This is a genomic window from Thermorudis peleae (genome assembly GCF_000744775.1).
Taxonomy (GTDB): domain Bacteria; phylum Chloroflexota; class Chloroflexia; order Thermomicrobiales; family Thermomicrobiaceae; genus Thermorudis; species Thermorudis peleae.
Genome location: NZ_JQMP01000004.1, coordinates 574154 through 745267, shown reverse-complemented (window position 1 = coordinate 745267; position 171114 = coordinate 574154). Strand labels below are relative to the sequence as shown.

At 59.3% G+C, this 171114-nt stretch carries 151 protein-coding genes, 2 tRNA genes, 3 pseudogenes and 1 other annotated feature (1 of these 157 running past the window's edge); of the genes and pseudogenes, 85 read left to right on the top strand and 71 right to left on the bottom strand.

Annotation, left to right across the window (positions count from 1 at the left end):
• Window positions 1-43: 43 nt before the first annotated feature.
• From def to priA, 3 genes are all read right to left on the bottom strand, one after another.
• Window positions 44-601 (bottom strand): peptide deformylase, encoded by a 558-nt coding sequence (gene def / locus N675_RS13290; RefSeq protein ID WP_051914009.1) that lies wholly within the window; start codon window positions 599-601, stop codon window positions 44-46.
• Window positions 602-680: 79 nt separating this feature from the next.
• The gene (locus N675_RS14695) at window positions 681-920 is read right to left on the bottom strand and encodes a hypothetical protein (protein WP_231578052.1); all 240 of its coding nucleotides are present in this window, start codon (window positions 918-920) and stop codon (window positions 681-683) included.
• Window positions 889-3126, bottom strand: a complete 2238-nt coding sequence (priA, locus tag N675_RS13285; protein WP_231578051.1) for a replication restart helicase PriA — start codon at window positions 3124-3126, stop codon at window positions 889-891. Before priA ends, N675_RS14695 begins: the two co-directional genes overlap by 32 nt.
• A 150-nt stretch (window positions 3127-3276) precedes the next feature.
• On the opposite strand from priA, the gene N675_RS13280 reads away from it, so the two are divergent.
• Window positions 3277-4665, top strand: coding sequence for an aspartate aminotransferase family protein (locus N675_RS13280; RefSeq protein WP_038040579.1), 1389 nt, complete (start codon window positions 3277-3279; stop codon window positions 4663-4665).
• Between the two features lie 93 nt (window positions 4666-4758).
• On the opposite strand, the gene N675_RS13275 is transcribed toward N675_RS13280, so the two are convergent.
• From N675_RS13275 to dprA, 8 genes are all read right to left on the bottom strand, one after another.
• Complete coding sequence (locus N675_RS13275) at window positions 4759-5703, bottom strand: branched-chain amino acid transaminase (RefSeq protein WP_231578050.1); 945 nt, start codon at window positions 5701-5703, stop codon at window positions 4759-4761.
• Between the two features lie 174 nt (window positions 5704-5877).
• Window positions 5878-6870 (bottom strand): ROK family protein, encoded by a 993-nt coding sequence (locus N675_RS13270; RefSeq protein WP_038040574.1) that lies wholly within the window; start codon window positions 6868-6870, stop codon window positions 5878-5880.
• Between the two features lie 16 nt (window positions 6871-6886).
• Window positions 6887-7588 (bottom strand): glycosyltransferase family 2 protein, encoded by a 702-nt coding sequence (locus tag N675_RS13265; RefSeq protein WP_038040572.1) that lies wholly within the window; start codon window positions 7586-7588, stop codon window positions 6887-6889.
• Window positions 7589-7621: 33 nt separating this feature from the next.
• On the bottom strand, window positions 7622-9061 hold the full coding sequence (gene hslU, locus N675_RS13260; protein WP_051914760.1) for an ATP-dependent protease ATPase subunit HslU: 1440 nt from the start codon (window positions 9059-9061) through the stop codon (window positions 7622-7624).
• A complete protein-coding gene (gene hslV, locus N675_RS13255) occupies window positions 9039-9626 on the bottom strand; it encodes an ATP-dependent protease subunit HslV (RefSeq protein WP_038040955.1) in 588 nt (195 codons plus the stop codon). The genes hslU and hslV overlap by 23 nt, the downstream gene beginning before the upstream one ends.
• A 65-nt stretch (window positions 9627-9691) precedes the next feature.
• Window positions 9692-11812 carry a type I DNA topoisomerase gene (gene topA, locus N675_RS13250; RefSeq protein WP_038040953.1) on the bottom strand — a complete coding sequence of 707 codons (2121 nt, stop codon included), beginning with the start codon at window positions 11810-11812 and terminating at the stop codon, window positions 9692-9694.
• Between the two features lie 164 nt (window positions 11813-11976).
• Window positions 11977-13053 (bottom strand): mannose-1-phosphate guanylyltransferase, encoded by a 1077-nt coding sequence (locus N675_RS13245; RefSeq protein ID WP_038040570.1) that lies wholly within the window; start codon window positions 13051-13053, stop codon window positions 11977-11979.
• A 42-nt stretch (window positions 13054-13095) separates the two neighbouring features.
• Window positions 13096-14181, bottom strand: a complete 1086-nt coding sequence (dprA, locus tag N675_RS13240; protein ID WP_038040567.1) for a DNA-processing protein DprA — start codon at window positions 14179-14181, stop codon at window positions 13096-13098.
• Between the two features lie 100 nt (window positions 14182-14281).
• On the opposite strand from dprA, the gene N675_RS13235 reads away from it, so the two are divergent.
• From N675_RS13235 to N675_RS13190, 10 genes are all read left to right on the top strand, one after another.
• Window positions 14282-15010, top strand: a complete 729-nt coding sequence (locus tag N675_RS13235; protein ID WP_038040564.1) for a response regulator transcription factor — start codon at window positions 14282-14284, stop codon at window positions 15008-15010.
• Window positions 14973-16364 carry a sensor histidine kinase gene (locus tag N675_RS13230; protein ID WP_051914759.1) on the top strand — a complete coding sequence of 464 codons (1392 nt, stop codon included), beginning with the start codon at window positions 14973-14975 and terminating at the stop codon, window positions 16362-16364. The genes N675_RS13235 and N675_RS13230 overlap by 38 nt, the downstream gene beginning before the upstream one ends.
• Before the next feature lie 259 nt (window positions 16365-16623).
• Window positions 16624-17394, top strand: coding sequence for a response regulator (locus N675_RS13225; protein WP_081887127.1), 771 nt, complete (start codon window positions 16624-16626; stop codon window positions 17392-17394).
• Window positions 17395-17426: 32 nt separating this feature from the next.
• Entirely contained in the window at window positions 17427-18719 is a 1293-nt protein-coding gene (pstS, locus tag N675_RS13220; RefSeq protein WP_231578049.1) for a phosphate ABC transporter substrate-binding protein PstS, read from the top strand.
• Window positions 18720-18732: 13 nt separating this feature from the next.
• Entirely contained in the window at window positions 18733-19716 is a 984-nt protein-coding gene (gene pstC, locus N675_RS13215; protein WP_081887126.1) for a phosphate ABC transporter permease subunit PstC, read from the top strand.
• Between the two features lie 14 nt (window positions 19717-19730).
• Window positions 19731-20630 (top strand): phosphate ABC transporter permease PstA, encoded by a 900-nt coding sequence (gene pstA, locus N675_RS13210; protein ID WP_051914758.1) that lies wholly within the window; start codon window positions 19731-19733, stop codon window positions 20628-20630.
• Between the two features lie 100 nt (window positions 20631-20730).
• The gene (gene pstB / locus N675_RS13205; protein WP_038040942.1) at window positions 20731-21495 is read left to right on the top strand and encodes a phosphate ABC transporter ATP-binding protein PstB; all 765 of its coding nucleotides are present in this window, start codon (window positions 20731-20733) and stop codon (window positions 21493-21495) included.
• A 143-nt stretch (window positions 21496-21638) separates the two neighbouring features.
• A complete protein-coding gene (gene phoU, locus N675_RS13200; protein WP_038040562.1) occupies window positions 21639-22313 on the top strand; it encodes a phosphate signaling complex protein PhoU in 675 nt (224 codons plus the stop codon).
• 53 nt (window positions 22314-22366) lie between these two features.
• Window positions 22367-22627 (top strand): YciI family protein, encoded by a 261-nt coding sequence (locus N675_RS13195; RefSeq protein ID WP_038040941.1) that lies wholly within the window; start codon window positions 22367-22369, stop codon window positions 22625-22627.
• 160 nt (window positions 22628-22787) lie between these two features.
• Window positions 22788-24296: an aldehyde dehydrogenase family protein gene (locus tag N675_RS13190; RefSeq protein WP_231578048.1), complete on the top strand. Its 1509-nt coding sequence runs from the start codon at window positions 22788-22790 to the stop codon at window positions 24294-24296.
• A 43-nt stretch (window positions 24297-24339) separates the two neighbouring features.
• Here N675_RS13190 and N675_RS13185 read toward each other — a convergent pair whose 3' ends face one another.
• Window positions 24340-26334 (bottom strand): glycoside hydrolase family 15 protein, encoded by a 1995-nt coding sequence (locus N675_RS13185; protein ID WP_038040559.1) that lies wholly within the window; start codon window positions 26332-26334, stop codon window positions 24340-24342.
• Between the two features lie 217 nt (window positions 26335-26551).
• On the opposite strand from N675_RS13185, the gene N675_RS13180 reads away from it, so the two are divergent.
• Window positions 26552-28660, top strand: a complete 2109-nt coding sequence (locus N675_RS13180; RefSeq protein ID WP_038040557.1) for a peptidoglycan recognition protein family protein — start codon at window positions 26552-26554, stop codon at window positions 28658-28660.
• Between the two features lie 52 nt (window positions 28661-28712).
• On the opposite strand, the pseudogene radC reads toward N675_RS13180, so the two are convergent.
• A pseudogene (gene radC, locus N675_RS13175) lies at window positions 28713-29414 on the bottom strand (RadC family protein); the annotation flags it as partial.
• Window positions 29415-29561: 147 nt separating this feature from the next.
• On the opposite strand from radC, the gene cuyB reads away from it, so the two are divergent.
• From cuyB to N675_RS13150, 5 genes are read left to right on the top strand one after another with little or no spacing between them, the layout of a single operon-like run.
• Window positions 29562-30311: a cysteate racemase gene (gene cuyB, locus N675_RS13170; protein ID WP_038040555.1), complete on the top strand. Its 750-nt coding sequence runs from the start codon at window positions 29562-29564 to the stop codon at window positions 30309-30311.
• Window positions 30312-30325: 14 nt separating this feature from the next.
• Complete coding sequence (locus N675_RS13165; RefSeq protein WP_038040553.1) at window positions 30326-30754, top strand: FixH family protein; 429 nt, start codon at window positions 30326-30328, stop codon at window positions 30752-30754.
• Window positions 30755-30805: 51 nt separating this feature from the next.
• Entirely contained in the window at window positions 30806-32275 is a 1470-nt protein-coding gene (locus N675_RS13160) for a hypothetical protein (RefSeq protein ID WP_038040551.1), read from the top strand.
• Complete coding sequence (locus N675_RS13155; protein ID WP_156100893.1) at window positions 32272-32835, top strand: hypothetical protein; 564 nt, start codon at window positions 32272-32274, stop codon at window positions 32833-32835. Before N675_RS13160 ends, N675_RS13155 begins: the two co-directional genes overlap by 4 nt.
• Before the next feature lie 17 nt (window positions 32836-32852).
• Window positions 32853-33512: an SCO family protein gene (locus N675_RS13150; protein ID WP_051914757.1), complete on the top strand. Its 660-nt coding sequence runs from the start codon at window positions 32853-32855 to the stop codon at window positions 33510-33512.
• A 63-nt stretch (window positions 33513-33575) separates the two neighbouring features.
• Here N675_RS13150 and N675_RS13145 read toward each other — a convergent pair whose 3' ends face one another.
• Complete coding sequence (locus N675_RS13145) at window positions 33576-34946, bottom strand: aminotransferase family protein (protein ID WP_038040547.1); 1371 nt, start codon at window positions 34944-34946, stop codon at window positions 33576-33578.
• Window positions 34947-35269: 323 nt separating this feature from the next.
• Between N675_RS13145 and N675_RS13140 the strand changes: the two genes are divergently transcribed.
• Genes N675_RS13140 through scpB form a run of 5 tightly spaced genes read left to right on the top strand, consistent with a single transcriptional unit; the run spans window position 35270 to window position 39300 of the window.
• The gene (locus N675_RS13140; RefSeq protein ID WP_038040545.1) at window positions 35270-36298 is read left to right on the top strand and encodes an ABC transporter ATP-binding protein; all 1029 of its coding nucleotides are present in this window, start codon (window positions 35270-35272) and stop codon (window positions 36296-36298) included.
• Window positions 36288-37325 (top strand): ABC transporter ATP-binding protein, encoded by a 1038-nt coding sequence (locus N675_RS13135; RefSeq protein ID WP_038040543.1) that lies wholly within the window; start codon window positions 36288-36290, stop codon window positions 37323-37325. The genes N675_RS13140 and N675_RS13135 overlap by 11 nt, the downstream gene beginning before the upstream one ends.
• An 18-nt stretch (window positions 37326-37343) precedes the next feature.
• The gene (locus tag N675_RS13130; protein WP_231578047.1) at window positions 37344-37997 is read left to right on the top strand and encodes a site-2 protease family protein; all 654 of its coding nucleotides are present in this window, start codon (window positions 37344-37346) and stop codon (window positions 37995-37997) included.
• A 6-nt stretch (window positions 37998-38003) separates the two neighbouring features.
• On the top strand, window positions 38004-38777 hold the full coding sequence (locus tag N675_RS13890) for a segregation and condensation protein A (RefSeq protein ID WP_051914756.1): 774 nt from the start codon (window positions 38004-38006) through the stop codon (window positions 38775-38777).
• On the top strand, window positions 38752-39300 hold the full coding sequence (gene scpB, locus N675_RS13120; RefSeq protein ID WP_038040541.1) for an SMC-Scp complex subunit ScpB: 549 nt from the start codon (window positions 38752-38754) through the stop codon (window positions 39298-39300). The genes N675_RS13890 and scpB overlap by 26 nt, the downstream gene beginning before the upstream one ends.
• Window positions 39301-39303: 3 nt before the next feature.
• Here the strand turns inward: scpB and nifS are convergent, their stop codons facing one another.
• Complete coding sequence (gene nifS, locus N675_RS13115) at window positions 39304-40482, bottom strand: cysteine desulfurase NifS (protein ID WP_038040538.1); 1179 nt, start codon at window positions 40480-40482, stop codon at window positions 39304-39306.
• 31 nt (window positions 40483-40513) lie between these two features.
• Window positions 40514-40960, bottom strand: a complete 447-nt coding sequence (locus tag N675_RS13110; protein ID WP_038040537.1) for an RrF2 family transcriptional regulator — start codon at window positions 40958-40960, stop codon at window positions 40514-40516.
• 255 nt (window positions 40961-41215) lie between these two features.
• Between N675_RS13110 and prfB the strand changes: the two genes are divergently transcribed.
• The 5 genes from prfB (at window position 41216) to dnaK (ending at window position 47311) form a co-directional block, all read left to right on the top strand.
• Window positions 41216-42353 (top strand): peptide chain release factor 2 gene (gene prfB, locus N675_RS13105; protein ID WP_231578046.1). Its coding sequence is split into 2 segments (ribosomal slippage): window positions 41216-41281 and window positions 41283-42353, totalling 1137 coding nucleotides; the frame shifts between segments, so codons are not numbered across the junction.
• Window positions 42322-43548 (top strand): peptidase MA family metallohydrolase, encoded by a 1227-nt coding sequence (locus N675_RS13100; RefSeq protein ID WP_038040534.1) that lies wholly within the window; start codon window positions 42322-42324, stop codon window positions 43546-43548. The genes prfB and N675_RS13100 overlap by 32 nt, the downstream gene beginning before the upstream one ends.
• A 97-nt stretch (window positions 43549-43645) precedes the next feature.
• Window positions 43646-44677 carry a heat-inducible transcriptional repressor HrcA gene (hrcA, locus tag N675_RS13095; protein WP_231578045.1) on the top strand — a complete coding sequence of 344 codons (1032 nt, stop codon included), beginning with the start codon at window positions 43646-43648 and terminating at the stop codon, window positions 44675-44677.
• A gap of 28 nt (window positions 44678-44705) precedes the next feature.
• Window positions 44706-45374, top strand: coding sequence for a nucleotide exchange factor GrpE (locus N675_RS13090; RefSeq protein ID WP_051914753.1), 669 nt, complete (start codon window positions 44706-44708; stop codon window positions 45372-45374).
• 29 nt (window positions 45375-45403) lie between these two features.
• On the top strand, window positions 45404-47311 hold the full coding sequence (gene dnaK / locus N675_RS13085; RefSeq protein WP_038040529.1) for a molecular chaperone DnaK: 1908 nt from the start codon (window positions 45404-45406) through the stop codon (window positions 47309-47311).
• Between the two features lie 45 nt (window positions 47312-47356).
• On the opposite strand, the gene N675_RS13080 is transcribed toward dnaK, so the two are convergent.
• The 9 genes from N675_RS13080 to rny all read right to left on the bottom strand — a co-directional run bounded on the left by N675_RS13080 (window position 47357) and on the right by rny (window position 56168).
• Window positions 47357-48529 carry a hypothetical protein gene (locus N675_RS13080; protein ID WP_038040527.1) on the bottom strand — a complete coding sequence of 391 codons (1173 nt, stop codon included), beginning with the start codon at window positions 48527-48529 and terminating at the stop codon, window positions 47357-47359.
• Entirely contained in the window at window positions 48526-50244 is a 1719-nt protein-coding gene (locus N675_RS13075; protein WP_038040525.1) for a hypothetical protein, read from the bottom strand. Before N675_RS13075 ends, N675_RS13080 begins: the two co-directional genes overlap by 4 nt.
• 16 nt (window positions 50245-50260) lie before the next feature.
• Window positions 50261-51016, bottom strand: a complete 756-nt coding sequence (locus N675_RS13070) for a zinc ribbon domain-containing protein (RefSeq protein ID WP_081887121.1) — start codon at window positions 51014-51016, stop codon at window positions 50261-50263.
• A gap of 32 nt (window positions 51017-51048) precedes the next feature.
• Window positions 51049-51510, bottom strand: a complete 462-nt coding sequence (gene dtd, locus N675_RS13065) for a D-aminoacyl-tRNA deacylase (protein ID WP_038040522.1) — start codon at window positions 51508-51510, stop codon at window positions 51049-51051.
• Window positions 51511-51525: 15 nt separating this feature from the next.
• Window positions 51526-52017 carry a 2-C-methyl-D-erythritol 2,4-cyclodiphosphate synthase gene (gene ispF, locus N675_RS13060; protein ID WP_038040521.1) on the bottom strand — a complete coding sequence of 164 codons (492 nt, stop codon included), beginning with the start codon at window positions 52015-52017 and terminating at the stop codon, window positions 51526-51528.
• Window positions 52005-52709 (bottom strand): 2-C-methyl-D-erythritol 4-phosphate cytidylyltransferase, encoded by a 705-nt coding sequence (gene ispD / locus N675_RS13055; RefSeq protein WP_038040520.1) that lies wholly within the window; start codon window positions 52707-52709, stop codon window positions 52005-52007. The genes ispF and ispD overlap by 13 nt, the downstream gene beginning before the upstream one ends.
• Window positions 52706-53845, bottom strand: a complete 1140-nt coding sequence (locus N675_RS13050) for a PIN/TRAM domain-containing protein (RefSeq protein WP_051914752.1) — start codon at window positions 53843-53845, stop codon at window positions 52706-52708. The genes ispD and N675_RS13050 overlap by 4 nt, the downstream gene beginning before the upstream one ends.
• A 145-nt stretch (window positions 53846-53990) precedes the next feature.
• A complete protein-coding gene (locus N675_RS14760) occupies window positions 53991-54383 on the bottom strand; it encodes a stage V sporulation protein S (protein ID WP_081887120.1) in 393 nt (130 codons plus the stop codon).
• Between the two features lie 252 nt (window positions 54384-54635).
• Window positions 54636-56168 carry a ribonuclease Y gene (gene rny / locus N675_RS13040; RefSeq protein WP_038040519.1) on the bottom strand — a complete coding sequence of 511 codons (1533 nt, stop codon included), beginning with the start codon at window positions 56166-56168 and terminating at the stop codon, window positions 54636-54638.
• Between the two features lie 164 nt (window positions 56169-56332).
• On the opposite strand from rny, the gene N675_RS13030 reads away from it, so the two are divergent.
• From N675_RS13030 to N675_RS13010, 5 genes are read left to right on the top strand one after another with little or no spacing between them, the layout of a single operon-like run.
• The gene (locus N675_RS13030) at window positions 56333-58198 is read left to right on the top strand and encodes an ABC transporter substrate-binding protein (protein WP_051914751.1); all 1866 of its coding nucleotides are present in this window, start codon (window positions 56333-56335) and stop codon (window positions 58196-58198) included.
• 17 nt (window positions 58199-58215) lie between these two features.
• Window positions 58216-59232 (top strand): ABC transporter permease, encoded by a 1017-nt coding sequence (locus N675_RS13025; RefSeq protein WP_038040514.1) that lies wholly within the window; start codon window positions 58216-58218, stop codon window positions 59230-59232.
• Between the two features lie 12 nt (window positions 59233-59244).
• A complete protein-coding gene (gene nikC / locus N675_RS13020; protein ID WP_081887119.1) occupies window positions 59245-60141 on the top strand; it encodes a nickel transporter permease in 897 nt (298 codons plus the stop codon).
• Window positions 60142-60171: 30 nt separating this feature from the next.
• Window positions 60172-60837 carry a protein-L-isoaspartate(D-aspartate) O-methyltransferase gene (locus tag N675_RS13015; protein WP_038040513.1) on the top strand — a complete coding sequence of 222 codons (666 nt, stop codon included), beginning with the start codon at window positions 60172-60174 and terminating at the stop codon, window positions 60835-60837.
• A 60-nt stretch (window positions 60838-60897) separates the two neighbouring features.
• The gene (locus N675_RS13010; protein WP_038040511.1) at window positions 60898-61215 is read left to right on the top strand and encodes a DUF5808 domain-containing protein; all 318 of its coding nucleotides are present in this window, start codon (window positions 60898-60900) and stop codon (window positions 61213-61215) included.
• Here N675_RS13010 and N675_RS13005 read toward each other — a convergent pair.
• Both N675_RS13005 and N675_RS13000 read right to left on the bottom strand, forming a co-directional pair.
• Entirely contained in the window at window positions 61212-62561 is a 1350-nt protein-coding gene (locus N675_RS13005) for an MFS transporter (protein ID WP_038040510.1), read from the bottom strand. The two genes, N675_RS13010 and N675_RS13005, sit on opposite strands and share 4 nt — an antisense overlap.
• Window positions 62558-62785, bottom strand: a complete 228-nt coding sequence (locus N675_RS13000) for a DUF951 domain-containing protein (RefSeq protein ID WP_038040507.1) — start codon at window positions 62783-62785, stop codon at window positions 62558-62560. Before N675_RS13000 ends, N675_RS13005 begins: the two co-directional genes overlap by 4 nt.
• A gap of 107 nt (window positions 62786-62892) precedes the next feature.
• Here N675_RS13000 and N675_RS12995 point away from each other — a divergent pair, with 107 nt between their 5' ends.
• Genes N675_RS12995 through N675_RS12985 form a run of 3 tightly spaced genes read left to right on the top strand, consistent with a single transcriptional unit; the run spans window position 62893 to window position 66134 of the window.
• A complete protein-coding gene (locus tag N675_RS12995) occupies window positions 62893-63456 on the top strand; it encodes a hypothetical protein (RefSeq protein ID WP_038040506.1) in 564 nt (187 codons plus the stop codon).
• A 24-nt stretch (window positions 63457-63480) separates the two neighbouring features.
• Window positions 63481-65025, top strand: coding sequence for a hydantoinase/oxoprolinase N-terminal domain-containing protein (locus tag N675_RS12990; RefSeq protein WP_038040504.1), 1545 nt, complete (start codon window positions 63481-63483; stop codon window positions 65023-65025).
• Window positions 65025-66134 carry a DUF917 domain-containing protein gene (locus N675_RS12985; RefSeq protein ID WP_038040503.1) on the top strand — a complete coding sequence of 370 codons (1110 nt, stop codon included), beginning with the start codon at window positions 65025-65027 and terminating at the stop codon, window positions 66132-66134. Before N675_RS12990 ends, N675_RS12985 begins: the two co-directional genes overlap by 1 nt.
• On the opposite strand, the gene N675_RS12980 is transcribed toward N675_RS12985, so the two are convergent.
• Window positions 66131-66391 carry a YggT family protein gene (locus N675_RS12980; protein WP_038040501.1) on the bottom strand — a complete coding sequence of 87 codons (261 nt, stop codon included), beginning with the start codon at window positions 66389-66391 and terminating at the stop codon, window positions 66131-66133. The genes N675_RS12985 and N675_RS12980 overlap by 4 nt on opposite strands.
• Window positions 66392-66548: 157 nt before the next feature.
• Here N675_RS12980 and N675_RS12975 point away from each other — a divergent pair, with 157 nt between their 5' ends.
• Window positions 66549-67502 carry a phosphoglycerate dehydrogenase gene (locus N675_RS12975; protein WP_038040499.1) on the top strand — a complete coding sequence of 318 codons (954 nt, stop codon included), beginning with the start codon at window positions 66549-66551 and terminating at the stop codon, window positions 67500-67502.
• A 15-nt stretch (window positions 67503-67517) separates the two neighbouring features.
• Complete coding sequence (locus N675_RS12970) at window positions 67518-68576, top strand: M42 family metallopeptidase (protein ID WP_038040496.1); 1059 nt, start codon at window positions 67518-67520, stop codon at window positions 68574-68576.
• 190 nt (window positions 68577-68766) lie between these two features.
• Here N675_RS12970 and N675_RS12965 read toward each other — a convergent pair whose 3' ends face one another.
• The 4 genes from N675_RS12965 to N675_RS12950 all read right to left on the bottom strand — a co-directional run bounded on the left by N675_RS12965 (window position 68767) and on the right by N675_RS12950 (window position 73235).
• Complete coding sequence (locus tag N675_RS12965; RefSeq protein ID WP_038040493.1) at window positions 68767-69921, bottom strand: site-2 protease family protein; 1155 nt, start codon at window positions 69919-69921, stop codon at window positions 68767-68769.
• 72 nt (window positions 69922-69993) lie between these two features.
• Window positions 69994-70614: a DsbA family oxidoreductase gene (locus tag N675_RS12960; protein WP_038040491.1), complete on the bottom strand. Its 621-nt coding sequence runs from the start codon at window positions 70612-70614 to the stop codon at window positions 69994-69996.
• Between the two features lie 45 nt (window positions 70615-70659).
• Window positions 70660-71295, bottom strand: a complete 636-nt coding sequence (gene coaE / locus N675_RS12955; protein ID WP_038040489.1) for a dephospho-CoA kinase — start codon at window positions 71293-71295, stop codon at window positions 70660-70662.
• The gene (locus N675_RS12950; RefSeq protein WP_038040487.1) at window positions 71292-73235 is read right to left on the bottom strand and encodes an ABC-F family ATP-binding cassette domain-containing protein; all 1944 of its coding nucleotides are present in this window, start codon (window positions 73233-73235) and stop codon (window positions 71292-71294) included. Before N675_RS12950 ends, coaE begins: the two co-directional genes overlap by 4 nt.
• 187 nt (window positions 73236-73422) lie before the next feature.
• Between N675_RS12950 and lysA the strand changes: the two genes are divergently transcribed.
• The 4 genes and pseudogenes from lysA to obgE all read left to right on the top strand — a co-directional run bounded on the left by lysA (window position 73423) and on the right by obgE (window position 77923).
• On the top strand, window positions 73423-74736 hold the full coding sequence (gene lysA, locus N675_RS12945) for a diaminopimelate decarboxylase (protein ID WP_081887118.1): 1314 nt from the start codon (window positions 73423-73425) through the stop codon (window positions 74734-74736).
• Between the two features lie 231 nt (window positions 74737-74967).
• Window positions 74968-75216, top strand: a pseudogene (locus N675_RS14790) (sigma-70 factor domain-containing protein); the annotation flags it as partial.
• A 465-nt stretch (window positions 75217-75681) separates the two neighbouring features.
• A pseudogene (rpoD, locus tag N675_RS14785) lies at window positions 75682-76404 on the top strand (RNA polymerase sigma factor RpoD); the annotation flags it as partial.
• Window positions 76405-76474: 70 nt separating this feature from the next.
• Window positions 76475-77923, top strand: a complete 1449-nt coding sequence (gene obgE, locus N675_RS12935) for a GTPase ObgE (protein ID WP_081887116.1) — start codon at window positions 76475-76477, stop codon at window positions 77921-77923.
• Window positions 77924-77930: 7 nt separating this feature from the next.
• Here the strand turns inward: obgE and N675_RS12930 are convergent, their stop codons facing one another.
• Window positions 77931-80180, bottom strand: a complete 2250-nt coding sequence (locus tag N675_RS12930) for a RelA/SpoT family protein (RefSeq protein WP_231578044.1) — start codon at window positions 80178-80180, stop codon at window positions 77931-77933.
• A gap of 221 nt (window positions 80181-80401) precedes the next feature.
• On the opposite strand from N675_RS12930, the gene N675_RS12925 reads away from it, so the two are divergent.
• Together N675_RS12925 and N675_RS12920 are read left to right on the top strand one after the other, a co-directional pair.
• The gene (locus N675_RS12925) at window positions 80402-82123 is read left to right on the top strand and encodes a glycerol-3-phosphate dehydrogenase/oxidase (protein WP_038040485.1); all 1722 of its coding nucleotides are present in this window, start codon (window positions 80402-80404) and stop codon (window positions 82121-82123) included.
• Between the two features lie 73 nt (window positions 82124-82196).
• The gene (locus N675_RS12920; protein WP_038040483.1) at window positions 82197-83426 is read left to right on the top strand and encodes a molybdopterin molybdotransferase MoeA; all 1230 of its coding nucleotides are present in this window, start codon (window positions 82197-82199) and stop codon (window positions 83424-83426) included.
• Here the strand turns inward: N675_RS12920 and N675_RS12915 are convergent.
• The 3 genes from N675_RS12915 to N675_RS12905 all read right to left on the bottom strand — a co-directional run bounded on the left by N675_RS12915 (window position 83357) and on the right by N675_RS12905 (window position 86293).
• Window positions 83357-84121, bottom strand: a complete 765-nt coding sequence (locus N675_RS12915; RefSeq protein WP_338417756.1) for a molybdenum cofactor biosynthesis protein — start codon at window positions 84119-84121, stop codon at window positions 83357-83359. The genes N675_RS12920 and N675_RS12915 overlap by 70 nt on opposite strands.
• Window positions 84118-86187 (bottom strand): chloride channel protein, encoded by a 2070-nt coding sequence (locus tag N675_RS13885; RefSeq protein ID WP_051914750.1) that lies wholly within the window; start codon window positions 86185-86187, stop codon window positions 84118-84120. The genes N675_RS12915 and N675_RS13885 overlap by 4 nt, the downstream gene beginning before the upstream one ends.
• 33 nt (window positions 86188-86220) lie before the next feature.
• Window positions 86221-86293, bottom strand: a tRNA-Arg gene (locus N675_RS12905).
• A gap of 226 nt (window positions 86294-86519) precedes the next feature.
• Here N675_RS12905 and N675_RS12900 point away from each other — a divergent pair.
• The 5 genes from N675_RS12900 to leuB all read left to right on the top strand — a co-directional run bounded on the left by N675_RS12900 (window position 86520) and on the right by leuB (window position 92117).
• A complete protein-coding gene (locus N675_RS12900) occupies window positions 86520-87194 on the top strand; it encodes a MarR family winged helix-turn-helix transcriptional regulator (protein WP_038040481.1) in 675 nt (224 codons plus the stop codon).
• Window positions 87172-87401 (top strand) — a binding site (T-box leader). (Overlaps the previous gene by 23 nt.)
• A gap of 259 nt (window positions 87402-87660) precedes the next feature.
• Window positions 87661-89190 carry a 2-isopropylmalate synthase gene (locus N675_RS12895; RefSeq protein ID WP_038040479.1) on the top strand — a complete coding sequence of 510 codons (1530 nt, stop codon included), beginning with the start codon at window positions 87661-87663 and terminating at the stop codon, window positions 89188-89190.
• Between the two features lie 2 nt (window positions 89191-89192).
• Complete coding sequence (gene leuC / locus N675_RS12890) at window positions 89193-90452, top strand: 3-isopropylmalate dehydratase large subunit (protein ID WP_038040475.1); 1260 nt, start codon at window positions 89193-89195, stop codon at window positions 90450-90452.
• A gap of 19 nt (window positions 90453-90471) precedes the next feature.
• Window positions 90472-90981, top strand: a complete 510-nt coding sequence (leuD, locus tag N675_RS12885; RefSeq protein WP_038040473.1) for a 3-isopropylmalate dehydratase small subunit — start codon at window positions 90472-90474, stop codon at window positions 90979-90981.
• Window positions 90978-92117 carry a 3-isopropylmalate dehydrogenase gene (gene leuB / locus N675_RS12880; RefSeq protein WP_038040471.1) on the top strand — a complete coding sequence of 380 codons (1140 nt, stop codon included), beginning with the start codon at window positions 90978-90980 and terminating at the stop codon, window positions 92115-92117. Before leuD ends, leuB begins: the two co-directional genes overlap by 4 nt.
• A gap of 90 nt (window positions 92118-92207) precedes the next feature.
• On the opposite strand, the gene nirK is transcribed toward leuB, so the two are convergent.
• The 3 genes from nirK to N675_RS12865 form a co-directional block, all read right to left on the bottom strand.
• Complete coding sequence (nirK, locus tag N675_RS12875; protein WP_051914749.1) at window positions 92208-93374, bottom strand: copper-containing nitrite reductase; 1167 nt, start codon at window positions 93372-93374, stop codon at window positions 92208-92210.
• 139 nt (window positions 93375-93513) lie between these two features.
• Window positions 93514-94176 carry a response regulator gene (locus N675_RS12870; RefSeq protein ID WP_038040469.1) on the bottom strand — a complete coding sequence of 221 codons (663 nt, stop codon included), beginning with the start codon at window positions 94174-94176 and terminating at the stop codon, window positions 93514-93516.
• Complete coding sequence (locus tag N675_RS12865; RefSeq protein ID WP_051914748.1) at window positions 94157-95584, bottom strand: GAF domain-containing sensor histidine kinase; 1428 nt, start codon at window positions 95582-95584, stop codon at window positions 94157-94159. Before N675_RS12865 ends, N675_RS12870 begins: the two co-directional genes overlap by 20 nt.
• A gap of 144 nt (window positions 95585-95728) precedes the next feature.
• Here N675_RS12865 and erpA point away from each other — a divergent pair, with 144 nt between their 5' ends.
• A complete protein-coding gene (gene erpA / locus N675_RS12860) occupies window positions 95729-96118 on the top strand; it encodes an iron-sulfur cluster insertion protein ErpA (protein ID WP_038040468.1) in 390 nt (129 codons plus the stop codon).
• 81 nt (window positions 96119-96199) lie between these two features.
• Window positions 96200-96282: transfer RNA gene (locus N675_RS12855), tRNA-Leu, on the top strand.
• Between the two features lie 8 nt (window positions 96283-96290).
• Here the strand turns inward: N675_RS12855 and N675_RS12850 are convergent.
• The gene (locus N675_RS12850) at window positions 96291-97520 is read right to left on the bottom strand and encodes an aminotransferase class V-fold PLP-dependent enzyme (protein WP_051914747.1); all 1230 of its coding nucleotides are present in this window, start codon (window positions 97518-97520) and stop codon (window positions 96291-96293) included.
• Between the two features lie 48 nt (window positions 97521-97568).
• Entirely contained in the window at window positions 97569-99020 is a 1452-nt protein-coding gene (gene proS, locus N675_RS12845) for a proline--tRNA ligase (protein ID WP_038040465.1), read from the bottom strand.
• 133 nt (window positions 99021-99153) lie between these two features.
• On the opposite strand from proS, the gene N675_RS12840 reads away from it, so the two are divergent.
• Together N675_RS12840 and N675_RS12835 are read left to right on the top strand one after the other, a co-directional pair.
• A complete protein-coding gene (locus N675_RS12840) occupies window positions 99154-100266 on the top strand; it encodes a 6-phosphofructokinase (RefSeq protein WP_038040463.1) in 1113 nt (370 codons plus the stop codon).
• The gene (locus N675_RS12835; protein WP_038040461.1) at window positions 100263-101300 is read left to right on the top strand and encodes an AIR synthase family protein; all 1038 of its coding nucleotides are present in this window, start codon (window positions 100263-100265) and stop codon (window positions 101298-101300) included. The genes N675_RS12840 and N675_RS12835 overlap by 4 nt, the downstream gene beginning before the upstream one ends.
• Before the next feature lie 11 nt (window positions 101301-101311).
• Here N675_RS12835 and N675_RS12830 read toward each other — a convergent pair whose 3' ends face one another.
• The 3 genes from N675_RS12830 to acs all read right to left on the bottom strand — a co-directional run bounded on the left by N675_RS12830 (window position 101312) and on the right by acs (window position 106382).
• The gene (locus N675_RS12830) at window positions 101312-102532 is read right to left on the bottom strand and encodes a cellulase family glycosylhydrolase (RefSeq protein WP_051914746.1); all 1221 of its coding nucleotides are present in this window, start codon (window positions 102530-102532) and stop codon (window positions 101312-101314) included.
• A gap of 163 nt (window positions 102533-102695) precedes the next feature.
• Window positions 102696-104057 carry an MFS transporter gene (locus tag N675_RS12825; RefSeq protein ID WP_038040459.1) on the bottom strand — a complete coding sequence of 454 codons (1362 nt, stop codon included), beginning with the start codon at window positions 104055-104057 and terminating at the stop codon, window positions 102696-102698.
• A gap of 339 nt (window positions 104058-104396) precedes the next feature.
• Window positions 104397-106382 carry an acetate--CoA ligase gene (gene acs, locus N675_RS12820; RefSeq protein ID WP_038040458.1) on the bottom strand — a complete coding sequence of 662 codons (1986 nt, stop codon included), beginning with the start codon at window positions 106380-106382 and terminating at the stop codon, window positions 104397-104399.
• Window positions 106383-106838: 456 nt separating this feature from the next.
• On the opposite strand from acs, the gene N675_RS12815 reads away from it, so the two are divergent.
• Complete coding sequence (locus tag N675_RS12815) at window positions 106839-107363, top strand: DUF3090 domain-containing protein (protein WP_038040456.1); 525 nt, start codon at window positions 106839-106841, stop codon at window positions 107361-107363.
• A gap of 2 nt (window positions 107364-107365) precedes the next feature.
• On the opposite strand, the gene ggt is transcribed toward N675_RS12815, so the two are convergent.
• The gene (gene ggt / locus N675_RS12810; protein WP_038040454.1) at window positions 107366-108979 is read right to left on the bottom strand and encodes a gamma-glutamyltransferase; all 1614 of its coding nucleotides are present in this window, start codon (window positions 108977-108979) and stop codon (window positions 107366-107368) included.
• Window positions 108980-109092: 113 nt separating this feature from the next.
• Between ggt and N675_RS12805 the strand changes: the two genes are divergently transcribed.
• Complete coding sequence (locus N675_RS12805) at window positions 109093-110013, top strand: ribonuclease Z (RefSeq protein ID WP_038040453.1); 921 nt, start codon at window positions 109093-109095, stop codon at window positions 110011-110013.
• Here N675_RS12805 and N675_RS12800 read toward each other — a convergent pair.
• Window positions 110010-110390, bottom strand: a complete 381-nt coding sequence (locus tag N675_RS12800; protein WP_038040451.1) for a hypothetical protein — start codon at window positions 110388-110390, stop codon at window positions 110010-110012. The genes N675_RS12805 and N675_RS12800 overlap by 4 nt on opposite strands.
• Window positions 110391-110835: 445 nt before the next feature.
• Between N675_RS12800 and aroF the strand changes: the two genes are divergently transcribed.
• Window positions 110836-111864 (top strand): 3-deoxy-7-phosphoheptulonate synthase, encoded by a 1029-nt coding sequence (gene aroF / locus N675_RS12795; RefSeq protein WP_038040449.1) that lies wholly within the window; start codon window positions 110836-110838, stop codon window positions 111862-111864.
• Window positions 111865-111868: 4 nt separating this feature from the next.
• On the opposite strand, the gene N675_RS12790 is transcribed toward aroF, so the two are convergent.
• On the bottom strand, window positions 111869-112786 hold the full coding sequence (locus N675_RS12790) for a phosphotransferase family protein (protein ID WP_038040448.1): 918 nt from the start codon (window positions 112784-112786) through the stop codon (window positions 111869-111871).
• Window positions 112787-112884: 98 nt separating this feature from the next.
• Between N675_RS12790 and N675_RS12785 the strand changes: the two genes are divergently transcribed.
• Both N675_RS12785 and N675_RS12780 read left to right on the top strand, forming a co-directional pair.
• Window positions 112885-114318 (top strand): M28 family peptidase, encoded by a 1434-nt coding sequence (locus tag N675_RS12785; protein ID WP_051914745.1) that lies wholly within the window; start codon window positions 112885-112887, stop codon window positions 114316-114318.
• A 17-nt stretch (window positions 114319-114335) separates the two neighbouring features.
• Window positions 114336-115547 carry a glycosyltransferase family 4 protein gene (locus N675_RS12780; RefSeq protein WP_051914744.1) on the top strand — a complete coding sequence of 404 codons (1212 nt, stop codon included), beginning with the start codon at window positions 114336-114338 and terminating at the stop codon, window positions 115545-115547.
• 71 nt (window positions 115548-115618) lie between these two features.
• On the opposite strand, the gene N675_RS12775 is transcribed toward N675_RS12780, so the two are convergent.
• Window positions 115619-116449: a DUF429 domain-containing protein gene (locus tag N675_RS12775; RefSeq protein WP_038040447.1), complete on the bottom strand. Its 831-nt coding sequence runs from the start codon at window positions 116447-116449 to the stop codon at window positions 115619-115621.
• Window positions 116446-116871: a hypothetical protein gene (locus tag N675_RS12770; protein WP_038040446.1), complete on the bottom strand. Its 426-nt coding sequence runs from the start codon at window positions 116869-116871 to the stop codon at window positions 116446-116448. The genes N675_RS12775 and N675_RS12770 overlap by 4 nt, the downstream gene beginning before the upstream one ends.
• A gap of 193 nt (window positions 116872-117064) precedes the next feature.
• Here N675_RS12770 and N675_RS12765 point away from each other — a divergent pair, with 193 nt between their 5' ends.
• Window positions 117065-117994 (top strand): HpcH/HpaI aldolase/citrate lyase family protein, encoded by a 930-nt coding sequence (locus N675_RS12765; RefSeq protein ID WP_231578043.1) that lies wholly within the window; start codon window positions 117065-117067, stop codon window positions 117992-117994.
• Between the two features lie 90 nt (window positions 117995-118084).
• Window positions 118085-118537: a hypothetical protein gene (locus tag N675_RS12760; RefSeq protein WP_038040445.1), complete on the top strand. Its 453-nt coding sequence runs from the start codon at window positions 118085-118087 to the stop codon at window positions 118535-118537.
• Here N675_RS12760 and N675_RS12755 read toward each other — a convergent pair.
• The 3 genes from N675_RS12755 to N675_RS12745 form a co-directional block, all read right to left on the bottom strand.
• A complete protein-coding gene (locus N675_RS12755) occupies window positions 118534-119244 on the bottom strand; it encodes a redox-sensing transcriptional repressor Rex (RefSeq protein ID WP_051914743.1) in 711 nt (236 codons plus the stop codon). The genes N675_RS12760 and N675_RS12755 overlap by 4 nt on opposite strands.
• Window positions 119245-119366: 122 nt before the next feature.
• On the bottom strand, window positions 119367-121118 hold the full coding sequence (locus tag N675_RS12750; protein ID WP_038040443.1) for an NAD+ synthase: 1752 nt from the start codon (window positions 121116-121118) through the stop codon (window positions 119367-119369).
• Between the two features lie 184 nt (window positions 121119-121302).
• Complete coding sequence (locus N675_RS12745) at window positions 121303-122403, bottom strand: cobalamin-independent methionine synthase II family protein (RefSeq protein WP_038040900.1); 1101 nt, start codon at window positions 122401-122403, stop codon at window positions 121303-121305.
• 139 nt (window positions 122404-122542) lie between these two features.
• Here N675_RS12745 and recN point away from each other — a divergent pair, with 139 nt between their 5' ends.
• Window positions 122543-124297: a DNA repair protein RecN gene (gene recN / locus N675_RS12740; RefSeq protein WP_038040442.1), complete on the top strand. Its 1755-nt coding sequence runs from the start codon at window positions 122543-122545 to the stop codon at window positions 124295-124297.
• Here recN and N675_RS12735 read toward each other — a convergent pair.
• The gene (locus N675_RS12735) at window positions 124272-124844 is read right to left on the bottom strand and encodes a PadR family transcriptional regulator (protein WP_038040441.1); all 573 of its coding nucleotides are present in this window, start codon (window positions 124842-124844) and stop codon (window positions 124272-124274) included. The two genes, recN and N675_RS12735, sit on opposite strands and share 26 nt — an antisense overlap.
• Window positions 124845-125048: 204 nt before the next feature.
• Between N675_RS12735 and N675_RS12730 the strand changes: the two genes are divergently transcribed.
• The 4 genes from N675_RS12730 (at window position 125049) to N675_RS12715 (ending at window position 128809) form a co-directional block, all read left to right on the top strand.
• Window positions 125049-125648: a DJ-1/PfpI family protein gene (locus N675_RS12730; RefSeq protein WP_038040439.1), complete on the top strand. Its 600-nt coding sequence runs from the start codon at window positions 125049-125051 to the stop codon at window positions 125646-125648.
• Window positions 125649-125762: 114 nt separating this feature from the next.
• A complete protein-coding gene (locus N675_RS12725) occupies window positions 125763-127289 on the top strand; it encodes an aldehyde dehydrogenase family protein (protein ID WP_038040437.1) in 1527 nt (508 codons plus the stop codon).
• Between the two features lie 154 nt (window positions 127290-127443).
• Complete coding sequence (locus N675_RS12720; protein ID WP_038040434.1) at window positions 127444-127749, top strand: YbaB/EbfC family nucleoid-associated protein; 306 nt, start codon at window positions 127444-127446, stop codon at window positions 127747-127749.
• Window positions 127750-127843: 94 nt separating this feature from the next.
• Window positions 127844-128809 carry a TIGR03560 family F420-dependent LLM class oxidoreductase gene (locus N675_RS12715; RefSeq protein ID WP_038040432.1) on the top strand — a complete coding sequence of 322 codons (966 nt, stop codon included), beginning with the start codon at window positions 127844-127846 and terminating at the stop codon, window positions 128807-128809.
• 35 nt (window positions 128810-128844) lie between these two features.
• On the opposite strand, the gene N675_RS12710 is transcribed toward N675_RS12715, so the two are convergent.
• From N675_RS12710 to N675_RS12670, 9 genes are all read right to left on the bottom strand, one after another.
• The gene (locus N675_RS12710; protein ID WP_038040430.1) at window positions 128845-130419 is read right to left on the bottom strand and encodes a phytoene desaturase family protein; all 1575 of its coding nucleotides are present in this window, start codon (window positions 130417-130419) and stop codon (window positions 128845-128847) included.
• Between the two features lie 140 nt (window positions 130420-130559).
• Complete coding sequence (locus N675_RS12705) at window positions 130560-131150, bottom strand: c-type cytochrome (RefSeq protein WP_038040427.1); 591 nt, start codon at window positions 131148-131150, stop codon at window positions 130560-130562.
• Window positions 131151-131178: 28 nt separating this feature from the next.
• Window positions 131179-131715, bottom strand: a complete 537-nt coding sequence (locus N675_RS12700; RefSeq protein ID WP_038040423.1) for a DUF3341 domain-containing protein — start codon at window positions 131713-131715, stop codon at window positions 131179-131181.
• A 33-nt stretch (window positions 131716-131748) separates the two neighbouring features.
• Window positions 131749-133122, bottom strand: coding sequence for an NrfD/PsrC family molybdoenzyme membrane anchor subunit (gene nrfD, locus N675_RS12695; RefSeq protein ID WP_038040422.1), 1374 nt, complete (start codon window positions 133120-133122; stop codon window positions 131749-131751).
• A 30-nt stretch (window positions 133123-133152) separates the two neighbouring features.
• Window positions 133153-134526 (bottom strand): hypothetical protein, encoded by a 1374-nt coding sequence (locus N675_RS12690; protein ID WP_038040418.1) that lies wholly within the window; start codon window positions 134524-134526, stop codon window positions 133153-133155.
• A 6-nt stretch (window positions 134527-134532) separates the two neighbouring features.
• A complete protein-coding gene (locus N675_RS12685; RefSeq protein ID WP_051914742.1) occupies window positions 134533-135282 on the bottom strand; it encodes a 4Fe-4S dicluster domain-containing protein in 750 nt (249 codons plus the stop codon).
• Between the two features lie 23 nt (window positions 135283-135305).
• Window positions 135306-137555, bottom strand: coding sequence for a molybdopterin-containing oxidoreductase family protein (locus N675_RS12680; protein WP_038040416.1), 2250 nt, complete (start codon window positions 137553-137555; stop codon window positions 135306-135308).
• 36 nt (window positions 137556-137591) lie between these two features.
• Window positions 137592-138128 (bottom strand): cytochrome c3 family protein, encoded by a 537-nt coding sequence (locus N675_RS12675; protein WP_051914741.1) that lies wholly within the window; start codon window positions 138126-138128, stop codon window positions 137592-137594.
• A gap of 80 nt (window positions 138129-138208) precedes the next feature.
• On the bottom strand, window positions 138209-138499 hold the full coding sequence (locus tag N675_RS12670; RefSeq protein WP_038040413.1) for a hypothetical protein: 291 nt from the start codon (window positions 138497-138499) through the stop codon (window positions 138209-138211).
• Between the two features lie 213 nt (window positions 138500-138712).
• Between N675_RS12670 and N675_RS12665 the strand changes: the two genes are divergently transcribed.
• Window positions 138713-139135, top strand: coding sequence for a hypothetical protein (locus N675_RS12665; RefSeq protein ID WP_038040411.1), 423 nt, complete (start codon window positions 138713-138715; stop codon window positions 139133-139135).
• Here N675_RS12665 and N675_RS12660 read toward each other — a convergent pair.
• The 4 genes from N675_RS12660 to N675_RS13880 all read right to left on the bottom strand — a co-directional run bounded on the left by N675_RS12660 (window position 139132) and on the right by N675_RS13880 (window position 145419).
• A complete protein-coding gene (locus N675_RS12660) occupies window positions 139132-141156 on the bottom strand; it encodes a hypothetical protein (protein ID WP_038040410.1) in 2025 nt (674 codons plus the stop codon). The genes N675_RS12665 and N675_RS12660 overlap by 4 nt on opposite strands.
• A complete protein-coding gene (locus tag N675_RS12655; RefSeq protein ID WP_197066304.1) occupies window positions 141156-142115 on the bottom strand; it encodes a phosphotransferase family protein in 960 nt (319 codons plus the stop codon). Before N675_RS12655 ends, N675_RS12660 begins: the two co-directional genes overlap by 1 nt.
• Window positions 142116-142560: 445 nt before the next feature.
• Window positions 142561-143574, bottom strand: a complete 1014-nt coding sequence (locus N675_RS12650; protein ID WP_051914740.1) for a lysylphosphatidylglycerol synthase domain-containing protein — start codon at window positions 143572-143574, stop codon at window positions 142561-142563.
• A gap of 144 nt (window positions 143575-143718) precedes the next feature.
• Complete coding sequence (locus N675_RS13880) at window positions 143719-145419, bottom strand: SH3 domain-containing protein (protein ID WP_051914739.1); 1701 nt, start codon at window positions 145417-145419, stop codon at window positions 143719-143721.
• Between the two features lie 215 nt (window positions 145420-145634).
• Here N675_RS13880 and N675_RS12640 point away from each other — a divergent pair, with 215 nt between their 5' ends.
• From N675_RS12640 to N675_RS13875, 4 genes are all read left to right on the top strand, one after another.
• The gene (locus N675_RS12640; protein ID WP_051914738.1) at window positions 145635-146477 is read left to right on the top strand and encodes a transketolase; all 843 of its coding nucleotides are present in this window, start codon (window positions 145635-145637) and stop codon (window positions 146475-146477) included.
• Entirely contained in the window at window positions 146474-147439 is a 966-nt protein-coding gene (locus N675_RS12635) for a transketolase family protein (protein WP_038040404.1), read from the top strand. Before N675_RS12640 ends, N675_RS12635 begins: the two co-directional genes overlap by 4 nt.
• Before the next feature lie 10 nt (window positions 147440-147449).
• Window positions 147450-148142, top strand: a complete 693-nt coding sequence (rpiA, locus tag N675_RS12630; RefSeq protein WP_038040402.1) for a ribose-5-phosphate isomerase RpiA — start codon at window positions 147450-147452, stop codon at window positions 148140-148142.
• Between the two features lie 103 nt (window positions 148143-148245).
• Window positions 148246-149544: a LysM peptidoglycan-binding domain-containing protein gene (locus N675_RS13875; protein ID WP_051914737.1), complete on the top strand. Its 1299-nt coding sequence runs from the start codon at window positions 148246-148248 to the stop codon at window positions 149542-149544.
• Here the strand turns inward: N675_RS13875 and N675_RS12620 are convergent.
• Window positions 149541-150041 carry a DUF4149 domain-containing protein gene (locus N675_RS12620; protein ID WP_038040401.1) on the bottom strand — a complete coding sequence of 167 codons (501 nt, stop codon included), beginning with the start codon at window positions 150039-150041 and terminating at the stop codon, window positions 149541-149543. The genes N675_RS13875 and N675_RS12620 overlap by 4 nt on opposite strands.
• Window positions 150042-150244: 203 nt before the next feature.
• Between N675_RS12620 and N675_RS12615 the strand changes: the two genes are divergently transcribed.
• From N675_RS12615 to uppP, 13 genes are all read left to right on the top strand, one after another.
• Window positions 150245-151402 carry a Re/Si-specific NAD(P)(+) transhydrogenase subunit alpha gene (locus N675_RS12615; protein ID WP_277870653.1) on the top strand — a complete coding sequence of 386 codons (1158 nt, stop codon included), beginning with the start codon at window positions 150245-150247 and terminating at the stop codon, window positions 151400-151402.
• Entirely contained in the window at window positions 151399-151758 is a 360-nt protein-coding gene (locus N675_RS12610; RefSeq protein WP_038040399.1) for an NAD(P) transhydrogenase subunit alpha part 2, read from the top strand. Before N675_RS12615 ends, N675_RS12610 begins: the two co-directional genes overlap by 4 nt.
• Window positions 151758-153155, top strand: coding sequence for an NAD(P)(+) transhydrogenase (Re/Si-specific) subunit beta (locus N675_RS12605; protein WP_038040884.1), 1398 nt, complete (start codon window positions 151758-151760; stop codon window positions 153153-153155). Before N675_RS12610 ends, N675_RS12605 begins: the two co-directional genes overlap by 1 nt.
• Window positions 153156-153337: 182 nt before the next feature.
• The gene (locus N675_RS12600; RefSeq protein ID WP_038040397.1) at window positions 153338-154294 is read left to right on the top strand and encodes an aldo/keto reductase; all 957 of its coding nucleotides are present in this window, start codon (window positions 153338-153340) and stop codon (window positions 154292-154294) included.
• A gap of 40 nt (window positions 154295-154334) precedes the next feature.
• Window positions 154335-154718, top strand: coding sequence for a carboxymuconolactone decarboxylase family protein (locus N675_RS12595; protein ID WP_038040395.1), 384 nt, complete (start codon window positions 154335-154337; stop codon window positions 154716-154718).
• Window positions 154719-154959: 241 nt separating this feature from the next.
• Window positions 154960-156669, top strand: a complete 1710-nt coding sequence (locus tag N675_RS12590) for an AMP-binding protein (RefSeq protein WP_038040393.1) — start codon at window positions 154960-154962, stop codon at window positions 156667-156669.
• Window positions 156670-156779: 110 nt separating this feature from the next.
• Window positions 156780-157199 carry a PaaI family thioesterase gene (locus N675_RS12585; protein WP_051914736.1) on the top strand — a complete coding sequence of 140 codons (420 nt, stop codon included), beginning with the start codon at window positions 156780-156782 and terminating at the stop codon, window positions 157197-157199.
• A 119-nt stretch (window positions 157200-157318) separates the two neighbouring features.
• Entirely contained in the window at window positions 157319-158623 is a 1305-nt protein-coding gene (locus N675_RS12580) for a S41 family peptidase (protein ID WP_051914735.1), read from the top strand.
• Between the two features lie 40 nt (window positions 158624-158663).
• Window positions 158664-159095 (top strand): DUF309 domain-containing protein, encoded by a 432-nt coding sequence (locus N675_RS12575; RefSeq protein ID WP_038040877.1) that lies wholly within the window; start codon window positions 158664-158666, stop codon window positions 159093-159095.
• The gene (locus N675_RS12570; RefSeq protein ID WP_038040391.1) at window positions 159095-159838 is read left to right on the top strand and encodes a PIG-L deacetylase family protein; all 744 of its coding nucleotides are present in this window, start codon (window positions 159095-159097) and stop codon (window positions 159836-159838) included. Before N675_RS12575 ends, N675_RS12570 begins: the two co-directional genes overlap by 1 nt.
• A gap of 35 nt (window positions 159839-159873) precedes the next feature.
• The gene (locus N675_RS12565) at window positions 159874-161892 is read left to right on the top strand and encodes a hypothetical protein (RefSeq protein ID WP_231578042.1); all 2019 of its coding nucleotides are present in this window, start codon (window positions 159874-159876) and stop codon (window positions 161890-161892) included.
• 76 nt (window positions 161893-161968) lie between these two features.
• Entirely contained in the window at window positions 161969-162952 is a 984-nt protein-coding gene (locus N675_RS12560; protein WP_038040873.1) for a lysylphosphatidylglycerol synthase transmembrane domain-containing protein, read from the top strand.
• A gap of 3 nt (window positions 162953-162955) precedes the next feature.
• A complete protein-coding gene (gene uppP / locus N675_RS12555; protein ID WP_038040389.1) occupies window positions 162956-163789 on the top strand; it encodes an undecaprenyl-diphosphatase UppP in 834 nt (277 codons plus the stop codon).
• Here the strand turns inward: uppP and N675_RS12550 are convergent.
• On the bottom strand, window positions 163786-165447 hold the full coding sequence (locus N675_RS12550) for an MFS transporter (RefSeq protein ID WP_038040386.1): 1662 nt from the start codon (window positions 165445-165447) through the stop codon (window positions 163786-163788). The genes uppP and N675_RS12550 overlap by 4 nt on opposite strands.
• Before the next feature lie 106 nt (window positions 165448-165553).
• On the opposite strand from N675_RS12550, the gene N675_RS12545 reads away from it, so the two are divergent.
• On the top strand, window positions 165554-166258 hold the full coding sequence (locus N675_RS12545; RefSeq protein ID WP_051914733.1) for a hypothetical protein: 705 nt from the start codon (window positions 165554-165556) through the stop codon (window positions 166256-166258).
• A 3-nt stretch (window positions 166259-166261) separates the two neighbouring features.
• On the opposite strand, the gene N675_RS12540 is transcribed toward N675_RS12545, so the two are convergent.
• Entirely contained in the window at window positions 166262-166615 is a 354-nt protein-coding gene (locus N675_RS12540; protein WP_038040384.1) for a tRNA-binding protein, read from the bottom strand.
• A gap of 84 nt (window positions 166616-166699) precedes the next feature.
• Between N675_RS12540 and N675_RS13870 the strand changes: the two genes are divergently transcribed.
• A complete protein-coding gene (locus N675_RS13870; protein WP_051914732.1) occupies window positions 166700-167362 on the top strand; it encodes an NUDIX hydrolase in 663 nt (220 codons plus the stop codon).
• Window positions 167363-167415: 53 nt separating this feature from the next.
• Here the strand turns inward: N675_RS13870 and aceB are convergent, their stop codons facing one another.
• Both aceB and N675_RS13865 read right to left on the bottom strand, forming a co-directional pair.
• Window positions 167416-168993, bottom strand: a complete 1578-nt coding sequence (gene aceB / locus N675_RS12530; RefSeq protein ID WP_197066306.1) for a malate synthase A — start codon at window positions 168991-168993, stop codon at window positions 167416-167418.
• A gap of 87 nt (window positions 168994-169080) precedes the next feature.
• Complete coding sequence (locus N675_RS13865) at window positions 169081-170238, bottom strand: isocitrate lyase/PEP mutase family protein (RefSeq protein ID WP_051914731.1); 1158 nt, start codon at window positions 170236-170238, stop codon at window positions 169081-169083.
• Between the two features lie 128 nt (window positions 170239-170366).
• Here N675_RS13865 and N675_RS12520 point away from each other — a divergent pair, with 128 nt between their 5' ends.
• Window positions 170367-171114, top strand: partial view of a LysR family transcriptional regulator gene (locus tag N675_RS12520; protein ID WP_038040382.1) — the 5' portion only. It continues 152 nt past the right edge of the window; 748 of the gene's 900 nt are visible here — the first part of the coding sequence; the start codon lies at window positions 170367-170369; its stop codon lies beyond the right edge, outside the window.

Here is a 171114-nt window from a genome sequence, read left to right as displayed (position 1 = left end):
CGGAGCAAGCCCGCGTTCACCAGCCAGAAGTGATTGTCTAACGTTACGTGTTGGCCGGCGATACAACGGGGGCCGAGACCGGAACACGCGGCTCGGCTTCCTCGCCCTCGTCAGGCACGTAGCGGAGCGTCGACTTGTCTTCCACGCGGTCGATGAAGAGAATGCCATCGAGGTGATCGATCTCGTGCTGCAAAACACGGGCAAGGAACCCATGGGCTTTGATCCGCACCTCGCGGTCTTGCAAGTCACGGGCACGCACCGTGACATTCATCGCGCGTGGCACATCGCCCACCCAATTCGGGATGCTGAGGCAGCCTTCTGGGCCAACTTGCCGCCCGCTCGCCTTGATAATCTCCGGATTGACTAAGGTGAGCTTAATCTCAGGGTCGTCTTCGTGCTCAAAACCAGCTGGGATGCTCACGATAATGAGCCGGCGTAGGACGCCTACCTGTGGTGCTGCCAGTCCCACCCCTTCGGCGGCTTCCAAGGTATCCCACATGTCCTGCGCCAACCGGCGAATATCCTCGTCAATCGTTCGGATGCGCACCGCCTTCTGCCGCAGTCGTGGATCGCCTTCCGTGATAATCGGTCGTACTGCCATTGTTCCCTCAGTCGTCCCTCGTGTCGTTCCTCTGCTAACGGACAAGTATAGCCGATCGTGATGGGACAGTTGGATAGCCTTAAAGGAGGCTGATTGGATCGACGTCGATTAGCCAGCCTGGTCCGAGCGGCACCGCAGCGACGAGTTCGCGGGCAGCTGCACCACGCACGAGGATTTGCCACTGGTAACGCCCACGAATCTTGGCAATGAAGGCTGGCGTTGGACCGAGCACCTCGGCGTCGATGCCCAACTGAGCTTGCGCCTGGCGTAGTCGATCGGCTGCTGCCTCAGCTGACAGCTGGCAGGCGAGTGCGTCCACTATGGCGGTAGACCAGCCGGACCAAGCGGCAGAACGGTGGATAGCGATGCCGCTTACGGAACGCAAGCTCTTCCGTGTAAAAGCGCTCGTAGTCATGCTGGCTCGCTGCCTGAATGGCATAGTGGTCGGGCGTATAGGTCTGGATAATCACGTGTGCGCCCGGCGTCTTCCGGCCAGCTCGACCGGCCACTTGCGTAAGAAGCTGGAACGTCCGCTCACCTGCCCGGTAATCTGGCAGGTAGAGCTGCGTATCTGCGTTCACAATCCCAACAGTTGAGACCAGCGGGAAGTCAAACCCTTTGGCGACCATCTGCGTGCCGACCACGATGTCGACGGCGTGCTGCTGCACGAGGCGCACAAGGCGCTCCACGTCACCAGCTTGGCGCACGACATCCTGATCCCACCGTAGGATGCGTGCTGCTGGGAAGAGACGGGCAAGTTCCCGCTCGACACGCTCGGTTCCGGCGCCGTAGTAGCCTAACGTGCCGTGGCGGCAGCGTGGGCAACGCCCGAGCGGAGAACGTCGCAACCCACAGCGGTGGCAGATGAGACGACGAAGGTCAGCGTGGTAAACCAAGGGGGTCTCGCATGCCGGGCATTCCAGGACAGCACCGCACGCGCGGCATTGCACGACTGTCGCCAGACCGCGCCGGTTGAGCAGCACAATCGCTTGCTCGTGAGCCGCCAGCGCTCGCGCGATCGCCTGCTGCAGCTGCGTGCTAAACAGACTGCGATTCCCGCGTTGTAACTCTAAGCGCATGTCGACGATCGTCGTCTGTGGCAGCGGCAGCGATGTCGCAACTGGCTGTGCCTGCCGGCGGTGTAACACAACTGGCCCGACACGTTCAGGAAGACGCAGCAGGTGAAGTTCGCCAATCTCGGCCGCATAGCGCGTTGTGACATCGGGCGTGGCACTTCCAAGAAGCAAGACAGCATGGTGCCGTTGCGCCAACTGCTGAGCAACTGCCCGGGCATGGTACCGCGGCACGCTTTCTTGCTTGTAAGCCGCGTCATGCTCCTCATCAATCACAATCAGCCCGAGCTGCTGCACGGGAACAAAGAGCGCTGAGCGTGGCCCGACAACAATTGGTGCTTCGCCACGGGCGACAGCGTGCCAGGATGCCCATCGTTCGCTCGGGCGCAGCCCACTGTGGAAGACGACAACGTGGCCAGGGAATCGGCTTGCAAAACGTTCGACAATATGGCTGGTTAAGGCAATCTCAGGCACGAGAATAATCGCTTGCCGTCCCTGGCGCAGGCATTCTGCCGTAGCCCGCAAGTAAAGCTCTGTCTTGCCGCTCCCAGTCACCCCGTGGAGCAAAAACCCGGCGAACTCCTGGCGAGAGAGAGCAGCGTGGATAGCTCGCCAGGCTTCTGCTTGCGCCGGCGAAAGCGTCGGGATACTTGTGACGTGCGTGCTCGTCCCGACCGGCAACGGCGGTAGCTCGATCAGCCGGAGGACGCCTGCCTTCGCCAGTTCGCGTGTTGCTGAGAGCGTCAACCGCGTCATCTGGTGGAAGGTTTGCCAAGGCATCGGTTGTCCAGGGTGAGCAGCCTCCCAGTCACGGAGTACAGCCTGTGCCCGCTGGGCGGATGCTCCATCGCTGGGTGGCGGACCGGCGACGAGCTGAACATATCGCCGGACGGCACTCGGCTGCGCTTGCACGCGCGCAGTGCGCTCGATGATGCCTGCTGCAACCAAGCGCTCGACGACGGTGGTCAGGCTGCGGTTCAGCGCGCGGCGTGCTGCCTCGAGCGTGATCGGGCCGCGTTCTTGCAGCAACTGGACAAGTCGGCGCTGCAATGGCGTCAGCGTGTCAAGGTCAACCGTTGCTGAGTCGCGCAACTGGAGTACCGTCGCTGTTCGTTGGGTAATGCCCGGGGGCAAGAACGGCGACGCTGCTTCAAACAGGGTGCAGAGCGTTTCCTCGCTCAGCCACTCAACCAGTTCCCACTGCCACGGCGCGAGTCGAAACGTCGGCTCGACGACAGCGTGCAGCGGCCGTAGCGGGAACGGCGGCAGTTCCGTCGTCAGCCGCACCACGATGCCGACGCGGAGTTCATCCTTCAATGGGGCCCAAACGAGCTGACGCTCCTGCACCTGGTCCGCCAGGTGAGCTGGAACAAGGTACGAAAACAGCTGGCGTCGTTCAGTTGTCGGCGCGTCGAGTGCAACCTCGGCGCAGCGGGTCGCTTGCTCGTGCATTGTCGTGATCATCGGCCTTTCAGGCAGCATGCCGTGCACTGTTCAATGATGCCATGCTGCTCGTGGCCCATAGACAGCGCTTCCTGCGGTCCGGATAATCAGGCTGGGCTGATTGCGCCGTGCGGCGCGGCTGACTGAAAGGATAGGATTATGGCACGAAGCACGTTGACTATTGAAGAGGCGTTTATCGCCCAGCATCCTGGTTCACGGGCCCGTTATGAACGCGCGGTCCGCGACTTTCCGAGCGGCGTGACCCATGACGCACGCTATCTGCGGCCGTTTCCGCTCTACGTTGAACGTGCGTCAGGGCCGAAAAAGTGGGACGTTGACGGAAATGAGCTCATCGACTATGCGATGGGCCATGGCGCATTGCTCCTTGGCCATGCTCATCCCGCTATTGTCGAAGCCGTCACCGCCCAGGTACAACGCGGCACCCACTATGGCGCTGGGCATGAGCTTGAGCTGGAGTGGGCCGAGCGCATTCGCTCGCTGATGCCATCCTGTGAGCGCGTCAAATTCACGGCGTCAGGGACCGAAGCGACGCTGCTCGCCATGCGTCTGGCTCGAGCCTTCACCGGGCGACAGAAGATCCTCAAGTTTGCCGGCCACTTCCACGGCTGGCAGGACTATGCTGTGCCAGGTGAGAAGCTGCCGTTCACCGCTCGCTCGTCGCCCGGGATTCCCCAGGCGGTCTTTGACACCGTCATCGTTGCGCCAGTCAACGATCTGGCGTTCGTCGAGCGCCGCTTGTCCGAAGGCGATATTGCCGCGGTTATCCTTGAGCCAAGTGGTGCATCTTGGGCTTCGATCCCCCTGCCCGACGGCTTCCTCCACCGCCTCCGCGAGATTACGCAACGGTACGACACCGTACTGATCTTCGACGAGGTCATCACGGGTTTCCGTTGGTCGCCGGGCGGTGTGCAGGGCCTGCTCGGTATTCGACCTGATCTGACGACAATGGCCAAGATTATGGCAGGTGGACTGCCAGGTGGCGCGGTCGGCGGGCGGGCTGACATTCTGGCCTTGCTCGAGTTCCGTGACGATCCAGCCTGGAACCAAGAGCGCCGCGTCCAGCATCCTGGCACGTTTAATGCCAATCCCCTTTCAGCAGCAGCGGGGTGCGCGTGCCTGCAGATCGTCGCTGATCCAGCCGTGCAGCGCCATGCTGACGCCATGGCCGCCCGGCTGCGGCGTGGCATGAACCAGATCCTCGTTCGGCGAGGTATTCCCGGCTTTGTCTGGGGCGAGAGTTCCGTGTTCCATATTGTCCTGGGGACGCGCTGCGCCAATCAGCACGGCGAGGACATTCGTATACCAGAAGGCGTCGCACCAGAAGTGCTGAAAGCTGGCCTCAGTGGTCGGCTTGGCCACCTCTTGCACCTGGCCATGGTGAACGAAGGCGTTGATCTCTTCCATGGTGGTGGCCTCGTCAGCGCTGTTCACACCGAAGCAGAAATCGATGCCACGATCGAAGCGTTCGACCGTGCCTTGCAGCGGATGGATGAGGAGGGGCTGTTCGCGTCGCTTGACTCGAAGTGAGCAGGTCGCGCATACACGGTGGTAGCTCCCGGCGAGCCAGGATGCTGTTCGTCACGACCTGGCTCGCCGGGCCAATTTCACGCGTGTTCGCTGTTAGGCCTTAGTCAACTGGGTCATGCCCACCGGCGTGCGCCAGAGTGGACGACGTGGGTCGATGCCACGGACGATGTCGTGATAGAGGCGAGCAAGTTGCTGGGTAATCGGCCCAGGTGCGCCATCGCCAATCTGGTACCGATCAATGCTCGCAATTGGGGTAATCTCGGCGGCTGTGCCGCACAAGAAGACTTCGTCCGCAAGATAGAGTTCGGTGCGATCAACCGGTCGCTCTTCCACGAGCAGCCCAAGGTCCTCGCGGGCGAGCGTCAGCAGCGTGTCGCGAGTAATACTCTCCAAAATGCTGCTGGTCACGTCGGGCGTGATGAGCTTGCCGTTCCGCACCAGCATGAGGCAAGCACCTGGCCCTTCGGCTACTTTGCCCTGCGTGTTCAGCAGGATTGCCGCGTCATAGCCATCCTGGAGTGCTTCCATCGTCGCCAGCTGGCTGTTGCGGTAGTTTGAGATATTCTTGACTCGTGGCGGCATCACATCATCGGCAATCCGTCGCCACGAGCTGACACGGGCATGCACCGCTTTGCCACTGAGCAGTTCTGATGGCATTGGTCGGATCGAAATGTAGATTTGCGACTCAGGGCTATACCCGCTCAAACTCTTCGGCCCGCCACTGCGGTAGGCGACTGGCTGGATGTAGGTATCTTCGCGACACTCATTGGCACGGAGCAGCGTGATGACCGCTTCAGTGAGCTCATCCACGCTGTATCGGCGTTCAAGACGCACGAGCTTCATCGAGTGGTGCAATCGCTCCAGGTGATCTTGCAGGCGGAACACGAAGCCTTCCCCAGCCTCGGCGTTCCAGTACATGCGAATGCCTTCGAAGACAGCCCCGACGGTCGACCATCCAAGGTCGGTGACGTGAACTGTCGCCTCTTCCCACCGCACAAGCTTGCCGTTCCACCAGAGATACGCCGGATGCTCCGCCACGTCTTGCCTCCTTACTCGCTGCATTCCCGGCTCTCGCTTGCGCTGCGCGTCACTGTGCGCATCGTGGCGCACCCTTGCACCGGCGGCACAGCGCAGACCCGTTGCCTGTGCCCGCGTGCAGGATGGACGAGACCGCACCACTTGTCAACCAGAAGCTGCGCATGGGGCGCGTCGCTACCGGTCTGGTAGCCGGATCGCGTTCGGTGGCACGCCGTCACTGACGAGGAACGCGCGAGCAGCCGCGCCGTACAACCCGACGTTTGGTCCAAGGGATGAGGTCACGATACGCACATGGTCAGCAATATGCGGCATCGCGTAGGTTGGAAGCCACTGCTGGAGTGGTGCTGTCAGCAGTTCGCCGGCTTCGGCCACACCACCCCCAAGCACGATCACTTCCGGGTTGAAAAGGTTGATGAGACCTGCAAGCCCGACCGCCAGCGCTCGTCCGGCCTGGGCGAAGATAGCCCGTGCTGCCGGATCGCCTTGGCGTGCAGCTGCAGTGACGATATCGGCAGTGACCGGTTGCCCGCCAGCAAGCTGGGTGATGCTGGGCGACCGGCCAGATTGCACAAGCGCCTCGCCGTCGCGCGCAAGTGCCCATCCGCTTACGAACGCTTCCAGGCAACCGATGCCTCCGCAGTGGCAGCGCGGCCCGTTGGGGTCAACCGGCACGTGTCCAACTTCGGCACCCAGTCCTGCGACACCCTCGACAAGCAACCCATGGGTGATGATGCCACCCCCGAAGCCCGTGCCAATGACACAGTGCACAATGTGTCGTGCTCCACGAGCAGCACCGAAGAGCGCTTCGCCAAGCGCCGCGCCATTCCCATCGTTGCCGAGCACAATCGGTCGCTTCAGACGACGCACGAGTTCGTCTTTGAGTGGTACGTCGTGCCAGCCGGGGAGGTTTGGCGCCATGTGGATGACGCCGCGGACAGGATCGAGCGGGCCCGGGGCAACGATGCCGACCGGCGTGTCAGCTGCAACGCCTGCTTGATGTGCGACCTGCTCGACGAGTGCGCAAATCCGGTCGATAACTGCCGCAACACCCTCATTTGCGCGTGTCTCGGTGGCCTGGTGATGTGTCAGTGTCCCGTCACGGGTAATGCGGGCTGCGCGCAGGTGCGTACCGCCGAGGTCAACTGCGATGACCTGGTCAACGCCCATCCGTCGCCTCCTCCGTCTATGGCAAAAACCGGTAGCGAAGCAGTGTCAGCAGGACAGTCACCCCGTCCCGCCAGGTGATCTTCTTGCCCTCCCAATACTCTCGCCCATTGTAGGAAATGGGCACTTCGTAAATGCGATAGCCGCGGCGGAGGATTTGCGCGGTGATCTCCGGATCAAAACCCCAGCGCTCGCTCCGGAGGGCGATGTGCTGTGCAACCTCGGCGGTGAAGACCTTGTACCCCGTCTCCATGTCCGTCAGCGTCGTGTCATAGAGCAGGTTCGTCACCAGCGTCAGGAAGCGGTTCCCGACCGCGTGCCAGAAGTACATCGCTTTATGCTCGCCAAGAAAGCGCGAGCCGTAGACGACCTGGCTCCGACCTTCAAGAATTGGCCGGAGGAGAGCAGGATAGTCGCGGGGATCGTATTCCAGGTCAGCATCTTGAATCAGCAGAATGTCGCCTGTCGCAGCTTCGAGGGCGGTGCGGACCGCGGCGCCCTTCCCACGGTTGACCGGGTGGAAGATGAGCCGCATTTCGGGGATATCGGGTGAGAGTGCCGAGAGGACAGCCCGTGTTCCGTCGGTCGAGCCGTCGTCAACGACGACCAGTTCGCGCTCCAGCGGCAGTTCAACGCTCTGCACGCGCCTGAGTAACTCCGCGACGGTTCGTTCTTCGTTATAGACCGGGATTAGGATCGAGAGCCGGCGGAACGTTGGCATACCCCTCCCTCTCCTCCCGCTCGTCCACGACGGCTAGAGGATGAACTTGCTCAAATCGTCGTCAGCCGCAACGTCGTCGACCCGTGAGCGGACATACGCCGCGTCGATCGTCACCGTCTGCCCCGCATAGTCGGGTGCATGGAACGAGATGTCCTCGAGCACGCGCTCCATGATGGTCGCCAATCGTCGCGCACCGATATCTTCCGTGCGCTCATTCACCTCAGCGGCATAGCGAGCAATCTCACGCAAGCCGTCCTCGGTGAACTCAAGGGTCACCCCTTCGACCCGCAGCATCTCAGCATATTGCCGTGTCAGCGCATTTTCCGGGACGGTCAGGATCTTGTACAGGTCATCCTCGCTGAGACGCTGGAGTTCCACCCGAATCGGGAACCGTCCCTGCAGCTCGGGAATCAGGTCAGAAGGACTCACGCCGTGGAACGCCCCCGCGGCAATAAAGAGCATGTGGTCAGTGCGGACGGGCCCGTAGCGGGTCATCACGACCGAGCCTTCGACGATTGGCAGCAAGTCGCGTTGCACGCCTTCCCCCGAGACGTCGGGGCCATACTCCCCTGACCCACGGGTGATCAGTTTATCGATCTCATCGATGAAGATGATGCCTGACTCTTCTGCCCGCTTGATCGCCGCTTCAACGACAGTGTCGAAGTCGATGAGCCGCTGGGCTTCTTGCTGGGTGAGGATACGCCGCGCTTCACGAATCGAGACGCGACGCGTTCGCCGTCGTGGGAAGCTTTCCAGGAACTCCCCAAAGGCTTCCTGCAACTCCTCAGCGGCGAAGTCTCCGTTGCCTTCGATGAACACGTCGAAGTCGGTGTCGATGTCAAGCTCGACCGTTTCGTCTTCGAGCCCATCGTGGCTGAGCAGTTCCAGCAGGCGACGACGCTGCCGGTTAAGCCGACGACGCTGGGCGGCTTCGCGCTTGCGCCGCTCTTCTGGGGTCTCGTTCTCCTCAGCGTGCTCGCCTTCCTCACCCTCGTCTTTGCTCGAGCGCGCGCCACGCCGGCGCATTCGCTGTTCGACGAGCAGGTCGACGAGCCGCTGCAGTGCCGCGCGCGCAGCCTCGTCGCGGACAGCTTCCAAGCGCTCACCATGGAGCATACTGATGCTGGCCTCGACAAGTTCGCGCACGATCGACTCGACATCGCGCCCGACGTAGCCAACTTCCGTGAACTTTGTCGCTTCAACCTTGATGAAGGGGGCATCGACGAGTTTTGCCACGCGGCGGGCAATTTCCGTCTTGCCTACGCCGGTCGGCCCAATCATCAAGATGTTCTTTGGGAAGATATCACGGCGGATCTCGTCGGGAAGTTGTTGCCATCGCCAGCGGTTGCGCAAGGCAACGGCAACAGCGCGCTTGGCGCTCTCTTGACCAACGATATAGCGATCAAGCTCAGCGACAATCTGTGCTGGCGTGAGTGCCAGCGATGCTTTTTCAGTCAATGTCTTCGCGCTCATCGTCCGTATAGTGTGCTCCTCCTTGGTTGAGTGGTGGGGCTGTGAGCAACGTGATCTCGTGGTTGGTATAGATGCAGAGGTCGGCAGCGACTTCCATGGCGGCGCGGACAATCTCCGGCGCGCTCAGCGTCGTGTGACGGAGCAAGGCGCGGGCGGCCGCCGCGGCGTACGCGCCCCCAGTCCCAATTGCCGCAACGCCGTCGTCTGGCTCTAGCACGTCGCCTTCGCCGGAGAGGAGCAGGAGTTGCTGAGGGTCAGCGACAAGGAGTTGAGCCTCCAGCCGCCGGAGATAGCGGTCTGTCCGCCATTCCTTGGCAAGTTCAACCGCAGCATGGCGCAGATCGCCGTTCGCACTGCGCAGATGCTGCTCAAACTTGTCAAAGAGCGTAAGCGCGTCCGCAACTGCTCCAGCAAACCCTGCCAGAATGCTGCCATTTGCCAGCGCGCGGATCTTCCGTGCATGGTGCTTCAGCACGATGTCGCCGGCCGTGACCTGGCCGTCTCCGCCTAACGCGACGACGCCGTCACGCAGAACGCCAAGAATGGTTGTGCCGTGCCACGCCATGCCGTACTCCCCGCGGGCTGCCCGCGCAAACCGGTCAATTGTAGCGTATTTCGTCATCGGCTGCCTTACGCGGGTTGAGCGATCGGCTCAGCCCGATAACTGCATGAGCTGCAGTGCACAATGTCCTGCCCGCGTCGTGTCGTCACCACGAGCAGCCCGCCGCACTGCGGACAACGCTCGCCAGTTGGACGCTCCCAGCTGACGAAGTCACACGCTGGGTAGCGACTGCAGCCATAGAAGACCCGTCCACGCTTGCTCCGCCGCACCACAATCTCGCCTTGCCCACAGGCTGGGCAGGTGACGCCGATCTTCTCGACCAGCGACCGCTTGTTGCGGCACTCTGGAAAGCCGCTACAGGCAAGGAAGCGCCCAAATCGGCCGAACTTGATCACCATTGGCCGACCGCAGAGTTCACAGACTTCGTCTGTCGGCTCATCGGCCACGCGCACTTTGCTGATTGTCTGTTCGGCCTTCTCGACCGTCTCATGGAACGGCTGATAGAACGCTGCGACGACCGGTACCCATTCGCGTTGTCCCGAGGCAATCTCGTCCAGCTCTTCCTCCATCCGTGACGTGAATTGCACGTCGACGATATCGGGGAAGTGCTCGACGAGCAAGTCGTTGACCAGCATGCCAAGTTGGGTTGGTACAAGCTTGCGGTCTTCGACCTGGACATATTGCCGTTGCTTCAGCGTCTCAATTGTTGGGGCATAGGTGCTTGGCCGGCCAATGCCCAGCTCTTCCAGCGTCTTCACCAGGCTTGCCTCAGTGTAGCGCGGCGGCGGCTGCGTAAAGTGCTGCTCTGGACGGACAGCAATGAGTCGCAGGGCCTGGCCGTCATGCAACGGCGGCAGCGGGCGCTGGTCGAGTTCGTCCTGCATTTCGTCGTCACGCCCCTCACGGTAGACGGCCAAGAAGCCAGGGAAGCGGATAACCGAGCCGCTTGCCCGGAGCAGATACGGCGCGTGATCGGGCGCGGTGCCAGCGACAATGTCAACACTCGTGGTGTCGTAGATCGCATTTGCCATTTGGCTGGCGATAAAGCGTTCCCAGATCAATCGATACAGCTTGTACTGTGCGTCAGAGAGGTACGGCTTCACGGCGTTCGGCAAGCGTGCTGGATCGGTTGGTCGGATGGCTTCGTGTGCCTCCTGTGCTCCCTTCGCCTTCTTGGTATAGACTGGCGGCTCTGGAGGCAAGTACGCTTCGCCAAACTGCTTGGCAATGACCTCACGCGCTCGCGCCTGTGCTGACGCCGCGACTTGTGTTGAGTCTGTGCGCATGTAGGTGATGAGACCCTGGCGCCCTTCCGCTCCAAGGTCGATGCCTTCATAGAGTTGCTGGGCGAGTTCCATCGTGAAACGTACCGGGAAGCGCAACTTCCGCGCTGCCTCTTGCTGCAAGGTGCTGGTCGTAAACGGTGGGGCAGGGCGGCGCTGCTTCTCTCGCTGTGTGACCTGTTGCACCCAGTAGCCGGCACGTTCGAGCGCCTCGGCAACCGCGCGAGCGGCCGCTTCGTTTGGGAGTTCCGGCTTTTCGCCGTTGATCCGGACAAGCGCTGCCGTAAATGGCTGCGGCTCGGTTGTCCCGTCCGGCTCCGGCATGAGGTCGACGGCAATCGTCCAATACTCTTGGGGAACGAATGCTTGAATTTCTCGCTCACGTTCCACAATGAGCCGCAAGGCGACCGATTGCACACGCCCAGCTGAGAGCCCCCGTCGTACTTTCCGCCAGAGCAAGGGGCTGATCTCATAGCCAACCAGCCGGTCGAGCACGCGCCGCGCCTGCTGGGCGTTCACGAGTCGCATGTCGATGTCGCGTGGGCTTTGTAAGGCTGCCCGGATCGCCTCAGGCGTAATCTCGTGGAAGACAATCCGGCGGCGCGGCTTTTCATGCGCACCGGTCGCCTCGATCAGATGCCAGGCAATCGCCTCCCCCTCACGGTCTGGGTCAGTGGCAAGGATCAGCTCGCGCGCTTGGTTAACCCGCTCCTTCAGTTCTTTGATGACCGGCTGTTTCTCTTTGAGAATGACGTAGGTCGGCGTAAAGCCGTGCTCGACGTCAACCCCGAGCTTGCTCTTCGGCAAGTCGCGGACATGTCCCATTGATGCCATGACGGTATAACCCGGGCCAAGATACCGGCTGATCGTCCGTGCCTTGGCTGGCGATTCCACGATGACGAGCATGCCGTCGTCGCCGTTGCTCGTGCGTGAGCGCGCAGTTGTCGTGCTCGCTGTCGTGGTAGTCTTCTTCGTCTGCTTGGTTGTTTGCTTCGTCGTGCCTTTCGTCTTTTGTCGTGCCACGCTGACTCCCTCACATGTTGGTATTTGTCGTTGTCTTCATCGTGGATTTAAAGGATATCAGTACGACCTTGACGCTTCAGCTCCTGGACGATCGCTCGCACCTCTTGCGCACGTGAGCGATCGCAGACGAGCAAGACATCGTCAGTGTCGACGATGATCAGGTTCTCGATGCCGAGTGTAACCACGAGTCGTTTCCGTCCATACATGAGCGTAGCATGCGTGTCGACCCCCACATGCTCGCAGTTGACGGTGATGTTGGCACCATCGTGCTCAGCAAGCAACTGCGCCAGCCCGTGCCAGTCGCCAATATCCGCCCAGCCGAACTCGGCTGGCACGACCGCGATTGCCTCAGCACGCTCCATAATACCCGTATCAATCGTGACATCAGGGAGCCTCGGCCAGAGTTCAGCGAGCACTGCCTCGCGCTCTGGCGTGTCCCATACGGCAGTGATCTGGGCGAGTGTTTCGGCAACCTCCGGCAACAGTGCGCGCAGGTGCTCAAGGAATATATCGACGCGCCAGAGAAACATGCTGGCATTCCATACGTACTCGCCTGACGCAACAAAGGCGCGGGCCGTCGCAAGGTCTGGCTTCTCCTTAAAACCCCGGCCGCGGAAGACACGCAACCCGTTCTGCTCAAAGAGCGGCTCGCCAAGGTGGATATAGCCGTACCCGGTTTCCGGGTAGCGTGGAGGAATGCCAATCGTCGTTAGATAGCCTTGCTCTGCTGCGGCTATTGCCGCGCGTACCGCTTTGGCAAACGCTGCTGGATCGGCGACGTAATGGTCGGCCGCGAACGAGCCCATAATCGCCGTCGGATCGTGGCGCGCGATCAGAAAGGCGCCGAGGCCGATCGCCGGGCCTGTTCCGCGTGGTTCTGGCTCGGTGATGACGTGATCAGGAGGCAGCATCGGCAGTTGCTCGCGGACGGCTTGAACGTGCGCCTTGCCAGTAATCACAAAGGTCTGCTCGGGCGTGGTCAATGGGGCGAGACGCTGCCAGGTCGATTGGAGCATTGAAGATGGCCCGGGCAGCGGCAGGAGAAATTTTGGCCAGTTTTTCCGGCTTGCTGGCCAGAGCCGCGTGCCGCTCCCGCCAGCTGGGATCAGCGTCCACAATCGCATACTACCCCTCTCTTTCCCTCCGGCGCACGTGCGCTGCCCCGCTTACGCACGCGCATAAAGCTGGGAGCCAAGATGCCGAACCTGCCCTCGGAGCTGCATCTCCAGCAGCAGGACATTCATCTGGCTGATACCCAACCCAAGCTCGGCTGCGAGATCATCGATATGGTACGGCCCGTGCGCCAGCAGAGCAAGAATCTGTGCTTCGTGCGGCGATGCAGGTGACGGTGCTGGTGGCGTCGGCAGCGCAAGTTGCCGGACCTCCAACTGCAAATCGTCAAGAATATCACGGGCACTGCCGATCGGCGTTGCCCCGTCTTTCAGTAACGCCAGCGTTCCCTGACTGACCGGTGATGTGATCGGCCCAGGAACGGCATAGACTGACCGGCCTTGCTCAGCCGCAAAGCGAGCAGTGATCAGTGCACCGCTGCGCATCGGCGCCTCGACCACAATAACGCCGAGTGAGAGCCCGCTGATAATCCGGTTGCGAATCGGAAAGTTTTCTGCGATCGGCCGTGTTCCCGGCGGAAACTCGGAAAGAATGGCCCCCTGCTTGATCAATCGCTCGGCCAGGCGCTGGTGAGCCCGGGGGTACACCACATCGACCCCGGTGCCGAACACCGCAATGCTTCGTCCTCCCGCATCGAGTGCCGCTTCGTGGGCGACGCGATCAATGCCATACGCTAGCCCGCTGACGATCGTGATGCCGTGCTGGCACAACTCGCTCGCCAGTTGTTGGGTGACCAATTGGCCATAGGACGTTGCTTGCCGCGTGCCAACAAGAGCAACCGCGCGGTCATCAGCTGGCGTGAGTTCGCCGCGCATGAAGAGTGCAAGGGGCGGGCTAGGGATTTCCCGCAAACGTGGCGGGTATGCCTCGTCTGGATAGCAGAGGACGCGGATGCCCTGGGCCTCAACCGTCGCAAGATACTGGTGTGGATCGAGCCGCTGTCGCAGCGTCCTGAACCGCTCGAGAATGGAAGTGCGAAGGCCAAGCTGTTGCAGCTGCGCCTGGTCCGCCTCCCAGGCCAGAGCAAGGTCACCAAAGTGCGTTCGGAGTCGCTCGATCCACCTGAGACTGATCCCGTAAACGAGATGGAATGCTAGCCAGTATGCTCGCTCGTTCCCCACGCCCGCTTCCCTTGCGTTTGCCCTGTGCAGCGCTGTCCCTACAGCACTACCGTCGGGACATGATACAGTGGAAGAGGGTAGATGACGCGGAGTTGCGCCGATGCCAACGGTGTTGCTCGTCGAAGATGATGAGACGCTCCGCCAAACGTTACGATACACGCTCGAGCGGGCCGGCTACCAGGTCGACGTCGTGGCTGATGGCACCGAAGCGCTCCGTCGTGTGCAGACGAATGCTCCTGATCTCGTGATCCTCGATGTCATGCTCCCTGGCCTTGACGGTTTCGAGGTCTGTCGTGTGCTGCGCCGCTCAAGCACGGTGCCGATCCTCATGCTCACTGCGCGTGATGACGAAGTTGACCGTGTGCTCGGCCTTGAACTCGGCGCTGACGATTACGTGACCAAGCCGTTTTCAATGCGCGAACTCGTTGCCCGTGTCAAGGCCCTGCTCCGGCGTCGCGAGATGCTCGCGGCTGAACTGCGTCCAACTGAGGGGGAAGCTGAACGCATTGTCTTCGGCCCACTGGTCATCGACGTCGCCGCACGGCGAGTTTGGCGTGATGGCCAGGAAGTTGCCCTCAAGCCGCGTGAATTTGACTTGCTCGCGTATCTGGTGCGTCACCGCGGACGAGTCTGTTCGGCTGAGCAGCTTCTCCGAGCGGTCTGGGGCTATCACGGCTATGGTGATACACGAACACTTGCCGTCCACATCCACGGTTTGCGAGAAAAGCTCGAAGCCGATCCACGCCACCCTCAGCTCATTGAAACTGTGCGTGGTGTCGGGTATCGCGTGAATGCCGATTTCGCATCCGCAACTCCTGCGCGTTCCTAGCTGGGTATTGACCGTGTTTCTGCCGATCCTCCTCATCCCAACGACGACCGCGCGGCTGATGCTTGGGCTGGCGCTTGGCGTCCTGGTCGGTTTACTTATCGGCTGGGCGCTTGCCTGGATCCGTGTCGCCCGTGCGCTCAATCAGCACCGTCGCTGGCTCCGCGATCAGTTTCCTCCTGCAGCTTCTCTCGAATCATCCGCCGTTCCAACAGCCTCAGCACTCGACCGCTTTACTCGCGAGTGGGCAGCGTGTCTCCAGTCCTGGCGTGAGCAGGCGCAGCGTGCCCAGGCGGAACGTGACCAGCTTTACCGTATCCTGGAACACCTCAACGAAGGGATTGTTATCAGCGATGAAGCCGACCGTGTCTACTTGCTCAACCGTATGGCCGCGTCGCTTCTGCGCACGACACCGCGCCATGCGACCGGCCGGGCGTTAGCTGAGGTTGTCCGCGACTATGAACTCGTCGAGCTTGTCGCTGAGGCACGACGCAAAGGAATCGCACTGTCACACCAGGTCATCGAGTTAGGCCGTCCGCCACGCGCCGTCCATGCTCTGGCCTCGCGCTTGCCAAGCCCGCGTGGTTCCTTCGTCACGCTGATTCTGCGCGATGTCACCGAGTTGCGTCGCACCGAAACAGTCCGTCGCGACTTTATCGCTAACGTCTCCCATGACTTGCGCACTCCGCTCGCTGGGCTGCAAGCGCTGGTCGATACCTTGCTGGATGGCGCGTTAGATGACCCGGCTGTGGCCCGTGACTTTCTGCAGCGTATTGCGGTCGAAGTCGCGCACCTCACCCAACTGGTGAATCAATTGCTCGACTTGTCCCGAGCCGAGTCCGGCCAACTGACGCTCCAGCGCCGGCCGACTGACCTCAACAGGCTGGCGCGCGACGTCGTTGAGCGGTTTCAGCCACGCGCTCAGGCCCAAGGGCTGGCGCTCACGGTCGTGACCGATCCGTCCGTGCCGTGCGTCGACTGTGATCCTGGCCGGATCAGTCAGGTGCTCGCGAACTTACTGGATAACGCCCTCAAGTTCACACCTGCTGGTGGGCAGGTCACCGTGCGCGTCGCGCGCGACGGTGATGCCGTGCTCGTGACTGTCAGCGATACGGGACCGGGCATCCCACCGGAAGATCTTGATCGGGTCTTCGAGCGGTTCTACAAGAGTGACCGTGCCCGCTCCAGCAGTGGAAGCGGCTTGGGGCTCGCCATTGTCAAGCATCTTGTGCAACTGCACGGTGGCACGGTCTGGGCAGAAAATGCGCCTGGCGGCGGTGCCCAGGTCACTGTGCGGCTGCCAATTTCCCTGCCAACGCCTCCTGATGTGACACGCCGCGAGCGCTCGACTCCGTAACATCGCCGGTGGAGGGGGATGTATAACCCCTGCAAGGAATCCTGCTCGCAGGACGCCGATCGGCGTGATGCCAACAGATCAGATACGCGTTGGGTTTCCGCTCTGCGTGCGTCGTCTCGCAATCCCTCGCCTGCTCTGTCGTGTGTTGTTCATCTGTTGTTGATCGTCCGCTAATCTTCCGTTAATGTCCCATGCATACACTCCACCGTGGGAAATGACGGATGCAGGCGCTGAAGCGTGAGAGGCGACGGCCACTGCGATGGGCACAGCCGCACGGGTCTTGCTGGTCGAAGATGATGAAGCGCTCGTTGAGGCACTGCGGTATGCCCTGAGCCGGCAAGGCTATCAGGTCTGGTATGCACTTGATGGGCGTCGCGGACTGCAACTGGCCCAGGCAGTGCAGCCCGATCTCATCGTCCTCGACTTAATGCTCCCGCAGTTGCACGGCCTTGATCTTTGTCGCTTGTTGCGCTCGGTGTCCTCTGCAGCCATCCTCATCCTCACTGCCCGGGACGATGAGGAAACCGTCGTTGCTGGCTTCGCGGCCGGCGCTGATGATTACGTCGTCAAACCCTTCCGGTTACGTGAATTGCTCGCCCGTGTCGAGGCGCTCCTGCGACGCTCCCAAGGGGATGAGGCGGCTGAAACGATCACCGTTGGTCGACTCGTTGTCAATCGGCGTGAACAGCGTGCCACGTATAACGGCGTTGAGCTCCCGCTTGCTCCCCGCACCTTTGCTGTGCTGGCGGCACTGGCAATGTCGCCTGGGAAGCTCTGCTCACGAGCCACCTTACTTGATCGCATCTGGGGCAGTGGCCAGGTCGTTGACCCGCGCAATATCGATGTCCACATCCGGCGTATTCGCGCTGCGCTCCAGCGGGTCGATCCTGCCGCAGCGCAGATGATCCAGACTGTCCACGGTTCGGGCTACCGTTTGCAACCGTTGGCGCTTGAACGTATAGGGGAGGAGCTGAACGGTGAGGTGAAAACCGTGTCCCATGCTGGAGAGTTCGGCATGCGTGATGCGTGAGCAATACGGGTAAGGAGAAGGAAGGAAACGTGATGAGCCAGGTGATAACTCGTCGAACATTCCTGCGGCGCGCGCTCGCTGTCGGTGTAAGCACACCAGCGTTGGCCGGTCTCCTGGCAGCGTGTGGCGGTGGTAGTGCGACGCCAACGCCGACGATGGGTGCGAGCACGGCTGCGTCGCCAACTGCGGCAAAGTCGCCAACCGCGGCGATGATGACGACGCCAACGACGTCGAGTGCGGCAACGACTGCCGCTTCGCCGGCAGCGAGCATGACGGCCACGACGGCGAGTGGTGGCACGGTGACGACGGTTCGGATTACCGGGCCATATACTGGAGAAGCCAAAGCACTGACTGGCGCTGGCTCGACATTCGCTGCTCCGCTCTACACGAAGTGGTCGTCCGACTACGAGAAGCTCACCGGCGTGAAGATCAATTACCAGGCGATTGGCTCCGGTGGTGGCATTAAGAGCTTGCAGGATATGACCGTCGACTTCGGCGCGACCGACGCTCCGATGACCGACGAGCAGATGCAGCAGGCAAAGGGTGGACCAATTCTCCACATCCCGACCGCGCTCGGTGGAGTCGTGTTGACCTATAACATCCCCGAACTTGAGGGCAAGGATCCGCTCAAGTTCACGCCAGAGACACTGGCTGGCATCTTCCTCGGCACGATTACGAAGTGGAATGACCCCAAGCTTGTTGCCGACAACCCTGCCCTCGCTAACATCAATAAGCCCATTGTTGTCGTCCATCGGAGTGACGGCTCAGGAACAACCTTCATCCTGGTGAGCTACCTGGCTGCTGTCAGCGCTGATTGGAAGAGCAAGGTTGGAGTTGGTACCTCCGTCAACTGGCCGGTGGGGATCGGCGGCAAGGGCAGTGAAGGCGTCTCGGGTGCGGTGAAGCAGAACCCGTACTCGATTGGCTATGTTGAACTGATCTACGCTCTGCAAAACAAGATCGCGTATGGCATGGTCAAGAACAAGGCTGGCAATTTTGTGACCGCTTCGCTCGACACCGTCACCGCTGCGGCAGCCGGAGCATCGAAGTCCATGCCTGCTGATCTTCGTGCCATCATTGTCAACGCTGATGGCGCGAACGCCTATCCAATTAGCGGCTTCACCTGGATCCTGGCCTATCAGAATATGCAAGATCAGGCTAAGGCCATTGCGCTGACCCGGTATCTCTGGTGGGGCTTGACGGATGGCCAGCAGTACCATAAGGATTTGGGCTATGCACCGCTTGCGCCAGAGGTGACGGCGCTCGCGTTGCAGAAGGTCCGGCAGATTACGGTGAACGGCCAACCGGCCTTCCCGGGCAAGTAAGCGGGAGCGTTCGATGGTGCAGCAGGGCGAGGTTGTGGGAGCGGAAGCGCTGAGGCGTCGCCAACGTGACATCGGCGATCCGGCATTTGCTGGAGCCGTCTGGATCACGGCGGCCGGTGCAGTGCTCACGCTGGCACTGCTCATCGCCCTGCTGCTCCATGATGCGTGGCCGGCGATTCGCCGCTATGGTTTCGGCTTTTTCGTCCATTCAACGTGGGATCCGGTCTTTGAGCAGTTTGGCGCGGCAAGCTTCATCTACGGCACGATCGTGACGTCACTGATCGCCCTGATTCTCGCTGCGCCAATCGGGATCGCCGCTGCGCTCTTCATTGTCGAATACGCTCCGCGCTGGCTGCGCGAGCCTGTTGCGTTTTCGATTGAGATGCTGGCGGCGATCCCGAGTATTGTCTATGGCCTCTGGGGCCTCTTTGTCCTTGTGCCGGTCATGCGCAATGGAGTCGAGCCAGCGCTGCAGGCTGTGCTTGGCCCGATTCCGGTGCTCAATCGCTTGGTTGCTGGCCCGCCGATCGGCCTTGACCTGCTGACCGGCGGGGTTATCCTCGCTATCATGATCCTGCCAACCGTGATGGCTGTCTCGCGTGAAGTAATCCTGGCTGTGCCTGATCTCCAACGTGAAGGTATGTTCGCATTGGGCGCGACGAAGTGGGAGATGATCCGCTATGCGGTCCTCCCCTACGCGCGTGCTGGCGTGATCGGCGCGGCGATGCTCGGCCTTGCGCGCGCGCTCGGCGAAACGATGGCGGTCACACTCGTTGTTGGGAACAGCACCACGCAAATTCGCGCATCTCTCTTTACCCCTGGGTATACCATCGCCAGTGCGATTGCCAATCAGTTCACGGAAGCGGATAAAGCGATCTACTTCAGTGCTCTCATGAACCTCGCCCTTGTGCTCCTGCTGGTGGCGTTGTTGATTAACCTGCTTGCCCGGTTACTGGTCTTCCGCTTTGTCCGTAGCCCGGCCGGGGTTCGCGTTTGAGTTGGAGGGGGACGATGGCAGGCACGCTCGTGCCGTCCGTCAGCCGAGACACTGGCTCGCTCCTCGCGCGTGATCGCCACACGACGATGCGGCAGGTGCAGAGCGCCATGGTCGCTGGGCTCATCGGCCTTGCCGCTGTCATTGCGGTTGGTGTGCTCTGGATTATTCTCGGCTACGTTATTGCTCGAGGACTGCCAGCGTTGAACTGGGACTTCTTCACCAAAGCGCCAAAGCCCTATGGCGAGACGGGTGGCGGAGTCGCACCAGCGATCGTCGGCTCACTCTACATGCTCGCTGTTGCCAGCATCATCGCCGTGCCAATTGGCGTCGGTGCAGCTGTCTATCTCTCCGAGTTTGGCCGTGGCCGGTTTGCGACCGTCGTTCGTGTTGTCGTTGATCTCCTTGCGGGGCTGCCATCGATTGTGGTCGGTGCCTTTGTCTGGTCACTGGTTGTGCGCCGCCTCGTCGGGCACTACTCCGGCATTGCCGGTGCTGTTGCGCTCGCGATCATCATGATTCCGATCACCGCTCGCACCGTTGAAGAGATCTTGAAGCTTGTGCCGCAAGCGCTCCGCGAAGCATCACTTGCGTTGGGGGTGCCGCTCTGGCGTACCGTGCTTTTCGTCGTCATTCCTGCGGCACGCGGTGGAATCATTACAGGCATCGTGTTAGCGATGGCTCGCGCTGGTGGCGAGACCGCGCCGCTGCTCCTCACTACCCTTGGCAACATGTTCTTCAACTTCAACCTCTTCCAGCCGATGGCCGCCTTGCCACTGCAGATTTACACGTATGCTTCCTCGCCCTATGAGGACTGGCATACAAAGGCATGGGGAGGCTCGCTGATCCTTATTCTGCTGATTGGTATCCTCAACCTCGTCACGCGCCTTGCGACGCGTGGGAAACAGGTACGGTAGACCGATGGATCGTGAGACATTAGCGGCACTTGCCCGTCCAGAGACGACTACGGAGACGGCAGAGTCGTCAACACAGCAGAGTGGCCGGCGTCCTGCCGGTATGCAGATTCGCGACCTTGCAGCCTGGTACGGCTCATTTAAGGCGATTGAAGGGATCACGGCGCCGATCGAACCAGGCAAAATCACCGCGATCATTGGACCGTCTGGCTGTGGCAAGTCGACGCTCATCCGTTGCCTCAACCGCTTGCATGAGCTGACGCCGGGCGCACGAGTGACGGGTTCCGTGCTCCTGAACGGTGAAGACATCTACGCGCCGCAGGTTGATCCCGTTCGGGTTCGGCGCGTGATCGGCATGGTGTTTCAGAAGCCTAATCCCTTCCCAATGATGTCGATCTACGACAATGTCATCGCTGGCCTGAAGCTCCTTGGGCGGCGATTGCCCAAGCCCCAGCTCGATGAGATCGTGGAACGCTGTCTGCGCGCTGTTGCGCTCTGGGACGAAGTCAAGGACAAGCTCCATGCCTCAGGCGCTTCCCTCTCTGGCGGGCAGCAGCAACGGCTCTGTATTGCTCGCGCGATTGCTGTCGAGCCAGAAGTTCTCTTAATGGATGAGCCCTGCTCGGCGCTCGATCCCGTTGCAACGATGCGCATTGAGGATCTCATGCGACAGCTTGCCCGTGACTATACGATTGTCATCGTGACCCACAATATGCAGCAAGCTGCCCGTGTCTCGGACTACACGATGTTCATGCTGGCTGGTGAGGATCGGGTTGGCCGCTTGATCGAGTACGGCCCAACCCGCGAGCTCTTCCTCCGGCCAAAAGATCACCGAACGGAGGACTATATCACCGGTCGCTTCGGCTAATTCGCTCTCCTGCTGCTGGCGGCGTCACAACGGAGACGCGTTCACGCGCCGCATATGCTATGCTGTAGCTATTCTCTCGTGCTGTTTGGCCTGCCGCTGTGCCGGATCAGTAGCGACATCTTCATGGCAAAGGACGGTGCTCCATGGCAGTCAAGACCCGTGCCGAGTTTGAACGCGAACTGCGCTCCCTGCGTGACGACGTGCTCAACATGGGGAGCATGGTCGAGAAAGCGATTCAGCGCGCGGTCCAGGCGCTGAAGGCGCGTGACGTGCGCCTGGCCGAAGAAGTCATCGCCAGCGACCGCCAGATCGACGAGCGCACCTATGCATTAGAAGAGCAGGCACTGCTGCTCATTGCGACCCAACAGCCACTGGCAACCGATCTGCGGATTATCGCTGCAACGCTCTTCATCATCACTGAGCTGGAACGGATGGGAGACTACGCCGAGGGGATCGCGAAGATCGCCGTTCGACTGGCTGACCAGCCGCCCCTCAAACCGCTGATCGATATCCCTCGCATGGCCGATATCGCAGCTGAGATGCTCCAAGGTGCGCTCGATGCCTTTATCGACCTCGATCTTGAGGCGTGCCGAACGATTTGGAAGCGTGACGACGAGGTCGATGCGCTCTACGATCAGGTCTACCGCGAACTGCTCACGTACATGATGAGCGATCCCGCCACGATCGAGCGGGCAACGTTACTCCTGTGGGCGGGCCATAACCTTGAGCGTATCGCCGACCGCGTGACAAATATTTGCGAACGGATCGCCTTTGTGGTCACCGGTGACCCTCGTGCGCTTCCTGGCCGTGAGGATTAAGATACGCAGCGGAGGAACGGCGACACACGCACGTGCACGAGGAGGCGAAGGTCGTGAAGTACGCTGCAATCATCCGCTATGGCAATCCTGAGAAAATTCAAGAAGTACGGCCGGTACACCGGCAATATCTCGCGAGCTTGAAGAGTTCTGGCAAACTCTGGGCCTCGGGCCCGTTTACCGATGACAGTGGCGCGCTGATCATTTACGAAGCCGATTCCGAAGAAGAAGCCTGGCAGCTCATTCGCCAAGATCCCTTCTACGAAGCTGGTGTCTTCCAGGACATTCAGCTTCGTCCCTGGAACCAGGTGTTCTAACCTGCTGTTGGCTCGATCCACGACGGTGCCTCGCGTGAAGATGCACGCGAGGCACCTTGGGCATGTCCCCCAACCAGTGCTAAGATGAGGGTGAGCCGACTTCCTGTGGTCAGCCCAGTGCCAGTTTGTGAGCAGGACCGGGAGAGGGACATGGAGGTGTATGATGGCGGTCAGTGCCGAGGTCAAAGAGTATCAACTGCTCATTGATGGGAAGCTTGTCCCCTCCTCATCGGGGGAGACATTTGAAATCTACAATCCGGCGACAAACGAGGTTATTGGTCGTGTTGCCAAGGCCACCCGTGAAGATGTCGACCGCGCTGTCCGTGCTGCTCGGCGGGCGTTTGATGAGGGCCCGTGGGGGCGTATGACGCCGAATGAACGGGCAAAGCGCCTCCGCCGTGTCGCCGAGATCATCCGCGAACGGCAGGAAGAACTTTCCCGGATTGAGACGATTAACAGCGGCAAGATCATCGTCGAGTCCCGAGCTGATGTTGCGAATTCAGCAAACTGCTTCGAGTACTATGCGAACCTCACGGGGCAGATCTGGGGCGAGACGATCCCGATGAATGGCCCCCTCTTTGATTACACTGTCCGTGAGCCCTATGGCGTGTGTGGCCAGATCGTTCCGTGGAATTTCCCGATCCTCATGGCGGCGTGGAAGATCGCGCCCGCGCTTGCAGCCGGCAATACTGTTGTGCTCAAGCCCGCAAGCTACACGCCGATTACTGCTCTTCTGCTCGGGCAGATCTGCCTTGAAGCTGGGATCCCCGAAGGGGTCGTAAACATTATCACTGGGCCGGGCAACGAAATCGGCGCGGCGCTCTGCGAGCATCCGCTCGTCGACAAAATCGCGTTTACTGGCGAGACGGAAACCGGCCGCGAGATCCTGCGGCTCAGCGCAGGGACGATCAAGAAAGTCTCGCTTGAGCTTGGCGGAAAGTCGCCCAACATCGTCTTCCCCGATGCTGACCTTGAAGAGGCCGTCAACGGTTCCCTCTTCGCGATCTTCAGTAACGCCGGCCAACGCTGCACGGCGCGCACACGGCTGTTCCTCCACCGTTCGATCCACGATCGCTTCTTGGCTGATTTCGTTGACAAGGCAGGACGGATTCGCCTGGGCGATCCGCTCGACGACCAAACGCAGATGGGGCCGCTTGTCTCACCGCGCCAGTGCCAGCGCGTGCTGCACTACGTCGAACGTGCGAAGAGCGAGGGAGCTGTCCTGCGTCTCGGCGGCAAGAAGCCAGAGGCGCCCGCCTTGCAACGCGGCAATTTTGTCGAACCCACCGTCTTTGACCAGGTCACACAACAGATGACGATTGCGCGCGAAGAAGTCTTCGGTCCCGTGCTCTCAGTGATTCCCTTTGAATCTGAGGACGAGGTCGTCCAGCTGGCGAATGACACCATTTACGGCCTTGGAGCAACGATCTGGACGAAGGACATCAAGCGCGCACACCGGCTGGCTTCGCGGATTCGGGCAGGCAACATCAGCATCAATTACCCGGTGATCAATCCGCCGGAAGCGCCGTTCGGTGGCTATAAGCAGAGCGGCATCGGCCGCGAACTCAGCCGCCATGTGCTTGACCTCTACACGCAAGTCAAGAACGTCGTTGTTGGCTTGAGCGAGGAGCCCTTCGACTGGTATGGCCGCTGGCCAGCCGGACGCTAGGGGTGTCCTGCGCTGCCTGCTTGGCTAGCCGGTGGTATTCCGGCTAGCCAAGCAGGGCTCCCCAGCCGGTCTCAATGAGTTGCTGCTCTCGGGCGAGGAAGTCTAGCACCGTCGCAATGAATGTCCCATGGCTCCAGCTGAGTGGGCTGACGGAGAGCGGTTGCCCAGTGTACGGATGAACCTGCTCGGCGAGCACGCCGCTGGGCAACGCGTGTTCGACTACCCACTCAATGAGCTCTTGCGCGCGGTAGAGATAGGCTGGTGACATCGCACGAGCAATGTACCAGTCAGCGAGCCAGAGGGTGCAGATGAACCAGGGGTTGCCCGGGACGCGTTCAATGTCGTGGCTCATTTGATAGTAGTAGTCGTTCTCGTACCGCGCAATACCGCCGACTGGCGTCTGGCACCAGAGCCGGCCGGCGATCGCTTCCATCGTTTGCTCGAGATGCGGATCGTGTGGGCTGATGAGCCCAAAGGCGAAAAGCCCCGCAAGGCTGGCATCGAGCGTTGGGTCGCGCCGAATCTGATCGGGGCCATCAACATGGACGGTGCGCACGAAGCGGCCGAGCGTCGGGTCGTAGAAGGCGTGGAGTGTTGCAGCGCGGATACTGGTTGCGGCCTGTTCCCATTCCTCCGCAAGGTCATCGTCGGCAAACATGCGCGCAAAGTTGGCCGCTGCGACAAGCCCAGCCCAAACAGCTGCGACTGTAAACGCGTGAATCCCATGGCGCTCTTCCCAGAGGTCGTATGAAGGCTTCGGCAGTCCGGTGTGCTCATCGCGATACGTGGCGAGGAAGCGAGCGCAGGGCACAACCATCGGCAGGTAAAGCTGCCGGATCAATTCAACATCGTGCGTGCGCTGGTAGTGCTCCCAGAGCGCGTAGAGTACGAGCGCTGTGCTGTCCTCTTGAATCGGGAACTGGAGTTGGCCGTCACTGGTTGCCCACGGATGCCAGCTTGAGCCAGCCGAACCATCCGGGTTGTACTTGTGGAGGAAGAAGCCGTACTTGGTAACCAGTTCGTGAATGAACAAGAAGAAGCGGCGGCTCAGCTCGGGATAACCTGCCTTGTCAAGCGCAATGGCAATCAGCGCGCCATCGCGTGGCCAGACGTAGCTATACGTATCGCGACCGAACTGCAGGATATCCGAGTCGTTGGCAGCGACAATCGCACCGTGCTCGTCGATCTGCGTGCGGAGGATCAGCAGGCTCTGGCGTAACAACTGGAGGGCGCGTGGCGAGAGCAACCGCGATTCCCATCGCCGGTGGTTCACCCAACCTTGCCAATAGCGCTCGACACGTCGCAGAATGGTCGCGGGATGTTGGTCAACAATCCGTTCGTGGATGCGGCGCACATCAGCATGGCGGAGCCCTGCGGCCATCCAAAAATACGCCCGCGCTTCGTCATGTGCTGGGATAGCAAGTTCCAGGCCGATAATCGAGTCGACTGATCCCTGCGCAATCGGGTTCTGACTCAGATAGCCGTCTTCTGCATCGCGCCAGGTTCCTTCGCGGCCTCGAAATCCCTTGTTTCCCGTCGCAAAGGTGTGGAGACCAGGCGTTGTACCGGCCCAGCCGGAGAACCAGAAGTAGCGCTTGCCTTTGTAGTGCACAATCGCGCGCTCGACCGGCTCGTAATAGGCCGTTTCTCCATCCGCGTAGCCCCAGAGGTAGCCGTCGAAATGGCTGAAGAGCCGAACCGTTCGGTCTCGCCCGGTCAGGTCACGCACACAGACTTCACGAATCCATGCGTCATCTTCAATGTCAACCGCGTCGCGTATCTGCAGTTGCAGGCCAAGCGCTGGATGGTGTAAGAGCACGTTGCTGACGAGCGTATCGGGCTGATAGCGCAACTGCCGCTCCCAGCCATCGTCGTGCAGCCAGACCAGTTGGTGGTCAACCCAGACGCCGAAACGGCAAAGTTGCCCTTGCGTATGGTTTTCTTGCCCGACATGCGGGTAGTAGAGGTCGCGCAACGTGTACGTGTGGTCAAACGCCAGCAACAACCGTCCGTTGCCGAGCGGAAGATCGCGTGGCATCGTGCCCTCGCTCTCGTCTTTCCCTCTTCTTAAGGTAACCAGGTTCGCTGGTACCGTGCCCACACCTGCCTGCTGCCATGCGGGATGATCTGACCATGACCAACGTCCTGATGAACAAGGACGTTTGTACACCTTGACCGTACAACCCGCGCGCGCTAGCATAACAAAACGGACGCGGTCGAGGACGAGGGGTAGCTGCCTGGGAAGGGAAGGGATCGTGAGACAGCCGCGTTGGACGCGGCGGACGCTGCTGAAGCTTGCTGGTGGCGCAGTTATCGCAACAATGACAGAATTCCGCTTCCCTCATTCTTCAGCGGCCGCAATCACGCGGATCAGCTGGAGTGAACGCGAAGGGTTTCCTTCGGACGGCGTCTACACATCGCGCGTTTTCTCGCTTCCCCAGCCGTGCAATAGCATCGAGGTCAGTTGGCAGGCAACTGTCCCGCCAGGCGGGGCGTTGATGGTCGGTGTCCGCACCAGTGCTGATGGCACGGCCTGGAGCGAATGGGTGTGGCTGCACCCTGACACGCACATCACCCCACTGGTCCCCGACGGCCGCGTCTATGCCCCGCCCGTGCTGACCGGCCCGGTTCAGGCCGTCCAGTATTGTGTTCGCCTCCAGCGTGGCAGTGATGGCGAGCCGGTTCACCTCGAAGCCGTGCACCTGACCTGTGTTAACACGATGAGCGGGGAATTGAGCTATCTCGATGCGCCAGCGCTGATCGATGGCTGGATCATCCCGCGGGCAGGCTGGGGAGCCGATGAGTCGCTGCGCTTTGACAAGAACGGCAACGAAATTTGGCCGCCTCAGTATGCTCCTGTGCAAAAGGTCATCGTCCACCATACAGCGACTGACAATAATCCGCCGGATCCAGCGGCCGTCGTCAGGGCAATCTATGCCTATCATGCCGTGACGCTTGGTTGGGGGGACATTGGCTATAACTTCCTTATCGACTGGCAGGGGCACGCATACGAAGGACGCTACGGCGGTCCGAACGTGATTGGCGCGCACACGGCCGGTTACAACACCGGCAGCATGGGCGTTGCGGTGATCGGGAATTTCGAGAGCGTGCATCCACCGCAGGCGGCCTTGTCCGCGCTGGGGCGGCTGATCCGGACGCGTGTCCCGAAGCTCGATCCGGCAGGCGTTTCCGACTTCCACGATCTGAAGAACGCTCCAAACATCGGCGGCCATCGTGACTACAACCAGACCGATTGTCCGGGCGACGCGCTCTACGCCCAGTTGCCATTGCTTCGTGGCCAGCTCAGCGGTGTCGGTGCGCCGATCACCTTGCCGCCACCACAACCTGTCCCTGCGCAAGCCCAGTTAGTCAAGGTGACGTTTACCCCGACGCAAGTCTATTCCGGCACCCTGCTTCGTATTGACGCTGTGGTGCAGAATACAGGCCAGATTACACTCTCGACGCAAGATCCTCCCCCTGGTTACGTCTACGTTGAAGGGCAAGACTTCGAAAGCGCTGGGTTCCCGAAGGTGCAGGGGGCCTTCCGTGTTGGCGTTGATTACGACGGCAATACCGGATTGCCTAATCCATTCCGCTGGGGGTTGCCAGGGCCGCTCGCGCCCGGTCAGCAGGCGACGGTAACGGGGTTCATTGTGTTGAAGACGGTGAAGACGTGGCGCTTGACAGCCAGTTTGGTCGATGAGTTCGTTGGGTACGTCCAGCAGGGCGTGTTCCCGCAACAGATCACCGTGTTGCCACCGCCGACGGCGCCGGCTCAGCCAAGCACGGACCCCGACATGGTCTACGTCAAAGAGACACAGCACAACGTGCCGAAGCGCTTCATGGACTACTGGTCGGCGCACGGCGGCCTAATGCGCTTCGGCTATCCGCTGACTGAGCCATTCTTTGAGTTGTCAGCAACGGATGGCAATGTCTATCTCACACAGTATTTTGAGCGTGCGCGATTTGAATATCACCCTGAGAATGCTGGGACGCCCTTCGAGGTCTTACTGGGATTGCTCGGTTCTGAGCGGACCAAAAATCGACGTGCCGAGCCACCATTCCAGCCTGTCTCGCCGCCAACTGATCCCAATGTGGACTATTTCCCCCAAACGCGCCATACACTTCGCGGCGTCTTCCGCCAATACTGGTGGAGTCAAGGCGGGCTCATGGTCTTCGGCTATCCGATCAGCGAGGAATTTGAAGAAGTCAGCAAGACCGATGGCAAACGCTATCGTGTGCAGTATTTCGAGCGCTACCGCTTCGAATGGCATCCGGAGCTTGCTGGTACTCCCTACGAAGTCTTGCTTGGCCATCTTGGCCGTGAAGTCCTTATCGATCGCGGCTGGCTGCAGCCCGGGTAGCGGACGATGGTGATGTTGGCCAACGCGCGTGTGCATCGTCTGCTGGGGCAGTAAAGCCGAGCCCTAAGCGACGAAGCGAGCAAAACCGTCCCTGGCCGATCACGAGATGGTCGAGCACCTCGATATCGAGCAGCTTGCCCGCAGCAACCGCTTCGGCCGTGAGCGCGATATCAGCACCTGACGGTGTTGGATCGCCAGAGGGGTGGTTGTGCAGCAAGATGATGGCGACGGCATTGTGCCGCACCGCGTCCTTGAACAGTTCGGCCATGCGGACCTGCGCACTGTTTGCCTGCCCCTGGGCGATGGTGACAGTTCGGATAACGCGGTGCCGTGTATCGAGGAGCAGCACGCGCACATGCTCCTGCTCCAACGTAGCCATGTCTGCTCCAGCGATCGCGTAGGCATCTTCGGGGGAGCGGATTGATGGGCGCTCATCAGGCTGAGCCAGCGCAAGCCGACGCCCGAGCTCGAGCGCGGCCTTAAGCTTGGCGGCTTTTGCCTCTCCTAGGCCGTGCGCTCGGCAGAGCGTCGCAAAATCAGCCCGCGCCAAGCCAGCAAGCCCGCCGTACTCGACAAGCAAGCGCTGCGCAAGCGTGAGGACAGATTCCCCTCGCGTTCCTGTATTCAGGATAATTGCCAACAATTCCGCATTCGTGAGCGTTGTCGCGCCGTGCTGGCGCAGGCGCTCGCGTGGTCGTTCGTCGACTGGCAATTCTTTGACCGACACGTGGTAGGGTAATGACGACTGTTCCATAACCCCCCGCATTCGTCCTGCAGTTTGTCCAAAGATTCCCGACATCGTCAAGGCGTTTTTGTCCGTGAGTGCTCCACAGCCTGGTGCTACCATTGGGGAGGGGAGCAGGCGGGGTGGGCGGAGCAGAGAGCTGCAAAGGACAAAGGCATGACACGTCGGATCATTGGCATCCTCGGTGGCATGGGGCCGCTGGCCACCGCTGATCTCTACCAGAAGATCATCGCGGCTACTCCAGCGTCACGCGATCAGGACCATCTCCACGTGATCATTGATGCTGATCCCAGTGTGCCCGACCGCACGGAAGCGCTTCTCTACGGTGGGCCCGATCCAACGCCGTGGCTCGTCGCCGGTGCGCGCCGTCTTGAACAAGCTGGAGCCGACTTTCTGATCGTCCCGTGCAACACAGCCCATGCATTCCTGCCGCGTGTCCAGCCCGCGGTGCGTATCCCAATCCTGAGCATGGTGCGGGAAACGGCAGCCTGGCTGGCCGAGCAGGTCGGCCCTGGCCAGTGTGTCGGCGTGCTTGCCACTGAAGGAACGATTCGGAGTCGACTCTATCACCAGGCACTCGAAGCCGTTGGCTTGCAACCGGTTGCGCCAGAACCGGCAACGCAAGCTGAGGTGTCGGCGGTCATTGCCGCGGTCAAAGCCGGCCACGTCGATGCGGCAGTCCGCGCGCGGATTCGTGCTGCTGCGCTTGCCTTTGTGGAGCACACTGGTGCGCAGGCACTGATTGCAGCATGCACGGAACTGCCGTTGGTGCTCGAAGCGACTGATGTTCCTGTTCTCCTCGCTGATCCAACAGCGCTTCTCGCCCGCGCGGCCGTCGCCATTGCTCTGGGCCAACGGCCGCTGCCTGCGCCATTGCAGGAACCTGCCGTTGCCCAAGCCGAATAGTGCGGAGGTCGTGCATGAAGCCTGTCGTGCGCTACCGGCTGCCCGTGCTGCTTCTGGTGAGCCTGTTTTGTAGCCTCGTTGTGCTCAGCACGGCATGCCAACTGCGCCGCGGTGAAACATCCAGTCAGGGCGTTACTGCCGCCGTCACCGTCGAACCGTCGCCACCAACAGTCGGGACAGCTCGACTCTCGATCACGCTCAAGACGGCCGATGGCAAGCCGGTCGTTGGCGCAAAGAACGTCCAGGTTGAAGGCACAATGACCCATGCTGGCATGCAACCAGTCCTGGCGACGGCAGTCGAGCAGGGCAATGGTGTCTATGTTGTCGACCAGTTCCGGTTCACGATGGCTGGGGACTGGGTCGTGATTGTCCGTGGCACGCTGCCCGATGGTCGCGCGTTTGAGACACAAGCACCGGTCAACGGCGTCAAGCCCGCTTCATAGGTGGAGAAGGCCGGTTGTCAGCGCGGCTGAAGGAGAGTTGAGGCGCAGCATATGGCGCGCTCTGCAACAATCGTCCGCCCTACTCATGGAACTGATCTCCTGCGCCTGCCGCTGCTTGGGCGTTGGTTGCGGTGGAAGCACGCGCGAACCAGTGCTCAGGCTGTGTTGCTCGTGCTGAGCCTCCTCGTCCTCTACGATGGCTTCCTTGGCCCGCCATTAGCACCGAAGAACCTCGCCGGCGTATTGCCGTGGGTGCACTGGCGCGGCCTCGTTGTGCTTGGCCTCCTCTTGGTCGGCAATGTCTTCTGCTTTGCATGTCCCTTCATGCTGCCCCGACGCTTGGCAAAGCGCTGGTTCCACGGGCGGCGTCCGTGGCCACGCTGGCTGCCCGGTAAACTGGCGGCAATTGTGACGCTCGGCCTTTTCTTTTGGGCATACGAAGCCTTCTCGCTCTGGGCGAGCCCGTGGCTCACGGCCTGGGTTGCGCTGGCCTACTTTGTCGGTGCCTTCGTGATCGACAGCATCTTCGCCGGTGCAGCGTTTTGCAAGCATGTCTGCCCGATCGGCCAGTTCAACTTTGTCATGTCACTGTCATCTCCTACTGAAGTCACGGTGCGCGACCCGGCCATCTGCCTGCAGTGCCAGACCAAAGACTGCATCCATGGCCGCTATGATGCACACGGTCGATTACTGCAATCTGGCTGTGAACTCTGGCTTTTCCAGCCGCGCAAAGTTGGCAACCAGGACTGCACATTCTGTTTGGACTGTGTGCAAGCTTGCCCGTATGACAACGTCGGCGTGCTGGTGCGCAACCCGCTGATGCGGGAGTTCAGCGGCAATCCAGTGCGCTCGGGGATTGGCCGCTGGAGTCAGCGAATCGATCTCGGGGCGCTCGTCCTTTTGCTCGTGTTTGGGGCGTTTCTGAACGCGTTTGGGATGGTCGAGCCAGCGACGATTACTGTGCAGTGGCTCCGCCGTGTAACGGGGATCGATGCCCGTCCAACCCTGCTGGCGATCGTCTTTGGCCTGGGTCTGGTTGTCTTGCCGGTAATCCTCGTGGGCCTCGCGGCTTTCGCAAGCCGCCTGTTGACGAAGCAAGCAGAACCGTTGCTCACTGTCGCCACACGGTTTAGCTATGCGCTGGCGCCGCTTGGCTTCGGTATGTGGCTCGCACACTATCAATTCCACTTTCTGACTGGCGCGCTGACGATTGTGCCCGTCCTGCAAAGCTTCGTGGCGGACGTGGCTGGCACTCCGCTGCTTGGCCAGCCCCGGTGGGATCTTGCCCAACTCTTGCCTTTGGGGGCCATTACCGTGCTCAAGCTCCTCTTCTTGCAACTCGGTTTCCTCGGTACGATTGGCGCCATTCGCTTTGTTGCCCGGGATTGGGTCGGCGAGCAGCAGATGCTGCGGGCGAGCCTTCCCTGGCTGGTGGTCAGTGTTGGGCTATTGCTCGTCGGGATCTGGCTGCTCCTGCTGCCGATGGATATGCGTGGCACATTGATGGGGATGGGGGGATGACAGACTGGTGGGGGAGAGCACATCAGAGAGGATGGTGGCTGCTTGTGCTCCTGGTGCTCGGGCTTGTGCAGTCACTGGGGATGGCATCGTTCGCCTCGGCCAACGGCGGGCAAGTACGGGTTGCGGGCGAACACGTTGGTCCGTTCATTGTAACCGTGTACACCAGCCCGATTCCATTGCAGACCGGGACTGCCGATGTGAGTGTCCTTGTCCAGCGCCCTGACACGCAGGATGTAGTCAATGATGCGACCGTGACAGTGACAATGACGCCGGTGGGGGATGAAAGCGCGGCCAAAACCTTTCCCGCAACGCACGATCAAGCAACGAACAAGCTCTACTATGCTGCCAATATCCCCGTTGACCGAGCAGGGCGCTATCACTTCACCGTTACCGTACAAGGAGCCGATGGCAGCGGGACGGTAAGCTTCGACGCTGATGTTGTGCGCGGCACCCCGAGTATCTGGCGCTCGTGGTGGTTCTGGGGCGCTGTCGTTATCCTGGAGATTCCCGTGCTCTGGTGGCTCTTTCTCGGGCGTGGACGCACACGAGCAGAGACCTAGGTGGAGGAACGTGCAGAATGACTGCTCAATCAACGCCCCTCACACGTGCTCGGATTGCATTGATCTTCGGCAGTGCGCTCCTTGCTGCCTTTGTCGTCGCGGTCCTCGTAACGGGCATACTGTGGTGGCGGCAAGCGCAGACGGCAACACCTGCTGATGCGACGACGTTGGACGGCACGCTCGCGCCAGATTTTACCCTGGTCAATCAAGACGGCCAGCCGATTCAACTCTCCGCGTTGCGTGGGCACGTCGTCGTCTTGACGTTCCTCTACACGACCTGTCCTGATATCTGTCCATTGACGGCGCATCGGCTCGCGGCAGCCTATGATCAGCTCACTCCACAGCAACAGGCCCGCGTGCGCATCCTGGCCGTCACAGTCGATCCTGAACGCGATACCACTACCCGTTTGCGCCAGTATCTCGATGCGAATGGCCTGATGGGCAAACTGCAGTTTTTAACGGGGCAACCGGATCAGGTTGCGGCTGTCTGGCAGGACTACCATATCGGTGTCGAGAAGGCCACGCCAACGCCGGGGGCCAATGCCTATACCGTCAACCACACAGCCGTCACCTACATCCTTGATGCCCAGGGACGAGAGCGCTACTTGCTCAGTGATGAGTCCATCGATCCGACGCACGTAGCGAAGCTGCTTGCCAGGCTGGCGGAGTCCTCATAACACGTCGAGCCTGGCCTGAAAAATGCTCCAAGCCAGGCTCGACGTGTTGTCGCGTGTACGTGCCTAGGCAGCGATCTCGCGCGCGAACTCGTTTTCCGTTTCCGTGAGCGCCTCGTCTAGAATGGCGACGATGCGGTCAAGCTCGTCGTACGTAACGACCAGCGGTGGCGCAACGTGTACCACTTCCCACACGCGCGTGATCAAGCCCTTCTCGTTGATGCGACGCTCCAGCGCCTTAATGAACGGCGAGTTGCGCTCCCAACGTTCCTTGGTTGCCTTGTTCTTCACCATCTCGAGCCCACACATCAGCCCGAGGCCGCGGACGTCGCCAACCGTCGGGTGTCGCAGGAGCTCGCGAAGCTGCTTGAGTAAGTACTCGCCTTTCTCAGCGCTCTGCTGCACCAGTCCCTCGCGCTCGAAGATCTCAAGATTCTTCAGCGCTGCTGCCGCGGCAACAGCATGCCCGCCGAACGTCAGGAGATGGCCGAGCGGCACGTCTTTCTGCTCCTGGAAGATCTGGAAGATGCGCTCGCTAACGGCAACCGCGCCCATTGGCGCGTAGCCTGACGTCAGTCCCTTGGCCATCGTCATCAGGTCAGGCGTGACACCAAAGTGCTCCGCGGCAAACATCTTGCCGCTTCGTCCAAAGCCGTTGATCACCTCGTCCATGATGAGCAGAACGCCGTACTTGTCGCAAATCTCACGGAGTCGCTGCCAGTAGCGTGGTGAGGGAATGTGCACGCCGTTGGATGTCGAGATCGGCTCGCCAATGACTGCGGCAACCGTCTCCGGATCCTGATAGAGAATTTCTTGCTCGACATAATTAGCGCACATCAGGTCGCCGGCTTCGCCGTCGAGGCCGAAGTCGTTCCGGTAATGGTTCGGCGACGGGACGTAGTAGACGCCGTACATAAAGGGGCCGAAGAAGCGCTCGTTGCGCGACTGCGTCAAGCTCATGGCGCCATACGTCATGCCGTGGTAGCTGCCGCGGCGCGCAATAATCTTGTAGCGCTTGGGATAGCCACGCATGGCCTGAACTTGCTTGGCGATCTTGATGGCACTTTCCACCGCTTCCGAGCCGCCGGAGCAGAAGAAGATACGGTTCAAGTCACCAGGTGTGAGTGTTGAAAGGACGTGGCCTAGCTGAACAGTTGGCACGGTCGTATGATTGGCCGACGAGACATAGGCGATCTTTGCTGCCTGTTCGGCCATCGCTTCAGCGATTTCGCGGCGTCCATGGCCAGCGTTAACAACCCACAGGCCAGAAAGCCCGTCGATGTACTCTCGCCCGTAAACATCGACGAGCGTGCTACCATAGGCGTGGTCGAAGACGAGCATGCCGCGTTCTTCGGCGATCCGCACCCACTCTGCCGAGTGCACCCAGACGTGTTTCAGCGCTTCCTGCTCGAGTTCCTCAGGCCTGAGCGTAGTCATACCCTTTCCTCCTAACGCCTTCCGAATCTCCTTGCCCCGGCCGACTCCTGGTCGTTGAGCAAATGCACAGCGCGGGCATGCTGCGCGTTTGCTCACGTCGCCATCACCTGCCAGTCTCGCACGGCCTGCACAACTGGGCAAGGGAAGAGGAGAATGTCGCCGATTGCTCGCCAGTTGTTGACGACATATGACTGGCGCGGTACACTGCTGATGCGTTTTCTGTTCCGGAAGGGCAAGCATGATACTGCAGGCGAGGAGCAGAGCGCAGGTAGGGAATTGCAGAACGTCCGGGGGCAGGGCGAAAGAGCACGTGGGGGGTGAAGATGGAACCACTGCTTGAAGTACGCGACCTCCGCACGCAGTTTTTCACCCAAGATGGCGTGGTCAAGGCGGTCGATGGCGTCTCGTTCCACCTCATGCCAGGCGAGACGCTCGGTGTCGTCGGTGAAAGTGGATGCGGCAAGAGCATTACTGCCCTGTCGATCATGCGCCTGATCCCAACCCCGCCTGGCAAGATTGTCAGCGGCCAAATCCTCTTTGAGGGCGAAGATATTCTGAAGATGAGCGACGCTGAAGTCCGCTCGATCCGTGGCCGCAAGATCGCCATGATCTTCCAGGATCCGATGACGTCCCTCAATCCAGTGTTGACCATTAATCGGCAGATCAGCGAGATGCTGGAACTGCACCTGGGAATGACGCGGAGTCAAGCGCGCCAGCGCAGCATTGAGCTGTTGAAGATGGTCGGCATACCGAACGCTGAACAGCGGGTTGATCAATACCCGCACCAGTTCTCTGGTGGGATGCGCCAGCGCGTCATGATTGCCATGGCGCTCTCCTGCAACCCCTCGCTGCTGATCGCCGACGAGCCGACAACAGCACTCGACGTGACGATTCAAGCGCAAATTCTTGATCTCATGCGCAACCTGCAACGTGAACATAACACTGCCTTAATTCTGATCACGCACGACCTTGGCGTCGTTGCCGGCATGACCGACCGAATCAACGTCATGTATGCTGGCCACATTGTGGAGTCGGCGCCGACCGAGGAGCTCTTTGCCAACCCCAAGCATCCCTATACCGTCGGCCTGCTCAACTCGATCCCACGGCTGGACGCGCCGCGCAAGGAGAAGCTCAATCCGATTCCTGGCTTGCCGCCTGACTTGATTGACCTACCAGACATGTGCCCGTTCATGCCTCGCTGCAGCTATGCGCGGGAGAAGTGCAGCCAGAAGAATCCGCCGTTAATGGACGTGAAGCCAGATCACCGGTCAGCCTGCTGGTTCTGGGAGGAAGTAAGCTTGGTGTCAGCCAAGCAGCGCGAGGGAGGAGTGCGGTTGAGCGATGGCAACTGAGGCGCAGAGCACAACGCAACAGCAGACAAACGGCGCTGGCAAAGAGGTGCTGCTCGATGTCCGCGACCTGGTGATGTATTTCCCGCTCACACGCGGCATCCTCTTGCAGCGCCGCGTTGGCTGGGTACAAGCCGTCGACCATATCTCCTTCCAGATCTATCGTGGCGAGACGCTCGGACTCGTCGGCGAGTCCGGCTGTGGTAAGAGCACGACCGGCCGCGCGATCCTGCAACTCTACAAGCCGACTGCTGGCCAGGTCCTCTACAAGGGCACTGATCTGACGAAGCTGAGTCCGGGTGAAATGCGCAAGATGCGCCGCTACCTCCAGATGATCTTCCAGGATCCCTACGCCTCGCTCAATCCCCGCATGACGGTCGGGAGCATTGTGAGCGAGCCGATGCAGATCCATAACTTAGTGCCGAAGAACGAACGCAACCAGCGGGTGCAAGAATTGCTAGAAACCGTTGGTCTCAACCCATACTTTGCCAACCGCTACCCACACGAGTTCTCCGGTGGCCAGCGACAGCGCATCGGGATTGCCCGCGCGCTTGCAGCGAACCCTGAATTCATCGTCGCAGACGAGCCAGTCTCAGCACTCGACGTCTCGATTCAAGCGCAGATCATTAACCTGCTCGAGGAATTGCAGGAGAAATTCAAGCTCACCTATCTCTTCATCGCCCACGACTTGAGCGTGGTTCGCCATATCTCCAATCGTGTGGCTGTGATGTACCTTGGCAAAATCGTCGAGCTTGCTGACCGCGATTCGCTCTACGATGACCCGCTCCACCCCTACACCAAGGCGCTGCTCTCGGCCGTGCCGATCCCTGACCCGGTCGTTGAGAAGAAGCGGGAGCGCATCATCTTGACGGGCGACGTGCCTAGCCCGATTAACCCACCTTCCGGCTGCCGCTTCCATACACGCTGTCCCTACGCAATGGACGTCTGCTCGAAGGTGGAACCGCGCTTCGTCGACCAGGGCAACGGGCACTACGTCGCGTGTCATCTCTATCCGGGGTGCACACCCTAGTGATGCGGATGATCATCTGTGGGCATCCTGCAGCGGCCTGACGAACTCGTCGCTGTCCTGATCGCTTTCCTGATCGGCATTACCGTGCACGAATGTGCACATGCCTGGACAGCGCTACGGCTCGGTGACGATACGGCGCAGCGGCTTGGCCGGGTAACACTCAATCCAATCGCGCATCTTGACCCGATCGGGACGATTGGGCTTTTGCTCATTATTGTGTTTGGCTTTGGGATCGGCTGGGGGCGGCCAGTACCAGTGAACCCAGCCCGCCTCCGCTGGCATCAGCGGGGAATGGCACTGGTCGCCCTCGCTGGCCCAGTATCGAATATCCTCCTCGCCTTGCTTGGTGCACTCGTGCTGCGCTTTGGCGTTTCGCTGCCCACTTTCGCCGCGCTCGTGCTGCACGCCTTTATTCAGGTGAATCTCCTGCTTGCCTCGTTCAACCTGATCCCAATTCCGCCGCTCGACGGACTCAAAATCTTGCTTGGTATTCTGCCACGCTTCTGGTACCTGCAACTCGCTGCGTTGGAGCGCTATGGCCTTGCAATTCTGATTCTGCTCATTGCATTTGGTTCATTTGGCGGCTCCTCCATTTTGGCGGCAATGTACCTACCGGTCTTCCGCACGCTTGCTTCAGTCTTTACGCTGGTCGCCGGTCAGCCGATGCTCTAGGGCACGATGACAGCTGCACGGAATGCGACAGCGGTCGAACTTTCTCCGTGGGTGCACGACGTCGCGCTCGAGCTACCAGGATTTTCGGGTTCGCTCAGGGAACTCCTCGAACAGGCGCGGGCGGGAGCAATTGAGCTGGCAGAACTGCCGGTGACGGCGGTGCTCGCGCAATGCCTTGCTTACTGTCCGCAGGATCAGGACGCTCCCGAGTTGCTTGCTGATGTCACCGCACTGGCCGCGCGCCTGCTCGCCTGGAAAGCTCGCGCGTTGTTGCCGAAACCTGAGAAGGCCGCGCCCGAGGAAGAGGCGAGCCTCCTTTTGCCTGCCCAGCTCGCTGCTGCCGCGGCCCTGCAGCCCTGTACGGCATTCCTTGCCGACCGCCTTGCTGCCGAGCAGCGTGCGTATCCGCGAGGTGGAGTACTGCCTGCGTTGCCGGCGCAGCCTCAGCCTCTCGAGACCATGCTGGCTCCACAGTCTCTCGTCCACGCTCTGACACGCCTTGCCGCCCGCCGTCAGCCGGCACAACCGTTACGCTTGCGCCCTGTACCGTCGTTGGAAACGATGGTGACGCGACTGCTGACACGGCTGCGCATGGGTGTTGCGACATTCTCTGGGCTCCTCGGCAAACAGGCAAGCCGCGCTGAGTATGTCGTTGGCTTCCTGGCCTTGCTTTCGCTGATCAGACGTGGCATCGTTTCTGCTGTCCAACACGAGCGGTTCGGTGATATTGTTGTGCAGCTTGACCAGCGGGTTGATGATGAACGAGCGAACACCGCCTGATCTCGCTGCCCGGCTTGGCGCTGTGCTCTTCGCCCTTGGAGAGCCGGTTGACCGTGAGCGCCTGCTCCGACTGCTTGCCTGCACGCCGGCTGCGCTTGATGAAGCCATTGTCCAGCTTCGTCAGCGCGCCCAGGCGCTCGGCCTTTGGGTGATTGAGCACGGTACCCAGCTACAGCTTGTGACTGACCCGGCACTGGCACACGATGTCGAGACGGCGCTTGGAGGTGGACGCTCAGGACGTCTTTCCCCAGCTGCGCTTGAAACGCTGGCGATCGTAGCCTATTGCCAGCCAGTCACGCGTGCGGAGATCGACGCCTTGCGCGGTGTCGACAGCACTGCGGCACTACAGACACTGCTCAATCGCGGGTTGATTGAGCCAGTCGGACGGGCCGAGCAGCCAGGAGCCCCAGTGCAATATGGCACCACCGCGCTTTTCTTGCAATCCTTCGGGCTTGCCTCGCGCGAGGAGTTGCCCCCGCTCCCTGAAGCGGTAGCAACCTGGCTCCGCGTTGTACGGCGCTAACTGTTAGCGCGCCCGCGCCTGAGCGCTCGTCAAGCGGCGGAGGCGTGTTACCGTCTCTTCAAGCACGTCCAGTGTCCGATCGATCTCCTGCTCCGTGTTGTCCTTGCCGAGCGTCAGGCGGATGCTACTCCGGGCTTGCTCCGGTGTCAGCCCAATCGCAAGCAGGACATGGCTCGGCTCCGTCGAGCCAGTTGTGCATGCCGAGCCGCTGGATGCTGCAATGCCGTGCATGTCGAGATTCAGGAGGATCGTCTCGCCATCGACACCTTCAAACGAGACGTTAACGTTGTTCGGCAAGCGCTGCTCACGGTCGCCGTTCAGCCGTGCGTCTGGAATGCGCTGCAGAATGCCATCGATCAGCCGATCGCGCAGCGCAAGGAGGTGGGCGTTGCGTTCCTCACGTTCGGCATACGCCAGCTCAAGCGCCGTTGCCATGCCCACAATCCCTGGCACATTCTCTGTCCCAGCACGGCGGTTGCTCTCCTGCGATCCGCCATTCTGTTGCCAGAGCAGCTTTGTCCCCTGCCGGACGTAGAGCAGCCCCACGCCCTTCGGTGCATAGAACTTGTGGGCTGACAACGAGAGCAGGTCGACATGGAGCCGTTCCACGTCGAGCGGCAACGTGCCAGCAGCTTGGACGGCGTCCGTATGGAACAGAATGCCATAGCGATGAGCAAGCTTCCCAATCTCAGCAATTGGCTGGATCGTGCCGATCTCGTTGTTGGCATACATGACCGAGATCAAGATCGTGTCGGGGCGAATAGCCGCTTCAATATCCTCGACACGGACAATGCCGTCCGGCCCGGGACGCACGTACGTAGCTTCGAAGCCGAACTTCTCGAGGTACTGGACGCTGTGGAGCACTGCATGGTGCTCAAACGCCGTAGTGATGATGTGATTCCCTCGACCGTTCAGCCGATGCCACCAGGCGACGCCCTTGATTGCCAGGTTGTCGCTCTCAGTGCCGCCACTCGTGAAGACAATTTCACGAGGCTGACAGTGCAGAATCCGGGCAATCCGTGCCCGTGCCTGGTCGATTGCTGCCCGTGCTTGCCGCCCTGCTGCATAGATACTCGAAGGATTGCCAAATTGTTCAGTGAAGTACGGCAACATTGCCTCGAGCACCCGCGGATCGACTGGTGTCGTCGCGGCATGGTCGAGGTAGATTTCAGTTCGATTCACTGTGCCCCTCCTGAAGACGCCAGCATGCACATTACGCTGTCGCTGACGACCGTGCCGTTGGCCGTGGTGCCTGGGCCAACAAGTCAGCCAGCGTGGTCGAGTCGAGCACGTTGATGATACTGTCGCGCACCTTCAACCACACAAGCCGCGTCGCGCAGCCGTCGATCATTGGGCACGAATCGTCCGTACTCTCCTCGCTGACGCAGCTCATCGGGGCAATCGGCCCTTCCATCACCCGATAGATTTCGCCAATCTTGACTTCTTCCGGCGGGCGGGCCAAGGCATATCCACCATGCGCGCCACGCGTGCTGACAACCAGACCGGCACGGCGGAGCGGCAGCATGAGTTGCTCCAAGTAGGCCAGCGGAACAGCTGAGTCAGCCGCGATCGCGGTGAGCGGCACTGGCCCTTGCCCATACATCTTTGCGAGGGAAACCATTGCGCGGATGCCGTACTCGCCACGTGTTGAAACCTTCATCGTTGCGTCCTCGTGCTGTGATGATGATGGCCTGCCTCGTTCGTTCCGATGCAATCACCTCTCGCAGGCCAATGAGAGCGAAGTCAGGCAACGACAAACCGATCAAGTGAGAATGATTCTCGCTCTCATTTCTCTGTCTACCTTAGCTGATGAACGTCGATCCGTCAACCTCAGATCCTGAGTTGGCTGGTATACTTTTCTTGGTTGTGTGGCTGACCGGCTGGTCAGCTCTTTTCGTGTCTTGGAGGTGTTGGCATGATCCAACCTGGAAGTTCGCTGGACGATTTACTGGCACGCCTTGAACAGATCGAGGTGCGTCTTTGACCTCGCTGATAAGCAGCGACAACTCACTGAACTCGAAGCACAGGCCGCTGATCCCGCTCTCTGGGATGACCCGGCGCGTGCCCAGCGGCTGCTTCGGCGTATTGCCCAACTGCGTGATCTCGTCGAAGAGTTTGCTAAGCTGAAGCGCCACGCGGCAGACCTCAAGGAATTTGAAACACTCGTCGCTGAAGATCCGACGCTGCAGCCCGAGTTTGACCAGGAAGTGCGCCGTATTGCCGAAGGTGTCCACGCCCTCGAGCTTCGCGTTCTGCTCAACGGCCCGTATGACGACCACGATGCCCTCCTTGCGATCCACGCTGGTACTGGTGGGGTCGATGCGCAAGACTGGGCCGAGATGCTCCTTCGCATGTACCTGCGCTGGGCGCAGCGAGCAGGCTACACTGCTGAGATCCTCGACCTCCATGAGGGTGAGGAAGCTGGTATCAAGAGTGCAACGGTCGAAGTCCGTGGCCCATACGCCTATGGCTACCTTAAGGGCGAGGCAGGCACACACCGGCTCGTACGTCTTTCACCGTTTGATGCGAACCATCGTCGTCACACGTCGTTTGCGCTCGTCGAAGTGTTGCCACAAGTTGACGATGATCCTGAAATTGTTATCCGCGATGAGGATTTGCGGATTGATACCTACCGTGCCTCTGGTGCTGGTGGCCAGTACGTAAACAAGACTGAATCGGCAGTGCGGATTACCCACTTGCCGACTGGCATCGTCGTCACGTGTCAAAACGAGCGCTCGCAGTTGCAGAACCGTGAAACAGCGATGAAAATCCTGCGAGCCCGCTTAATGGAACTGAAGCTGCGTCAGCGTCAGGAAGAGCAGGCACGCTTAAAAGGCAAGGTGCCAGTCACGGGGTGGGGCAACCGCATCCGTTCCTACGTCCTGCATCCGTATACCATGGTGACGGATCATCGGACGGGGGTAAGCACGCCGAATGTCCAGGCTGTCCTTGATGGTGACCTCCAACCGTTCATTGAAGCCTATCTCCACCGTGCCGGTAGCGAGCTGGAGAGCCTGGAAGGTGCGGAAGCACCGGCATCGACTGGGGCGTAGCCTCCTTCTCACGCTCTTCCTTGTCTGGGGACTGCTGAGCTGGTTCGCTGGGCCGACGGTACGTGCTGCGCCGTCGGCCCAGTTTGCTGACCAGCAGGTTGCCGTGCAATTCCCCACGGCCCTGACGTTTTCTCTCCATGTCGTGACCCAGGAGCCGGTCACGCGCGTCGAACTTCGCTATCACCCGGTGTCGTCGATCGCGATCACGGTCGTTCGCCCGCCCTTCACACCCAGCCTTGACCTGCATATCCAGTACACCCGTGATATGCAGGTAAACTACCTCCCTCCAGGGACGGAGATTAGCTACGTCTGGCGGCTCTACTTTGCCGACGGCAGCTGGGTTGAGAGCCCGGAACAACGCGTGCTCTACCTTGACCAGCGCTATCAGTGGTCGGTGGCCCAAGATGCCCGGGTACAGATTTATGCGGCAGTGGCTGATCCAGCCTATCGTCAAGCAGCGTTAGCGATCGTCGAGCAGACGATTGACCAGCTTGGCCAGCAGTTGAATGTGACGATCCAGGGTCCGGTTCGTGTCGTCCTCTATCCTAGCGCGCAGGCATTGGCCAGTGCGTTGCCCCCGGCAAGTGCTGAATGGGTTGGGGGAATGGCGCTGCCCGAGTTACAACTGATCCTCGGTGGCGTGCCGGCTGGCAATATGCAGGAGATGCGCCGCATTCTGACGCATGAAGTTGTCCATCTTGCGGTCGCGCAACTGACAGAGAATCCCTACAATACTCCACCGCCGTGGCTCGACGAAGGCCTCGCCACGTTCTTCCAGCAGCCGCAGGATGCGCGCTTCCCGCCGCTCCTCCGTCAAGCAGTGCAACGTGACCAGCTCATCCCCTTGCAGGCGCTCAACTCGAGCTTCCCGGCTGATCCAACGGCGGCACTCCTCTCCTATGCTGAGAGCGAGAGCGTTGTCCAGTACATCATACGTATGTATGGCGGTGCGCGCTTGGGTGTGCTCCTGCGCAGCTTTCAACAGGGTGTCACCTATGACGAAGCCGTCCAGCAGAGCCTTGGTGTCACGATCGACCAGCTCGACCAGTCATGGGAATCCTGGGTACGGAGCCAGTACGGCGTGGGGGCGAGCGCGGTCGGTGATCTGTCGCGCCTTGTCCTCGCAGCTGGCCTCCCAGCGTTGGTCTTCATTGGCAGCTTTGCCGTGCGACGCGCTCGCCACCGGGGAAAGTAACGAGGCAGGGGTCGACCTTGACTCTGGCCGTATCAAGGTTTATCCTTTTGGATAGCTAGCACTCTCCGAGTTTGAGTGCTAGCATGGAGTGCGAGCGGTGGAACTGACGGCGCGACAGCAAGCGATCTTGCGCTACGTCATCGAGGAATATATCCGGACCGGGCGAGCGATTGGCTCGAAAGCCTTGCTTGAACGGGTGCCGCTTGGGGTCAGCTCGGCGACAATCCGGAACGAGATGATAGTCTTAGAAGAGGCCGGATTGCTCCAGCAACCCCATACCTCGGCGGGGCGTGTTCCGACCGAGGCTGGGTTCCGGTACTACGTCGAGCACTTGCTCGACGTTCCCGACTTGCCGCCGGCCATCCAGATCATGGTCAGCCATCAATTCCGGCAGGTCGAGCGGGAGATTGCGAGCTGGCTCAAGCTTGCTGCAGCCGTGTTGGCGAACACGAGCCAGAACCTCGGCTTGGCTACCCCGCCGCATTCGCCCGTTGAGCGGGTGCGGCACTTTGAGCTGCTCAGCTTGCGCCGGCAGCTCGCGCTCCTTGTGCTCGTCACGCAGACAAGCGCGATTCACCAATCGTTGCTTGAGCTTGCCGAGCCGATCGATCAAGCGGCGCTCAGTGCCTTAAGCGAGCAACTCAATCCAGAGATCCAGTTTCTCGATCGCACTGCGGTCGAGCGGAAAATGGTTGGGGCAACGCCGCTCGCAGCGCAGGTCTTGCGCCGGATCGTCGAGGCGCTGCAGGCGATCGAGCAAGAGCATGCCCGTGAGCTGTATGCCGAAGGGCTGGAATACGTCGTCCGCCAGCCCGAGGTTAGCCAGAGCGAGGTGGCAAGCGCTTTGCTCGAGCTCCTGCGCAGTGGCGTGCTTGCGGCGTCACTGCTCGAGCGGCTCGAATTCAACCGTGCTGTCCAGGTACTGATTGGGTCGGATTTGCCGCTCGATGAACTGCGACCGTTCAGTATCGTCCTCTCTCCCTATTGGGTTGGGGGAGACGTCCGTGGGGTCATCGGCGTGCTTGGACCGCAGCGTATGCCGTATGATCGCTCGATTGCTGCAGTTCGTTACCTTGCCGATGTGCTGTCGCGCCTCATGCAGATGGTGTATGCCGAGGAAGACGAATAACCTTGAACAGTAAGGGGTGAACGCCGTGATGAATGACGAAACGCGTCGCGATACGCCGGCCGATGCGCCGGAAAGCGCACAGCAGAGTCCGCCAGAGCCGTCGGCCGATGGACCGGCTCCGGTCGAGGCAGCGCTTGTCTCGCCGGAAGAGTTGGCGGCAATCCAAGTGCAGCTTGACCAGGCGAAACAGCAGGCAGAAGAGTATCTCGACCAGGCCCGGCGAGCCCGTGCTGAACTACTCAACTATAAGCGCCGGGTTGAACAGGAGATGCTCGACCTGCGCAAGCAAGCAAATGCGCAGCTCATCCTCAAGCTGTTGCCAGTGCTCGACGATTTTCACCTGGCGATTGCCAAGATTCCTGCTGAGGAACGTGAGCGTAATCCTTGGATTCAAGGATTGCTCTTGATTGAGCGGAAGCTCTGGTCAGTCCTAGAAAGCGAAGGGGTCGAGCCGATCCAGGCCGTCGGCGAGCCGTTCTCGCCCGAGCGCCACGAGGCCATCGCCATGGAAGAGGGCGAGGGTGACGAGCATGTCGTTATCGAAGAGCTACGCCGTGGTTACCTCCTCCATGGCCGCGTGCTGCGCCCTGCGCTCGTCCGAGTTGGCCGCCGGCCGCGCCAGGAGCCGGGGAAGCAGGAGGCTGAAGCTGCTGCAGGTGAGTCGGCACAGTCAACGCAAACAGCGGATGAGCAATAACAGGAAGAGATGAAGGAAAGGGTGAGACAATGGGACGGGTTATTGGTATTGACCTTGGGACAACAAACTCTGTGATGGCCGTGATCGAAGGTGGTGAGCCGGTCGTGATCCCCAACGCCGAAGGGGAGCGCCTCACACCTTCAGTGGTCGCGGTGACAGCGAATGGTGAGCGCCTGGTTGGCCGCTTCGCCAAGCGGCAGGCGATCACGAACCCCGAGAACACAATCTACTCAGTCAAGCGCTTCATGGGTCGACGCTTTGACGACCCGGAGGTACAGCGCACAATCAAACTGGTGCCTTACAAGGTGCGGCGTGCGCAGAACGGCGGTGTCGAGATCAAGATGGGCGACCGTTGGTACAGCCCGCCTGAGATCTCGGCCATGATCTTGCAGAAGCTCAAGGCTGACGCTGAGGCCTATCTCGGCGAGAAGGTCGATAAGGCCGTCATCACCGTGCCAGCCTATTTCGACGATAGCCAGCGCAATGCAACCAAGGACGCTGGCCGCATCGCTGGTCTCGAAGTGCTCCGGATCATCAACGAGCCAACGGCTTCAGCGCTGGCCTATGGTCTCGACAAGAAGTCCGAGGAGCAAATCGCCGTCTACGACCTTGGTGGCGGCACCTACGATATCTCGATCCTCGATATCTCCGAGGGTGTCTTCCAGGTGCTGGCGACCAACGGCGATACCCACCTCGGTGGTGACGACTTTGACCAGCGAATCATCGACTGGCTGGCCGATGAGTTTAAGAAAGAGCACGGCATTGACCTGCGTCAGGATCGCATGGCGCTGCAGCGTCTGAAGGAAGCAGCTGAGAAGGCCAAGATCGAACTGTCAAGCGTCCAGCAGACCGAGATCAACCTGCCGTTCATCACGGCTGATGCCAGTGGCCCGAAGCACCTCGTTATGACCTTGACCCGCTCGAAGCTCGAGCAGCTTGTCGCTGACCTGGTCGAGCGCACGATCCCGCCGATGGAACAGGCACTAAAAGACGCGGGCCTCTCGGTCAAGGACATTGACGAAGTGGTGCTTGTTGGTGGGCAGACACGGATGCCGCTGGTGCAGCGCAAGGTGGCCGAATTCTTCGGCAAGGAGCCGCACAAGGGCATCAACCCGGACGAAGTGGTGGCCATCGGTGCCGCGATCCAGGCTGGCGTGCTCGCTGGCGAAGTGCGCGAGGTGCTCTTGCTCGACGTCACGCCGCTGACGCTGGCTATTGAGACGCTTGGTGGTGTGGCAACGCCGATTATCCCGCGCAACACGACTATCCCAACGCGCAAGAGCCAGATCTTCACAACAGCGGCGGATAACCAGACGCAGGTTGAAATCCACGTCGTCCAGGGTGAGCGCCCAATGGCGGCCGACAACAAGAGTCTTGGTCGCTTCATCCTCGATGGCATTCCGCCTGCGCCGCGCGGCGTGCCCAAGATCGAGGTCACGTTCGATATCGACGCGAACGGCATTCTCAACGTCTCAGCTCGTGACCTCGCTACCGGGCGCGAGCAGAAGATCACCATTACGGCTTCAAGCGGCCTCACTGAAGAAGAAATCCAGCGGATGATTAAGGAGGCTGAAGCGCATGCCGAGGAGGACCGCCGGCGCCGCGAGGCGATTGAATTCCGCAACCGCGCTGAGGCGCTGGTCTACCAGGCTGAGCATACGCTGAACGAGTACAGCGACCGCATCCCATCGGATCTCAAGCTGAACCTTGAGAACAAGATCTCGGCGGTCAAGGAAATCCTCGAGCGTGATCCGGAGAATATCGAACGGCTCCGTCCGGCCTATGACGAACTATCGCACACCCTCTCCCAGGTTGGCCTGCGGATGTACGAGCAAGCCGGCGCAGCATCGGGTGCTAGCGCTGACGGCACGGCGACCTCGAGCACGGGAAGCAGTGGTGACGAGACGGTCGAGGGCGAGTATCGCGAGGTAAAGTAATCACGCGCTCATAGCGACGTGCGGAAGCGGCGCGCTGGAGTTCGCTCAGCGCGCCGCTTTGTCTTCTGGCGCAACAATCTCGAGGTTCTCGATCGGCAGCATGACGGTGTCCCCAGGCGCAAACGAGACAGGGACAGACCAGCCAACGGTACTGCCTGCTTGCGGTATCTGCCGAGTCGGCTCTCCCGCACAAACACCGACAGCCCCAAGCCCTCTGGGATCGGTCCGGCGAACAATCAGTCCGGGAGCAAACGTATAGCGCGGAATTTCAGTTGAGGCTCCTGGCCCCTCTCGCACAATGATGCAGCTTGGTCGACCAATGTCAGGCACGCTCTCCGCGTCCAGGAGCGCGACAAGTTCAGTATTCGCCTGTTGCAGCCGTTGGAAAAGCGGGGCAGCCAGCGCCAAACGACCAAACCCTTCAGTAACCAAGATCGAAAGCGGAGCTTGCCGAAATGCGTGACGCAGACGCTGTTGGCTTTGCCCACCCCATCCAACTGACTGGCCACTGAGCGGAACAGCGAACGCGTCACGCAGGGTTTCTGCGGTGAGACTCCCGACAATCACCCCGCGTGCACCAGCTTCACGAAGTCGCTGCACTGTTGCTGGCCCAACGGTCATCCCAGCGACAACGATTGCGCCTTGAACGTCTGGCGTGACGAGTTCTGGGGAAAGTTCGCGATCAGGGCGGTCGACAAGTACCAGCAGTCGTCCAGACGTCTCTGCGCCAAGCAGCACGCAGCCGCTGAGAACGTCTCCGCTGGTTCGCAGCACGACGCGTCGTGGCTCAGCGCTCAGCACGATGCCGGCAACGAGCGCGGGGTACTGCACCTGCTCGACCGTTGGTAGAAGCGTGAGAGTGCCCGTTTCCTCATCGATTGCTTCAAGTGTGCCTGCAGTTGGTGCTGTCACCTGGATGCTGCGCAGCCCGCGTCGCGCCACTGCTACCGGCTCGCCTTGTGCCACCGCGGCGCCGAGTGGTCGCACGAGGTGCCGTCCAACTTCATTCGGGGCAATGCCAAGCTCCCGCGCTACCGCAAGCGTAAGGGGCTGCGCGACTGATGCTGGGGCAGTCAGGACAGGAGTTGCTGGTTGGACCGGCAAACCGGCTTGCACCATCGGTTGCCCGGCAAGCGGGCTGTGCCGCTCGACGCGGAGCACCACATTGCGGGTCAACGCGGCCTTGACTTGGGGCAGCGTTGTACTCAGTCCACTCATGCTTCGCTCTCTCCAGCTGTCACGTCGGTAAGCCATGATGCGAGTTGCGTTCGTCGCTGTTCTGGCTCCGTAGCAAGCGGTATTGGTCGCCCACGCGCATCAAGGATCACGCCGAGTGCTGGCCAGGGCGGGGTGAGTGGCTCGGATAGCGTCGGCAATGGTGCAGTCAGGCCAGGCGCTGGCTGCAGCGACAAGGTCACCGGCTCCGTCCCTTCAAGCGGCAAGCGAAGCAGGCTCCCTTGCGGCAGACTGAACTGCCGTCGAGCTTGTCCCTGGACAAGCTGTCCGCGGACTGCGAGCGTCCCCGGCTGAGAAAGCGGCTCGTTGAGCACGAGGCATTCAGCAAGTGGCAAGAGACCGTCTTCTTCAAGCGCTGCCGCAGCATAGGCCGGAGCAATCGCTGCCAGCGCCCCAAGTGCTGGCAGCGCGTAAACGTCGTCGAACGCGAGGGTGACACGACCTCCTGCAGGCGCTGGTTGACAACTGTCAAGCAGTGTCAACGTCGCCAGTGCTGGGCCAAGCGCATAGAGTGCGGGATCACAGCAGATGAGCTGTACTGGGAGCGGTGGAGGGGTATCAAGGTCGTGTAATGCACGCTGGAGAAGCACCCGAATACCGGCTGCTGCAATGGCACAGTCACGCTCGTCGATGAGTTGCGCTGCTAGCCGGACCGTGCGATTCAGTACCCATTCGGTCAGCTCGTCGCTGCGCATACTCCAGGGGAGCCAACGCGTGATCTCGCTCGCTGATTCGGTCAGGAAGGCGAGTGCTTCAGCGCTCATGTCGCGGTCAGCCCAGTAGCGGAGCCGCAAATGACCTTCGGCAGCGAGCGCGATGCTCAACCCTGCCGTCGCGCTGATGACCAGCGTTGGAGTGTTCGTTCGTCGGTAGATGAACGAGGCTGCTCGCTCAATCGCCTCAAGCAAGTCAATAATCGGTGGCGGAAACGGTGTCAGTGGAGCAAGCTGCGAGCGTGCCGCTTGCCGATAGCGTTCCCGCATCTCTTTGGCAATCGCCGTTGCAATTGCTGGCGGAGGGTAGACGGAAGGATCGACACCGACAAGCTCGAGTGTCGCGCCAAATTCATCAGCCAGCGCACGTTGGACAGCATCGGGGGCAATAACGAGCCCAAGTGCTGGTGGCATCGCATAGCCTATGAGTTCATAGATACCTTCGCGGCATGCATCGAGATGCGGCGGCGTTACCGTGCTGCTCGTCATCACAAGGACGTCTGGCCGGTGCTCACGCAACCAGGCACGCAGCGTCGGGGAAGAACTGTTGGCTGGAGCATGGGCAACGGCAGTCGGTGCACGCTGCAGCGCGTTGCGGAGGAGGTGCGGAAGGGTGGGGTCGTCGTCGAGCGGGACGATACACGCAGTGAACGGTTGGAGTGGGAGTCCTGTCATCACCAGGAGGTCAACGCCATCGCCTGAGGGATGGCGTGGTGTAATGAGGTTGCCATCCTGAAGGAGCTGTCTACCAGTTTCGCTCCCGAGCATAGCCAGGCTTGCCCGTACCCGGTCGGCGATGCTCAAGGCATCAGCGTTTGGAGGGCTCTGCGCCGCGGCAAGAAATCGTGGCGTGCCTTGAACAAGGTCAAAAAGTAGCGTGTGCACGACTGTCGGGAAGGCAACACAGACGGCAGCAGCACGCAGTGCTGAGCTATCGCCTTCGTGCGGAGCCGCTTGCTCACTCCGAGCTGACGCAGACGCCATTGGACGCTCCTTCTTGCTATGGCCGTTGCATCTGCAGGAACATGTAGCCAACAATGCCCAGCACGATCACAATCGTGACGAGGAGGAGGAAAAGGCGTAGTGCCCGCGATGACGAACGCGCTGGCGGAGGGGCTGGCTCTGCTGGGGCTGCCGGCACGGGCTCTGCTGGCTCAACGGCAAGGAGATCGGCTGGCAAAGGCTCGAACGCGGCCATCGCAATGCCGGTCATTGTCGGCACGGATACAGTGCCCCAGGATTGCTGAATCACTGGCGGTGGCAAGACCGGTGCTTCTGGGTGTTGTTCAGTCAAGGTTGGCGGTTCGTTTTCAGCAAACTCGCGCAGCCACTGTGGGAGGTCGCTTTCGTCGAGGAGCGAGAACTGCGCCATGCTTGCGGCTTCGTCCGCCGGCGCTTGCGGCGCCTGTGATACTGGCATCGTTGCCTCAGGCAGCTCACCATGCTCACTCGAGGGTTCGGCACGGAGCCACGCTGGCAGGTCCTCGAGGGTAAGCGGGGTCGCGTCGTCCTGCTCGTGCTCGATCGCTGCAGCAAGCGCTGTACCACAGGCTGAGCAATAGCGTGCGCCAGCGAGCGTTGGTGTCCCACAGTGTGGACAGGGATGATCAGTTGTTTGTCCGGTGAGGGGAAGGCCACAGGACTGGCAGGTCGTTGCATGGTCGTCCTGGACGATTCCGCAGTGAGGGCAAAACATCACTTCCCCCTTCTGTGCCTCGTACCCGGCTGCCCGCGTGTTCTGGACGGAGTCTATCATGCTGGCCTGCTGAGGACACCGGGAGGAAAGTCCTATTCTTTGCTGGCGGTAAGTTCTGCAGAGTCAAGCCAGATTGTCACAGGACCATCGTTGATCAGGGCGACTTCCATATGGGCGCCAAAGCAACCGGTTGCGACCTGGAGCCCGTGCGATCGCAATGCGGCAGCAAACGCCTCGACGAGCGGCGCGGCATGATCTGGCGGCGCTGCGTCAATAAAGCTCGGCCGGCGTCCCTTGCGGCAATCGGCGTACAGCGTAAATTGTGAGACGACCAATGCGCTCAGCCCCAGCTCAACTGCCGAGCGGTTCATCTTTCCCTGCTCGTCTTCAAAAATCCGAAGATGCGCGGTCTTGCGGGCAAGTATTTCAGCGGTTTCCGCTGTATCGTTGTGGTGGACACCGACGAGCACGAGGAGTCCCGGCCCAATCTCGCCAACGGTCTTGCCATCAACCCGAACAGCGGCCTGGCTGACGCGCTGTATCAACGCACGCATCGAGCAAAACTCCCCTCATGGTTGTTCAATGTCTGGGCGTGTGATCAGCGCAACGGCGAGCGCAGCAGCGCCTTCGCCTCGCCCAATAAACCCGAGGCGCTCGTTTGTCGTTGCCTTGATGCTAACCTGGTGCGGCGCAATCTCAAGCGCAGCGGCAAGCCGTTCCTGCATTGCCTGGCGGTGCGGTGCCAGGCGTGGCTGCTCGCCGATGAATGTCACATCAATGTTGACGATCTGCCAACCGTCCTGCTGGAGCAGCGCACTAATCCGCTGCAGCAGGAGAAGGCTTGAGCAGTCCTTCCATTGTGGATCGCTTGGTGGAAAATGTGTGCCAAGATCTCCCAAGCCAGCCGCGCCGAGCAACGCGTCACCAATCGCGTGCGCGATGACATCAGCGTCCGAGTGGCCGGCTAACCCTTGCGTACCCGGCAACTCAATCCCGCCGAGCACCAGCCGTCGACCTGGGGCGAACGGATGGACATCATACCCGATGCCTACGCGGAACATTGTCGTCCTTTCTGCCGTAACCGTAGTACGGCTTCTGCCGTTGCCAGGTCGACTGGCGTTGTGAGCTTGAAGTTCTCAGGCGAACCCGGGATGGTTTGGACAGGAAATCCCGCTTTTTCGAGCAGTGCTGCCTCATCAGTAATTTCCGGGCTGTCAAGCGGAACACGGGCGTATGCCGCTTCAAGCCAATCGCGACGAAAGCACTGGGGCGTTTGCGCAGCGACGAGTTGGTGGCGGGGGAGTGTCGCCATGACCCGCCCCTGCGGGTCGACCTGCTTGATCGTATCGTGCACTGGCACGACTGGCAGAACCGCGCCGTACACGGTCGCCGCCTGCATGGCCTGGGTGAAGAGCGCGGGCGTCACAAGAGGGCGGGCAGCATCGTGGATGAGGACGAACTCGATTGTTGGGGAGAGATGGCGTACGCCAGCGTGGACCGATGCTGCGCGGGTTTCGCCGCCGAGGCACAACGTGACCGGTATGCTGAGGTGAGCCTCATTGACGTGCGTGCGGATCGCCTCTTGGTTCTCCGCGTTAACAACAATGACCAGTTCGGCCAGTCCGGGCGTTGCCGCAAGGGCATCGAGCACCCAGGTGATCGCGGGGCGGCCGCAGAGCGGAATGAGGAGTTTGTCGAGCTCCTGCATTCTGGTGCTCCGACCGGCTGCCACGAGCACCAGCCCGGCGGTCATCCTTGTTCCTCCTTGGCCACTGGTTGGGCAAAGACCAGCCGGCCACTGTTGGTCTGGAGCATGCGTTGAATGGTCACGGTCACCTGTGAGCCAATGTATTGGGCGCCAGCCTCAATCACGACCAACGTTCCGTCGTCAAGATAGCCAATGCCTTGTCCAGCTTCCCGTCCCTCTCCCAGCACCTTCAAGGTGAGCGTGTCACCTGGCCGGACTGGCGGCCGAAGGGCTCGTTCAAGGGCGTACAGGTTGAGCACAGGAATACCAGCAAGGCGTGCGACTTCAGTGAGCGCATGGTCGCAGGTGAAGAGTCGACCTTGGTGCGTTCGGGCCAGCTCAAGCAGGATGTGGTCGGCTGATTCACCGGTTGGCGGTGTTGCATCGACGACCACAGTGATCGAAGGGTCTTGCTGCAGTTGTCGAAGCAAGTCAAGGCCGCGCTTGCCCTTTGTCTGCCGTTGTGCGTCACCGGCGTCAGCGAGCTGTTGCAGCTCGTAGATGACGGATTGGGGCACAAGCAGCGGGCCCTGGAGAAAGCCAAGCCGCAGCAGGTCACGAATGCGCCCATCGATCAGCGCGCTCGTATCAACGATAATTGGCGCGTCTTGGGCTGCCACCGTGCCTCGTTGGAAGAGGGCCAGCAACTCGTCGCGTTTGACGACGGTCGCCGTTGCGGCAACAGTCGTCAAGACCACTGCGACGACTGTCGGGGCGAGCGAGCCAGCAGGGCTTGGCAGCAACGAGAGCGGCCAGGCGAGCAGTGCTGAGAGTACGCCACCAATCAGGAGGCCCACGATCAAGGCTGCGAAGTCACCGATGGTGACACGGCGGACGGTGGCACTCAGCCGGTCAAACAGCCAGAAGACAATATAGGGCGTGGTGAGGAAGCCCAGTGCACCGAGGGCTGCAGCAGCCATCACCGTGTAGGGACCAGGGTGTTGCATCGCGTTGAGCTGATCGAGCGCAGCCCCGATTGCCCAGCCAATGAGTAGACCAAGAACAAGCCCGAGATAGCGTAACAGACGGCCAAGCGGAGTATTGGCTCGCTCCTGTCGGGCCTTCCGGTCCGATACCCGCCGGTCGTGTTCTGAAGACGTACGTGGTAGAGACTCAGGCGGCGTTATGCCGTCATCACGCATGCAGGCTCCCTGCTACCACCCGACTGCTCACCCTTGATGGGAGTGTACCGCAGTTACTGCCCAAGCGTGCTGTGGGAGACAAAAACGCTCCCCGAATTCTTTTCGGGGAGCGTTATCAACAGTCGGAGACAACGCGCCGGTTGGGCTACCGTGGCTCAACGATCAACCGGATCGCCGTGCGATCCTCGTTGTTGATAGTAACGTTGATAAACGATGGCAGGCAGACGGCGTCAATGCCGCTCTCCAGGAGGTAACCCCGCGCGATTGCGACAGCCTTCACGGCCTGATTGGCTGCGCCGGCCCCAATTGCCTGCACTTCTGCACGGCCGCACTCGCGCACCACGCCAGCAATCGCGCCGGCGACAGCGCTCGGCCGTGAGCGCGCTGACACCTTCAGAATCTCGCTTCGCCGCGCCGGCTGCTTGGCAACTCCACCCTGTTCCTGCCGGGTTGCCTGCGATCCCTCATCGGGCGGGAAGCTCGCGTCCGTACCAATTTTGATATCGCGCAGGTCAAGTTTACTAAAGAAGCGCTCCATTCGAACCCTCCATAAAGGCATCTATGCTGCCACGCAATATGCACATGCGAGTGCCGCAATCGTGCAGTGTGAATCCTGCAGTCTGTCCTCGAATTGCCGCTCCTCTCCGTCTACCTCCTGCCACAACCGGCCTTCTCCAAGAGCGTGCCAGGCACCGTTCCGTGCCTGGCCCCTCTCCGCTGTATTGGTTACCACAGGGTGCGCTGGGCGTCAACATGTTGTTTACACATGCTGCCGTCCATCAGCGGCGCGCTACCGTGCGTACTCGATCGCTCGGGTCTCGCGGATTACCGTCACCTTGATCTGTCCAGGATAATCAAGCGTGTCCTGAATCTTCTTGACCACGTCACGCGCGAGCTTGATCGCGCCATAGTCATCGATTTGATCAGGCTTGACGAGGATGCGCACCTCGCGGCCTGCCTGGATCGCATAGGCCTTCTGGACACCCTTAAACGATGTCGCAACACCCTCGAGCGCTTCGAGCCGCTTGATGTATGCCTCAAGCATCTCGCGCCGAGCGCCGGGACGTGCGCCGCTGATCGCGTCTGCAGCGGCAACAATCCACGCTTCGACGGTCTTCGGCTCTTCTTCGCCGTGATGGGCAGCGATGGCATGCACAATCTTGGCTGAACGCCCAAGGCGACGTGCAATGTCGGCACCGATGAGCGCGTGTGGTCCTTCCACTTCATGGTCAACCGCTTTGCCAATATCGTGGAGTAGGCCAGCGGTCTTTGCTACGTTCACATCAGCACCAAGCTCAGCGGCCAGTGCTCCGGCAATGAGCGAGACCTCAATTGAGTGCTGGAGCACGTTCTGGCCATAGCTTGTCCGGAAGTAGAGCCGACCAAGCAACTTAATCAAGTCGGGATGCAGGCCCTGGACATTTGCCTCCATTGCGGCCCGCTCCCCTTCTTCGATGATGATCTGCTCGACTTCTTGTCGGGTCTTCTCAACGACCTCTTCGATGCGCGCCGGGTGGATGCGCCCGTCTTGCACCAGTTTCAACAAAGCGCGCCGGGCAATTTCACGTCGAACCGGATCAAACGATGAGACGGTGACAGCCTCAGGCGTATCGTCAACGATCAAGTCGACGCCGGTGGCTTGCTCAAGCGCGCGGATATTGCGCCCTTCACGCCCAATGATGCGGCCCTTCATCTCGTCGTTCGGCAACGGGACGACAGCCACGGTATTCTCCGCAACGTACTCGGACGCAATCCGCTGGATCGTTGTCGCGAGGATCATCTGCGCACGCTGCCGCGCTGATTCCTTAATTTCTTGTTCAATGTCACGCACTTGGCGATTGATCGCTTCGCGCGCCTCCTCGCTGGCCTGTTGGATAACCAGTTCGCGTGCTTCTTCCAGTGTCAGTTGGGCAACGCGCTGCAGCTCTTGCAGCTTTGCTTGCTCAAGTTGCGTGAGGCGTGCTTCCTGCTCTTCCAGTTCCTTCTCGCGTGCCTGGATCTTGCGTTCACGCCGTTCCAGCGCTTCAATCCGACGGTCGAGCTGCTCTTCCTTGGCCTGCAAGCGGTGTTCGAGCCGCTCGACTTCACGTCGTCGCTGCTGGTATTCATGCTCAAGCTCCTCACGCAACTTGAGCGCTGCGTCTTTCGCCTCAAGCAGAATTTGTCGCTGACGGGCTTCGGCATCCTCAATGAGGCGCTGGACTTCACTTGCCGTTGCGCGAAGGCGCGATCGAGACGCATGCTGCAGGTAGTAGTACGTGCCAACAGCAGCGGCTGCCGCCGCAAGGACAGCAACGATGAATGCGACGATAATCGTTCCCATCACACAGATCACCTCTCTCTCAGTTGGTAAGGTTCGAGCCCACAATCATGCGGGCAAAATGACTGACCAAGCGGTCACATGGAGGGGCAGTGCTGCCCGTTTCCTAAGGATACCAGGCTGTCTTACGCAGATGGGAGAATTGGACGACGTTGCGGAGCATCATCGTGCAGCGCTTGCTGCGCGCACCTCGCACTGTTGCCATAATGCGGCGTATTTCTCTTGCCATTCTCGTGGCCATGTGCTTTGATACGCGCGAAATCGGCGGTGTATCGCTTGAGGAGGAGACAATGGGAACGCAGGGGCAGCAATCGTGGTTGGAAGCGGCGGCGTCTCGCCGGCAGTTCCTGCGCCTCACAGCGCTTGGTGCTGGCGTTGCTGGCCTGGCTGGCCTGCTCGCTGCGTGTGGTGGAGGCAAGAATGCAGCGTCGACGCCGGCCTCGTCAGCCGGTGGAACGACGCCGTCCTCGCAGCCTGCCGCGACAACGCCCGCTGGTCAGTCAGCCAGTACGGCGAGCAAACGGGGTGGCACGTTCGTCATCGCGCGCCTCACCGACGTCGTCCATCTTGATCCCTCGCGCGAGTACGAGCTCACTCCGCCCATCGTGGTTGGCGCATGTTATCAGCGCCTGGTCAACATCAAGCCCCCGGATATTAAGACGATCTATCCGGAACTCGCCAAAGAATTCAACATTGCTCAAGATGTCACCACCTATACCTTTACGCTTCGAGATGGCGTGAAATTCTCCTCCGGCAATTCGCTCACTGCAGCCGATGTTGCGTTCAGCTTCCAACGGTTACATGTGCTGAAAGACAACCCGTCGTGGCTCGCTGACATCATCAAGTCGATCGATACTCCTGATGATCACACGGTCAAGATCACGCTGAATGAGCCTAATGCCGCATTCCTTGCGATGCTGGTTTCGCCAAACTTCTCGGTGCTTGATAGTAAGGTGGTCAAAGCCCATGGCGGAAGTGACCAGCCAGGTGCGGATAAGAGCGACACAGCGACCAGTTGGCTCGACCAGAACTCTGCCGGCAGCGGGCCTTACATTCTGACCAAGTGGACGCCGCAAACCGAAATTGTGATGGTCCGCAACCAGAACTACTGGGGTGATCCGCCGGCGTTCGATCAGATCATCATTCGCCACGTTACGGATCCAACGGCCCAGCGCCAGCAGCTCGAAAGCGGCGACATTGATGCCGCCCATAACCTCGACCCTGACATGATCGCGAGCCTGGAGAAGGCTGGCACTGCGCAGATTATTCGCGGCGATACGCTCGATACCGAATATTTCGCGATGCATACCAGCAAGGAAGTCGGCAAAGAGCTTGCTGATCCACGGGTGCGGCAAGCACTCGCCTATGCGATCGATTATGACGGCATCATCAACCAACTGCTCCGCGGTGCTGCCGTGCGTCCACCGTCGGTGATCCCCGCTGGCCTTCTTGGCGTAGACGAAGCGATGCCCTATCAGTACAAACAAGATCTGAATAAGGCCAAGGCACTGCTTGCTCAGGCAGGGCTGGCCAACGGCTTTGAGCTGACACTCACCTTCAGTAGCGGTGGTACCGAAGTCGGTGGCGTCTCCTCTGAGGCGCTTGCGAACAAGCTAGCCGATGACTTCAGCAAAATCGGCGTCAAGGTCAAGCTCGATCCTCGTGCACCCGACGTCCGACTGGCCGATTATCGTGCAGGGAAGCTCCAGTGCACGATCTCAGGCTGGACGCCAGACTTCCTCGATCCGCACGGGTGGGCGATTCCCTTCGGCGTCCCGGGTGAGGCTGCAGCTAAGCGGGTTGCGTACAATAACCCGCAAGTTGCCCAGCTCTTCCAGCAGGCGGCCAAAACGGCTGACCCGAAGCAGCGTGCCCAACTCTACGCTCAAGGCCAGCAACTACTTAACCAGGATGTACCGTTTATCTGCCTCTATCAGCCCAAGGCGCAAGTGGCGGTTGCCAAGTCAGTGCAGGGCTACGTTTTCGATCCAGTGGTGCAAGTGCCGCTTGGACTCGTGCGGAAAAGCAGCTAGAGAGGGCTGCGGCACGAATGCTCGTGCAATTCATCGTCAAACGGCTGCTCCTCTCGGTGCCGATGCTCATCGGGGTGACGCTGGTTACCTTTGTGGTCTCTCACCTGATCCCCGCTGACCCCTTGACAGCGGTCTTGCCGGAACGTGCCGCAAACAACCCGGACATTGTCGCAATGTACCGGACCCGGTGGGGACTAGACCGGCCGTTGCCTGAGCAGTATCTCCTCTACCTCCGGAATCTCTTACATGGTGACCTCGGTGAGTCCTATACGACGCGCCGGCCGGTTGGCACGGACTTGCGCCTCTTTTTCCCGGCGACCGTCGAACTCGCCCTGGCTGCGATGCTCTATGCCGTTGTGGTTGGCATCGCACTGGGTGTGATCTCGGCAGTCTGGAGCGATCGGCTGGCCGATCATCTTGCGCGTATCATCGCCCTCATCGGTGTGTCGGTGCCGGTGTTTTGGCTTGGGCTCATCGCGCTCCAGGTCTTCTACGCCCAATTGCGAATCCTGCCCGGCCCAGGACGCCTCGATACGCGTCTCACTGCCCCACCATTCCGTACAGGGCTGTATACGATCGATAGCTTGCTTGCCGGGCGCCTCGACCTCTTCTTTAACGCCCTTGCCCACTTGATCCTGCCCGGGATCGTGTTAGGCAGCTATGCAATGGGGATCATCGCGCGCATGACCCGTTCCTCGCTCCTCGAGGTGCTCAGCCTCGACTACATTCGGACAGCTCGTGCCAAAGGCGTGAGTGAACGACGCGTTGTCCTCGGACATGCATTGCGCAATGCCATGATTCCAACGGTTACCGTCGTTGGTTTGACCTTTGGCAGTCTGCTCGCTGGAGCAGTCCTGACTGAAACGATTTTTGCGTGGCCGGGTATTGGGCGGTATGCCGTCCAAGCAGCGACGAACCTCGATCTCCCGGCCGTGCTAGGTGTCACGCTCTTAATCGCGGTCGTCTATGTTGTCGTCAACATGATCACCGATATTCTCTACGGTGTGCTTGACCCACGTATTCGCGTGGGATAGGGCAGGGGCACGATGACAACAACGGTGCAGCCTGCTGCGTCAACGTCGTTGGCCCGGCGGCCGTTTCGTGAGACGCCACTTGGGCAGCTCTGTCGCGCACTGGTCCGTAACCGCAGTGCAATGATTGGCCTTGCCATTCTTGCATTCTGGATCCTGGTCGCTCTCTCCGTAACCTTCATTGTGCCGTTCAATCCGCTCAAGACCGATGTCAGTGCCCGGCTGCTCCCGCCAAATGCTGAACATTGGTTCGGGACCGATGACTTGGGGCGTGACATTTTCCGCCGGGTCCTCTACGGTGCGCGGATTTCACTCCCGGCAGGTGTCGTGACCGTCTTGGGAGCGCTGGTCATCGGGTCGGTGATCGGGGCAATTGCCGGTGATGCAGGTGGTTGGACGGATAACATCCTCATGCGCCTGGCCGATATGGTGCTCGCTTTCCCGTCAATTGTCCTCGCGATGGCTATCGCTGCTGCGCTGGGCCCAGGCCTGAAAAATGCCCTCATCGCTATCATCGTTGTGCTCTGGCCAGAATATGCACGGCTCATGCGTGGACAGGTGCTCGCGACGAAGGAACAGGAGTATGTCCTGGCTGCCTATGCGCTTGGGGCGTCGCGCTGGCGCATTCTGTTCCGGCACATCCTGCCGAACACACAGGCGCCACTGGTCGTCAAGGCAACGCTCGATGTCGGTGCTGCAATCGTCCTGACTGCTGGCCTCTCGTTTATTGGACTTGGTGCCGTACCACCTAACCCGGAGTGGGGCGCGATGATCCGTGAAGGGCAACGGCACTTTGACCAGTGGTGGATGGCAACCTTTCCTGGCCTCGCCATCTTTAGTGTCGTCATGGCGCTAAACTTCCTGGGTGATGGCCTCCGTGACGCGCTCGATCCGCGCCGCCGTGGCCGGTAACTCTTCCCTCCCAGCGGAAAGCAGGATGCAATGGCAACAGTGCCTTCCCGCTATGACCAGATTACGCACTTACTGCGGACACTTCACCAGAATGGCGTCCGCGATCCACAGGTGCTTCTCGCTATCGCAGCTGTCCCACGCGAGCGATTTGTGCCGGTGGAGTTGCGTGCTCGGGCGTGGGAGAACCGTGCCCTGCCGATTGGCGATGGCCAGACAATTTCCCAACCGCTTGTGGTCGGCTTGATGACGCAAGCGCTGGCTTTGACCGGGGCTGAACATGTACTGGAAGTTGGCACTGGCTCAGGCTATCAAGCAGCTATTCTTGCCCGGTTAGCTCGCTCGGTCGTCACGGTTGAGATCAATCCAGTGCTGGCGATTGCGGCTCGGCAACGGCTTGCCCAGCTAGGCTACCAAAATGTCACCGTCGAGGTTGCCGATGGCTCACAGGGCTGGCCGGCCGCAGCGCCGTACGACCGCATCCTTGTCACCGCCGCCACGCCGGTTATTCCGCCAGCTCTCCTCGAGCAATTACGCGACGCCGATGGCGCCCGACTCGTGTTACCGCTTGGCCAGGGACAGCGACAGGAGCTGATCGTGCTCGAACGACGACAAGGTCATCTTGTGCGAACGAGCCTCGGTGCCGTCGCGTTCGTTCCTCTGCGCATCAATGATGGCGGGTACATCGGCAAGGACTGAGGAGACGCGATACAGTTAAGCATGGGAGAAGCACGAGAGGTAAACGGGGAGGGATCGGCGATGCGAAGGCTTGCCCAACTGGCGAGATGGGGCGTACTCGGACTCATCGGCGCGGCGCTGTATGACCAACTCAGCCGGCCACCGGAGGCACGTACGTGGTACGGCAGGGTCGGTGGCCTTGTACCCTATGATTTCCGTCCGTTGACGGTCGAGCGGCTGCGAGCGCGCCTCTGGAATTGCGAAGATGAACGTCTCTTCGTTCCTCATGCGTGGAGTGTTGGCTGGACGGTGAACTTTTGCCAACTCTGGCATCGTGTACAGCCTATCGTCAATACCTTCCAAGAGCGTGTACGGCCGCGCAGGGTGCTTTCGGTTTAACGCTGCGACCTGTGGTGACGCAGCGCGCGAATTGTGATCGCCAGTTGCCAGCCGCCGATCATGCCGAGGCCAAGACCAATCACGCCGAGGACCCTCGTGATACCGAAAAGGTCGGCAAGCGCGCCAGAGAAGAAAACCGGGACGAAGGCCAAACCATTGGACACCATGAAGAACGCCGCGTAGACGCGTCCGCGAATGTGTTCCGGTGGAGCGAGTTGTAGCAGCGATTGGCTTGGCGCGAGGATCAACCCGTTCACACAGCCGAGCAGGCCGGCCAGCGCTGCTGCAATAACGATGGCCGTGGCACTCGGGTGCTGCTGGCCGCTGGCAACGCTGCCGAGCACAGCCAAGCCGATCAACAAGAACCCGCCAAGAGTCAGCGCGAGGTCAATCGTCAGGATTGCCCCGAGACGGGCTGTGACACGCGGTACAAGAATCGTGCCAAGCACAACGCCAAGTCCTGCCGGAACGACGAGGTAGGCGAGGTCGGTGCTGGGAAGATGCAAAGTAAGCGTGATATAGCCTGGGCCAAGCACGGCGACCATGAGATAGGTCGCTGTAGCAAGTGAGAGGTAGGTCAGCGCTTTGCGCACCTCGGTTGTTTGCAGGATGTAGCGTGTGCTCTCGGCAAGGTCGGTGAAAACCTGCCGTGCGATCGCTTGCGTGTTGCGCAGTGTCATTGGTTCAGCAGGCGGCTTAGCAGGAATCCAGTAACTGAGAACGGCGCAGATACTGAACAACGCCACAATACTGACGAGTACCGGCTCTACCCCCAGCAGTTTGATGAGTACCGGCCCAGCCGCAGCGAACCCTACAAGTTGCGAGACGGTGAACGTTAAGTTGAAAAGCGCATTTGCCTGCACAATCTGGTTGTGGGGGGCCACGTCTGGCAATGCCGAGGCGAGTGCTGGCCCGAAGAACTGCCCTACAGCGCCCGAGACGAACGTGATGAGATACAGTGCACCAAGAGCGATTGCCAGCGGCCACTGCGGATCAATGATCAGAAACCCCAAGGCTGCGAGTCCACGCAGGGCATTGGTCACCATTAACAGCGTACGCCGATTGAGTCGGTCGGCCAGGACGCCAGCGAGTGGGCTAAAAAATAACGCCGGAAGCGCAAAACTTAACACTGCGAGCCCGACAGGCGTGTTGACATGAACAACCTGATGGCGATCGAGAATCTCACGGACCAGAATGAGCAGGGAGAAGTTCACCATGTTTTGGCTGGTTTGGGAGAGGGTCTGCACAAGCCAAAGGAGCAGGAATGGCCGGTGGCGAAGCAGTGGCTGCTGACGCGTCGCGCCCGGCGTAGACGTCGAGGTTGGTGGGGCATGAAGCTCAATCATGATGGATGCGACGACTCAGCTTCTGCCGCTGGCGAGATATGGCCGATAATAGCCTTAAGCCGACGGCGAAAATATGGCCGCGGCAGCAGCACACGGCGTCCACAGCCAAGGCAGCGCAGGCCAATGTCCGCACCGATGCGCACCACCACCCAGTCGGTTGCTCCGCACGGATGTGGCTTACGCAGGCGGACAATGTCGTCAACGCGAATCTCTGGATCGTTCATCTGGCTCAGTGTCCTGTCGCTCCTTCCTCCTCAGCTCTTGAGTATACGCAGCGTACGGGACACCATTTGGCCTGGTTCAGGACGGGAAGCAGACACAGGGAGGGCCAATGCGTTTCCGACGGATTGCGCTCGCGTTCATCATCACGGTGCTCGCTGTTGCAAGCTGGGTCGGCGTCGCCATTGTGCTCGGTGATCCCGCCGTACAGGTCATGACGTGGCCGGGGCGCGGCATTGCGCTCGCGCTCTTTGTGCTCGCGCCAGCGTTGACGTTCATCCCACTGGCCCGGCTCGCCCAAATCGCCTTACTTGAATGGGAAGCAATGCTTGGCTGGGGCATGTTGCTCTACCTCCTGGCGTTTGTTGATCCACAACGTGCCCCACGGCTCCCAGCCCTGGTTGTCTTTCTTGTCTCGTTGACCGTTGCTGTTGCCTCCTTGCTCACCTTGATAGTCTTCGTCTTTGGCTCACGGATTGCCGCATGGCGTGGGCAACGCTACGATGCGCTGCGGGCGCGCGCCGTGGCCTATTTGACGGCATTCTTTTTTGCCGGCTGCCTCTTGTTACGCGAACTCGAAGCCTTTACCCTGACGAACGTCAGGCTGCTTGCCCTGATCGTCCTGCTCGTTCAGGTACTCGTGAGCATGTGGCTTACTCCCCGCGTCAGTAGTTGACCCGCGGTGTGTGAAGGAGATGGAATGCGGATCGGGATCGATGTTGGTGGAACGAACACCGACGCGGTTGCACTCGATGGTCGCGCCGTTCTCGCGTGGGCGAAGCGGCCAACGACGCCGGATGTAACGACCGGCATCTTGCAAGCGCTACAGGCGGTACTCCAGCAACTTCAGGCGAGTCCCGAAGACATTCACGCTGTGATGATTGGCACAACACATTTCACCAACGCCGTTGTCCAGCGCCAAGCACTTGACCGTATCGCAGTCATCCGCCTTGGCGCCCCAGCAACGACCGCGATTCCGCCACTGGAAGACTGGCCTGACGATCTTCGCGCGGTGGTAGCGGCTCTCGTCGAGATCTTGCCCGGTGGGCATCAGTTTGACGGGACAGAAATTGCGCCGCTTGATCCTCATGCCGTCACTGCGCTCGTTACAGCGCTGCAAACACATGGCGTTCGGAGCATTGCCATCAGCAGTGTCTTCTCGCCAGCAGTGCCTGACCACGAGCGGACCGTTGCCCAGTGGCTCCGAGATGCCCTCCCTGACGTTGCAATCACCCTCTCGCACGAGATTGGCCGGATTGGCTTGCTCGAGCGGGAAAATGCTGCTGCGCTCAACGCGTGCTTGGTCTCGCTCGCCCAACGTACCATTGCGGGCTTTCAGCAGGCACTCGAGCGTCTTGGCATCCGCGCTCCGCTCTACTTAAGCCAGAACGATGGCACGCTCATGACGGCCGAGTTTGCCGCACGCTATCCCGTGCTTACCTTTGCTTCGGGGCCAACCAACAGTATGCGCGGCGCGGCGTTTCTCAGCGGTGTGCACGACGCGATTGTCCTTGATGTCGGTGGGACGACGACGGACGCCGGTGTACTTGTCCGCGGGTTCCCGCGCGAAGCCTCGTTTGCCGTTGAGATCGGCGGTGTCCGCACGAATTTCCGTATGCCTGATGTCCTGAGCATCGGCTTAGGCGGCGGCAGCATCGTTCATTTGGAGCAGCTGACCGTCGGGCCACAGAGTGTTGGCTATCGTCTCGTTGAGTGTGCGCGAATCTTCGGTGGCACGTGCGTGACTGCCAGCGATATCGCCGTCGCTGCTGGGCGTGCCAGCTTTGGCGATCCTGCGCGTGTTCGTGATCTTGATCCCGCAATTGTGCAGCACCTTGTGGAGCGAATCGACCAGCAGTTTGCTGAACTCGTCGATCGCATGAAGCTGAAACCTGATCCACTGCCGGTCATCGTCGTTGGAGGCGGCAGTGTCCTCGTGCCCGATACGCTGCCGGGCGCTTCGACGATTGTGCGCCCACCGCATGCTGCGGTCGCCAATGCGATTGGTGCAGCAATTGCCCAGGTGAGCGGCGAAGTCGACCGTGTCTTCTCCCTGGAGGGGAGGACACGCGACACGGTGCTCGCTGAAGCGCGTCAGGAAGCGATCAAAGCAGCGTACGCAGCAGGTGCAGCTCGCGAGACCATCGAGATTGTTGAGTTCGAGGAAATTCCGCTCGCGTATTTACCGTCGAATGCCGTTCGAATACGGGTGAAAGCGGTTGGTGATCTGCGAGGAGCAGCGTGATGTGGCAGGTGGACGAAGCCAGGATCGAGGCGATTGCGATCGGCGCTGGCATTCTCGGTACTGGAGGGGGTGGCAATCCCTATTACGGCAAATTGCAGGTGCGGCGACTGCTCCGTCAGGGTGCGCAGATCACCGTTATCGCACTCGATGCGTTGCCAGATGATGCCGTTGTCGTCTCAGTTGGTGGCATGGGCGCACCGACGGTCAGTATTGAGCGTATTCCGCGCGGCGATGAATGGCTTGTCGCGTTGCGCGCGCTTGAGGCTCATACCGGAAAGCGCGCAACGCACCTGATCCCTGGCGAGATCGGCGGCGCAAACGCCCTTCGCCCAATGGTTGTCAGTGCCCTAGCTGGCCTACCGCTGGTTGACGGCGATGGCATGGGCCGAGCCTTCCCTGAGTTGCAGATGGAATCGTTTGCCATCGCTGGTATCCCCGCGACACCAGCTGCCCTCGCTGATATTTACCACAATGTCGTCGTCTTCCCGTGGCTTCGTGATGCGAAGACATTGGAACGCTACGCTCGTGCGGTTACCGTGCAGATGGGCGGTGCTGCTGGCTACGCGTTTCCGATGCTTTCGGGGGCGCAAACGCGCGCCACCGCGATCCCGCATACGCTTTCCTTTGCTGCAGCCATTGGCGAAGCTGTTCTCGATGCCCGCCGCATGCACGCTGACCCAATTGCTGCAGTGTGCGAGACGACTGGTGGACACCTGCTTTTCCGAGGCAAGATCATCGATGTTCAGCGGCGACTCGTTGCCGGCTTCGCGCGTGGCTGGGTCGAGCTGGAAGGGCTCGATGAGTACCGCGGCACCCATCTGCGGATTGATTTCCAGAACGAGTACCTGATTGCGCGCCGTGATCAGGACGTCGTCGCCGTTGTTCCCGATCTCGTCTGCATCGTCGATGCGCTGACGGCTGAGCCTGTAACCACCGAGGTGCTTCGCTACGGGTTGCGGGTTGCGGTACTCGGCATTCCGGCCCCACGCGCGCTGCGGACGCCTGAAGCCCTCGCAGTTGTCGGCCCGCAGGCGTTTGGTTACCCCGATGTGGTCTACCAGCCGTTACCTGGCGTTTATGGCGCGGAACATGCTGAGCGCCTTCGCTAACGCATTGCTGCTGCGACGATCATACGTTGGAGGAGTTGCAGCAGGATTAGCGCGACAAGTGGCGAAAGGTCAAGCACGCCGCCAACAAGCGGAAGCACACGGCGAATTGGCGCGATGAGTGGCTCGGTCAGCTGCACGAGAAAGCGTGAAATGGGATTACTCGCTGTTGGATCAAACCATGACAGCACTGCCCGGATCACGATAGCCAACTGCAAGATCATTAAAAGGTCAAGCAGGAATTGGATCAGCTGTGTCACGTCGTTCGTACTCCTCAAACAACACTCCCCATGCTAACGCTAACATGCGCTGGTACCCACGTCAATTCGTCCTCAGTTGTCGCATGACCGCACAATGCGGCGTAGAATGGCGCGGGTGAAAAGGGCCGTTGATGATGTGGAAGGAGTGGAAAGGCCCATGGGGAAAGATGTCCTGGTGCTACCCTGGAAGTATGCAGGCGACCATGAGCGGATCGCTCGTTTGCTCGAGCGATATGGTTGTCATCTCGTTGATCGGCCAGTGGAATATCCCTTAACGGAAGATCAGCTCGTCGAACTCGTCAAAGACGTTGACGGGTTGATTACCGGAATCGAGCCGATTACTGCACGCGTCCTGGCCAGCGCAAACCGGCTCAAAGTCATTAGCACGTCTGGCGTCGGCTACAATCACATCGACATCGACGAAGCAACCCGCCGTGGTATCGCCGTCTGCATCTGCGCAGGATGCAACAACCGCTCGGTTGCCGAGCTTGCCTTAGGCATGATGTTTGCCCTTGCTCGCCGCATTGGCGAGGCGGATCGCGCACTGCGTCGTGGCCAGTGGCAGCCACTCTTTGGCACCGAGTTGTTCGGGAAGACGCTTGGCATCATTGGTCTTGGTCGGGCTGGCAAGACGCTTGGTGTGCTTGGCCGTGCCCTCAGCATGCGCGTCCTGGCCTACGATATTGCCTGGGACATCCCATTTGCCGCTGCCCACGGCATTGACTATGTGCCGCTCGAGCGCTTACTTCAGGAGTCGGATTTCGTCTCAATTCACGTGCCGCTCACGCCGCAAACACACTACCTCATCAACGAAGAGACGCTCAGCTTGATGAAGCCGTCCGCCTTCCTGATCAACCTCGCGCGTGGCCCAGTTGTCAAGCAGAGTGCGTTGGTCGAGGCACTGCGCGCCGGCAAGATTGCAGGCGCAGGCTTAGACGTGTTCGAAGTCGAGCCGCTGACCGAGAATCCATTCGTCGAGTTTGAGAATGTGATAATGACGCCGCATATCGGCGGCTCGACCGAAGAAGCCCGTGAGCGTACGTTGTTCCTGGCGATTACCAACGTGTGCAATGTGTTGAACGGGCTACCGCCGCATTGCCAGGTGAACTAGAGGGGAAGGGATCGTATGGAAGAGCGGCAGCGAAGTTTTCTGCTTCGGCTCCTTGAAGCCCCAAGCCCCTCAGGCTTTGAGGAGCCGGCAGCCCGGGTGTGGCGTGCTGAAGCCGAAAGCTTCGCCGATGAGGTGCTCGTAGACCACAATGGTAACAGCATTGCGCGATTGCGCGGCGACGGCCCAGTCGTTATCGTCGAGGGGCACATCGACGAGATCGGGCTCATGGTTTCATATATCGACGATCAGGGCTACATTTGGTTCCGCGCAATCGGTGGGTGGGACGACCAGATTTTGACGGGCCAGCGTGTGCGCATTCTGACGAAGAGCGGCCCAGTCATTGGTGTCATTGGGCGAAAGCCCGCCCATCTGCTCAGCGAAGAGGACAAAGGCCGGGCCAGTCGTATCAAAGACCTGTGGATCGATATCGGCGCGCGAGACGGCTCAGAGGCGCGTTCCCTGGTTACCATTGGCGATCCGATTGTGATCGAGCAGCCACCAGTATCGCTGCTCAACAATCGGCTGGTCGCCCGTGGAATTGATAATCGCATTGGTGCGTTTATCGCGCTCGAAGTCTTACGGGCGCTGAGCCATGATCGGCCGGCAGCCGATATCTACGCAGTTGCTGCGGTCCAGGAGGAGATCAGCTTCCTGGGGGCTCGCACCAGTGCCTTTGCGCTGAAGCCGACAGTTGCCGTCATTTTTGATGTCACCCATGCGACAGATCATCCCGAGGCCGACAAGCGTGGCGGTGGCGATGTACGCATCGGCGGTGGCCCAGTGCTCGACCGTGGTTCGATGGTGCATCCGGGAGTCTTCGCTCGACTACAGGCCGCCGCTGCCGCCCTTGATATCCCGGTTGCCCTGTCAGCTGCGCCAGCGCGCACTGGCACCGATGCGGACGCGATTGCCCCAGCGCGTGCGGGCATCCCTTGTGGGCTTGTCTCGATCCCTAACCGCTATATGCATTCGCCCAACGAGCTTATTAGCCTCGATGATGTCGATCGCGCGATCCGCCTGGTGGCCCAGTTTGTTCGCGATCTTGGCCCCAACCCTGATCTGACTCGCCGCTAACCACGCGAGCTGGGCGTGCACCGAGCGTATCGCTCTATGACATTGCCCGGTGCACGCCCAGCGTTTCTCAGTTGGAGAGGCTGACTGCACATTGTCGGAGAGCGAGGGCGTGCTAAGCCCAATTGCCCTCGCTCGATGATCCTGTTCCTCACCATCCTGCTGCAGTGCGGGATGGCCTTGACCAAGCGTGTTACGGGCGCGCGAACGGCGAGCGCTCGCGGTCGAGCTGTTCCCAGTTATCGAGTTGCCGTCGGAGTTGTAAGAAATGCAGGACAGCGTTGCGGGTCAGCCAGCCGATCAGCGTATGCCCTTGCACAACTGGCACCTGGTGAATATCGCGTTCGACCATCGCCTCGAGCACAGTCTCGAGGTCGGTATCGGGCGTGGCCACGATCAGGCGCTCCCACGGTGTCATGAGGTCACGCACCTGACGGGTCGCCCATTCATCACGAGGAGCGTGGCTGACGTCCGTAATCGTGACAATACCGACAAGGCGGCCGTCCTCAACGACCGGGAAACTGCGCGTGTTGTAACGCAGGAGCGCATCGACCAGTTCGTCAATCGTTCGGTCTGGCTCGATCGCCCATGGTGCTGGTGCCATCACGCGACCAACCGTAATGCCCTCGAACCAGCGTCGTACCAAGAGCTGTTGATAGGCCTGCTGGGCAGCGTTTTGGAGAAACCAGCCGATGGCCACCAGCCAAATCCCTTGCAAGGGGGCTCGGAACGCAAGGAAAATGCCGATGGCGATGAAGAGAAAGCCAATGCCAATGCCGATGCGTGATGCAATCCGGGTACCGCGGTAAATGCTGCCAAGTGCCCCCCACAAGATGGCCCGCAGGACGCGCCCACCGTCGAGCGGATAGGCGGGGATCAGGTTAAAAGCCACAAGAAGCAAGTTTGCGTATCCCAGATAATGGAGAATCGCTCCGGCAGGCTCGCTGACCGGATTGACCAATGGCCAGCTTAGTAGCCCAAGGATGCCGATCACGAAGCTGACAAGCGGGCCTGCGATGGCGATGGCAAACTCATCGGAGGCGCGGCGCGGCTCGTCCGCAATTTGCGCAACGCCGCCAAAAATGAAGAGCACAATGCGCACGACACGAATGCCGCGTGCCTGGGCAACCAGTGAGTGGCCAAGCTCGTGGGCGAGTACGGAGGCGAAGAGGAGAAGGCTCGAGATCGCGCCGATGCTCCAATAGAGCCCTGGTGTCCAATCGGGATACCAAAGGGGAAACACGCCCGCAGCAAGCGAGTACGCCAGCAGGGCGAAGGCGATCAGCCACGTGTAGTGGATGCCGATCTCAATGCCACGAATGCGTCCAAGACGGAGTGATGCTTCCACGGTACCCCTCAACTGCCCGCAAAACCAGCGTCTCACTTGAGAGTATTCCACGTCTGGCCGGGACAGTGTGCATCAAGCAGGCTGTGGCGGCGTTGGCCGTTTGATCTCATCGACTTCCGGCGTATTGGCAATCATCTCCACGAGTTGCTCCCAGAGCGCGCCCCGCTTGGCCTCTTCGGGCAAGGTGCTCAACCGCAGGTACGCTGCTCGCCCATTTGGGAAGACGAGCGTTGGCGTACCGAAGACGCCGTAGTGCTGGACTCCCTCTTCATGGTCACGTGCGAGCGCGGCAAGCGTTGCCTGCTTGAAGGCGCGGTCGAACGCGTCGAGATCGAGTTCCGCTCGCCGGGCTGCTTCAAAAATCGTTTCGGGATCGGCTAAGTCACGCCGCTCTTCGTGGCGAAGGCGGAGCAGCGCGCGGTGGAAGCGCCGGAACGCTTCATCGCCTTGTTGCCGAGCCGCTTCTGCCCCCTTCCACGCAAGCCGGGTGCGGCTTGGAACATCGTCGGGCTGCTCCCAAAGCTTCCAATCCGGGCCAAATCTCTGGTTTACCTGTTCAAGGGAGAAGTAGCGCCAGTGCACGACAAGCGACGGATCATAGTGTTCCTGAAGCCAGAGCAGGAGCATTGACGCCCGATAGACGTAGGGGCAGAGATAATCGAACCAGACCTGCACGTCATGCCATTGTGCCATCCTCGCTCCCCTTTCTCACCTAGCCAAACGCCCTGGTGTGGGGGGCTATTCCCCTACCGTCCCGGATCGTGCGGCTAGACGCTGGCAGACATCGTGCCAGGCTGCTAAGACCTGACGCCGCGTCTCTTCGATTGTCCCACTGTTGTCGATCACCCGCGTTGCACGACGCACTTTCTCTTCCTGTGGTGGCTGGGCGTGAATGCGCAGTAGTGCCTCTTCTCGGGTGAATCCGTCACGGGCCATGAGCCGGGCAAGCTGCTGCTCGGGATGACAGGTGACGACCCACGTCTCGTCACATTCAGCGGCTAAGCTGGACTCGAACAACTTGATTGCGTCGATAACCACCACGGGCTTGTCGCTTGCAGCAATCCATCGGCGAATGCGCTCAGCAATCCGTGGGTGGAGGATGGCTTCCAGCCGGCGGAGTTGCTCTGGATCACGGAACACCACGGCACCGAGTGCTCGACGATCGAGTGTGCCGTCGGCTCGAAAGACACTCGAGCCGAAGGCTTCGCGGATTGCTTCCAGGGCCGGTTCTCCCGGCGCTGTAACCTCACGCGACACCTGGTCAGCATCGATCACATCGGCTCCGAGTTCCGCAAGCATGCGGAGAACCAACGACTTCCCACACGCGATGTTGCCAGTTAATCCAATGCGATACGGCCGTTGCTGCTTGCTCATCGAGCGCTATCCTGCCCTTCGTCTTCCTCAAGCAATGCTTCCCAGTGTGCGTAGGCATCGTGGAGCGCTGTTTCGGTGCGCTCGTAGGCACGTTGGAGCTCTTGCAACTCCTCTACATTCTGACGAGCGCTTGCCTCGGCGAGTGCGTCGGCGAGGTGCTCAAGCTGTGCTTCAAGTGCAAGGATGCGTTCTTCGGCATTCCGCAATGCTCTGGCACGCTCCCGTGGCGAACGCGCTGACGGGGTGGGTGGCCGAGCGCTCGGCCGCGACGTTGACGCCGCAGTGCTCGCCACAGTGCGAGGTGATCCGGCAGGCGCTGGCGTTAGCGACAGTGCTCCTTGTTCAAGCAATGTCGAGTAGTTGCCCAGGACGATGCGCACCGTTCCGTTCTCGATCAGCCAGAGTTTGGTTGCAAGCCGGTCAATGAGATAGCGATCGTGGGAAGCGAAGATGAGCGTGCCAGGAAACTCGTCCAACACGGTTTCAAGCGCTTCTCGACTCGGTAGGTCAAGGTGATTGGTCGGCTCGTCGAGGAGGAGGGCATTGGCTCGCGTCTCGACGAGCAAGGCAAGTGCAAGTCGACTGCGTTCTCCTCCACTGAGCACGCCCACCGGCTTGAAGACATCGTCGCCTCGGAAAAGAAAGGCGGCTGCGAGCGCTCGTGCTTCGTCCGGCGAAAGCGTAAGACGGCGGCAGAGCAAGTCGAGCACCGTTTCCTCTGGGTCGTCCACGGTCCACTGTTGGGCAAAGTAGGCCGGGGCGACATGATAGCCGAAGCGGATTTCCCCCTGAAGCGGCCGAATCTCTCCGACGAGTGTGCGGAGCAAGCTGGTTTTGCCTGAGCCATTCGGGCCGAGCAGTGCAATCCGTTCGCCGCGTTGCACTACAAGCGGTGGAGTACGGAGCAAGACGCGCGGTTCTCCTGTGCTGATATAGCCAATCGTGAGCGGGCTACTTTCGAGCACAATCTGGCCACTCCGGTACTGCTCTTCGAGTTGAAGTCGCAATCGTGGCGCTTCGCGTGGGGGTTCGATGCGTTCGATCCGGGCTAGCCGTTTCGCTCGGCCGCGAGCCTCACGGGCGCGTTGCCCCGCTCGATATCGCTGAATAAAGGCTTCAAGCTTGGCGATTTCGGCCTGCTGGGCCTCGTACGCTGCCTGTTGCTGCTTAATGCGCTCGGCTCGTAGCGCGACGTACTGGGAGTAATTGCCAGAATAGCGCGTGATAGTGCCTTGCTCAAGCGCCAGGGTCTCGGTTGTAACGCGATCGAGCGTGTAGCGGTCGTGTGAGACAAGGACGAACGCACCAGGCCACTGCGCAAGGAAACGGTCTAGCCAGGTGAGCATAGCGAGGTCAAGGTGGTTTGTTGGCTCGTCGAGGAGGAGCAAATCTGGAGCGGCCAAGAGGGTGCACGCAAGCGCCAGTCGCGTTCGCTGGCCGCCACTCAGGTGGTCGACAGGGGTTTCCCACATTGCCTGAGGGAATCCAAGGTTGGCTAAGACTTCCTGAATCTGTCGTTCGAGTTCAAAGCCCCCGGCTGCTTCGAACCGCCGGCTCAGCTCGTCAAAGCGCATGGCAAGCTCAGTATATGTCTCATCGTGCGCGGTTGCCAGTGCTGCAGCAACGGCTTCAAGCTCGTCATGCAGTTCCTGGACTGCCGCAACGGCTTGCTCAGCGGCCTGCCGCACCGTCAGCGCACCAGCAAAGTCTGGTAGCTGTGGCAGATAGCCGATCCGCAGTCCACGACGGCGAATGATCGCCCCCGCATCGGGTTCCAGCTGACCAGCGAGGATCGCAAGTAGCGTGCTCTTCCCTGCGCCATTCGGCCCTACCAAGCCAAGGCGGTCGCCGTCGTGCACAGTCAATGTAACGTCGTGGAAAACCTCGTATGCCCCAAACTGTTTGCTTATCCCCTCGACATGCAGAAGCGGCGTCGCCATATTGTTTTCCTTCGCCAGTACTCGGATATTATCGACACAAGCGTGGCTGACCGTATTCCTGCCCCAACTGTGGCAGTGCGCTAAGCGTAGCGAGTTTGCTCTCTCGTGGGTAGCGTCATCCACTATAATCGCCCTGCTTCGCACGGGCGATGGTGAAGCGGGCAGACGAGAGTAGAAAGGCAAACCAGTGGCTGAATTCCAGGAGATTTGGCCGATAACCACGGCACGTCACGTGGATGGCCATCTTGTCATCGGTGGTGTGTCCCTGCCAGCGCTTGCTGCTGAGCATGGCACGCCGCTCTATATCTTTGACCTTGCCACGATTGATATGCACGTGCAGCGGTATCGCGACAGCTTACGCAGTTATCCAGCAGAAACCCGACTTGTCTATGCGGGGAAAGCGTTCCTGTGCGTTGGTTTGCTGCGTCACTTCGCTGCTCAGGGTCTCTGGCTTGATGTCGTTTCAGGTGGTGAGCTTGCCATCGCCTATGCTGCTAGCTTCCCTGCTGAGCGCCTTGTGTTCCATGGAAACAACAAGACGGAAGAGGAACTCCGCTTTGCTCGACAGCGTGGCATTGGGATCGTCGTCATCGACCACCAAGCCGAAGTTGAGCTCCTTGGACAGCTCTGGGCTGATGCCCCACAACCGCTGTCTGTGATGGTGCGGCTCAACCCTGGGGTTGAAACCGATACGCATGCCTATCGTCGTACCGGCCAGCTCGACTCCAAATTTGGCTTGCCGATTGCAACCGGTGCAGCGGCCCAGACCGTTGCAGCGGTGTTGGACCAGCCGGCACTCAGACTTGTTGGCTATCATGTCCATCTCGGCTCCCAGCTTTTCACCAGTGAACCGTATCGTGTGGCGATTGAGCGGCTTGCGGATTTTGCGCAGGCAATGGCTGCGCAGCACGGCGTTGTGCCGAACGTGATCAGCCCAGGTGGTGGGATCGGGGTGCCAGCAATGCCTGACGATCCATCAGTCGACATAACTGCGGCCGTCAGGGAGATTGTCCGCGCAGTTGCCGAGAATTGGAAGCGGCGAGGGCTTCCCCTACCCGCGCTCGCGCTCGAGCCTGGCCGCTCGCTCATTGCGCAGGCGGGTGTCGCGCTCTATCGTGTTGGCGCTATCAAGCAGATACCAGGTGTTCGTTGCTATGTCAGTGTTGATGGTGGCATGGCCGACAACATTCGCCCTGCGCTCTATGGAGCGCGCTACACGGCGACATTGGCCAATCGCGAAGGGGAGGGCGAACAGATCGTCACAATCGTCGGCAAGTACTGTGAATCGGGCGACGTGCTTATCCGCGATCTGCCATTGCCGCCAGTCAAACCGGGCGATCTTCTCGCTGTTCCCTCCACTGGCGCATATTGCCTTGCCATGGCGAGCAATTACAATGGTGCGCTGCGGCCAGCGGTCGTTGCTGTGCAAGATGGCGCGTGGGTGCTTTGGCAGCGGCGTGAAACATTTGACGACATTCTCCGCCGTGACCCTCTTGCATAACCCGATCAATCTTTGTCAAACTCTTGAAGACTTCCGCGTGGCGTAGTATGACTGGCTCTGCCGCCAGATGAAGGCCCGTGCGTTGGTCGACCGAGTGGAGAGGAGACGGTGGCCAAGGTCAAGCAGCAACGACGTGATGCCCAAACGTCACGCGCAGCATTCGCTCAACCGCAACGAGATAACCACCCTTTGACCGTCGAGGCACTTGCTGAGGCGGCATTACAGGGGGGGATGCTTTCGCGTGATCAGTTGCTGCAACTCAGCTCACAGATTTCAGCAAGCGAGCTCGATGTGCTCCTCGGGCAACTGGCAGCGAGCGGCGTCATGATTGAAGAAGTTGAGGACGCGCTCGGCCGCCCTGAGGCGCTTGCCGAACTCGATGATGCCGCCGAAGTCTGGGCCGACGATGAGTTGATGTCGCTCGTCGCCGACGATCCCGTTCGTCTCTATCTCATGGAAATTGGCCATTATCCCCTCCTAACGGCAGAGCAAGAGTTGGCACTCGCTCTTGCTGTGGAATTGCGCGCACACTTACTCGCCGTTGAAGCGACTTGTCGGCAGGCACAGCATGCCGTCGTGTCGGAACGCGTGCTTACAATGCTCTGGGAGCAGTTTTGGAACGCGTGGCCGCTCGTTCGCTCCTTGCTTGATGCGGTATCACCAGAGTATGCAATCACATCGCCGGAAGAGGTCTTCCGGCATCTCTTCCCATTTACGTGGATTCCAGCGGAGGTTGTCGCCCACTGCGCCGCACGGTGGAAGCTGTCCCCAACCGACTTTGAGGAACGCATACGCTGTTGTCGCTTGACGTTCCTCCTCTTGCCGCAGGATTGGCAGCGCGCTATTACCCCCGCCGCGCTCATCTCCCAGACGCCGCCGTCTCTGCCGCCCTTTCCCCCAGCTGTAGCATTGCACCGACATTGGCAAGTCATTCACCAGCATGGTGAACGCGCTCGCCGCCAGCTCACCGAGTCGAACCTGCGGCTTGTTGTCAGTATCGCCAAGCGCTATCTCGGCCGCGGGCTGAGCCTCCTTGACTTAATCCAGGAAGGCAATCTCGGCTTGATCCGCGCTGTTGAGAAATTCCAATCACATAAGGGCTTCAAGTTTTCGACGTATGCTACCTGGTGGATTCGACAGTCGATTACTCGAGCGATTGCTGACCAGGCACGCACTATCCGCATCCCGGTGCATCTGATCGAGACGATGAACCGGCTGTCTCGCCTCTCGCGCCAGCTTGCGCAAGAGCTTGGCCGTGAGCCAACAACGCTCGAGCTTGCTACGGTTGCTGGCATGCCCGTTGAACGTGTCCGCGATCTGCTGCAGGCGGCGCAAGAACCGGTCTCGCTTGAAATGCCGGTCGGGCAGGAAGAGGATGCTACACTTGGAGAATTCATCGAAGACGAGCGCGTGCTCACACCGCCTGAGGCCGCGGCGCTCACGCTCTTGCGCCAGCACTTGCAGGAAGTACTAAGCACCCTGAACGAGCGTGAGCGTCGCGTGCTCGAATTGCGGTTTGGACTTGATGATGGCCGTATCCACACGCTTGAAGAAGTTGGTCGTGCCTTCGGCGTGACGCGTGAGCGCATCCGGCAGATTGAGGCCAAAGCGTTACGAAAGCTGCGGCACCCGTCACGCAGTCGACTCTTGCGCGACTTCCTCGAATAGCCATGTCATCCCGTATCATTGATGAGATGCGAAAACGACGCACATGGTGCGTCCTGTCTAAGGGGTGTTCATGCTGTACGACACGGCACGGATTTTTGTCAAAGCTGGCAATGGAGGAAGCGGCGCTGTCAGCTTCCGCCGTGAGAAGTACGTTCCTCGTGGTGGCCCAGACGGCGGAGACGGCGGCCGAGGGGGGAGTGTCTATCTCCGCGTTGATCCCTCGCTCAATACGCTGCTGCCATTTACCTATCAGCAGCACTATCACGCAGAAAATGGCGAACCAGGGCGTGGCAAGAATCAGACTGGTCGCAACGGCGCTGATCTCTATATCCCTGTTCCACCGGGGACAGTCGTCTACGATGACGAGACAGGAGGGCTCATCGGTGACCTGGTTGAGCCCGGGGAGACACTGTGTGTTGCGCGTGGTGGCATCGGCGGACGTGGCAACCAGCACTTTGCCACCCCTACCCGCCAAACACCACGGTTTGCCGAAAAAGGAGAGCCAGGTGAGGCGCGCTGGCTGCGTCTGGAGTTGAAACTCCTGGCCGATGTTGGCCTCATCGGCTTGCCCAATGCTGGCAAGTCAACGTTACTGGCCGCATCAAGCGCAGCTCGTCCAAAGATTGCCGATTATCCTTTCACCACCCTTGAGCCGGTACTTGGCGTGGTTTCGATCCCAGGGCGTGACGGCGGTAGCTTCGTCATGGCCGACCTGCCCGGCTTAATCGAAGGGGCTTCGCGCGGTGCTGGCCTTGGTTTCACGTTCCTGCGGCACATCGAGCGTACACGCTTGCTTGTCCATGTCATTGATGGATCGGGAGGCCTTGAGGGACGTGACCCGCTCCAGGACTTTGAGGTCGTCAATGCGGAACTTGCCGCCTACTCACCAGTCCTTGCCGGCAAGCCACAAGTTGTTGCGATCAACAAGCTCGATCTGCCAGAAGCACAGGAACAGCTTCCGCGCTTGCGCGAAGCGTTGATGGCCCGTGGATACGACGTCTTTGCGATCTCAGCTGCAACTGGCCAAGGCGTTGGCGAGTTGTTGCACCATCTCTGGTGGACGCTGCAGCGTTTGCCACGACCCGAGGCGGAGCGCGTGCCACAGCGGCGTGTGTACACCTTGACTGCCGAGCGGCCGGAGGCATGGGAGGCTGAACGTATCTCCGCGCATCACTTCGTCGTCCGTGGTCGCCGGATTGAACGCCTCACCCACATGACTGACTTCAGTAATCCCGAGGCTGCTGAACGCTATCAGGCGATGCTGAAGAAATGGGGTATTGCGCACCGGCTTGAGCAGCTTGGCATTCAGCCCGGTGATGTGGTGCATATTGCTGAGCATGAACTTGTCTGGGACGAAGCGGCACTGGAAGCTGAACGCCAGTTGCAGCATCGCCGGCGGACGAAGCGTGAGCGCTTGGCGGCGCGGGCTGCACGCCGTGCTGGCTCAGACGATGAATCTGCGTGGGAGACTGGAGTGGACGAATCGCCTGAAGCTGATCTGCACGAGGATACCCAGTAACGCCAGCTTAGTTCGCAGTGAGCGTATGGCCGTCTTCGGCAGCCGTCGTCGCTTCGCGGCGCACGTCATAAACATCCTTAATGCTCTCGAGCTTCTGCATAATCCGGCTCAGTTGCTGGACGCTGCTGACCTCGAGAGTCATCAGGATGGTCACCGTACGGTCAGGATGAACGCGAGTCATGACGGAGAGCGCGTTCAGCCCCTCATCCGCGATTTGCGTGGTCACATCACGTAAGAGACCGACGCGATCCCAGGCCTCGATGCGGATGGTGACTGGGTAGTGCTGTGCCGAGTCACCCCATGAAACAGGGATAATCCGCTCTGGCTCACTCGTGTGCACGATGTTGTGACAGTCAGCGCGATGCACCGTGATGCCACGGCCGCGTGTGACGTAGCCGACGATCGGATCGCCGTAGACGGGTTTGCAGCAGTTCGCCAACCGCGTGTAGATATCGCCAATGCCGGTCACCCGTAACGCTGGCATCGGTGTGGCTGGCGAGACGACACTCGAGCTCAGTGCCTTGCGGTCCTCATGTTCGGCAATCCGAGCTGCAATCTGCTGAAGGTTGACGGCGCCGTACCCGATCGCTGCCAGAAAATCATCGAGCTTTTGATACCGTGGGAAGAGCTTCAACACGTCTTCTGGTTTGAGGTCAACGCCGAGACGCCGCAACTCCTGCTCAAGCAAATGCCGCCCCTGAGCAATATTTTCTTCGCGCTGTTGCCGGCGGAACCACTGTCGGATCTTCTCACGGGCTGACGCTGTCGTGACGTATCCGTTCCCAGGAATCAGCCAGTCGCGACTCGGCCCAATCCGCGTCTTCGACGTCATGATCTGCACGACTTGGCCGTTCTGGAGCTTGTAATTGAGCGGCACAATTTGCCCGTTAACTTTGGCACCAACGCACTGGTGGCCAACTTCCGTGTGGATGCGATAGGCAAAATCGACCGGCGTTGCTCCTGCTGGTAACTCGATGATGTCGCCCTTCGGCGTAAAGACATAAATCATCTCTGGGAAAATATCGGTCTTTAACGACTCGACAAATTCCTGCGCGTCGGCAATTTCATCACGCCATTCGAGTAACTGCCGGAACCAGGCGATCTTGGCCTCCAGCGAGGGGTCAGGACGCATCCCCTCCTTGTAGCGCCAGTGGGCTGCAATGCCATACTCGGCGATCTGATGCATCTCGTGGGTTCGGATCTGGACTTCGAGCGGAATGCCGCGTGGCCCAATCACCGCAGTATGAATCGACTGGTAAAGGTTCTGTTTCGGTGTTGCAATATAGTCGTCGAATTCCCCAGGAATCGGGTGCCACATACTGTGAATGACGCCTAGTGCGGCATAACATTCCTGCTTGGTATTCACGATAATCCGAATACCTAAAACATCATAGATCTCGTCAAATGTCCGGTTCTTTTGGCGCATCTTGCGCACAATTGATGTAATGTGCTTCTCGCGTCCAGTTACTTCTGCTGGGATGCCAGCCTCGTCAAGGGCACGCTTTACCTGGGCAATCACTTCCTGAAGATACTGGTCACGGTCCTGGCCACGACGGTCCAGCGCCTGGACAATCGCCTCATAGGTCTGCGGTTCCAGGTACTTGAGGGAGAGGTCCTCGAGTTCAGCTTTGATCTGGCCGATGCCCAACCGGTTTGCCAATGGTGCGTAAATCTCCATCGTTTCCTGGGCAATGCGCAGCTGCTTGGGCCGTGGCAGCGCGTCGAGCGTGCGCATGTTGTGTAACCGGTCAGCGAGTTTGATCAAGACCACGCGCACGTCTTCAGCCATGGCAAGGAACATCTTGCGCAGGTTCTCAGCTTGGCGCGCCTTTTCTCGTTCGTCGTCAAGTGTTCCACTGCGCCATTGGATCCGGCTCAATTTGGTGACGCCATCGACCAGTTTCGCAATGCGCTCGCCAAACTGGTCTCGCAGTTCATCAAGGGTGACAGCAGTATCTTCAAGGACGTCATGCAGGAGTGCTGCGGCCAGCGTTTCGTGGTCGAGTTGCATTCGTGCCAGAATGAGTGCGACGGCAAGCGGGTGCATAATGTATGGCTCGCCGGAACGACGCACCATCCCCTCGTGTGCCTGGGCCGCGAACTCGTACGCGCGCCGCAAGAGACTGAGATCACCTTGCGGTATCACCTCACGAAACGCTGGCTCAACCTCGTCCCAGGTTGGCGCGTTGGTATTGGGATGATCAGGTACGTCGGCAACCACTGGCTCGGGCGCCGACTGTGGTACTGGCATCGTCATGGCTGCTGGAACCTTGCCTTCGTCGGACGTGTACACGTACGGCGCTGGTCCGTGTGCTTCTCTCCCCAATTGTACTGCGTCAACCTTATCCTGTTCCGCATATCTTCACTTGCAGTTTACAATCAAACGAAGAAGAACTGATGCGCCCACACCGGAACTGTTTCCCCAGTCGCGGTGGCGAGCGCAGGAAAAGGGCAGCGGAGAGAGAAAGTGGGGCTTCCATGTCAGCTCTTCAACCATTGAATCGCACAGCCCTTGTCGATCGACTTGCCAGCGAGCCGTTTGATGTGCTGGTCATCGGTGGTGGCATCACTGGCGCTGGCGTCGCGCTGGACGCTGCGGCGCGTGGCTTCCGTGTCGCACTCGTCGAACGCCGGGACTTTGCCAGTGGCACAAGCCGGTGGAGCACCAAGCTCGTCCACGGTGGGATCCGCTACTTGCCACAGCTCGATATCGCTCTGGTCCGCGAAGCCTTAGTCGAGCGAGGTCGGTTGCTGCGGTTAGCGCCTTATCTCGTTGAGCCATTGCCGTTCGTTCTGCCTCTCTATCGCTTCAATCGCCATCCGCTCGGGTTAAAGCAGACGCCGCCACCAGGCCCACTGCTTGATCTCTACATTCGCCTTGGTCTGACAGCCTACGATGTCCTTGCTGGCCGTCTCAATGTCGGTCGGCATCGCCGCTTGCGCCGGGTTGAACTCGACCATCTTGCCCCCTTGCTCCGTCGTGATGGTCTCCTCAGCGCGTACATGTACTACGATGCGCGGACCGATGATGCGCGACTTGTCCTGAACGTCCTGCTGACAGCCGTGGCCCATGGTGCGGTCATCAGCAACTACTGCGAGGTGGTCGGATTTGAGCGGCAGCATGGCCGTTTGGCGGCGGCTCAGGTGCGTGACCTGCAGACCGGCCGCGAGTTCCTCGTGCGCGCTCGTGTCTTTGTCAACGCGACAGGTATCCATGGCGAGGACGTTGCGCGGTTAACCGGCGAGCCACCGCAGGTCTCGATCGCACCAAGCAAAGGCGTTCACCTCGTCCTGCCGCGCGAAGTCGTCGAGCTCGACGAAGCTGCAGTGGTTCTCCCCGAGACGCGCGACCGGCGCCTGCTCTTCATCGTGCCGTGGGGGCCACGCGTCATCTTCGGCACGACGGATACCGGATCAGGGCCACTTGATCAGCCGCTGCCCGATGATGCTGATGTTGACTATCTCTTAGAGCATGCAAACCAGTATCTGCTGCGACCGTTGACCCGGCGCGATGTCATTAGCGCCTACGCTGGCTATCGTCCACTCATCCGCCGCGGCATGGCAGAAAGCACAGCCCAACTCTCGCGTAATCATGAGTTGATCGATCATGGCAATGGCCTGGTCTCGATCCTTGGTGGCAAGTTGACAACATTTCGCAAGATGGCAGAGGAAACGGTTGATCTTCTTGCGACACAACTCGGTGGTTCAATGCGGCATGTCACACGGCGGTTGCCACTCATCGGCGCGCGAGGGCTTGTCGCTCGACGGGGTGATCTAAACCTGCGGGCCAATGCCCTTGGCATCGCCGGGTCGTTGCCGACGCTCATCCACGACCATGGTGTCTTAGCCGAACAGGTGTTAATACTGGCACAGGAGCAGCCAGCCCTTGCTGAGCCTCTGGTGCCTGGCTTGCCGTACCTGCAGGCGCAGGTTGCCTATGCCTGTCGCTACGAGCTTGCGCAGACAATTGACGACGTGTTGGAACGCCGCCTCTGGGTGACGTTTGCCGACTGGGAGCATGGGCTAGGAACGCTTGAGCGTGTTGCTGACATCATGGCGCACGAGTTAGGCTGGGACGCTGCTCGGCGGCAAGCGGAGATCGCAGCGTATCGGGCCCGAGTCCGGACGCTCTTCGGCAGTGACCGGGGCTTGGCAGACGACCTCAGCGCGGCGCGTGCAGCCTCGGCCGCTCCGGCCTAGTGCTCTGCTATCCTAGAGAACGTAGAGGCTGTGCAATAGCGAAAAGATTGGCGAACGAAGGGCGGGCGGAATCATGACGCAGAATCGGCTACTGCCTCCAGACGAAGCCTTAGCGATTGTTGAGCAAGTCGTGCAGCGTTTGCCAGTTGAGTATGTCCGGCTCGCTGAGGCAGCCGAGCGGGTCCTTGCTGAGCCCGTTGTTGCCCCTCACGACGTTCCCCCGTTCCCTGCAGCGACCATGGATGGTTTCGCCGTGATTCACGATGATGCCTCTCCCTGGCGCGAAGTCATTGGCGAAGTCTATGCCGGGCAAGCCGGGGATCTTGAAGTAACGCCTGGCACAGCCGTGCGCATTATGACGGGTGCGCCAGTGCCACGCGGAGCGGACGCAGTTGTGCCAATTGAGCGGGTTGAACTCCGCGATGACCACATTATCGTGCGCGATGTCGCGTTACGCGCCGGTGAAAATATTCGTCCAGTTGGAGCTGACGTCCATGCAGGTGATCGCGTCTTACCCGCAGGTACCGTGCTTGGCCCAGCTGAGCTTGGCGTACTTGCCAGTCTTGGCGTTGGTACTGTAGCCGTCGTACGCCGACCGCGGGTGAGTGTGCTGACGACGGGTGATGAACTTGTGGAACCCGGTGAGCCATTACGCCCTGGGCAGATTTGGGATTCGAATCGCCTGGTTCTCGCTGCGGCAGTCCAGCGCGCTGGGGCGGAACTCGTTTGGGCAGGACGCGCGCCGGATACGCCCGAGGCCTTGCGCGCAGTACTCGAGCAGCGTCTGGCAGAGAGCGACATTCTGTTGACAACTGGCGGTGTATCTGTTGGCGATCGTGACTTTGTCCGTGATGTGCTTGGTGAGATTGCTACGGTCTACTTCCGTCGGCTATTCATGAAGCCTGGCAAGCCGCTCCATTTTGCCACGGTTGGCAAGTGCGTGGTATTCGGTCTGCCAGGGAATCCTGTTTCGGCGCTCGTTGGCTTCGATATCTTCGTGCGCACTGCGATCCGTCGAATGCTTGGGCAAGAGCCAGCCCGGCCACAGACCGTGCTCGTAACCCTTGACCAGCCGGTACAGACGAGTGACCGCATCGAGTATCAACGTGGCATTGTCTGGGTCGGGGCAGATGGCAGGCTCTATGGGCGCAATACCGGGAATCAACAGTCGTCGCGCCTCGCGTCGTTTGTTGGTGCAAACGCGTACCTTGTTATCCCGCCGCGTGAAGGACCTTATGCGCCAGGCGAGCGCGTTGAGGCGATCGTCTGGGGAGCGTTGCGTTCTGCGCCTCCAGTGCCCTGAGCCGCTGCTCCGTGACCGAAGGCTGCTTGATAGGCTGCTTCACTGCCGACCCATACTTCCCCATCGTCATAGACTTCTTTCTTCCAGATGGGTGCGATCTGCTTGAGTCGGTCAATAGCGTAGGCACACGCAGCAAAGGCTTCGGCGCGATGGGGTGAGGCAACAGCGATGACAACACTTGCTTCGCCAACGTCGACCCGCCCAGTGCGATGCACAATGGCAACGTGTTCAATGCCCCAGCGCTCGGCAATTTCCGCAGCGATCTGAACGAAGCATGCCTCTGCTGCTTCGGCGTAAGCTTCATATTCGAGGTAGCGCACTGTTCGTCCACGGGCGTGGTTCCGTGTGGTGCCGACGAATGTGACAATCGCGCCAGCCTGAGGATCGGCAACAGCCGCACGAATTGCTTCCGGTTGCAGCGGCTCGTCCGTCACGCGAAAAGGTCCACCCCCGCCCGAGACAGGTGGAATCACGGCGACCTCGTCGCCGGGCTGTAAGACATGATCGGGGGAAACATACCGGCGATTGACCATGAGGAGCAACGCCCGGCCAAGGCGGGCCAGGGGAGGGCATTGTGCCTGGAGCGCTTCAAGCAACTCGCCCGCCGTTGTCCCCTCACTGATCTCCCGCTCTTCAACGCTGTGACCGCACAGTTCACGGGCAATGGCGAAGTAGCGAATCGTTACACGGATCACAGTTCGCTCTCCTTGAGTGTCGTCACCAGTGCTTGCTCTGGCAGCCCGAACGTCGCCAAAACCGTTCTTGCATGATGACGCTCGGTCACAAACGTAATCGTATCTCCTGCTTCAAGTCTTGTTTCTCCACGTGGCAGGAGCAGCGTTCCCCCACGGCGTACAGCGATAAGCAAGACATGCTTCGGCAATGAGAGTTCACGGATAGCTCGTCCGACTAAAGGCGAATCGGCTGGCAACGTTACCTCAAGCATAATACGATCGCTGGTCATCCAGTGCAGTTGTCGTACTGCTCGTCGGCTTGCCGCTCGGTACGTCTTCAGGATGCCGTCAGCGTGCAAAATACCGAGAACGGTTCCAGTGGCGTCGATGACCGGGAGCCAGTCGCGATGGCGTGAGAGAAGCACTGCCAGTGCTTCATCGAGGGGCATCGTTGCAGGGAGTGGATGAACTGCCTGCGTAATGTCTGCAACGCACCCTCTATCGGGATGTGTAGCAGCTTCATGGACCTCTTGCAACGTGACGACTCCAAGCAAGGTTCCATGTTCATCAATGACCAGTGCATCGGGAAGATGAGCAACTTGGAGTTGCCGTGCTGCGTCATTGAGGGGGGTATTACCGTGAAGCAGTAGCGGAGCTGGCTGGATGGCGTCACGCACAGACAGGCCGTGGAGGAGAGGAAAGGTGTACTGCAATCGATGCGCCGGGGAGTCGGCGCGTCGCGGGAGTTGACTGCGGTAGATCGTCTGTTGTCCAACGACAACGCTGGCTAGCCCAATCGCGAGCATTGCTGGTGCAAGCAGCGAGAGATTGCCAGTCATCTCGGCAACCATGAGCATGACCGCAAGAGGGGCGTGTGCGATGCTACCGAAGAGTGCCATCATGCCGACAATTGCATAGGGAGCCGGGCTCGCTGCTGCATGCCCGCCAACGAGGTCGAGGAGCCGCCACCAGGCGATCCCGACAAATGCACCGATCACAACTCCTGGACCGAAGATGCCCCCCGAGCCGCCTGAGCCAATGCTGAGTGCCGTAGCAAGAATTTTGAGCAGTGGCAGCGCGAGCAAGAGCCAGATCGGAAATTGTAGGGCAGTACTCGATTCCATACCTAGTTGAACCCACCCATAACCAGTGCCCAGCACTTGTGGGAACACGAGCCCGATGCCGCCGACGAGAAGGCCACCAAGCGCGGGCTTGGCCCACCGTGGAAGAGGCAAGCGGCCGAAAAGCCGCTGTACAGTGTAGAAACCAGTTGCGTATATCCGCCCGACGAGGCCACAAAGAAGGCCAAGCATGCCATAAGCAGGCAATTCACGCCATGACGTGAGGGCCAGATCTGGACGTGCACCGAAGATCGGCTCCCACCCAGCCCATGCACTGTAGATCGTGTAGCCGACGATGGAGGCAATAAGGGCTGGAAACAACGCTTCAACTTCGAAGTCGTGCAAGTAAAGGATCTCGGCGGAGAGCAGTGCTCCTCCGAGGGGAGCGCGAAAGATTGCCCCAATGCCTGCCCCCATACCAGTAGCCAGAAGAAGGCGACGATCGGTTGGCGATAGGCCGAGGGTCTCTGCAATCAGCGAACCAATACCAGCAGCAATTTGGGCCGTTGGTCCTTCACGTCCTCCCGATCCACCGGTGCCGATCGTAATAGCCGAGGCGATCACTTTGACTGGGATGACGCGCCCCCGAACCTTTCCGTCTCGAAAATGGAAGGATTCGATTGCTGCGTCCGTTCCATGTCCTTCAGCTTCAGGAGCAAGAGAGAAGACAAGGAGACCACTGAGGAGACCGCCAAGTGCTACGACAAGGGGGAGCTTCCATGAAACCGCGGAGCCGAGAGGTGGATGGTTGCCCTCAGCGAAAGGAGCCGGTGGTAAATAGCCGACAAGATGCCCGAGGAAGATAGCGGTGCTCTGCTCAAGCAGCCAAAAAAACCCAATTGCTCCGATCCCTGCTGCAATGCCGACGGCGGTTGCAAGCACGCTCCACCGGACAAGACCTTGTTCCTGCTGAATCCACGTCAACAAGCGCCGGTGGAAGTCCGTTGGCAATGCAATGTGGTCCACCTGCTCATCCTCCTGTTTGTTGTCTCTCATGGGCACCCCCGGCAGGATTCGAACCTGCGACATGCGGCTTAGAAGGCCGCCGTTCTATCCACTGAACTACGGGGGCGTATGCTCAGCCCACTCTCCCTTTTCTCAGCTTACTCAGTTCGTCTGCGCCTGACCACCTGCCCAAACCCTCTCAGCCTTGGACGATGTGCAACAATGACTGCCGAGCGTGGCGCTGCGTGTGCAAATGCACGAACATTGTTGGTTTCCCCTCTCGCGCTCTTTGCCGAATCCCGCTATCCTTGTGGGGAAGCGCAGGCCGGATAGGCGGGTGTGAGGAGGCATCGATGACAATCTACGACCCTGCTGTACGCGCGCAATCGCGTGGCGCGCAGGTCGGTATCGGGCTCATCCGCTTGAGTCATACCATCCGAACGATGCTCGCGGATGAGGCTGCCATGCTTGGGTTAACGCCGACGCAAGCCGAGGCGTTGCTCTTCGTTCGCTACACCAAACCCTTCCTAACATCAGTCGGGAGGTTGGCTGAAGCGCTTGGGGTAACGCATGCAACGGCTGTTGGGATCATTGATGGTCTCGTGCGTCGCGGTTGGATGACGCGCTACACCGATGCGCGTGATCGCCGGGTGACGCTCCTGAATCTCACGCCGGACGGTGAAGCAGTCTGCCAGCAATTGAATCAGTTTGGGCAGCGGCTCGAAGCCGCGCTTGTCCACGTCGATGCTGATGCATTGGCGATGCTTGAGCGCGGACTAGAAGCGCTGAGCCAAGCGCTGCAGCAGACCGGCTATCGTGTCGTTGTTGCTGAGCCCTGTGCCGGATGCCACTATTTCGTTGAAAATGCCGCACCAGATGGCCCCGAGCCGCATTGGTGCCAGTTCTTCCGCCGGTCGCTGAGCGACGCGGATACGCTCTTGGCCTGTCCAAGTTATGTGCCACGACCTCTTGACAGCACTCCGTCAATGCTGTTACCATCTTCCCCAAATGGCGGAGATGGGGAGTAGTAGCGCCTTACCTCCGTCGAGCGAGCCAGGGAGCGGTGGGAGCCTGGTCGGGATGAAAGGCGCGAACTCGCCCCGGAGCTGCGCTAGCGAGGTGACTGTTCTCTGAGTTAGTGCCGGGAGCGCCCGTTATAGCGCGAAGAGTGGGCGTTCTGTCCCGCTGGGGCAAAACGCCAAGAAGGGTGGCACCACGGACGGCCCGTCCCTTCGGGGGCGGGCCGCTGCTTTATGGAGCGATAGTATTTCGGGTTACGGGGAGGTATCGGATGGACAACTGCTCGCTGCAACACATCAGTATCCATACCGCTCCACGAAGCCTTCTTGCTGGGCTCGTCCTTAGCCAGCCCCGCGGAGGGGCCACGCGGAGTGCCGGCATGCGGCAAAGGTAGCCTGCGGACGATAACCCGTTGCCCGTTGCCGGCCTCCCCGCGCGGGAGGCCGAGCTGTTACGCAAGGCAAGGAGGTCACCATGACAGAGCGCTTGATTGTCTTCGATACAACGCTGCGTGACGGCGAGCAGTCGCCCGGCGCAACGATGACGGAAGACGAGAAGATTGAGGTTGCGCGGCAGTTGGTGAAGCTTGGCGTTGATGTCATTGAAGCTGGATTCCCCGCTGCCTCACCAGGCGATCTCGCGGCTGTCGCGCGCATCGCGCGCGAGGTCAAAGGCGTGGTTGTCTGTGGCCTGGCGCGCGCCAATGATGCCGATATTGACGCGGCGTGGGAAGCTTTGCGTTTTGCTGAATCGCCGCGCATTCACACGTTCATCGCCACGTCGCCCATTCACATGGAGTACAAACTGCGCAAGACTCCCGATGAAGTTGTTGAGCTCGCCTACGCGGCCGTCGCTCGTGCCCGTCGCTATGTCAGTGATGTCGAGTTCTCGGCCGAAGATGCGACTCGCAGTGACCCGGACTTCCTCTGCCGGATCTTCGCCACGGCGATCCAAGCTGGCGCAACCACGATCAATATCCCTGACACCGTGGGCTATGCAACACCTGAGGAGTTCGCTCAACTTGTCCGCTTCATCATCGAGCATACGCCGGGCATCGAGCGTGTCGTCGTGAGCGCGCACTGCCACAATGACCTTGGTTTAGCAACGGCCAATACACTCGCTGCGGTGCAAGCTGGCGCTCGTCAGGTTGAGGTCACGATCAATGGCATTGGTGAGCGTGCGGGTAACACTGCGCTCGAGGAAGTCGTGATGGCGCTGCATACCCGCCGTGACTACTATGGCGGCATCTTGCCGCGGATTGTTACTGAGCAACTGGTGCCGACGAGCAAACTTGTCCAACGGATCACCGGTATTCACGTCCAGCCCAACAAGGCCATCGTTGGCGCCAACGCCTTTGCGCATGAGGCAGGCATTCACCAAGACGGCATGCTCAAGCACCGAGCGACCTACGAGATCATGACACCCCAATCGGTCGGGTGGGAAGCCAGCCGCCTTGTCCTCGGCAAGCACTCCGGCCGTGCTGGCTTCACCGCGCGACTGCGCGAATTGGGCTATGGCGATCTGCCGCGGGAGCGCGTTGAAGAGCTGTATCAGCGTTTCATTGCCTTGTGCGATCGCAAGAAGACGGTGACCGACGCTGATCTCATTGCGATCGTCGAGGAGCAACTCTCGCAGGTTCCTGAGCGATATCAACTCCTCGGCTGGCGCGCTCATTCTGGTTCAGATGGACGGGCTGAAGCGTGGGTGAAGCTGAAGGTCGATGGCCAAGAACGCGAAGCCTCCGCAACCGGCAATGGCCAGATCGATGCGCTCTTTAAGGCAATCGACCGGCTCGTTGGCCACCAGTGTGAGCTTGAAGCGTTCCACATCGAGGCGGTTACCCCGGGGGAAGATGCGCAGGGAGAAGTGTCTGTACGCTTGCGCTGCGGTGAGGCTGTTTATAATGGCCGCGGCGTGGCAACGGACATTATCGAGGCGGGCATTAAGGCCTATCTGATGGCGTTAAACCGGTCGGCTTTAGTCACAACGGAGGTACGACGGTAGCCATGGGTATGACAATGGCGGAAAAAATCCTGGCTCGCGCCGCTGGCCGTAGTAAGGTCGAGCCAGGGGATATCGTCGAGGTCGCAGTTGACCTCATCATGCTCAACGACATCACTGCCCCACTCTCCATCGCCGAATTGCAGAAGGTCGGTGTTGATCGCATCTTTGATCCCAAGAAAGTGGTCTTTGTGCCGGATCATTTCGTCCCGGCCAAAGACATTAAAGCTGCTGAGCAGGCCAAGATCATGCGGGAATTTGCCCTTGCTCAGGGGGCGATCTACTTTGAAATCGGTCGCGCTGGCATCGAACACGTTGTCCTGCCTGAAAATGGCCTTACCCTGCCAGGCATGGTCATTATCGGCGGTGATTCCCACACCTGCACCTATGGAGCGTTCAATTGCTTTGCCACGGGTATGGGCTCAACGGACATCGCCGCTGCGATGGCGCTTGGAACAACATGGATGCGCGTGCCGCCGACAATCAAGTTCGTCTACAAGGGCACGCTCCCGCCGGATGTCGGCGGCAAGGATCTCATCCTCTATACCATTGGTCAAATCGGTGTCGATGGCGCGCTCTATGCCTGCATGGAGTTCACCGGCCCAGTCATTGATGCGTTGCCGGTCGATGACCGCATTACGATGGCCAATATGGCGATCGAGGCTGGGGCAAAGACTGGCATCTTCGGTTTTGACGAAAAGACCCGCGAATGGCTTGCGAAGGTGACCGATAAGCCGTATGAGCCAGTGGAAAGCGACCCCGATGCCAAGTACGCCCAGGTGATTGAATTCGATGTCTCAAATCTGCGACCACTCGTTGCGCTGCCGCACTTGCCGTCGAATGTCTACCCGGCCGATGACGTTGGCGATCTGCCGATTGACCAGGTCGTCATTGGCTCGTGCACGAATGGTCGCCTCAGTGACCTGCGCATCGCGGCGGAAATTTTGAAAGGACGGCAAGTTCACCCACGTGTGCGTTGCATCGTCATCCCCGGTAGCCAGGAGGTAGCAAAGCAGGCCACCAAAGAAGGTCTGGATGAGATCTTCCTTGAGGCTGGCGCAGTCTTCTCGACCTCGACCTGTGGCCCCTGCCTCGGCGGCTACATGGGCGTCTTGGCCAAGGGTGAGCGATGCGTCTCGACAACCAACCGCAATTTCCGTGGTCGCATGGGCCATCGTGATGCGGAAATCATTCTGGCCGGACCAGCAGTTGCGGCTGCCAGCGCCGTGCTCGGGCGCGTTGCCTCGCCAGCCCAGCTTAATTAGGAAAGGCGGAGACAGGAAGATGGCAATTCGTGGACGCGTGTGGAAGTTCGGTGACAACATCGACACTGACGTGATCATCCCAGCTCGCTACCTCGTCACCATTGATCCAGCAGAGCTGGCTGCTCACGTCATGGAAGACATTGACCCAGAATTTGCGAGCAAGGTGCAGCCCGGCGACATTATTGTCGCCGGGCGGAACTTCGGCTGCGGCTCCTCGCGCGAGCATGCACCGATCGCGATTAAAGCGGCTGGCGTACAGGCCGTGGTCGCGGAATCCTTCGCCCGGATCTTCTTCCGCAATGCGATCAACATTGGCTTGCCAGTCATTGAGGCACCGGAGGCGGTTGCTGAGACCGAAACTGGTGATGTGATCGAAATTGACACAGAAGCTGGAACGGTAACGAACACGCGAACCGGCAAGACCTATAAGGCGACGCAGTACGACGAATTTATTCAGCAGATTATTCACGCTGGCGGGCTGATGGCCGCAGTGGCTGAGCGGCTGAAGGCGAGGCAGCACGCCTCATGAGCGAGCTTCGTCTCCTTGTATTGCCAGGCGACGGCATCGGGCCGGAGGTGCTCGCCGAAGCCCAAGCGGTCTTAGAGCAAGCATGTCACGCGTTAGGGCTGGCGGTTCGTTTCCAAGAAGACCGTATCGGGGGCGCGGCAATTGATGCTGACGGTGTGCCGTTGCGCGAAGACACAATTGAGACTGCCCGTCAATCGGACGCGGTCTTACTTGGCGCCGTTGGTGGGCCGAAGTGGGATCATCTGCCGAAAGCGACCCGCCCTGAGGCTGGCCTGCTTGGTCTGCGGAAGGCGCTCGGGCTGTTTGCAAACTTGCGCCCGGTGAAGGTCTTCGATGCGCTTGCCGATCGTACCCCCCTGAAACCCGAGATCGTGCGTGGTGTCGATTTACTGATTGTCCGCGAGCTTACGGGCGGTCTCTACTTTGGCGAGCCGTCATTCGTCGCCCGTGATGCGGGCGCGCGCCATGCGGTTGATACGCTGCCATACACCGAGCACGAAATTTCCCGTGTCGTGCGCCTTGCCTGCGAACTCGCCCAGGCGCGGCGTGGCAAGTTGACGAGCGTTGACAAAGCTAATGTCTTGAATACATCACAGCTTTGGCGCGAAATCGCGACAGAAGTCGCGTCGCACTATCCCGGAATCACGCTTGAGCATGCGCTCGTCGACTCATGTGCCATGCGCCTGATCAGTCGGCCCAGAGACTTTGATGTCCTGGTAATGGAAAACTTGTTTGGTGACATTCTGAGTGATGAAGCCGCGGTACTCGCTGGTTCGCTTGGCATGTTGCCGTCAGCGAGCCTGCATGGCGAGCCGCCGACGCGCCCCGGGACCGTTGCCCGCCGTTTTGGGCTGTACGAGCCAGTCCATGGCTCTGCGCCGGATATCGCCGGCAAAGGAATCGCCAACCCAATCGGTGCGATCCTCAGTGTTGCCATGCTCTTGCGCTGGACGCTTGATCGCGCTGATGTGGCGCAGGCCGTTGAAGATGCTGTCGCTGCTGTTCTCGATGAAGGAGCGCGGACAGCGGATCTCGCTGGGCCGGGGGAGCGAGCGCTTTCTACACAGCAGTTTGGCGAACTTGTCCGTCAGGCATTAGCCGATCGTCTTGTGCGGTTGGTTCCGCAACAGCGTTAGCGTGGCTCTTCAACAGACTGGTCGGATAGATTGACGGGCCAGGGATACCTTCCCCTGGCCCGCACCCCTCCTTCCCCCTCCCCCAGCCGCTCAGTGGCCACTTGGGAGATTGGTGCCAGGAGTAACCACCTGGAAGATTTCAGAGTCTGCTGGCCCTTCGACATGCAGTACACCCATGGCGCCCTTCATCATGCGGCCAAGGGCGTGGTCCACCAGGACATAGTCACCTGGGTAATCGAGACGCAACTCAACGATCGTCGCGCCGCCTGGCGGAACGGTTGTCGTCTGCACATGCTCGGACCAGATAGTGCCAGCTTCGAGGGCGACACGGTCAAAAATTTCGCCGATGATGTGGAAGCTCGATGTCAAGTTAACGCCGCCGTTGCCGAAGAAGATCCGTACGGTTTCTCTGACCTTGGCCTGCAAGGCACGATCCCCGCTCAAGGAACCGACCGAGCCGTTGAACACAACGTAGTCCGGCTGTTCGGCCAAGCATTTGTCCAGGGAGAAGGTGTACAGGCCCGGCTGCCCGCGTGTTCCAGTGAGGTAGAAGTCGCCCTGCATCACGTAGAATTCGCGATCAACCGGTGGTAGCCCTTCCGGTGGCTCGACGACAATCAGTCCATACATGCCGCTTGAAATGTGCATCGGCACGGGCGGAACCGCGCAATGGTAGACGAAGACGCCAGGGTGTAGTGCCTTGAACCGGAAGGTTGCTGATTGGCCAGGCAGCACAACCGAGTATTTGGCGCCACCGCCAGGCCCTGTCACAGCATGCAGGTCGATGTTGTGTGGCGTCTTGTTCGCCGGGTGATTCTTGATGGTGAGTTCAACGGTATCGCCCTGGCGGACCCGGATCATGGGGCCCGGCACGGTACCGTTGAAAGTGAAGAAGGTAAATCCAACGTTGTCGTCGATTAAGGCCTGCACTTCTCGCGTCTCGAGCTCAACGCGAACTAGCTGCGGCTCGCGTTTGCCGACCGGCGGCGCAACGGCTGGGAGCGGTAACCGGCTGAGCCCACTCACGGCTGTGGTGGCTGCTGCTTGTCCTGCTCCGGAGGGTGCCGTCTGCGTATGGGCCATCCCTGCCATTGTCGGCTGCGTTTGTGCAGTTACCGTCGGCTGCTGCTCATTGCACGCGGCGACTGTGCTGGCCACGGCCGGAAGGGCAATGCCGAGCGCTGCTAGCCGCTGCAGTACCTGGCGACGGCTGAGGCCCTTGCTGCTGAGCTCTGCTACGTTAAGGATCGCCGCCATGTGTCGCCTCCTTCTCACTCACCCCGGGGCACTCCCGGTTTCCATGAGTGATGATCGCGGTTGCGGCGATCCTTCCCCACCCGCTCTTGGGTGGGAAAGACCTACCTCAAGGGGTAGTTTTTGTGTAGCGCGGTGTGCCTCAGTCTGTCTTTTCCCCTGGCTTTTGGGCAGGAGCCTTCACGAGGCCAGTGCGAAGCGCATACGCGATGGCTTGAGCCCGGTTTTCGAGGTGAAGCTTCTGCAAGATGTTTTTGAGATGGTACTTTACCGTATTTTCACTGATATAGAGGCGTTCCGCCAGTTCTTTGTTCGAGGTCACGCCTTGCACCATCAACTCGAGGATTTCCCGTTCTCGGTCAGTGAGCGCTGTTGGATCATCCGCTTTCTTCTCGCGTGCCATCTCGCGTAAGAGGTTGCGCGCGAGCCGAGGCGTGAGGACTGGCTCCCCAGCCATGACCGCGTCGAGTGCACGGAAGAATTCCTCAGCGTCGAGATTTTTGAGAAGATACCCTTGCGCCCCTGACTTGATCGCTTCAAATAGATCTGATTCATCGTCCGAGGCAGTGAGGACGACCACACGGACGTCGGGCAGTTCGGCTGTCAGCAGTCGCGTCGCTGTCAACCCATCAACCTCAGGCATGGTCAAGTCCATCAGTACGATATCTGGGCGGTATACGCGGGCAAGCTCAAGTGCCTCACGCCCATTCCGTGCCTCGCCGACGACGCTAATCCCGCGAGCCTCAAGTAAACTGCGCAGGCCATCACGAAAGAGCGCATGGTCGTCAGCGATGAGGACGCGCATGGCTTGCCTCCCTCATGATTGCGCGTGTACCGAGTGGGAGCCGAACTGTCACCGTTGTGCCTTCCCCAAGCACAGAATGGAGTTGCAGTTCTCCACCGACAGCTTCGGCGCGTTCTCGCATCGTTGCCAGCCCAAAGCGTGGATAGTCTGTTCGGCTCAGGCTGCTGGGATCAAAGCCTTGGCCATCATCCTGGACTGTAACCACGAGAAAATCACCCTCGCGCACGAAGCGGACGGTGGCAAGGGTCGCGTGCGCATGCTTGCGGATGTTTGTCAACGCTTCCTGGACGATCCGCAAGAGTTGCAACTCTGCCATGGGCGAGAGCCGCTCAAGATCTGCTGGATCAAGGGCAAAGTCGAGGGTGAACTGGATTCCACTTTGCTCTTGCCAGCGTTCACCATATGCCCGCAACGCATCGGCCAAGGACGATTCACTCAGCCCGGTACGCAGGGCCAAAATCGCCTCCCGTACATCGGCGTAGGCAGCACGCGCGGCGTCGGCGAGTTGCTGCAGCTGCCGTTCGGCATCAGCTTGTCGCCCTTCCTGGCGCAGCAGTTCCTGTACAGCGGCAGCTTTGGTCATGACGTATCCTAGCACTTGCGCAAGGCTATCGTGCATCTCACGGGCAATTCGCTCCCGTTCTGCTGCAACTGCGAAGGTTGTTATCTGACGATGGAGCTGCGCGTTCATAATCGCAAGCCCGGCAATGGTGGCAAAGCGGCTGAGCCGCTCAAGGTCGCGCTGCGTGAACGGCGTGCCATCACGGCGATCGGCGAGATACAGCGCGGCAATGCTCACGTCCCCACGTCGAATCGGTACCCCCAACAATTGCTGCATGACCGGATGTCCTTCCGGAAAATTGCGGGTACCTGGGTAAGCCGAAAGATCGTTGATGAGAAGCGGCTCGCCGTGGTGAAAAACTCGATCGAGGATGCCGTGCGACGGCAGCGTGGGAAGGTCACACGGCTCGTCCACAGGATAGCCACTGGTCACGGTCACCAGCGGCCCGTTCGGTGTTTCATGAGTAACAAGCAGGCCGTATTGCGCATCAACGAGCGCTCGCGCGCGGTCGACCACGTCCTGCAGCACAGCTGGCAAATCCAGCTCAGCCATCATGGCGAGTCCAGCTTCGTGAAGTGCTGCAAGTTCGTTGTGTTGTGCAATGATGGCGCGTTGCAATGTCGTGATCGTGTTGAACATTGTGGCAGCGAACAGGACGATCCCAAGCCAGAGCAGGCAACCGGCAACAGTCCAGGCAAGCCAAGCGATGCGAATCTGCTGTTCAAGCACATAGCCGATCACCAGCGCTGTTGTGACACCGAGCGCTGGGATGGCAACACCGGCCCAGCGCAAGCGCTGCAGCTGACGCTCTGGTGGGAACGACACTGGTGTGTGCTCAACGTGCATCGGTGCGCTACCCTTGCCTCACTATGGGCAAGGATAACAGGGATGACGGCAGGTTGGGGTGCCCTTGACATGGCGTCGTCTGTGGCTATGCTTAGCGTAGCGCCATTTGGCGACGTGAGTGTTGCGGAATCGAGGTGATGGACGATGCAGCAGTCGGCAACAATGTTGACGATGACGCCGCTTGCCATTGAGAAACTCAAGGAATTTCTCGACGAGCAGGGCATGCCTGAAGCATATCTCCGTGTCTTCGTCGCTCCGGGCGGTTGTGCTGGACTGCAGTATGGCATGGCCCTGGAGGAAACGGTCGAAGAAGATGACCACGTCTTCGAAATCGATGGCGTGCGGGTTGTCGTCGATCAATTCAGCGCAATGTATCTTGAGGGCGCTGAAATTGATTACATTAACAGCCTGATGGGCGGAGGCTTCACTGTCCGCAACCCGAATGCAGTCGCGACGTGCGCCTGTGGGCATTCCTTCGATACGGGCGGCAACGCTGCGACAGCCCAGGGGTGTGGTTGCGGCGCATCCTGGTAAGAGTTCAGTAACGCACGTCGGCGAACACTGCGCAGCCGCGGTATACTCGCGTTAGTGCGGGACGCGGCTGCGCCCCGTTCTGGGGGAATGCCGGAATTGGCAGACGGGCGTGACTTAGGATCACGTGCCGATGAGGCGTGTGGGTTCGAGTCCCACTTCCCCCACCGACTGGCTATTTCCGCCGACTCGCTCGTGCAAGCAGTGCTTGTTGGCTGTCTGGCCCTTGTCGACGCAGTGTATCCAGGGTGTCGAGAAACACCGCAATTTCTTCCTCGGTGTTGTAGTAGTGCACGGATGCTCGCACGACAGCGTCAAGCCCACGTGCCTCCATGTCAAACCGGGCTGATGCTTTCGAGGCAACGGTAACGTTGATCCGCTGTTCTGCCAGATACGCCTTTATCGCCTCAGGCGCAAAGCCCTCCATGGTAAAGGTCACAATGCCACCACGCTCGCGCCCGAGGTCATGGACCTGAATGCCTGGCAACGTTTGTAGTCCTTCGCGGAGCTGGTTCGCCAGTGCTCGCAGCCTTGCCGATCCTTCCTCAATACCAACGCGCAGTGCATAGGCGGCTGCTGCCCCCAACCCCAATCGCGCTGCAACGTCTGATTCCCACTGTTCAAACCGACGAGCATCCGGCCGAATGTCGTAGCGGTCATGAGCGATCCATGTGGCTGCATGAAGATCAAGGAAGATCGGCTCAATCGTGGCAATGCGTTCGCGGCGCACGTAGAGAAAGCCCACACCGCGAGGCCCACGCAGGTACTTGCGGCTCGTGGCCGACAGAAAATCACAGCCAATCTCGCGGACATTGACTGGAATCTGTCCGACTGATTGGCAAGCATCAAGAAGGTAGAGTATGCCAGCCTCACGTGCAAGCTTACCGATTTCAGCTGCTGGCTGGATCAAGCCGCTATTTGTCGGGATGTGGCTGATGGCAATGAGCTTCACGCGCTCGTCGATCATCTCGCGGAGTGCCGGAAGAGACAGCTGACCGCTCTCGTCGTTTGGAATGACTTCGACCTGTGCTCCTGTGCGTCGCGCGATCTGGAGAAAACTGATGACATTGCTCGCATACTCCGATACTGATGTCAGGATGCGGTCGCCGGGACGGAATGCTAGAGAGTAGAAGGCCAGATCCCATGCCCGGGTCGCGCTTTCGGTGAGCGCGATCTCGTCTGGGTCTGCGCCGATGAGTTGTGCAATAGCATGATAGGTCTGCTCAAGTTGATCAGCCGCTGCGGCAGCCGCTTCGTACCCGCCGATGCGCCCCTCAAGCTGGAGATGCCCGATAACGGTATCGAGCACCGGCTTTGGCATGAGAGCCGCACCAGCGTTGTTGAAGTGGATCACCGCTTCACACCCTGGCGTTTCAGCGCGGAGTTGGGCAATGTCGAGCGGCAAGCTATCCTCTCCTCTCCGTTCCCCGGCAACTCTGAAAGTGTTGCGTGATCAGTACGCGCGTGCCCAGATGACCTGGTGCTTGCCCGGCATGCCACAGACGATGCACGGGCCGAGTGTCTCTGGTTGGACAAACGGAATGCAGCGAATGGTCGCCTTCGTCTCTGCCTTGACCCGGGCTTCGCACTCAGCACTACCGCACCAGAACGCTCGGTTGAAGCCAGCGTTTGATGCGACGCGTTCCTTGAGTTGCTCGTACTGCTCAACATCTTCCGTGTACCGTTCCAGCATCGCCTTGGCAGCGTCGTAGAGTCGCTGCTGGAGCGCGTTGAGCTCCTCGAGGACAGCTTCCACGACCTGTGAGACTGGAACAGTGATTCGCTCGCCGAGGATGTCTCGCCGGACGAGCGTGACCTGGTCTTGGGCAACGTCCCGCGGGCCAATTTCTAGGCGAATGGGCACGCCCTTGAGATCCCATTCATTGAACTTCCATCCCGGTGTCTTGTCGTCGCGCAGGTCAGCGTACACCCGAACGTGTTCGAGCAGACGCGCACGCACGGTATCGACGAGCGCTTCCACCTTGGCCCGCTCTTCTTCTGAGCGCCAGATCGGCACGATGATCACCTGAATCGGGGCAACGCGTGGCGGCAGCTTCAGACCGCGATCATCGCCATGGACCATGACCATGGCGCCAACCGTGCGATGTGACAATCCCCAGCTCGTGTTGAAGGCATAGCGACGTTGCCCTTGAGCATCGAGATACTGGATGTCGAACACACGGCCGAAGTGGTCGCCGAGGTTATGCGACGTCGCCGACTGGAGCGCCCAGTGCTTGCCGCCCATCATCGCCTCAATGGTGTAGGTGCGCAATGCACCAGCAAATTTCTCTGATTCAGTCTTTTGGCCGGGGATCACCGGAATAGCAAGCTCGGTCTCAACGAAGTCACGGTAAACTTCGAGCATCAAGCGGGCTCGCTCTTCAGCTTCCTCAAGCGTGGCGTGAACCGTGTGACCTTCTTGCCAGAGAAACTCCAGCGTGCGCAAGTATGCCCGCGGACGTTCTTCCCAGCGCACGACGCTGCACCACTGGTTAATCAGGATCGGGAGGTCGCGATAGGACTGCACCCAGCGAGCAAACATCGGGCAGATAATGGACTCGGAGGTTGGTCGCACGGCCCACGGTTCCTCAAGTTCCTTGTCGCCACCGCGCGTTACCCACGCGACTTCCGGCGCAAAGCCTTCGATGTGCTCTGCTTCCCGCTCGAGCATGCTCTTAGGGATGAAGAGCGGGAAATAGGCATTCTGGACGCCTGTCTCCTTAATACGCCGGTCAAGCTCTGCTTGCATCAGCTCCCAAATCGCAAAGCCATAGGGGCGAATGACTCGCGTCCCGCGCACGGGTGATTCATCGACAAGTTCGGCTTTGTGCACGACCTCGATGTACCAGCGGTCAAAGTCATCCTCTTGCTCAATAAGCTCCTCGACCAACTTCCGCTCTGACATACTGCGCTCCCTTGCGCTGCTCAGCTCCGACTGCTCTGTTCAACCGGGTACGCAGACCAGCTACAATACGCCGAGGCGATACGGCGTACTGTCGCATTATAGCCTCCAGCGCGTTCGCAGGAGGAAGCCGGTCATGTCTATCCGACGCATTGGTTGTGTCACTGCCGGGGGAGATGCCCCTGGACTGAACCCAGCGATCCGGGCGATTGTCAAGACCGCAATACTGCAGTATGGCTGGCAGGTCATTGGCTTCGAAGATGGATATGAGGGCTTGCTCACTGGCCGTTGGCGTACATTGACGCTCGACGATGTGCGCGGGCAGCTGGTTCGCGGAGGAACGCTGCTTGGCACCTCGAACCGCGCCAACCCTTTCGCGTTCGCTTTCCCGACCGATGAGCAACCCCGTGACTACAGTGACCGTCTTGTGAGTCTGGTTGAGGCGCTCTCCCTCGATGCGCTGATCGTCGTTGGCGGTGATGGCAGCCTGTCGATCGCCTATCGACTCTGGCAGAAAGGCGTACCGATTCTTGGAGTGCCGAAAACGATTGATAATGACGTGCAGGGAACGATATTCTCGATCGGCTATGCCACTGCTGTTGCTGTCGCGACTGATGCCATCGATCGGCTGCACACGACGGCGGAGAGTCATCATCGGGTCATGATTGTCGAACTCATGGGGCGTACGGCGGGCTGGATTGCCCTCGCTGCTGGGGTAGCTGGCGGCGCTGATGTCATCCTCATCCCTGAGATTCCGTTCTCGCTCGATGCTATCGTTACCGCCATTGAGCAGCGACGCGCAGCAGGCCGGCACTTTACGATCATTGCAGTGGCTGAGGGCGCCCAGCCAGTTGGGGGCTCAGCTGTAGCGGAAATAACCGGCCCGCTTCCGTATCAGCGTCGCTACGGAGGAATTGGCCTGCTGCTCCAGGCACAACTGGCACAGCGCCTTCCGCTCGAGGTGCGCAGTCTTGCTCTTGGTCACCTGCAGCGTGGCGGCCCGCCGGTTGCGCTTGATCGGCTGATTGCAACGGCCATGGGGAGCGAGGCAGTGCATATGCTGGCGCGAGGTCAGCTCGGGCAGGTCGTCACGGTGCATGGCAATGGCGATAATCCTGCTGCAATTCGTGTCGGGACGGTCACGCTGGCTGATGTGGCACGAGGGCCTCGACTTGTACCTCTCGATCATCCGCTCCTCACGAGTGCGCGATCAATCGGCATCAGTCTGGGAGAGGAAGTGCCCGCATGACTGAACGCTTTCCTGCTGGCAAGCTGCCAGCAGCCTTCCTGGCGACGCTCCTCTCTCAGCTCCCAGCCGATCCAACGTTGCTCGTTCCACCAGGCGTTGGTCGTGATGCGGCAGCGGTCCAGTTCGATGAGCAGACAGTGCTTGTCCTGACGGCCGATCCTATTACCTTTGCAACCGACGAAATCGGTTGGTATGCCGTGCAGGTGAATGCCAATGACGTTGCTTGCCTCGGGGCCGAGCCTCGCTGGTTCCTGGCAACTGTCTTATTGCCCGAGGCTGACGCAACGCCAGCCTTGGCGCAGCAAATTCTGGCCGATCTCCAAGCAACCTGTGCAGCATTGCGAATCACGCTCGTCGGTGGGCACACTGAGATCACCGTTGGGCTGCCGCGCCCAATCGTCTCTGGGGCGCTTATTGGTGTGACCACCCCAGAGCGGCTGATCGTGCCCGGTCGCGCTCAGCCCGATGACGCGCTGATTGTCGCGAACGGCATTGCTATTGAAGGCACAGCCATTCTCGCCCGAGAGTGCGCTTCGCTGCTTGAGGGACGCGTTCCGGCCGATCTCCTCGAGCGCGCACGGCGTTTTCTCCATGCCCCTGGCATCAGTGTCGTGGCCGCAGCGCGTGCCCTCACGAATGCACTTGGTTCAAACGTTCACGCGCTGCACGATCCAACCGAGGGCGGGCTTGCAACGGGCGTTCGTGAATTAGCGCAAGCTGCCGGCCTTGGCGCGACACTCTATGCTGACGCGATCCCGGTCTATCCCGAGACGCAACAGATTTGCGATGTCCTTGGCCTCAACCCGCTTGGACTGATTGCCTCCGGGGCATTGCTCGCAGCTGTTGCCCCAGAGGCTGCTCCTACAGCCCTCCAGGCCCTTGCTGACGCTGGGATTCCTGCAGCGCACATCGGTGAACTCACGGCTTCACCGGGCCGCTATACCCTGGTCTCGGCGCAGGGGAGCGTGCCACTCCCTGACTTCCCCGTCGATGAACTCGCCCGGTTCTTCACGCAGGCCACTGAGCCGAAGTAAGCGGCATCAGCTTAGGTCTTCGCCATCTGTTGCAACGCGCGATAGGCTGGACGTGGCGACCAATCACGATTGACAACCGACCATGGCCCTTTCTCGTCGTTCGGCCCGACCAACACCGAGAAGTTCAGGTTCCAAACGAACATGCCCGTGACCCACGGCCACTGAGTACGGGCAATCTGGAAGGCGCGGACAAGATATTGCGCCTGCTGTTCGTCACTAACGTATTGGCCATATTCATATCCTTTGGCCGGGTTAGCAGTTGTCCAGCCGAACTCGGTAATCCAGACTGGCCGTTGGTCGCCATGCTGCACCATAACCTGGCGGAGTTGTTCGACCCGTCGAAAGTAGAAGCTGGGGTGATCGCGCCAGCCTGGCCCGGGCCCTGGATTATCTGGCCACAGGGTGTCGGGCGGGTTGAGCGTTGCGTTCGCGTGTGCCCCCAGGATGTCAAAGTACTTCGTGCAGGCTCCGTTATCGATGCTGTAGAACTGCTCAAGATACTGGACATCATCAATAGCAATATGCGGGTCGGTCACACCGGTTGGCGTCAGCCCTCCAAAGAGGACGAGTGCGTTCGGGTCGCCAGCCTTCACTCCAGCATAGCCAGCTTTGAGCAGCCGGCAGTACGGCTCAACACGCACCGCGTTGCCCTGGCCGAACTCGTAGGCGAGGTTCTGCTCGTTCCAGATCTCCCATGCCTGGACTTTACCGCGATACTGTGTCGCGAGCCGCTGCATCAGCCGTTGAAATGCCATATAGTCGCTGGTGAGTTCCTGCCCAGTTGTATCACGAGCCCATTCTGGTGGTCGGACAACGGAGATCAACAGGTGAATGCCCTTGGGAGTGTAGACCTTGACCAGACGATCGATTGGCCGAAAGTCGAATTGCCCGGGCTGTGGTTCGAGCGAACTCCACTCGACTTGAACACGCACCCAACCGAAGCCAGCTCCTTGCACAAGCGCTGCCGTTTGTTGGTTGAACGCTTCGCCTTGGTCATCGCCGCGCCATGCGACATTAAACCCGTATGCGAAGCTCGTGGCCGTGTTGCCGGGCGTTGCCGTCGGGGCAGTTGTCGCGATCGGAGATGATGATGTGCTGGGAGTGGCTACTGAAGTGCGTGCTGCAGGAGATATGGTCGATGTCCCTATTGGTGTTGAACTACTACAGCTGGCAAGGAGCCAAAGGAAGGCCAACAACCATGCCCCCCTGGTTGGGCGCAAGCGATATCCCATAATCCCTCCCCAACGCGGTCAGCCTCGTACCGCGGCGCCCACTCACGTTGAGCTGCGCCGCATTTGATCCTAGCTGATGACTTCAGGAAATGGCGAGAAAATAAGGCGCTAGCACGTAGCCGATGTCGCCCGCGTGCTAGCGCCAACGATGCATGCTGGAGGACTAGTCGTCGCCGCTGCCACCACCAGCGGGGCTCGGTGCTGGCTCTGTCCAGATTTGGGCACGGTGTGTCTGCGGCATAATGAAGAGACCAAGCAAGAACGCAATCGCTGGCACGGCAATCGTATAGGCCAGCGTCAGCCCGAGGTTATGCGTTCGGGCCCAGACATCAGCCGTGATCAGTGGCACGAGCCCACCGCCCCAGCCATTCCCGATATGGTACGGAACAGAGACGGAGGTGTAGCGGATCCGGGCAGGGAAGAATTCCGCGAGGAACGCAGCGATTGGCCCGTAAACCATGGCGACATAGACGACCATGATCCAGACAATGAATGAAGCAAGTGGATAGTTGATATTGTCCTTGGGCGTTGCTCGCCCCAACGCGCTGTACAGTGGATAGTACGTGGCCGCAGCAAGCGCGAGCCCGGCGAGGATAATCGGCTTGCGTCCAATACGGTCAGAAAGCCAACCCATGAGGACAAACATCGGCAGCCCGAAGAAGAGAGCCCAGCCCACAATCGTTGAAGACGCAAGCGTATCAAGCTTCTGGACCGTCTGGAGGAAGTAAAGTGCCCAGAACTGGCTGCTGTACCAGACGACGCCTTCGCCGAGGACGATCACTGCGGCGATAAGGACATACTTGATGTTTGCACTGGCGAAGGATTCCTTCCACGGATTGCGCGACGTGCGGCCCTTCGCCTTGATCTCTTGGAAAATTGGGGTCTCTTGGAGTCGTAGCCGGATATAGAAGGAGATAATCACCAGCAACGCCGAGATGAGGAATGGAATCCGCCAACCCCAGGCCGTAAATGCCTCATTGCCAAGCGAAAGCCGCGTGCCAATGACGACAAGGAGTGAGACCAGCAACCCGATTGTCGGAGTCGTCTGGAGATAGCCGGTGTAGTAGCCACGCCGCTCGTCTGGTGCGTGTTCAGCCAGATAGACGATTGCACCGCCGTACTCGCCACCGAGGGTAAGACCTTGGATAACGCGCAGGAGAAAGACGATGATCGGCGCAACCACACCGATGGTAGCGTAACTCGGTACTAGGCCAATGAGTGCCGTTGACAGGCCCATTCCCGTAAGCGTGATCAGGAAGGTATACTTACGCCCGATCCGGTCGCCGACCCAGCCGAAGATCAGCGCACCAAGCGGCCGGATGAGGAACCCAATCGTGAAGATAGCGATTGTGTTGAGCAACGCTGCAACTGGGTCTTTCGCATTGAAGAAGTGCGTTGAAAGGATTGTCGCTAAGCTACCAAAGATGTAGAAGTCATACCACTCGATAATTGTCCCAGCGCCCGCGGCCACGATCACGAGCCACAGATATCGGCGTGGGACAGGCATCGCTGCACTTGTCGCCATTGCTCTCTATCCCTTCCGTTTACTCCTTTGCCTCGTTGCAAAGGGAATGCGTACAGGCTGTGGCGGCAGCCATGTACGACCGCACGGGATATGCAGCGAACTGCCCTTCGATCGCTGGGCTGGTGGGCCGCGGGCCGCCCCCCGTGCGGCAGGGCTATCCATTGTGCGTCGCGCTTGCTTCACTGCTTGTGCGCTCACGCGGCGTATCCCGGACTGGGCCTGTTGCCCTGCTCGGAAATCCGTCTCGGCGTATTGGTGCTATTTGTACTGAACTGGGTTCGTTTTGTCAAGTAATAGACAATAGGGGTGGAGCAGCATATGCTGCTCCACCCCTGCGCACTACTCGGCTGCTTCGCGCTCTTCGTACTGCTTCTTGATCTCGGCAATCACTGCCGGATCAGTCAACGTTGTGGTGTCACCAAGCACACGCCCCTCCGCAATGTCACGCAGGAGCCGCCGCATGATCTTGGCCGATCGTGTCTTGGGCAGGTCCGCGGTGAAGAACACGTCAGCTGGACGGGCAATCGGGCTAATCTTCTCAGCAACCCATTCGCGCAACTCGTGCTTCAGGTCCTCGCTCGGCTGATAGCCCGCCTTCAACACGACGAACGCCGAAATCGCCTGCCCCTTGATCGGATCATTCCGCCCGATGACGGCTGCTTCAGCCACCGCCGGATGAGCAACGAGCGTGCTCTCGATCTCAATGTTGGACAGGCGATGGCCCGCCACGTTCACCACGTCGTCGACACGACCGGTGATCCAGAAGTAGCCGTCCTCATCTCTGCGCGCTCCATCGCCAGTGAAGTAGATGCCGGGGAAGCGGGACCAGTACGTCTTGACATAGCGGTCCGGATCACCCCAGAACGTCCGGAGCATCGCCGGCCATGGGCGCTTCAGCACCAGATAGCCGCCAACGTTCGGCGGGCAGGAGTTCCCCTGTTCATCAACGACGTCTGCGACAACACCCGGGAAGGGGATGGTTGCTGAGCCCGGCTTCGTCGTGACCACGCCAGGCAGCGGCGTGATCATGATCATCCCGGTTTCGGTCTGCCACCACGTGTCGACAATCGGGCAGCGGCCGTGGCCGATATGCTCGTGATACCACATCCACGCTTCAGGATTGATCGGCTCGCCAACCGTCCCAAGGAGCCGCAAGCTCGAGAGGTCGTGCTTAGCCGGCCACTCCGTTCCCCACTTCATCGCAGTGCGGATAAACGTTGGGGACGTGTACAGGATATTGATGCGGTATTTCTCGACGATGTCCCAGTACCGGTCTTTCTCCGGCCAGTCCGGCGCCCCTTCGTACATCACCGTCGTTGCGCCATTGGATAAGGGGCCATAGACAATGTAGCTGTGGCCGGTCACCCAGCCAATGTCGGCAGTGCACCAGTAGTAGTCGTCGTCTTTGAGGTCAAAGACCCATTTAGTCGTGAGTGTCACACCGAGCAGATACCCGCCGGTGGTATGGAGGATACCCTTTGGTTTGCCGGTTGTGCCTGAGGTGTAGAGGATGTAGAGGGGATGCTCAGCATCGAGCGGTTCAGCAGGGCACACTGGATCAGCGGTTGCCATTAGCTCGTGCCACCAGTAATCGCGCCCTTCGACCATGGTCGCTTCGGCTGCATCACCGATCCGGCGCACGACGACGACCTTCTCGACCGATGGACACTCGGTCAGGGCTTTGTCCGCCAGTTGCTTGAGGGGGACGATGCTGCCGCGGCGCCAGGCCCCGTCTTGGGTGATGAGCACCTTCGCTTCGGCGTCCTGAATACGGTCGCGCAGCGCGTCTGAGCTAAACCCGCCGAACACGACACTGTGCGGTGCCCCAATGCGGGCGCATGCCAGCATCGCGATCGGCAGTTCAGGCACCATGCCCATGTAAATGGAGACCCGATCGCCTTTCTGCACGCCTAGGCTCTTGAGCACGTTGGCGAACTTCTGGACTTCGCGGTGGAGATCCTGGTAGGTCAAGACCCGTGAGTCACCAGGCTCCCCTTCCCAGACGATCGCCGCTTTCGTCCGGCGCCAGCTTTGGGCGTGGCGGTCGACGCAGTTATACGACGCGTTCAGTTGTCCGCCGATGAACCATTTAGCCCATGGCGCATTCCATTCCAAGACTCGGTCCCACTTTCGGAACCAGGTCAGTTCGGCCTCAGCGTGCTTAGCCCAAAACGCTTCGAAGTCGCGCTCGGCCTCCTCCCACGGCGTGCGATCTTTGACCCACGCGTGCTCCCGAAATTCGGGTGAGGGTGGGAAGCGCCGTTGCTCAACCAGTAACGGCTCCACCACACTGGTCGTCCGAGCCGCGCCATCACCATCTGCCATGGCAAAGCCCTCCTTTCACTCTCTCCGTCATCATGCCCGTCCAGCACGGAAACACGAGCGTCGCTGTGGAGCGCTTGCCGTCACAGCTCGTTCGCACAATATGCTCAAGGCGCGTTGTTCGCAAGATTCGGAGCGGTGCTCGTTCTGCCACCAGTTGCAGTACCGCTGCCATTCTCCGTCGCTCAAGCTCACGCACTGAACCCAAACAGTTGTCAACCCCAGGAAATGAGCAACCGCATTGCCATTATAGCTGACAACAGCCGCATATTCCTAGGTACCGAAGCGCTGGCCGGTCATTCCTGTGCAAGCATGCACGAGGACCGAGGACGTTGCTTCTGCTGAGCACGGTCGCGTGAGCCCTGCTGCCCTGACGTTATGCCGGAAATGCATGGGGAGATGCCGTACGTGGTGGTATCCTGACTGCACAAGAGAGCGATGGTATGGGACGAAGAGGACATGACGGGTCAACGACACGAGTTTGAGCAACTGACCGTGTTAGAAGCTGAGGCAATCGGGCAGCCGGGACAACGTCGCTTTCGATTGATTGCCGGTTCAGGGAATGATCTTGTCTTGCTCTGGATGGAAAAGGAGCAACTGCAAGCGCTTGGGCTGGCGATCGAGCAGTTGCTCGAGCAGTTGCGCCTGGCTGGATTAGTCCGAGGTCGCATTCCAAATCAGCCGGCTAAGCTTCAAGGTGGATTGCCACCAACAACGCCTGAATATCTTGTTGGCCGAATGGCTATTGGGTATGACGAGGAACGCCGACAAATTGCAATTTTTGCCCACGATATTGAGCAGGGAGAGGATGAAGATCCGATCTTTGCCGGCCGTGCCACGCTCCCGGCTGCGAAGGCACTCGCTGAACAGATTGCGGCGGTGATCGCTGCTGGACGCCCCCGTTGCCCACGGTGTGGGGCAGTCATTGGCCCGGAAGGGCACGTCTGTCCGTATGACAATGGCCACTTGCCTTGGGAAGGCTAGCATCATTCCCCAAGCGCGTAGCCTTCGGCGCGGGGATCAGATGCACCAAGCAGCAGGCCGCGTGATCGGTCGATCATAATCAGATGCGCATGGCCCATGGCTGATGACCAGCGCGGTTCCCACTGGACACGATGACCGAGCGTAGCCAGTGCATCGGCAACGGACGAAGGGAATCCTTCCTCAAGCCTAACAACTTCGCCTTCAGGCTCGGGATGACTTACCCAACGCGGCGCTTCAAGCGCTGTCTGGGGCTCGAACCCGAAGTCCACAATATTGGTAACGAGCTGCAGGTGGATCTGTGGCTGGGCGTGGGCACCCATAGTGCCGAAGACAACCCACGGTTGCCCATCGCGAAGGAGCATTGCAGGAATCAGTGTATGCAGTGGGCGTTTCCCAGGTGCAAGCGCGTTTGGTGAGGCTGGATCGAGCTGAAATGCTGCGCCACGGTTGTGCAAAACGATACCTGCCCCTTCAGCAACGAGCCCACTGCCGAAACTTGAGAAGATGCTCTGAATGAGCGACACGGCACGTCCCTCGCGGTCAACGACGCAGAGGTAAACCGTGTCGCCGTTTGGCTCAACGCGCTGTGCCATCGGCTGAGCATGCTGCTGCTCGATCTGGGCACGGAGAGTCGCGGCGTATGCCTTATCAAGCAGGCGAGTAAGTGGGATATCAGCGTATGCAGGGTCGCCGAGATAGCGGTCGCGATCAGCAAACGCCAGCTTCTTTGCTTCGAGCATACGGTGCAGGAGTGCTGGCGTTCCCCAGCCAAGTGTCGCAACGTCATACCCTTCGAGAATGTGCAGCAGTTGCATTGCCGTAACACCGTGTGTGTTCGGTGGCATCTCGACGAGCTCAACGCCGCGGTAGGTTGTGCGAAGCGGTTCAACCCATTCTGGTCGATATTGGGCGAGGTCATCGGCCGTCAGCACACCACCCGCCTGTTGCACAGTATGGGCAATGGCTTCAGCAATAGCCCCTGTGTAGAACGCCTGGGCACCATCGGCACTGATTCGCCGCAATGTCTGGGCGACCGCTGGCTGCACCAGCCGGTCGCCAATAGCTGGCACTCGCCCACCTGGCAGAAATTGCGCTGCGGCCGGCGGATGCTGCGCCAGAAGCGTCTGATGCGCCGCAATTGCGGCGTGCAGCAACGGCGAAACGGGAAAGCCATGCTCTGCAAAGTGGAGGGCGGGGGCGAGCAGCCTCTCAAATGTCTGCGTGCCAAACCGCGAGCGTAACGCTTCCCACGCGCCAACAACGCCGGGAACCGTGACTGACCATGGCCCGCGTTGTGGCATCGTTGCATAACCAGCTGCCTGAACGGCGTCAATCGTTGCTCCGCGTGGTGCGGGCCCGCTACCATTCAGGGCATAGAGGCGTTGCTCGTATGGTTCCCAAAGCAGACAGAAGAGGTCGCCGCCGAGTGAACATTGATGGGGATAGACGACGGTGAGAACGGCATTCGCAGCAATCGCTGCATCAATGGCGTTACCGCCGTCACGCAGGACGTGGAGACCGGCCAGGGTTGCAAGGTAATGCGGCGTTGCAATCATGCTCGTGTGCGCAAGCGTCGTTGGACGTCCCGTCCGCTGTGCTGGCGACCAACTGCCCATTGCGTGCCCCTCTCGTCCTCCGCGCCTGTTCGTTAGCGGCATGGTACCATCTATAGCAACGACCGGGCGCTCAAGCGCCCGGTTCTCTTCTCACGTGCGCGGAGCGGTGATGCATGCTTGATGTCTGTCTGCTTGGAACCGGTGGAATGATGCCATTGCCCGGGCGTTGGCTTTCATCCTTGCTTGTCCGGTGCAACGGTGTCGTGATCCTCTGTGATTGCGGGGAAGGGACACAAATCAGCTGGCGCTATACGAACTGGAGCTTTCACGATCTTGGGATGATCGCCTTAACCCATTTGCATGCCGATCACGTCGCTGGCTTACCTGGCATCTTGTTTTCCCTCGCCTACGCAGACCGGCGTGAGCCAGTGCGCATCTATGGTCCGCGTGGGATCGCTGCCTTGCTTGCCCATTTCCGCGTGCTTGTCCCCGTGTTGCCGTTCCCGATCGAGGTCGTTGAGCTTGACGGCCGCTATGAAGAAACCTTGCCGAATGGACTGCACTTCGCGGCGTTGCCTGTGCACCATCGTGTGCCTTGCTTTGCATACCGGTTTACGTATCCACGGCGCCCTCGTTTCTTACCGGAGCGTGCTCAAGCACTCCAGGTTCCCGTCACGCTTTGGCGGGTATTGCAGCAAGGGCAGCCGGTGCAGGTTGGCGAGCGCGTTGTCTATCCCAGCGATGTCCTCGGCGAACCGCGTCGTGGCGTCTCGGTTGCCTTCGTGACTGATACCCGACCAACGCCCGAGTTGCCGTCTTTTGTCCACGACGTCGATTTACTTATCTGTGAAGGAATGTATGGTAATCCGGCCGATCTGCCGCGTGCGGTCGAGCGCGGACACATGATCTTTACTGAAGCGGCCCAGCTTGCTGCGCAAGCACAAGCCAGGCAACTGTGGCTGACGCATTTTAGCCCGGCCCTGCAGAATCCAGAGTTCTGGTTACCAGTTGCGCAGCAGCAGTTTGCGGCAACTGCCCTCGGCGTCCCGCACCGTACCGTCACCCTGCGTTTTCTTGACGAAGCATCGAGCTAGTTTGCACGGCCGGTAATGAGGCTATAGAGCAGCGGGTCTGCGCGGAACTCCTCAGCGAGTTCCTCAAGACGAGCAATCGCAAGACCAAGCCGGATTGGTTCGCCCTGGACTTCGTAAAGGAGGAACTCGATTGCCGTGAAAATCTCATTAGGCATTGGACTAATGTGGGGCGGGAGAAGCGCGACAATGCGCTGCAGCCGTTCGGTGAATCGCTCGGCGAGGCGTGGGCGATCGTCAGCTGGCACATCAGCGTCAAGGAGATGCTCGATGCCATAGATGTCACAAATTGCTGGGGTAAGCCGCTCAAGCACCGAAAGCGCAGTCGGCGAGATCAGATCAGCCAAGAATTCACGATAGGTACACCATGCCTGACTCACGTGAGCCGTCCCATCGGACCGCAATTACCGCGCTGTCTTCGAACATTATGGTGTGCTTGAGTGCGCAAGCCCACTACATCCCTGCGAAGTCGGCTTGCCTCGAGTATACCAATGCGCTGCTGTGCTCACAGGTTGGCTCGGACAATGACAGCAGAAGACTGTTGACCAAAAGACGTGGGCAAAGGTCTTGACAGAAGCAGGAGACGCATGTACGCTGTGAGGTGAGGGAGACGGATGGACGCCTTACGGCTTCAGCACCAGTTCTGGTTTGGTTACTACTTTACCCCGCCGGCGTTGCTGGTGGGGCGAAAGGTGCTGAGCCCGTAAGCCCGTAGCCCACATAAACCAGCAACGCCGGCGAGCAGAGGCGACGACCTCTGCTCGCTTGTTTTTATGGAACGTTGTGCGGGTTGAGGAGCGCAGCAAAGACGGAGAGGAGCGGGCAATGTTAGTCCGGATGCGTCCCCAAGCGGATAGGCACGCAGTGCAGGAGGTGGTGAGGACGTTGCAAGATGCTGGATACGACGTCCTCCAGCTCCATCGTGGTGGACCGTCGGTCATTGGGGTAAATGGACGACCAATTGCGCCTGACCTGCCTGAGCAACTTCATCGGCTTCCAGCGGTCGAGGCTGTGGTGCAGGTCGATCGCCCCTATCGTCTGGCCGCGCGGGACGCTCGGCCTTCTGGCTCAACGGTTCGCGTGGGCGATGTCATCTTTGGCGGTCCAGAGCCTGTCATTATTGCTGGCCCATGCACGGTGGAGAGCCGTGAGCAGCTTCTCCGTGCAGCTGAGGCGGTTCGTGCTGCTGGTGCCCACCTCTTGCGTGGCGGCGCATTTAAGCCGCGCACCTCTCCCTATAGCTTCCAGGGGCTTGGAGAAGAAGGCCTTCGCCTCCTCGCTGAGGCACGCGAGGTGACAGGCTTGCCGATCGTCACCGAAGTCCTCGATACCGAACATGTCGAACTGGTCGCTGCTTATGCCGATATGCTACAGATCGGCGCCCGCAATATGATGAACTTTGCGCTCCTCAAGAAAGTTGCGAAGACGGGCAAGCCCGTCCTGCTCAAGCGCGGCTTTGCTGCAACGGTTGAGGAATGGCTCCTCTCCGCAGAGTATCTGCTTGCCGGTGGAAACGACCAGGTCGTCCTGTGTGAGCGCGGCGTGCGTGGCTTTGATCCAGCTACACGCTTCATGCTCGATCTCAATGCCGTCCCGCTTGTGCGCCAGCTCAGTCATCTTCCGGTCATCGTCGATCCAAGTCATGGAACCGGCCGTCGCGAACTCGTGGAGCCGATGGCTCTGGCGGCGCTTGCGGCTGGCGCTCATGGCTTGATCATCGAGGCACAACCTGATCCCGAGCATGCCCTTGTTGACGGCCGCCAGACGATTACACCCGAGACGCTAGCGACGATCGTTCGCCGAGCGCGCGCGTTGCAGGCCGCCTTACAGGAGGCAGTTGCCGTCGCCGACTAGTGCGCTAGGTTCTAAAGTGATCACGTAGCGCGTGCGCAAGCTGCTCACGCCACAGCGTCTGCTGCTGGACTGAGACATCAGGGCGGCCCAGTAGCAGGCTCATCAGTCGCGCGGTCACGAACGTGCCCAGGGCATTGGGCATGTTGGGAGCATGTTCAGCGTACGCTGCGAGGAAGATATTGGCGAACTGGATCAGTTCAGCATCACCAAGTGGTGCGTGTGCTGTCCCGACAAGGAGGCTGGCAACGTCCCAGGTCGGGTCAAAAATCATTGCGCGTTCCCAGCCATAGAATGTGTGCAGTTCGTCGATGTCAGCAAGACGAATGTCGTTCGGCGTAAGGTCGCCGAGGCAGAGCGCAAGCTGACCAGTCGGCGGCATATGTGCTTCGAGCCAGTCAGCTGCCCGGCGGAGTAGCGCGTCCTCGGCATGGCTCGTGCGTGCTCGCTCGATGAGTGATGCGATTCCCGTGCCAACAAGAGTCTCGTATGACGTGCCTTCATCAGCTTCGGCCTGTGGCAGGGGCAACGCGTGGAGATGGGCAAGTGCGCGGGCAACGGTCAACGCGAGCGCGCTACGCTCCCAGGGATGCTTGAGTTGCGTCAAGATCTCAAGGAGGCCAGGGTATTCAGGGGCGGCAAAGAGTGCAAGGCCAGATTCAATGTCAAGCGCATGGAGGGTGGCGATTGGGATACCGGTCGTGTGGAAGAACTGCTCGAGTGCCGGCAGCATCGTCCGGGTGTGGGGTGATAACGACCGCCCAACGAATCGCGTCCAGCGTGGTGGTGCTGTCGCTGGCCAGGCGACGTCGATATGCCACTCTTGTCCGAGTCCAGGACGATCTGTTGCCTGCACGCTCAGCAACTGTGTCGCGCCGTCATTCGTCTGCTCAAGCAACCGGCGCCATTGCGCCCAATCGACCATGCTCCGGCTCCTCATATCTCTTCCGCTAACCATACCAGAAGTGCCCACATCCCCTGTTACACTTTCCGCACTGAGCAGGTGTGCGCGGAGGTTAGCAGATGAGCGAGCACCACTGGCAACAAGTCATGCGCGAGGCTCTCGGAGAGGTCTGGACGAGCGACGAAGCCTATCGAACGCTTTGGACACTCTGCGATGAGTTTGGTCACCGCTTTGGTGGCAGTGCAAGTGAACACGCGGCAGCAGCGTATCTCGAGGAGGCGTTCCGGCGTCTTGGACTACGTGTCTGGCGTGAAACGTTCCCAGTCTATAGCTGGGAGCGCGGTGAGTGTTTCTTCGCCCTTGCAGCGCCGGTCGAACGCAGTTTCAGCGCCATCGCCTTGCCGTATACTGGTGTCGCTGACATCGAAGCGCCGATTGTTGATGCAGGCGCCGGTGAAGCCGATGACTTTGCACGGCTTGGGCAAGCAGCTCGTGGCGCAATGGTGCTTGTCGATGCCGAACGCGACATCCTGGGACAGACGTCAAGCCACCGAACGGACAAGTACCGCCGTGCTGTTGAAGCTGGGGCAGTTGCCTGCCTCTTCACGAATCGTAATCCCGGCCAGCTCCATATCACTGGCGCACTCTACGCCCGAAATCCTGGTGGCCCGACCCCGCTTGACCACACCGCACCGATTCCCGGCCTTGGCCTCACCTACGAGGCTGGTGAGGCGCTCCGCCGCCTTGCCGTTCGTGGCCCCCTCCGCGGACGCATCCGCACACGCAACCGCGTGTTTCGCTCGCTCGCGCATAACATTGTTGCGGAGTTGCCAGGCGCTGAACGTGCCAATGAGATCATTCTGCTCGGTGCCCACTACGACGGCCATGACATCGCGCAAGGCGCGCTCGATAACGCTGCTGGTACCGCTGTGTTGCTTGCCACTGCACGCGCACTTGCTCCCTTCGCTGGTCGGCTGCCACGCACGCTGCGCTTCGTCTGCTTTGCCTGTGAAGAATTGGGCTTACTCGGTTCGTGGCGACATGCCGAAAGCTACCAAACGGCCGATGGCCCCCGGCTTGTCTTTATGCTCAATCTCGATGGCGCTGGTCGTGGCCAGGGCGGATCTGAGTTGCTGACTGTTGCTGGTGATGAAGAGGTGGCTCGGGCCTTTACAGGACTAGCTCATCACTGGCACGGAGCCTTTGCGGTTCGCGATGCGATCTCAGCGCATTCTGATCATTTCCCCTTTTTCCTGGCAGGTTATCCGGTTGCAACACTCCAGAGCCGTGATGCAACACGGGGCATGATTGGGCGTGGCTGGGGACATACCGAAGCAGATACTGTCGATAAAGTGACACTGACTGGCTTGCGCTCGAGTGCGGCTGTTACTGTCCAGCTTGCGCTCTGGTTGGCCACGACGGAGCACGTGCCGGGGGGACGCCGTTCTCCTGAGGCGATTCGTACCTTGCTTGAGACATCTGGTCTTGGGGATGCTTTGTCTCATCATTGGGGGCGGGCAAACCGAGCTGATCTTGCGCCAGGCGCAGTGTAGGCAAGGGCCCTCTGTCAATGCGAGTCCTCTTCGTGACACCGCTGCTCCCGGTGCCACCAGACAATGGGGGCGCACAGCGTATTTTCGGCCTGATCCAGCAAGTGCGTCAGGATCATCATGTCACTGTCCTCAGCCTCGTTGGGCCAGGCGACGATGTTTCCGAAGCTGAGCGCATGCTTGGTCGGCTGATCGCCGTGCCAGTCGCGTGGACGGCGCGCCAGCCTCCGAATGCGGCGCGCCGCCGCGCTCAGCTGCGTTCCCTCGTCTCATTACACTCAACACAACGACGGCTGATGGCTCCCCCAGCGCTCCAGAGCGCACTGGATAGCCTCCTTGCTAGGGAATCGTTCGACGTTATGCAATGCGAATTTGCTCCGCTCGGACTGCTTCGCACGCCAACCACCATTCCCCGCATCCTTGATGCGCACAACATTGAGCATGACCTGTTGCGCCAGATCGCTCGGCAGGCGCCGCTTTTGCGCCAGCTGTTTAACATGCTGGAATGGCGTAAACTCGCCCGCGAGGAGCGAGCCGCCTGGCGCCAAGCGACGCATTGCCTTGCAACATCAGAGGCGGATGCTGCGACGATCCGCGCAAGCGTTGCAACACCAGTAAGCGTGATTCCCAACGGAGTTGATCTTACAGCCTTACCCTTTATCCCACTGTCACTCGGCAAGCCGGAACGGCTTGTTTTCGTTGGGACGCTGCGGTACTGGCCAAATGTTGAAGGGGTAACCTGGTTGCTTCAACAGGTGCTGCCACGCGTGCGAGCAGCCATCCCAAGCGTTGAAGTAACACTGGTCGGTTCTGATCCGCCGCCTGCACTCCAAGCGCTTGCGCGAGCAGCGAGTGTGCGGCTAACCGGCCGGGTGCCCGAGGTAACGCCCTGGATTGCCCGTGCTGGCGTCGTTGTCGTGCCGCTGCGGAGTGGGGGTGGCACTCGGCTGAAAATCTTGGAGGCCTTTGCGCTTGGTCGCCCGGTTGTTTCGACGTCGATTGGCGCTGCTGGCTTGGACGTGCGCGACGGTCAGCACCTGCTGCTTGCTGATACGCCTGAAGCGTTTGCTGACGCAATTGTCCGCCTGATTCGTGATGCCTCGTTACGCTCGCAACTCGTCGCTGCTGCCCGGCAGCTTGTGGTGGAGCGCTATGACTGGGCAAGAATCGGCGCACAATATCGCGATCTACTCGCTCATGCCGTAGCACAGTCAACGACTCGCTCGAACTAAACTCTTCCGTCCGTCATGGTCGCCCGGAGAGTGCAAAACGTGACACGGTAATTGGATGAGGGAAGCTACGCTCAGTTGCTGCGCTGCGAAATAGTGGGTGGAGTGTAGATCCAGCCTTCTGCTGCGACAGCAGCGTCAGGCGGCGTGAGATGGTCACGGACGCACCATGCCGTGATTGCGGCAACCACGCTGTCAAGCGCGTCGCCATGTCGGTCAGCAAGCATCTTATCGGCAACGGATTGTGGAATGCGTATCCCATACGCAGTGAGCTCGGCCTGGATCCTTGCGCGTTGTTCTTGAGCGTCTCCTCCAGTTCCCTTGTATCCTCGCGCACGAATGCCGAGTTGGCGAAGCGTGATTGCTGGGCACACCTCGATGAGCCAAGGCTTGCCTGGATGCCGTGGCTGAAAGGGCAAAACACATGCTGCACCACTCAGGACAAGTGGCGCAAGGATCAGCCGAATACCGTAATACGTCTGCCGGTACAGTCGCAGGTTACCCGGGGCAAAGGGAGCGCGTGCGAGCTGGTCAGTAACGCGACGTAATTCTCGCCCATTCGCTGTGCAGGCAGCGCGCAGCATTGCCGGTGTTGTGAATCGGCCGGAAAATGTGCGGCAGAATTCGACATAATCAAGCATGTTCAGAGCCGCTCGTGGCAGGCTGAAAGGGAAATCGCAACCAATCAGGCAAGGCCCTTGGCGAGCAATCCAGCGTGCCAATGCCGTGAGTGCCTGCTCGCGAGCGATGCTGCTATCGGGCAGAGCTGAGGCAGGCCAGCATGCTTGCACGTGGAGAGAAGCTCCTGTTGCCTCGGCGATGCAGATCCAACAGTGTCGTCCCGCGTCACGAGCGCCGCTGAAATCGATGCCGACAAACCTGGTCAGTTGATGGGCGTACGTCATTGCTCCTCTCGTACGATGCCGTTTGCTGTAAGGAGGCGGGGGAGTGAGGCGAAGGCAGGCGAAAGTGCGCCACGGAGGACGCCAGTCACGAGTGGCTCCAGGTCAAGCTGCTGACCATTGGGGAAGGTGAGCACTGGCCAGTTTCGCGTTGGTAGTTGTTCCCAGTGCCCGCCGAATGCGCGGCGGAGGGTCTCGCCAACATAAGTGAGCGTCGCCCCGACGTAGCCTTGCAGATCAAGCGGTTCAGCTCCGCCATAGACCATGGCGATCTGCACCCATTCATCGAGCACGCTGTCGAGTCGGGCGAGCGACGCAAGTGAGAAGTCGAACTGCTCCCCAGACTGCGCGTGTAGGGCGTCAGCAAAGGAGATGGCAAGGCTAGGAAGTGCATCGATCGGGAGAACCTGGTTACGCTCGTCCATCCTCAATACTCCTCACCCACCTAGAGTGTAGCGGGATGCCACGATAGGAACAGCCGAGTGTTGCGCCTGGGACTAAGCCCTGGCAGGATCACACACTGGAATGCTGGAAGCATGAACGGGGATAGCCCGCTGTATGGCTGGCAATTCCTCGTTTAGCCCGTTTCAGCACGGCAAATGATGAAAGGGGAAGCGTGTGAAAAACACATTGTCCTATCCACAACGAAGCGTCCTTTCGACACCTGGCTCACGGCCAGACATGATCGAGAAGGCCCTTCGCAGTGACGCCGATGTCGTTTTTCTCGACCTGGAAGATGCAGTCGCGCCCCAGGCTAAAGCAGAAGCGCGACGGCACGTCATAACGGCTCTGCTTGAGGCTGATTGGCGTAGCCGACCACGGGTGATCCGGATCAATGGCGTTGATACGCCTTGGTGCTACCGTGATCTCGTTGACATTGTTGAGGCAGCTGGATCTGTGCTTGACGTCGTTATCGTGCCAAAGGTTCGGAGCGCTGCCGACATTGTGTTTGTTGATACGCTCCTTCAGCAGCTTGAGCAGGCGATCAATCGGCATGAGCCGATCCAGCTTGAGGTCCAAATCGAAACCGCAGCCGGCGTCATGCACTGCGATCAGATCGCGCAAGCGAGTTCTCGCCTGATCTCGCTTATCTGGGGGCCAGGTGACTACGCAGCCTCAGTCGGCATCCCTGCTCGGGCGATTGGAACCACAGACGACTGGGATACGCATTATCCTGGCCATCGCTTCCACTATCCGATGCATCGCATCCTCGTTGCTGCCCGAGCAACTGGCCTACGCGCGATTGACGGCCCGTATGCCGATTTCCGCGATGCTGACGGATTGCGTCACTCTTGCCTTATCGCTCGGGCACTTGGCTATGATGGCAAATGGTGTATTCACCCGGCGCAGATCCCCATCGTCAATGAGGCATTTACCCCAACGGAGGACGAGGTGCGTTGGGCCCAGGAAGTGCTCGATGCATACTCGGCTTCGCAACGAGCCGGTGTAGGAGCCGTTGCCCTCGGCGCAACGATGCTTGACGCCGCGAGCCTGCGGATGGCGCAGAGCTTGCTGCTCCGCGCTCGCGCTGCAGGCATCGTCCAGTAAAACACGCTTGCGGTTTTCCTCTTTCCGTGCTACGCTCCGGCTATACCGGAGTGGTGTGGCGTTTGGCGCACTGAGGGCATACGAGAAGCGATGACGATTGACCTGCGGCTGGTCCTGCTCATCGGCTGCTGCGCGCTGTTGCTCTTAACAATTGAAGTCGCTGAAGACGCGCTTGAGGAACATTGGCCACGTGTGCGGCCTGTGAACGGGTGGGCGCAAAGTCGAAGCGTGCGAGGTTTATGGGACTGGCTCGGCCTCCTCGTTTTCCCTGGGTTGGTGCTCCTCATTTTGAATCTTGCCGAACTTCTTCTTGTCCGATCAGGGCAGTCGCCATCCCAAATCCTGGGAGGCCTTTTTGTTTTGGCGGGATGGAGCATGTACATTCTGGCGTTAACGCGAGTTGCTGGTCTTACCCGCTATTTTGAGGAGAGCGGCCCAGTACTCCCCATCGCTGCTGGCGCGCTCTTGGTTGTCGGTGACTTGCTGTTATTGGTTTCTGGCCTGGGCCTCTTGCCCGATGCTCTTGCTCATCTACCGCATTAAGGATGCGGCAGCGTCGAATCTTCCCCCTGGATGCCTCGACCGTTCTCAGCCCAGTGCGCACCGATGAGCGTTGGGACAGACTCAGCAGGATCAAGATAGTACGTTAAGCTCTGCAACGCACTCGTTGGATCAATTTCTCGCACCCAAATGCCGGCTGGGAGGCGCAGGACCGCTGGCGCATAGTTCAGAATGGCCCGCACGCCGCCAGCAACGAGCTGATCCGCGACTTCCTGCGCTGCATCAGCCGGCACCGCAATAATGCCGATACGGATGCCCAGCTCACGAACTACTGGCGTAATGTGATCGGGCGGAAGGACAACAATGCCGTCAACGACTTGGCCGATATGCTCGGGGTTTTTAGCAAAAATGGCCGCGATGCGGAATCCATTCTCGGCAAAGCCACGGTAATGGGCGATTGCCTGGCCAAGATGGCCAAACCCGACAAGGGCGACATCCCATGTACGGTCAAGGTGCAAAATGCGGGCGATTTCGGCAGCAAGTGCAGCAACGGGATAACCCTTCCCTTGCTTGCCGAAGCGACCAAAAAAGGAGAGGTCACGGCGAATTTGGGCTGCTGTTACGCCAAGTTCGGCTGCAAGTTCCTCCGAAGAAAGTGTCCGCACACCGCTAGCGGCAAGCCGCCGGAGGACACGCAAGTAGAGCGGCAATCGACGGATAACAACATCAGGAATAGCCCCGTTCTTCACGGGTTGGCGTCACACTCCTTTCGCCGCACTTGCCGAACACAGCATATCTGATAACCAGCTAGCCCAATCCTAGCGCGGCGAACACGGGATTGTCAAGAAAATCCTGACACGACTCCAGCGTGCTAGCCGTGGTAGCGATTGGCGATCGGTAATCGGCGATCACGTCCAAAGGCTCGCGGAGTCAGTTTGACGCCAGGGGCTGCTTGTCGTCGCTTGTATTCAGCATGATCAACCATGCGAATGACACGGGCGACCGTATCCGGATCGAAACCAGCCGCAACTAACGCATCCGGGCTCGCGTCGTGTTCGACATAGAGCTCGAGCAGTGGATCAAGAATCTGATATGGCGGCAAGCTGTCCTCGTCCTTCTGTCCCGGGCGCAACTCAGCGGTTGGCGGCTTGGTCAGCACGCGCTCTGGAATGACGGGGGAGATGCTGTTACGGTAATGGGCAAGCGCGTAGACAAGCTGTTTCGGTACATCCTTCAGGACAGCGAACCCGCCGGCCATATCGCCGTAGAGCGTGGCATACCCGCAGGCCAACTCTGACTTGTTCCCAGTCGTTAGGACAATGGGCCCAAAGCGGTTGGAATACGTCATGAGAATCGTGCCGCGAATCCGTGATTGGAGATTCTCATCGGCAAGATCTGGCTGCTCTGGTTGGTTCCCCAGTGGCGCAAGGATCGAGCGGAAGGCTTGGTGCACTGGATCAATCGGCACGATGGCAAAATGGATGCCAAGGGCACGTGCAAGCTGTTCAGCATCTTCAATACTCGCCTGGGAGGTATACCGACTCGGCATACTCAAGCCCGTGACGTTCTGTGGGCCGAGCGCGTCAGCAGCGATGCAGGCCGTCAGCGACGAGTCGATCCCACCGGACAAACCAACCAGCGCGGTGTGGAACCCTGTCTTACGTGTATAGTCGCGGACGCCGACGACGAGTGCTCGATAGACCTCAGCAATGCCATCGAGGGGTGCACGTGGCTGTCGATAGCATTCGGCTAACGGCGGCAATGGGTGCTCGGGCAGTGATATCGGCACGGTGATGTCGTGGACGGGGAGCGTTGCTGGATGCTCGCTGAGTGCAAGCCAGCGACGCCGGGGATCGTGAAGCCAGCTTGAGAGAACTGCTGTCACTGGGAGATCAACAATAACCATGTCTTCGTCAAACGATGCACCCCGTGCAAGGACCTGGCCATCTGGACTCAGCACTAGCGAGTTGCCATCAAAGACAAGTTCATCTTGGCCACCAACCATATTGACGTAGGCCAGATAACATCCAGCATCGCTGGCTCGTGTCCGGAGCATCGTCTCGCGTTGCTGCCACTTGCCGCGATGATACGGTGAACCATTGATATTAATCAGGAGATCAATACCAGCGGTCGCTAAGCTGCTCCCAGGCCCGACGGGGTACCAAAGATCTTCGCAAATGGTGACACCAAATCGCAATTCTCCCCAACGGAATCGGTAGGTCTGCTTGCCTCGAGCAAAATAGCGATCTTCGTCAAATACCCCGTACGTTGGGAGATGGTGTTTTGGGACAACGGCCAAGAGCTCTCCATTGGCAAAGACGGCCGCGCCATTGTACAGTACGCCATCTTCAACCCACGGTGTGCCAACAATGAGTACACAGTTAGCCGAGAGCGGCCGTACCTCTTCGAGTGCCTGACGCGCAGCTTCAATAAAGCTCACCTTGAGCAGGAGATCTTCCGGTGGATAACCTGTAAGGACCAGTTCAGGGAAGGCAATAATAGCCGCATGTTGGGCACGTGCCTCAGCAACTGCTTCGCGAATTCGGGCGACATTCCCAGCAAAGTCACCGACAGTAGGATTCACTTGGGCTAGAGCAATACGCCACAGGTCATTTGGAGCCATTCTCGTGCCTGCGCCTTTCCCGCCATGCCGCCCAGTATCTCGGGCAGAGTATAGCAGGCCTGTTCTTCGCTTCTTCGACAGCAGGTTCCAGGCAGTGCAGCAAGACCACCTGGAACCTGCTCCCATTGCAGGAGGCACCTCGCAAGCAGTTGCTGTTTTGCTGCTCGCGGATGTTGTCGTTTAGCTAGCCCCAGACTGCCCGTGCTGTCCGCACCACCAGCTCGAGCTTCTGACGTTGAATCTCCGGCGTAATTCGATTGCCCTCCCACGTCGAAGCAAAGCCACACTGCGGACTCAAGGCCATGCGCTCAAGCGGGAAGAACTTTGCCGCTTCGTGAATGCGCTGTTCGAGTTGCTCTTGCGTCTCAAGCTCTGCCTTCTTTGTCGAAACGAGACCAAGCACGACAACGCGATCTTCCGGCACCATCCGTAACGGCTCGAACGTGCCCGAACGCGGGTCATCGTACTCAAGCAGAAAGCGGTGGAACTTGGTCCGTTGAAAGATCTTCTCGGCAATCGGGTCATAGCCGCCGCTCGCGTAGAACAGACTCTGGTTGTTCCCCCGGCAGATATGGAGGCCGAACGTAATGCCCTGTTTATCGAAGCCGTCCATCACGGCGTTATCAAGTTCAATGGCCTCGTCAATCAGGCGATCGGGATCAATACCGCGTTGCCGATAGTTCTCCCGGATTTCCGGATCAAGCAACGCGGCATATCGAGGAGCGTCGAACTGGATGTAGGTGCAACCAAGACGCACCAGCTCAGCAATTTCGCGTCGCAGGATATCGACGAGATCAGCAAGATAGCTTTCGAGTGTCGGATAGGCTCCGGTTGAAAGCTCTTTATCCCAGTAGGCAGCTGCTTGCATGGCATCAATAAGCGTGACTTTTGCTGGGTGGGTAGTTCGTGCGCGAACATAGGTGAACTCTTCGGCGCACATGCTCCGGCGCCAGCGCAGTTTGTCAACGACGACCGGGCCGCGGAAGACATACTGCTGCTGACCACTCTGGTCATGGAAAATAACCGGACGGCCGCCGCTCTTCTCGAATCCATCGAGCGAGTCAATCAAGTGGCCGAAGAAGGCGTACCGCCGTTGCTCACCATCAGTCAAGACGTCGATGCCGACGTCTTCTTGGAGCTTGATTGCTTCGTCAACGGCGCGATCTTCTATCCGCTTGAATTCCGCCGGTGAAAGTTCCCCCGCTTCATAGCGCTGGCGTGCTTCAGTAAGGTACGCCGGGCGCAAGAGACTGCCAACGACGTCACTCCGATATGGAACACTCACGGTTGTTGCCTCCTCCTTGACCACACCCCGAGCTGCTTTGCGCTACTAACTATCGCACATCGCTGCCCAATGGACGATGGCTCCAACAGGTCAGCAATGGTTCCGTACAATTGTCAGCGAGGAAATACGATGGAGTACGATGCTTGCTGAGCTAGCTATCCGCAACTTGGCGATCATCCGTGACCTGCGGCTTGCTTTCGCACCAGGCTTGAACGCACTCACTGGTGAAACTGGTGCAGGTAAGTCGATCATTATTGACGCCCTGAGCGTTGCCCTTGGCGCTCGTGCTTCGGCAGACCTTGTTCGTGCTGGCGCAAGCAAGGCCTGGGTTGAAGCGGTCTTTGATGTTGCTGCACTGGCAACGCGGCCGCGCTTTCAAGCCGTGCTCAATGAGCTCGAAATCGAGCCGGAAGAGGGGCTGTTGGTCTTGACGCGTGAGGTAAGTGCATCAGGGCGTAGCCTTGCGCGTGTCAACGGTCGCACTGTTCCACTTGCGACCGTCGCTGCACTTGGGCGAGTACTTGTCGATATCCACGGACAGACCGACCACCTGTCGTTGCTGCGACCGGAGACACAGCTAGAAATTCTCGATCGCTACGCGGGCGCGGAAGAGCTCCGCAGCGCGCTTGCTGCCAGTGTCCAACAATATCGTCACATTCGCCGCCAAATGCAAGAACTCGTACGCGCTGAACGTGAACGCGAGCAACGCATCGACGCGCTCCGGTTTCAACTCCAGGAAATCACCGCGGCGCAACTCTCCCCCGGAGAGGAGGAAACGCTCCTGCAGGAGCGAGCGCGGCTCCTCAACGCCGAGCGGCTCGCTGGGCTAGCCCACGAGATCTACGGCCTACTCGAGGCAGGAGAAGGCGGAACTGCTAGCGCACTTGACGCGCTGCGGTTGGCTGCGAGCCGGTTGGCTGAACTGACTCGGCTTGATCCGTCCCAAGCACATCTCCTGTCCCAGCTCGAAGAAGCTCGCTATGCGCTTGAGGATCTTGCGCAGACGATCCGCGACTATGGCGAGCAACTTGAAGCTGATCCTGACCGTCTCGCTGCTGTCGAAGATCGCCTACAACGCATCAAACTGTTGAAGCGCAAATATGGCGATACGATTCCTGAGATTCTGTCCTACGCCGAGCGCGTGGCTCGTGAGCTGCAAACGCTTGAGCACAGCACTGAAACGATCGAGCACCTTCAAGAAACGTTGCGTGCCTTGCTTGCAACCATTCGGGAACAGGCCGATGCTCTGACTGCTCGGCGTCGTGCTGCGGCAGAGCAGCTTGAACAGCAGGTAGCGGAAACACTCGCGGCATTGAACCTTGCACGAGCACGTTTTGTTGTCGCTCTCGAGCCATTGGCTGGTGAATCCGATCACACGGGACGGCTGGGAATCGACGAGTTTGGACAGGAGCGAGTCGAATTCTTGTTGGCAGCCAATGCCGGGCAAGAGCCTCGTCCGCTTGCCCGGGTAGCCTCGGGCGGTGAGATGGCGCGCATTTTGCTCGCGTTGAAGACGGTGCTGTCAGAAGCTGACGCAACCCCGACGCTCGTGTTCGACGAGGTTGACGTTGGCGTTGGTGGACGGAGCGGCCAAGTCGTTGGCGAGCAGCTCTGGCGCCTTGCCCAGCACCACCAGGTGCTGGTTATTAGCCACCTCCCGCAAGTCGCCGCATTTGCTGATCAGCATTTCCGAATTATCAAAGTCGACGTGGATGGCATCACGGAGACACAAGTCCTACCGCTCAACCAGGATGAACGGATTAATGAACTTGCAGCAATGCTCGACGGGCTCCCTGTAACACCACAGGCGCGGGCGAACGCCGAGGCGCTCTATCAGCGTGTTCAGACCCGTAAAGCCGAACTTGCCCTTACGCCAGTGCGTCAGGTGACGTAGCTGTCTTCCCCAAGGACGGTTCTGCAGTCTCTGCGAGCATCCGCGTTAGGAACTCCAATACAGCTTGTGCCATGGCAAGCCGAAACAGTGCGACAATGCGTGCTGCCCCTTGACTCTCTTTGGCTCGTTGCTCCAGGTGCTGCACGATTGGAGCAAGAACCTGCTGTTGGGCCTGCAACAGTGGACGGATATCTCGGCCAGCACGCTGCAGCAGTACGAGCTTGAGGAGTAACGCGGCACGCATATCGCGGACGTGTGCTACTGGCTGCACCAGCCAGGCTTCAACTGCTTCGTGCCCAGCTGGCGTGAGGACCATAATGGTGCGCCGCGGACCGCGTTTGCCTGGTTCCTCTCGTTGGGCAGTGATGAGTCCGAGCGCGTGTAAGCGATCAAGCGCGTGGTAGACCAATGGTCGAGGTGCTGTCCACACCCAGCCAAGCTCACTGCCAGGGGCAAGTGCGCGGGCAAGGTCAAACCCATGGGTTGGCCGCTCAGCGAGCAAGCAAAGCACTGCCCACTCTGTAAGGGAGAGCTGTGGCAACGCCATGCACTTTCCCTCCCCGCCTCCTGGGGTCATCCTCGCGCTGGGATCTTAACAGCTCAGCATCGACATGGCGAGCACGCGCGAATAGTCATCTCTTGACTAAATCACGGTGGCGGCGTATACTGAATAGTGTCAAATTGACTACCCAGGCAATCCGCATATCCGGTGTGTCTACGTACCCGGAGCTTGCAAGAAAGGAAGGGGACGATGGCCGGCAAAAAGATTCTCATGATTGTCGGAGACTACGCTGAAGACTCTGAAGTGATGGTTCCCTTCCAGGCACTCCAGGCTGTTGGCCACACGGTCCATGCAGTCTGTCCGAACAAGCGCGCTGGCGATCGTGTACCGACAGCCATTCATGACTTTGAGGGCGACCAGACCTATACCGAGAAGCGCGGGCACAACTTTACGCTCAACGCGACCTTTAACGATATTGATCCGGCTGAGTATGATGCTTTGGTCTTGCCTGGTGGTCGAGCTCCTGAATATCTCCGGCTGAACCCTCGCGTGCTTGAGATTGTGCGGCACTTTGTGCAGCACGACAAGCCCGTCGCAGCCGTCTGCCATGGCGTTCAGCTGTTAACCGCTGCGGATGTAGTACGCGGGCGACGCATCAACGGCTATCCGACAGTTGAGCCGGAAGTACGTGCCGCAGGGGGCGAATGGGTTGAGCTAGCCTGGGATCAGGCGGTAACTGATGGCAACCTCGTGACTGCTCCAGCTTGGTCAGCTCATGTTGCTTGGCTCGCAGCTTTTCTTCACCTCCTTGAGTCTGTCCCCGCATCAACTCCAGCTATCTCATCGTGATCTGACGGTGGTCTCAACGCGAAGGGAGGTGAGCCTGCTCGTGCATCAGGATGTGTCGTTGCTTGGTGGAAGGTCGTAGTATCCGCTGGCCCTTGGCAGATTGGAGGGATCCGCATGGTACAGTCGGTTGCCCCGCAACGCAGCGTTCTTGAGTTTGCCGATTCGCGCGTTCGCGAGTGGGTCGCCAAACCCCATCGTATGCTGATTGGAGGCCAGTGGGTCGAGGCTGCCTCCGGCGAGACATTCCCCGTCTATGACCCAGCTACTGGCGAAATCATCGCGCACGTGCCATCTGGTGATGCACCGGACATCGATCGGGCGGTTGCAGCAGCACGGCAGGCATTCGAGCACGGTCCTTGGCCCAAGCTGACACCGTCTGATCGCGGAAAGCTGCTGTGGAAGCTTGCTGAGCTGGTTGAACAGCATGCTGAAGAGTTTGCGCAACTTGAAGGGCTTGATAACGGCAAGCCTGTCCAGATCGCTCGTGCTGCTGATGTACCGCTTGCTGTTGACCTCTTTCGCTATATGGCCGGCTGGGCGACAAAGATCGAGGGCGAGACGATTCCCATCTCTGTTCCGGTTGCCGGTGTAGAGGGGACGCGCTTTTTTGCCTACACGCGCCGTGAGCCAGTTGGGGTTGTTGGGCAAATTATTCCTTGGAACTTCCCGCTGCTCATGGCTGCTTGGAAGCTTGGCCCCGCTCTGGCTGCTGGCTGCACGGTGGTGTTAAAGCCAGCTGAGCAAACCCCACTGTCAGCACTGCGACTTGGCGAGCTGGTGCAGGAGGCTGGCTTCCCGGATGGTGTCGTCAACATTGTGCCAGGGTATGGTGAAAAAGCTGGCGCAGCGCTTGCTGCCCATCCTGGCGTTGACAAAGTTGCCTTTACTGGCTCGACCGAAGTCGGCAAACTCATTGTCCAGGCCGCTGCCGGCAACCTCAAGCGTGTAACCCTTGAGTTGGGCGGCAAGTCACCAGCGATTGTCTTTGACGATGCCGATCTTGACATAACGATTCCTGGTGTTGCCCAAGCCATTTTCTTCAACCACGGACAGTGCTGCTGCGCCGGTTCACGTCTCTACGTCAACAAGAAGGTTTTCGATACCGTTGTTGAGGGCGTTGCAAACGAAGCCAAGAAGATTCGCCTCGGTCATGCCTTTGACCCTGAGGCGACGATGGGCCCGCTCGTCTCCCAGGAACAATTGGAGCGTGTTTCCGGCTATGTCCAGATCGGCCAGCAGGAAGGGTGGCGGCCGATCGTCGGTGGACAGCGCTATGGGAACCGTGGCTACTTCTTCATGCCAACCGTGCTCGTTGGCGAGAATGAGTCCTCACGGGTCGTGCAAGAAGAAATCTTTGGACCAGTATTGTGCGCAGCGCCCTTTGATGATCTTGATGATCTGTTGCGTCGAGCCAATGACACGATCTACGGCCTCGCAGCGAGCGTGTGGACGCGCGATATCCGGAAAGCCCACACAATCGCCCACGGGTTGCGTGATGGTACCGTCTGGATCAATTGCCACAACGTCTTTGATGCAGCGTTGCCCTTTGGTGGGTATAAGCAATCAGGCTGGGGCCGTGAGATGGGCCACCACGTCTTGCAAAACTACACCGAGGTCAAAGCTGTGGTGGTGGCGCTCTAACGTTTGCCTATCCCATTCCGCTCCTACGCTGGTGTTGGGCACGGGTATGGCCCGTGCCCACATCTTCTTCAGTCGTGTCATCCCCTGCGCGTTTTCCTGCTCAACCGGTATACTGCAGCGGAGTCGTGATGGTCGTTTGTCAAAGGAGCGAGAGATGCAGCCAAACATGCGCCTGCTGCAGCAAATGCAAGCCCGCTTAGCGCAAATCCAGCAGGAGTTGGCCGAATCCACGGTCGAAGGGACTGCTGGTGGCGGTGCAGTGCGCGTTGTCGTCAATGGGCTCCGCGCTGTCCAACAGATCCATATTGACCCCGGCGTTGTTGATCCACAGGATGTCGGCATGCTTGAGGATCTCATTCTCGCCGCGCTCAACGATGCCATGAAGCGGGCTGAAGAGCTTGCCTCGTCGAAACTCGGTGCGCTCGCTGGGGGGTTACAACTCCCTGGCCTTTTCCCGTAGTGATCGTATCATTGCGCAATGGTGCATCGACCGGGCTGGAACCTGCTCCAGCCCGGTTTGCTCCAGGACGGTGGGAAGTGGAAGGGAATGCCCAATGATGCGCTTTGCTGTCATGATTGAAGGTCAGGAGGCTGTAACGTGGGAGCGGTGGTTACGCATTGTCGATGCGACGGAAGCCCTTGGCTTTGATTCGCTCTGGCGCTCAGATCACCTGTGGTCTGTCATTGGCATGCCTGAACGTGAGACCCTTGCGCTCTGGCCATCGCTCGCAGCAGTCGCGTTGCGTACGCAGCGCATTGCTTTTGGCCAGCTCGTTTCACCGACAACCTTTCGCCACCCGGTTGAGCTTGCGCAAAATGCTGTCGCCCTTGATCATCTCTCGGGAGGGCGATACTGGCTTGGTCTTGGTGCGGGTTGGAATGTACCAGAACACTCGGCCTTTGGCTTTCCGTTACCTCCCGTCAGTGAGCGGATGGATCGCCTTGCGGAAGCGATTGACGTTATTCTCCAACTCTGGACCGGTGAGCCGGTGACATACACCGGTCGCTTCTTCCAACTCGAACGCGCGCAAATGCGGCCAACGCCTCGCAACGGCCGCGTCCCGATTGTCATTGGCGGTGGTGGGGAGCGACGACTGCTGCGCCTTGTTGCGCAGGCGGCAGACGAATGGAACACAACGAGCATCACGGTTGAGCAGTATCCTGCCAAGGTTGCTGCCCTTGAGGCGCATTGCCGCGCTGTAGGGCGTGATCCGTCCTCGATAGCGCGCTCCTGGATGGTTGGTTATCTTGTTGGCCGCGATCAGGGCGAGTTACGTGAGCGTGCGCGCTGGCTTCAACGGTGGCTACGATTGCCTGAGACATTCACTCCTGACGAGGTCATCGCACGACAGCGTGAGCGCGGCTGGATCGTTGGCACGCCCAAAGAGGTTATTGACCAGATTGCTGAGCGCGAAGCACTCGGCATTAGCCGAATCATGCTCCAGACTTACGATCTCGATGACCTCTCGCCACTCGAGCTCATTGCGCGCGAGGTGATGCCAGCCTTCCAATCAGCATGAAGGTCGGCGTTTCGCATCCAGAGCGCCGCGTAGCCTTACCCTGCCCGTGTGCTTGCGCGGCGCTCTAAGTCTTCAAGAACCTGCAGCGCGCAGTTTCGCCCCGGCGCGCCAAAAACGGCGCCGCCTGGCCATGCCCCTGAGCCGCAAAGGTAGAGCCGTTCCACTGGTGATTCATATCCGCTATAGCCCGGGACTGGCCGGAAGCAAAACATCTGGTCAGGCAGGATCTCCCCATGGAAGATGTTGCCGCCGCTGATGCCCATCGTTGCTTCGATATCCCGTGGCCCAAGCACCCGCACATGCTCGAGAATGTCCCAGAGGTTCGGCGCATAGTGGGCAAAGGTCTTCAGAATTGTTTGACCAATGTCGTCTTTCCGACTCTCCCAGTTGCCGTCAGCCAAGTCATAGGGCGCATATTGGACGTAGAGTGAGAGGGTATGGCGTCCTGCCGGTGCGAGACCTTCTTCCGTCGCACTCTGGATGTAACAATCCATGAACGGTTCAGCCGAAGGCCGGCCATGCTTGCAATCCTCCCAGGCCCGCTCGAGGTAATCGACCGATGGGTTAATCACAATACCGCCAGTATGTTGTGGCCCGACGGCTGTTCCAGGGCAGCACGTGAAGTTTGGCAGTCCCCGCAGGCCGAGAAGGACTTTGACGACCGAGCCTTTCGTGCGGAGTCGGCTGATACCCTCGACAAAATCCGATGGCAAGTGGCGCCGGTCAACAAGCTTGAGGAACGTGTGGTGTGGATCAGCATTCGACAGAATGGCATCAGCCGTAAACCGCCGTCCATCCTCAAGCCGGACGCCACGAGCGACTCCATCGTGGACGTCGATTTCGGCGACCGGCGCATCGGTCAGAATCGTTGCGCCATGGGCGGTTGCCGAGCGCGCTGCAGCTTCGGCAATCATGCCCATGCCTCCACGGACAAATCCCCATGCTCCCTGGTGCCCGTGAATCTGCCCGAGAAGGTGATGGAACTTCACGTACGCTGTGCCCGGGCTGTAAGGCCCAGCGTTGACGCCAATCACGCCGCCAGTACACAGTGGTGCTTTGATCTCCTCAGATTCAAAGAAACGATCAAGGACCTCAGCGATGCTACTGAAGAAGAGGGTCCGAAAATCCTCCATACCCTGTGGCCCACGAAAACACGCTGCAAGTTCATCGAGCGTTGGCGCTGGGCGGAGATACAGAGGGCGAACGCGCGCAATGAGCCTATTCCACATTGCCCAGTAGTCATCCCAACGCTCAGCGTCACGACGTGAGAACTTGCGCAGTTCTTCTTGCGTCTTCCGTTCATCAAGGAACACCATGAGGAAGCGTCCATCGGGGAAGGGAACGAAGTATTGTGGATCAAAAGGCCGGACTTGATAGCCGTACCGTGTGAGTTCGAGGTCACGCACAACTTCCGGGAGAAGCAAGCTGCAGACATAGGAGCAGGTAGAGAGCCGGTAGCCTGGGAAGTGCTCTTCGGTTACCGTCGCGCCTCCGATGACCGACCGTCGCTCAAGGACGAGCACGCGCTTGCGAGCACGTGCCAAGTAGCCTGCGGCGATCAGGCCGTTGTGTCCGCTGCCGATGATAATGGCATCGTAGTGGGTACTCATGCACACCCTCCATGGTGATCGATCATTGTTGTCTGGATCATGCGGGAAGTTGCGCAAGCAAGCAAGAGCTGAAAGTGAACGTGCCGGCTAATCAGCCGGCACGTTCACTGCGGGGTAGTGGAAGACTACTAAACGGGGGACTACTTGCCTTCAAGCTGGCGGATGTACGTCACAAGTGCCCAGCGCTCCTGTGGAGTAAGTAGCTTGCCGAAGGCTGGCATGTTAGTGAGTCCGCCTGGGTACTGGATTTGATTATTTGGTGACGTATAGCCGTTCGTCAGTACCCAGTACAGTTCGCCGTCGGTGAGGCTGGCCACTGCTTGATCAGTCAAATTTGCTGGGGGAACAGCGCCCTGGCGTGCTTTCCAAATAGCTGCCAGCGGTCCATTGCCCTGTCCCTGTGGGCCGTGGCAAGCGACACAATTCGTTTGATAGAGCTGCTGGCCTAGCTTGCGCGCGTTGGGGTCGTTGGCCAGCGGATTTTGCAAGTTCTTGGCCTCATCACGTGTGTACGCGATTTCGCCACCCGTGATCGGCACCGCACTTGCGGGTGAATCAAGCCGGGGTGGTTCCTGGAAGCGCCAGGACTTCTGATAGTGCATCTCACTGAAGAAGTCGATGGGGTAGGTATTGGTTGAGTCGCAGGCTGCCGCAACCAGTAGCCCGAGGCTCAGCAGGGCGAACCCAAGCCACCAGCGTCGCGTTGCCTGTCGGATCCCCTTCAGCATCATCGCTACCCTTCCGCCGCCTGCGCCGACGCTACGAGCTGGAGGCCAGCGAAACGCGGCCATCTTCAGTCAAAATATCCTCGGGCTTTGCCTTCTGCAGTGCGTTAATTGCTGCGGAGACCCGCTCTGGTGCCGTCCGCACCAGGATGCCAATGTAACCAGCGGTAATGCGCGGATCATAGAGGGCCTTGCCGATCCATGGCAAGCGTGATTCGAAGAGCACGCCAAGCACGGTGAAAAGCAACGCGCCCAACATCGTGCCCTCATACATGATGATGACCATAGGTGGAATGGAGAAGAGCGGCTTCCCGCCTGTGAGGAGTGGGTAGGCAAGCTGCGTGCCACCGGTGATCAGTAACCCTGCGGCGAAGCCACAGCACGCGCCGATGAGCGGGAAGATAAAGAGGCGATGAATTCCCGACTCTTCGCCAAAGGTTCCCTCCGGGAAGGGAGCATTGGACAGGACTTCAATCTCACTGCGCTCAAACCCGGCCTCGCGCAACGCGTCGGTTGCCGCGACGGCTGAGTCGAGGTCGGGATAGAGCCCGAGTACTTCCTTAATCGCCATCGTCTCGACCCCTCTCGCTCCAGCTCGCTCCGCTTAAAACTCACGAATAATCGCGTACAGCCGACGCTTGCCGACCTCCCAGGCCTGGACAAAGCGTCGCCCTTCTTTCTCTTCCCAGACTGACACAGGTGGCACAAGCTTCGCAAAGACGAGCAGCAGGAACCCAACGAGGGCGAAGGTGCCCATAACGATGCTCACTTCAACGATGCTTGGGCGATACCAGCCCCAGTCAAACGTGAACTCGTACTTCCGCATTAGCCCTGGCTTGATAATCCAGTAGCGCTCAGCCCACATTCCGACGTTCACCGCAATTGATGTCCAGAACATAATCCGGACATTGCGGCGGAATCGTTGGAAGACCCAGATTGGCACGGGAATGAAATAACTGAAGATGAAGATCATGGCAAAAAGCACGTTGAATGGCCAGTGGAAGATACGGAAGTCCATGATCTGGAACTCACGCTCTTCCTGGGGATAAATGGCGAAGAAGATATCGAGCAGGAAGAACCAGAGCCAGCCAGTGCCCACAGCAATCAGTAGTCGACCAATGGCATCGAAGTGTTCAAGCCGAATGTAGTTGTCAAAGCGGAAGAGCCAGCGCATCAGTGCCATCAACGTGACAACTGCCGAGACACCCGAGTGAATGGCACCGATAACGAAGTAGGGGGCAAAAATCGTTGTATGCCAGGTTGGGACAAGCGAAACCGCGAAGTCCCAGGAGACGATGCTGTGCACGGAGACGAACACTGGTAGGATGAGGCCCGACAGCAGGAAGCCGGCGATAGTCTGCATCTTCCATTGGCGCTCATTCCCGCGCCAACCGAGAGCCAGAATTGAGTAGAAGACCCGCCGCCATCCTGTTGAGCGATCGCGAGCGAGGGCCATGTCCGGGATAATGGTCGTGTAGAGGAACAGCGAGCTTCCCGTCAGGTACGTCAAAATCGCGCTTGGGTCCCAGACAAGCGGACCACGGACGTCGGGCCAAATATTGCGCCAGAAGTCGTAGGGGAACACCCAATAGAGTGTTCGCCAGGGACGCCCCGTGTGAATGACTGGGTGAATCATCGCCGTCATCAGACTGAAGATCGTCATGATTTCGGCAGCACGGGTGACTGGTCGGCGCCATTCAGCTTGGGTTAGGCGCAGAATTGCGGAAATCATGACGCCTGCATGGCTAATACCGATCCAGAACACGAAGTTGACGATCATGAACCCCCACATATTCGGGCGGTTCAGACCGGTCACGCCAAGGCCCCAGTAGATCATCCAGCTCACGGCAAACAGAAAGACCAGCAGAACTGCGCCGAGGCCAATAAACCCAACCCACATCCACGGGGTTGTGGTCACGAGCGGGCGCATGAGCTCTTGAGTAATTTGCTCTTCGCTGAGCTCGCGTCGCTCCAGCATGGCTGTCTCCTCCGCCTCTCTCGTGCCGTCCTATTCCGGCTTGCCGATCGTAATAACTCGCGTGTGCTTAAAGGGTAGATGGCGTCGCAGCCAGAGTCCGCCAGTCACTTCTGCGATTGATGGGAATGGCAGTGCGCGCAGTGCAAGCAAGACCAGAGCCAACGCACCAGCAACGGCACCGAGCAAGATCAGAAGATCAATAACATTCGGAAAATACATCGCTGGCAGTGGTGTGTGCAGTTCGCGCTCGGTGATGTTTGGCACGGAGAAGCCAGCTGAGACCAGCCGAATCCGGTCGATCAGATTCCCAATTAAGACGAGGATTGCCACAACCGTTGGACCCTTAATGCTCCGCCGAATTGGATTCCACATCAAAAGGAGCAGTGGAGCTAGGAAGCAGAGGACGAATGTGAGAATAAATGGCCAGCGATAAACCTGTGCGACGAGGTAGTTCAGGACATTAATCTCGCGCTCTGTGCGCCCATACCAGAAGATGATGAATTCCGACCACCAGAAGTAGAACCAGAGCAGGCCAAACGCGAGCTGCAGTTTGCCCAGTGCCCAGAATTGCTCGAGTCCAATGAAATCCTCCGCGCCACCCCAACGTCGCAGTGCTGCCATGGTCACGATTGTGAGCGCAATGCCTGCTTCGAACGAGGTGATCGTGAAGTAGGCGGGGAAGATTGCCGTAAAGTATCCAGGAATCATCGCGATGATGAAGTCGCTGGCGAGTACAGTCATTGTCGCAACGTAGAAGAAGACATAGAGCACGCCAATGTTGTTCACAAATTTCTCAAACGTGCGCCACTCTCGGTGCGAGCCACGCCAGCCCAGTGCCAGCCGCGCGATCCATCCCCGTGCAGCTCCGTCTCGCTGATCACGCACGATCGCGAGATCTGGGATGCTGCTGTACCACAGGAACAGGTAGCCGCAGATGACAGTACCGAGGACGAGCAAGCCATCCCAGAGCCAGGGAGAGAGCGGCCAACCAAACCAGATCGAAAGGCGATACTTCGTTCCTGGTAATGTCCCGAGCAAGAGCAGGAAGAGCACCAGTGGAATAATCAGTGTAATCGCCCAAATTTCTGACGCGCGGTTAATTGGTCGGCGCCAATGGCTCCGCGCAACACGCAACGCTGTCGAGACGCACGGAGCGGCGGCTGCAGTTGACATCAAGTAGAGAAATGCCACCCCCACATAGGTCCAGGCTTGCCGGTTTGCGTAGCCGTGAAGCAGCGGCCCGACAACAAGCGCAATCAGCCCAATGATCCCAACGATGCCTGCGATGAGGGGCCACTGTCGCCGTCCTGCACCGATTCGCCGCACCCAGCGCAGCCCAGCCTCCAGCACTTCGGACGGCGACAGCTCCCACGTATGCTGTAGCTCGTGCTCGTGTGCTGCCATTGCGCCTTACCCTTTCACCTGCGCGAGTGCCGGCTCAGCAACATCTGCTTCACCCGGCTCCCCAGCCTGAATCCGCTTCAGGTATGTGACATTCGGCTCCGTGTTGAGGTCGGCAAGCAGTTGGTACCCTCGATCCTTACCAGCTGACTTAAGCAGCTGGGAGATCTTGCTATTGGGGTCATCTAGATCGCCGAACACGATGGCGTCTGTTGGGCACGCCTGTGCGCAGGCAGTCGTCACTTCATCGGTCTTGAGTGGCCGACCTTCAACGCGCGCCTTCCACTCAGCCTTCTCAATGCGATGAAGGCAGAAGCTGCACTTCTCCATAATGCCGCGACTTCGCACCGTCACATCAGGATTCAGTTGCTGTTTCAGCGAGTCGGGCCACTTGGGCTCCCAGAAGTTGAAGAACCGGACGTGCCATTGGCAGTTAATCGAGCAGTATCGCGTGCCGATGCACCGATTATAAATCTGCGTGTTAATCCCTTCAGAGTTGTGCACCGTTGCATACACCGGGCAGACAGGTTCGCATGGCGCATTGGTGCACTGCTGACAAGGCACAGGGATGTGGTATGCGTGGATGTCAGGGTATTCACCCTCCCAGTAGCGCTCAACCCGAATCCATTCGATGACGCGTCGCTGGAAGTAGGCATCGGCTGTGTTAATCGGAATGTTGTTCTCTGCTTGGCATGCAACAACGCATGCACCACAGCCGATGCACCGGTCGAGGTCTATGACCATTCCCCAGCGTGGCATGCCGACAACCCTTTCTGCTCTGCTTACACCTTCATCGGCTTGAGTTGCACGATCGGTGCTTCCTCAAGCTGGAAGGCTGGCACTGCACCCTCAAACTGGGAGATACGCGCTCGCCGCCCAGTCTTCGCGATACGACAACGTGTCGCGGCCCAAGCGAGTGCGCCTGTCTCTTTCTCAGTCGCTGGCTGTACGACGTTCAGGATGTTCACGCCAAAGCCCTTGGCATAGCGTCCACCGCCCGTATGCCCTTGGCCAAGGGGCACAGCAAGCACATCAGGCGGCGCAGCAGGGTTGATGTAGACCGGCACCTCGATACTTCCTTGAGGCGTCTCAATCCGAATAATGTCGCCAGTTCCGATGCCAAGTTGCTCCCCGGTCTTGGGGTTCACCTCTACCCACGTTTGCCAGGCGATCGTTGACATCTGGTCTTGCAGGCCCTGAACCCACGGCAAGTGACTCCATTGCCCGTAGCCCACAACACCTGATGGGAAGGGCAAGAGATAGAATGGATATTGCCCGCTGTCGCCTGCAAACTCAGGATTCGCTGGTGCTGTAGCCTTGCTCGGTTGAGGCGTGCTGGTGACCTTCTGTTGTTCGTTCCACCAGCCTCCTTGCGTTTGCATAATCATGAAGTACTCGCGTGGATCGCTGGCGGTAATGTTGCCACCGCCCCGCTGGCGGAGCGTATCAGCCAGTGCGCGTACGGCGGCTTCTTGGCTATCCCATGGCATGCTGGCGCCAAGCTGCTTTCCGAGCTGAATGAGAATATCACCAAACGCTCGGCTATCGACGAAGGGATTCACAACCGGCTGTCGCAGCGTCAGCGCCGGAAAGCCTGGACCGGGATCGGGAACAACAATGTCCCACTCTTCGAAGATGGTGTGCTCAGGCAGCACGATATCCGCAAGGAGCGCGGTGTCGTCGAAGACTGTGCCAACACTGATGACCGTGCCAGCGTTACGGAGCGCATCAGCAAAGCCACTTGCTGGCGGCAAGTGATAGACCGGGTTCACGCGGTGGATGAGGACAGTCTTGATTTGTCCGCTCTTGATCGCATTGCTCAGTTGCACCCACGTGGTGTACGGCGTTCCGTTCTGGTGCGCCGGGAGTTGATCACCAAGCGGAACAGGGGGATTCAAGATGACTCCCCCCTGCGTATTGACGCTGCCGACAAGATAGTTCAACGCAAAGACGGCGACGAGGTTGAACAGGCCATTCGTGTGCGCCGCAGCCGTTGTGCCAGCGATGGCGATACTTGGCTTACGCTGAGCAAAGAGCCGAGCGATCGTGCGAATTTGATCCGCGCTGATTCCCGCCGCATCAGCGACTTTCTCAGGAGTGAAGTTCTGGTCAAGTTGCTGTCGTGTGAGACCAAGTGCCTGTAGAAAGGCATTGCTTCCCGTGCTGTCAGCGAGATTCTCCGAGAGTATCACTTGGGCCATTGCCAGGGCGATCAGCCCCTCGCTCCCTGGCTTAATGGCGTACCAGCGGTCAGCGTTGGCTGCTGTGGCAGCCATGCGTGGGCCAAGGAAGTAGAAGAGACCGCGAGCATTCGATCGTCCCTGGCGAAACTGCCCAAAGGCCCGAGCAAATTGGACAGGAGCAATCCAGCCATGCAGGAAATCAGCGCCGAAATCAAGCAGGAAGTTGGCATTGGCAAGGTCGAGCGTTGGCAACGTTGCAACGCCAAACGTCCGGCGCATTGCCTCACGCAGGACAATGCGCTCATCTGGCTCGAAGGTAGCAAGCTGCACCCCGGTCGCTTTCACGAACGCGTTAATGACCGCTCCAAGTGCGCCATTCAGAGGCTCGGTAATGAGTAAGGTAGCCTGTGGTGCAGCCTTGATTGCATTCGCGACTTGCGCGAGCGCATCATTCCAGTTCAGCGGCTGGAACTGGCCACTCCCTCGATCTCCTGAGCGCTTGACTGGGCTTGCGACGCGGTCTGGGTGATACAGCTCAGTCACCAGAGCCTGAATGACTGCAGAACTCTTGCCTCGGTTTGTCGGGAAGTCAGGATTCCCATCGACTTTCTTTGCGCGGCCTTCAAAGACACGGACGATCAGCCCATCACCGCCAAGCGAAGCAGGGGCCGCCGTTGCATACCAGTTATCCCGCCCATAGCGCAAGTCATTTGGGTTATAGACGGGACTTTCCAGTTTGAACTCATGGGCGGGGTCGCCATCGCCGATCGTGCCGAGCGAGCATCCAGTAAAGAGCACCGCGCCCGTGCTCGACACCGCAGCCAACTTGAGGAAATCACGCCGCCGCATGGCTTTCTCCACGCTCTGCCTCCCGCACGTGTTCAACTAGTAGTGGCACACTGCACAGTCAGTTCGTGCGCCGTTCTGCTTGTGACAAGCAATGCAGTCGCCCATGCGAAGGTCACGTACCTGCTTGTCACCCGGCTTCCCCATTGCTCCGACATCGCCGTGGCACGTTGAGCACTGGAAGCCAGCTGCAATGTGAACGGCATGCACGAAGTGCACGTGATCAGGCAATTGATGCACGCGGTTCCAGTCAACTGGCTGGCCGCTCGTAAATGCGCTAACCAGCTTCTGGAGTTCTGGCCGTCCCTCGGCTGGGACGATCTTATGGCAGCCCATGCACAGCTCCAGGGCTGGCAACGTGGCATGCGCATCCTGCGTTACATCGCGGTGGCAGTACGTGCATTGCAAGCCCAGCGCTTGAACGTGCACCGAGTGCGGGAACTGAATTGGCTGGGCCTTCACGGGCTGGGCGGCTGGCGCAAGGAAATATGACCGTGCCAGCACAAGCCCGACGGGAATTAAGAGCAGGATGAGCAGGATCGCGATGAACAGGATGAGCCGAAAATAGCGCTCCATGCGCAAGGCTCCATTCTGCTAACCCTATCCATCCACTGACAAGGCGCCCGATTACCGAGCGCCTTGCCTTTTCCGCACCGTTAGTACCAGGTTGCCGGCCAGAGATTCCAGAGGAAACCAATACGCGTGACGAAAACGACAAAAGTTGCGATGGCTCCAGCTGCGAAGAGGAGAGCAAGGATCAGGAAGATTGGCCGGACTGCCGTTGCGCGACGAGGCAGGTCACGCGTTGAAACAAGTGATGGGATGAGCACGTACGACACGATGAAGCATGCGGCGAAGAGGACAACGAGCGTGAGCAGCACCCACAACGCAGTCAGGGCGGCGCTTACGTGCTGCCAGTCCGCCGTCGTCAGCTCTTTGATCGTCATCTGTCATCCCCCTCAAACCACGTCCACGCCGTTGCCTGAGGGCGGCCGTGGTCGCTCACTACAGAGCATGCGCCGCCGTTTCTCGGCTGTCAAGACGTCCTTCCGTGAACGTCTTCACAACCCTCTGTAGCATGCGCTCTCCACCAGTCTGTTGTCAAGGGTTGGATCCAAGGATCTTGCTCTACTAGCATCAGAGGGGTGAAAGGAGGAGCTGTGACTGATTTGCCGGGAGCGCCATCGTCAGGCTATATCCGCCTCTGTTCGGGCGTAGCGCGTCGGCTCACCCGTACGCTCGCGCCTGAGCCCGGTGATTGGCTAGTTGGACCAAACGGGCTCCGCCTTGTTGGTACCGAGCCAGTTGCTTGTACCCCACAGGACGTCGTTCTGCCACGGCTGAGCCGGCTCCTTCAGCTTCTTGCTGCTGAAGTCGAAACGTTTGTCATTGACTATGCTGGCGGTGAATATGCCTGCCTCGCTTTTGACGAAGCAGGGCGACCCCTGGCAAATGTTGTCGCTCGTACGCCAGAAGAAGCGGTTCTGCGCGCCCTTGTCTTTGTCCAGACTGAGCGTGCGGCGAACGCGGCAAGTGACAAGGCTGGACCATCTGGTGGAGCGAACGAGCAGGACGAGCACTAGTCGCTCTTTGGTTGGAGCCCTGCAGCACGAAGAATGGCCTGGATGCGCCGGAGAAGTGTTGCCCCTTGTCCTGCTTCAGTGGTCCATACGCAGAGTTGATGTCCCTCAATCTGTGCAGTCTGCAAGCCTGCCCGCCGAAGTCGCTCATCAGCCTCTGCAAGGGCGTCACGGTCGGGAAAGGTAATCACGCACGCTCGCTGGATCCGAGCCGGTCGATGACTTGCGAGCCAGTGGGCGATGTTCTTAGCAACCGTCTCGGGGAACTCACCCCCAACAGCGTGTCGGAGTGCTTCCATCGCCTGATTGGCATCCCAACCATGTTGCAATGCCTCTGTCAAGCGCTTCCGCGAGAAGTGCACGATTAACGGTGGTCCTCGCTGAATGATGTCGCTCAGGCAGAGCAGGGTGTACAGCGCGGCTGGACGTTGGGGTAAGCTGAGCGTGCAGCGACCATCTGCAGCGAACGATGCCGTCTTCTCCTGTTCTTCCTGTGCTGGCAGGCTTGGTTGTAAGCCAAGAAGCCAGCATCCTCGGTGGCCAAGTTGAATCGCCGGTGTTCCATCGCTTGCTTGCCCATGCTCAAGAATGCCGAGCCACCGCACGCTCGTACGCAGCAAGGCAAGCACGGCACGCTGAGCTATGCGGTGCTCTTCGCTTCCTGGAAGGAACGGGGCACTCAGCCGGGCATGCTCTGGTAGTTGCTGCAGACACCAGTGCACGACATCGTCAAACGGCTGCCAGGAATGCGGCGGGAGGGTACGCAGTGTGGCGAGCAAGGCGCGTTTCAATGCTGGCCAGCTCGGGATTGCTGTTGGCCGTTGGGCTGGCTCGCCCGCGCTCGGTACCGTGGTAGCTCGGATCCACGCCTGGAGGAGACGGCGGGTTTGGTCGGCAAAGGAGAGTCGACGCCAGCGTTCCCATGCTGGTTCCACCAGTTGGCCTTGTGGCGTGAGCAACCCGAGCATCATGCACACCTGGCAGAGCCAAGCAAGGTAGCCGCTTGGGGTCATTGCCTGATCGACGATCCAAAGAAGTGGCAGGGCTCGTTGGAGCAACGCAGCGGGAGCAGCAGTTGGTTGCCAGCGGCCTCCAACCCACTCAAGCGTCTGGAGCGTAACGATGACGTCCCAGGCAACCGGCCAGGTGAACGGGATCGTCAGTGCCGCTACATCAGTCCGCCCTAGAGAAAGGGTTGCCGCTGTCGCAGTTGTGATGGCCTGGGGTTGGAAAGCCTTCGGAACGAGTAAGCGGAGTTCGCCGTCTGGGCGATAACTCCGCCATAGCAGCCCGTAGTCAGCGAGTTCGTGAACAGCAGTGCGCAATTGCCCGAGTCGAAGCCCGAGTGCATGCTGGGCAACGGCGGGAGCGGCCAGGCCGCCGCGGCTAACAAGCCAGTCCCAAAGGCGTTGCGCAGTCCCGCTCCGTCGCCGCGCAAGCTGTGTCCGATGTGCTGGGTCGGCTAATGCTGCTTGGCAAAAGCTGAGGGCTTCCTCCCGACTTGTTGTTGCTGGCAAAACCCGCATACCAAGACGTTCGGCCAAGGCGAGCACTTCGGCATCGGTCAACGTCGCCAACGCTTCTGCAAGAGACGAGTTCAGCGTAAGCGGCTGCTCGCGCTCTTGGGCTAATCGCTTGACAAGATGGGCAATTTCAGCCGGCAGCATATAGCGCGTCGTGCGTTCGGCATGATCCACGCGATTGTCATCGCGTTCAACGAAGAGCAGCCCAGCACGAAGCAGCGCTTGCACGCCTTCTTTGACCGCTGTCGGACCATCCGGTAGGTGCAGTAATGCTGTCTCGGTCAGGGTCAACGTCTCGGCTGCCATCTGGAGTATCTGGCGTGCAGCCGAGGGGAGACGTTCCCAGACGAGTGCCAGGGCCCAGGGATCCGTGAGCACAGGGTAGAGCAGACCTGCATCGCGATGTGGATCAGTATGCGTGATCGCGACGTCCCAGAAGGCGGCGATGGCACTCAGCTGCGCGTTCGTGCGTGTGACAAGCCGACCGAGCAGGTTGCGCATCAGTGCCCTCCGCTTGTCCTGTTCTCGCAGTCGAGCTGAGCGACCTGCTGCTGTAAGGCGGCCAGCGCATCAGCGATGATCTGCTGATTGGCGGTCTCGAGTCCAAACGCAAGGGCATGGAATGGGACCATAGCGCGAAGTACTGCTCGACGCTCCCAAAACTGGTTGTCGGCGCATGCATAGTGTTCAAAAGCGATTGCGGCTAAGGGATCTGGAAGTTCAGCGAAGTCGGTTGCCGGATCAGCAAGACATGCGTCACTAAAGTCAATAATGCCAGTCAGTTGTCCTGTCTGTGGGTCAACCAGCAAATGGTCGGGGTTAAGGTCGCTGTGGATAAGGCAAGGGGTAAATGCCTGAACATGCTGAGCAGACCACACCCGTTGCCAATGATCAATGAGACGATCTGCAAGCGCAGGAGCGAAAAAGCGACGAAGCTCTGGACGAAGATGTGCAAGAAGCTCGAGGTGCCGATCAACCCATGCTGCCGGTGTGTAAACCCTCAGGTCACATGATGCGAGCAGGTCTGTTGGGGTCTGGTGGAGCGCGTGCAAGAACTGCCCAAGGCTTTTCCCCGCCGCTACAAGATCAAGCCGGTCGAATCCAATCTCGGCTAACGGGACACCAGGAAGAAGTGGATACCCGGCAAAGGGCCACGGGAACACCGTTGGAACGTGTCCATAGTGGCTAAATTTCGGGATAGGGAGCGGAAGCCGTGGGGCAATGACCTCGAGAAGGCACCGTTCGCGTTTCACGTGCGGGACAACATCAGCACGCCGCGGGAAGCGGAAGACGAGTTGCTCATCAACACAGACGGCGTCGTTGTCCCAGCCCTGGCCAAGCAGGCGCATCGGGCGCGTGTCGAACTCTGGAAAGGCAGCAGCGATGGCTGCCCGATAGCGCTGGAGCAGTGGTTCAGGCGTATCATGCTCTTGGGTGGAGTTTGGCTGATGCTGACGCATCGAGAATTCTTCCATGATCTGATCACAGCTCTTCGCGAGCACTTGCCACCGGCGCTCAGTACATTCCACGTTCGTCATGCGCCGCACCTTGTGAAGGTCTACTATACCGATCCGCGGCTGCACTATGAAGTCTGGCTCAATGGTGCAGTACGGCAGATTGAGCTTGGCTTTCATTTTGAGATTGGGCCAGAGTTGGTTGAGCAACTCCTGGACTGGCTGGATCAATACAGCGTGGAACTTAAGGATCTGCTTGGTCCAGAAACCGAACTTGAGCGATGGACGCCAAGTTGGGGCCATCTCTTTCAACTCTGGCCCTATCAGCCACTGAGCGAGACGTTGGTTCAGCGTCTTGCTCGCCACCTTGCGCAGTTCATCATCGTTGTCGAGCCGTTGGTGAGGGAATGGCAAGCAGCATTACCACGAACGATGCACCACACAGCTGCGGCTAATCCTCGCCGCCCGATGCGGGTGAGCCACTCGGCAGACCACGGAGTACTGCTCGCAGGCCAAGCCACCGCGATGGATGCTCCGTGCCGACCAGCAAGTGTGGATAACGGAAGACGAGTGTCACCACTCCAGTGAGCGTTCGGAAGAGGGTGCTCAGCGAGCGATAGGTGAACGATACCATTGCCGCATGCCCGAACCCCATGCCGAGGTAACGGAGCATTCCAGCTAAGCCGATGTCCCCAGCAGAGACGCCACCAACTGATGGTAACGCGGCTTGCGCCATCATGCTGAAGGTATGGGCATACATGCCTTCGCTAAAGGCCAAACCACGCGCAGTCATGCCGTTGGCAAGCACCGTAATCGCTGTAATGGAAAGGAAGGTAGTCGCTATGCTGAGTAAGACCCCATTGCTAATAACGGGGAGCCGAAGCATCCTGACGAGGTGGGTGCGAAAATCTTCCTCAACGGACGTGAACCGGCGCGTCAGCCGCCACCGACTGAGACTCTGCAGGGTCCACTTGCCGAGTGCTTCGCTCCGTAAGAGCACCATGGCCCCAAGCGATACGCAAAGTGTCAAGGCTGGGAAAGCAAGCTGCAGGCGCCACTGGTGGGTGAGGAGCACGGCACCCGCTGCAACAAGCGCGAGGGCAACCCAATCACACAGACTCTGGATAACGAGGCCAGCTGCAGCTTGGCGCATCCGTACGCCTGGATGGTGCTCTTCGGCCAAGCGAGCACTGAAGACACTGCCACCAGGCAGAGTACATGCTGTTTGGGCGGCAAGGTAGCTCGTCACCGCATCCAGGACTGAGATCGGGAGTCGCGCTGCACGCAGATATAGTGCCCATCGAAGGCTTTTGAGAAGTTCAACGGCGAAGAGGATACCGAAGACAAGCCCAATAGCACTGACGGGAATAGCCATCAGTGCATTCACGAACGAGCGCCAGTCCATAAAGCCAAGGACAGCGAAAGACGTGGTAATCGCACCAAAGATGAGGAAGCGCTTCACCACACAAGGCCGTCCCGGCGCTCACACTGGGCGCCTTCTCGTGCTGCTGGTTGATGCCCTGTGAGCGATACGGACATCGCTGCCCGCCACTCCCTGCCTCGCGCCTGCACGTATGTCAACTGTAACACAGTCGTCGCTGCCTACACGTTATGAACCTGAAGGGTTCAGCCAGCCAGCTTGCTGTAACAGCTCAACGGTCAATCGTCCACGGGTGATTGCGTCGGGTTGGCCGGCTCGGTCGGGCCACCATTCGAGCCGACCATAGACAAAGAGTTGCGCAATATACCACCGCCCGTCCGGCAAGGTAACCCGAAATTCTTCCGTAATCGGCGGGCCAAGGGTTGTCATGCCGTCATGGTCATGCCAATACTGTTTTAATCCGAAATTTAGCGAATGGCCGGTTTGTGAGTTGTATTCATGGTCAGCGTTGCTGGCGAACGGAGCAACTGGAAGCCAGGCTTGATCAGGCGCGGTCGCATAGTAGCCAATTGGCGCGAGTTGGACACGCTGATCGGCTGGTGCGCTCGGGTTGTAGACGAAGATAGCGCGCTCGAAGTACTGGACGATGCGTGTTGTGCCATCGATTCGTGCTTCGCGGAATACTTCGCTCATGGGTAAGCCGAACGCTTCGAGCCCTCCGTGCGCTGACCAGAAGGCCTGGAAGAAGGCTGGCACATTGTGCCCAGTTTGTGCATAGAAGGTATAGTACCGTGCATCTTTGGGGGGCGTAGGATCAAGGGGTGGCCGTTGCCCAGGTTGAACGGTCGGTGCGTCATACCCTGCGGGTAGGGAAGGGTTTAGATCAGCCGGCTGGCCAACCCAGAGGAAGGTAACCGTGACCCAGTCGGAATCCGTCATCCCGAGGGCATAGAACGCGGCATCAGAAATGTCGATGCCAGCTGGACTTGCAACCTTACGTCCACTGCCGTCTTGTCCGTTGTTGTATCCCTGGTAATACGCTGCCATCGCTTCTGGCACGCCTTGAGGCAGATCCTTCCAGCGTCGAACCGTCGGCGGATCCCAGTAGTTGTCATCAACATTCCACGGACCGACATCCCACACTGGCGCCACAATCGCCCGGCCATTGTAGGTGATAAGCACCTTGAATTCTCCACCACCGTTGCTCGCGAGTGCACAGGCACAGGGAAGCGCAACGAAGATATCGGTCGGTTGGATCGTATGTCCATTGGCTGTCGTTGAGCCGATCAACCCTTCCCGATGGGCATAGACACGAAATGTCACCCCTGAGGCGCTAGGTAGCGCAGAAGCGGCTGAGGGCTGATTCGTTGGTGCCAGATATTGGCCATTCACCCAGCCTTTTACGCCACTATACTGCACTGGCCACCAAGTGTTCCCGTCAGTGTCAGTTTGGGCCTCGCCAGCGATCTTAAGGACCGTCCCTTCGGGGACAGCGGTGATAACAGGCATCTGGTAACTTGGCCCTTGCCGGATGTTCACACCGTCACCATCAGTGTGGGTGACGACAACCGCTTGGCCAACCTGGAATGCTTGTCCTTGAAGCTGTGCAGTGCTGTCGCCTGCGGGCTTGAGAAATGTGCTCATGGCAAAGCCGTCGAGGCCGTTGTAGCGTACTGGCAGCCACTGGTGGCCATCGCTGTCAGTTACGGGTGAGCCGGTCACGGTCACCGTTGCGCCTTCAGGCATAACCGTGAGCGTCATCGCATCAAGGCTTGGTTGTTGACGTAATCGTAGGCCATCGCCGTTGGTGCCGGTAACAACTGCGGTTGTCGCTGCTGCTGTGCCGAACGAGAGACTGCTGAGAAGGATTCCAAGAAGTACGAGTGTAAGGACTATTCTCCCGATACTCCCTACCCGCCAATTCCCCATCTTTCCCTTCCCTGTTTTCATATATCGAGAGTGCGCTGCACGGGTCTGAATGCAAGGGTGAAAGGCTTTGTGCTGATTATCCCCGTATTTTCATTGCACATCTTGCAGGAAGCTACCCGTGCTGTCAAGCCTATTCCATGCGGGTGAACGCAGCCTGTTCATGTTGGCCGGAGTAGAATGGCGGTATGGTGGAATGGTCGGCGGAGGGAGGCCGCATGGGACAGCAAACATTGCTCCTGAACGCGCAGGAAATCGATCGCTTGACAACGCTTGCTCGTGAGTTACGCCGTGAAGTGTTAATCATGACGACGGAGGCAGGCTCAGGACACCCAACAAGCTCGATGTCTGCTGTTGAGATCATGGTGGCGCTCTATTTTGGTGGCATTCTGCGCTACGACCCACATCGGCCCGATTGGCCCGACCGTGATCGTTTCATCCTGTCAAAGGGCCATGCCGCACCAATCCTCTACGCCGTGCTCGCTGAGGCCGGCTATTTCCCCAAGGAACAGCTGAAAACGTTGCGCAAGCTGGGCAGTCCGCTCGAGGGCCATCCAAATATGCGTCGCCTTCCCGGGGTTGAAGCGTCGACCGGAAGCCTGGGGCAAGGACTCTCGATTGGGATTGGACACGCGCTCGCCGGCCAGCTTGATGGCCGAGACTATCAAGTCTATGTCCTGCTTGGTGATGGAGAAATTGAAGAAGGCCAAGTGTGGGAAGCGGCCCTTGCGGCTGGCCGTCGCCGACTGGGCAACCTTGTTGCCATTGTCGATCATAACCGCTTCCAGCAGACTTCTCCGGTCACTGCAGTTGCCGATCCACAGCGCTACGCTGATCAATGGCGAGCGTTTGGTTGGAAAGTGGTAGAAGTCAATGGACACGACCTGCTGGCCGTCCATGAGACGCTGCGTTTTGCGCGCGACTATCACGATGGGCCGGTTGCCGTGATTGCCTACACTGTTAAAGGGAAGGGCGTGCCGTTCCTTGAGAAAGATTTCACCTGGCATGGACGGGCTGTTCCGAAGGATCGGCTGCAGGAAGCGTTGGAGGCGCTGCAATGAAGCTTGGGACACGTGTTGGGTTGAAGCTTGGCAAGGCAACCCGGGATGCATTTGGTGAGGCACTGCGTGATCTTGGTCACGAATTTCCGAATCTTGTCGTCGTTGACGGCGATGTAAGTAATTCGACGCGAACCGAGTGGTTCGCCCAGGCCTTTCCTGATCGCTTCTTCAACGTCGGTATTGCGGAGTCTAATCTGGTGAGTGTCGCCTCCGGGTTGGCAGCAAACGGGAAGATTGCGGTTGCGGCAAGTTTTGCCTGCTTCCTGCTCTGTAATGCCTTTGATCAAATTCGCATGGGCGTTGCCTTTCCCCATCTGAATGTCAAACTCGTGGGGAGCCACGCCGGTATTAGCATTGGTGAGGATGGCCCCTCGCAGATGGGCATTGAGGATGTCGCGTTGGCCTGTGCCTTGCCAGGGGTTGCGGTACTTGTCCCGGCTGACGAGCATGCGACACGTGCTGCTGTCCGTGCCATGCTTGAGCACGATGGGCCAACGTATTTGCGCCTTGGTCGTCCGCCTGTGCCAATTGTCCACGATCCTGATATGAAGTTTGAGATTGGCAAAGCCTACCAGCTTCGGGATGGCCATGACGTGACACTCGTCGCCAACGGTATTATGGTCGCGGCCGCGTTGGATGCTGCGGAGATGCTTGCCGAACAGGGGATCTCTGCTCGGGTTCTCGACATGCCAACGGTGAAGCCGATTGATACAGAGGCCCTTGGAGCAGCTGCCCGTGAAACGCGTGGCATCGTCGTTGCTGAAGAGCACCTGCACCACGGTGGACTTGGAAGTGCTGTCGCGATGGCTGTTGCTGAGCACAGCCCGTGCCCAATCCGCTTCGTTGACCTTGGTGATACCTATGCTGAATCAGGAGATCCTGATGCACTCCTCGTTCACTATGGCTTGACGGCCGAGCGGATTGTGGCAGCTGCGACATCACTCCTCGAGCGCGCCGAATAGAGGGACAAGCATGCGGCTGGCTGAGCGCGAGCGCCTCAAAGCGGTGGCAGCAAATTATGCTGCCACCCTTGTTGAGTCTGGCATGGTTGTCGGCCTTGGCAGCGGGACTACGGCCGAGCTTGCGATTCGCGCATTGGCTGAGCGCATGCGCCAGGGGCTCTTGTTTCAAGGGGTGCCGACTTCGTTGCGCTCAGCCCGCCTGGCGCGACGGCTCGGCATCCCCCTGCTTGATCCCGGAGCGGTCACCACAATTGACATGGTGATCGATGGCGCAGACGAGGTTGAGCCGCAAACGTTAGCCTTAATCAAAGGCCATGGTGGAGCACTTGTCCGTGAAAAGCTTGTTGCGTCGCTCGCACGCCGGCGCGTTATTGTGATTGATCCAACCAAGCTTGTTGACCAATTGGGAACGCGCTCTCCGGTTCCGGTTGAGGTCGTCCCGTTTGCATGGCAGTACCCAGCCCGTGCATTGACTGCGCTTGGAGGCCAGCCGCAGCTTCGCCGTAAGCGTGATGGTACCCCTTTTCGAAGTGATAATGGCAACTACATCCTTGATGTGCACTTTGGGCCAATTGCCGACCCAGCCGGCCTTGCGACAGCAATGAAAGTGATAACTGGCGTGGTTGATCATGGCCTTTTCCTGAACCTCGCTGACCTCGTCATTGTTGGTGAACCGGAGGGCGTCCGTACACTGCAGAAGTAGGCTGATCACACATTCTCTCCTCGTTGCCCCCTTGTCACCGCCGCTTCTCTTCAAGTATGATGTACGTACACTATGTCCGGGCAGTTGGGGGAAGGAGCGGGGTATGGTTCAAGCGAGGGGCGACGAGAGTGCGCGAGGAATCGTGACGCTGTATGCGACCCGATTGTCGTCGCGAACAGTATCTCATCCTCCTGTTTCTCCCGTACCACCGCGTCCAGCTCAGACCTTTGGTCGCTCACGACGTCGCCGTGGTTACCGATGGCGTGCTGCTGCGCTAGCTGGCGGGCTGAGTGCGCTGCTGGTTAGCCCAGCAGCGGCCGCGACGGTCCATGTCGTCCAGCCAGGCGAGACCCTTTGGGGCATTGCGCAGCAATATGGAACAACCGTTGATACCCTTGCGCGTATCAACCAGCTCAGCAATCCGAATCTGATTCTCCCCGGTATGCGGTTAACGGTGGCGAGCGGAACTGATGGAATTCAGTATCGCCATACTGTCCAGGCTGGCGAAACCCTTTCCTTGATCGCGCAGCAATATGGAGTGTCGCTCTCTGCTCTGCAACAAGCTAACCCTGGCGTCAATCCGAATCGCTTGATGCCGGGACAGGTGCTGCTTGTCCCAATCGTTTCTCCATCGTCCAATGCGTCTCCATCGGGTGAACAAACACAGTTCATGACGCATATTGTCCAAGCAGGAGAATCGCTGTGGGATATTGCACAACACTACGGGGTCAGCTTGGATGCCGTAATTGAGACGAACCACTTGCCTGATCCCAATCGAATTGTGGTCGGTCAAAAACTGATCATTCCAACTGGCCAGGCAACATACCAGGATCAGCGCGGTGTCCAACTCAGTGGTGTCCCTGCCTATCGCCAGTCGTTACCACTCAGCTGTGAAGCAGCAGCATTGAGTATCGTCACTGCCTATTACGGGCGACCGATTTCTGAATGGGTGTTTATCGAAAACATGCCGCATCATCCGAATCCACACTATGGGTTCCGCGGCAACATGAGCGGAGCTTTTGGTGGCATCGATAACTATGGTGTTTATGCTGAGCCGCTCGTTCCCCTGCTGGCTCGCTATGGCTTTCATGCCCAGGCTGTCTATGCCCAGGGCGACCGCAGTGTTCTCACGCGTGAGATTGCTGCGGGACATCCCGTCATCGTCTGGATAACCAACAATGCGAGTGTCCAGCAGCGGCTGCGAGCCAGCTATAACGGCGAGTCCTTTACGCTGGTTCCTCAAGAGCATGTCGTCGTAGTCTACGGTTACGATGACACGCAGGTCTATGTTGTCGATCCTGGCGATGGTCAATACCGCACGTTCTCTTGGGATGACTTTATGCGGGCATGGGGGTATTTTGATGGGATGGCCCTCCTCGTTGTACCAGCGCAATGGGGCTAAGAAACGAGTCGTGCTGACAGGAAAACAATAGCGAGATTGAGCAACAGGTTCAGACTTGTGATGGCGACTGAGAGGCGCAGCATGCGACGATAGGATGCTGCAACGCTCGGGTTCGATCCTGCACTTGTGGCGAGGCGCGTGAGGCGTGGACCCACGACTTGTCCGTGAAGGATAGTCATGATCAAGACCAGCACAACAAAGCCGAGTTTCACAAGCAGGGTATGCGCGTACGGTGAATCGGCTGTTGGCAGCGCCGCCCAGTGAAGATGTCGGTGCACACCGTTCAGGAATCCGGTAATGACGAGCAACGCTAAGGCAGCCCAGGAGATGTGGCCGTAGCGTCGTCCGACCGTTGCAACAAGCTGGATGCGCTGTGCCGCTGGTAGCTCACGACGTAACACTGGCTGTAAGACCAGCACAAGAAACAACTGGCCGCCAACCCAGATCATGGCGGCAAGCAAGTGGATCCATCGAATCCCCGCCCACACCCAGACCATGGTGATCCCCTTCCTCTTTCACAGCTATTGACAGTCCTGCAATGCGCCAAGTACGCTTGCGGCGAGCAGGCAGGAAGTCGCATGGCGCTCCGGCTTGGTAGTCTACGCGCAGATTTTTTACAGAACATGCCCGGACGTTGGTGTCGCAGCGTTCAGGGCTTTCTTTCGCGCGGGCCGGGGGGTAGCGTGAAGGGGTGCAAACCGTGCAGCGTGCAGAAGGAACAGGACTAACGATCGGCGTACCCCGTGAGACGATGCCAGGTGAGCGGCGTGTTGCCCTCACGCCGGAAGCGGTCCGCAAGCTCCGTGGCCGTGGTTTCCAGGTAGTGGTTGAACGCGAAGCTGGACTTGCCGCGGGGTTCCCCGATGCCGAATATGAGGCAGCTGGGGCGGTGATCGCACCCGATGCCGCAGCGGTCTACCAGCAAGCCGAAGTCATTACGAAGGTGCAGCGGCCAACGGAGGAGGAAATCGCGCAGCTTCGCCCTGGCACAGCCGTGATCGCGTTTCTCCAACCGCTCCTCTATCCCGAGCTTGTCGCTCAGCTCGCCGCTCGCCACGTGATCGCTATTAGCGTTGATACCATTCCCCGCATTACCCGCGCGCAACCAATGGACGCGCTGTCATCGATGAGCACAGTGGCAGGCTATAAGGCGGTGTTGTTGGCCGCCAATGCCTTGCCCAAGTTCTTCCCTCTGCTCATGACGGCTGCTGGGACGATCCGCCCAGCCAAGGTGCTCGTCCTTGGTGCTGGGGTTGCCGGGCTCCAGGCAATCGCGATGGCGCGCCGGCTTGGTGCCGTTGTTGAAGCTTTCGACACGCGTCCTGTCGTCAAAGAGCAAGTTGAGAGCCTCGGGGCAAAATTCCTGGAGATTGAGATTAAGTCCGAAGAGGTCGGCGGCTACGCGAAGGAACTTGCTGAAGAGCACTTACGGCTTGAACAAGAGCTCATCCATAACCACTGTGTCGAAGCTGATGTCGTCATTACCACTGCGCTGGTACCAGGTCGTCGCGCACCGCTGTTAATTCGCGCCTCAACGGTTGAGGCGATGCGGCCACGCTCGGTGATCGTCGACCTCGCTGCTGAACAGGGTGGTAACTGTGAGCTCACGGTTCCCGGTGAGACGGTGGTGCGACATGGCGTAACGATTATGGGGCCGCTCAACTTGCCGAGCGAAATGGCGTTCACTGCGAGCCAGATGTACGCCCGTAACCTGACGGCCTTACTGGAACTCCTTGCCCCGAATGGCCAGCTGAATCTCAACTTGGACGATGAGATTATCCGGGGTGTGGTCTTGGCAAAAGATGGCGAGATTTTGCATGAGCCAACGCGTGAGCGGCTGAAGGAGGGTGTGCGGTGAACCATGAACTCCTGTTAAGCCTTTACGTCTTGATTCTCACCGTGTTCTTGGGGTTTGAGGTCATTTCGCGCGTACCAGCGTTGCTCCACACGCCGCTGATGTCAGGCACAAACGCGATTCATGGCATCGTGCTGCTCGGCGGTATCCTCGTTGCTGGTACAGCCGATCGGCCTTTACTCTACGTGATTGGCTTTCTTGGTTGCCTGCTTGGAGCTGGCAACCTCTTTGGTGGCATTGTCGTGACGGATCGCATGCTGGAGATGTTCAAGAAGAAGCCGGCCGAGTCTGAGCGTCCAGCGGCTCAGCCAGCACAGCGTGCAGCGGTAGCGCAGAAGGAATTGGTGGGCAAGTCGTGATCGAGAATGCACGTCTTGCGGTCATTGATCTGACGTATCTCATTTCCGCAGTTGGCTTGATCTTTGGCTTGCGCCGGCTCAGTGCACCACGAACTGCTCGCTCGGGTAATCAGATTGTCGCCGGTGCGCTGTTGTTGGCCTTACTGGTCACGTTGCTCGATCCTGCTATTCACTGGCGTCTCCCGAACATTCTGATCATGGTCCTTGGCGTCGGTATCGGCGCTGTTGTGAGTATCTACATCGCGCGCATCGTTCCGATGACGGCGATGCCGCAGATGGTTGCGCTGTTTAACGGCATGGGCGGTGGCACGGCGGCGCTCGTCTCCGTCGCGGAGTTCTATCGCTACGCGAGCGAGGGATCGCTGAGTACCGGCGAACTGGTCTCCGTCGCATTCGGTACGACAATCGGTTCAATTGCGTTGACAGGCAGCTTGATTGCCTTCGCAAAGCTCCAGGAGCTCATGACGGGGCGGCCAGTGCGATTCCCGCTCCAACTGCCGATTAATGTCGCCGCGTTTGTTGGCATTGTTGTGCTCTGGGTATGGCTCCTTGGCTTTACCAGTGCTGTTGCCGAGTGGTTGCTCTTTGCCTTGGCGCTCATCTTTGGTGTGCTCCTCGTTCTGCCAGTCGGTGGCGCTGATATGCCCGTTGTCATTTCAGTGTTGAACTCCATGACAGGTTTGGCAGCTGCGGCGGCAGGTTTCGTCGTTGGCAACCAGATTCTCGTCATCGCTGGCGCACTTGTTGGAGCGTCTGGGTCGCTCCTGACTGTCCTGATGAGCCGCGCGATGAATCGCTCGCTGGCCAATGTCCTCTTTGGTGCCTTCCAGGCGGCACGACGTGGCACTGCGACGGCTGAAGCCAAGCCAATTCGCGAGGCGACGGTTGAGGACGTGGCTGTGCTCATGGCCTATGCCAATGAGGTCATCATCGTGCCTGGTTACGGGCTCGCGGTTGCGCAGGCACAACATCAGACTGCTGAGTTAGCCGCCGAACTCGAACGCCGTGGAGTTGAGGTCAAGTTTGCCATTCATCCGGTTGCTGGCCGGATGCCGGGTCATATGAATGTTTTGCTCGCCGAAGCCAATGTCCCGTATGACAAGCTGTACGAAATGGAGCAGATTAACGAAGAGTTTCAGCGTGCCGATGTTGCTCTGGTCGTTGGTGCCAACGACGTCGTCAATCCAGCAGCGCGGAGTGATCCAGGCAGCCCAATTTACGGAATGCCGATTCTCAATGTTGACCAGGCGCGCAACGTCATCGTGATCAAGCGGAGCATGCGTCCAGGTTTTGCCGGAATTGAGAATGAACTGTTCCACATGCCGCAGACACGAATGCTCTTTGGAGATGCCAAAGAGGTTCTTGCGCGACTTATCGAAGCGGTGAAAGCGGCGTAGCGTTCGTCTTGCGATGTACCATGCTCGGCGTTGCCTGCGCGTACTGCACAGGCAGCGCCGTTGCTGTATGGCTTGAAGAGGCGAGTGCTATTCCAGAACGGGGAATAGACTGCCCCGAGATGAGTTTTACCCTTGCGTGAGAGTAGAGCACGATCGATCGTGCACAGCGAGGGGAACGAAGCATGGAATATCGACGGCTTGGCCGTAGCGGCGTCCTTGTCTCAGTGATCGGCCTCGGTGGCAACACGTTCGGCCGGTACTGTGATGCCCAGCAGACTGCAGCAGTGATTCACCGCGCACTTGAGTTAGGCATTAACCATATCGACACTGCTGATACCTATAGTCGTGGGCTTTCCGAGGAGTATATTGGGAAAGCGATCGCTGGTCGGCGCGACGAGGTTGTGCTTGCAACCAAGACAGGGTTCCCGCTGCACGAGGGCCCAAATGGGCAGGGGCTGTCGCGGCGGCGCATCATCGCAAGTGTCGAAGCAAGCCTGCGTCGCCTTGGGACGGACTACATCGATCTTTTCTATCTCCATCGTCCGGATCCCCATACCCCGATTGATGAATCGCTGCGCGCACTGGATGATCTCGTGCGCAGTGGTAAGGTTCGCTATGCCGGCATCTCGAATTACGCGAGCTGGCAAATCGCTGACATTGTCCACCGCTGCGAACGAGCTGGCTACGTTGTTCCAATCGTCAGTCAATCGCCCTACAATCTCATCGACCGTAGCATTGAAGCGGAACTCATCCCAGCCTGCGAGGCATTCGGTCTGGGCATCATCCCCTATTCACCGCTCGCTGGAGGGTTCTTGACGGGAAAGTATCGGCCTGACACGCCGGTACCACCTGGTACGCGTGGCTATGACAACGAAGCGTTTCAACGGCGTTGGCTTACGCCGCGTAACTTCCGTCTGCTCAGCGTGCTTGAGGCGTTTGCCGCTGAACGGGATCACACGGTTGCCGAATTGGCTGTTGCGTGGCTTGTTGCCCAGCCCATTGTTTCCTCTGTTATTGCTGGGGTGACCAAGCCTGAACAAGTTGAAGCCAACGTCACAGCAGCTTCCTGGAAGCTGACACCGGACGACCTTGCCGAACTGACACGCCGGCTGCACGAGGTTGACGCTGCAGCAGTATGAGTATGGTGCGAACAGGGCAAATCTTGGGGAGGAAGGCGAAATGCCGACTCGGCTCGATGCATTTCGGGAATACCGTGCACGGATGAACGCGCGGATCAGTGAGATTGGGCATCGTGATATCAATCGCTTCTTCAGCCTTGATAGTGCTGCATATCGTGACGGTGCGCTTGATGCGAAAACGAAAGAACTCCTTGGCCTTGTTGCATCGACGGTGCTACGGTGCAACGACTGCATCGACTACCATCTCGATCAGTGTGTGAAGGCGGGCTGGACAGACGAAGAGCTCTATGATGCGCTGAATGTTGCGCTGGTCGTCGGTGGGAGCATTGTTATCCCACACTTGCGGCACGCGATTGAAACGCTCGACCTGCTCCGTGCCGAACAGACACACGCTGTCCCGCCTGAACGTCCGTCGTCAGGCTAGGCTCGATTGGCTCTGCCGAGTACAGGATCCCAACTGATCCCGGGAAATCGCTGGCCATCCGGTGCGCTGGGACGCCTCTGCCGGGTACAATAGTCCCAACAGATCCCCTGTGGGATTGAGCAGATGCTGCGGGCGGGAATTGCCAGGACAGGGATCGTGTACGTGCTTGGCATCCCCAGTGTGCGGTAATCCAGCAGGGTGATCAGAGGGCTTAGGCAACACATTGCCGGAGGGCAGAGCCATGGGCACTACAGCACGGGCGACCACGCTGTTTCTCCAGGCGCGGGATCTACTCATCACTTATCGTGAGGACTATGAAGCGGCCTATCGCCAGTTTGCCTGGCCGCAGTTTGAAACGTTCAATTGGGCACTCGATTACTTTGATGTTTATGCCCGTGGTAATCAGCAGCCAGCATTGCGCATTATCGAAGAGGATGGTTCTGAAGTCACGTTGAGCTTTGATACCGTACGTGAGCGCTCGAACCAAGTGGCAAATTTCCTCAAGCGCCTCGGAGTTCGGCGCGGTGATCGCATCCTGCTAATGCTTGGAAATCAGCCACAACTCTGGGAGCTGACCCTCGGTGCAATGAAGCTTGGAGCGGTTGTCAGCCCAGCTGCAACGCTATTGACCCCCGCTGATCTCCAAGATCGTGTCACACGCGGTCACATCACCATCGCTGTCACTGACCCATCATGTGCTGGCAAGTTTGCATCGATCAATGGCCTACAGGCCAAGATCCTTGTTGGTGAGACGTTGCCAGGTTGGATCAGCTATGACGAGGTTGATGGCCAATCAGTGACCTTCCAAGCGGACGATCCGCCGACTCGGGCTACTGATCCGTTCTTGCTGTACTTCACGTCCGGCACGACGGCAAAGCCGAAAATGGTCTTGCATACGCATGCAAGCTATCCCGTCGGGCATCTCTCGACGATGTACTGGATTGGTCTCCGTGAAGGTGATCAACATTTGAATATTAGCTCTCCTGGTTGGGCGAAGCATGCATGGAGCAGCTTCTTTGCTCCATGGAATGCTGGCGCGACGATCGTGGCCTACAACCAGGCGCGGTTTCAGGCCAAGAAGTTACTGGAGTTGCTGAACCGCGGTGAGATTACGACGCTCTGTGCTCCGCCCACTGTTTGGCGCATGGTTATTCTTGAAGATTTAGCAGCATATCGCAACCTGGCACTCCGTGAACTCGTCAGTGCTGGCGAGCCACTCAATCCTGAAGTCATTGAGCAAGTGCAAACAGCCTGGGGGCGAACGATTCGCGATGGCTATGGCCAGACTGAAACCACTGCCCTCGTCGGCAACTCGCCCGGACAGCCGGTCAAGCCAGGCTCAATGGGACGACCATTGCCAGGTTATGCCGTCGTCGCGCTTGACGAGGCTGGCCAGCCCGCGAATGAAGGGGAAATCGCAGTACGCGTCGAGCCGCGTCCTGTTGGGCTGATGGCTGGCTATGCTGACGATCCTACCCGGGCTGTTGCAACCGGCGGATATTATCGCACTGGTGATGTCGCGAGTATCGATGAAGATGGTTATTTCTGGTACATTGGCCGCGCCGACGACGTCTTTAAGAGCGCTGACTATCGCATTAGCCCCTTTGAGATCGAGAGTGCTCTCATTGAGCACGACGCAGTGGCAGAGGCTGCGGTGGTGCCAAGCCCTGACCCCATCCGCCTCACGGTGCCAAAGGCGTTTGTTGTGCTCAAACCGGGTGTCGAGCCATCAGCCGAGACTGCCCGTGAATTGTTCCGCTTCCTGCGTGAACGCCTTGCTCCGTATAAGCGTGTGCGTCGCCTGCAGTTTGCTGAGTTGCCGAAGACGATCTCCGGCAAGATTCGCCGTGTTGAGTTGCGTGCATACGAGCAGCAACTGCGGTCGGAAGGTGGCCGGGCCGCGCTAGAATTTTGGGAAGAGGACTTTCCTGAGTTGCGGACGCGCGCCTGATTTCTCGTTGATGCTTCGCTAGAATCTCTACGGTACTGCCGCCTCTCAACTTGCTCTTGGGAGGCGGCATTGTGTGCCGAGATAGGGATGAAATGGAATAGGGGTGAGGTATGACCGAGGGCGATCGCTGGCTTGCGGAGTGGAACGCGAAGCCGTTCTATCGCTGGCCTGGGTTTCGGATTGTTGAGGCACATGCCGGTCAAGCACGGGTCGAACTCGATGTTCAAGATCATCACCGTGGCGGGGGCGGCACACGTGCGATTAATGGCGGCATTCTGGCATACATGTTTGATGGTTTGCTTGGTGCCGCAGTGTTCTCGAGTCGAGAAGACATCGTCGGCCAAGTCACAGTAACGTTGACGATTCACTACCTCCGCATGCTCCAAGCTGAGCATCGCGTGGTTGGCACGGCGCGCGTAGTGAGTGGCGGACGCAATTTGGTGTTCGCTGAAGGCGAGGTGATGGACGAAGCAGGCAACGTCTGTGCGACGTGCACCGGCGTGTACCGGATTTATACCCAAACGTCGTAGTTCCGCTGTGACGGCGTCGTGACGTGCCAGCTGGTTTGCTTGCTTCCGCTGACCGTGCAGAACGCGGTATCCTTGGGCAGGGCAGGGCGGGATTGGGAAAACGAAGGAGGCTTTCACTCGTGGATGAGCCACGAACCCCGCGTCGGCTGCTCCGTCGATTGCCGTTTGGTCTGTTGCTCTTGATTATGGTCTTCGCGCTCGGCATGGGCGCTGGAGCCACCCTCAATACGCTCCTCCAGCCTCAGTCCCGCTCGCAGGCCGCACCAGCTGCCACGACGCCTGTACAGGTCTTTGACGAGGCCTGGGATCTTGTCCACAGTCATTACGTTGACCCGAGCGCGATCAACGATCAGAAAATGCTCGCTGCCGCAATTAACGGCATGCTTGACACCCTTGGTGATACAGGACACACCCGTTATCTCACACCAGATGAAGTGACGACACACAGCCAGGAACTCTCCGGTCAGTATGTTGGTGTTGGGATCCAGGTTGAGCAGCGGGACGGGCAAGTCGTCGTCGTTGCACCACTTGATGGATCGCCAGCACAGCGAGCAGGCATTCGTGCTGGCGATATTCTGCTCGAAGTCGACGGGCAATCAGTGCAAGGCTTGAGCCTTGATGACGTTGTCCAGCGCGTTCGTGGTCCGGCTGGCTCAACGGTTACCCTTGTCTTCCGTCGTCCTGGACAGACGGACTTAGTCCGCGTAACACTGACCCGGGCTCAGATTAAAGTCAGCTCGGTTTCCTGGGCAATGCTGCCGCAGAGCACGATCGCCCTTGTGCGCATCAGCCAGTTCTCGGATGGAACAGCAGCGGATTTACGCCGTGCTGTGCAAGATGCGCAGCGTGCTGGAGCAACAAGCTTTATTCTTGACTTGCGGAATAATCCTGGTGGACTTGTCAATGAAGCAATTGGTACTGCTTCGGTCTTTTTGCCTCCCCAGACACCGGTCTTTATTGCAAAGACGCGGGATGGGAATCAGACGATCTATCGCACCGAGGCGAGTGAGGTGCGCGTTGACCAGCCGCTTGTCGTGCTGGTGAACAAAGGGACTGCCTCTGCGGCGGAGATCGTTGCCGGAGCGTTACAGGATAACCAGCGTGCCAAAATTATCGGTGAGCGCACGTTTGGCACTGGAACGGTGCTGACGGAGTATCGACTGAAAGACGGATCGGCACTCTTGTTGGGCACTGAACTCTGGCTTACGCCAAACGGCCGTCAAATCTGGAAGAATGGCATTTCACCCGACATTGCAGTGTCACTGCCGGACCAAGCTCAGCCATTCACCCTTGTTGCTGGGGCGTCGCTCGATTCCCAGGCCCTGAGCCAGGATAATCAGCTCCAAACCGCGATCGCTGTACTAACCGGGGCTCCACTACCAGCCGATGCCCCGCGTGGCCCTGGTTGCACGGCATGTCGATAATGCGATTGAGTATGCAGGGAACAAGCAGGAGCTGCCGGCCGTGTGCTGTCAAGCTGCTGATTCGGCTTGCTGTGAGCCACCACCAGCTGAATTACGTGAAGGTGTTGCCCTCTTCAATGCTGGCGAGTACTTTACCTGTCATGAGGTTCTCGAGGAGCTTTGGCGTGCCGAGCTACGCCCAGTCCGAGGGCTTTATCAAGGTATTCTGCAGATCGGCGTTGCATTCCATCATCTTCAGCGTGGGAACTGGATCGGCGCCGTGCGTCTCCTCGAACGCGGTCTTGCGCGAGTCGAACCTTTCCAGCCATGTTGTCAGGGGGTTGATACAGCGCGGCTGGTAGCGCAGGCGCGGGTGTGCCTCGAGCAACTGATCACGCTCGGCCCAGAGCGCTCTGGAGCATTTCCCTGGAGATTGGTACCGACGATTGTCATACATGAGCATGTGGATGCAGAGCATGGAAGGAACAGGTGATGACTGCGGTTGTCAAGACGCCGAAGCGGGCAATGGTTGTGGTGGCGCATCCTGATGATGCCGAGTTTGGATGCGCTGGGACGGTAGCCAAATGGGCTGCTGAAGGCTGTGAAATTGTTTATGTCCTGGGGACGAGCGGAGACAAAGGGAGTCATGATCCCACGATGACGCCCGATCGGTTGGCCGCTATTCGTGAAGCTGAGCAGCGTGAGGCAGCGAAAATTCTTGGTGTGCAGCAGGTCGAGTTTCTCCGTTTTCGCGATGCTGAGCTGCTCCCCTCGCTTGAGTTGCGTGGTGCCATTGTGCGCATGATCCGTAAATATAAGCCGGATGCGGTCATTTGCCAGGACCCAACAGCGCGATGGCATGGCCAGCACTACATTCAGCATCCTGATCATATTGCGATGGGAGAAGCAACGCTTGCAGCGGTCTTCCCCAGTGCACGTGACCGGTTGACGTTCCCCGAGCACCTTGCTGAGGGGCTCGAGCCGCATGCGGTTCGGGAGGTCTTGTTGATGAATCCGGCCCAACCGGATGTTTGGATCGATATTAGCACGACGTTTGCGAAGAAAATTGAGGCCTTGCGGGCGCACAAGAGCCAGATTAGCGAAGATCCCCAACTCGAGCAGTGGATTCGCCTTTGGGCCCAGGATAGCGCTGCCGAGGCTCGGCGCCGCGGCTTCCCAGGTGCCGAGTTTATCCAGCTCGCTGAGGCGTTTAAGTACTTCCGCCTCGACGAATAATCTGCCGCATCGTTCTCGCTTTGAAGGATGAGGATGTGGCGGAGTCAACAGCGGCAGGTCTGCCAGAAACCGCTGCTATTCCTGGGAGCAGATTGCATGGCCGTTGGCGCGAAGGTATTGCTGCGGTCAGTGTTGCCCTGTGCTGCCTCACGTTGAGCGTGCTTATCACCTTCCCGGTTGTCCGGGATCCTGTACATCGATTGATCAGCGCTGGGGACCCGGTTTTTCAAGCATGGACGATTGCGTGGGATATTCATGCCGTGCAGACTGCCCCGCGTCAGATTTTCGATGCCAACATCTTCTATCCGTATCACAACACGCTGGCCTACTCTGATTATCTCTTTGGACAAGCAATACTGGTTGCGCCAATCGTTCTTGCCACGCATAACCCAGTCTTAGCCGACAACCTGGCAACCTGGCTCGCTTTCGTCCTCTCAGGATGTGCGATGGCTCTTCTCGTTCGTGCCGTTTCTGGCAGCTGGCTGGGCGGGCTGGTCGCTGGCGTAGCCTACATTGTCGCACCGGCTCGGCTTGCCCAAATTGAGCACCTGCACTTGCTGTCTGCTGAATGGCTGCCTCTCGCAGCGCTTACGACCTGGAAGACGGTACGCACTGGCAGTTGGCGATGGGCCCTTGGGCTTGGCGTGGTTGTTCTGCTGCAAGGGCTTTTCGGGATTTACTACTTCCTCTTCTTACCAGTTTTGCTGGTCGTCGTTTGGGCAATTGGGTTCATTGCTGAGCATTCCTGGCGAGCAGTTCGTGGCACGCTTTGGGCGGGAGTTACCTGTAGTCTCAGCCTCCTGCTCTTGATCCCCATCCTCCTTCCGTACTGGCGGGTTCACCAAGAGCTTGGTGCGGAACGGAGCATTGATGAGGTTGTCTACTGGCATGCGCGCTGGACGGACTATCTGGCTGTTCCACCAGAGAATTGGCTGTATGGTAGCGTCCTCGCTCCCCTCTACCATCGTCACATCGAGCGCGACCTGTTTCCCGGTGTGACGGTCCTCTTCTTCGCTTTACTCGGCCTGTTCTTTGCCCGGCGAGCAGGCTGGCTCCGCTGGGCTATGCTTGCGCTGATTGTCGTCGCAGTCACGTTGAGCTTTGGCCCGATTGGGCTTGTGAATGAGAAACCGGTTACACTCCCATATAACCTCCTCTACAACCATTTGCCGGGCTTTCGTGCTGTTCGCGTCCCGGCCCGTTTTGCGCTTCTCGCCCTCGTTGGGTTAGCTGCGCTCGCTGGTTTTGGCATGGCAACGATAAATGATTGGCTCGGTCCCCGTTTCCGCTGGCTTCGCGTTGGTGTCGCGTGCCTTGCCGTCGTTGCGTTAACAGCTGAAGGTCTTCGTTCTCTCCCGGTCACACCCCCATTGCCGGTCACCTGGCAGGAATTGCAGCGGCCTGATTATGCCTGGCTTGCCGCCCATCCCGTCCCCGCAATTGAGCTGCCAATGGCTGACCCAGCGGCACCAGCACCATGGCCAAATTTCTGGTCTACTTTCCATTGGGCGCCATTAGTCAACGGCTACAGTGGCATTACGCCTCCGGCCTATGCTCCTCTGTATGAGCAGATGCGGGCGTTCCCCTCGGCAGAGACGCTCCATCTGCTCCGGGGAATTGGAGTGCAAGCTATCGTCTATCACGCGGATCGGAGCCAGCCTGCTGACCGCGATCCGATCGTGAACGCGCTGCTGGCACAACCCGGTGTCACCCAGGTCGTTGGTTGGCCTGACTACGTCTTCATGCTCTCATCTGATCCGTGGCTGTGGCGGCTTGCGGAAGCGGTACCAGCCGGAGCGCCGGTCGCCTTGCCTGCACTCGCTCGCGATCCGGCAACGTTTGGCTTGCTCGCAGCGATCCTGCAGCGAACAGGTCACCATGTGTATGGACCAGGAACGCTGGGCTTCTGGCATATCCCTGCGCCCGGGCCGACCGTCTGCGCCGCTATCGTACCGGACGGCAGCGATCCGGCGGGAGTAGGCTGGGCAGGTGCAATGGTGCGGGCACGTGAAGGAGGGCTCATGCTGCTTTGGCGTGCAGATTGCGCCGCCTAATCATGTGGTTTGGGTACGAGACCGAACGCTATACTTCGGCGGCGCGGTGAATACCGTGTGGGAGGACGAACAGCGCGTGAAGCGAACAATCCTCGGTATTGCGGTGAGTTTGCTCTTTCTCTGGCTCGCGTTTCGTGGCTTGCATCTTGCAACGGTCCTTGCTGCACTCCGTACAGCAAACTACTGGGTGCTGATTCCGGCACTTGCCTGTTACTTCGCCGGGGTCGCGTGGCGTGCTGTGCGGTGGTCTGCGCTGTTGCGGCCTGTTGAACGGCTTTCCTGGGTGCGGCTTTTCCCGGTTGTTGCCATTGGGTATATGGCCAACAATGTATTGCCATTGCGGACGGGTGAGGTCGTTCGCGCGTATACACTTGCCCAGCGATCGCAGGTGCGCACAAGCGCTGCCTTAGCGTCAATTGCTTTAGAGCGATTACTTGACGGCCTGACGATGCTCGGATTTTTACTCGTTGCCTCTTTGTTTATTGCGCTCACTGGTACCCTGTGGCGGCTTGCGCTTGTTGCCTTCGTCATCTTCCTGCCAGCACTTGCCCTGCTTGCCCTCCTTAGTCGAGACGACGTACGGGAACGTGTCCTGCCACGGTTGCTTGATTGGCTCCCTGCTCGAATCCAGACGCGCGTGCTGCAACTTGCGCATACCGTTGCACAGGGCCTTCGCTCACTCCAAGATGGGCCAACCTTGGCAGTGGCAAGCGCGACGTCGCTTGCCGCGTGGCTCTGCGAAGCAGGAATGTACGGCATCATTGCTCGTGGTTTTGGACTTCCGCTAAGCATCCCGCTCGTGCTCCTGACGACAGCAATCGCGAACCTGGCAACTCTTCTGCCGAGCTCGCCTGGGTATGTTGGCCCCTTTGAAGCTGGCGTGACGCTTGTGTTGACCGGTGTGGCCGCTATTGCGCGCGAGCGTGCGCTTTCCTATGCCCTTGTGCTGCATGTGGCACTGTATGTGCCAATTACGTTGCTTGGCCTCGTCTTCTGGTGGCGTGAAAGTTTGTCTTGGCGAGTGATTCGGGCATCAACCACAGAAAGGGTGACAAGTTAACTGATGGACATGCTGCACGCTGTCGTCCTTGGAGTTGTCCAGGGCCTCACGGAGTTTTTGCCGGTTAGCAGCTCGGCCCATCTGATTGTTGTCCCCTGGCTCTTTCACTGGCCAGAACCGGGGCTGGCATTCAACGTGGCGCTGCACCTTGGAACGCTCACTGCCGTCATTGCCTACTTCTGGCGTGACTTGCTTGAGATTCTTCACGGCGTCTTGCGTGGGCTCTGGTTGCGCCGACCATTTGCCGACCCGATGGGCAGACTTGGGTGGATTATTGTGCTCGGGTCAATTCCGGCAGCGATTGCCGGCATTGTCTTGCAAGACGCGGTTGATCGCTTTTTTCACGCTGGCGAGGGTGGCCGAAGTGCCATTGCACTCATTGCCCTGGTCTTGATGCTCGTTGCGCTCCTCCTCGTGCTTGCTGAACGCCTCGCTACCCATCGGCGCCCTCTTTCTTCCATCACTGGCCGTGATGGATTACTCATTGGGTTGGCCCAAATGACTGCGCTCGTCCCAGGTGTGTCACGTTCTGGCAGTACGATCACCGCAGGGCTGTTCCTTGGACTACGGCGCGAAGCGGCTGCACGTTTTTCCTTCTTGCTTGGTACGCCAGCTATTCTCGGCGCTGGTCTCCTCGAAAGCCGCAAGCTCCTTGCTGCAGGGCTCGATCCCAGTGAGCGCGGCGCATTCCTTCTTGGTTTTTTGACGGCTGCGCTCACCGGGTATCTCGCCATCGCCTTTCTGTTGCGTTATCTCCAGCGTCGATCAACGCTCGTTTTTGTCGGCTATCGTGTCCTCGCTGGTCTTGTATTGCTCGTCCTCGTGTTTCTTCGCTAAGGTTTCTCTGTGGCAGTTGCTGCCGCTGGCTGACGCGCCGCGCGACGCTCTGGCTCAGGACGGGTGTTGGGCAGCAGCCAGCTTGCAGCAAAACCAGCCAGGATGAAGCCAGCAGCAACAAAGGCATCACGCCGGGCAGCGTCAGTAAATGCCTCCTCGGCCGCGCGCACAATTGGCTGGGTGCCTGGCTGTTGTCGGAGCTGTCCGAGCGCTTGTCCGGCACTGCGCTGGATGACGCGTGTGATCGCGACCTGCTGTTGTGGCGGGAGACCTGGAATCTGAGCAAGCCGATCGCGCATGCCGTCACGGAGCCCTATGCTAAGCAAGGTGCCGAGCAAGGCGATGCCGAGCGCGGCACCGACCTGGCGTGTTGTGCTCTGAATGCCTGACGCTTGTCCAGAGGCCGCAACAGGCACATCAGCGAGGATGACGCTCGTGAGTTGGGCCGTCGCGAAGCCAACCCCAATGCCGTAGATTGCAAGCGCAGGTAAGAGCGTCAGCCGGCTGACTGTTGGCGAAAGCAAAAGTCCGAGGAGGAGCAAACCGATCGCTTCGCAGAACATGCCAACGCTGACAACTCGGCGCGCCCCAAAACGCTGCGAAAGAGATGCCGCTGATGGACCAGCAATGAAAGAGGCCAGTGCAAGCGGCAACAGTCCGACGCCAGTCGCAAAGGCGGAATACCCCCGTACTCCTTGGAGATACAACGAGAGCACGAAGATCAGGCCAAACTCGCCGAGACTGACGATCAGGGCTGTTACGTTCCCCCAGCCAAAGCTCCGCAAGCGAAACAGGGCAAAGTCAACAAGCACCACTTGGTTCCGGCGCGCACGACGGCGTTCAACCAGCGTGAAGCACAGTAAGCCAAGCATGCCAAGGGTCAGCGCAACTGGAACGATAGAGATCTGAGAGAGTGGCCATTGCCAGCCGAAAAGCGAGAATTGCTCAGCAGGTTTCCACCAGCCGTATCGTTCACCTTCAATAAGACCGAAGACGAGTCCACCAAATCCAATGATGCTCAATACGATGCCCGAAAGATCGAATCCTGGCCGGATATGCTCATCGCGGCTTTCCGGGACAAAGCGTAGTGCGCCGAGGAAGGCGATGAGCCCAACCGGGACATTGATATAGAACGCCCACCGCCATGACAGGTTGGTTGTCAGCCAACCGCCGATGAGCGGTCCAAGTGCGGCCATCCCACCAATAATTGATCCCCAAATGCCAAAGGCAATCGCACGTTCCCGCCCACGGAAGAGCGTATTGAGGCTCGAAAGGGTCGACGGCGAAATCGCTGCGGCACCAATTCCTTGCAGCGCGCGAGCGGCAATGAGTGTGCCACCATTGGGAGCTATGCCGGCAAGCATACTTGATCCCACGAAGAGGACAAGGCCAAAGAGGTAGAGACGTTTTCGCCCACGGAGATCGCCGAGTCGCCCAAGCGTAATAAGCAAGGCAGCGAAGATGAGGGAGTAAATCGAGTTAATCCACTCGGCATCGGTAAGGTTGACGTGCAGTTCGTCAATAATTGCTGGTACAGCAACGTTGACAATCGTTGCATCGACAATGATCATAGCGACGCCGAGGGCAATGGCGCCGAGGCCAAGCCAGCGGCTTCGACCTGGTGTACGTTGCGGAGCGGAAAGTGTCTGATTCTGCATAATTTACCTACCTTTAGTTTATCCTTCCCTAACCCAGCGTCAAGTATACGCTGTCAGGACATGCAATGCAAGGTGTAAACGGCGCAGGTACAGAATGGGAGCAGCAATGATGAACGATCGTCGCGTGGCAGTTGAGCTGGCATCGAGCACAACACGTGTGTCGAGCCCATTGTGGGGGTGGGTGCTCGCGCTCGTGCTGTTGCCGTTCGTGGTTGCAGTGGCCTTCGCCGTTCTTGGTCAGCCTCTGCTGCTCTCACGCTGGCTTCTTGGCGTGGTCGGCTGGCTCGTTGCGTTAGCACTTCGTGGGCCAGTCATCTTGCTCGTACGACGTCTCGCACAGCGTGCCCAGCAATGGGCCGTGATTGCGGCTTCAGGGCCAGCTGAGGAACTGGTGCGGCTTGCCGTTGTCCGTTACTGGGCAGCGAGCTTGCCAGCAGCGATTAATGTCGGTCAAGGGTGGGCAGGCATCGAAGTCTGGTATGCGGCGCTGTCGCTGGTTTTGACCACGCGTATCCTGCGCCGGCAGGATGAACAAGCACAGTCTGTGCGGCAGGCACTTGCTGAACTTGGGTTGCTGCAGGCCTCACCGGCGTTCGGCCTTATCGAGCGACTTGCCGCAACGGCATTTCATATTGGCTGTACGTTGCTCCTCGCGGCTTCTCCGTGGTGGGTACTGTTGACGGTGCCGCTCCACAGTGCCCTCAATCTGCTTGTGATGCGACTCATTCGTCGTTCGGTGGCCTTGGCTGAAGCGCTCGCGCTCGTCGTCGGGCTGCTTGTTGGTGTGATCGGATGGCTCAGCTGGCACTAAGGTTCAGGCAATTGGGCTACCGGGTTTTGCGATATCGGGATTGTCGGGCTCAAGGAGGACAACGCGACCATCTTCTTGAACAGCCCCAAGGACAAGCACTTCCGAGGGAAAGCCTGCCACACGCCGTGGGGGGAAGTTGACGACAGCCACAATCAGCCGGCCAATCAGTTCTTCTGGGGTATACCACGGTTGAATACCAGCCGAAGAGCGTCGAATACCAAGCGGGCCAAAATCAATCGTGAGCTTCAGTGACGGCTTGCGAGCCTCGGGAAATGGCTCAGCTGCGATGATGCGACCGACCCGGATATCAACCTGCTGAAAAACGTCGACGGTAATTTGCGGCTTGGCCGGCTCCATACGTACTCCTTTCTGCCTCTTCACTCGCGCGTTTGCCCGACTAAGCCTATCATGACCGAGGGAGGCATACGGGGGTGAGAAAGCATGAGCCTGCCTGTTGATCCACCGGATGAACTCTTTGAACTCGTCGATGCCCATGGGCAACCCACTGGTCAGCGTAAGCAGCGTGCGGCTGTACACCGAGAAGGAGATTGGCACCGCGCGTTTCACCTCTGGCTTTTTGCCCAAACGGCTAGTGGACTTCACGTGCTCCTCCAACAACGCAGTCTTGGCAAGGATACTGAGCCAGGCAAAATCGACGTTGCGGTGGGAGGGCATGCGCGTCCGGGTGAGGATGCTCGCTATGGCCTTGTTCGTGAAGCGGCTGAGGAGCTTGGGCTTCAGCTCCAGCCTGATCAGTTGCATTATGTTGGAATACGGCGGATGGAGCGGAGAGGATCCAGCTGGATTGATCGAGAAATTCAAGAGATCTATGCCACGCTCCTGCCGGTTCCGATCGAGCAGCTACGTCCTGACCCTCGGGAGGTTGCGGCGCTCGTGTTGGTCTCCTTTGCGGCGCTCCGTGCGTGGAGCCGATCGCGCGATGAGATGATCACCAGCCAGTATTGGCCGGTGTGCCCGGACCATACGCTTGGCATGCCCATGGCGGTTGAACTTGATCATCACAGTTTTGTTCCAGTGACTGATCAGTACTGGCAGTGGGGGCCGGAGCGCGCCGCCCAAGCTCTTGGCTTCCGGCTACCGTGAAGCAATGGTGCAGGGAGGCTCTACTGTCTGCTCACCTCCCTGCACCGCTACAGCTAATCAAGCTTCGGATAGGCCAGATAGGTCAGGAACTCGACGAATTCGTCGCGCAGTACAAGTTCATCGAGAATTTCAACCGCATCAGCCATCCGCCCGGCGTTACGTCCGCCAAGTTTGGCAACCTCTTCATCACGAATGGACTCATACAGCTCGCGTGTGACTGGACGGCCGTCGTTGAGCTTGGCACTGTGGAAGCGCCATTGCCAGAGCTGCGCGCGCGAAATCTCGGCAGTTGCCGTATCTTCCATGAGATTGAAAATAGCTGCAGCGCCTTGCCCCTGGAGCCACGAGTTGAGATATTGCAATGCGACGCTTACATTGTTCCGGAAGCCGGCCTCAGTAATTTGCCCCCCTGGTACCTGGATATTCAGCAAATCGCGAGCGCTGACCTGAACGTCATCGCGCTGGCGATCAAGTTGGTTAGGACGTTCGCCAAGAACGCGGTCAAACACTGCTTTCGCCACTGGCACCAGGTCCGGGTGAGCAACCCAGGTGCCATCGAAGCCATCTCCTGCTTCTCGCTCTTTGTCTTCGCGCACCTTGGCGAGCGCGACTTCATTGACCTGAGGGTCGCGACGACTTGGAATGAATGCTGCCATGCCGCCAATCGCGTGTGCTCCACGCCGATGGCAGGTCTTCACAAGCAGTTCGGTATACGCTCGCATAAAGGGCACGGTCATCGTCACTTGAGCCCGATCGGGGAGCACAAAGTCAGAGCGGCGCCGGAACTTCTTGATGATGCTGAAGATATAGTCCCAGCGGCCAGCGTTCAGCCCAGTGGCATGCTCGCCAAGCATATAGAGGATTTCATCCATTTCAAAGGCAGCAAGAATTGTCTCAATAAGGACAGTGGCCCGAATCGTGCCTCTTGGCAACGCAAGCGCATCTTCAGCCGCACAGAAGACGTCGTGCCAGAGCGCGGCCTCTTCGGCACTTTCGAGTTTCGGCAGGTAGAAATACGGTCCGGTGCCCCGGCGCACAAGTTCGTGCGCGTTGTGGAAGACATAGAGCCCAAAGTCAAAAAGGCTAGCGCTGATCGGTTCGCCATCAATCAACACGTGGCGCTCGTCGAGATGCCAGCCGCGTGGCCGTACAAGGAGCGTAGCCGTTTTCTCGGCAAGCCGATAGACGCGACCATCGGGGCTCTCAAACGAGATGGTTCGCCGCACAGCATCGTACAGGTTCACTTGGCCTTGGATAACGTTTGCCCAACTCGGGGCAAGCGCATCCTCAAAATCTGCCATGAACACACTTGCCCCCGAATTGAGCGCGTTGATCATCATCTTACGGTCAACGGGGCCCGTGATCTCGACTCGCCGGTCTTGCAGATCAGGTGGAGCCGGTGGCACGCGCCAATCGCTAGCACGGATTTCGGCAGTGTCAGCCCGGAAGTCAGGCAGTGCGCCAGCGTCGAGTTCAGCCTGGCGCTCCGCTCGGCGTACTAACAGTTCCAGCCGCCGCTTGTTGAACGTGCGGTGTAAGTTGGCGACAAACTCCAAGGCTTCAGGTGATAAGATCGCCTGCTGCTCCGGTGTGTCCACCTTGGGGACAAGCATCCCGGGAATTGCCGGCATCATGATGCGCCTCCCTCTCGCTCCCTCATCCACTGCCGCTTTCTGCCGGCAGTGTACCTGAGGTGCTCGCTGATGCAAAGTCTGGCGCTAGACTACTGCCTCTTCCGGTGGCTTCTCCCCAACGTTGCGTCCCAGCCGTGGAGCGGCATAGCATTCCCCTGTGAGTTGATGGTAGGGAACGCCCGTGAAGAGATGGTGACTGCGGGTCGGCAGTTCTTCGGCCCACTCTTCTCGCTGGAGCGCAATATACGCCTGTTCTTGCTCGTGCGCGAGTCCCTGGAGCAGTCGGCTGAAGCCGGCGCCCATGGCGTGCTGAGCGGCCAGGGTAATGAAGATGAAGCGAAAGCCCATCTCGCCAAGCTCAGCAAACGTCAACGGATTTGGTTCGGTGAACCACTTGAATGACGAGGACCAGTTGAATGCGAGTTGGGCATCGGGGAAGCGCTTGCGCACTTCTTCGGCAAATCGCTCAGTCGGGCCGCGTTCTGCTGTTGGGAACTCGCACCAGACGAGATCAGGAATGCCGCTGTCTAAGTAGCGCAGCGCGCGGTTAATTGCGCAGTCCAAGCCACCACGCCCTTCTGGTGCGTCGACAGCCGAGACGGCGTCAGTGCGGGCGATGATGACGAAGTCCCGATTTCCCAAGTCGTCGGCGACCGCTCGCAGCATCTTCAGCTTGCCCAGCATCTCCTCGATTGGGATCAGCGCCTTGCCCACAATATGGCCACAGCGCTTCGGCATCACCTGGTCTTCGATGTGTGCTCCCGCAACGCCAGCGGTCACATAGAGTTCAGCAATGCGTTGCACGTTGAAGACATTGCCATACCCAGTATCCATGTCCACGACAACTGGCGGAATGTGCAAGTGGCGTGGTGGAATGCCTTTGTCAGGATCACCGACTGCCATCGTGAGCTGAAACTTGCGCAGAGCCATGACGACCCGGCGTGCGGCATCAGCAATTTCGACGCCGGTGTAGAGGTCCATGTCGGTAGTGCCCAGATGCCCAATCGCAAACGAATAGCCGCTGAAGTACACAGCTGGGAACTGGTAGTACATCACTAGTTCTGCACCATGCGGATCATAGACGCCTGGGGCAAACACATACGGTAACGTTGCGAGCAGCCGGCGCAGTCGCGTGCTTGGCTGTTCCCAACGACTAGACGGCACACGATATCCAGGCGGAAGGAGTGGCGTTTCCACTAGTTCAACAGGCTCGTCAGGCATCGGCAGTAACCTGTGGTCCATCGTTCCCTCCTGTCAGTAGTGCAACCTCCACTTTGTGAATCACTTCACAGCGTACCGTGTCAGCGCTATAATGTCCAATAGCAATTTGTGATTGCCGTATTGCATTCACTTATAGATCGGGGGGCAGCATGGACATCACGTTGCGCCAGCTGGAAGTGTTTCGCGCGGTTGCGCGTAACCGGAGCTTCTCAAAAGCGGCGGAAGAACTCTGTGTGAGCCAACCAGCAGTCTCCTCGCAAGTCCGTGCGCTGGAGCAGGCGCTGGGCCTGCCGCTGTTTGTCCGCGAGGGGCGTATCGTCGAGCTTACCGAAGCCGGGAAGCATCTCCTGCCGTGTGTTGAGCAAGTGCTCGAGCTCTTGATGCAAGGGCTTGCGGGCGTGCAAGCTCTTCGGGCGGCTGAACGCGGCCATGTTGCGCTTGCCGCAAGCACGACAGCTGGCATCTATGTCGTGCCTCGCATTCTTGGGGCGTTTCACCGCGCCTATCCTGGCGTTACGCTCTCCCTCGACGTATTGAACCGTTTTGCAGTGCAACAGAAGCTCTTCGCTGGCGAGGTTGATGTAGCGATTATGGGGTTGATCGAAAATCGTGAAGGACTCGAGATCGCTGAATTTCTCCCCAATGAATTAGTGGTTATTGCTTCACCGCGCCATCCCCTGGCAAGGCGGCGTCAAATTCCGCTCACTGCCCTGGGGGACGAGTTGCTTCTGGTCCGTGAGGTTGGCTCTGGTACCCGGGCTGATACGGAGCGGATCTTTGCCGAAGCCGGTGTCCCGTTGCGGATTGGGATGGAACTACGGAGCAACGGGGCAATTAAGCAAGCAGTGGCAGTTGACCTTGGTATCGCGGTCATGCCACGAGACGCGATTATGCTAG

Excerpts from the sequence above, each read along its gene's own strand:
- def (WP_051914009.1), bottom strand. The coding sequence starts at position 601 with ATGGCAGTACGACCGATTATCACGGAAGGCGATCCACGACTGCGGCAG.
- priA (WP_231578051.1), bottom strand. The coding sequence starts at position 3,126 with ATGCACGAGCAAGCGACCCGCTGCGCCGAGGTTGCACTCGACGCGCCG.
- N675_RS13280 (WP_038040579.1), top strand. The coding sequence starts at position 3,277 with ATGGCACGAAGCACGTTGACTATTGAAGAGGCGTTTATCGCCCAGCAT.
- N675_RS13270 (WP_038040574.1), bottom strand. The coding sequence starts at position 6,870 with ATGGGCGTTGACCAGGTCATCGCAGTTGACCTCGGCGGTACGCACCTG.
- N675_RS13265 (WP_038040572.1), bottom strand. The coding sequence starts at position 7,588 with ATGCCAACGTTCCGCCGGCTCTCGATCCTAATCCCGGTCTATAACGAA.
- hslU (WP_051914760.1), bottom strand. The coding sequence starts at position 9,061 with ATGAGCGCGAAGACATTGACTGAAAAAGCATCGCTGGCACTCACGCCA.
- hslV (WP_038040955.1), bottom strand. The coding sequence starts at position 9,626 with ATGGCGTGGCACGGCACAACCATTCTTGGCGTTCTGCGTGACGGCGTC.
- topA (WP_038040953.1), bottom strand. The coding sequence starts at position 11,812 with ATGCTCGTCATCGTGGAATCGCCAGCCAAGGCACGGACGATCAGCCGG.
- N675_RS13245 (WP_038040570.1), bottom strand. The coding sequence starts at position 13,053 with ATGCGATTGTGGACGCTGATCCCAGCTGGCGGGAGCGGCACGCGGCTC.
- N675_RS13235 (WP_038040564.1), top strand. The coding sequence starts at position 14,282 with ATGCCAACGGTGTTGCTCGTCGAAGATGATGAGACGCTCCGCCAAACG.
- N675_RS13230 (WP_051914759.1), top strand. The coding sequence starts at position 14,973 with ATGCCGATTTCGCATCCGCAACTCCTGCGCGTTCCTAGCTGGGTATTG.
- N675_RS13225 (WP_081887127.1), top strand. The coding sequence starts at position 16,624 with ATGGGCACAGCCGCACGGGTCTTGCTGGTCGAAGATGATGAAGCGCTC.
- pstS (WP_231578049.1), top strand. The coding sequence starts at position 17,427 with ATGAGCCAGGTGATAACTCGTCGAACATTCCTGCGGCGCGCGCTCGCT.
- pstC (WP_081887126.1), top strand. The coding sequence starts at position 18,733 with ATGGTGCAGCAGGGCGAGGTTGTGGGAGCGGAAGCGCTGAGGCGTCGC.
- pstA (WP_051914758.1), top strand. The coding sequence starts at position 19,731 with ATGGCAGGCACGCTCGTGCCGTCCGTCAGCCGAGACACTGGCTCGCTC.
- pstB (WP_038040942.1), top strand. The coding sequence starts at position 20,731 with ATGCAGATTCGCGACCTTGCAGCCTGGTACGGCTCATTTAAGGCGATT.
- phoU (WP_038040562.1), top strand. The coding sequence starts at position 21,639 with ATGGCAGTCAAGACCCGTGCCGAGTTTGAACGCGAACTGCGCTCCCTG.
- N675_RS13190 (WP_231578048.1), top strand. The coding sequence starts at position 22,788 with ATGATGGCGGTCAGTGCCGAGGTCAAAGAGTATCAACTGCTCATTGAT.
- N675_RS13185 (WP_038040559.1), bottom strand. The coding sequence starts at position 26,334 with ATGCCACGCGATCTTCCGCTCGGCAACGGACGGTTGTTGCTGGCGTTT.
- cuyB (WP_038040555.1), top strand. The coding sequence starts at position 29,562 with ATGACACGTCGGATCATTGGCATCCTCGGTGGCATGGGGCCGCTGGCC.
- N675_RS13165 (WP_038040553.1), top strand. The coding sequence starts at position 30,326 with ATGAAGCCTGTCGTGCGCTACCGGCTGCCCGTGCTGCTTCTGGTGAGC.
- N675_RS13160 (WP_038040551.1), top strand. The coding sequence starts at position 30,806 with ATGGCGCGCTCTGCAACAATCGTCCGCCCTACTCATGGAACTGATCTC.
- N675_RS13155 (WP_156100893.1), top strand. The coding sequence starts at position 32,272 with ATGACAGACTGGTGGGGGAGAGCACATCAGAGAGGATGGTGGCTGCTT.
- N675_RS13150 (WP_051914757.1), top strand. The coding sequence starts at position 32,853 with ATGACTGCTCAATCAACGCCCCTCACACGTGCTCGGATTGCATTGATC.
- N675_RS13145 (WP_038040547.1), bottom strand. The coding sequence starts at position 34,946 with ATGACTACGCTCAGGCCTGAGGAACTCGAGCAGGAAGCGCTGAAACAC.
- N675_RS13140 (WP_038040545.1), top strand. The coding sequence starts at position 35,270 with ATGGAACCACTGCTTGAAGTACGCGACCTCCGCACGCAGTTTTTCACC.
- N675_RS13135 (WP_038040543.1), top strand. The coding sequence starts at position 36,288 with ATGGCAACTGAGGCGCAGAGCACAACGCAACAGCAGACAAACGGCGCT.
- N675_RS13890 (WP_051914756.1), top strand. The coding sequence starts at position 38,004 with ATGACAGCTGCACGGAATGCGACAGCGGTCGAACTTTCTCCGTGGGTG.
- scpB (WP_038040541.1), top strand. The coding sequence starts at position 38,752 with ATGATGAACGAGCGAACACCGCCTGATCTCGCTGCCCGGCTTGGCGCT.
- N675_RS13110 (WP_038040537.1), bottom strand. The coding sequence starts at position 40,960 with ATGAAGGTTTCAACACGTGGCGAGTACGGCATCCGCGCAATGGTTTCC.
- N675_RS13090 (WP_051914753.1), top strand. The coding sequence starts at position 44,706 with ATGAATGACGAAACGCGTCGCGATACGCCGGCCGATGCGCCGGAAAGC.
- dnaK (WP_038040529.1), top strand. The coding sequence starts at position 45,404 with ATGGGACGGGTTATTGGTATTGACCTTGGGACAACAAACTCTGTGATG.
- N675_RS13080 (WP_038040527.1), bottom strand. The coding sequence starts at position 48,529 with ATGAGTGGACTGAGTACAACGCTGCCCCAAGTCAAGGCCGCGTTGACC.
- N675_RS13075 (WP_038040525.1), bottom strand. The coding sequence starts at position 50,244 with ATGGCGTCTGCGTCAGCTCGGAGTGAGCAAGCGGCTCCGCACGAAGGC.
- N675_RS13070 (WP_081887121.1), bottom strand. The coding sequence starts at position 51,016 with ATGATAGACTCCGTCCAGAACACGCGGGCAGCCGGGTACGAGGCACAG.
- dtd (WP_038040522.1), bottom strand. The coding sequence starts at position 51,510 with ATGCGTGCGTTGATACAGCGCGTCAGCCAGGCCGCTGTTCGGGTTGAT.
- ispF (WP_038040521.1), bottom strand. The coding sequence starts at position 52,017 with ATGTTCCGCGTAGGCATCGGGTATGATGTCCATCCGTTCGCCCCAGGT.
- ispD (WP_038040520.1), bottom strand. The coding sequence starts at position 52,709 with ATGACCGCCGGGCTGGTGCTCGTGGCAGCCGGTCGGAGCACCAGAATG.
- N675_RS13050 (WP_051914752.1), bottom strand. The coding sequence starts at position 53,845 with ATGCGTGATGACGGCATAACGCCGCCTGAGTCTCTACCACGTACGTCT.
- N675_RS14760 (WP_081887120.1), bottom strand. The coding sequence starts at position 54,383 with ATGGAGCGCTTCTTTAGTAAACTTGACCTGCGCGATATCAAAATTGGT.
- rny (WP_038040519.1), bottom strand. The coding sequence starts at position 56,168 with ATGGGAACGATTATCGTCGCATTCATCGTTGCTGTCCTTGCGGCGGCA.
- N675_RS13025 (WP_038040514.1), top strand. The coding sequence starts at position 58,216 with ATGCTCGTGCAATTCATCGTCAAACGGCTGCTCCTCTCGGTGCCGATG.
- nikC (WP_081887119.1), top strand. The coding sequence starts at position 59,245 with ATGACAACAACGGTGCAGCCTGCTGCGTCAACGTCGTTGGCCCGGCGG.
- N675_RS13015 (WP_038040513.1), top strand. The coding sequence starts at position 60,172 with ATGGCAACAGTGCCTTCCCGCTATGACCAGATTACGCACTTACTGCGG.
- N675_RS13010 (WP_038040511.1), top strand. The coding sequence starts at position 60,898 with ATGCGAAGGCTTGCCCAACTGGCGAGATGGGGCGTACTCGGACTCATC.
- N675_RS13005 (WP_038040510.1), bottom strand. The coding sequence starts at position 62,561 with ATGATTGAGCTTCATGCCCCACCAACCTCGACGTCTACGCCGGGCGCG.
- N675_RS13000 (WP_038040507.1), bottom strand. The coding sequence starts at position 62,785 with ATGAACGATCCAGAGATTCGCGTTGACGACATTGTCCGCCTGCGTAAG.
- N675_RS12995 (WP_038040506.1), top strand. The coding sequence starts at position 62,893 with ATGCGTTTCCGACGGATTGCGCTCGCGTTCATCATCACGGTGCTCGCT.
- N675_RS12990 (WP_038040504.1), top strand. The coding sequence starts at position 63,481 with ATGCGGATCGGGATCGATGTTGGTGGAACGAACACCGACGCGGTTGCA.
- N675_RS12985 (WP_038040503.1), top strand. The coding sequence starts at position 65,025 with ATGTGGCAGGTGGACGAAGCCAGGATCGAGGCGATTGCGATCGGCGCT.
- N675_RS12975 (WP_038040499.1), top strand. The coding sequence starts at position 66,549 with ATGGGGAAAGATGTCCTGGTGCTACCCTGGAAGTATGCAGGCGACCAT.
- N675_RS12970 (WP_038040496.1), top strand. The coding sequence starts at position 67,518 with ATGGAAGAGCGGCAGCGAAGTTTTCTGCTTCGGCTCCTTGAAGCCCCA.
- N675_RS12960 (WP_038040491.1), bottom strand. The coding sequence starts at position 70,614 with ATGGCACAATGGCATGACGTGCAGGTCTGGTTCGATTATCTCTGCCCC.
- coaE (WP_038040489.1), bottom strand. The coding sequence starts at position 71,295 with ATGAGCAAGCAGCAACGGCCGTATCGCATTGGATTAACTGGCAACATC.
- N675_RS12950 (WP_038040487.1), bottom strand. The coding sequence starts at position 73,235 with ATGGCGACGCCGCTTCTGCATGTCGAGGGGATAAGCAAACAGTTTGGG.
- obgE (WP_081887116.1), top strand. The coding sequence starts at position 76,475 with ATGCTGTACGACACGGCACGGATTTTTGTCAAAGCTGGCAATGGAGGA.
- N675_RS12930 (WP_231578044.1), bottom strand. The coding sequence starts at position 80,180 with ATGACGATGCCAGTACCACAGTCGGCGCCCGAGCCAGTGGTTGCCGAC.
- N675_RS12925 (WP_038040485.1), top strand. The coding sequence starts at position 80,402 with ATGTCAGCTCTTCAACCATTGAATCGCACAGCCCTTGTCGATCGACTT.
- N675_RS12920 (WP_038040483.1), top strand. The coding sequence starts at position 82,197 with ATGACGCAGAATCGGCTACTGCCTCCAGACGAAGCCTTAGCGATTGTT.
- N675_RS12900 (WP_038040481.1), top strand. The coding sequence starts at position 86,520 with ATGACAATCTACGACCCTGCTGTACGCGCGCAATCGCGTGGCGCGCAG.
- N675_RS12895 (WP_038040479.1), top strand. The coding sequence starts at position 87,661 with ATGACAGAGCGCTTGATTGTCTTCGATACAACGCTGCGTGACGGCGAG.
- leuC (WP_038040475.1), top strand. The coding sequence starts at position 89,193 with ATGGGTATGACAATGGCGGAAAAAATCCTGGCTCGCGCCGCTGGCCGT.
- leuD (WP_038040473.1), top strand. The coding sequence starts at position 90,472 with ATGGCAATTCGTGGACGCGTGTGGAAGTTCGGTGACAACATCGACACT.
- leuB (WP_038040471.1), top strand. The coding sequence starts at position 90,978 with ATGAGCGAGCTTCGTCTCCTTGTATTGCCAGGCGACGGCATCGGGCCG.
- nirK (WP_051914749.1), bottom strand. The coding sequence starts at position 93,374 with ATGGCGGCGATCCTTAACGTAGCAGAGCTCAGCAGCAAGGGCCTCAGC.
- N675_RS12870 (WP_038040469.1), bottom strand. The coding sequence starts at position 94,176 with ATGCGCGTCCTCATCGCTGACGACCATGCGCTCTTTCGTGATGGCCTG.
- N675_RS12865 (WP_051914748.1), bottom strand. The coding sequence starts at position 95,584 with ATGCACGTTGAGCACACACCAGTGTCGTTCCCACCAGAGCGTCAGCTG.
- erpA (WP_038040468.1), top strand. The coding sequence starts at position 95,729 with ATGCAGCAGTCGGCAACAATGTTGACGATGACGCCGCTTGCCATTGAG.
- proS (WP_038040465.1), bottom strand. The coding sequence starts at position 99,020 with ATGTCAGAGCGGAAGTTGGTCGAGGAGCTTATTGAGCAAGAGGATGAC.
- N675_RS12840 (WP_038040463.1), top strand. The coding sequence starts at position 99,154 with ATGTCTATCCGACGCATTGGTTGTGTCACTGCCGGGGGAGATGCCCCT.
- N675_RS12835 (WP_038040461.1), top strand. The coding sequence starts at position 100,263 with ATGACTGAACGCTTTCCTGCTGGCAAGCTGCCAGCAGCCTTCCTGGCG.
- N675_RS12830 (WP_051914746.1), bottom strand. The coding sequence starts at position 102,532 with ATGGGATATCGCTTGCGCCCAACCAGGGGGGCATGGTTGTTGGCCTTC.
- N675_RS12825 (WP_038040459.1), bottom strand. The coding sequence starts at position 104,057 with ATGGCGACAAGTGCAGCGATGCCTGTCCCACGCCGATATCTGTGGCTC.
- acs (WP_038040458.1), bottom strand. The coding sequence starts at position 106,382 with ATGGCAGATGGTGATGGCGCGGCTCGGACGACCAGTGTGGTGGAGCCG.
- N675_RS12815 (WP_038040456.1), top strand. The coding sequence starts at position 106,839 with ATGACGGGTCAACGACACGAGTTTGAGCAACTGACCGTGTTAGAAGCT.
- ggt (WP_038040454.1), bottom strand. The coding sequence starts at position 108,979 with ATGGGCAGTTGGTCGCCAGCACAGCGGACGGGACGTCCAACGACGCTT.
- N675_RS12805 (WP_038040453.1), top strand. The coding sequence starts at position 109,093 with ATGCTTGATGTCTGTCTGCTTGGAACCGGTGGAATGATGCCATTGCCC.
- aroF (WP_038040449.1), top strand. The coding sequence starts at position 110,836 with ATGTTAGTCCGGATGCGTCCCCAAGCGGATAGGCACGCAGTGCAGGAG.
- N675_RS12790 (WP_038040448.1), bottom strand. The coding sequence starts at position 112,786 with ATGGTCGATTGGGCGCAATGGCGCCGGTTGCTTGAGCAGACGAATGAC.
- N675_RS12785 (WP_051914745.1), top strand. The coding sequence starts at position 112,885 with ATGAGCGAGCACCACTGGCAACAAGTCATGCGCGAGGCTCTCGGAGAG.
- N675_RS12780 (WP_051914744.1), top strand. The coding sequence starts at position 114,336 with ATGCGAGTCCTCTTCGTGACACCGCTGCTCCCGGTGCCACCAGACAAT.
- N675_RS12775 (WP_038040447.1), bottom strand. The coding sequence starts at position 116,449 with ATGACGTACGCCCATCAACTGACCAGGTTTGTCGGCATCGATTTCAGC.
- N675_RS12770 (WP_038040446.1), bottom strand. The coding sequence starts at position 116,871 with ATGGACGAGCGTAACCAGGTTCTCCCGATCGATGCACTTCCTAGCCTT.
- N675_RS12760 (WP_038040445.1), top strand. The coding sequence starts at position 118,085 with ATGACGATTGACCTGCGGCTGGTCCTGCTCATCGGCTGCTGCGCGCTG.
- N675_RS12750 (WP_038040443.1), bottom strand. The coding sequence starts at position 121,118 with ATGGCTCCAAATGACCTGTGGCGTATTGCTCTAGCCCAAGTGAATCCT.
- recN (WP_038040442.1), top strand. The coding sequence starts at position 122,543 with ATGCTTGCTGAGCTAGCTATCCGCAACTTGGCGATCATCCGTGACCTG.
- N675_RS12735 (WP_038040441.1), bottom strand. The coding sequence starts at position 124,844 with ATGGCGTTGCCACAGCTCTCCCTTACAGAGTGGGCAGTGCTTTGCTTG.
- N675_RS12730 (WP_038040439.1), top strand. The coding sequence starts at position 125,049 with ATGGCCGGCAAAAAGATTCTCATGATTGTCGGAGACTACGCTGAAGAC.
- N675_RS12725 (WP_038040437.1), top strand. The coding sequence starts at position 125,763 with ATGGTACAGTCGGTTGCCCCGCAACGCAGCGTTCTTGAGTTTGCCGAT.
- N675_RS12720 (WP_038040434.1), top strand. The coding sequence starts at position 127,444 with ATGCAGCCAAACATGCGCCTGCTGCAGCAAATGCAAGCCCGCTTAGCG.
- N675_RS12715 (WP_038040432.1), top strand. The coding sequence starts at position 127,844 with ATGATGCGCTTTGCTGTCATGATTGAAGGTCAGGAGGCTGTAACGTGG.
- N675_RS12710 (WP_038040430.1), bottom strand. The coding sequence starts at position 130,419 with ATGAGTACCCACTACGATGCCATTATCATCGGCAGCGGACACAACGGC.
- N675_RS12705 (WP_038040427.1), bottom strand. The coding sequence starts at position 131,150 with ATGATGCTGAAGGGGATCCGACAGGCAACGCGACGCTGGTGGCTTGGG.
- N675_RS12700 (WP_038040423.1), bottom strand. The coding sequence starts at position 131,715 with ATGGCGATTAAGGAAGTACTCGGGCTCTATCCCGACCTCGACTCAGCC.
- nrfD (WP_038040422.1), bottom strand. The coding sequence starts at position 133,122 with ATGCTGGAGCGACGCGAGCTCAGCGAAGAGCAAATTACTCAAGAGCTC.
- N675_RS12690 (WP_038040418.1), bottom strand. The coding sequence starts at position 134,526 with ATGGCAGCACACGAGCACGAGCTACAGCATACGTGGGAGCTGTCGCCG.
- N675_RS12685 (WP_051914742.1), bottom strand. The coding sequence starts at position 135,282 with ATGCCACGCTGGGGAATGGTCATAGACCTCGACCGGTGCATCGGCTGT.
- N675_RS12680 (WP_038040416.1), bottom strand. The coding sequence starts at position 137,555 with ATGCGGCGGCGTGATTTCCTCAAGTTGGCTGCGGTGTCGAGCACGGGC.
- N675_RS12675 (WP_051914741.1), bottom strand. The coding sequence starts at position 138,128 with ATGGAGCGCTATTTTCGGCTCATCCTGTTCATCGCGATCCTGCTCATC.
- N675_RS12670 (WP_038040413.1), bottom strand. The coding sequence starts at position 138,499 with ATGACGATCAAAGAGCTGACGACGGCGGACTGGCAGCACGTAAGCGCC.
- N675_RS12660 (WP_038040410.1), bottom strand. The coding sequence starts at position 141,156 with ATGCGCAACCTGCTCGGTCGGCTTGTCACACGCACGAACGCGCAGCTG.
- N675_RS12655 (WP_197066304.1), bottom strand. The coding sequence starts at position 142,115 with ATGCGTCAGCATCAGCCAAACTCCACCCAAGAGCATGATACGCCTGAA.
- N675_RS13880 (WP_051914739.1), bottom strand. The coding sequence starts at position 145,419 with ATGGGGAATTGGCGGGTAGGGAGTATCGGGAGAATAGTCCTTACACTC.
- N675_RS12640 (WP_051914738.1), top strand. The coding sequence starts at position 145,635 with ATGGGACAGCAAACATTGCTCCTGAACGCGCAGGAAATCGATCGCTTG.
- N675_RS12635 (WP_038040404.1), top strand. The coding sequence starts at position 146,474 with ATGAAGCTTGGGACACGTGTTGGGTTGAAGCTTGGCAAGGCAACCCGG.
- rpiA (WP_038040402.1), top strand. The coding sequence starts at position 147,450 with ATGCGGCTGGCTGAGCGCGAGCGCCTCAAAGCGGTGGCAGCAAATTAT.
- N675_RS13875 (WP_051914737.1), top strand. The coding sequence starts at position 148,246 with ATGGTTCAAGCGAGGGGCGACGAGAGTGCGCGAGGAATCGTGACGCTG.
- N675_RS12620 (WP_038040401.1), bottom strand. The coding sequence starts at position 150,041 with ATGGTCTGGGTGTGGGCGGGGATTCGATGGATCCACTTGCTTGCCGCC.
- N675_RS12600 (WP_038040397.1), top strand. The coding sequence starts at position 153,338 with ATGGAATATCGACGGCTTGGCCGTAGCGGCGTCCTTGTCTCAGTGATC.
- N675_RS12595 (WP_038040395.1), top strand. The coding sequence starts at position 154,335 with ATGCCGACTCGGCTCGATGCATTTCGGGAATACCGTGCACGGATGAAC.
- N675_RS12590 (WP_038040393.1), top strand. The coding sequence starts at position 154,960 with ATGGGCACTACAGCACGGGCGACCACGCTGTTTCTCCAGGCGCGGGAT.
- N675_RS12585 (WP_051914736.1), top strand. The coding sequence starts at position 156,780 with ATGACCGAGGGCGATCGCTGGCTTGCGGAGTGGAACGCGAAGCCGTTC.
- N675_RS12570 (WP_038040391.1), top strand. The coding sequence starts at position 159,095 with ATGACTGCGGTTGTCAAGACGCCGAAGCGGGCAATGGTTGTGGTGGCG.
- uppP (WP_038040389.1), top strand. The coding sequence starts at position 162,956 with ATGGACATGCTGCACGCTGTCGTCCTTGGAGTTGTCCAGGGCCTCACG.
- N675_RS12550 (WP_038040386.1), bottom strand. The coding sequence starts at position 165,447 with ATGCAGAATCAGACACTTTCCGCTCCGCAACGTACACCAGGTCGAAGC.
- N675_RS12545 (WP_051914733.1), top strand. The coding sequence starts at position 165,554 with ATGATGAACGATCGTCGCGTGGCAGTTGAGCTGGCATCGAGCACAACA.
- N675_RS12540 (WP_038040384.1), bottom strand. The coding sequence starts at position 166,615 with ATGGAGCCGGCCAAGCCGCAAATTACCGTCGACGTTTTTCAGCAGGTT.
- N675_RS13870 (WP_051914732.1), top strand. The coding sequence starts at position 166,700 with ATGAGCCTGCCTGTTGATCCACCGGATGAACTCTTTGAACTCGTCGAT.
- aceB (WP_197066306.1), bottom strand. The coding sequence starts at position 168,993 with ATGCCGGCAATTCCCGGGATGCTTGTCCCCAAGGTGGACACACCGGAG.
- N675_RS13865 (WP_051914731.1), bottom strand. The coding sequence starts at position 170,238 with ATGGACCACAGGTTACTGCCGATGCCTGACGAGCCTGTTGAACTAGTG.